The sequence below is a fragment of the Pseudoxanthobacter sp. M-2 genome, from assembly GCF_046156265.1.
In the GTDB taxonomy this organism is placed as follows: domain Bacteria; phylum Pseudomonadota; class Alphaproteobacteria; order Rhizobiales; family Segnochrobactraceae; genus CAMDHY01.
This window is the reverse complement of sequence record NZ_JAWDIR010000011.1, coordinates 171,952-398,369: the sequence shown is the minus strand read 5'-3', so window position 1 is coordinate 398,369 and position 226,418 is coordinate 171,952. Positions and strand designations below refer to the sequence as shown.

The 226,418-nt window shown below is 69.7% G+C and carries 210 protein-coding genes, 2 tRNA genes and 2 pseudogenes (1 of these 214 running past the window's edge); 134 read left to right on the top strand and 80 right to left on the bottom strand.

The features are described 5' to 3' along the window. Nucleotides 1-1,002: the 5' portion of an ABC transporter permease gene (locus tag RUR49_RS06930; RefSeq protein WP_409146342.1), read on the bottom strand. The gene continues 57 nt to the left of window position 1, outside the view; only the first 1,002 of its 1,059 coding nucleotides appear in the window; the start codon lies at nt 1,000-1,002; the stop codon falls past the left edge of the window. Nucleotides 1,003-1,122: 120 nt separating this feature from the next. Further along, nucleotides 1,123-2,340, bottom strand: a complete 1,218-nt coding sequence (locus tag RUR49_RS06925; protein WP_409145641.1) for a BMP family ABC transporter substrate-binding protein — start codon at nt 2,338-2,340, stop codon at nt 1,123-1,125. A gap of 1,876 nt (nt 2,341-4,216) precedes the next feature. On the opposite strand from RUR49_RS06925, the gene RUR49_RS06920 reads away from it, so the two are divergent. Next, a complete protein-coding gene (locus RUR49_RS06920) occupies nt 4,217-4,975 on the top strand; it encodes a glutamine amidotransferase (RefSeq protein WP_409145640.1) in 759 nt (252 codons plus the stop codon). A gap of 9 nt (nt 4,976-4,984) precedes the next feature. Here the strand turns inward: RUR49_RS06920 and RUR49_RS06915 are convergent, their stop codons facing one another. The 5 genes from RUR49_RS06915 to RUR49_RS06895 form a co-directional block, all read right to left on the bottom strand. Next, nucleotides 4,985-6,163, bottom strand: coding sequence for a pyridoxal phosphate-dependent aminotransferase (locus RUR49_RS06915; RefSeq protein WP_409145639.1), 1,179 nt, complete (start codon nt 6,161-6,163; stop codon nt 4,985-4,987). Nucleotides 6,164-6,308: 145 nt separating this feature from the next. Further along, on the bottom strand, nt 6,309-6,803 hold the full coding sequence (locus RUR49_RS06910) for a class I SAM-dependent methyltransferase (protein ID WP_409145638.1): 495 nt from the start codon (nt 6,801-6,803) through the stop codon (nt 6,309-6,311). A 98-nt stretch (nt 6,804-6,901) separates the two neighbouring features. Next, the gene (locus RUR49_RS06905; protein WP_409145637.1) at nt 6,902-7,390 is read right to left on the bottom strand and encodes a class I SAM-dependent methyltransferase; all 489 of its coding nucleotides are present in this window, start codon (nt 7,388-7,390) and stop codon (nt 6,902-6,904) included. Between the two features lie 136 nt (nt 7,391-7,526). Continuing rightward, on the bottom strand, nt 7,527-7,898 hold the full coding sequence (locus RUR49_RS06900; RefSeq protein ID WP_409145636.1) for a PH domain-containing protein: 372 nt from the start codon (nt 7,896-7,898) through the stop codon (nt 7,527-7,529). 129 nt (nt 7,899-8,027) lie between these two features. Further along, a complete protein-coding gene (locus RUR49_RS06895) occupies nt 8,028-8,318 on the bottom strand; it encodes an usg protein (protein ID WP_409145635.1) in 291 nt (96 codons plus the stop codon). Nucleotides 8,319-8,499: 181 nt separating this feature from the next. Between RUR49_RS06895 and RUR49_RS06890 the strand changes: the two genes are divergently transcribed. Beyond that, nucleotides 8,500-10,050 (top strand): cryptochrome/photolyase family protein, encoded by a 1,551-nt coding sequence (locus RUR49_RS06890; RefSeq protein WP_409145634.1) that lies wholly within the window; start codon nt 8,500-8,502, stop codon nt 10,048-10,050. A 277-nt stretch (nt 10,051-10,327) separates the two neighbouring features. On the opposite strand, the gene RUR49_RS06885 is transcribed toward RUR49_RS06890, so the two are convergent. Then, the gene (locus RUR49_RS06885) at nt 10,328-11,434 is read right to left on the bottom strand and encodes an NAD(P)/FAD-dependent oxidoreductase (protein ID WP_409145633.1); all 1,107 of its coding nucleotides are present in this window, start codon (nt 11,432-11,434) and stop codon (nt 10,328-10,330) included. 12 nt (nt 11,435-11,446) lie between these two features. Next, the gene (locus RUR49_RS06880) at nt 11,447-11,896 is read right to left on the bottom strand and encodes a DUF488 family protein (RefSeq protein WP_409145632.1); all 450 of its coding nucleotides are present in this window, start codon (nt 11,894-11,896) and stop codon (nt 11,447-11,449) included. 174 nt (nt 11,897-12,070) lie between these two features. Here RUR49_RS06880 and RUR49_RS06875 point away from each other — a divergent pair, with 174 nt between their 5' ends. Genes RUR49_RS06875 through RUR49_RS06860 form a run of 4 tightly spaced genes read left to right on the top strand, consistent with a single transcriptional unit; the run spans nt 12,071 to nt 15,495 of the window. Next, nucleotides 12,071-12,640, top strand: a complete 570-nt coding sequence (locus RUR49_RS06875) for an aminotriazole resistance protein (protein WP_409145631.1) — start codon at nt 12,071-12,073, stop codon at nt 12,638-12,640. 31 nt (nt 12,641-12,671) lie between these two features. Further along, complete coding sequence (locus RUR49_RS06870) at nt 12,672-14,183, top strand: ATP-binding cassette domain-containing protein (RefSeq protein WP_409145630.1); 1,512 nt, start codon at nt 12,672-12,674, stop codon at nt 14,181-14,183. Beyond that, nucleotides 14,180-14,854 (top strand): energy-coupling factor transporter transmembrane component T family protein, encoded by a 675-nt coding sequence (locus tag RUR49_RS06865; RefSeq protein ID WP_409145629.1) that lies wholly within the window; start codon nt 14,180-14,182, stop codon nt 14,852-14,854. Before RUR49_RS06870 ends, RUR49_RS06865 begins: the two co-directional genes overlap by 4 nt. Then, entirely contained in the window at nt 14,851-15,495 is a 645-nt protein-coding gene (locus tag RUR49_RS06860) for a phosphoribosyltransferase family protein (protein ID WP_409145628.1), read from the top strand. The genes RUR49_RS06865 and RUR49_RS06860 overlap by 4 nt, the downstream gene beginning before the upstream one ends. Before the next feature lie 87 nt (nt 15,496-15,582). On the opposite strand, the gene groL (RUR49_RS06855) is transcribed toward RUR49_RS06860, so the two are convergent. Beyond that, nucleotides 15,583-17,220: a chaperonin GroEL gene (gene groL / locus RUR49_RS06855; protein ID WP_409145627.1), complete on the bottom strand. Its 1,638-nt coding sequence runs from the start codon at nt 17,218-17,220 to the stop codon at nt 15,583-15,585. Nucleotides 17,221-17,280: 60 nt separating this feature from the next. Further along, a complete protein-coding gene (groES, locus tag RUR49_RS06850; RefSeq protein WP_409145626.1) occupies nt 17,281-17,595 on the bottom strand; it encodes a co-chaperone GroES in 315 nt (104 codons plus the stop codon). Nucleotides 17,596-18,039: 444 nt separating this feature from the next. Here groES (RUR49_RS06850) and RUR49_RS06845 point away from each other — a divergent pair, with 444 nt between their 5' ends. The 10 genes from RUR49_RS06845 to RUR49_RS06800 all read left to right on the top strand — a co-directional run bounded on the left by RUR49_RS06845 (nt 18,040) and on the right by RUR49_RS06800 (nt 24,590). Next, nucleotides 18,040-19,224: a tyrosine-type recombinase/integrase gene (locus RUR49_RS06845; RefSeq protein WP_409145625.1), complete on the top strand. Its 1,185-nt coding sequence runs from the start codon at nt 18,040-18,042 to the stop codon at nt 19,222-19,224. After that, entirely contained in the window at nt 19,221-19,805 is a 585-nt protein-coding gene (locus RUR49_RS06840) for a hypothetical protein (protein WP_409145624.1), read from the top strand. The genes RUR49_RS06845 and RUR49_RS06840 overlap by 4 nt, the downstream gene beginning before the upstream one ends. Before the next feature lie 109 nt (nt 19,806-19,914). Beyond that, entirely contained in the window at nt 19,915-20,109 is a 195-nt protein-coding gene (locus RUR49_RS06835; protein WP_409145623.1) for a helix-turn-helix transcriptional regulator, read from the top strand. A gap of 3 nt (nt 20,110-20,112) precedes the next feature. Then, nucleotides 20,113-20,313, top strand: a complete 201-nt coding sequence (locus RUR49_RS06830) for a hypothetical protein (RefSeq protein ID WP_409145622.1) — start codon at nt 20,113-20,115, stop codon at nt 20,311-20,313. Further along, nucleotides 20,310-21,236 carry a toprim domain-containing protein gene (locus tag RUR49_RS06825; RefSeq protein WP_409145621.1) on the top strand — a complete coding sequence of 309 codons (927 nt, stop codon included), beginning with the start codon at nt 20,310-20,312 and terminating at the stop codon, nt 21,234-21,236. Before RUR49_RS06830 ends, RUR49_RS06825 begins: the two co-directional genes overlap by 4 nt. Then, nucleotides 21,233-22,327: an AAA family ATPase gene (locus tag RUR49_RS06820; RefSeq protein ID WP_409145620.1), complete on the top strand. Its 1,095-nt coding sequence runs from the start codon at nt 21,233-21,235 to the stop codon at nt 22,325-22,327. The genes RUR49_RS06825 and RUR49_RS06820 overlap by 4 nt, the downstream gene beginning before the upstream one ends. A gap of 504 nt (nt 22,328-22,831) precedes the next feature. Continuing rightward, nucleotides 22,832-22,966, top strand: coding sequence for a hypothetical protein (locus RUR49_RS06815; RefSeq protein ID WP_409145619.1), 135 nt, complete (start codon nt 22,832-22,834; stop codon nt 22,964-22,966). Nucleotides 22,967-23,024: 58 nt separating this feature from the next. Then, nucleotides 23,025-24,077 carry a phage major capsid protein gene (locus RUR49_RS06810; RefSeq protein WP_409145618.1) on the top strand — a complete coding sequence of 351 codons (1,053 nt, stop codon included), beginning with the start codon at nt 23,025-23,027 and terminating at the stop codon, nt 24,075-24,077. Between the two features lie 4 nt (nt 24,078-24,081). Beyond that, nucleotides 24,082-24,414 (top strand): hypothetical protein, encoded by a 333-nt coding sequence (locus RUR49_RS06805; protein ID WP_409145617.1) that lies wholly within the window; start codon nt 24,082-24,084, stop codon nt 24,412-24,414. After that, complete coding sequence (locus RUR49_RS06800; RefSeq protein ID WP_409145616.1) at nt 24,414-24,590, top strand: hypothetical protein; 177 nt, start codon at nt 24,414-24,416, stop codon at nt 24,588-24,590. Before RUR49_RS06805 ends, RUR49_RS06800 begins: the two co-directional genes overlap by 1 nt. Before the next feature lie 54 nt (nt 24,591-24,644). On the opposite strand, the gene RUR49_RS06795 is transcribed toward RUR49_RS06800, so the two are convergent. Beyond that, on the bottom strand, nt 24,645-25,520 hold the full coding sequence (locus RUR49_RS06795) for a hypothetical protein (RefSeq protein ID WP_409145615.1): 876 nt from the start codon (nt 25,518-25,520) through the stop codon (nt 24,645-24,647). Nucleotides 25,521-25,677: 157 nt separating this feature from the next. Here RUR49_RS06795 and RUR49_RS06790 point away from each other — a divergent pair, with 157 nt between their 5' ends. From RUR49_RS06790 to RUR49_RS06775, 4 genes are all read left to right on the top strand, one after another. Continuing rightward, nucleotides 25,678-25,917, top strand: a complete 240-nt coding sequence (locus tag RUR49_RS06790) for a hypothetical protein (RefSeq protein WP_409145614.1) — start codon at nt 25,678-25,680, stop codon at nt 25,915-25,917. A gap of 385 nt (nt 25,918-26,302) precedes the next feature. After that, complete coding sequence (locus tag RUR49_RS06785) at nt 26,303-26,836, top strand: hypothetical protein (protein WP_409145613.1); 534 nt, start codon at nt 26,303-26,305, stop codon at nt 26,834-26,836. Beyond that, nucleotides 26,833-27,093, top strand: coding sequence for a hypothetical protein (locus tag RUR49_RS06780; protein WP_409145612.1), 261 nt, complete (start codon nt 26,833-26,835; stop codon nt 27,091-27,093). The genes RUR49_RS06785 and RUR49_RS06780 overlap by 4 nt, the downstream gene beginning before the upstream one ends. Next, nucleotides 27,090-27,347, top strand: coding sequence for a hypothetical protein (locus RUR49_RS06775; protein ID WP_409145611.1), 258 nt, complete (start codon nt 27,090-27,092; stop codon nt 27,345-27,347). Before RUR49_RS06780 ends, RUR49_RS06775 begins: the two co-directional genes overlap by 4 nt. Before the next feature lie 291 nt (nt 27,348-27,638). On the opposite strand, the gene RUR49_RS06770 is transcribed toward RUR49_RS06775, so the two are convergent. The 3 genes from RUR49_RS06770 to RUR49_RS06760 all read right to left on the bottom strand — a co-directional run bounded on the left by RUR49_RS06770 (nt 27,639) and on the right by RUR49_RS06760 (nt 30,418). Next, nucleotides 27,639-27,714 (bottom strand) — tRNA-Lys (locus RUR49_RS06770). Nucleotides 27,715-27,853: 139 nt separating this feature from the next. Next, nucleotides 27,854-29,446 carry a phytoene desaturase family protein gene (locus tag RUR49_RS06765; RefSeq protein ID WP_409145610.1) on the bottom strand — a complete coding sequence of 531 codons (1,593 nt, stop codon included), beginning with the start codon at nt 29,444-29,446 and terminating at the stop codon, nt 27,854-27,856. A gap of 162 nt (nt 29,447-29,608) precedes the next feature. Next, entirely contained in the window at nt 29,609-30,418 is an 810-nt protein-coding gene (locus tag RUR49_RS06760) for a transglutaminase-like domain-containing protein (protein WP_409145609.1), read from the bottom strand. A 429-nt stretch (nt 30,419-30,847) separates the two neighbouring features. Here RUR49_RS06760 and RUR49_RS06755 point away from each other — a divergent pair, with 429 nt between their 5' ends. Beyond that, nucleotides 30,848-31,066, top strand: coding sequence for a dodecin (locus RUR49_RS06755; RefSeq protein ID WP_409145608.1), 219 nt, complete (start codon nt 30,848-30,850; stop codon nt 31,064-31,066). Between the two features lie 43 nt (nt 31,067-31,109). Here the strand turns inward: RUR49_RS06755 and RUR49_RS06750 are convergent. The 4 genes from RUR49_RS06750 to RUR49_RS06735 all read right to left on the bottom strand — a co-directional run bounded on the left by RUR49_RS06750 (nt 31,110) and on the right by RUR49_RS06735 (nt 33,694). Then, nucleotides 31,110-31,186: transfer RNA gene (locus tag RUR49_RS06750), tRNA-Met, on the bottom strand. A 41-nt stretch (nt 31,187-31,227) separates the two neighbouring features. Beyond that, nucleotides 31,228-32,697 (bottom strand): ATP-binding protein, encoded by a 1,470-nt coding sequence (locus RUR49_RS06745; protein WP_409145607.1) that lies wholly within the window; start codon nt 32,695-32,697, stop codon nt 31,228-31,230. Beyond that, on the bottom strand, nt 32,694-33,359 hold the full coding sequence (locus RUR49_RS06740) for a response regulator transcription factor (RefSeq protein WP_409145606.1): 666 nt from the start codon (nt 33,357-33,359) through the stop codon (nt 32,694-32,696). Before RUR49_RS06740 ends, RUR49_RS06745 begins: the two co-directional genes overlap by 4 nt. Continuing rightward, the gene (locus RUR49_RS06735) at nt 33,359-33,694 is read right to left on the bottom strand and encodes a PepSY domain-containing protein (protein WP_409145605.1); all 336 of its coding nucleotides are present in this window, start codon (nt 33,692-33,694) and stop codon (nt 33,359-33,361) included. Before RUR49_RS06735 ends, RUR49_RS06740 begins: the two co-directional genes overlap by 1 nt. 142 nt (nt 33,695-33,836) lie before the next feature. Here RUR49_RS06735 and RUR49_RS06730 point away from each other — a divergent pair, with 142 nt between their 5' ends. From RUR49_RS06730 to RUR49_RS06715, 4 genes are all read left to right on the top strand, one after another. Then, a complete protein-coding gene (locus RUR49_RS06730) occupies nt 33,837-34,127 on the top strand; it encodes a PepSY domain-containing protein (RefSeq protein ID WP_409145604.1) in 291 nt (96 codons plus the stop codon). Beyond that, nucleotides 34,127-34,729, top strand: a complete 603-nt coding sequence (locus tag RUR49_RS06725; RefSeq protein WP_409145603.1) for a cytochrome b/b6 domain-containing protein — start codon at nt 34,127-34,129, stop codon at nt 34,727-34,729. The genes RUR49_RS06730 and RUR49_RS06725 overlap by 1 nt, the downstream gene beginning before the upstream one ends. A gap of 101 nt (nt 34,730-34,830) precedes the next feature. Next, on the top strand, nt 34,831-35,526 hold the full coding sequence (locus tag RUR49_RS06720) for a VIT family protein (RefSeq protein ID WP_409145602.1): 696 nt from the start codon (nt 34,831-34,833) through the stop codon (nt 35,524-35,526). Nucleotides 35,527-35,816: 290 nt separating this feature from the next. Next, entirely contained in the window at nt 35,817-36,512 is a 696-nt protein-coding gene (locus RUR49_RS06715; protein ID WP_409145601.1) for a calcium-binding protein, read from the top strand. A 267-nt stretch (nt 36,513-36,779) separates the two neighbouring features. Here the strand turns inward: RUR49_RS06715 and RUR49_RS06710 are convergent, their stop codons facing one another. The 7 genes from RUR49_RS06710 to RUR49_RS06680 form a co-directional block, all read right to left on the bottom strand. Next, entirely contained in the window at nt 36,780-37,091 is a 312-nt protein-coding gene (locus RUR49_RS06710) for a hypothetical protein (protein ID WP_409145600.1), read from the bottom strand. Between the two features lie 203 nt (nt 37,092-37,294). Continuing rightward, nucleotides 37,295-38,230: a 3-hydroxyacyl-CoA dehydrogenase NAD-binding domain-containing protein gene (locus tag RUR49_RS06705; protein ID WP_409145599.1), complete on the bottom strand. Its 936-nt coding sequence runs from the start codon at nt 38,228-38,230 to the stop codon at nt 37,295-37,297. Between the two features lie 114 nt (nt 38,231-38,344). Continuing rightward, a complete protein-coding gene (locus RUR49_RS06700; protein ID WP_409145598.1) occupies nt 38,345-38,788 on the bottom strand; it encodes a MarR family winged helix-turn-helix transcriptional regulator in 444 nt (147 codons plus the stop codon). Further along, nucleotides 38,785-39,939, bottom strand: coding sequence for an Acg family FMN-binding oxidoreductase (locus RUR49_RS06695; protein ID WP_409145597.1), 1,155 nt, complete (start codon nt 39,937-39,939; stop codon nt 38,785-38,787). Before RUR49_RS06695 ends, RUR49_RS06700 begins: the two co-directional genes overlap by 4 nt. Nucleotides 39,940-40,061: 122 nt before the next feature. Further along, on the bottom strand, nt 40,062-42,362 hold the full coding sequence (locus RUR49_RS06690; RefSeq protein ID WP_409145596.1) for an FdhF/YdeP family oxidoreductase: 2,301 nt from the start codon (nt 42,360-42,362) through the stop codon (nt 40,062-40,064). Between the two features lie 189 nt (nt 42,363-42,551). Further along, nucleotides 42,552-43,010: a hypothetical protein gene (locus RUR49_RS06685; protein WP_409145595.1), complete on the bottom strand. Its 459-nt coding sequence runs from the start codon at nt 43,008-43,010 to the stop codon at nt 42,552-42,554. Between the two features lie 194 nt (nt 43,011-43,204). Then, complete coding sequence (locus tag RUR49_RS06680; protein WP_409145594.1) at nt 43,205-44,053, bottom strand: DUF72 domain-containing protein; 849 nt, start codon at nt 44,051-44,053, stop codon at nt 43,205-43,207. 251 nt (nt 44,054-44,304) lie between these two features. Here RUR49_RS06680 and RUR49_RS06675 point away from each other — a divergent pair, with 251 nt between their 5' ends. After that, nucleotides 44,305-45,378, top strand: a complete 1,074-nt coding sequence (locus RUR49_RS06675) for an Ldh family oxidoreductase (RefSeq protein WP_409145593.1) — start codon at nt 44,305-44,307, stop codon at nt 45,376-45,378. 22 nt (nt 45,379-45,400) lie between these two features. Here RUR49_RS06675 and RUR49_RS06670 read toward each other — a convergent pair whose 3' ends face one another. Beyond that, entirely contained in the window at nt 45,401-47,047 is a 1,647-nt protein-coding gene (locus RUR49_RS06670) for a N,N-dimethylformamidase beta subunit family domain-containing protein (protein ID WP_409145592.1), read from the bottom strand. A 162-nt stretch (nt 47,048-47,209) separates the two neighbouring features. Here RUR49_RS06670 and RUR49_RS06665 point away from each other — a divergent pair, with 162 nt between their 5' ends. The 6 genes from RUR49_RS06665 to RUR49_RS06640 all read left to right on the top strand — a co-directional run bounded on the left by RUR49_RS06665 (nt 47,210) and on the right by RUR49_RS06640 (nt 55,102). Next, nucleotides 47,210-48,229, top strand: coding sequence for an LLM class flavin-dependent oxidoreductase (locus RUR49_RS06665; protein ID WP_409145591.1), 1,020 nt, complete (start codon nt 47,210-47,212; stop codon nt 48,227-48,229). 281 nt (nt 48,230-48,510) lie between these two features. Further along, on the top strand, nt 48,511-50,292 hold the full coding sequence (locus tag RUR49_RS06660) for a CocE/NonD family hydrolase (RefSeq protein WP_409145590.1): 1,782 nt from the start codon (nt 48,511-48,513) through the stop codon (nt 50,290-50,292). A gap of 183 nt (nt 50,293-50,475) precedes the next feature. Further along, complete coding sequence (locus RUR49_RS06655; RefSeq protein WP_409145589.1) at nt 50,476-51,684, top strand: LVIVD repeat-containing protein; 1,209 nt, start codon at nt 50,476-50,478, stop codon at nt 51,682-51,684. A 251-nt stretch (nt 51,685-51,935) separates the two neighbouring features. Then, nucleotides 51,936-53,435, top strand: a complete 1,500-nt coding sequence (locus RUR49_RS06650; RefSeq protein WP_409145588.1) for a tripartite tricarboxylate transporter permease — start codon at nt 51,936-51,938, stop codon at nt 53,433-53,435. Between the two features lie 21 nt (nt 53,436-53,456). Continuing rightward, complete coding sequence (locus RUR49_RS06645) at nt 53,457-54,002, top strand: tripartite tricarboxylate transporter TctB family protein (RefSeq protein ID WP_409145587.1); 546 nt, start codon at nt 53,457-53,459, stop codon at nt 54,000-54,002. 89 nt (nt 54,003-54,091) lie between these two features. Next, nucleotides 54,092-55,102, top strand: coding sequence for a Bug family tripartite tricarboxylate transporter substrate binding protein (locus RUR49_RS06640; RefSeq protein ID WP_409145586.1), 1,011 nt, complete (start codon nt 54,092-54,094; stop codon nt 55,100-55,102). A gap of 79 nt (nt 55,103-55,181) precedes the next feature. On the opposite strand, the gene RUR49_RS06635 is transcribed toward RUR49_RS06640, so the two are convergent. Then, nucleotides 55,182-56,132: a LysR family transcriptional regulator gene (locus RUR49_RS06635; protein WP_409145585.1), complete on the bottom strand. Its 951-nt coding sequence runs from the start codon at nt 56,130-56,132 to the stop codon at nt 55,182-55,184. 125 nt (nt 56,133-56,257) lie between these two features. Here RUR49_RS06635 and RUR49_RS06630 point away from each other — a divergent pair, with 125 nt between their 5' ends. The 10 genes from RUR49_RS06630 (at nt 56,258) to RUR49_RS06585 (ending at nt 68,460) form a co-directional block, all read left to right on the top strand. Next, nucleotides 56,258-56,776, top strand: a complete 519-nt coding sequence (locus tag RUR49_RS06630) for a flavin reductase family protein (protein WP_409145584.1) — start codon at nt 56,258-56,260, stop codon at nt 56,774-56,776. Between the two features lie 56 nt (nt 56,777-56,832). Beyond that, nucleotides 56,833-57,951 (top strand): LLM class flavin-dependent oxidoreductase, encoded by a 1,119-nt coding sequence (locus tag RUR49_RS06625; protein ID WP_409145583.1) that lies wholly within the window; start codon nt 56,833-56,835, stop codon nt 57,949-57,951. Then, nucleotides 57,948-58,793 (top strand): alpha/beta fold hydrolase, encoded by an 846-nt coding sequence (locus tag RUR49_RS06620; RefSeq protein WP_409145582.1) that lies wholly within the window; start codon nt 57,948-57,950, stop codon nt 58,791-58,793. The genes RUR49_RS06625 and RUR49_RS06620 overlap by 4 nt, the downstream gene beginning before the upstream one ends. Continuing rightward, nucleotides 58,790-59,338 (top strand): carboxymuconolactone decarboxylase family protein, encoded by a 549-nt coding sequence (locus tag RUR49_RS06615; protein ID WP_409145581.1) that lies wholly within the window; start codon nt 58,790-58,792, stop codon nt 59,336-59,338. Before RUR49_RS06620 ends, RUR49_RS06615 begins: the two co-directional genes overlap by 4 nt. Before the next feature lie 64 nt (nt 59,339-59,402). Next, nucleotides 59,403-60,278 carry an NAD(P)-dependent oxidoreductase gene (locus tag RUR49_RS06610; protein WP_409145580.1) on the top strand — a complete coding sequence of 292 codons (876 nt, stop codon included), beginning with the start codon at nt 59,403-59,405 and terminating at the stop codon, nt 60,276-60,278. Further along, nucleotides 60,275-61,189: an NAD(P)-dependent oxidoreductase gene (locus tag RUR49_RS06605; RefSeq protein WP_409146341.1), complete on the top strand. Its 915-nt coding sequence runs from the start codon at nt 60,275-60,277 to the stop codon at nt 61,187-61,189. The genes RUR49_RS06610 and RUR49_RS06605 overlap by 4 nt, the downstream gene beginning before the upstream one ends. Nucleotides 61,190-61,681: 492 nt before the next feature. Beyond that, nucleotides 61,682-63,610 carry a molecular chaperone HtpG gene (gene htpG / locus RUR49_RS06600; RefSeq protein WP_409145579.1) on the top strand — a complete coding sequence of 643 codons (1,929 nt, stop codon included), beginning with the start codon at nt 61,682-61,684 and terminating at the stop codon, nt 63,608-63,610. Nucleotides 63,611-63,710: 100 nt separating this feature from the next. Further along, nucleotides 63,711-64,910 (top strand): aminotransferase class I/II-fold pyridoxal phosphate-dependent enzyme, encoded by a 1,200-nt coding sequence (locus RUR49_RS06595; protein WP_409145578.1) that lies wholly within the window; start codon nt 63,711-63,713, stop codon nt 64,908-64,910. A 17-nt stretch (nt 64,911-64,927) separates the two neighbouring features. Then, on the top strand, nt 64,928-67,612 hold the full coding sequence (locus RUR49_RS06590) for a DNA translocase FtsK (RefSeq protein ID WP_409145577.1): 2,685 nt from the start codon (nt 64,928-64,930) through the stop codon (nt 67,610-67,612). Between the two features lie 179 nt (nt 67,613-67,791). Then, nucleotides 67,792-68,460 (top strand): LolA family protein, encoded by a 669-nt coding sequence (locus RUR49_RS06585; RefSeq protein WP_409145576.1) that lies wholly within the window; start codon nt 67,792-67,794, stop codon nt 68,458-68,460. A gap of 73 nt (nt 68,461-68,533) precedes the next feature. Here RUR49_RS06585 and RUR49_RS06580 read toward each other — a convergent pair whose 3' ends face one another. The 4 genes from RUR49_RS06580 to msrB all read right to left on the bottom strand — a co-directional run bounded on the left by RUR49_RS06580 (nt 68,534) and on the right by msrB (nt 72,343). Beyond that, complete coding sequence (locus RUR49_RS06580) at nt 68,534-68,896, bottom strand: hypothetical protein (RefSeq protein ID WP_409145575.1); 363 nt, start codon at nt 68,894-68,896, stop codon at nt 68,534-68,536. A gap of 44 nt (nt 68,897-68,940) precedes the next feature. Further along, complete coding sequence (locus tag RUR49_RS06575) at nt 68,941-69,702, bottom strand: DUF1194 domain-containing protein (RefSeq protein ID WP_409145574.1); 762 nt, start codon at nt 69,700-69,702, stop codon at nt 68,941-68,943. 72 nt (nt 69,703-69,774) lie between these two features. Then, a complete protein-coding gene (locus RUR49_RS06570) occupies nt 69,775-71,913 on the bottom strand; it encodes a S9 family peptidase (protein ID WP_409145573.1) in 2,139 nt (712 codons plus the stop codon). A gap of 10 nt (nt 71,914-71,923) precedes the next feature. Further along, nucleotides 71,924-72,343 (bottom strand): peptide-methionine (R)-S-oxide reductase MsrB, encoded by a 420-nt coding sequence (msrB, locus tag RUR49_RS06565; protein ID WP_409145572.1) that lies wholly within the window; start codon nt 72,341-72,343, stop codon nt 71,924-71,926. 211 nt (nt 72,344-72,554) lie between these two features. Between msrB and RUR49_RS06560 the strand changes: the two genes are divergently transcribed. From RUR49_RS06560 to RUR49_RS06510, 11 genes are all read left to right on the top strand, one after another. Beyond that, on the top strand, nt 72,555-74,933 hold the full coding sequence (locus RUR49_RS06560; RefSeq protein ID WP_409145571.1) for a putative monovalent cation/H+ antiporter subunit A: 2,379 nt from the start codon (nt 72,555-72,557) through the stop codon (nt 74,931-74,933). Then, nucleotides 74,930-75,364, top strand: coding sequence for a Na(+)/H(+) antiporter subunit B (locus RUR49_RS06555; RefSeq protein WP_409145570.1), 435 nt, complete (start codon nt 74,930-74,932; stop codon nt 75,362-75,364). The genes RUR49_RS06560 and RUR49_RS06555 overlap by 4 nt, the downstream gene beginning before the upstream one ends. After that, nucleotides 75,364-75,741, top strand: a complete 378-nt coding sequence (locus RUR49_RS06550) for a Na+/H+ antiporter subunit C (RefSeq protein ID WP_409145569.1) — start codon at nt 75,364-75,366, stop codon at nt 75,739-75,741. The genes RUR49_RS06555 and RUR49_RS06550 overlap by 1 nt, the downstream gene beginning before the upstream one ends. Then, nucleotides 75,741-77,294 (top strand): Na+/H+ antiporter subunit D, encoded by a 1,554-nt coding sequence (locus RUR49_RS06545; RefSeq protein WP_409145568.1) that lies wholly within the window; start codon nt 75,741-75,743, stop codon nt 77,292-77,294. The genes RUR49_RS06550 and RUR49_RS06545 overlap by 1 nt, the downstream gene beginning before the upstream one ends. Further along, complete coding sequence (locus RUR49_RS06540) at nt 77,291-77,764, top strand: Na+/H+ antiporter subunit E (protein ID WP_409145567.1); 474 nt, start codon at nt 77,291-77,293, stop codon at nt 77,762-77,764. The genes RUR49_RS06545 and RUR49_RS06540 overlap by 4 nt, the downstream gene beginning before the upstream one ends. Further along, entirely contained in the window at nt 77,761-78,117 is a 357-nt protein-coding gene (locus tag RUR49_RS06535; protein ID WP_409145566.1) for a cation:proton antiporter, read from the top strand. The genes RUR49_RS06540 and RUR49_RS06535 overlap by 4 nt, the downstream gene beginning before the upstream one ends. Continuing rightward, nucleotides 78,114-78,512 (top strand): monovalent cation/H(+) antiporter subunit G, encoded by a 399-nt coding sequence (mnhG, locus tag RUR49_RS06530; RefSeq protein ID WP_409145565.1) that lies wholly within the window; start codon nt 78,114-78,116, stop codon nt 78,510-78,512. The genes RUR49_RS06535 and mnhG overlap by 4 nt, the downstream gene beginning before the upstream one ends. A gap of 277 nt (nt 78,513-78,789) precedes the next feature. Then, a complete protein-coding gene (locus RUR49_RS06525) occupies nt 78,790-79,206 on the top strand; it encodes a MucR family transcriptional regulator (protein WP_409145564.1) in 417 nt (138 codons plus the stop codon). 255 nt (nt 79,207-79,461) lie between these two features. Next, nucleotides 79,462-79,791, top strand: a complete 330-nt coding sequence (locus RUR49_RS06520) for a hypothetical protein (RefSeq protein ID WP_409145563.1) — start codon at nt 79,462-79,464, stop codon at nt 79,789-79,791. Between the two features lie 149 nt (nt 79,792-79,940). Then, complete coding sequence (locus RUR49_RS06515) at nt 79,941-80,267, top strand: hypothetical protein (RefSeq protein ID WP_409145562.1); 327 nt, start codon at nt 79,941-79,943, stop codon at nt 80,265-80,267. A 111-nt stretch (nt 80,268-80,378) separates the two neighbouring features. Further along, a complete protein-coding gene (locus tag RUR49_RS06510) occupies nt 80,379-80,684 on the top strand; it encodes a hypothetical protein (protein ID WP_409145561.1) in 306 nt (101 codons plus the stop codon). A gap of 90 nt (nt 80,685-80,774) precedes the next feature. On the opposite strand, the gene RUR49_RS06505 is transcribed toward RUR49_RS06510, so the two are convergent. Both RUR49_RS06505 and RUR49_RS06500 read right to left on the bottom strand, forming a co-directional pair. After that, nucleotides 80,775-81,374, bottom strand: coding sequence for a superoxide dismutase (locus RUR49_RS06505; protein WP_409145560.1), 600 nt, complete (start codon nt 81,372-81,374; stop codon nt 80,775-80,777). A 164-nt stretch (nt 81,375-81,538) separates the two neighbouring features. Continuing rightward, nucleotides 81,539-82,441, bottom strand: a complete 903-nt coding sequence (locus RUR49_RS06500) for a branched-chain amino acid aminotransferase (RefSeq protein WP_409145559.1) — start codon at nt 82,439-82,441, stop codon at nt 81,539-81,541. A gap of 189 nt (nt 82,442-82,630) precedes the next feature. Between RUR49_RS06500 and RUR49_RS06495 the strand changes: the two genes are divergently transcribed. From RUR49_RS06495 to RUR49_RS06485, 3 genes are all read left to right on the top strand, one after another. Further along, nucleotides 82,631-83,293: a haloacid dehalogenase type II gene (locus RUR49_RS06495; RefSeq protein ID WP_409145558.1), complete on the top strand. Its 663-nt coding sequence runs from the start codon at nt 82,631-82,633 to the stop codon at nt 83,291-83,293. Between the two features lie 75 nt (nt 83,294-83,368). Further along, nucleotides 83,369-83,626, top strand: a complete 258-nt coding sequence (locus RUR49_RS06490; protein WP_409145557.1) for a type II toxin-antitoxin system Phd/YefM family antitoxin — start codon at nt 83,369-83,371, stop codon at nt 83,624-83,626. Nucleotides 83,627-83,629: 3 nt separating this feature from the next. Further along, nucleotides 83,630-84,046: a type II toxin-antitoxin system VapC family toxin gene (locus RUR49_RS06485; RefSeq protein WP_409145556.1), complete on the top strand. Its 417-nt coding sequence runs from the start codon at nt 83,630-83,632 to the stop codon at nt 84,044-84,046. A 16-nt stretch (nt 84,047-84,062) separates the two neighbouring features. Here the strand turns inward: RUR49_RS06485 and RUR49_RS06480 are convergent, their stop codons facing one another. The 3 genes from RUR49_RS06480 to RUR49_RS06470 all read right to left on the bottom strand — a co-directional run bounded on the left by RUR49_RS06480 (nt 84,063) and on the right by RUR49_RS06470 (nt 86,746). Next, complete coding sequence (locus RUR49_RS06480; RefSeq protein WP_409145555.1) at nt 84,063-84,644, bottom strand: TIGR00730 family Rossman fold protein; 582 nt, start codon at nt 84,642-84,644, stop codon at nt 84,063-84,065. Further along, nucleotides 84,644-86,026 carry a M20/M25/M40 family metallo-hydrolase gene (locus RUR49_RS06475; protein WP_409145554.1) on the bottom strand — a complete coding sequence of 461 codons (1,383 nt, stop codon included), beginning with the start codon at nt 86,024-86,026 and terminating at the stop codon, nt 84,644-84,646. Before RUR49_RS06475 ends, RUR49_RS06480 begins: the two co-directional genes overlap by 1 nt. Before the next feature lie 108 nt (nt 86,027-86,134). Next, nucleotides 86,135-86,746, bottom strand: coding sequence for a LysE family translocator (locus tag RUR49_RS06470; protein ID WP_409145553.1), 612 nt, complete (start codon nt 86,744-86,746; stop codon nt 86,135-86,137). A 186-nt stretch (nt 86,747-86,932) separates the two neighbouring features. Between RUR49_RS06470 and RUR49_RS06465 the strand changes: the two genes are divergently transcribed. Further along, on the top strand, nt 86,933-87,499 hold the full coding sequence (locus RUR49_RS06465) for an AAA family ATPase (protein WP_409145552.1): 567 nt from the start codon (nt 86,933-86,935) through the stop codon (nt 87,497-87,499). Nucleotides 87,500-87,706: 207 nt separating this feature from the next. Here the strand turns inward: RUR49_RS06465 and RUR49_RS06460 are convergent, their stop codons facing one another. Continuing rightward, nucleotides 87,707-89,320: a helicase HerA-like domain-containing protein gene (locus tag RUR49_RS06460; protein ID WP_409145551.1), complete on the bottom strand. Its 1,614-nt coding sequence runs from the start codon at nt 89,318-89,320 to the stop codon at nt 87,707-87,709. A gap of 223 nt (nt 89,321-89,543) precedes the next feature. Between RUR49_RS06460 and RUR49_RS06455 the strand changes: the two genes are divergently transcribed. Both RUR49_RS06455 and RUR49_RS06450 read left to right on the top strand, forming a co-directional pair. Then, nucleotides 89,544-89,936, top strand: coding sequence for a DUF2267 domain-containing protein (locus tag RUR49_RS06455; RefSeq protein ID WP_409145550.1), 393 nt, complete (start codon nt 89,544-89,546; stop codon nt 89,934-89,936). A 158-nt stretch (nt 89,937-90,094) separates the two neighbouring features. Further along, on the top strand, nt 90,095-90,505 hold the full coding sequence (locus RUR49_RS06450) for a DUF4332 domain-containing protein (protein ID WP_409145549.1): 411 nt from the start codon (nt 90,095-90,097) through the stop codon (nt 90,503-90,505). A gap of 71 nt (nt 90,506-90,576) precedes the next feature. Here RUR49_RS06450 and RUR49_RS06445 read toward each other — a convergent pair whose 3' ends face one another. Beyond that, entirely contained in the window at nt 90,577-92,076 is a 1,500-nt protein-coding gene (locus RUR49_RS06445) for a hypothetical protein (RefSeq protein ID WP_409145548.1), read from the bottom strand. A gap of 368 nt (nt 92,077-92,444) precedes the next feature. Between RUR49_RS06445 and RUR49_RS06440 the strand changes: the two genes are divergently transcribed. Both RUR49_RS06440 and scpA read left to right on the top strand, forming a co-directional pair. Beyond that, nucleotides 92,445-94,310, top strand: a complete 1,866-nt coding sequence (locus RUR49_RS06440; protein WP_409145547.1) for a methylmalonyl-CoA mutase family protein — start codon at nt 92,445-92,447, stop codon at nt 94,308-94,310. Nucleotides 94,311-94,418: 108 nt separating this feature from the next. Then, nucleotides 94,419-96,581, top strand: a complete 2,163-nt coding sequence (scpA, locus tag RUR49_RS06435) for a methylmalonyl-CoA mutase (protein ID WP_409145546.1) — start codon at nt 94,419-94,421, stop codon at nt 96,579-96,581. Between the two features lie 126 nt (nt 96,582-96,707). Here the strand turns inward: scpA and dnaE are convergent, their stop codons facing one another. Next, on the bottom strand, nt 96,708-100,163 hold the full coding sequence (gene dnaE / locus RUR49_RS06430; protein WP_409145545.1) for a DNA polymerase III subunit alpha: 3,456 nt from the start codon (nt 100,161-100,163) through the stop codon (nt 96,708-96,710). Nucleotides 100,164-100,691: 528 nt separating this feature from the next. Here dnaE and RUR49_RS06425 point away from each other — a divergent pair. From RUR49_RS06425 to RUR49_RS06370, 12 genes are all read left to right on the top strand, one after another. Continuing rightward, entirely contained in the window at nt 100,692-101,681 is a 990-nt protein-coding gene (locus tag RUR49_RS06425) for a YbhN family protein (protein WP_409145544.1), read from the top strand. A gap of 315 nt (nt 101,682-101,996) precedes the next feature. Then, nucleotides 101,997-102,674, top strand: coding sequence for a GntR family transcriptional regulator (locus RUR49_RS06420; protein ID WP_409145543.1), 678 nt, complete (start codon nt 101,997-101,999; stop codon nt 102,672-102,674). Nucleotides 102,675-102,678: 4 nt separating this feature from the next. Further along, complete coding sequence (locus RUR49_RS06415; RefSeq protein ID WP_409145542.1) at nt 102,679-103,680, top strand: proline racemase family protein; 1,002 nt, start codon at nt 102,679-102,681, stop codon at nt 103,678-103,680. Nucleotides 103,681-103,749: 69 nt separating this feature from the next. Continuing rightward, nucleotides 103,750-104,589: a transporter substrate-binding domain-containing protein gene (locus tag RUR49_RS06410; protein WP_409145541.1), complete on the top strand. Its 840-nt coding sequence runs from the start codon at nt 103,750-103,752 to the stop codon at nt 104,587-104,589. Nucleotides 104,590-104,718: 129 nt separating this feature from the next. After that, nucleotides 104,719-105,378 (top strand): amino acid ABC transporter permease, encoded by a 660-nt coding sequence (locus RUR49_RS06405; protein ID WP_409145540.1) that lies wholly within the window; start codon nt 104,719-104,721, stop codon nt 105,376-105,378. Beyond that, complete coding sequence (locus RUR49_RS06400) at nt 105,375-106,199, top strand: amino acid ABC transporter ATP-binding protein (RefSeq protein WP_409145539.1); 825 nt, start codon at nt 105,375-105,377, stop codon at nt 106,197-106,199. The genes RUR49_RS06405 and RUR49_RS06400 overlap by 4 nt, the downstream gene beginning before the upstream one ends. Before the next feature lie 32 nt (nt 106,200-106,231). Next, nucleotides 106,232-107,674 (top strand): aldehyde dehydrogenase family protein, encoded by a 1,443-nt coding sequence (locus tag RUR49_RS06395; protein WP_409145538.1) that lies wholly within the window; start codon nt 106,232-106,234, stop codon nt 107,672-107,674. Between the two features lie 4 nt (nt 107,675-107,678). After that, on the top strand, nt 107,679-109,172 hold the full coding sequence (locus RUR49_RS06390) for an aldehyde dehydrogenase family protein (protein WP_409145537.1): 1,494 nt from the start codon (nt 107,679-107,681) through the stop codon (nt 109,170-109,172). Then, on the top strand, nt 109,162-110,877 hold the full coding sequence (locus RUR49_RS06385; RefSeq protein WP_409145536.1) for a GMC family oxidoreductase: 1,716 nt from the start codon (nt 109,162-109,164) through the stop codon (nt 110,875-110,877). The genes RUR49_RS06390 and RUR49_RS06385 overlap by 11 nt, the downstream gene beginning before the upstream one ends. Before the next feature lie 23 nt (nt 110,878-110,900). After that, nucleotides 110,901-111,683, top strand: coding sequence for an HpcH/HpaI aldolase family protein (locus tag RUR49_RS06380; protein ID WP_409145535.1), 783 nt, complete (start codon nt 110,901-110,903; stop codon nt 111,681-111,683). 26 nt (nt 111,684-111,709) lie between these two features. Beyond that, the gene (locus RUR49_RS06375) at nt 111,710-112,972 is read left to right on the top strand and encodes an NAD(P)/FAD-dependent oxidoreductase (RefSeq protein ID WP_409145534.1); all 1,263 of its coding nucleotides are present in this window, start codon (nt 111,710-111,712) and stop codon (nt 112,970-112,972) included. Nucleotides 112,973-113,248: 276 nt separating this feature from the next. Then, nucleotides 113,249-114,088, top strand: coding sequence for a universal stress protein (locus RUR49_RS06370; RefSeq protein WP_409145533.1), 840 nt, complete (start codon nt 113,249-113,251; stop codon nt 114,086-114,088). Between the two features lie 104 nt (nt 114,089-114,192). Here RUR49_RS06370 and RUR49_RS06365 read toward each other — a convergent pair whose 3' ends face one another. Beyond that, complete coding sequence (locus RUR49_RS06365; protein WP_409145532.1) at nt 114,193-114,612, bottom strand: winged helix-turn-helix transcriptional regulator; 420 nt, start codon at nt 114,610-114,612, stop codon at nt 114,193-114,195. 393 nt (nt 114,613-115,005) lie between these two features. Here RUR49_RS06365 and RUR49_RS06360 point away from each other — a divergent pair, with 393 nt between their 5' ends. After that, entirely contained in the window at nt 115,006-115,845 is an 840-nt protein-coding gene (locus tag RUR49_RS06360) for an NAD(P)H-binding protein (protein ID WP_409145531.1), read from the top strand. An 11-nt stretch (nt 115,846-115,856) separates the two neighbouring features. Here the strand turns inward: RUR49_RS06360 and RUR49_RS06355 are convergent, their stop codons facing one another. The 11 genes from RUR49_RS06355 to RUR49_RS06305 form a co-directional block, all read right to left on the bottom strand. Next, complete coding sequence (locus tag RUR49_RS06355) at nt 115,857-117,755, bottom strand: SRPBCC family protein (RefSeq protein WP_409145530.1); 1,899 nt, start codon at nt 117,753-117,755, stop codon at nt 115,857-115,859. A 24-nt stretch (nt 117,756-117,779) separates the two neighbouring features. Further along, nucleotides 117,780-118,217, bottom strand: coding sequence for an SRPBCC family protein (locus tag RUR49_RS06350; protein WP_409145529.1), 438 nt, complete (start codon nt 118,215-118,217; stop codon nt 117,780-117,782). Between the two features lie 34 nt (nt 118,218-118,251). Continuing rightward, nucleotides 118,252-120,834 (bottom strand): flotillin domain-containing protein, encoded by a 2,583-nt coding sequence (locus RUR49_RS06345; RefSeq protein ID WP_409145528.1) that lies wholly within the window; start codon nt 120,832-120,834, stop codon nt 118,252-118,254. Between the two features lie 85 nt (nt 120,835-120,919). Then, a complete protein-coding gene (locus RUR49_RS06340) occupies nt 120,920-123,193 on the bottom strand; it encodes an ABC transporter permease (protein WP_409145527.1) in 2,274 nt (757 codons plus the stop codon). Next, a complete protein-coding gene (locus tag RUR49_RS06335) occupies nt 123,186-123,968 on the bottom strand; it encodes an ABC transporter ATP-binding protein (RefSeq protein WP_409145526.1) in 783 nt (260 codons plus the stop codon). The genes RUR49_RS06340 and RUR49_RS06335 overlap by 8 nt, the downstream gene beginning before the upstream one ends. A gap of 28 nt (nt 123,969-123,996) precedes the next feature. Beyond that, nucleotides 123,997-125,244: an ABC transporter substrate-binding protein gene (locus RUR49_RS06330; protein ID WP_409145525.1), complete on the bottom strand. Its 1,248-nt coding sequence runs from the start codon at nt 125,242-125,244 to the stop codon at nt 123,997-123,999. Between the two features lie 50 nt (nt 125,245-125,294). Further along, a complete protein-coding gene (locus RUR49_RS06325) occupies nt 125,295-126,326 on the bottom strand; it encodes a branched-chain amino acid ABC transporter permease (RefSeq protein ID WP_409145524.1) in 1,032 nt (343 codons plus the stop codon). After that, a complete protein-coding gene (locus tag RUR49_RS06320) occupies nt 126,323-127,363 on the bottom strand; it encodes a branched-chain amino acid ABC transporter permease (RefSeq protein WP_409145523.1) in 1,041 nt (346 codons plus the stop codon). The genes RUR49_RS06325 and RUR49_RS06320 overlap by 4 nt, the downstream gene beginning before the upstream one ends. After that, the gene (locus RUR49_RS06315; RefSeq protein WP_409145522.1) at nt 127,360-128,748 is read right to left on the bottom strand and encodes an amidohydrolase family protein; all 1,389 of its coding nucleotides are present in this window, start codon (nt 128,746-128,748) and stop codon (nt 127,360-127,362) included. Before RUR49_RS06315 ends, RUR49_RS06320 begins: the two co-directional genes overlap by 4 nt. Before the next feature lie 68 nt (nt 128,749-128,816). Then, entirely contained in the window at nt 128,817-129,599 is a 783-nt protein-coding gene (locus RUR49_RS06310) for an alpha/beta fold hydrolase (RefSeq protein ID WP_409145521.1), read from the bottom strand. After that, entirely contained in the window at nt 129,596-130,465 is an 870-nt protein-coding gene (locus RUR49_RS06305; RefSeq protein ID WP_409145520.1) for a fumarylacetoacetate hydrolase family protein, read from the bottom strand. Before RUR49_RS06305 ends, RUR49_RS06310 begins: the two co-directional genes overlap by 4 nt. Before the next feature lie 552 nt (nt 130,466-131,017). On the opposite strand from RUR49_RS06305, the gene RUR49_RS06300 reads away from it, so the two are divergent. Then, a complete protein-coding gene (locus RUR49_RS06300) occupies nt 131,018-131,686 on the top strand; it encodes a FadR/GntR family transcriptional regulator (RefSeq protein ID WP_409145519.1) in 669 nt (222 codons plus the stop codon). 115 nt (nt 131,687-131,801) lie between these two features. On the opposite strand, the gene RUR49_RS06295 is transcribed toward RUR49_RS06300, so the two are convergent. From RUR49_RS06295 to RUR49_RS06285, 3 genes are all read right to left on the bottom strand, one after another. After that, nucleotides 131,802-132,443, bottom strand: a complete 642-nt coding sequence (locus RUR49_RS06295) for a LysE family translocator (protein WP_409145518.1) — start codon at nt 132,441-132,443, stop codon at nt 131,802-131,804. Between the two features lie 78 nt (nt 132,444-132,521). Continuing rightward, entirely contained in the window at nt 132,522-132,761 is a 240-nt protein-coding gene (locus RUR49_RS06290; RefSeq protein WP_409145517.1) for a hypothetical protein, read from the bottom strand. Nucleotides 132,762-132,913: 152 nt separating this feature from the next. Beyond that, nucleotides 132,914-133,681 (bottom strand): SDR family NAD(P)-dependent oxidoreductase, encoded by a 768-nt coding sequence (locus RUR49_RS06285; RefSeq protein ID WP_409145516.1) that lies wholly within the window; start codon nt 133,679-133,681, stop codon nt 132,914-132,916. A gap of 221 nt (nt 133,682-133,902) precedes the next feature. Here RUR49_RS06285 and RUR49_RS06280 point away from each other — a divergent pair, with 221 nt between their 5' ends. Together RUR49_RS06280 and RUR49_RS06275 are read left to right on the top strand one after the other, a co-directional pair. Beyond that, complete coding sequence (locus tag RUR49_RS06280) at nt 133,903-134,352, top strand: cupin domain-containing protein (protein ID WP_409145515.1); 450 nt, start codon at nt 133,903-133,905, stop codon at nt 134,350-134,352. A 121-nt stretch (nt 134,353-134,473) separates the two neighbouring features. Next, the gene (locus tag RUR49_RS06275) at nt 134,474-135,424 is read left to right on the top strand and encodes a DMT family transporter (protein ID WP_409145514.1); all 951 of its coding nucleotides are present in this window, start codon (nt 134,474-134,476) and stop codon (nt 135,422-135,424) included. A 46-nt stretch (nt 135,425-135,470) separates the two neighbouring features. Here the strand turns inward: RUR49_RS06275 and RUR49_RS06270 are convergent, their stop codons facing one another. Then, nucleotides 135,471-136,826 carry an aspartate aminotransferase family protein gene (locus tag RUR49_RS06270; protein ID WP_409145513.1) on the bottom strand — a complete coding sequence of 452 codons (1,356 nt, stop codon included), beginning with the start codon at nt 136,824-136,826 and terminating at the stop codon, nt 135,471-135,473. 157 nt (nt 136,827-136,983) lie between these two features. Here RUR49_RS06270 and RUR49_RS06265 point away from each other — a divergent pair, with 157 nt between their 5' ends. The 3 genes from RUR49_RS06265 to RUR49_RS06255 all read left to right on the top strand — a co-directional run bounded on the left by RUR49_RS06265 (nt 136,984) and on the right by RUR49_RS06255 (nt 139,393). Then, nucleotides 136,984-137,835: an HNH endonuclease gene (locus RUR49_RS06265; RefSeq protein ID WP_409145512.1), complete on the top strand. Its 852-nt coding sequence runs from the start codon at nt 136,984-136,986 to the stop codon at nt 137,833-137,835. A gap of 77 nt (nt 137,836-137,912) precedes the next feature. Continuing rightward, on the top strand, nt 137,913-138,404 hold the full coding sequence (locus RUR49_RS06260) for a GNAT family N-acetyltransferase (RefSeq protein ID WP_409145511.1): 492 nt from the start codon (nt 137,913-137,915) through the stop codon (nt 138,402-138,404). A 14-nt stretch (nt 138,405-138,418) separates the two neighbouring features. Next, complete coding sequence (locus tag RUR49_RS06255) at nt 138,419-139,393, top strand: DMT family transporter (protein ID WP_409145510.1); 975 nt, start codon at nt 138,419-138,421, stop codon at nt 139,391-139,393. Between the two features lie 58 nt (nt 139,394-139,451). Here the strand turns inward: RUR49_RS06255 and wrbA are convergent, their stop codons facing one another. Beyond that, nucleotides 139,452-140,051: an NAD(P)H:quinone oxidoreductase gene (gene wrbA / locus RUR49_RS06250; RefSeq protein ID WP_409145509.1), complete on the bottom strand. Its 600-nt coding sequence runs from the start codon at nt 140,049-140,051 to the stop codon at nt 139,452-139,454. 341 nt (nt 140,052-140,392) lie between these two features. Here wrbA and groES (RUR49_RS06245) point away from each other — a divergent pair, with 341 nt between their 5' ends. From groES (RUR49_RS06245) to RUR49_RS06195, 11 genes are all read left to right on the top strand, one after another. After that, nucleotides 140,393-140,680, top strand: a complete 288-nt coding sequence (groES, locus tag RUR49_RS06245) for a co-chaperone GroES (RefSeq protein WP_409145508.1) — start codon at nt 140,393-140,395, stop codon at nt 140,678-140,680. Between the two features lie 62 nt (nt 140,681-140,742). Then, entirely contained in the window at nt 140,743-142,377 is a 1,635-nt protein-coding gene (groL, locus tag RUR49_RS06240) for a chaperonin GroEL (protein ID WP_409145507.1), read from the top strand. A gap of 205 nt (nt 142,378-142,582) precedes the next feature. Beyond that, the gene (locus RUR49_RS06235) at nt 142,583-142,834 is read left to right on the top strand and encodes a type II toxin-antitoxin system Phd/YefM family antitoxin (protein WP_409145506.1); all 252 of its coding nucleotides are present in this window, start codon (nt 142,583-142,585) and stop codon (nt 142,832-142,834) included. Beyond that, entirely contained in the window at nt 142,831-143,220 is a 390-nt protein-coding gene (locus RUR49_RS06230; RefSeq protein WP_409145505.1) for a type II toxin-antitoxin system VapC family toxin, read from the top strand. Before RUR49_RS06235 ends, RUR49_RS06230 begins: the two co-directional genes overlap by 4 nt. Nucleotides 143,221-143,580: 360 nt before the next feature. Continuing rightward, nucleotides 143,581-143,937 carry a hypothetical protein gene (locus RUR49_RS06225; RefSeq protein WP_409145504.1) on the top strand — a complete coding sequence of 119 codons (357 nt, stop codon included), beginning with the start codon at nt 143,581-143,583 and terminating at the stop codon, nt 143,935-143,937. 287 nt (nt 143,938-144,224) lie between these two features. Beyond that, the gene (locus RUR49_RS06220; RefSeq protein WP_409145503.1) at nt 144,225-144,482 is read left to right on the top strand and encodes a DUF4212 domain-containing protein; all 258 of its coding nucleotides are present in this window, start codon (nt 144,225-144,227) and stop codon (nt 144,480-144,482) included. 19 nt (nt 144,483-144,501) lie between these two features. After that, a complete protein-coding gene (locus RUR49_RS06215) occupies nt 144,502-146,457 on the top strand; it encodes a sodium:solute symporter family protein (protein ID WP_409145502.1) in 1,956 nt (651 codons plus the stop codon). Nucleotides 146,458-146,596: 139 nt separating this feature from the next. Further along, a complete protein-coding gene (locus RUR49_RS06210) occupies nt 146,597-146,896 on the top strand; it encodes a hypothetical protein (protein ID WP_409145501.1) in 300 nt (99 codons plus the stop codon). 17 nt (nt 146,897-146,913) lie between these two features. Then, complete coding sequence (locus RUR49_RS06205; protein ID WP_409145500.1) at nt 146,914-147,234, top strand: hypothetical protein; 321 nt, start codon at nt 146,914-146,916, stop codon at nt 147,232-147,234. A 103-nt stretch (nt 147,235-147,337) separates the two neighbouring features. After that, nucleotides 147,338-148,135, top strand: a complete 798-nt coding sequence (locus tag RUR49_RS06200; protein ID WP_409145499.1) for a M48 family metallopeptidase — start codon at nt 147,338-147,340, stop codon at nt 148,133-148,135. After that, a complete protein-coding gene (locus tag RUR49_RS06195) occupies nt 148,132-149,088 on the top strand; it encodes an AEC family transporter (protein ID WP_409145498.1) in 957 nt (318 codons plus the stop codon). Before RUR49_RS06200 ends, RUR49_RS06195 begins: the two co-directional genes overlap by 4 nt. On the opposite strand, the gene gluQRS is transcribed toward RUR49_RS06195, so the two are convergent. The 3 genes from gluQRS to RUR49_RS06180 all read right to left on the bottom strand — a co-directional run bounded on the left by gluQRS (nt 149,089) and on the right by RUR49_RS06180 (nt 155,835). Then, a complete protein-coding gene (gene gluQRS / locus RUR49_RS06190; RefSeq protein WP_409145497.1) occupies nt 149,089-149,970 on the bottom strand; it encodes a tRNA glutamyl-Q(34) synthetase GluQRS in 882 nt (293 codons plus the stop codon). Next, the gene (locus tag RUR49_RS06185; RefSeq protein ID WP_409145496.1) at nt 149,967-154,799 is read right to left on the bottom strand and encodes an NAD-glutamate dehydrogenase; all 4,833 of its coding nucleotides are present in this window, start codon (nt 154,797-154,799) and stop codon (nt 149,967-149,969) included. Before RUR49_RS06185 ends, gluQRS begins: the two co-directional genes overlap by 4 nt. 91 nt (nt 154,800-154,890) lie before the next feature. After that, on the bottom strand, nt 154,891-155,835 hold the full coding sequence (locus RUR49_RS06180) for a branched-chain amino acid ABC transporter permease (RefSeq protein WP_409145495.1): 945 nt from the start codon (nt 155,833-155,835) through the stop codon (nt 154,891-154,893). A 185-nt stretch (nt 155,836-156,020) separates the two neighbouring features. On the opposite strand from RUR49_RS06180, the gene RUR49_RS06175 reads away from it, so the two are divergent. From RUR49_RS06175 to phoB, 9 genes and pseudogenes are all read left to right on the top strand, one after another. Then, nucleotides 156,021-156,563 carry a hypothetical protein gene (locus RUR49_RS06175; RefSeq protein ID WP_409145494.1) on the top strand — a complete coding sequence of 181 codons (543 nt, stop codon included), beginning with the start codon at nt 156,021-156,023 and terminating at the stop codon, nt 156,561-156,563. Nucleotides 156,564-156,683: 120 nt separating this feature from the next. Next, nucleotides 156,684-158,078, top strand: a complete 1,395-nt coding sequence (locus RUR49_RS06170) for an ATP-binding protein (protein ID WP_409145493.1) — start codon at nt 156,684-156,686, stop codon at nt 158,076-158,078. Between the two features lie 118 nt (nt 158,079-158,196). Next, entirely contained in the window at nt 158,197-159,246 is a 1,050-nt protein-coding gene (locus tag RUR49_RS06165) for a PstS family phosphate ABC transporter substrate-binding protein (RefSeq protein ID WP_409145492.1), read from the top strand. A gap of 114 nt (nt 159,247-159,360) precedes the next feature. Beyond that, entirely contained in the window at nt 159,361-160,737 is a 1,377-nt protein-coding gene (pstC, locus tag RUR49_RS06160) for a phosphate ABC transporter permease subunit PstC (protein WP_409145491.1), read from the top strand. Further along, nucleotides 160,730-161,215, top strand: a pseudogene (locus RUR49_RS06155) (DUF3333 domain-containing protein); the annotation flags it as partial. The gene pstC and the pseudogene RUR49_RS06155, both read left to right, overlap by 8 nt. 537 nt (nt 161,216-161,752) lie before the next feature. Then, nucleotides 161,753-162,568, top strand: a pseudogene (pstA, locus tag RUR49_RS06150) (phosphate ABC transporter permease PstA); the annotation flags it as partial. A 44-nt stretch (nt 162,569-162,612) separates the two neighbouring features. Next, nucleotides 162,613-163,437, top strand: a complete 825-nt coding sequence (pstB, locus tag RUR49_RS06145) for a phosphate ABC transporter ATP-binding protein PstB (RefSeq protein WP_409145490.1) — start codon at nt 162,613-162,615, stop codon at nt 163,435-163,437. A 40-nt stretch (nt 163,438-163,477) separates the two neighbouring features. After that, nucleotides 163,478-164,194 (top strand): phosphate signaling complex protein PhoU, encoded by a 717-nt coding sequence (phoU, locus tag RUR49_RS06140; RefSeq protein ID WP_409145489.1) that lies wholly within the window; start codon nt 163,478-163,480, stop codon nt 164,192-164,194. A 38-nt stretch (nt 164,195-164,232) separates the two neighbouring features. Next, on the top strand, nt 164,233-164,937 hold the full coding sequence (phoB, locus tag RUR49_RS06135; protein WP_409146340.1) for a phosphate regulon transcriptional regulator PhoB: 705 nt from the start codon (nt 164,233-164,235) through the stop codon (nt 164,935-164,937). Between the two features lie 114 nt (nt 164,938-165,051). On the opposite strand, the gene RUR49_RS06130 is transcribed toward phoB, so the two are convergent. Beyond that, on the bottom strand, nt 165,052-165,474 hold the full coding sequence (locus tag RUR49_RS06130; RefSeq protein WP_409145488.1) for a DUF2852 domain-containing protein: 423 nt from the start codon (nt 165,472-165,474) through the stop codon (nt 165,052-165,054). Between the two features lie 130 nt (nt 165,475-165,604). Next, nucleotides 165,605-167,449, bottom strand: coding sequence for a polyhydroxyalkanoate depolymerase (gene phaZ, locus RUR49_RS06125; RefSeq protein WP_409146339.1), 1,845 nt, complete (start codon nt 167,447-167,449; stop codon nt 165,605-165,607). Between the two features lie 331 nt (nt 167,450-167,780). Here phaZ and RUR49_RS06120 point away from each other — a divergent pair, with 331 nt between their 5' ends. Both RUR49_RS06120 and RUR49_RS06115 read left to right on the top strand, forming a co-directional pair. Next, complete coding sequence (locus RUR49_RS06120) at nt 167,781-169,181, top strand: ActS/PrrB/RegB family redox-sensitive histidine kinase (protein WP_409145487.1); 1,401 nt, start codon at nt 167,781-167,783, stop codon at nt 169,179-169,181. A 36-nt stretch (nt 169,182-169,217) separates the two neighbouring features. Then, a complete protein-coding gene (locus tag RUR49_RS06115; protein WP_409145486.1) occupies nt 169,218-169,790 on the top strand; it encodes an ActR/PrrA/RegA family redox response regulator transcription factor in 573 nt (190 codons plus the stop codon). A gap of 396 nt (nt 169,791-170,186) precedes the next feature. On the opposite strand, the gene RUR49_RS06110 is transcribed toward RUR49_RS06115, so the two are convergent. Then, entirely contained in the window at nt 170,187-170,765 is a 579-nt protein-coding gene (locus tag RUR49_RS06110) for a T6SS immunity protein Tdi1 domain-containing protein (RefSeq protein WP_409145485.1), read from the bottom strand. A gap of 173 nt (nt 170,766-170,938) precedes the next feature. Next, on the bottom strand, nt 170,939-171,307 hold the full coding sequence (locus tag RUR49_RS06105) for a tudor domain-containing protein (protein ID WP_409145484.1): 369 nt from the start codon (nt 171,305-171,307) through the stop codon (nt 170,939-170,941). 178 nt (nt 171,308-171,485) lie between these two features. On the opposite strand from RUR49_RS06105, the gene RUR49_RS06100 reads away from it, so the two are divergent. Genes RUR49_RS06100 through RUR49_RS06090 form a run of 3 tightly spaced genes read left to right on the top strand, consistent with a single transcriptional unit; the run spans nt 171,486 to nt 173,087 of the window. Further along, nucleotides 171,486-172,067 (top strand): YqaA family protein, encoded by a 582-nt coding sequence (locus RUR49_RS06100; protein ID WP_409145483.1) that lies wholly within the window; start codon nt 171,486-171,488, stop codon nt 172,065-172,067. Nucleotides 172,068-172,095: 28 nt separating this feature from the next. Next, complete coding sequence (locus RUR49_RS06095; protein ID WP_409145482.1) at nt 172,096-172,653, top strand: disulfide bond formation protein B; 558 nt, start codon at nt 172,096-172,098, stop codon at nt 172,651-172,653. Continuing rightward, the gene (locus tag RUR49_RS06090; RefSeq protein ID WP_409145481.1) at nt 172,650-173,087 is read left to right on the top strand and encodes a metallopeptidase family protein; all 438 of its coding nucleotides are present in this window, start codon (nt 172,650-172,652) and stop codon (nt 173,085-173,087) included. Before RUR49_RS06095 ends, RUR49_RS06090 begins: the two co-directional genes overlap by 4 nt. Nucleotides 173,088-173,126: 39 nt before the next feature. Here RUR49_RS06090 and ppa read toward each other — a convergent pair whose 3' ends face one another. Both ppa and RUR49_RS06080 read right to left on the bottom strand, forming a co-directional pair. After that, nucleotides 173,127-173,669: an inorganic diphosphatase gene (ppa, locus tag RUR49_RS06085; RefSeq protein ID WP_409145480.1), complete on the bottom strand. Its 543-nt coding sequence runs from the start codon at nt 173,667-173,669 to the stop codon at nt 173,127-173,129. A gap of 167 nt (nt 173,670-173,836) precedes the next feature. After that, on the bottom strand, nt 173,837-174,355 hold the full coding sequence (locus RUR49_RS06080; RefSeq protein ID WP_409145479.1) for a GNAT family N-acetyltransferase: 519 nt from the start codon (nt 174,353-174,355) through the stop codon (nt 173,837-173,839). A 73-nt stretch (nt 174,356-174,428) separates the two neighbouring features. On the opposite strand from RUR49_RS06080, the gene RUR49_RS06075 reads away from it, so the two are divergent. Beyond that, on the top strand, nt 174,429-175,223 hold the full coding sequence (locus RUR49_RS06075) for an SDR family NAD(P)-dependent oxidoreductase (RefSeq protein ID WP_409145478.1): 795 nt from the start codon (nt 174,429-174,431) through the stop codon (nt 175,221-175,223). A 104-nt stretch (nt 175,224-175,327) separates the two neighbouring features. On the opposite strand, the gene typA is transcribed toward RUR49_RS06075, so the two are convergent. Beyond that, the gene (gene typA / locus RUR49_RS06070) at nt 175,328-177,151 is read right to left on the bottom strand and encodes a translational GTPase TypA (RefSeq protein ID WP_409145477.1); all 1,824 of its coding nucleotides are present in this window, start codon (nt 177,149-177,151) and stop codon (nt 175,328-175,330) included. A 266-nt stretch (nt 177,152-177,417) separates the two neighbouring features. Between typA and RUR49_RS06065 the strand changes: the two genes are divergently transcribed. The 9 genes from RUR49_RS06065 (at nt 177,418) to RUR49_RS06025 (ending at nt 186,894) form a co-directional block, all read left to right on the top strand. Beyond that, the gene (locus tag RUR49_RS06065) at nt 177,418-177,771 is read left to right on the top strand and encodes a ribbon-helix-helix domain-containing protein (RefSeq protein ID WP_409145476.1); all 354 of its coding nucleotides are present in this window, start codon (nt 177,418-177,420) and stop codon (nt 177,769-177,771) included. Between the two features lie 296 nt (nt 177,772-178,067). Continuing rightward, nucleotides 178,068-178,463, top strand: a complete 396-nt coding sequence (locus RUR49_RS06060; protein WP_409145475.1) for a VOC family protein — start codon at nt 178,068-178,070, stop codon at nt 178,461-178,463. A 66-nt stretch (nt 178,464-178,529) separates the two neighbouring features. Continuing rightward, nucleotides 178,530-179,060, top strand: a complete 531-nt coding sequence (locus RUR49_RS06055) for a Twin-arginine translocation pathway signal (protein ID WP_409145474.1) — start codon at nt 178,530-178,532, stop codon at nt 179,058-179,060. A 64-nt stretch (nt 179,061-179,124) separates the two neighbouring features. Beyond that, on the top strand, nt 179,125-180,696 hold the full coding sequence (locus RUR49_RS06050) for a GMC family oxidoreductase (protein WP_409145473.1): 1,572 nt from the start codon (nt 179,125-179,127) through the stop codon (nt 180,694-180,696). Between the two features lie 162 nt (nt 180,697-180,858). After that, nucleotides 180,859-182,073 (top strand): aromatic ring-hydroxylating oxygenase subunit alpha, encoded by a 1,215-nt coding sequence (locus RUR49_RS06045; RefSeq protein WP_409145472.1) that lies wholly within the window; start codon nt 180,859-180,861, stop codon nt 182,071-182,073. Between the two features lie 46 nt (nt 182,074-182,119). Continuing rightward, nucleotides 182,120-183,712 (top strand): phytoene desaturase family protein, encoded by a 1,593-nt coding sequence (locus RUR49_RS06040; RefSeq protein ID WP_409145471.1) that lies wholly within the window; start codon nt 182,120-182,122, stop codon nt 183,710-183,712. Nucleotides 183,713-183,850: 138 nt separating this feature from the next. Beyond that, nucleotides 183,851-185,440 (top strand): ATP-binding protein, encoded by a 1,590-nt coding sequence (locus RUR49_RS06035; protein ID WP_409145470.1) that lies wholly within the window; start codon nt 183,851-183,853, stop codon nt 185,438-185,440. Beyond that, nucleotides 185,437-186,132: a response regulator transcription factor gene (locus RUR49_RS06030; protein ID WP_409145469.1), complete on the top strand. Its 696-nt coding sequence runs from the start codon at nt 185,437-185,439 to the stop codon at nt 186,130-186,132. Before RUR49_RS06035 ends, RUR49_RS06030 begins: the two co-directional genes overlap by 4 nt. Before the next feature lie 180 nt (nt 186,133-186,312). Continuing rightward, nucleotides 186,313-186,894 (top strand): calcium-binding protein, encoded by a 582-nt coding sequence (locus tag RUR49_RS06025; protein WP_409145468.1) that lies wholly within the window; start codon nt 186,313-186,315, stop codon nt 186,892-186,894. A 105-nt stretch (nt 186,895-186,999) separates the two neighbouring features. On the opposite strand, the gene arfB is transcribed toward RUR49_RS06025, so the two are convergent. After that, the gene (gene arfB / locus RUR49_RS06020; protein ID WP_409145467.1) at nt 187,000-187,428 is read right to left on the bottom strand and encodes an alternative ribosome rescue aminoacyl-tRNA hydrolase ArfB; all 429 of its coding nucleotides are present in this window, start codon (nt 187,426-187,428) and stop codon (nt 187,000-187,002) included. A 438-nt stretch (nt 187,429-187,866) separates the two neighbouring features. On the opposite strand from arfB, the gene RUR49_RS06015 reads away from it, so the two are divergent. Both RUR49_RS06015 and RUR49_RS06010 read left to right on the top strand, forming a co-directional pair. Continuing rightward, nucleotides 187,867-188,820: a diguanylate cyclase gene (locus RUR49_RS06015; protein WP_409145466.1), complete on the top strand. Its 954-nt coding sequence runs from the start codon at nt 187,867-187,869 to the stop codon at nt 188,818-188,820. A gap of 107 nt (nt 188,821-188,927) precedes the next feature. Further along, nucleotides 188,928-189,119 carry a CsbD family protein gene (locus RUR49_RS06010; protein ID WP_409145465.1) on the top strand — a complete coding sequence of 64 codons (192 nt, stop codon included), beginning with the start codon at nt 188,928-188,930 and terminating at the stop codon, nt 189,117-189,119. 139 nt (nt 189,120-189,258) lie between these two features. Here RUR49_RS06010 and betI read toward each other — a convergent pair whose 3' ends face one another. The 6 genes from betI to RUR49_RS05980 all read right to left on the bottom strand — a co-directional run bounded on the left by betI (nt 189,259) and on the right by RUR49_RS05980 (nt 201,963). Next, the gene (gene betI, locus RUR49_RS06005; RefSeq protein WP_409145464.1) at nt 189,259-189,975 is read right to left on the bottom strand and encodes a transcriptional regulator BetI; all 717 of its coding nucleotides are present in this window, start codon (nt 189,973-189,975) and stop codon (nt 189,259-189,261) included. Then, nucleotides 189,972-194,426 carry a glycogen debranching protein GlgX gene (gene glgX / locus RUR49_RS06000; RefSeq protein WP_409145463.1) on the bottom strand — a complete coding sequence of 1,485 codons (4,455 nt, stop codon included), beginning with the start codon at nt 194,424-194,426 and terminating at the stop codon, nt 189,972-189,974. The genes betI and glgX overlap by 4 nt, the downstream gene beginning before the upstream one ends. 14 nt (nt 194,427-194,440) lie before the next feature. Beyond that, nucleotides 194,441-195,892, bottom strand: a complete 1,452-nt coding sequence (glgA, locus tag RUR49_RS05995; protein WP_409145462.1) for a glycogen synthase GlgA — start codon at nt 195,890-195,892, stop codon at nt 194,441-194,443. A 63-nt stretch (nt 195,893-195,955) separates the two neighbouring features. Next, nucleotides 195,956-197,221, bottom strand: a complete 1,266-nt coding sequence (glgC, locus tag RUR49_RS05990; RefSeq protein ID WP_409145461.1) for a glucose-1-phosphate adenylyltransferase — start codon at nt 197,219-197,221, stop codon at nt 195,956-195,958. A 51-nt stretch (nt 197,222-197,272) separates the two neighbouring features. After that, nucleotides 197,273-199,462, bottom strand: a complete 2,190-nt coding sequence (gene glgB / locus RUR49_RS05985; RefSeq protein ID WP_409145460.1) for a 1,4-alpha-glucan branching protein GlgB — start codon at nt 199,460-199,462, stop codon at nt 197,273-197,275. A gap of 56 nt (nt 199,463-199,518) precedes the next feature. Next, nucleotides 199,519-201,963: a glycogen/starch/alpha-glucan phosphorylase gene (locus tag RUR49_RS05980; protein WP_409146338.1), complete on the bottom strand. Its 2,445-nt coding sequence runs from the start codon at nt 201,961-201,963 to the stop codon at nt 199,519-199,521. Nucleotides 201,964-202,253: 290 nt separating this feature from the next. On the opposite strand from RUR49_RS05980, the gene RUR49_RS05975 reads away from it, so the two are divergent. The 16 genes from RUR49_RS05975 to dhaK all read left to right on the top strand — a co-directional run bounded on the left by RUR49_RS05975 (nt 202,254) and on the right by dhaK (nt 217,992). After that, nucleotides 202,254-203,282 carry a LacI family DNA-binding transcriptional regulator gene (locus RUR49_RS05975; protein ID WP_409145459.1) on the top strand — a complete coding sequence of 343 codons (1,029 nt, stop codon included), beginning with the start codon at nt 202,254-202,256 and terminating at the stop codon, nt 203,280-203,282. 136 nt (nt 203,283-203,418) lie between these two features. Continuing rightward, nucleotides 203,419-204,744, top strand: coding sequence for a xylose isomerase (gene xylA, locus RUR49_RS05970; RefSeq protein ID WP_409145458.1), 1,326 nt, complete (start codon nt 203,419-203,421; stop codon nt 204,742-204,744). Between the two features lie 276 nt (nt 204,745-205,020). After that, a complete protein-coding gene (locus RUR49_RS05965) occupies nt 205,021-206,076 on the top strand; it encodes a sugar phosphate isomerase/epimerase family protein (protein ID WP_409145457.1) in 1,056 nt (351 codons plus the stop codon). A gap of 22 nt (nt 206,077-206,098) precedes the next feature. Beyond that, nucleotides 206,099-207,271, top strand: coding sequence for a Gfo/Idh/MocA family protein (locus RUR49_RS05960; RefSeq protein ID WP_409145456.1), 1,173 nt, complete (start codon nt 206,099-206,101; stop codon nt 207,269-207,271). 214 nt (nt 207,272-207,485) lie between these two features. Beyond that, complete coding sequence (locus tag RUR49_RS05955; RefSeq protein ID WP_409145455.1) at nt 207,486-208,808, top strand: ABC transporter substrate-binding protein; 1,323 nt, start codon at nt 207,486-207,488, stop codon at nt 208,806-208,808. 164 nt (nt 208,809-208,972) lie between these two features. After that, nucleotides 208,973-209,935, top strand: coding sequence for a carbohydrate ABC transporter permease (locus tag RUR49_RS05950; RefSeq protein ID WP_409145454.1), 963 nt, complete (start codon nt 208,973-208,975; stop codon nt 209,933-209,935). Nucleotides 209,936-210,010: 75 nt separating this feature from the next. Further along, nucleotides 210,011-210,964, top strand: coding sequence for a carbohydrate ABC transporter permease (locus RUR49_RS05945; RefSeq protein ID WP_409145453.1), 954 nt, complete (start codon nt 210,011-210,013; stop codon nt 210,962-210,964). Then, nucleotides 210,961-211,191 (top strand): hypothetical protein, encoded by a 231-nt coding sequence (locus RUR49_RS05940; protein WP_409145452.1) that lies wholly within the window; start codon nt 210,961-210,963, stop codon nt 211,189-211,191. Before RUR49_RS05945 ends, RUR49_RS05940 begins: the two co-directional genes overlap by 4 nt. An 11-nt stretch (nt 211,192-211,202) precedes the next feature. Further along, entirely contained in the window at nt 211,203-212,303 is a 1,101-nt protein-coding gene (locus RUR49_RS05935; protein ID WP_409145451.1) for an ABC transporter ATP-binding protein, read from the top strand. Beyond that, complete coding sequence (locus RUR49_RS05930; RefSeq protein ID WP_409145450.1) at nt 212,296-213,309, top strand: ABC transporter ATP-binding protein; 1,014 nt, start codon at nt 212,296-212,298, stop codon at nt 213,307-213,309. The genes RUR49_RS05935 and RUR49_RS05930 overlap by 8 nt, the downstream gene beginning before the upstream one ends. Before the next feature lie 33 nt (nt 213,310-213,342). Then, entirely contained in the window at nt 213,343-213,984 is a 642-nt protein-coding gene (gene dhaL, locus RUR49_RS05925) for a dihydroxyacetone kinase subunit DhaL (protein ID WP_409145449.1), read from the top strand. Then, the gene (dhaM, locus tag RUR49_RS05920; protein WP_409145448.1) at nt 213,981-214,373 is read left to right on the top strand and encodes a dihydroxyacetone kinase phosphoryl donor subunit DhaM; all 393 of its coding nucleotides are present in this window, start codon (nt 213,981-213,983) and stop codon (nt 214,371-214,373) included. Before dhaL ends, dhaM begins: the two co-directional genes overlap by 4 nt. 39 nt (nt 214,374-214,412) lie before the next feature. After that, the gene (locus RUR49_RS05915) at nt 214,413-214,721 is read left to right on the top strand and encodes an HPr family phosphocarrier protein (protein WP_409145447.1); all 309 of its coding nucleotides are present in this window, start codon (nt 214,413-214,415) and stop codon (nt 214,719-214,721) included. Continuing rightward, the gene (gene ptsP / locus RUR49_RS05910; RefSeq protein WP_409145446.1) at nt 214,718-216,370 is read left to right on the top strand and encodes a phosphoenolpyruvate--protein phosphotransferase; all 1,653 of its coding nucleotides are present in this window, start codon (nt 214,718-214,720) and stop codon (nt 216,368-216,370) included. Before RUR49_RS05915 ends, ptsP begins: the two co-directional genes overlap by 4 nt. 7 nt (nt 216,371-216,377) lie before the next feature. Continuing rightward, complete coding sequence (locus tag RUR49_RS05905; protein ID WP_409145445.1) at nt 216,378-216,815, top strand: hypothetical protein; 438 nt, start codon at nt 216,378-216,380, stop codon at nt 216,813-216,815. Between the two features lie 85 nt (nt 216,816-216,900). Continuing rightward, on the top strand, nt 216,901-217,992 hold the full coding sequence (gene dhaK / locus RUR49_RS05900) for a dihydroxyacetone kinase subunit DhaK (protein WP_409145444.1): 1,092 nt from the start codon (nt 216,901-216,903) through the stop codon (nt 217,990-217,992). A gap of 1,342 nt (nt 217,993-219,334) precedes the next feature. Here the strand turns inward: dhaK and RUR49_RS05895 are convergent. Continuing rightward, nucleotides 219,335-219,673 (bottom strand): hypothetical protein, encoded by a 339-nt coding sequence (locus tag RUR49_RS05895; protein WP_409145443.1) that lies wholly within the window; start codon nt 219,671-219,673, stop codon nt 219,335-219,337. 739 nt (nt 219,674-220,412) lie between these two features. Here RUR49_RS05895 and RUR49_RS05890 point away from each other — a divergent pair. Next, nucleotides 220,413-222,113 (top strand): anti-phage dCTP deaminase, encoded by a 1,701-nt coding sequence (locus tag RUR49_RS05890; RefSeq protein WP_409145442.1) that lies wholly within the window; start codon nt 220,413-220,415, stop codon nt 222,111-222,113. A gap of 49 nt (nt 222,114-222,162) precedes the next feature. Here the strand turns inward: RUR49_RS05890 and RUR49_RS05885 are convergent, their stop codons facing one another. From RUR49_RS05885 to RUR49_RS05865, 5 genes are all read right to left on the bottom strand, one after another. Continuing rightward, on the bottom strand, nt 222,163-223,902 hold the full coding sequence (locus RUR49_RS05885) for a cell wall hydrolase (RefSeq protein WP_409145441.1): 1,740 nt from the start codon (nt 223,900-223,902) through the stop codon (nt 222,163-222,165). Between the two features lie 143 nt (nt 223,903-224,045). Continuing rightward, nucleotides 224,046-224,381 (bottom strand): hypothetical protein, encoded by a 336-nt coding sequence (locus RUR49_RS05880; RefSeq protein WP_409145440.1) that lies wholly within the window; start codon nt 224,379-224,381, stop codon nt 224,046-224,048. 34 nt (nt 224,382-224,415) lie between these two features. Beyond that, a complete protein-coding gene (locus RUR49_RS05875; RefSeq protein ID WP_409145439.1) occupies nt 224,416-224,817 on the bottom strand; it encodes a GFA family protein in 402 nt (133 codons plus the stop codon). Further along, the gene (locus RUR49_RS05870; protein ID WP_409145438.1) at nt 224,810-225,778 is read right to left on the bottom strand and encodes an ArgK/MeaB family GTPase; all 969 of its coding nucleotides are present in this window, start codon (nt 225,776-225,778) and stop codon (nt 224,810-224,812) included. Before RUR49_RS05870 ends, RUR49_RS05875 begins: the two co-directional genes overlap by 8 nt. After that, nucleotides 225,775-226,410, bottom strand: coding sequence for a Uma2 family endonuclease (locus RUR49_RS05865; RefSeq protein ID WP_409145437.1), 636 nt, complete (start codon nt 226,408-226,410; stop codon nt 225,775-225,777). The genes RUR49_RS05870 and RUR49_RS05865 overlap by 4 nt, the downstream gene beginning before the upstream one ends. Nucleotides 226,411-226,418 lie beyond the last annotated feature (8 nt).

Sequence of the window (226,418 nt, the reverse complement as noted above, 5' to 3'; positions counted from 1 at the left end):
CACCACGAAGATCAGGCCCTGCAGCACCACCATCGTCGCGTCCGGCAAACCCATCCGGCGCTGCACGAGGCCGCCCGCCGCGGCGATGCCGCCGAACAGGATCGCCACCGGCGGGATCGCGAGCGGGTTGTGGCGGGCGAGGAAGGACACCAGGATCCCCGAGAACCCGTAGCCGGCAATCAGCGAGGCGTTCGCCTTGCCGTGGATCGCCGCCACCTCGAAGAAGCCGGCGAGCCCGGCGCAGCCGCCGGCAATCGCGGTCGCCGCCACGACGAGCCTGCCGACCGGCAGCCCCTGCCCCTGCGCCGCCCGCACGTTGCCGCCGGTGACGCGGGCCGCGAAGCCGAACGTCGTCCGGCTCATCAGGAGGTAGAGCAGCACGCACAGCAGGATGCCGATCGGCAGCCCCCAGTGGACGTCGATGCCCGGCACGTTGCCGATCATGTTGGCCTCGCCGATCGAGGCGGTCGACGGCTTGTTCGGGCTCGCCGGATCGCGCAGCGGCCCCTCGACGACGAAGTTGAGGATCGAGATGGCGATGTAGAACATCAGGAGGCTGGCGATCGTCTCGTTGACACCGCGCCCGTAGCGCAACAGCCCGACGAGGCCGATCCACACCGCGCCGACGCCGACCGCCGCCACCAGCATCAGGAACAGGACGATCGCCGGCGGCGCCGTGCCGGCGAGCGGCAGCGCGATCACCGCCGCGGCGAGACCGCCCAGCACCAGCGCCCCCTCGCCGCCGATGATGACGAGGCCGAGCTGCGCCGGGATCGCCACGCAGAGCGCGGTGAAGATCAAGGGCGCCGAGCGCACCAGCGTGTTCTGCCAGGAGAACGAGGTGCCGTAGCCGCCGACCCACAGAAGCTGGAAGAACTGCGCCGGCGACTGTCCGAGCGCCAGCAGGAACAGCGAGAACAGCGCCGCCGAGACGATCAGCGCGAAGATCGGGATCGCGAGATACTCGGCCGAGCGGCCGATCCGGTCCCGCCACTCCGCCATCCCCGCCCCGGCGGAGACACCCGTCCCGTCTCTCACGGCATCGCTCACGGCACGCCCTCCCCGGAAACCACAGGCGGGATCGCGGCCGGGCGCGGACGCCCGGCCGTCTTGCGGGATGCGTCAGCTCGTCGAGCCGACGACGCCGTCGACGAGGAAGCTCGTCTGCTCGAGCCAGACGTCGTAGGCGTCATGCTCGGTGCCGGCCGGGATCACCTCCTTGCCGGTGTTGTCCTTCATCGGGCCCTGGTAGATCACCTTGCCGGCGCGCAGCTCCGCCTTCGCCTGCTCGCACGCGGCGCGGATGAGGTCGGTCGAGGCCGCCCCGTAGGCGGTGTTCTGCACGTAGTCCTTGTCGTAGCCGCCACGGACGAAGTTCGGCAGCGTGCCGCCGGTCGCCAGGATGTCGGCGAACTCCTTGTAGATCGTCACCCACTTGTACTCGGCGCCGGTGAGGAAGCCCTTCGGCGCGAGGTCGGCCTGGCTGGCATTGTGGCCGCAGGTCATGACGCCGCGACGCTCGGCCGTCTCGATGACGACCTTCGGGCTGTCGACGTGGCAGGTGATGACTTCCGCCCCGGCGTCGATCAGCGCGTTCGTCGCCTCGGCCTCGCGCACCGGCATCGACCACTCGCCGGTGAACACCACCTGCACCTTGGCGTCCGGGTTGACGCTCTTGGCGCCCAGCGTGAACGAGTTGATGTTGAGGAGCACCGTCGGGATGGGCTTCGCCGCCACGAAGCCGAGCTTGCCGGCCTTCGAGGCGAGGCCGGCGGCGATGCCGTCGACATAGTGCGCCTGGTCGAGATAGCAGAAATAGCTGCCGGCGTTCTTCGGCGCACTGTCGGTCCAGAGACCCGCGGCGTGGCGGAACTGCACGTCCGGGAACTTCTTCGCCATCTCCAGCATGTACGGGTCGTAGTAGCCGAAGGACGTCGCGAAGATCAGGTTCGCCCCGTCGAGCTCGATCATGCTCTCCATCGACTTCGACACGGCGATCGTCTCGGGGACGTTCTCCTCCTCGATCACCGTGATGCCCGGCACCTCCCTCAGCGCCGCGGCGGCCACCGCGTGCGCCTGGTTCCAGCCATAGTCGTCGCGCGGTCCGACATAGACGATGCCGACGGTGAGGCCGGACGCCCGTGCCGGCCGGATGCCGCCGAGCCCGGCACCGGCCACCAGCGCCCCGGCGGCGACGCCTTTCAGCAGCGTCCGGCGGTCGAGCGAGAAGCCGCCGGCCGCGCCGAGGCCGCCCGAGGCGGCGAGGCGGCGCGAGGCACCGAGGGTCGGCAGCAGCGTCCGCCGGCCCGCTGCGCCCGGCCGCGAAGTGTCGTCGTGCATGAGAAGCGCTCCCCTGAGGTTCCAGCCGGCCGCCCCCGCGCCCCCGCGTGCGGCCTCTGAACAGGAGAATTGCAACCGACGTGCCAAGCGGCCCGGACGGCGGTTTCCCGCCGCGCGGGAAGCGTCGGCCGCCTGCGCCAACCCGAATCACTACACTCGTAAGATTAAAATCTGTGCAATCTTGCTGCGCTTGTATGCATCTTGTATGCGGGGGGAGATGGCCGTTCGTGTTCTGACGGAGTGGCCAGGTCCGACCGCAAGCGACGTTCACGCCGCGATCGCCACCCTCTCCATCGCCCCCAATCGTCAGCCCCTCGACCACCCCCCCTCTCGGTCGTCACCCTCTCCGTCGTCACCCTCTCTGTCGTCACCCTCTCCGTCGTCACCCCATCCGTCGTCACCCCGGACCAGCGAGCCGCAGGCGAGCGCCGATCCGGGGCCCAGCGTCAGACCCCGCGCCGCAGGCGCGGCTTTGGCGTCGCGCGTCCCGCGCGACGTGTCTTCTCCTGGATCCCGGATCGGCGCTCGGCTGCGCCTCGCTGGTCCGGGATGACGGCCGAGGGGAGGCGTGCGTTTTCCCTCCCCCCTCGTGTGGGAGAGCCTGCCCCGGACTTGATCCGGGGTGGCGGGCGAAGCCCGCCGGAGGGGGCCGCCGCGCAACGCGCGGCGGTACGGCGCGGATCGCCGGACGTTGTCCCTCCCCTGCCAGGGGGAGGGACAGACCGCGAAGCGGTCAGGGTGGGGCCAGTGAATCGCGGGCTCGGCCCCTCGATCGTCGCAGTCCGGATTGACGGGCCCCACCCTGGCGACCTGCGGTCGCCTGTCCCTCCCCCTGGCAGGGGAGGGACGAAACCGCTGCCGCCGAACCTTCCCCACTGTCCACTGCCGACTGCCTACTGCCCACTGCCGAAAGCCACCACCGGCCCCCGGCAATAGGAATAAAACCCTTGACACGGACACCATCCCCATCCACACTTCCCCTGTCCACTCGGAGGGGCGCAGCCGGGGGCGTACCGGTGCCCGCGGGGTGGACGGCGGTGACCCGCGGCTGGAGAAGACGCGCAAACTCCTTCCCCGGGGGGATCGTGGGTAAAGCCTCCCGCCGCCACCACGAGCGGCGTCCCGGGCCTCCGCGAGGGCGGAGGCAGCGTCACCTTCAACGGTGACGCCAGGGAGTAGCGCCTGCGGCGACCAAGGCGAGGAAAGCGCGCCGGCCCGCAGACCGCCAGGGGGAGCACCGGGACCCAGGCAACACCGCACACACGGGGCGCCGGAAGGCGCGGGTGCCGCAAGGCACCCTGCGGCGGGCAACCGCCGCCACCACTACGGATTGCGCCGATCGGCGCCCCGTCCCCTCCATTGGAGGGGGAGACGACGAGCAAAACCCCGGCGGGAGACCGCGCGGGGGTGGGGGTGTTTCAGCCGAGGGTGGAAGAGCTTGGAGGACGGCGGCAGCAAATGCGACGCGGTTTTCCACGCATGCGCCCGACGCGCGCGCGCCCTCCCCCCTCGTGGGGGAGGTGGCGGGCGAAGCCCGACGGAGGGGGCCGCCGCGCAACGCGCGGCGGTACGGCGTTGGCGACTGTCGAACCGTCGCACCGTCGTCGGCTGTCGCCGCCGACGGCCCTCCCCGGTCCGCTTACGCGGCCCGACCCTCCCACAGGGGGAGGGTGGGTGCCCGCAGCAGGCGCCGCTGCCACCGTCAAGGCCCACCGCCGCTGCCCACCGCCACGCACCACCGTCCACTGCCCCCTTCCCCACCCCTCCCCGCTGGCGGCGCAGCCGTCGCCGCGCTACCCTCGCCGCCGCCCCAACTCCGGGCCCGGCCGCGCGGCCTCCTCCGCTGGCCGTTCCTCCAGTCCGCCACGGAATGCCGATGCCCCGTGAGACCACGCCGAAGCCGTTGCTCGTCCTGCAGGGCGAGATGATGCACCAGTCGCTGCCCTCGGTCGGCGCCGTCTATGGCGACACGGGCGAGGTGATCCTGCGCGGCCTCGCCATCGACGACCGGCCGGCCACCGTGGTGATGGTCTGCGAGGACGAGCCGCTGCCGCCGCTGGAGGAGGTTTCCGGCGTCGTCATGAGCGGCGCTGCCGTCATGGTCGCCGACCCGATTCCGTGGATCGGCCGCACCGCCGACTATCTGCGCGCGGCGGTCGAGGCGGGCGTTCCGACCCTCGGCCTCTGCTTCGGTCATCAGCTCCTGGCGAAGACCTTCGGCGGCCACGTCGCGCCGCTCGAGGCCGGCCCGGAATACGGCACCGTGACGATCGAGCGGACGGCGGAAAGCGCCGGCGACGCGATGCTCGGACAGGCGCCCGCCCGCTTCCTCGCCCAGTCGGCCCACCATCAGATCGTCGTGACGCCGCCGCCCGGCGCCGTCGTCCTCGCCCGCAATGCCAACGGCGTGCAGGCGCTGCGCTTCGGCGACGCGGCGTGGGGCGTGCAGTTCCATCCGGAGTTCGACGACGGCCTCAACCGCCTGATCATCGAGGCGATCGCCGACAAGCTCGCCGGCCTCGGCGTCGACACGCCGGCGACGCTCGCGGCGCTCACGCCCTCGCCGGACGCCGCCGCCGTGCTGCGCCGCTTCGGCGCCGTGCTGCGCGCCCGCGCCGCGGCAAAGGCGGCGTAAGTCCGACCCTCAGAGCTTGCGAAGCCAGTCGGCGAGCCGCTCGGCGGCAGTGCGGATCTCGCCCTCGTTGCGCGCACAGCAGAGCCGGAAGAAGCGCTCGCCGCCCGGGCCGAACGAGGTGCCGGGCGCGACGCCGACGCCGGCCTCGTCGACGAGGCGCTTGGCCAGCACCCGGGTATCGTCGATGCCGTCGATGGTCGGGAACAGGTAGAAGCCGCCGCCGGGCTTGGCATAGGAGACGCGGTTGCTCTCCGACAGCGCCGCCTCCAGGATCGCCTGCCCCCGCTTCGCCCGCTCGATCTGGTAGGCGAGGAAGCTGTCGCCGTGCTCGATCGCGGCGATGCCGCCGTGCTGCAGGAAGCTCGGCACGCCGGACGTCGTGTACTGCACGAGGTTCTCGATCACCTGGCCGAGTTCGGGCGGCGCCTCCAGCCAGCCGAGCCGCCAGCCGGTCATCGCCCAGTTCTTCGAGAACGTGTTGACGTAGAGGATGCGCTCGCCGTCCTCGGCGACGTCGTGGAAGGACGCCGCCCGCTCGCCCGCCGGCACGAAGCGGCCATAGACCTCGTCGGCGAGGATCCACAGCCCGTGCTTGCGGGCGATCGACAGGATCGCGGCGAGCGTCTCCTTGTCGGCCGTCCAGCCGGTCGGGTTGGCCGGCGAGTTGATGAGGATCGCCTTGGCGCGCGGGGCGGCCGCCATCGCCTCGAGCCTTTCGAGGTCGAGCGTCCAGCCCTGAGGGCGGTAGTCCATCGGCAAGAGCTTCACCGTGCCGCCGGCAAGTTCGATCGCCGCCGGCACGTTCGGCCAGGCCGGCCCCGGCACGATCACCTCGTCGCCGGCCTCGACGATCATCCGCACTGCGACGATGACCGCATGCATGCCGCCGACGGTGACGAAGAAGCGGTCGGGCTCGAACGGCCGGCCGAGCATCGTCGTGTGATACTGGGCGAGCGCCTTGCGCAGCGGCGGGATGCCCCGCTGCCAGGTGTAGAAGGTCTCGCCGGCGGCGAGCGCTCGGGTCGCAGCATCCGCGATGAAGGCCGGCGTCGGCAGGTCGCCCTCGCCCACCCACAGCTTCACCAGCCCCTCGACCTCGCGCCCGTAGTTGACGATCTCGACGATGCCGCTCTCCGGTGCTGCGCGCGAGGGGGCGGAGACAAGGTCGAGGACGCTGGGGCTGGTCATGGCGGTGGCTCTTGTGTCTTGCGGGCGCGGTTCTGCGGCTCGGGCGTCAAACCCGCGCCGGGCGCTCTTCGTTCGGCGAAGGCGCCGTTCTGGCGAGGCGCCGGACGCCCGTCAACTGCGGCACCGTCGCCGGCGTTCCGCCGCCTCAGCCGCGGGGCGCGCGGTAGAAGTGGTAGCGGTTGGCGCTCACCCCGTCCGGCACCGGCAGCTTCTCGTAGCCCGGCAGGTCCATCGTGAACGAGGTGATCACGACGCCGCCCGGCGCCATTCGCTTGGGCACCAGCGGCGCCAGCCACGCGCGCGTCGCGGCGTTGTGAATCTCGTCGCCCGAACCGATGTCGTTGTGCAGCAGCGCCGCCGGCGCGCCGACGCGCGGCCCGCAGAAGGCGAGCGTCTCGCGGATCTCGCCTAGGATGAAGTGGTGGGCGTCCGGCAGCATGTCGATCGGCGCCACCACGACATTGTCGAAGGCGTAGATGTCCCGCTCCGGCATCAGCGTGCGCATGTGGTCGAAGGTGCGTGCCATGCCGAGCCCGAGTTCGAGCACCGGCCCCGGCACATCGCGCACGAGTTCCACCGCCCGCTCGATCAGGAGCTTCTGCGCCGTCAGCCGCCGGATGAAGCTGTCGAGCCGGCTCATGGGCGGGCACCGAACGGTGTCAGGAAAATTATCCTCGGATGGCGTGGGCCGGAGTAGTCTATCGGCCGTGCCGGATCCTCGGAGCGAACCCTCCCCCCTCACCGCTTGCGGTAGAGCCGGTAGCGGCTCTTCTCGAGGCCGGGGGGGATCGGCAGTTCCTCGAAGTCCGGCAGGTCCATCGCCACACCGCTCGCCACGAAGCCGCCGGAGGCGGTGCGCTCGGTGATGAGCGGCGCGAGCCACTGGGCCTTGGCGAGGTCGGCGGTGGGGTCGCCCGTGCCGAGGTCGCAGTGGACGAAGGCGGCCGGCGCCTTCACGCGCGGTCCGCAGAAGGCGAGCGTCTCGCGGATCTCGCCGACGATCATGTGCTCGCCGTCGGGGATCGACGCCGGATGGGCCGAAACCGCCCGGTCGAACACGAAGATCTCGCGGCCGGGCAGGATCTCGCGCAGGTGGTCGAAGGTGCGGCCATTGCCGAGGCCGAGTTCCAGCACCGGGCCCGGCACGTCGGCGATCGCGGTGGCGATCTCCTCGAGCAGCAGCTTCTGGGCGTTCAGGCGGGCGAGGAAAGCGTCGAGACGGCTCATGGGCGGGCGCACCGGAGGCTCGGGGAACGGCGGGGCCGCGACCATAGGGCGCCGCCACCGGCCGGTCAAAGCCGGCCGGCAATCTCAAAAAGGGCTACGACCGGTCAAAGCCGGCTGGCGGACCGGTGCCCTGCCCTCACACCTCGCGGCGCAGGGCGTGCGCCAGCGCTTCCGGATCGGGCATGCCCTTGACGACGAGCTCGGGCGCGTCGCCGGAGGTGTAGACCGATACCGTGCCGACGTCGAAGATGCGGTCGACCAGCGTCTTGTCGATCTTCACCGTGCGGATCGACGACAGCTGCACCTCGGTGACCTGTTTCGACAGGATGCCGCTCGTCAGCGTCGCCCGCACCTCGTCGACCGTGAGCCGCGTCGAGCGGGCGATGATCCACCAGATGCCGAGCAGGACGAGCCCGACCCCGAACACCGGGATCAGGATCAGGCAGACGAGGAAGCGCAGCGGATAGTCGCGGAAGACGGCGGGGCTGGCGTCGTAGCGGGGCGGCATGGGTGGTCCTTCGCGGGCGGGGGCGGAGCGCCCCCGCGGAACGCGCAAGGTCGCCTGCTTCGATGGCCTTATCGCGACGCCGCGAAAAGACGGCCGGCCAAGGTGGCCGGACCGCCTTCTATCAGCCGCTCAGTTCAGCAGGAACATCCCGTCGACGCGCTTCCATTCGTTGGCGCCGATGAGGTGCTTGTGGGCGACCTCGATCGAGTGCAGCGGGCCCTCCAGTTCGCGCCGCCAGAAGTCGATGAAGCGCGTCAGCACCGGGAACTTCGGCGCCACGTCGTAATCCTGCCACACATAGGTCTGCAGCAGCGCCGGGTGGTCCGGCATCCGGTATAGGATGCGCGCCGTCGTCAGGCCGTAACCGGCCAGTTGCAACTCGAACGCGCTCGACCCGTCTTCGATCACTCGGTCCGTCATGGAACCCCTCACTGGTTGGCACCACGCCCGAAAGGCTACAGGCCCTTCCTTGCAACGAGCAAGCCAGATAAGAGTTTCCGTCAATGATTTCAGTCTGTTGGCAGCCTTCGTCGATGGCTGCTGACAAAGCGGCGGCTCGCTCGCCTGAACCGGCGCGCCGGGCGTGGCGTACCTCGCCATCATGACAACGCTCCGCCTCGTCCTCGCCGACCAGCTCGACCGCGACGTCGCGGCGCTCTCCGACCTCGATGCCGCAACCGATGTGGTGCTGCTGGCCGAGGTCGCCGAGGAGGCGACCTACGTTCCGCACCATCGCCAGAAGATCGCGCTCCTGTTCTCGGCGATGCGCCACTTCGCCGAATCGCTCGCCGCCGACGGCGTGACGGTCGACTATGTGCGGCTCGACGATCCGCAGAACTCCGGCTCGCTCGGCGGTGAGGTGCGGCGCGCCGTCGCCCGCCACGGCGCGAAACAGGTCGTCGTCACCGAGCCCGGCGAATGGCGTGTCCGCCGGGCGATGGACGGCTGGGCGGCCGCAGCCGGCGTGCCGGTCGAGATCCGCCTCGATGACCGCTTCCTGTGCTCCCGGGAGCGATTCGACCGCTGGATGAAGGGCCGCAAGGCGCCGCGCATGGAGCACTTCTATCGCGACATGCGCCGCCTGACGGGGCTGCTCATGGACGGCGACGCGCCGACCGGCGGGCGATGGAACTACGACGCCGAGAACCGCGGCCGCCTGCCGAAGGACGTCGTCGTGCCGGAGCGGCCGCGCTTCCCGCCCGACGCGACGACGCGCGCGGTGCTCGATCTCGTCGCCGCCCGCTTCCCCGACGGCTTCGGCGATCTCGGGCCCTTCGACTGGCCGGTGACCCGCGACGAGGCGCTCGCTGCGCTGGAGGGCTTCGTGGCCGACCAGTTGCCCGCGTTCGGCGACTACCAGGACGCCATGAAGCGCGGCGAGCCGCTGCTCTTCCACGCCCGCCTGTCGGCGGCCCTCAACATGGGTTTGCTCAGGCCGATGGAGGTCTGCCGCGCCGCCGAGGCGGCCTTTCGCGCCGGCGACGCGCCGCTGAATGCGGTGGAGGGCTTCATCCGCCAGATCCTCGGCTGGCGGGAGTACGTGCGCGGGCTCTACTGGCACTTCATGCCGGACTATGCCGGGACGAACGCGCTCGCCGCGACGCGCCCCCTGCCCGGCTTCTACTGGACCGGCGAGACCGACATGGCCTGCATCGCCGAGACGGTCGGCGAAATCCGCCGCGGTGCTTACGCCCATCACATCCAGCGCCTGATGGTGACCGGCAACTTCGCCCTGCTCGCCGGTCTCGCGCCGGTCGAGGTGGAGGCGTGGTACCTCGCCGTCTTCGCCGATGCCTATGAATGGGTGGAGCTGCCGAACACCCACGGCATGGCGCTCTATGCCGACGGCGGCATCATGGCGTCGAAGCCCTATGCCGCCTCGGGCGCCTATATCGACCGGATGTCGGATTATTGCGGCGGCTGCCGCTACGATCCGAAGGTGAAGACCGGACCGGACGCCTGCCCGTTCAATCCGCTCTACTGGAACTTCCTGATCGAGCACCGCGACCAGCTCGGGTCGAACCCGCGGATGGCGATGCCCTATCGCACCCTCGAGCGCATGGACGCCCGTCGCAAGGCCGAGATCCGCGCCGATTCCGGCCGCATCCTGGCCGCCCTCGACGCCGCGCAGCGCTGGCTGCCCAGGAATTAGGCGTACCGTCGGAGTGTCTTGCCCGGCTGTTTGGCACCGGTACCGTCAAGGAGATGGTCCGGCGGGCGGTGCCGCACACGCCGCCAGCGGAAACGCGTGTCTGGCACGCGGTCTGCAAGGTGGAGATACGAGTACCGGCATTCCCGCCGCGCGTACGAAGGCCGCCTCCCAAGCGACCGTTTCTCCGCCTCACCCGATATTGCCGGGACCGACGCGGATCAGGGGTGGTGCTCCCCGAAGTGAGCACCACCCCGACTTTCTTTTTCGGGGCACTCCGTCAGGCGACGCCGAGTTCGGACGCGACGTGGTCGGCGAGCGCCAGCGACGAGGTGAGCCCGGGCGATTCGATGCCGAACAGGTTGACGAGGCCGGGCACGCCGTGGTCGCGCGGGCCGCTGATCAGGAAATCCACCGGCGCCTCGCCGGGTCCGACAAGGCGCGGCCGGACGCCGGCATAGTCCGGCACCAGCCGGTCCTCGCGCACCGCCGGCCAGTAGCGCCGCACGGCCTCGGTGAAGGCGCCCGCGCGGCCGGGATCGACGGTGTAGTCGATCTCGTCGATCCACTCGACGTCCGGCCCGAACTTGCCGCGGCCGGAGAGGTCGAGGGTGAAGTGGACGCCGAGCCAGGCGCCGTCCGGCACCGGATAGACGAGGCGCGAGAACGGCGTCTTGCCGGAAAGCGAGAAATAGACGCCACGGCAGTAGCGCACGCGCGGCACGTGGGCCGCTGGAAAGTCCGCGAGCGCCGACGCCACCGTGTGCGCGGTCAATCCGGCGGCGTTCACCACCATCTTCGCCGACAGCGTCATCGGCTCGGCACCGCCGACCTCGAGCCGGATGCCGTCCTCGCCGACGGCGCCGCCGGTGAGCGGAGCGGAGAAGGCAAAGGCCGCACCCGCCGCCTCGGCATCGCCCTGCAGGCTCAGCATGTAGGAATGGCTGTCGATGATGCCGGTGCTCGGCGAGACGAGCGCGCTGTAGACGGAGAGCTCCGGCTCCAGCGCGCGGGCCTCGTCGCCGTCGATCATCTGGAGGTCGCTGACGCCGTTGGCGTGGCCGGTCGCCATCAGCTTCTGGAGATAGCCGGTCTCCTCGGGGCGGCCGGCGACGATCAGCTTGCCGACGCGGGCGTGCGGCAGGCCGCGCTCGCCGAGATAGGCGTAGAGCCGCTCCTTGCCCTCGACGCAGAGCCGGGCACGCAGGCTGCCAGTCGGATAGTAGATGCCGGCGTGGATGACCTCGGAGTTGCGCGAGCTCGTCCCCATGCCGATCGAGCGCTCGGCCTCCAGCACGATCACCTCGCGGCCGGCTTCGGCGAGCCGCCGCGCTACGGCGAGGCCGACGACGCCGGCCCCGATCACCACGCACTCGACGCTGTCCACCTCAGCCGATCCTCACAACGGGGTGCCGTAGAGATGCTCGGCGGCGACGCCGAGATCGGCGCAGACGAGGCCGGCGATGATGTTCCTGTGGCAGTGCTCGGGATGCTTCTCGAAGCACAGCAGGCAGACGCTGCGGCCGGCACGGACGATCGTCTCGAGCTCGGCGAGCTCGGCCTGCGCGCCGTCGGTCGCCATGTGGGCGTCGAAGATCGCCCGCATCTCGGCATGGCGGCCGGCGCGCGCGGCGGTGCGGCCGTCGGCCGGCGTGCCGAGGCCGCGCAGGTGCAGGTAGCCGATGCCGCGCTCGTCGAGCCCGGCGGCGAGCTGCCGCTTGGAAAAGCCCGGCCGGCGCGAGGCGGCGACGGCGCGCACGTCGACCAGGAGCTCGACGCCGGCGTCAGCCAGCGCATCGAGCACCGAGGCGGGCGTCGCCTGCTCGTAGCCGATGGTGAAGAGGGACATGGGACCGTTGTCTCGAAGCGGCGCGCTGAAGGCCGCATCATGCACGCCGGCGCCGCGGCGCCAAGCCCGGACGGCACCTCTTCGGAGGTCTCGCGCCGGCCAGCGGTTGGCACGGTCGTTGCTGCAGTGCACGCGCCGGGCGACGTCCGCCCTTCCCTGCGAGAGTCTGAGCGTATGAGCACCACCGAGACCACCGTCGAAGGCAACAGCCTGTTTCCGATCGTCCTCGCCGTCGTCGCCGGTGTCGCCACCGGCGTGCTGTGGGCCTACGCCAATCCGATCCAGCTGGTGCCGGGCGTCATCCAGTGGCGCATCTTCGCCTTCCTGCCGCCGCTCATCGGCATCCTGCTCGGCTCGAAGAGCGGCTTCATCTGCGGCTACATCGGCTCCGTCGTCTGGTCGCTGCTCGCCGGCACCTTCATTCCCGCCCACACGCTGATCGTCGACGGCATCATGGTCGGCCTTACCGGCTTCATCCCGGGCCTCATGTTCAACCCGGCGAAGAAGCCGATCGACACCACCGATCTCGTGAAGATCGCCGTCGTCTGCCTCGTCGTCGGGCTGGTGATGGTGGCGGCGGTGTCGGCGTCGCTTGCCTTCCTCGGCATCTTCCCCTTCACCTGGGCGCTGTTCTATCTCGGGCTCTCCGACATCGTGCCGATGCTGATCGGGACGCCGCTCCTCGTGCTGCCGGCGATCAAGGTCCTGAAGGGCGCCGGGCTCGGGACGATGGTGCGGTTCTGAGCCAGCCTGCCCACAGGAAAACGCAGTCGCCGTGCTGTCCGTCGAAGGCCTGAGCGTCGCCTACGAAGGCGGTGGACCCGTCGTCGCGCCGACCGACCTCGCCGTTCGCGAGGGTGGCCGGCTCGTCGTTTGCGGCGCTGCGGGCTCCGGCAAGTCGTCGCTCCTGTCGGCGATCGCCGGCGTGGTGCCGCGCCTGCTGCCGGCGCGCGTCACCGGCACCGTCCGCCTCGACCACACGCCGATCGCGACGATGCCACGGTCGGCGCTGTTCCGGGCGGTCGGCGTCGTCTTCCAGAACCTCGACGACCAGCTGTGGGACCTCGGCGTCGAGGACCTCGTCGCCTTCCCGCTGGAGAATCGCGGCGTTGCACGCGCCGAGGTTCGCGGTCGGGTGCGCGAGTTGCTCCGGGCGCTCGGCGTCGCCGACCTCACTGGCCGGCGGGTGCTGACGCTGTCGGGCGGCGAGCGGCGGATGGTAGCCCTCGCCGCGGCGCTCGCGCCGCGCCCCCGCCTGCTGGTCCTCGACGAGGCAACGACCGGCCTCGATCCCGCCGCCCGCGCCCGCCTCGTCGGCACGATCGACGCGCTCGGGCCCGAGATCCCGATGCTGGTCGCTGCCGAACAGGGCGCCGCCGCCTTCGGCCCGGTGGCGACTGAGGTGGCGCTGCAGCGCGAGGGTGCCCTCGTCGCCATGGCCGCAAGCGCCGCGGCGCTGAGCGATTCGACGTGGATCGAGGCGGGCTTGCCGCCGCCGCGGGTCGCGCCGCGCGCGCGGCCGGCGGCGACGCTCGGCCCGGTCCGCCTCGAGGTTGCCGGCCTGCGCACCGAGTTGAAGCGGCCGGACGGACGGCCGGTCGTCGAGGACGCCGGATTTTCGATCCGTGGCGGGGAGGTGGTCGGCCTCGTCGGCCGCAACGGCGCCGGCAAGACGACGCTGTTCCAGACGCTCCTCGGACTGTCGCGCCGCTCTGCCGGTCGCATCGCCGTCGACGGCGAGGATGCGACCGGCTGGACGCCGGCGCGGCGCGCCCGTGCCGTCGGCTACCTGCCGCAGAATGTCCGCCGCCTGATCTTCAACCTCACCCTCCTCGAGGAGGCCGCGTTCGCGGTGACCGGTGACCCGAAGTCGGCCCGCACGCCTGAGGCCCGCGAGACAGCCGCCGCGGCGCTCGCTGCCTACGGCCTGGCGACACGCGCCGAGGACAGCCCGTTCGCGCTGTCGACGCGGGCGCAGGGCGTGCTCGGGCTTGCCTGCCTCGCGGCGGCGCGGCCGGCGGTCGTCGTCCTCGACGAGCCGCTGATCGGCGGTGACCTCGCCGGACGCGCCATGCTCGACCGCTTCCTCGCCGAGTGCCGGACGGAGGGGCGCGGCGTGCTCATCGTCTCCCACGACCTCGACCTCGTCGACGCCCTCGCCGACCGCCTGCTGGTGCTCGCCGACGGCCGCATCGCCTACGACGGCCCGACGGCGGAAGGCTGGCGATCGGCCGCCTTCAAGGGCCTCGGCTGGCCGGCGCCTGAGCGCGCGGAGGCCGTGCTGTGAACGCGCTGAAGGAGCTCAACTTCTTCCTCAAGCTCGCGGTCGGCCTCGCCGTGATGGCGCTGTCGTGGGCGGTGCGCGGGCCGCTGCCGGCGCTCGCGGTGGCCGCCGTCGTGCTGGCGGTGATCGTCACCGCCCGCCTGCCCGGCGTGCGCGGCTACCTGAAGGGCATCGCCATCCTGTCGGCGCTGGTCGTCCTCACCTGGACGGTCAACCTCGCGCTGCAGGGGTCGACGCCGGCGGACGCGGCGCTGACAGCGGTGCGCATGGCGGCCCGCCTCGTCGCCACCACCGGTGCCTTCTATTTCATCATGGAGACGAGCTCGCCCGGCGCCATCCTGGCGGCGGCGAGTGCGGCGCGCCTGCCGGGCATGGTGACCCTGGTGCTGACGCTGGTGTTCGGCCTCATCCCGATGCTGCGTGACGAGTTCGAGCGCATCGCCGACGCCCAGCGCGCCCGCGGCATGGAGATCGACGGCGTGCCGCTGCCGGTGCGGCTGCGCTATGCGCTCGCCCGCGGCGTGCCGCTGCTCGTGCAGGCGATCCGCATGGCGCAGGCGATCTCGACGGGCCTCGCCGTCTCGGGCTTCGACCCGGCGGTGCGGCGGACGACGTGGAGACAAGTCGGGCTCCGGGTGGAGCCGCGGCTGCCGATGGAGGACGACAGACCATGAGCGCATCCGTGGCCGGGACCGATCCGCGCCTCGCAGGACGGCAGGCCGTGACGGTGGACGTGGCGGGACTGCCCGTCGAGCTGCCGATCGTGCCGATCAAGGACGACTTCGCCATCTCGCTGATGATGGTGATCGACATGGGCGTGCGCTTCGGCGAGCACGTCGGCCGGGCGCTCGCCGAACGGCTCAAGCCGCTGTCGCCGGAGATCGTCGTTGGCGCGGCGACGCTCGGCATCCCGGTGGCGATCGAGGTGAGCCGCGCCCTCGGGCTCGACCGCTACGTCGTGGTGCAGAAGTCGCCGAAGATCCACCTCGGCGACGCCCTCACCCGGACGATCACCTCGATCACCTCGAAGGGCGAGCAGCGCCTCCTGCTCGACCGCGCTGCCGTGCCGCTGCTCGCCGGCCGGCGGGTCGTCGTCGTCGACGACGTGGTGGCGACGGGCTCGAGCCTGAAGGGGACGATCGACCTCGTGCGCGATGCCGGCGGCGACGTCGTCGGCGTCGGCGTCATCCTCACCGAGGCGCACGACTGGGAGGAGAAGCTCGGCGCGGATGCCACGCTCGTCCGTGCGCTCGGCCACATCCCGCAGTTCCGCCCGGGCACCGACGGCTGGGAGCCGATCCCGGAGACGCTGTAAGCGGTCGCTTCTCGCTGCCAACAGCCGTCGCAAACGAAAAAGGGCGGCCTCGCGGCCGCCCTTCGTCGTTGGTAGAGGGTGGATGGATCAGAAGTCCATGCCGCCCATGCCGCCACCGCCCGGCATCGCCGGAGCGGCGTCCTTGCGGGGCTTCTCGGCGATCATCGCCTCGGTGGTGATCAGCAGGCCGGCGACCGAAGCGGCGTTCTGCAGGGAGATGCGGACGACCTTGGCCGGGTCGATGACGCCCATCTTGTAGAGGTCGCCATACTCGCCGGACTGGGCGTTCCAGCCCCAGGCGTTGTCGTCCTTCTCGAGCAGCTTGCCGACGATGACCGAACCGTCCGAACCGGCGTTCGAGGCGATCTGACGCGCCGGCGCCTGGATGGCGCGGCGGACGATCTCGACGCCCGTCTTCTGGTCGGCGTTCGCCGGGTTGACGCCGTCGAGCACCTTCAGCGCGCGCAGCAGCGCGACGCCGCCGCCCGGCAGGATGCCCTCTTCGACGGCCGCGCGCGTGGCGTGCAGCGCGTCGTCGACGCGGTCCTTCTTCTCCTTCACCTCGACCTCGGTGGCGCCACCGACGCGGATCACCGCGACGCCGCCGGCGAGCTTCGCCAGCCGCTCCTGCAGCTTCTCGCGGTCGTAGTCGGAGGTCGTCTCCTCGATCTGCGCCTTGATCTGCGCAACGCGGCCTTCGATGTCGGCCTTGGCGCCGGCACCGTCGACGATCGTGGTGTCTTCCTTGGTGATCGAGATCTTCTTCGAGCGGCCGAGCATGTCGAGGGTGACGTTCTCGAGCTTGATGCCGAGGTCCTCGGAGATGACGGTGCCGTTCGTCAGGATGGCGATGTCTTCGAGCATCGCCTTGCGGCGATCACCGAAGCCCGGCGCCTTGACGGCCGCGACCTTCAGGCCGCCGCGCAGCTTGTTGACGACGAGCGTGGCGAGAGCCTCGCCCTCGACGTCCTCGGCGATGATGACGAGCGGCTTGCCCGACTGCACCACGGCCTCGAGCACCGGCAGCAGCGCCTGCAGCGAGGAGAGCTTCTTCTCGTGGATGAGGATATAGGGATCCTCGAGCTCGACGCGCATCTTCTCGGCATTGGTGACGAAGTACGGCGAGATGTAGCCGCGGTCGAACTGCATGCCCTCGACGACTTCGAGCTCGGTGTCGAGCGACTTCGCCTCTTCGACGGTGATGACACCCTCGTTGCCGACCTTCTGCATCGCCTCGGCGAGGAAGCGGCCGACGTCGACGTCGCCATTGGCGGAGATCGTGCCGACCTGGGCGATCTCGTCGTTGGAGGTGACCTTGCGGGCCTGCTTCTTCAGCTCGGCGACGACGGCCTCGACGGCGAGATCGACGCCGCGCTTCAGGTCCATCGGGTTCATGCCGGCGGCAACCGACTTGACGCCTTCCTTGACGATCGCGGCGGCGAGAACGGTCGCCGTCGTGGTGCCGTCACCGGCGATGTCGTTGGTCTTCGAGGCCACTTCGCGCACCATCTGGGCGCCCATGTTCTCGAACTTGTCCTCGAGCTCGATCTCCTTGGCGACGGTGACGCCGTCCTTGGTGATCCGCGGCGCGCCGAACGACTTGTCGAGGACGACGTTACGGCCCTTCGGGCCGAGCGTCACACGAACGGCGTTGGCGAGAATGTCGACGCCGCGCAGCATCTTGTCGCGCGCGTCGGAGGAGAACTTCACATCTTTGGCGGACATCTTCGATTACTCCGGTAAACTTGGCTCAGGGGATCGATCGGTGGCTTCAGCGGAAGCGGCTCAGGCCGCCTTCTTCGCCTTCGCCACGGCATCGATCACGCCCATGACGTCGGTCTCCTTCATGATGAGGAGGTCCTCGCCGTCGATCTTCACTTCGGTGCCCGACCACTTGCCGAACAGGATGCGGTCACCGGCCTTCACGTCGAGGGCGACGAGCTCACCCTTGTCGTTGCGCGCGCCGGGGCCGACGGCGACGACCTCGCCCTCCTGCGGCTTCTCCTTGGCGGTGTCGGGGATGATGATCCCGCCCTTGGACTTTTCTTCGGCGTCGACGCGGCGGACCAGGATGCGGTCGTGAAGGGGCCGGAAAGCCATGTTTCGTCTCCTCGTTGAGAGGGCCAATGCAATTGTTCTGTGCGGCGCGCCGCGGTCGCGGACGACCAGCGGGCATCTCGCAGACCGGATGTGGCCCGGTAGCGGGAACCATTCAAGAGGGGGAACCAAAAATTTTGGCACTCGCCGAGGGGGAGTGCCAACACGTCCGAAGGCAACGACTGCCGTGCGCCGGACGCGGGTCCGCGCGGCCCGATGGGCCCGAATGACGGCGGCGTTTCAGGACGGTTTGGTGGGTGTACCAGGGCTCGAACCTGGGACCCGCTGATTAAGAGTCGGCAGATTTCCACTGATACCGACTCACCGTCACTGACATGCGCTTGTCTATCCCGCTGCGGCAGCTATCTTTTCTCACTCACCGTTAGCCGACGTGAGCGCCTGTCACACCGCATCGCTGTTAGCCGGACGTTAGCCCGGGAGAGATGAATGACCCGTCGAAAGTCGCTGTCCGACAACGGCGTAGCCGCCCTCAAGCCGAAGGCCACCCGCTATACCCTGCCCGACCCGGAAGTGCGAGGGCATTACGTCCGCGTGATGCCGTCCGGCCTCAAGACGTTCGTCGCGGTCGCCCGCGAGCCAGGTGGAAAACAGGTTTGGGCAACGCTCGGCTCTGCGGACCATATCGGCATCGCCGCGGCTCGGGAGGCGGCTCGAGAGGCTATCAGGCGCATCAAGGATGGGCTGCCGGCCGTCGCCGTCACCCCGCGCATAGAGACGTTCGGCGACGTCGCCGCGACCTACCTCAAGCGCCACGTTGAAGCGAAGGGCCTGAGATCGGAGCGGGAAATCCGGCGCTGTCTCGCCGTCTATGTGTTGCCGAGGTGGGCCGACCGGGAATTTGCAGCCGTCCGCCGTGGGGACGTTGCCGCGCTTCTGGACGCGGTCGAGGACAATCACGGGGCGCGGCAGGCGGACTACGTGCTGGCGATCGTGCGGGGCATCGCGAATTGGTACGCGGCGCGCAACGATGGGTACGTCTCGCCGATCGTTCGCGGCATGAGGCGCACGGCGCCGAGTAGCCGGAAACGCGACAGGATCCTTTCGGACGATGAAATCCGGGCGCTTTGGGCGACGGCAGGATCCAGCGGCACCTTTGGCGCCATCCTGCGGTTCGCCCTCGTCACGGCGCAGCGCCGCGAGAAAGTCATGTCGCTGCGATGGGAGGACATCGCGGATGGCGTTTGGACCGTGCCGAGCGAGGACCGCGAGAAGGGGACAGGCGGCGCCTTGCGTCTGCCGCCGCTGGCGTTGGGTGTCGTCGAGGCGCAACCGCGCATCGGGCAGAACCCCTATGTCTTTGCCGGCCGCGGTCCGGGGCACTTCAACGGCGTCTCGAAGGCTAAGGCCGCTTTCGACAAGGCGGCAGGGATCAACGATTGGTCCATCCATGACCTGCGGCGCTCGGCGCGTTCGCTGATGGCTCGCGCTGGTGTCCGGCCGGACATCGCCGAAAGGGTGCTCGGACACGTCCTGCAAGGCGTCGAGGGTGTTTACGATCGCCACCACTACCAATCGGAAAAGGCGGACGCGCTGGCGAGGCTTTCAACCCTGCTAGAATCCATTCTGGACCCGAAGGACAACGTCGTCCCGATGGCGAGGGCTTCGGTATGAAACAGACCGCTGACACTTCAGAAGCAGTGACCTATGCCACGGAAATCCTGCAGCGGATGCGAACCGAGAAGATTGACACCTTCTGCGGGGTGGAAGTCGCATGGCTAGGCGACAAGCAAAGCCGCCGCTTTGTGATCGAGATGATCAAGAAATTCTCGCGATGGCGTCCCGAAAACCTCATGGACGCTGTTGACCGCGCGCGCGGCGGATGGAGTGTCGCAGACGAGGCATTGCGAGAAATGATCCTTGAGGACATCAACAGCGGCCGTCCGCTCCCAACATATCTCGCCGCCTACAATATGGAGATCGTCGGCGGGCGGATACCAATGCGGCAAGGCAAGCAAAAGGCGGACTATTTTTTGCGAGACATTGCGGTCATGGTGGCAATTATTCTTGTCATTGAGCGGTTTAATCTACCGCCATATAGCCGCGATGGGCGAAATCCTTGCGCATGTGCCGTTGTCTCTGACGCACTATTCAATCTTGGCATGGGTAGAGGATACAAAGCGATTGCGGAAATATGGCGCCGCAATCGTCACAATGCCGGCGCGCCCTATGACGGGCAGGGCGTGCTAAAATAAGACGCCGCTTCATACGGCACCCCGGTCCGCTCACGCCGGCGTAACTGGGTCTCCACGTACTGCCGTGGCTCCCGATGGTCGGGCTTCACGGACAGCCGTGGAGTGCCCCATGACCAAGCTGCTCCGCTTCGCCGACCTGAAAGAGCGTCGCATCGTCAGCAACTGGCAGACGTTGCTGCGCTGGATCGACAGCGAGGATTTCCCGCCCGGCCGCAAGCTCGGGGCGAATACTCGCGTCTGGACTGAAGACGAGATCGAGGCCTGGTTCGCCGGCCGCCCGATCGCCTCGAAAGAGGCCGCTTAGTAGATGCCGCGCGAGTCGAGCGCGGCGCCGCTGGCGGGCGGCGCCGACGCTCGGGAAAGCGATCTGCTTGGCAGCCTGATCGACCCCGACAATACCGACGCAATCGTCTCGGCTCAAGCGCGCCGCATCGCGAACCGCTTCGGCCTGCCGTACCCCTACGCCCGCGTCGTCGCGCGTCACGCCTTCGGGGAGTGCGCGGCATGAGGACCGCCGCGGAAGTCGCCAAAGCGGTCCACGGAGACGTGAGCGGCCGCGACAAGGTGCTGGCTCCCGGGCCGGGGCACTCGCCACGGGACCGAAGCCTCAGCATACTTTTGTCGTCTACCGCGCCCGACGGCTTCATCGTCGACAGCTTCGCAGGCGATGACTGGCGGGTCTGCCGCGACCATGTTCGCCGCTGTCTCGGCATCGTCGGAAGCCGCGACGATGATCGTCGGGCTTTCGATCGCGGACGGCGGCGCCTCGCCCCCCGTGAGATCGTGTGGGAGTCGCCAGTCGACGAAAATCGTCGGTTGGAGCCGGATCCCCAGGCGCTTGGAGTGTGGCGGCCCGCTGCGCCCATCGCGGGGACGCTCGCCGAGCTCTACCTCACAGAACACCGCAAGCTTCGCGCACCGTTCCCACCGACGATGCGCTTCGCTCACGCCCCCTGTCGGCTGGTGGGCATGAACCTCCCCGCCCTCGTCGCCGCCGTGCAAGCGCCCGACCGGCGCGTTGTCGCGGCTCAAGCGACCTTCCTCAACCTCGCCACGGGGGCGAAGGCGAACGTGAGCGTGCCCCGCTGGACGTTCGGGAAGCTCGGCGCCGGCGCGGTCCGCCTAGCCGCGGCCGGGCCCGTGCTCGGCATCGCCGAGGGCACCGAAACGGCACTCGCCGCGATGCAACTGTCGGGGCTGCCGTGCTGGGCGGTGCTCGGCGCCGAACGCTTGGCGTCCGTCTGGCTCCCGCCTGAAGCAACCGAGGTTCACATCTTCGCAGACAACGACGAGGCGGGCCGTCGCGGCGCCGACAAGGCTGCAGAGCGGCACATCCGCGACGGCCGGCGCGTCATCATCCGCACCCCCGCCGAGGAATTTGGCGATTGGGCCGACCTCGTCGCGGACCTCGCGCGGGAGGATGCCGATTGAACGCGGTCCTTCAGATCCCCGGCGAACGTGTCGACGTGCGCGAGCCGCGCATTCGCCTCGTCCCACTCGCCCAAATTCGGCTTCGGACGGCCCGCCGCTACCTCGTCAAGGGCCTGTTCCCGCGGGAGGGCCTTACGCTGGTGTGGGGCCCTCCGAAGTCAGGCAAGAGCTTTTGGATGTCGTCGGTCGCGATGCACGTCGCGCTTGGGTGGGACTACCGCGGTCGACGCGTCCAACAGGGTGCGGTGGTCTATTGCGCCTTTGAGGGGCAGTCCGGTTTCGAGGCGCGTGTCGAAGCGTTCCGGCTCCGCTTCCTCACCGAGGAGCATGAGCCGGTGCCCTTCTACCTGCAGCCGGCGACGCTCGACCTCGTGAAAGACGCGGGCGAACTGATCGCGGCCATCCGGCTCAACCTCAGCGACACGCCGCCGGTGCTTGTCGTGCTCGACACGCTCAATCGCTCCCTTTCGGGATCGGAGTCCAGCGACGAGGACATGGCGGCTTATGTGCGGGCCGCCGACAGCATCCGAGAGGCGTTCGCGTGCTCTGTGGTGGTGGTTCATCACTGCGGCCACGACCATTCCCGCCCCCGTGGGCACACGTCCCTTACGGGCGCTGCCGACGCACAGCTTTCGGTGAAGCGGGCCGCCGGCGACGTCGTGATGGTCGAGGTGGAGTTGGCGAAGGACGGACCGCAAGGCGACGTCATCGCCAGCCGGCTCGAGTCGGTCGAGGTGGGCTTCGACGAGGATGGCGACGTCATCACGTCGTGCGTTGTCGTCCCCGTCGAGGGCGACGCCGTCCCCTCCTCGAAGCCGATGCGGCGCCTGTCGGATGGCGCGCATAACGCACTCAGGGCCTTCGAGGAGGCGATCGCCGAGTTGGGCGAGGGTGCGCCCAACTCCAACCACATCCCCCGCGACGCCACGGTGGTCACGCTCACGGCCTGGCGCCGATACGCCTACGCCCGCGGTATCAGCACGTCCGACGAGGAGCGAGCCAAGCAACAGGCTTTCAAGCGTGCCACCGAGGCGCTGATCGCGGCCGGTCGGGTGGCTGTCTGGGAGCAATACGCATGGCGGGTGGCATGAGGCGAACAAGGCAGGCGAACACCGAACACCCCTTTAAGGGGGTTGTTCGTGTTCGTTCGCCTGTTTGGCCTTCGCGAACAGGAGCGAACATGTTCGCCAATGTTCGCCTTGTTCGCCCCGTAGCTGATGCGACGCGGTCGCAAGATCAAGCCCCATCAAGATCCTTACAAGCTAATCCGCCATTTCGTGTGGCGGGGGGCCTAGCAAATTCCTCACATGGGTGGGGATAGGCACCGTGCTGGGGGTCACGGAGAGATTTTTTCCTCATTGCGCACTTGGGGGGTGCGCACTCACCCGCGCACCAGGCTGCGAACCTCGCCTAACTCCAGCAAATCCGCCGCTCTCGTGGTGCGCACCCTCCTCGTCGTCCGTGCGTTCTGGCGGCAGGGGTGCGCACCGCCGCGCTGCGAGGCTCGCGCCATGAGTAGGGCGGGCCGGGCGAGGGGCGCGGACCGGATGCGGCAGCTACGGCAGCGCCGCGCCGCCGGCCGGATCGTGCTCCCCGTGGAAGTCGACGAGGGGCGGCTCGTGGACGTGCTGATTGCCTCGCGTCGGCTTCACCCGTCAGCGGCGGACGACCGGGACAGCATCCGCCGGGCGCTCGAAGGTCTCATCGAGGCATTCCAGCTAGAGGCGTGACACGTCACGCCACGGCTTTCCCGATTGTGTCACGATCGGCGCAAATCAGGAGATCGCCATGCGCGTCGTTGCAGACCTCGACAACCAGTTTCCCAAGCAGAGTGCCTATGTGGAGCGTGCCGTGCTGGCGGAAGTGATGAGCGTCGCCGGGGCTTACCTTGGCGGCTCCGCTGCCTACCTCGAAGAACGGTTCCCCAACGACAAGGTGTCGAGGTCGCTGCTCACGCGAGCGACTGCATCCATGGCGACGAGCGCCAACAGCGCTGTCCTCGTGGAGGCAGCGCTTGGTGAATTCCTCAAGTCGCTGGCGCCGCAGAGCGCCGCAGCGGAGATCATGAAGCGGGGCGTCAAAGTCCCGCTGGGTCGGCAAGGCGTCGTGCACTACCCGGTCCGCGCCGACCCTCCCGCCGCGGCGCCGTGGGTCGCCGAGGGTGACCCGATCCCCGTGGTGACGCGGACCTTCGACGGCACCGTGATCGGTCCACACAAGAAGGTTGCCCTCATCTCGGCCGTGACCGGCGAGCTCGCGCGCCGCAACGGTGGAGCCGAGCTTGTCTCGCAGGTGTTGCGGGAGGACGTGAGCCTCGGGCTCGACGCCGCATACTTCTCCGCGACCCCCGCCAGCGACGCCGCGAACGCCGGCCTGCTCTACGGCCTCACTCCGCTGTCCGGCACGCCCGGTGCCGACGCTATCGCGATGGCGGCGGACCTGGAGGCGCTGGCCGCGGCTGTGTCGGCAAACGGCAGCGGACAGGTGGTGTTCATCGTTTCGCCGGCCAACGCCGCAAGGCTGCCGATACGGGTGCCTGAGATCGCCGGGCGCATCACGGTGCTGCCGAGCCAGGGGCTAGCGAACACTCGCATCATCGCCGTCGATCCGGTCAGCATCCTGCACTCCATGGATCCGGCGCCCGACATCGTCGTGAGCAAGGACGCGGTGCTGCACATGAACGACGATCCGGCGGAGGTTGTCGACGGCAGCGGGGAAGCCGCCGCTCCGGTGCGGTCATTCTTCCAAACCGACGGTGTCGCGATCCGCATCATTGTGGACCTCGCCTTCACTCCACGCCGCGCCGACGCGGTCGCTTTCATCGACAACGCAAGCTGGTGACGCCATGGACTTCCTCGCCGAACAGGACCGACGCCGCACGTTGGCGGCTATCCGCGACAAGGCCGATCGTGGCGACCGTCTGACGACGCGCGAGCGCGCGGAACTCGCCAGCGAGCACGCCCGTCGCGTGGGCGACGAGATCGCCGCGAAGCTGCGGGCCGGCAAGACCACCGACGCCTTCCGCGTCCTGATCGCCGAGATGGCCGCCACGGCGATCCTGCAGGCCGAGAAGCGGGTCGAGCTCGAGGAGCGCATCGCCGCCCTGGAGGCTGCAGCCGCACCGCTGAAAGCCGGGCGGCTGCGCATGGTGGCGCACGGTCCGCGGGCGGTGTCGTGATGGAACGCGACGCCAGCCGCCGCATCTCCGGCGCCGAGCTACTGGCATGGGCGGACCTCGTCGCCGCCTTCCACGACCGCAACGGGCGCGACGCGAGCGAGTGGGAGACGGATCTTCTGATCGCCACGGCACGCGAGATGGCGAGCACCGTTGCGCCGACGACAAGACTGCAGTGACCATGTCTGCAAAGCCGGCCTAAGCCCAGCAGGTCCAACCCAATAGAGCGCATTTCATAGACGACACAGCTTTAGATCACTAGTTACGTCAATCGCAAAATTCCAACTACTATCCGCCATCAGATCGGCATCACAGAACCTCTGAGGCTCTAGTGAAGACAAAAATAGTGACTTTGCTACGAGAATTTTGGGATAATTCTGGCGGTCGAGGTGGATTGAGAGGTCTACTGATATTGCACCCACATCGCTGTTAGGATGCGCTCGTATCAACGCAAGCTCTCCGACAGGAAGAGCTATCGCAGTGTTGTGCATTGACGAGATTACTATCAGCTGAAAGATCTCGCCGAGAGTGTCTCTATTTTCCCTCAGCTCATCTCGGCTTATCAGTGAATTACTTAAAAGCCCTGCAAATACTTCATCAATCAATTTCTCCGCTGTGAATGAAGCATCAGCCAGCACCAGGCCAGATGCAAAACCAATCAGATTGAAATCCTGCTGTGATAGTGGACGGCCTATTCGCCATGTTCCGTCATCATTCTCGACAAGAGCTGAAGCGAATCTCTCTAATTTTGCCTTTGCTTGGGAGGGACGCATGCCTGTCTCCCTCATAAGCGACTCTGGCGGAAGGCCTCGCGCAACCAAGCGATAAAACTTCGGGGCAATATTTGGTAACCTGCTGAAATTTAGTGGTTCCCCGCTGATGCTACGAGCAAGAACGAACTCCGCGAACAAGGCCCATTCTTGAGCAGCATTGTGAGTGAATCCCCTGTCGCGTACCGTCGGGTGCGAAATGAAATGTCCGATTTCCTGCAGAAGGGGGCGGCCATCGGCGTGTTGTCTGAGAAACAATAGCAGGTCGATAACGTAGTCGCGGCGAAACTGACCCGCCAGAAGCCGTTGAACACGGGCTCGGGATGCTTGATCGGGCATCTATCGGGCTCCATAGTCCGTTGTGCGTGAGGCCCAAATGCGGCGCCGCATCTACAACGATGGTTCGCGGCGGCCCGCAGGCTGCTTGAATCGCGCCGGCTTGCTTTGTGCGTCGCTGGGGGTTCGGTGCTCGCAGATTCGCGAGCATCCGTAGATTATGGACGCTGATATCAACGCCGGACCATATATTGCAGCGGCAATAATAATTCCAAAAAACGAGCTATTTCCTACAATGATTGCTCCTGCGAGCACTGTTGCGCATATGGATACACATATAGAAACTATATCGCGGGAAGCTATAGAAAAAATTATTGGTGCAAATGCCGCCAGAAGCGCGCCAACTGTTATTACTAGGCCGACAATGCCGCCAACAATACCAGTGTCGCTGAGTCCCTGAAGTTGTCCCATCGGTGCCTCCCCTCGCTTGAGGGTGGCACAACGGAACGCGCCTGTCAGTCTTCGCCTTCTGCTTTCCCTTTAGGGAGCACGCCTCCCTTTTGGAGGTAGCCGCGACCTCGAAGCCACTCGACCACGATCCGCCGGATCATCTCCGACCGGCTGGGAAGATCCGGCTGGGCGGCAGCGGCCGCGTCGAGGGCCGCTGTGACCTCCGGCGGCGACCGGAAGCCGACCATTGGATCGCGGCCCGTTGCCGGGCGGCCGCGCTTTTTCGGTTTAGCCGATATTGTCTCAGTCATCATTTTAGGCTAAGCCAATAAGCGCGGGCCGGCAAGATGCGCGAACACCCTGCGCGGCCCTAACCCCAGGCTAGGAAGCATCCCATGCCCACGGCTATCGAGACGACTACCACATCCCGCCGCACGTTCCTCGTCGGCATGGCGGCTGCAGCCGCCCCCCTCGCGGCATTGCCAGCGCTCGCGGCGCCGGGCGACGACGCCGAACTGCTTCGGTTGCACGCCGAGCTCCGGCCGCTGGCACTCGCCTATGGCAAGGCGGCCGACAACTGGCACCGCGCCGAGCACGCCTTCGTCGAATGGCTGGCCGAGCAGGGCTGTTCCGTGTCCAAGGTCGCGAACGTCAACAAGCTGTTCGAACTGCGACGGCTCTGTGGCGTGGAACAGCTCGGCGAGGCGAACAACCGCGCCGGCGAAGCCGTTGATGTTGTCACCACGGCGATGGGAGCGATCGCTGCGACGACTGCGGCGGGCCTCGCCGCGAAGCTCGACGCAATGTTGATCGAGATCGGCACCGAACCCCGCCTCGTGTTCGTGGACCCTGAAGACGAGTGGTGTCGCGAGCGCATCGGGGCTTTCCACGCCAACGTGGCCGCCCTCGTGGGCGAGGGCGGCGCATGAACGCCTCGTTCGGCATCCTGCCGGCGATTCGGCCGCGGACGCTCTGTCCCATCCCCACCCTCGCGTCCTACCGGCCGTCGATGCGGCCCCTGATCGAGAACACGATCGAGGGCTTGATCGCCTTCCTCGACGACGTCGACGGCGACAGCGACATTGAGCCGTCTATCGGCGGCGACGATCGCGAGGACGAGGACGATCACGGCACCGACGAACACGGCGGCCAAGAGTACGGCCCCGGCCATAGGAGGGCGGCATGAGAGGCCAGATCCCCGAGGTGGCGCTACACGACAGCTACAGGGCCGAAGACCTCATGGCCGAGGCGCGCGACCTCCTCGTGCTCATCAACATGGCCATGGGAGACGGTGACCCGCTCGACGCCGAGCAGGTCACCGCCGTCATGCTCGCGAACCTATGGGCCCTCGACCTCGTCCGTCGCGCCGAGGAGCGGCTTAACGCCGATCAACGGCAGCGGGCGGCGTGCGACCGCGTGGTGCCGCGCAATGCCGGTTAGCGTCCCCACGGTGCGCCCGCGGCGCCGCGACGGCTGGCGGCAGCTTCGCCGGGCGGCTGGCGAGACGATCCGCATGTGGCTCGCCCGCAAGCTGATTACGCTCGCAACGTGGGTGCTGCCTCGTCGGCAGTGAGATCGGAGAGACGCGAAGGGGAGGGCGGTCCGCGAGGGCCGCCCTTTCACCATCTGCCGCCGATCACGAAAATGTTAGCCCAGCGTTAGCCGGCGCTCGGGCTCGGTGGGGCGGCGCGAAGATGGCCCACGCTAACCCCTTGGAAAGATTTGGAGATTTGGTGGGTGTACCAGGGCTCGAACCTGGGACCCGCTGATTAAGAGTCAGCTGCTCTACCAACTGAGCTATACACCCGATCCGGTGGCAGCGGCGCGGCGGCCGTGCGCGGACGTGGCTCCTATAAGGACTGCCCGCCCGGAACGCAACACTCCTGCGCGACGCGACCGAAGATGGCGTGGCGGGCCACCCGAACGCGCTGTCGCAACGGCCCCTTTCACGCCGCCCGCATCCTGGACTTGTGCGCCGCCACGACGGCTTCCAGCGAGGTGCCGAGGTCCGAGAGCAGGATCTTCGCGGCGTTGCGGCCGGGGGCGCCGGTGATCGAGCCGCCGGGGTGAGTCGTGCCGCCGGTCTGGTAGAGGCCGGGAATCGGCATGCGGTGCTGCGCCCAGCCCGGCGCCGGCCGGAGCGGTCCGGCAAAGGCGAAGCCGCGGTCACCGCCGTGGAAGGTGCCGTCGATCATGTGGGCGTTCGCCGCCTCGATGTCCTCGGGGCTCTTGGCGAGCTGTGCAAGGATGGTGTCGGGCGTCATGTTCGGCGCCGCCTGCCTGAGCCGCTCGACGAGCATGGCCGCGTAGCCCTCCTTCGCTGCGGCCCAGCCGCCGGGCGCCACCGCGCTGCAGGCGGCGACGATCTTCACGGTGTGACGTCCCGCCGGGGCGCGCGAAGGGTCGGCGAGGGTCGGCGTGGCGATCATCATCCAGGGCGCCTCGGGCGTCGGCTCGCGGTCGCGGATCTGGCGCGACAGCTTGACGAGGTCCTCCGGCCAGGCCGCGATGCCGGCCGACACCGCCGAGCGCGGCTCGCCGACGCCCGAGAACAGCGGCGCCTCGGTGGTGCAGAGGTGGAGCGCGAAGGCGGAGATGCCGGGATCGAAGGTCTCGACGCCGTAGCGGAAGGCCTCGTCCCAGCACGTCTCCGGCGCCATCTCGACGAGGTGCTTGACGTGGATCGTCGAGACGACGGCCTCACGGCCGCGATATTCCTCGCCGTCCTCCGTGACGAAGCCGGCGCAGCGGCCATCCTCGACGATCAGGCGGACGACACGCGCATTGGTGACGACGGTGCCGCCGAGCGTCTCGATGCGCTTCACCAGCGCATCGGTGAGCTTGCCCGAGCCGCCGCGCGGCATCGTCCAGCTGCGGCGCTGGCGGCCGGCGATGACGGAATAGGCCATCGCGCCGGAGCTCGGCTGGTCGAGCGAGACCATCGTCTGGAACGCCTGCCACATCACGAAGGCGCGCACGTGCCGGCTCTCGAAGGTGTGGCGGACCACGTCCCAGGCGCTGAGCGCCTTGCGGCGCAGCCAGATCTTCCCCTGTGGCGTGGCCAGCAGGCGCTGGTCGAGGCTCTCGCCGCCGACGGGGTTGAAGGTCGCGGCCGAGAAGGCGCCCTTCACCTCGTCCCAGTCCTTGAGCAGCTTGCGGTAGGCGGCGGCGTCCTTCTGCGAAAAGCGGGCGAACTCGGCCTCCGTCCGGTCGACGTCGAGCCACATCGTGAAGCCCTCCCCGTCCGGGAAGCGGACGTGGCCGACGGGATCGGGATCGATGTAGTCGAGGCCGAACTCGGCGATCAGGCCGAGTTCGTCGTCGGCGATGACGGGGTTGCCCATCATCAGCGTGTGGCCTGTCGAGCAGGTATCGATGCGGTAGCCGGGCAACAGCAGCTCTTCGCTCACCGCCCCGCCGCCGGCGACCGGGCGCGCATCGACGACGACGACGCGGCGCCCCGCCATCGCGAGATAGGCGGCGGTGATCAGGCTGTTGTGGCCGGCTCCGGCGACGACGACATCGGCTTCGACGCTCATGGCGGCCCCCATCCCTGCTGGCGCCGTGCAATGCGGCGCGCAATCGTTTGCAGGGCGGGAGGATAGCGCGGGGGGCCGCGCTGTCCAGACCGGCGCCCAACGCGTCGACTTTGGCGACCGAAGGCGACGGAGCGGGTGCTCCGTACGGCGCCGCCCGGCGTCCTAGTCCGGCGCCTCCTCCGTCGTCACGGTGATGTTGACGAGGGTCGAGATACCGAAGGTCAGCGTCAGCGGGACGTCGGTGGCGTCGCGACCGCGGGCGATCAGGATGCGTCCCTTGCGCGGGGAATGGTTGCGCGGGTCGAACATGTGCCAGGCGCCGTCGAGGAAGACCTCGATCCAAGCGGCGAAGTCCTGCGTCGCATAGGGCGGCGGCAGGCCGATGTCGCTGACGTAGCCGGTGCAGTAGCGGGCCGGGATGTTCATGCAGCGGCAGAAGGTCAGCGCCAGGTGCGCGTAGTCCCGGCAGACGCCCTGGCGCTCCTCGAAGGCCTCGGCGGCCGTGCGGGTCGGGCGCGAGAACTGGTAGCCGAAGGTGATGTGGTTGTGCACGAAGTCGCAGATCGCCTGCACGCGGGCCCAGCCCGGCGGCGTGTTCTGGAACAGGTTCCAGGCGGTGTTGGAAAGCTTGTCGGTCTCGCAGTAGCGGCTGCCGAGCAGGAACTCCAGCGCATCCGACGGCAGCTGGTCGATCGGGGTCTCCCGCGCGCCCGGCGTCACCGGATCCCAGTTTCCGGCGTCGCGGACGACGGTGTTGGTGCGCAGCGTGAAGCGGCCGGCGGGCGCGGTGAGGCGGTTGCACCAGTTGCCGAAGCCGTCGCGATAGCCCTGCACCGGGACGGCCGGATCGGTCAGCAGGTAGTCGGGCCGCTCGAGGTCGGAGACGCGCGAGGGGTGCACGTTGAGGACCGCGATGAGCGGGGTGGGCTGGCTGAACTCGTAGGTCATCTCGCAGCCGACAAGAATGCGCATCGTGCCTCCGGGGCGCCGGGGAGGATCGGAGCCGCCGGTCGGCGCGACCGGCGGCGATGTCAGAACGCGCGAAGGGACGCTTCGTCCCCTCCGTATTCTCGCTGGCTCTTGTCGGACGGCCTTTTGACCGTGGCAGCACCGCTTCGTCCTCGGCGAAGCGGCCCTGGCGCGGCCCTGCGACCGCCCCCGGGAACCACGGGTAACGCCGACCAGCGTGGCCGCATTCGCCTCACCGTGCAAACGCTGAATCGGAAGGCCCCGCGGCCCGGCCGCCGCGATGCGATCTGACGACAGTGGGGCGGCTCGTCGGCACGCCGTCACGCGCCGCCGTGAGCGGTCGGCCGATGGCGTAGGATGAACGCGGCGGCGCCCGCGGCGTTGTCCGCTTCGGACCGTCACGTCGGACGGCGCCCTGAGAGGGAGAGCACCATGAGCGAGCACGTCTACAAGATCGTCGAACTCGTCGGTTCGTCGACGGACGGCATCGAGGCGGCGATCGAAAACGCCGTCGAGCGCGCGGCCAAGACGTTGCGCAACCTGCGCTGGTTCGAGGTGAGCGAGGTGCGCGGCCACATCGAGGACGGTCGCGTCCATCACTACCAGGTGAAGCTGAAGGTCGGCTTCACGCTCGACGAAGGCGCCGGCTGAGGGGGCGCCGGCGTCTTCTGATGCGGATGGCAGATGCGAGGGGTGGTAGCGGAGGAGGGACTCGAACCCCCGACACGCGGATTATGATTCCGCTGCTCTAACCAGCTGAGCTACTCCGCCCCGGTCGGCAGGCGGCATATACGGAGGCGCCGGCGACGGTGTCAAGGCGCCTCGCCGCGCTGCGTCACTGGCGAGGCGCGCGGCAGCGTGAGCGTTGCCGTCGTGCCCCGCGGGACGCTTTCGCCCTCAGCGTTCGCAGCCGCGATTCCGCCCGCGGTCGCAGCCGCGCTTCCCCCCGTGACAGTGTCCGGCGCGGCGTCGGCAAGCGACAGCCGTCCGCCCCACGCTTCGGCGATGTCGCCGACGATCGCGAGCCCGAGGCCGGCGCCGTCGCCGCCGGCGTCGAGGCGCCCGCCGCGGGCGAGCGCGGTCTCGATGCGGTCGGTCGCGATGCCGGGACCGTCGTCGGCGACCGCGAGGACGAGACACTCACCCGCCACCCGGCAGGTCACGGCGACGCGGCTCGTGGCGTGGCGCGCGGCGTTCTCGACGAGGTTGCCGACCGCCTCGGCCAGGTCGTCAGGATCGATGCGGGCGATGGAGCCCTCCGGGATGTCGGTGGTCCACGCCAGCGCCGCGCCGGACGGGGTGCGGACGACGACCGCGAGGACGGCGTCCACCACCGCCGCGACGTCGGCGCTCGCGTCGCCACCGCCGGCGGCGAGGCGGGCGCGGGCGAGCTCGCGGTCGACGTGGCGCCGCATCGCCGCCGCCACCTGCTCGATGTCGGCGGCGATCGCCCCCTCGCCGCGCTCCCTCAGACGGGCGACGTCGCCGGACAGCACCTGCAGCGGCGTCTTCAGGCCGTGGGCGAGGTCGGCGGCGCGGGCGCGGGCGCGCTCGACCTGCGCCTCGCGCGCGGCGATCAGGGCGTCGACCTCGGCGGCGAGCGGACGGATCTCGTCGGGGAAGGCATCGCCCATCCGCCGCTCCGTGCCGGCCTGGATGCCGGCGAGGCGCGCCCGCACGACAGCGAGCGGGCGGAGGCCCACCGTCACCTGCACAGCCGCCGACGCGATCAGCACCAGCGCGAGGAGGGCGAGATAGGGCAGGAGATCGACGGCGAAGGCGCGCGTCGCCGCGGTGATGTCGGCGGCGTCGATGGCAACGACGGCGCGCAGGGCCCCGCCGCCGAGCCGGGCCGGCAGCGTGACGCTGCGCTCGAGCGCCAGGAGCACGGTGCCGTCCGGGCCGGCGACGCGGTGCTCGTGCACCGCGCCGTCGGCGAGGATGTCCGGGGGCAGCGCCAGGGTCTCGTCCCACAGAGAGCGGGAGCGCAGCCGCTCGTCGCCGACACCGGCCTGCCAGTAGAGACCGGAGAGCGGCGCGTCGAAGCGCGGATCGGCCGGCGATCGCGTCAGCACGAGCGCCCCGGTCGGGCCGCGGTCGAGGCCCGCGGTGATCTGGTCGAGATAGACGGCGAGCTCGACGGCGACGCGGCGCTCCACATGGCGTTCGAACAGGAGCGTCAGCCCGAACGCCGAGAGCGCCAGCGCGACGAGGATCGACAGCGCGCCGGCGACGAGCAGCCGGAGGCGGAGCGAGCCCTGGCGCTGGCGTCCCGCCGTCATGGGGCGCCGTCTGAAATCAGGTAGCCGAAGCCGCGGCGCGTCTCGATCGCGGTCGCCCCGAGCTTGCGGCGGAGCCGCGTCACCACCGCCTCCAGCGCATTCGCCTCGCGGGCGTCGTCGTCGCCGTAGAGGTGCTCGAGCAGTTCCGGTGCCGGCACGACGCGGCCCTTGTGGTGCATCAGGTAGGCGACGAGGCGGTATTCGAGCGGCGACAGCGGCACCGGCACGCCGTCGGCCGTCACCCGCATCTGGCGGGCGTCGAGGCGCAGCCGGCCGGCCTCGATCACCGGCGCGCCGTGGCCGGCGGCGCGGCGCACGAGGGCGCGGGCGCGGGCGACGAGCTCCTCCATGCGGAACGGCTTCGGCAGGTAGTCGTCGGCGCCGGCGTCGATGCCCTCGACGCGCTCGGCCCAGGTGCCGCGGGCCGTCAGCACCAGCACCGGCATGGCGCGACCGGCCGCCCGCCAGCGCTTCAGCACCGTGAGCCCGTCCATGTGCGGCAGGCCGAGGTCGAGCACGACGAGGTCGTAGTCCTCGGTGTCGCCGCAGAACCAGGCGTCCTCGCCGTCGGTCGCCGTCTCGACGAGGAAGCCCGCGGCGGCGAGAGCGGCCGTGACATCGGCGGCGATGCGGGGCTCGTCCTCGACGAGGAGGATGCGCATCAGTCCGCCTCGCCGCTGGTGAGGTCGCCGGTGCGCGCGTCCAGTTCGACCTCGCGGAGCCGGCCGTCCGGCATCAGGAGCTTGAATTCGTAGATGTAGCGGCCGTCCTCGCGCTCGAACTCGACGCCGACGATGCGCCCACCGAGTTCGGCCGCGACGCGGTCGCGCAGGGTGGCCAGTGGCAGCACATCGCCGGCCTCGAGGGCGCGGCGGGCGGCGTCGTGGTCGTGGTCGCCGTCGTCGTCGGCCCGCGCCGCGCCGCCCGCCGCGAGAACGAGGGCGAGTGGCAGCGCGAGGACGAGGGCAAAGCGGCGGGTCACGGAGCGGCGGGTCATGGGCGGTCCTGTCTCGGTCTCCTCTTGCGCGCCAGAGGCTGACAACTCGCTGACGGCGGTGATCAGCGGGGCGTCAGGGCGGCTCGGGCAGTGTCTGCGGCATCGGACGGCCGGTGCCGTTCGAACAGACAGGAGATTCCCGATGCACAAGCGCCTGATCGCCACCGCCAGCGCCGCCGCTCTGTTGGCCGCCCTCGCCGTCTCCACCGGCACCGCCTTCGCTTCCGACGATACGCCGGCGGCGCCCCGCGACCAGTGGATGACCGTCGAGCAGGTCAAAGAGACCTTCACGAAGCAGGGCTACGACGTCCGCCAGGTCAAGGTCGAGGACAACGGCTACGAAGTCTACGCCCTCGACAAGGACGGCAAGCGCTTCGAGGCCGACGTCGACCCGGTGACCGGCGCCGTCGTGAAGATGGAGGCGGACGACTGATGGACGCCTTCTCATCCGAGAAGGCCGGAGCCGGCGGCGTCCTGCCGCCGGCGTCCTCCGGCCAGACCGGGTCACCGCGCACCGTCCGGGTGTGGGACCCGCTCGTCCGCATCTTCCACTGGTCACTCGTCGCGGCCTTCGTGACGGCGTGGGCGACCGGCGACGAACTCCAGACGGTCCACGAGATCGCCGGCTACACGATCGTCGGCCTCCTCGTCTTCCGCGTCTTCTGGGGCCTGTTCGGCAGCACCCACGCCCGCTTCACCGATTTCGTCCACCACCCGTCGGTCGTGGTCCGCCACATCCTCGACACCGCGCGACTGCGGGCGCGGCGCCATCTCGGCCACAACCCGGCCGGCGGGGCGATGATCCTGGCGCTCCTGGTCATGCTGTCGGTGATCTGCGGCACCGGCATCCTGATGACGACGGACGCCTTCTGGGGCGTCGAGTGGGTGGAGGAGGCGCACGAGATCAGCGTCAATGTCACACTGCTGCTCGTCGGGCTGCATATTGCTGGTGTCCTCGTCGCCAGCCTGGCGCACGGTGAGAATCTCGTCGCGGCGATGATCACTGGACGCAAGCGCGCCAAGACGAGCGAGTGAGCCCGACTGAACGGGCTCGGGGGCCTTGGGCAGGGCACGCCGGGGCGGGTGACGCGGTCGAACGCGCCCCGCCTCTCCGTGCCGGGGAAGGAGAGCGACGCATGGGCCGCAGCCATACCGAAGGACACATGATCCAGCGCATCGGCTGGCTGCGGGCGGCCGTGCTCGGCGCGAACGACGGCATCATCTCGACCGCCAGCCTGATCGTCGGTGTCGCCGCCGCCGCCACCGCGCCCTCCGACGTGCTGGTGGCGGGCATCGCCGGGCTGGTCGCCGGGTCGATGTCGATGGCCGCCGGCGAGTACGTCTCCGTCTCGTCGCAGTCCGACACCGAGAACGCCGACCTCGCGCGCGAGCGCCTCGAGCTCGCCACCTCCCCCGCCTTCGAGACCGACGAGCTCGCGCAGATCTATGTCGAGCGCGGACTGTCGCCGGGGCTCGCCCGGCAGGTCGCGGAGGAACTGATGAAGGGCGACGCGCTCGCCGCCCACGCCCGCGACGAGCTCGGCATCTCGGAGATCGTCAGCGCCCGGCCCGTGCAGGCGGCGCTGACGTCGGCCGGGACCTTCGCGGTCGGCGCCGCCTTCCCGATCGTCGTCGCGGTGGTCGCGCCGGCCGACCTTCTCGCACCCGCGGTCTCCGCCGCCTCGGTCGCCTTCCTCGCCCTCCTCGGCGCCGTCGGCGCGCGGGCGGGCGGCGCCGGCATGGTGAAGGCGGCGCTGCGGGTGGCCTTCTGGGGGGCGCTCGCAATGGCCGCCACCGCCGCCATCGGCGCCCTCGTCGGCACGGCGGTCTGAGGCGCCGGCGGGCGGCCGGCGGCTCCTCACCGTGAGACGCGCAGAGAGCCGGGGCGCGCCGGGTCCGGCGCACGGGGCCCGGTGACTACAATCCGGTGCACAGCGTCACGCGAAGGTGTCCGGCATCAGCGTGCGACTTCGTCGTCGAACCGGGAATGAACCAGCGCGCCCCCACCGCGCGCAGGTCACTCCCGATTTCGACGATGCCTTACTCAACATTGTGCTCCTCCACTCGCTCTGGTAGTGCGAGTAGACAAGTCCCACCCAGGCACCCACCGGGAGAGACATCCGTGAAAGCACGCTTCGAACTGAAAGATACCGGCGCGGATCTGTACGTTGAGTCGAACGGCCGATACGTCTCTCTAGCGGACTTGTTCGTCAAAGATCAAGATTTTGGACTATATTTCTATGACAACAGAAAATATCTGTTGCAGTATAGTCCTGATAAGAATGATAAAACTGTATACACGATCGACAAAAACGGTCATCTTGACATTGTAAATAAGCATATTGATAGTCTATATATCAATATCCGCGACAGTGATTCAAATTTTGGAATCACCACAACCAAAAATAATGACGTCATCAAGCTTGGAGATGGAGATGACGTCGTATTGAACTTGGGCGGAAGAGATAAAATATATGGCTACGGTGGCGACGATCTAATACGAGGGTGCCGTGATGGGGAGCGTATATTCGGTGGTAATGGTGATGACCAGATACAGGGGCGGGGCGGCCGCGATATTCTGACCGGCGGAAGAGGTGAGGATAACTTTGAGTTCACTGTTGGCCGGGAAACGGAAAGCGTCATTCGAGACTTCAAGCAAGGCAAAGATCACATCAAATTCCGCGGAGATGATTTGAATTTCGACGATCTTACCATCACGCGAACCAAAGCAGGTTCAGTGGTATCTTACGAGGACATGGAAATTCGGCTCAACGGCGTTAAGGCTCGCGACATCGACGACTCGGATTTCCTTTTCTGAGCTTAGCGCGGGCGCTGAATGAGCGCCCTGCCCATGGGCCGCCGGCGCTCCGGACGACTACCGCCTCTGATCCGAACCGCCGATGAAGTGCCCGGACCGACCGCCTGCGGTGCGGCGCCCGGGCAGGCGGCGCCGAAGTGGTGAAGTGGCGCTCCGGGTGGCGTTCCGGGGGCGTCGGCAAGGGCGGCCACCGCCGCCATCGGCGCCCTCGTCGGCACGGCGGTGTGACGGAGGCCGTAGATCGAGGTCAGCGGAGGCGCCGCGCGATCACCGGCGGCGCGCGACGACCGGTGCGAGCCGGTGGACGAGGGGCGCGAGAGCCATGCGGCGGCCGCCGCCGCGGGCGGGCGGATCGGCGTCCTCGCCAAGCAGCATGACGGCGACGCCCATCTGCACGCTGCCGAAGGTGAGGCCGAGAGCGAAGGTCAGCGCCGCCACGGCGATGCCACCGGTGGAGGACGCCCACACCAGGGTGCCGAGCCGGGCGACGTCGAAGGCGAGGAGCGCCCCGACGAACACGAACGCCACAGCGAAGCCGATCAGGGCGTGACGGATCAGAAAGCGGACGAGGATCGGCATGTCTTCGTGCTCCCGAAATCCCGCCGGCGTCACGGCCGCATCGCACGGCGCCCGACGTCGTCACAACACGCCATGGACGAACTGCACACCGGCAGACAAGCATCCCCGGCGTGGCGAATCCAGCGTGTCGATCGCCGCAGGTGCGACACGTTTCCTTGAAGGCGGCTTCAGAGGGCGCGCATCAGGCGCCCGGCGGGCCGGCGCTATCCGCTTTGCGCCTCCCCTCCCCGGGCGCGCAGGGCGCGAATGAGGGCTTCGTCGCGTTCGGCTTCCAGCGTGGCGATGTCGCGGCCGGCGGCCTTGCGGGCGACGCCCTCGATCAGGGCGGCGCGCACCGCCGGCGTCAGGCGCGGGTTGCCGAGGCTCGCCCAGCGCCGCTCCTGGCTGGGCCCGAGGTGTTCGAGATAGGCCTCGATGCCGCCGGGGCCGCCACCGAGGTGGTAGGCCATGTGGGCGCCGATCACCGACCAGCGCAGCCCCGGCCCGTGCACGAGGGCCTCGTCGATCGCCTCGACGTCGGCGATGCCCTCGGCGACCATGTTGACGGCCTCGCGCCACAGCGCCGAGGCGAGGCGGTTGGCGATGTGGCCGGTGGCGTCCTTCTTCAGCCGCACGGGCCGGCGCCCGGCCGCCCGGTAGATCGCCTCGGCACGGTCGAGGACGGCATCGTCGATGCCGTAGAGCTCGACCAGGGGCACCAGGTGCGGCGGGTTGAACGGATGAGCGGTGATGAAGCGCTCCGGCCGCCGCAGTCCCGGCGCGAGCTCCGACCAGGTGAGCGAAGAGGTCGAGGAGGCGATGATCGCCGCCGCCGGTGCGGCCGCTTCGACCTCGGCGTAGAGCGCATGCTTGAGCGGGATCTTCTCCGGGGCGTTCTCCTGGATCAGATCGGCGTCCGCCACGGCCTCGGCGAGAGATGGCGTGAACGACAGCCGTCCGCGTGGCCCGGCTTCCGGCGACAGCCGCGAGAGCGCCGCGAGGGGAGCGGCCATGCGGCTCTCCGCCGCGTCGAGCGCGCCCGCCACGGGGTCCCAGACGGTAACGGTCGCGCCGTGGTGAACGAACAGCGCCGCCCATCCGGCGCCGACGAGGCCCGCTCCGAGGACGGCGATGTGGGTGTCGGCGAGTTCGGCGTGCATGAGGCCCCCGGCTGGCGAGGCCCGCGGTCGCGGGCGCCGGCCATCCACGCATCGCAGCGCGCGAGGATCAAGCCGCCCGTGTGCCGGCGCGGGACCGGATCCGCTGGCGGCCGCTCAATCGCGTGCCTTGTCCAGCCTTTGGCGCAGGTCGCGCAGGAACGGCAGGGCCGCCGCGAACGGCCCGTCGCCGAGGGGGCCGTGGATATCGGCGAACAGGTCGGCGACCGCGGCGATGCAGCGCTCGCGGGCGGCCCGTCCCGCCGGCGTCAGGAAGACGCGCTTCGCCCGGCCGTCGTCGGGGTCGGGCGCGAGCCGGACAAGGCCGCGGGCTTCGAGGCGCTGCAGCGTGTTCGTCACCGCCCCCTTGGTGATCTGGAAGGCACGGGCGATGTCGACGGGGCTGCGGCCGTCGCCGACGCGCACGAGATGGTTGAGAAGGGTGAAGTGCGGCACCAGCAACCCGTCCGGCAGCACCTTGGCGAGGCGCGCCTGCGCCAGCTGATCGATGATGGCGATCTCGTTGAAGACGGCGAAGACGACGGGGTCGGCGGTGGTCACGCAGGGCGCATCCTCGTCTCGACCGGCCAGCGTGGGCTCGGCGGCACCGTCGGACCATAGCCGATGCGGGCAAGCATCTGCACGCGGGTCGCGTCGGCGGGAACGCCGAGCAGGGTCGTGAGCGCCTGCGCCTCCCCCTGCATCTCCGGATATTCCTGCAGGGCCTGGCTGACCGGGTGCGCTGACAGGCCAGTGGCGGCGGCGGCGAGATTGACGCGCACCCAGGCGCGACCGGCGGCGAGCTGGTCGGCTCGAGTGTTGCCCGGCGTCACCAGCCAAGCATAGGCCATGCCGGTGTGCATGATCTCGCGGTACATCGCTGTCGTCTGGGCGAACGCCGTCGACGTCGGATCGGCGGCGGCTTCGCGGGTGAGCAGCCCGGCGGTGGCGAGCAGCTCCGGCACCGCGCCGCCGATGTCGATGCCGTCCGGCGAGGCTTCGATCTCGGCCTTGCCGATGCGCAGCAACCGGATGCTCTCGAGGTGCGTGCGCGGCGTCGCCGCCTCGATCTCGAAGGCGCGGAAGGTGAGCGCGCGCAGGGCGTCGACGAGGTCGGGCGCGGCGGAAGCGCGGGTGAGATCGGGCGCGGCCGCGACGAGGGCGGCGAGCGCCTCGGCCGGGACGGGCCGGGTCATATCGAACGGCTCCTTGTTCGAGCGGCGGTCGCGCAGGTGGCCGAACAGCGGGTCGGGCGGCGGCGCACCGATGCGCGCGAACCTCACAACCGCGACCGGGCGCCCGTCGAGGCGCGGCTGCGGCTCGCCCTCTGGGAACAGCATGATCTCCGCGGCGTAGCCGTCGGCCGCGGCGGCCATCGCGAGAAGCTCCAGGAAGCAGCCGAAGCCGATGGTGATCTGGCGGTCGAAGGGGTCGGTCTCCGGCAGCCGCCGATCGAGATCGCAGTAGACCGCGATCGTGTCGTCGCCGACGAGTTCGAACAGCCACGGCTGGCGGTTGTGGGGATTGGGCGCGAGGATCGCCAGCGCCAACGCCCGCAGCCGGGCGTCGTCGGGAAGGTCGGCGACGGCGGCCGGGTCCCAGGGTGCCCGCGCGGCGTGCGGCTCGCGGGTCAGAAGGAAGGCGGCAGCACCGCCGCCGACCGCGACGAGCGCGCCGGCAGCGACGGCGAACAGGCGACGACGAGACATCATGACCGCGACCTCATCTAGTTCAACGTTGAACGTTATAGTTCGACGTTGAACTAGATGTCAACCGGCCCCTAACGCCGGGGTGAACTCCGGCTCGGGCCTCTCCGCACCGGCGCAGCGCGTCGCTACACAGGTCCTGCGCCGTCGGCCGTGGCGCGCACGGGCACCGATTTCGCCGCCGGCGTCTTGCTCTGCTCGTCGTGGTGCCAGAGCGGGATGAGGACGTTGAGCTCCGGGTAGTAGCCGGCGCAGGTGCCGGCTGGCAGCGGATAGTCGATCACCTGCAGGCCGTCGAGGGTGCGGACGATGCCGTCGCCGGCGACGGTGGTGAGGCGCGCGTCGCCGCCCTCGGCGATGCCGAGGCGGACGCGGTCGTCGCGGTTCATCATCAGGATCATCCGCGAGCCATGGATGCCGCGCAGGCGGTCGTCGTAGCCGTAGACGGTGGTGTTGAACTGGTCGTTGGAGCGCAGCGTCACGAGGCGGAGGACGTCGGCGTCGTCATCGTCGTCGAAGCTCGCCGACAGCGCGGCCGGCAGCTTGAAGTTCGCCCGGCCGGTGTCCGTCTCCCAGACGCGGTCGCGCGCCGGCACGGGCCGCGGGAAGCCGCCCGGCGTGTCCATGCGTCGGTTGAAGTCGCGGAAGTCCTCGGGGAACGTCACCTCGATCGCGTCGCGCACCAGGCCGTAGTCGCCCACCCACGCGTCCCACGGCACCAGCGGGTTCGGCGGCAGCGACGCTTCCGCCAGACCGGCGACGATCGCCGGCTCCGACAGGAGGTCGCCATCCGGCCGCTCCCACTGGCCGCGGGAAGCGTGGATGCAGGTGGTGGAATCCTCCATCGTGACGATCTGCGGGACGCCGGCCTGCTGGTCGATCTCGGAGCGGACGATCGTCGGCAACAGCCAGGTGTCGCCGGCCGCCGGGACGAGCTGTGTGCGGTTGAGGCGGGTCGCGATCTGGACCGAGAGGTCGAGGCCGCGCCAGCGCTCCTCCATCAGCTCCTTCTCGGGGATGGCACGCAGGAAGTTGCCGCCGAGGCCGATGAAGGCGCGGATCTCGCCGGCGACGATGGCGTGGCAGGCGTCGACGGTGTTGAGACCGTCCTCGCGGGGTGGCTCGAAGCCGTACTGCTCGGCGAGACGGTCGAGAGGCACGAGGTCGGTCTTCTCGGCGATGCCGACGGTGCGCTGACCCTGCACGTTGGAATGGCCGCGCACCGGACAGATGCCGGCGCCCTTCTTGCCGATCTGGCCGCGCATCAGCAGCAGGTTGACCAGCATCTGCACGTTGTCGACGCCAAGCTTGTGCTGGGTGAGGCCCATTCCGTAGATGGCGATGGTGGCGCGGGCGCGGGCGTAGGTGGCGGCGGCGCCCTCTATCGCGGCGCGCGGCAGGCCGGACGCGTCGAGGATATCCGACCAAGCGGTCCCCTCCACGTAGTCGCGGAAGGCGTCGAAGCCGTGGGTGTGCTCGGCGATGAAGGCAGCGTCGAGCACCGGCTCGCCGTCCTTCGCAAACGCCTCCGCGTCGAGCGCGATGAGGGCCTTGGCGATGCCGACCATCGCGGCGATGTCGCCGCCCGCGCGAACCTGATGGTACTCCGAGGCGATCCGGGTCGGGCTGTTCGTCAGCATCTTCACGGGCTGCTGGGGGTTGAGGAATTCCTCCCAGCCGCGCTCGCGCAGCGGATTGAAGACGATGATAGCGGCGCCGCGCTCGCTCGCCTCCTGCAGGCTGTGCAGGAGGCGCGGCGCGTTGGTGCCGACGTTCTGGCCGAAGGAGAGGATGCAGTCGGTGTGGTCGAAGTCGTCGAGCAGCACCGTGCCGACGGGCGTGCCGATGCTCTGCGGCAGCGCCACGGACGTCGTCTCGTGGCACATGTTGGAGCTGTCCGGCAGGTTGTTGTTGCCGTAGAGGCGCGCCAGCAGCTGGTACATGTAGGAGGTCTCGAGCGAGGCGCGGCCCGAGGCGTAGAAGACAACGCTTTTCGGTTCGTAGGTCTTCAGCCTGGCCCCGATCGCCTCGAACGCCTCTTGCCAGCTCGTCTGCCGGTAGACGTCGGCGGCGGCATCGTAGCGCAGCGGGTGGGTGAGCCGGCCGGCGCTCTCGAGCTCGTAGTCGGACCAGCCGCGCAGCGTGGTGAGCGTGTGGGCGGCGAAGAAGTCCGGCGTCGCGCGCTTCGCCGTCACGTCCCAGAACGTCGCCTTGGCGCCGTTCTCACAAAATTCGGCGGCATGCGGCTCGGCCGGCTTCGCCCAGGCGCAACTGGTGCACATGTAGCCGCCGGGCTTGTTGTGGTGGCGGACGAGGGCCGGGACGGCGCCGACGGCGCGCTGGCGGGTGGAATGCCTGATCAGCGACTTGACCGACCCCCAGCCACCTGTCGGTTGTTCATAGGGTCGATAGGTCGCTCGCTCTGCCATGTCCGCCTCTCGCGCATTGATCACCGTGAGACGTAACAGTGGCGGGCGGGATGCGTTCCGCGGGCGGCGTTCTGCCGCCGGCGGTTGCGAAGAGCGTTGGTGACCACTCCCGGCGCCTCGGCAGACGCCCGGCCCCACCGGGGGCCGGGCGTTGCGAGCCCGAAGGCGCGCTCTGCTGTCAGGCGGCGGTCAATTCTCGACAACGAGCAGAAGGTCGTCGAGAAGCGCGGCGCCTTCGCCGCCGACGTACTTGGCGCTGACGCGCACCTTGTGATTGCCCTTCGGCAGGTTGATCACACCCGCCGTCACGGCGCTGACCGATCGGGCACCGGGACCAGGGAAGCCCTCGTGGCCGGTGCACATCGCGTTGTCATCGTTGGTCGGCGGGATCGGCGCGAAGCCGCCGCTGCCGGCCGGGTCGACGAGAATGTCGATGTCCACATAGGCCTCAGGGGCACCTGCGATCCTGCACTCGGCGTAGAACGCCACGACCACCGGGCCGGCCTTCGACGTCTTGAACCTGATGGTCGACTTGTCGTCATTGCCATCCAGAACGACAAGAGATGGCTCTCCTGCCGTGAAACCCTGAGGCTCGACGTTCGTCGCCGTGGCGAGAATGTCCGCCTGGGCGGCGGTGGTCGCGAGCACGACGGACATCGCGACAGCGGAAGCACTCAGCATCTTCATGATAGATCACCTCGTCTGCCGCATCCCGAGATAGGGTGTGTAGGCAGCGAGGTTGAAATTGCCACTCTCCAGTATTCAACACTGTGTTGCGCGTCACACTTTGCTTTTTCAAGGCAATCATTAGGCTTTTGTAATGTCGGCGCGACAGACTTCGATCATCGCAACGTCGAACCGAAACGCTCGAGCAGCGCCCTTGCAGCGGATGGAGCCTTCGGCTTGTGACCATTGATCATGAAGATAAAGACATCGCGAGATTCCGCTTTCAGTTTTTGTTCAGGTTGCTTGTGATTTGCTGGGGCGGCAACCGCCGTGCGCAGGTCCTTGGGCACGCCGCCGCCCGCCCATGTGCGGGCGCGCTCGGCCCAGGCATCGAGGTCGGCGGCGGCATAGCCGTGTTCCTCCGCCTCGCTCGCCCGCTGCAGGCGCGCGTAGACGAACGGGGCCGTGAGATCGGCGATCTGCGGGTGCTCTTCGGAATCGGCGACCACGATCGCAACGCCATGCTGGCGCGCGAGGGCGACGAAATCGGGCGTGACGAAGCTCGGGTGGCGGACCTCGACGGCGTGGCGCAGCGCACGACCGTCCAGCTCGGCCGGCAGCAGTTTCAGGAACGCCGCGAAGTCCTCCGGCACGAACGCCTTCGTCGGCAGGAACTGCCAGTTGATCGGACCAAGCTTCTCCTTCAGCTCCAGCACGCCGCCGGTGAGGAAGCGCTCGACGGAGGCCGCCGACAGCGACAGGTCCTTGCGGTTGGTGGCGAAGCGCGGGCCCTTCACGGCGAAGACGAAGTCATCCGGCGCCTCCTCCCGCCAGCGGGCGAAGCTCTCGGGCTTCTGGGCACCGTAGTAGGTGCCGTTGATCTCGATCGCCGTGACCTGGCGGCTCGCAAACTCGAGTTCGCGGGCTTGCTTCAGGCCCTTCGGATAGAAGTTGTCGCGCCAGGGCTCGAAGGTCCAGCCGCCGATGCCGACGCGGATCTCGCCCGCCGCCGCTCGTTTCGCCATGTCCGCATCTCCTTGCCCGGCCGGCCGGCAGCATCCGCTCCGGCCGTGCCGTCGCGCAACCGCTCGCGTGCGACGAGCGACCGCCGTCCACCGCAGAATGCAGCACCAGGAAATGCGTTCGGGCGGGCGTGACGGAAATCTCCGGCGCCCGCCGGTTCATACGCTCGTACTCGGGCTTGATCTCCAGCCGCCGGATCGACACTCTCGCGCTCCCTCCACGGCTAACCGCCGCCTTGCCGAAGGACCTCACGATGACCACCACCGGCTCCTTCGTGCGTGTCGCCGCCGAGGATCTCGTCCGCTTCACCGCCGCCGTCCTTACCGAGGCGGGCCTGCCCGCTGACGATGCCCGTACCGTGGCGGGGCTGATGGTCGAGGCGGACCTGCTCGGCGTCGACACCCACGGCGTGTTCCGCCTGACGCAGTATCTCGACTGGCTCTCAGCCGGCGCCATCAACAAGGCACCGGACATCCGCGTCGAGCGTCGGAAGGGCGCGGTGGCGCTCGTCGACGGCGACAACGCCATGGGCCACCTCGTGATGAAGCGCTGCGCCGAGGAGGCGATCGCGATCGCGCGCGAGTTCGGCATCGGCTGGGTCGGCTGCCACCACGGCAACCACGCGGGTGCCGCCGGCATCTACGCGATGATGCCGGTGCGGGAGGGCATGATCGGGCTCTACGGGGCCGTCGGACCGGTCCGCCACATGGCGCCGTGGGGCGGCATCACGCCGTTCATCGGCACCAACCCGCTGGCGATCGGCGTGCCCGCCGGTGCGCGGCCGCCGATGCTGCTCGACATGGCGACGAGCACCGCTGCCTTCGGCAAGATCAAGGTGGCGGCGGACCGCGGCGAGGCGATCCCGGAAGGCTGGGCGATCGGGCCGGACGGCCTGCCGCTAACCGATCCGACCAAGATGGCCGGCGCCTCGCTGCTGCCGATCGGCGGCGCCAAGGGCTACGGGCTGGCGCTCGCCATCGGTCTGATCGCCGGCACGCTGAACGGGGCGGCCTTCAACGGGCCGAAGTCGAGCAGCCCGAACGATCCCTCGGCGGCGTCGAACACCGGCCAGTTCATCTGCGCCATCGACCTTGAAGCCTTCGGCGACCCCGACGTGATCCGCGGCGAGGTGGACGAGGTCATCGACCAGATGAAGAGCTCGCCGCCGCGCCCCGGCTTCGAGGCGGTGCGCATTCCCGGCGAGCGGAGCCTGGCGCTCAGGGAGGCGAACCTCGCCGACGGTGTCCCGGTGGCAGCGCCGCTGTTCGCCAAGCTCGCAAAGCTCGCGGCGGACAAGGCGGTGGCGCCGCTGACGGCGCTCGGTTGACGGCGGGTGCCGGACGCGCGGCTCAGCGCGTCAGGTAGCGCCTGAGCACGTTCTCGGTGACGCGCTCCACCATCGGGTCGCGGCGGAGCAGTCCGGCCACCCATTCGCAGCTGCCGGCGTGGAAGACCTCGCCGCGGCCGCGCGGGAACGTGACGATCATGCCGGCGCCGCGCTTGACCTTGTCGAGTGCCGCCGCGTCGTCGCTACCGATCAGCACCTCGGCGCAGAAGCGGCCGTCCTCGTCGGAGAGGAAGCGGCCCTCGGCCGGCAGGTCGGCGCTCTCCTCGACCAGCGACGACAGGCCGAGGGCGAGGATGGTGAGACCGTCCGGCGTGCCCTCGATGCCGGTCGGCTCCGGCAGGCCGCCGCGGATGACGTAGTCGAGGCCGTCGACCTCGTAGCCGAAGACGTGGCCCTCGGCGCCGAGGACGTCGCCGTAGAACAGGCCAGTGCCGGCGAAGGCCCAGTGGTCCGGCCGGTAGACCGGAAAGCCGCGGACGCCGCGCGGGGCGCAGCCGCCCCAGCCGGCATAGAGGCCGCGGGTGGCATTGAGCCCGAAGGTGGCGGCGCCAGGCCGGCCGACCTCCGCCGCTTCCCACGATGTCGTGGTGCGGGACGGGTCGGTGCTGTGGAACACCGGGTCCTCGGCGCGGGCGCGGTACTTGTAGCAGACCTGCCGGCGGCCCTCGTCCTCCAGCCGCGTCTGCCACATGAAGTTGCCGGCGAAGCGGGCGATGCGGCCGCCTGCCTCGACATAGGCGTCGACGGCGTCGCGCATCTCCCACGTCCAGTATTCGTCGTGGCCGACCATGACGACGCAGTCGTAGCCGGCCAAAAGCTCCGGCTCGAAATGCAGCTCGTGCTGGGTGGCGAGGTCGATCGCGAGGCCCGCCCGCTCCGCCCAGCGGAAGAAGTGGCCGTCGTAGGAAGCCCAGCCGGCGGACGCGTACTTCTTGCTGTGGCCGGTGGCGTAGGCCCATTCCATGTGCGGGTAGCGTGGCACGGTGGCCGGCGGCATCGTGACCATCAGCGGCACCCGCGGTGCCTCGGGCGGCAGCACGACGAAGCCGCGCGCCCATGGCCGCTCCAGGCTGACGACGGGGGAGAACTGGTCGCGGTTCGCACCCGTGATGCCCTGGTAGTGGTTGGAGCCGCCCCAGGTGTTGTAAGCGGTCCACGAGCCGGTGGCGGCGACCTGCAGGATGCGCCCCGGCCGGCGGCCCGGCGGCGGGCGGACGACGATCAGGTGGTGGGAGCGGATCGGAGCGCCGTCCCGCCCCTCGGCGGTGAGCGTCAGGCGGTAGGCGCCGGAGGGCCAGTCTGCGGGGATCGCGAAGGCGTGGCTCGCCTGCCAGCCGCAGCCGGTGACGGAGCACTGGTCCGGCGTCTCCTGCCAGCGGGCGCCCTCCCCCGCGAGCGACAACATCGGCGTCTCGACGGCGCCGTCGCGGACGACCTCAAGGCGCCAGCGCGGCGCGGTCGAAGAGATGAACAGCGTGACGGTTTCGCCGGGGCGGTAGGACAGGCGGTCGCTGTAGCACCAGATCTCGCCGCGGGCGCCGTCCATGCCGGGCCACTCGTACCAGTGGCCGAAGACTGCCTCCCGGCGCTCTTCGGCGGAAAGGCCGAAGTCGGGAAACGGCGAGGGAGCAGTCGGATCGGCGGTCATGGCGGGGCGTCCGTCTCGGGCGGCGTTGCGGCGATTCATACGCGGTTTCGCAGCCGGGCGGCGACGGCGCCGTGCACGCGGCCTTGCCCCCGGCGCCGCGATCCCCCACATCCGCCGAGCGGGTTCGTGGGTGGCGGGGCCGCGATCCGACGAGGAAAGCCGATGATCCCGTTCTCCGTACTCGACCTTTCGCCGATCCCGCAGGGCTCGACGGCATCCGATTCCTTCCGCAACACCCTCGACCTCGCCCGCCACGCGGAAGCCTGGGGCTACAATCGCTACTGGCTCGCCGAGCACCACAACATGCCCGGCATCGCCAGCGCGGCGACCGCCGTAGTCATCGGCCACGTCGCCGGTGGCACGAAGACGATCCGCGTCGGCTCGGGCGGCATCATGCTGCCGAACCACGCGCCGCTCGTCATCGCCGAGCAGTTCGGCACGCTCGAATCCCTCTATCCCGGCCGCATCGACCTCGGCCTCGGCCGCGCGCCGGGCACGGACCAGCGCACCGCCCATGCGCTCAGGCGCAACCTCGCCTCCAGTGGCGACACGTTCCCGCAGGACGTGCTCGAACTGCAGGCCCTCCTCGGCCCCGTGCAGCCCGGCCAGGTGGTGCGCGCGGTGCCGGGCGCCGGCACCAACGTGCCGCTGTGGCTGCTCGGCTCGAGCCTCTACAGCGCGCAGCTCGCCGCCATGCTCGGCCTGCCGTTCGCCTTCGCCTCGCATTTCGCTCCCGAGATGCTGATGCAGGCCGTCGAGATCTACCGCACGCGCTTCCAGCCCTCCGACCAGCTCGACCGGCCGCACGCGATGGTCGGCCTCAACGTCGTCGCGGCGGAGACCGACGCCGAGGCGCGGCGGATCTTCACTTCGGTGCAGCAGCAGTTCGTCAACCTCAGGCGCGGCACGCCCGGCCAGCTGCCGCCGCCGATCGACGACATCGACGACTACGCCTCGCCGATGGAGCGCGCCGGCATCGACCAGGCGCTCGCGGCCGCCGTCGTCGGCTCGCCGGAGACGGTGCGGCGCGGACTGTCCGCCTTCATCGAGAGGACCGGCGCAGACGAGCTCATCATCGCCGGCCACATCTACGATCACGCGGCACGCCTGCGCTCCTACGAGATCGCCGCGGACGTGCACCGGCAGCTCGCGGCGGTGCCGGCTAAGGCGTCGGCGGCCTGACGTTTCGTCGCTGAAGCCAGGCTGGCCGGGGCTGTCCGACCAGCCTGTTTCGGCCCTCCGACGCCGAATCCTGACGCGCAGGCGCAAGGTGACGCCGGCTTTGACCGGCATCAGGATCGCTACTGCACTTCATCGCCGCGAATAATTTCCGTCGCGTCCCTCCCCCCACTAGGGTCCTGTCAGTCAAGCGTCGCCCCCGGGCTGGGGTGACACGGGAGAGGCGCGCCTGCTCCGTTCTGACGGGGGCGACGCCGGGCCGCGACAACAAGGGAAGAAGCGACATGACGGCTCAGACCGCGCCGCGCCGGCAACTGGATTCGAGCATCAGGAGCCGCAGCGAAGTGCGCGACGCCATGCGCATCGACTGGGACGTGCCGATCACGGCCAAGGACGGCCTGGTCATGCGCGCCGACGTGTTCCGCCCCGAGGCCGAAGGGCGCTATCCGGTGATCCTCACCTACGGCCCCTACGCCAAGGGCCTGTCCTTCCAGGAAGGCTATCCGAGCGCCTGGGAGCGGATGGTGCGCCTGCATCCCGACGTCGCGGCCGGGTCCTCCAACAAGTACCAGGCGTGGGAAGTCGTCGATCCGGAGAAGTGGGTGCCGGAGGGCTATGTCTGCGTGCGTGTCGACGGGCGCGGCTGCGGCACGACGCCGGGCGTCGTCGACCCCTATTCGCCGGACGAACAGAGCGACTTCGTCACCGCCATCGAATGGGCTGGCGAGCAGCCGTGGAGCAACGGCAGGGTCGGCCTCAACGGCATCTCCTACTTCGCCACCAACCAGTGGCACGTCGCCAAGCACAAGCCGAAATATCTGGCGGCGATGTGCACCTGGGAAGGAGCGGCCGACTTCTACCGCGACATGACGCACCACGGCGGCATCCTGTCGACGTTCTGGAAGAACTGGTACGACATGCAGGTGAAGACGGTGCAGTTCGGCGCCGGCGAGCGTGGCAAGCGCAGCCCGGTGCACGGACAGCTCGTCTGCGGGCCGGAACTCCTGACCGACGACGAGTTGACGGCCAACCGCGTCGACTTCGGCGGCGAGATCGCCTCCCATCCGCTCGACGGCGACTACTACCGCAAGCGCAGCGTCGACTGGGCGAAGACCGACGTGCCGTTCCTCTCCGCCGGCAACTGGGGCGGCCAGGGGCTGCACCTGCGCGGCAATGTCGAGGGCTTCGTGCGCGCCGCCACCGAGCAGAAGTGGCTCGAGATCCACGGCATCGAGCACTGGACGCACTTCTACACCGACTATGGCCGCCGACTGCAGCTGCGCTTCTTCGACCACTTCCTGAAGGGCGAGGACAACGGCTGGGACCGCGAGCCGCGGGTGCGCCTGCAGGTCCGCCACGTCGACGGCACGTTCGTCGAGCGCGGCGAGAGCGAGTGGCCGATCGCCCGCACGAACTGGACGACGCTGCATTTGACGCCGGACGGCGCGCTCACGAAGGACGGCAGCGGGGCCGACGGGTCAGTGACGTTCGACGCGCTCGGCGAAGGCGTCACCTTCCTCTCGGCGCCGCTGACGGAGGAGACCGAGATCACCGGCCCCTCGTCGGTGAAGCTCACCATCTCCTCGTCGACCAGCGACGCCGACCTCTTCGTCGTGCTGCGCGTGTTCTCGCCGGACCTCGACGAAGTGGTGTTCCAGGGCGCGATCGACCCGCACACGCCGGTCGGCCAGGGCTGGCTGCGCGCCTCGCACCGCAAGCTCGACCCGGCGCTGTCGGAGCCCTACCGCCCCTACCATTCCCATGACGAGGCGCAGCCGCTGACGCCCGGCGCGCCCGTCGAGTGCGCGGTCGAGATCTGGCCGACCTGCCTCGTGATCCCGGCGGGCTACCGCATCGGCCTGACGGTGCGCGGCAAGGACTACGAGTACAACGGCAAGAGCGGCGGCCGGCTGTCGAACTTCAAGAACGAGTTGCTCGGCTGCGGACCGTTCCTGCACGACGATCCCGAGGATCGGCCGGCCGAGATCTTCGGTGGCAAGACGACGATCCACTTCGGCGCCGACCGACAGCCGTCGCTGCTGTTGCCGGTGATTCCGAGGGCGTAGCGCCCGTCCGAGGGCGGGCGGCGGACCGCCGCCTGCATCAGCTTCCGTACTGCGAGGGATCGGCTCTTATAATTTGATGCGCTGCCCCTGCATTGTACGCTCGTATGAACTGGTCGATGCGTGTGCTGCGCCCGGTCAATTCTCCGGGTCGCCGCGTCCGTCCACCGAGACTGGCGACATTCCATGAAGATCAAGAATTTCCGCCTCCTGTCGCACGACCTGCTCGCCGGCTTCGGCGGCATGGGCGAGGGCCTGTCGATCTCGATCGCCGGCGACGGCCGCCGCATCCTGTGGTGCGCCCACGAGAGCGCTCCGAAGAACTTCACCGGCGTCGACGTCACCGATCCGCGCAACCCGAAGGTGGTGGTGCAGACCGAGCTTCCGCACGGCTCGATGCGGTCGAACTCGCTCGAGTGCTCCGGCAATATCCTCGCCGTCGCCTACCAGTGCACGAAGGTGGGCATGCAGCCCGCCGGCTTCGAGCTCTTCGACGTCTCGGTGCCCGAGACGCCGAAGTCGATCGGCTTCTTCGACGCCTCCGGGCCGCATTCGCGCGGCGTACACCAGCTGTGGTTCTGCGACGGCGAATACGTCCACATGGCGGCGGGTTCCGGCGACTTCGTGCCGACCCATCCGCTGGACGACCAGTTCTACCGGATCATCGATGTGCGCAACCCGTCGAAGCCGGAGGAGGTCGGCCGCTGGTGGCTGCCCGGGACCCACGAGGGCGACGACGCCCCTCCCCCGGTTCGCCACGATCCGCAGTGGGATGGCGGCTTCCGCGCCCACAACACCAACGTCTATGCCCGCCGGCCGGACCGTTGCTATCTCGGCTACCTCGATGCCGGCATGTTCGTGCTCGACATCTCCGACAAGGCGAACCCGAAGCCGCTCTGCCAGTGGGACAACTCGCCCCCCTACAAGGGTTTCACCCACACCGTCCTGCCGCTGTTCGACCGCAACCTCCTCGTCGTCACGGATGAATCGATCCACGACGAGGCGATCGACTGGCCGAAGCTGATCTGGATCGTCGACTACCGCGACGAGGGCCGCCCGGTGCCGATCGCCACCTGCCCGACGCCGACGCGCGAGCAGTACGGGCCGATGCGGGGTCGCTACGGCGCCCACAACCTCCATGAGAACGTGCCGGTGCCGACCGCCTGGAACTCCGAGGATTTCATCGTCGGCTCGTTCTTCGGCGGCGGCCTGCGCGCCTACGACATCCGCAATCCCTACGCGCCGGTGGAGGTCGCGCACTTCGCGCCGCCGGCCGAGCCGAACGCGCCGACCGGCGCCTGCCAGCTCAACGACGTCTTCATCGACGAGCGCGGCATCGTCTACACCGTCGACCGCCACGTCGGCGGCCTCTACGTGCTGGAGATGGACTTCTAGTCCTCAGAGGACTTCCAAAGCGGCGCCGAAGATGCGCCGCCACGACCAAGAATACAAATGGAGGATACGCCGATGCCACCCATTGTAATGGTGCCCAGGCGACCCTGATCTCGGCGCGGCCAACGGGCCGCGGACCGACAGCGACCGTTGATGCGGACGCCGGAGACTTCCGGCGACGACCTCGCGCGGTTTCGAGGGCGCGTTCGCGCGCGCCCAGCGATGCGGATTGACCGGCTCCAGGGTGATTGCCGATGCTGCAGGCCATCTATGACGGACTGATGTCCGTCCTGACATTCCAGTCGCTGATGTTCATGACGATCGGCACGCTCTACGGGCTGCTGATCGGCTTCCTGCCGGGGCTCGGCGGCATCGTCGCGATGGCGCTGCTGCTGCCGTTCGCCTTCGGCTACGAACCGGCGGCAATCCTGTCGCTGCTCCTCGGCGCCCACATCGGCACGATCTGGGGCGGCACTGTCACGGCGATCCTTTTCAAGGTACCGGGCTCCGGAAAGAACCTCGCCTCGGTGTTCGACGGCTATCCGATGGCGCAGAAGGGCGAGGCGACACGGGCCCTTTCGGCCTCCTGCGTGGCCGCACTCATGGGCGGTATCGTCGGGGCAATCTTCCTCGCGATCTCCATTCCGTTCGTGCGCCCGATCATCTTCGCGCTCGGGCCGAGCGAATACCTGATGATGGCGCTGTGGGGCCTCACCATCATCGCATCCTTCAGCGACGGCTCGGTGGTCAAAGGTCTGATCGCCGCCTGCTTCGGCATTCTCTTCGCCTTCGTCGGCATGGACCCGGTGACAGCGACGCCGCGCTACACCTTCGGCATGGACACGCTGCTCGACGGCTTCCACTTCCCGGTGGCGATGATCGGCATGTTCGCGATCCCGGAGATGCTGAAGCTGTTCGTTCAGCAGACGCCGATCTCCTCCAGCGGCGCGGTCGAGAAGCGGGGTCAGGTCTGGCAGGGGGTGAAGGACGTCTTCATCCACTGGGGACTGCTGGTCCGGGCGAGCGCCCTCGGCGTGTGGATCGGCGTGCTGCCGGGCATCGGCGCCAACGTCGGCGGTATCGCCGCGTATGCGCAGGCTGTGCAGACCTCCCGGCATCCCGAGGAGTTCGGCAAGGGGTCGATCGAGGGTGTGATCGCGCCGGACGCCACGCTCGGCGCCAACGAGGGCGGCGGCCTGCTGCCGACACTCGCTTTCGGCATCCCCGGCGGCGAGGCGATGGCGATCCTGCTTGTCGCCTTCGTCTCAATCGGGATCGTGCCGGGCCCGCAGATGCTGACCACGCAGCTCGACCTGGTGTTCGGCCTCGTCTGGATCATCATCCTGGCGAACCTGCTGATCACCATCATCGGCCTGATCATCGCCCCCTATCTGTCGAAGCTGACGCGGCTCGACCCGAACCTCGTCATCCCGTCAGTCCTGATCATCTGCTTCGTCGCCGCCTATGCCACCGACAGCCGCATGGACGACGTGGCGATCGCCGGCTTCTTCGGCATCCTCGGCTACTTCATGGAAAAGTACAAGTATTCAAGGGCTACCTTCGTCATTGGCATGGTGCTGGCGACGATGATCGAGCGCAATCTTCACCTTTCTCTCACCCTCTATGGCGAGTGGTTCATCTTCACGCGACCGATCACGACGATCATGTTTGCCCTCATCGTCTTCACGACGTGCTGGCCGTTCTACAAGAAGTGGCGAAACAGCCGTGCCGCCGTCACTCCCGCGACGCGCTGACCTGGCGAAGGAGTTCCGACAATGACCCGCCGTCTCCAGGAAAACATCCTCGTCGCCATCCTCATCGCGGTCCTCGTCGCGGTGATCTGGGAGAGCTTCAACTTCGGGCCCCGCGCCCGGCTGGTACCGATTCCGATCGCGACGATCGGCATCCTTCTGCTGTTGTTCCAACTCTACTGGCAGAACAGCCGTCCGGCCGACGACCTGAACATCGACGTTTTCGAGTTTCTCACCGGCCGCAAGGAGGATACCGTTGAGGACCTCCTTGCCACCGGCAAGACGAAATCGCGGACTGATCCGGCGACGCTGCGCCGCCGCGAGTGGACCGGGCTCGCGATGGTCGTCGCGCTGATCATCTCATGCATGCTGGTTGGCCCGATTCCGACATCGATCGTCTTTGGGCTGATCTATTTCCGTGCGCTTGCCAGCTACAGCTGGCGCAACACGGTGCTGATCACCATTGCACTGACCGGCAGCATCTGGATTCTCTTCGGAGAACTCCTTGGGGTGCAACTAGATCGGACGATTTTTGGCTACGGGCTGATGTACATGCTTGTCCTTCAGTAGCAACGCTAAGAAAGACACGAGCAATTTCTACGATGTTTGACGCCGAATAGAATCGACCACCTACAAGAGTGGAACAGGAGGAAGCGACCATGAAGATGCTCTACGGCGCGCTGGCGTTCGGTGCGGCGCTTTCGATGACGGCCATGGTGCCGACCGCGATGGCGCAGGACTTCTACGAAGGCAAGACAGTGACGGTGATCCTGCCGCACACCCCGGCCGGCGGCCACGGCCACTACTCGCGGATGATCCAGCCGTTCCTGCAGAAACACCTGAAGGCGAAGGAGGTCCGCCTCGAGTTCCACCCAGGCGCCGGCAGCCTGCTCGGGACCAATCTGATCTGGAAGGCCCGGCCGGATGGCTCGACGATCGGCTTCGTCGTCGCCGCCGCTCCGGCGATGGCGCAGCTCGCCGAGAGCCCCGGCGTCCAGTACAACTTCCCGGACTTCGTCTTCCTCGGCAACGCCATTCAGGAGCCGAAGGCGATCTGGGTCGGCAAGGACTCGAAGTTCCAGGACGCCAAGGCGCTGGTGAACTCGACGGAGGAGTTCCGCTCCGCCTCGCAGGGCACCGACGACGACTTCTATGCCATGAACGTCATCGCCAAGACGCTGAACTTCCCGATCAAGTTCATCACCGGCTACGAGGGCGAGGCCGACATCTTCCTCGCGACGATCAAGGGCGACAGCGACGGCTACATGTCATCCTACACCAACCAGCGCGCGGCGATGGAGAACGGCGAGATCAACATGCTGCTCGCCATGGCGCCGGAGCCGATCCCGCAGGTGCCGAATGCACCGAGCGTGCTGAGCCTCGTGCCCGAGGGCACCGACACCACGGCGCTGCGCACGATCATGAACGTGCAGCTGTCCGGTCGCGCCTTCATCGGCCCTCCGGGCATGGAACCGGAAGCGGTCGAGGCGATGCGCGCCGGTATCAAGGCGGCTCTCGAGGATCCAGAGCTCCAGCAGCTTGCCAAAGATCAGCAGCGCCCGATCATCTGGGTGTCGGGCGAGAGCGACCAGGAGAAGGCCAAGCAGATTGGCGAAGGAGCGAGCGCGCTGACACCGATCCTGAAGGAGGCGGTCGAACAGATCCGCTGACGTCCATTCGTCTGCAAGTCGTCGCGGCGGCCCGGACCTGCGGGCCGCCGCTTCGATTCGTGCGCCTCGTTTCAGAGCTTCAGCGCGCCGTCTCGGCGACGACATCGAGCCAGACGCGGTTCACCCGCGCCGATTCCTCCGAGAGCACCTCGAGGAAGGCTTCGGCGGCCGGCGACATCGGCCGGCGCAGCGGCTCGATCAGCACGAGGTCGAGCCACAGCGGCGGATCGGCGAGCGGCGCGATCGATAGCCTCTGGCCGTCGATGTCGGGCGCGGTCAGGACCCCCGGCAGGATCGCCACCCAGTCGGTGCGCTCGATGAAGTCGAGGGTCGCGAGCATCGCGTCGAGTTCGAGCACCTGCACGATCTCGGCGCCGCAGGCGGCAAAGTAGGCGTCGAGCGAGCGGCGGCGGGCATTGGCGAGGCCCGGCACCACCACCTTGAGCGGCCCGAAGTCGGCGAGGCGTGCCGGCTCCATGTGCCGCATGCGGCCGGAGCCGGCCTTGAGCGCAATCGTCTCCGGCGTGCGCAGCAGCAGCCGGCCGCGCAGGCCGACGGTGCTCTCCAGCGCCGGCACGACGGCGAAATCGAGCTCGCCCGCCATCACCCGGTCGGCAAGCACGCGGCTGTAGGCCTCGAAGGTGTGGACGGAAACGTTCGGGTGCGCCTCCATGAAGCGCACCAGCGCGGGCGCCAGGATGCAGCGCGTCATCGACGGCATCAGCCCGACCCTCACCGTGCCTTCGAGCCCGCGGCCGTGCTGGCGCAGTTCCCGGTCGGCGGCGATGTAGCGGCGCAGCACATCGATCGACGAGCGGTAGAAGCGGTCACCGGCCGGGGTCGGCACGACGGCATTCGCCCCGCGCTCGAACAGGCGCACGCCGTAGCGGCTCTCGAGCTTGCGGACGTGCTGGGAGACGCCGGACTGCGTGGCGTTCTCGCGCTCGGCCGCGCGGGTGAACGAGCGCTCCTCGTAGACGGCGACGAACAGACGGATGTCCTGGAGGCTGGCATCGGCGCGCAGGGTCACGGTGGCAGCCCCTCATTAGGAAATCGTCTTGGAAGCATAAATACTCATCATTTCCGTGATGGGCTAGCCAGCCTCTAAGGTCGGCCTAGTTAACCGTGGACGGAACGAGGGAGGCGGAGAGCGCGATGACGGAACGCCATGTCGACCTCGGCTCGGAGGGCGGGATGCGCGAATTCCGGACCGCGCTCGGCCGCTTCATCACCGGCGTCACGGTGATCACCACGATCGACGACGCCGGCCGGCCCGCGGGCTTCACCGCGAACTCCTTCTCCGCCCTGTCGCTCGCGCCGCCGCTGGTGCTGTGGAGCATGCAGCGCCACCTGCCCTCGCTGAAGGCGTTCCGCGTCGGCGCGAAGTACGCCGTCAACATCCTCGCAGCAGATCAGAGCGATCTCGCCATGCGCTTCGCGCGCCCGGCGGCCGACAAGTTCGATGGCGTGGCCTACACGATCGGCCGTGGCGGCTGCCCGCTGTTCGAAGGCTGCCTCGCCCGCTTCGAGGGCCACGTCACCCAGGCCGTCGACGGCGGCGACCACGTGATCCTCGTCGGTCTGGTGGAATGGGCCGCACACCGTGACGGCCCGCCGCTGCTGTTCTCGCACGGGCGTCTGTGCATCGCCGACGTGCTCGCCGCGGCCGCCTGACCCCTCCCCGTTCAACACGCCCGACGCACGCCGTCGAAAACCCCGAGGAACCGTCCGTGCCCGTTCCCCTCAAAGTCGGCTTCTTCACGATGCCGATCCACCCGCTGCACCGGCCGCTGCACGAGACGCTGCGGGAGGATCGCGAGCTGACGCTGGTCGCCGACCGGCTCGGCTTCGTCGAGGGCTACTTCGGGGAGCACGTCACCGACGCCGCCGAGACGATCACCTCCAGCCTGATCTTCATCGCCTGGCTGCTCGAGGAGACGAAGAACATCAAGCTCGGCACCGGCACGGTGAACATCCCGAACCGGCACCCGGCGACGGTCGCCGCCGAGGTCGCGATGGTCGACCAGATGGCGAAGGGCCGCTTCATCTTCGGCATCAGCCCGGGCGGCCTGCTCTCGGACGCCGAGCTCTACGGCAACCTCGACAACGACCGCACCGCGATGTTCCTCGAAGGCATCAACATGGTGCTGGACATCTGGGCGGGTGAGGCGCCGTACAACCTGAAGGGCAAGTACTGGACCGTATCGACAGAGCGCACGACCATTTCCGAGCTCGGCCAAGGCACCATCCACAAGCCCTACCAGACGCCGCACCCGCCGATCGTCGTCACCGCGGTGGCGCCGTTCTCCAAGGGCGTCACCGAGGCGGCGGCGCGCGGCTGGGACCCGATCTCGGCGAACTTCCTGCTGCCGCAGTGGGTGAAGACGCACTGGCCGAAATACGTCGACGGCTGCGCGGCCGGCAATCGCCCGGCCGATCCGGCCAACTGGCGCGTCGCGAAAAGCATCTTCGTCGCCGACGACCTCGCGACCGCCAAGCGCTATGCCACCGACCCGTCCGGCCCCTATTTCTCCTACTACAAGTCGCTCGCCCACAAGCTCGTCAAGAACGGCCGCGCCAATCTGTTCAAGGCCGACCAGTCGGCGCCGGATTCCTCGGTGACGGCGGAGAGCGTCGTCGACCAGCTCGTCATCTGGGGCACGCCCGACAAGGTGGCCGACGAGCTGATGGCGTTCCGCGAAAACGTCGGCGAGTTCGGCACGCTGCTCTATGCCGGCCACGACTGGGCCGACCGCGGCCTCGCGATCCGCTCGATGGAGCTACTCGCCGAGAAGGTGGTGCCGCAGGTCAACCACGGCGCGACGACACCGCGGGCCGCCGTCGCGTGAGCGGGCTCGCGGTCGCCCGCCGGCCCGTCGAGATCGGCGGCCGGCGCATCGGCGTGATCGACGAGGGGCGGCGCGACTCCCCTGTCGTCACCTTCCTGCACGCCCTCGGCGCCAACGCCGACCTCTGGCGCGGGGATGCCGCGGCACTCGCCGACCGCTACCGCGTGGTGTCGATCGACACGCGCGGCCACGGGGCGAGCGATGTTATCGAACCCGCCGGCAGCTTCGACGACCTTGTTGCCGACGTCGTCGCCGTCTGGGACGCGCTCGGCATCGAGACATCCGCCGTCGTCGGGCTGTCGCTCGGCGGCATGACGGCGTTCGGCCTCGCCCTCGCCCACCCGGAACGTCTCACCGGCATCGTCGCCGCTGACTGCCGGGCCGATGCCCCGCCGCCGTTCCGACAGATGTGGGCGACGCGGCGGGCGATGCTCGAGGACGGCGGCATGGCGGCGGTGGCCGAGGGCACGATGGCGAGCTGGCTGACGGCAGCGTCCCGTGCCGACCGGCCGGACCTCGTCGAGGCGGCGCGGTCGATGATCGTCTCGACGCCGCCGGCGGGCTACCGGGCGATCACCGAACTCATCGAGGGCCTCGACTACAAGCGCCGGCTCGCGGAGATCACCGTGCCCTGCCGGATGATTGTCGGCGCCGAGGACGGCGTGCATCCGCCGGAGATGGCGGCGATGGCAGCGCTCGTGCCAGACTGCCGGCTCGTCACCCTCGAGGGTGCCGCCCACCTCGCCAATCTCGAACAGCCCGCCGCCTTCCGCACCGCCGTCGAGGACTTCCTCGCCGAGATCGCTGCGACAGGCCGCCAGACCCGGCCCTCCTCCCCATGACCGAACGCTACCGGATCCACGACCCCGCCGCCCTCGATGCCGAGCGGCGGGCGATCTACGACGCCATCGCCTCAGGCCCGCGGGGGTCGGTGCCGGCGATCTTCCACCTGCTGCTGGAGGCGCCCGCTGTCGCCGGCAAGGCGCAGGCGCTCGGCGCGGAACTGCGCTACCGCACGAGCCTCGGCCCGAAGCTCTCCGAACTCGCCATCTTGGTGACGGCCCACCACTGGGGCGCCACCTACGAGTGGGCGATCCACGCGCCGGAGGCGGCGAAGGCGGGGCTGCCCGCCGACGTCATCGATGCGATCGCCGCCGGAAGGTCGCCGGAAACCGAGGACGGTGACGTGCGCCTCGTCCATGACGTCGCCCACGCCCTGCTGCAGGACCACGACGTGCCGGACGCGCTGTTTGCCGCCGCCCTCGACCGCTTCGGACGGCAGACTCTCGTCGAGCTATCGGCGGTCGTCGGCTACTACTCGATGCTCGCCGTGGCGATCCGCTGCTTCCGGCTTCCCGGCCACGAGCCGGCACCCGCGAAGGCCTGAACCAAGGAGACTCGGACAGACGGACGGCGGCGCCTGCAGAGGCCCGCCGGGGAGAGGAATGGGCATGGACGTCGGCATCGTCGGTCTCGGCATCATGGGCGGCTCGATCGCCCGCAATCTTCTTGAGCGCGGCCACGCGGTCGCCGGTGTCGACCTCGACCCGGCGCGCCGCGAGGCGTTCGCCGGTGCCGGCGGACGCCTCGTCGAGAGCCCGGCCGCCCTCGTCGGTGACTGCGCGGTGGTGCTGACGAGCCTGCCGTCCGAGGCGGCACTCGCGGCGGTGTCGGCGGAGCTCGCCGAGGCGATCGCCAAGAGCGGCACGCGGACGGTCGTGTGCGAACTCTCGACCATGCCGATCCCCGCCAAGGAGGCGGCGCGAAAGCGCCTCGAGACCGCCGGCGCCGTCGTCCTCGACTGCCCGCTCTCCGGCACCGGCGCCCAGGCGGTGACGCGTGACCTCGTCGTCTACGCGTCCGGTGATCGCGCCGGCTTCGAGATCGCCGAGCCGGCTCTGCGCGACTTCTCGCGGCGGGTGGTGCACGTCGGCGCCTTCGGCAACGGCACGCGCATGAAGCTCGTCGCCAACCTCCTCGTCGCCATCCACAACGTCGCCACCGCCGAGGCGATGGCGCTCGCCGAGAGCTGCGGCCTGTCGCTCACCGACGTCATCGACGTCGTCTCCGATGGTGCCGGCGGCTCACGCATCTTCTCGCTGCGCGCGCCGCTGATGGCCGAGACGCGCTACACGCCGGCGACGATGAAGCTGGACGTCTGGATGAAGGACATGAAGGTGATCGGCGAGCTTCTCGCGGAAGGCGGCGTCGAGGCGCCGCTGTTTTCCGCAAGCCTTCCCGTCTACGAGGCCGCGATCGACCAGGTCGGGCCGGAGAACGACACCGCCGCCGTCTTCGAGGTGCTGCGACCGGCGCGCCGCGGCTGAACGAACATCATTTCGGGAGGATCACCATGACCACTGTCGGCATCGCCGGGCTCGGCCGCATGGGCGGCGCGATGGGCCTGCATCTGCTCGAGCAGGGCTACACCGTTGTTGTCTGGAACCGCTCCGCCGCGAAGGCGGAGCCGCTGAAAGCCGCCGGTGCGACGGTGGCGGCCTCGCCGAAGGCGCTCGCGGAAGCCGCCGACGTCGTCATCACCTCGCTCACCGACGACAAGGCAGCGATGGAGTGCTTCCACCGCGCCGACGGCCTGCTCGCCGGTGCCTCCGCGAAGACGCTGTTCGTCGAGACGACGACGACGAGCCCCGATACCGCCCGCGCGCTGGCCGCGGCCGTGGCGAAGACCGGCGCCGTCATGCTCGACTGCCCGGTGCAGGGCTCCGCCGACGCCGCCCGCAAGGGCCAGTTGCTCGCGATGGTCGGCGGCGACGCGGCGGCGCTCGACAAGGCACGGCCGGTGATCGAGGCGTTCACCCGCAAGCTCTTCCACCTCGGCCCGGTCGGCTCCTCGGCGGCGCTGAAGCTCGCGGTCAACACCGGCATCGCCACCTATGCCGCCTTCCTCGGCGAGGCGACGCGCCTCTGCGCCCTGGAGGGCGTCGATCCGAATGCCGTCTACGACGTCATCGCCGAGGGGCCGATGGCGACGCCGATCCTGAAGGGCAAGATGGCGATCCTGAAGGGCGAGGGCGACCCAAACGCCGTCCCCGCCTCCGACATCGACCTCTTCCTCAAGGATGCCAGCGCGGCGCTGATCCTCGCCGCCCAGCACCGTGCCGCGCTGCCCGTCGCCGCCGCCACCCAGGCGCTGCTGTCCGATGCGGCGAAGGCCGGCTGGGGTCCGTGCGACTACGGCGATCTTCCTGCCTACGCGCGCAGCGGAAAGCCGCGCTGACCAGCCGGTTGCATGCAATTCCCGCGCATTGCCCGCAGATCGGGCAATGGCGGCGAAGCCTGAATCCAGGCCGAAGGCGCAATCGATGGGCATCACGAAGTTGCCCTATTGCGGCCCTGTCAGCGTCACTTTGGGCCTTATGATCCAGGGTGTCGCTGATGACGGAGCGCTGATCGGGCCTTTGGTTTCAGTCAGCCCCCCAGCCCCCCGAGGTCTGGTCCTGCGCACGGACGCAAGTCCCATCCGAGGCGACATTCGGGCCGACCCTCCGGGGTCGGCCCGTTTCTTTTTGGGGGTCGGCCCGTTTTCTTTTCGAGCGGCGCGCGCGTGGCGTTGTCCGCCTTTGCAGAATTCTCCCGCCCTTTGCACATTCCTCGGCCTGACCCGGATGTCACCGCCTTGATCACGGTGGCCGGTGCGCCGATATAGCGGCCAGCCGGTGCGGCGCCTCGCCCGCCGGCACACCCTGAAATCGACGCCCGGAAGCTCGCCATGACCGTCGAAGCCGAACCGGCCGCCGCGGCCGCCTCGCCCGAAACCCGTCCCTTCTCCGCCGACGTCGCCCAGCTTCTGCGGCTGATGGTGCACTCGGTCTATTCCAACCGCGACGTCTTCCTGCGGGAGCTTGTCTCCAACGCCGCCGACGCCTGCGAGAAGCTGCGCTACGCCGCGCTGACCGACGCCGGCCTCCTCGGCGACGACGCCGCCTTCGAGATCATCGTGGCGGTGGATTCTGACGCGGGCACGCTGACCGTGTCGGACAACGGCATCGGCATGAGCCGCGACGAACTCGTCGACAACCTCGGCACCATCGCCCGCTCCGGCACCCGCGCCTTCGTCGAGGCGATCGCCGACCAGGCGGCGGGCAAGTCGGAGAGCAGCGCGCTGATCGGCCAGTTCGGCGTCGGCTTCTACTCGGCCTTCATGGTGGCGAAGACGGTGACGGTGACGAGCCGGCGCGCCGGCTCGGACGAAGCCTGGACGTGGTCGTCGGACGGCTCCGGCTCCTTCACCATCGCCCCCGCTGGCGACGACGCCCCGGCGCGCGGCACCCGCGTGGTCCTGGAACTCGCCGACGATGCCCGCGAGTTTGCCGACGAGGACGAGGTGGAGCGCATCGTCCGCGCCCACTGTGCCCATATCCCCGTGCCGATCGCCGTGCTGAAGGCCGGCGCCGACGCGCGCCGCACGCTGGTCGACGGCTCGGCGCTGTGGACGAAGCCGAAGGCCTCCGTCACCGAGGCCGAGTACCGCGACTTCTACACCTACGTGTCGGGTGATCCGGCCGAGCCGGCGCTGACCGTGCACTTCCGCGCCGAGGGCCGCACCGAGTACTCGGTGCTCGCCTTCGTGCCGTCGCAGAAGCCGTTCGACCTGTTCGACCCCGACCGGCGCGGGCGCATCAAGCTCTATGTCCGGCGCGTCTTCATCACCGACGAGGCGCCGCTTCTGCCGGCTTGGCTGCGGTTCGTCCGTGGCGTCGTCGATTCGGAGGACCTGCCGCTCAACCTGTCGCGCGAGATGCTGCAGTCGAACCCGGTGCTGGAGGCGATCCGGCGCGGGCTCACCGGCCGCATCCTGACCGACCTCGAAAAGCTCGCCGAGAAGGAGCCGGAGCGCTTCACCGGCATCTGGGAGGCCTTCGGCGCCGTCATCAAGGAAGGCCTCTACGAGGAGCCGGACCGGCGCGACGGGCTGTTCAAGATCGCCCGCTTCCGCACCAGCTCGACGCCGGACGGCTGGCGCAGCCTCGCCGAGGTGCTGGCCGGTGCGCGCGAGAACCAGACGGCGATCTACTACCTGCTCGGCGACAGCGCCGAGGGGGTGAAAGCAAGCCCGCATCTGGAAGGCTACCGGGCGCGCGGCATCGAGGTGCTGCTGCTCACCGATCCCGTCGACGCCTTCTGGGTGCAGACGGCGCTCGGCTACGAGGGCAAGCCGTTCCGCTCGGTGACGCAGGGCGCCGCCGATCTCGAGCTCATCCCGCTCACCGGCGAGGCGGCGGCCGACGACGATCCCGCCCGGCCGGCCGACGTGGCGGTGCTGGTGGCGCTTCTCAAGGAGCGCCTCGGCGAGCGCGTCAGCGACGTCCGCACCTCGGCGCGGCTTGCCGAGAGCCCGGTCTGCCTCGTCGCGCCGGAGTTCGGTCCGGACCGCCAGCTCGAGAAGCTGCTGGCCCGCGGCCGCTCGCAGGCCTGCACGGTGAAGCCTGTGCTGGAGCTCAACCCGCGCAACGGCCTCGTCAAGGCGCTGGCGAAGCGGGCCGCGGCCGGCGGCGCCGGCGAAGCGGTGACCGACGCGGCGCACCTCCTCTACGCCCAGGCGCGCATCCTCGAGGGCGAACTGCCGGAGGATCCGGCCGACTTCGCCCGCCGCCTCGACCGCCTGATCGCGGCAGGCGTCGGCAGCGCGGAAAGCTGAGGACCGGCCCCGGAGAGGCGGCACGGGTTAAGCGCGGCTTAACCATAGCCGCGCTAGCCTCGCTGCGGATTTCCCTCTGCTGCGAGGCCGTCGCGTTCGCATGTCCGCCGCCCTGTCGCCGGCCCGGTTCCAGTCTCCCTTCCAACGGCTCGCCCGGCTGATCTCCGGGATCACGCCGGGGGCGAGTTCGATCGACCTCGCCGTCGGCGAACCGCGTCATCCGATCCCGTCCTTCGTGGGCCCGGTGCTGTCGGCCAACCTCGACGGCTTCGGCCGCTATCCGGCGATCCGCGGCACAGACGGCTTCCGCCGCGCCGTCGCCGACTGGCTCGACAATCGCTATGCGCTGGCCGCCCTGATCGACCCGGAGACGGGCGTGCTGCCGCTGAACGGCAGCCGCGAGGGCCTGTTCTTCGCCGCGATCGAGGCCCGCGACAGCGCTAGCGGCAAGCCCGGGCGGCCGGCGATCCTGATGCCGAACCCGCTCTACCAGGCCTACGCGGCCGGAGCGGAGGCGGCGGGCGCCGAGGCGGTGGCACTGTCGCCAGCGACCTCCGGCGGCGTGCTGCCCGATCTCGCGGCCCTCGACCCGGCGCTGCTCGAGCGCACCATAGCGATCTACCTCGCCTCGCCGTCGAACCCGCAGGGCACCGTGATGTCCCTCGACGACTGGCGGGGGCTGATCGAGCTCGCCCGCCGCCACCGCTTCATGGTGTTCGCCGACGAGTGCTATTCGGAGCTCTACCGGTCCGCCACGGCGCCGCCGCCCGGCGTGCTGGAGGCAGCCCGCGACGGGCTCGGGCTCGACGGCATCGTCGCCTTCAACTCGCTGTCGAAGCGCTCCAACCTGCCGGGCCTGCGCTGTGGCTTCGCCGCCGGCGACCCGGATTTCCTCGCCCGCTGGACGCGGCTCAGGAACACCGCGGCGCCGCAGGTGCCGACGCCGCTGCAGGCGGTCGCCGTCGCCGCCTACGGCGACGAGCGCCACGTCGCCGAGAACCGCCGCCTCTACGACGCCAAGTACGGCCTCGCCCGCGAGCGGCTCGCCGCCCGCTTCGGCGACGTCGTGCCGCCGGCCGGGTTCTTCCTCTGGCTCGACGTCTCAGCCTGGGGCGGCGGCGAGGCGGCGGCGCTGCGCCTCTGGCGCGAGGCGGGGCTCCGGACCGTGCCCGGCGGCTACCTCGCCGTTCCGGGACCGGACGGCCGCAATCCCGGCGAGGCGTACCTGCGCCTCGCCCTCGTCGACGACCTCGCCACCACCGGGACGGCCCTCGACCGTCTCGCCCGCCTGCTCGGCTGAACAGAAAGATCGGCGCCATGCGCACCCTCGCGACCGCCCCGACTTCCGCTCCGCCTTCCTCGGAAGCGGGCTTCCTGCGCCGCAATCTCCGGCGGGTGCTCGGCCTGACGCTGCTGGCAGCGCTGACGGTGACCGTCATCGCGCTCGCCACCTGGACGGTGGAGGACCCGAGCCTCGGCCACGCCTCGTTCGGCGAGGTCCACAACCTGATGGGCTATGCGGGCGCCTCGCTCGCCGATTTTCTCGTCCAGATGTTCGGCGTCGCCGTCGTCGCGCTCCTGGCGCCGCCGGCGCTGTGGGCGATCCGCCTGTCGGCTGCGCAGCCGGCGCGGATCACCCGCCGCCGGCTGATCGCCTGGCTCGTCGCCGCCGCCCTCCTCTGCGGCGCCGCCACCGCGCTCGTCCCGCCGGCGACCTGGCCGCTGCCGACCGGCCTTGGCGGCGTCGCCGGCGACCGCGTCGCGCTGTTCCCGCATGCCGTCGCCGGTTCGCTGTTCGGCGCAGGCTCGATCGTCGCCGAGGTGATCCTCGGCACCCTCGGCCTGGCGCTGCTGGTCTTCGCCGGCGGCTGGCCGGCCCCGGCGGAGCCCCTGCCCGAGGCGGTGCCCGACCCGCTGGCGGTGCGCCGGACGCTCCGCCGCAGCGCCGACCCGCGCGTGCCGGTCGCCGAGGAGGATGACGACGAGGACGACAAGCCCGGGCTGCTCGCGATCCTGCACGGCGCGGCGGCCCACTGGCGCCTCACCATCACCGCCTGGCTGTCGCGGCTGTTCGCCCGCAAGCGGCGCGACGACGAGGACGACGGCTTCGACGACATGGGCATCGAGGTGGCCGCCACCGCCGCGCGCCGCCGCGAGCCGGCGATGGAGCGCGCCCGCACCGAGCCGCGCTTCGGCGGCGATCGCCCGCCGCTGCGCATCGAGCCGGCCTACGGCGCAACCGACGAGCTGCCGGAGGACGAGGAGGACGAGGCGCCCTTCGACGACGCCCTGATCGACGAGATGGACCCGGGCGACTTCGAGCCGGCGCCGCAGCCGGCGATCGTCCGGCGGACCGCGCCTGCCGCCGCCGTGCAGGCGCCGACGCCGACCGCCGGCAGCCGCGTCACCCCCCCGGCGGCGCCACCGAAGCCCGGCCGACGCATCGCCCAGGAGGCGCAGCCCTCCCTCCTCAAGGACGGGCCGTTCGAGCTGCCGCCGGTGCGCCTGCTCGCCGAGCCGAAGCCGGCGGCGAAGAACCCGCAGATCGACACCGCCGCTCTCGAGAACAACGCCCGCATGCTCGAGGGCGTGCTGGAGGACTTCGGCGTGCGCGGCCAGATCGTCAATGTCCGCCCGGGCCCGGTCGTCACCCTCTACGAGCTCGAGCCGGCGCCCGGCATCAAGTCGTCGCGCGTCATCGGTCTCGCCGACGACATCGCCCGCTCGATGAGCGCGGTGTCGGCACGCGTCGCCGTCATCCCCGGCAAGAACGCCATCGGCATCGAGCTGCCGAACCTGAAGCGCGAGACGGTGTTCCTGCGCGAGCTCGTCGCCTCGGCCGAGTTCGAGAAGACCAAGCAGAAGCTCGCCCTCTGCCTCGGCAAGACCATCGGCGGCGAGCCGGTGATCGCCGACCTCGCCCGCATGCCGCATCTGCTCGTCGCCGGCACCACCGGTTCGGGCAAGTCGGTGGCGATCAACACCTTCCTCGTCTCGCTGCTCTACCGCATGACGCCGGACCAGTGCCGGCTGATCATGGTCGACCCGAAGATGCTCGAGCTCTCCGTCTATGACGGCATCCCGCACCTCCTCGCCCCCGTCGTCACCGACCCGAAGAAGGCGGTGGTGGCGCTGAAGTGGACCGTGCGCGAGATGGAGGAGCGCTACCGCAAGATGTCGAAGCTCGGCGTGCGCAACATCGACGGCTTCAACGCCCGCGTCGCCGAGGCGGCGGAGAAGGGCGAAGTGCTGTCGCGCATCGTCCAGACCGGCTTCGACCGCACTTCCGGCGAGCCGATCTTCGAGGAGGAGGAGATCGCCTCCGAGCCGATGCCGTTCATCGTCGTCATCATCGACGAGATGGCCGACCTGATGATGGTCGCCGGCAAGGACATCGAGGGCGCCGTGCAGCGCCTCGCCCAGATGGCGCGCGCCGCCGGCATCCACATCATCACCGCCACCCAGCGCCCGTCGGTGGACGTCATCACCGGCACCATCAAGGCGAACTTCCCGACCCGCATCTCCTTCCAGGTGACGTCGAAGATCGACAGCCGCACCATCCTCGGCGAGATGGGGGCCGAGCAGCTGCTCGGCCAGGGCGACATGCTCTACATGGCTGGCGGCGGCCGCATCCAGCGCGTCCACGGGCCGTTCGTCAGCGACCAGGAGGTCGAGGCGATCGTCGCCCACCTGAAGACGCAAGGCGCCCCGGACTATCTCGACCAGATCACCGTCGGCGACGACGAGGAGGATGGCGAGGCGGGTGGCGGGTCCACGGGCCTCGACGGCCTGGAAGAATCCGCCGACCTCTACGACCGCGCCGTCGCCGTGGTACTGCGCGACCGCAAGGCCTCGACCTCCTACGTCCAGCGCCGCCTGCAGATCGGCTACAACCGCGCCGCCTCGATCGTCGAGCGGATGGAGCGCGAGGGCATCGTCGGCCCGGCCAACCACGCCGGCAAGCGCGAGATCCTTGTCGGTGGCGACAGCGAGGCGGCCTGACCGACCAGCGTGCGCCGGCCGGGTGCTTGCCCGGACGTCCACGATCCGCCTGACCGCGGCCGCGCCGCGGCCCAGCCCGCGCCTTCACCCGGCCACAGGCGCACGCTATCGCCGAGGCCAGTGATCGATGCGCTCGAAGCGTGCCGCGGTGCCGGCGCGCCGACCGAAGGAGAAGCAAGATGCCCCATCCGTTCCGCCGCGCCGCTGTTCGTCGCGCTGCCCTGGGGGCGGTCGCCGCGGTGGCCCTCGCCGCCGGTGGCATGACGGTGCTCGCCCCGATGCCGGTCGCAGCCCAGGCGGCCACCGAGACGAGCGGCGAGGCGCTGGCGCGCATCAACGACTACTTCAACGGCATCCGCACGATGTCGGGCGAGTTCATCCAGTTCGGACCGACGGGCGGGCGGGCGGAAGGCTCGTTCGTCATCGCCCGGCCGGGCAAGGTGCGGTTCGACTATTCGCCGCCGGCACGCATCGACATCGTCGCCGACGGCAAGTCGGTGGTGGTGCGCGACCGCCGGCGTGCGACCCAGGACGTCTGGCCGCTGTCGAAGACGCCGCTGCGCTTCCTGCTCGCCGACAAGATCGACCTCCTGAAGGACGCCAACGTCACCGACGTCCGCACCGAGGGCGACACCACCGTCATCGTCATCCAGGAATCGACGGTCTTCGGCGACGGCAAGCTGACGCTGTTCTTCGACAGCACCACCAGCGAGCTGAAGCAATGGATCGTCACCGATGCCCAGGGGCTCGACACGACCGTGGCGATCTACAACGTCCAGACCGGCGTGAAGGCGGACCCCAAGCTGTTCGTCGTCGACTACCAGCGCGTCATCGGCGCCGAGCGCTGAGGCGCGGTGGGCCGGGCTTCCCGGCCCCGAACCGGAGGCCCGCCCCGCCCGGGGCGGGCGAAGGCAAAGCCGCTCAGGGCCTGTAGCCCTTGTCGCAGCGGCTGACCCACTGCCAGTCCTGCCAAGTCGAGTTCATCCAGTAGAGCCAATTACGGCAGTCCGTCTCGGTGCGGAAGCAGGCCCACTGCGACGTCGTGTTGAACATGTCGAACAGCGTCTCGCGGCGGCCGGCGAACTGACCCCACCAGAGGTTGGCAGCGCCGAACTCGGCGGCGGCCGCCTTGCACTCGAGCGGCGTCGGGCGCGGCTTGATCGGCGGCGGCGCGTTGGCGGCAAGCGCCCCGACCATGCCGACCGGCATCGCGGATGCAAGCGCCAGAGCGAGCGTCGCTGATAGGGCGAGTGCGCCGCGACCCCGGATACGACTGCGAGACATCAACGCCACTCCCTGCGCGTCGCCGGCGCGTGCCGACCGGCTCGCTACCTAACCGTCGGAATGCCATCCGGTTGCGCGTCCGCCGCCCGGGTCGGGGCGTCCGGAAGCCGGCCGGCGATTTCCAGCACCATCTTACGCCGGACCGCGTCGGCGAAGGAGACGTTCTCGTCGGCCACCATGACGAAGGACGCCGGGCCACCGATGACGTCCTGCTCGTAGACGAGCGACAGCGGACGCCCGCCGACGATGCGCGGCTGCCCGCCGGGACGCTGAATCACCAGCCCGTTGATGACGATACCCTTCGCCACCGCGTCGTCGCGGGCGGCGTGGATGGAGCGGCCGCCGATGTTCGGGCCATCGCCGGAGACGTCGATGACGCGGCGGATGCCCTCGTAGGCGTTGGTCTCGAGCTTGTGGACGGAATAGTCGATCGCCGCCGAGATCGAATTGTAGCCCCACGCCGCCCGCGGCCGCGTCACCAGGGCCTCGGCGAAGGCGGAGGCGGAGGCCTCGTCGCGGATCACCATCCAGTCGACGATGGTGTGCTGCGAGGCAGGTCCCCCCCACTCGATATAGGCGACGGCGATCGAGCCGTGGATGCCGTCGCGGATGGCGTTCAGCACCTCGGTGCTCATCACCGCCTCGGCATAGCCACGGCGCTGGAAGGCGAGCTCGTCATTGTCGATCGAGCCCGAGCCGTCGGCGGCGAGGACCAGTTCGACGTCGACGGGCTCGGCCGCGGCGGGCGCAGCGATCAACAGGGCGGCGAGAGCGGCGATTACGGCGGCGAGACGGGGCTGGCGCATCAGGGTCCTCCTCGGCGGGTGTCGTCGAAGCCGGCCGGCGATGCGCCCGCCGTGGGTTTGGCAGGTTTGCGCTCAGGCCACTCCGGTTACGCCGAGGGCGAAGGACTGGATGAGCGCGATCTCCTCGAGGCGCCCGAAGCGCCCGGCGGCGCCGCCGTGGCCGGCCTCCATGTTGGTGCGCAAGAGCAGCACCGCGTCGTCGGTGCGCTCGGCGCGGATGCGCGCCACCCACTTCGCCGGTTCCCAGTAGGTGACGCGTGGGTCGGTGAGACCGGCGAGCACGAGGAGCGGCGGATAGGGCTGTGCACCGACGCTCTCGTAGGGGGCGTAGCGCTTGATGCGCCGGTAGGCCTCGGCGTCCTCGATCGGATTGCCCCACTCCGGCCACTCCGGCGGCGTCAGCGGCAGCGTCGGGTCGAGCATGGTGTTCAGCACATCGACGAACGGCACCTCGGCGACGACGCCGGCGAACAGGTCCGGCCGCATCGTCGCGACCGCCCCCATCAGCATCCCGCCGGCCGAGCCGCCCTGGGCGACGATGCGGCCGGGCGCGGTGTAGCCGGCCTCGATCAGATGCTCCGCGACCGCGACGAAGTCGGTGAAGGTGTTCTCCTTGCCCTCCCGCCGCCCCTCCCGGTACCAGCGCCAGCCCTTGTCCTTGCCACCGCGGACGTGGGCGATGGCGTAGACGAAGCCACGGTCGACGAGCGACAGCGCGTTCGTCAGGAAGGCCGCCGGCACCGAGATGCCGTAGGAGCCGTAGCCGTAGAGGAGCATCGGCGCCGAGCCGTCGAGGGGGGTGTCGCGACGGTGCAGCAGCGACACCGGCACTTCCTCGCCATCGGGCGCAACGGCGTGCAGGCGGCGCGTCACATAGAGCGAGGAGTCGTGGCCCGAGGGCACCTCCTGTTCCTTGCGCAGCACCCGCTCGCGGCTCTCCATGTCGTAGTCGTAGACGCGCGCCGGCGTCGTCATCGACGAGTAGGTGAAGCGCAGCGTCGTCGTCTCGGCCTCGTAGCCGTCGACGACGCCGAGCGAATAGGCCTCCTCGTCGAAGCGGATCTCGTGCTCGGCGCCGTCGGCGAGGCGGCGGACGACGATGTGCGGCAGGCCGTCGCGGCGCTCGAGGCGGACGAGGTGGCCGGCGAGCGCGGTGATCGACAGGATCAGACGGCCCGCCTCGTGCGGCACGAGGTCGACCCACCCTGCCCTGTCCGGGGCCTCAACCGGGGCGGTGACGACCTTGAAGTCCTCCGCGTCGCCGGCGTTCGTCAGGATGAACAGACGGTCGTCCGCGACACCGCCGCCGTGGTCGACGGAGTACTGCTCGGCGGTCTTGCGCGGCGCCACCAACCGCGGCGCCGTCTCCGGCTCGTCGGCGGGGATGAGGTGCGCCTCGGACGTCTCGTGGTCGTGCACGTCGACGAGAACGAAGCGCCCGGACTGGGTGCGCGACACCGAGACGAAGAAGCCGGGGTCCGCCTCCGCGTAGACGAGTGCGTCGTCGGAAGCCGGCGTGCCGATGCGGTGCCGGTAGACCCGCGCCGGTCGGTGCTCCTCGTCGAGGCGGACGTAGAAGACGAACCGGGAATCCGCCGACCAGACGGCCCGGCCGGACGTGTCGGGGACGACGTCGTCGAGGTCGGCGCCGGTGGTGACGTCGCGGATGCGCAGCGTGAAGGCCTCGCCGCCGGTCTCGTCGACCGCGTAGGCGACGAAGGCGTGGTTCGGCGCGTGCGCGGCGGCGGCGAGCCGGAAATAGGCCTTCCCCTCCGCCAGGGCGTCGCCGTCGAGCAGGACCTCCTCGGGGCCGCCGTCGCGCGCGGTCCGCACCAGCAGCGGGTGTTCTCCCCCTTCCCGGTGCTTCATGGCGTAGGCGAACGGCCCGTCCGGCGCCGGGACCGAGCTGTCGTCCTCCTTGATGCGGCCGCGCAGCTCGGCGACGAGGCGCGCCCGCAGCTCGGCGCGATCGGCGAGGATCACGTCGGCATAGGCGTTCTCGGCCTCGAGATAGGTCCGGATGTCCCCGGAGAGCGCCGCCGGATCGCGCATGACGGCGCGCCAGTCCTCGGCGCGCAGCCAGGCGTAGGGGTCGATGCGGGTGTCGCCGTGGACGGTCGCCTCCACCGGCCGCGGCTCCGCCGACGGTGGACGCGGGTCGGCGGGAGCGGTGGCGAAGGGCGGACGGGCGGGGGTGTGGCGGACGAGCATGGAGGCGGTATCAGCCTTTCTCGGGGTCGAAGTCGAGCGCCGTGCCATTCATGCAGTAGCGCAGCCCCGTCGGCCCCGGGCCGTCGGGGAAGACGTGGCCGAGATGGGCGTCGCAGGTGGCGCAGCGGATCTCGACGCGGCGCATGCCGTGCGAGACGTCCTCGATCTCGCGCACCGCATCCTTCGAGACCGGCGAGAAGAAGCTCGGCCAGCCGGAGCCGGAATCATATTTCGTTTCGGACGAGAACAGCGGCGTGCCGCAGGCGATGCAGGCGTAGGTGCCGTCGCGCTTCTCGTCGAGATGCGGGCCGGTGAAGGCGCGCTCGGTGCCGTGCTGCCGCGTGACGTAGAACTGCTCCGGTGTCAGCTGCGAGCGCCACTCGTCGTCGGATTTCACGACCTTGGGCGCGGACGTTGCGGGCGCGGTCATCTCGTGTTCTCCACTGCTGACGGGAACAAAGCCTTCGCCGCCAGAGATAGGCTTCCGATCGACTTGCGGCAACCGGCACACTCCTGGCGATAACCCGGGGGCGCGACCGGTTGCACGCTTGCGAGGACCGGACGGCGCCGCTATGACCCGAGCGTGTCGTCGGCGGGGAACTGCCCGACCATACCGCCCACAGCGACGGAGCCGACCGGACATGCAGGACGCCGCGAACGCCTCAACGCTCGCGGTCGCTCTCCTGCCGTTCGTCGCAGCCCTCCTCGCGCCGCTGCTGACGGCGGTGCTGCGCCACAATGCCGGCTGGCTGCTCGCGCTGGTGCCGGCGGCGATGTTCGTCCACTTCCTCGGCTATCTCGGCCCGGTCTCCGAGGGCCAGCGCTTCGTCTTCGGCGTCGACTGGGTGCCATCCCTCGGCGTCCGCTACCAGATGCTGATCGACGGGCTGTCGCTGATCTTCGCACTTTTGATCACCGGCATCGGCACATTCATCATCGTCTACGCCGGCGGCTACCTGAAGGGGCATCCGCAGCAGGGGCGCTTCTTCTCGTTCATGCTGATGTTCATGGGCGCGATGCTCGGCCTCGTGCTCGCCGACGACCTTCTGTCGCTGTTCGTGTTCTGGGAACTGACGTCGATCACGTCGTTCCTGCTGATCGGCTTCGACCACGCGCGCGCCGCGGCCCGCCGCGCCGCCCTGCAGGCGCTGGTGGTCACCGGCGGCGGCGGACTGGCGCTCCTCGCCGGCCTGCTGCTCGCCGGCTGGGTCGGCGGCGTCACCTCGATGTCGGGGCTGCTGGCGCTCGGCGGCGGGCTGAAGGAGAGCCCGTTCTACGTGGCGATCTTCGTGCTGGTGCTCGCCGGCGCGTTCACCAAGTCGGCGCAGGTGCCGTTCCACTTCTGGCTGCCGAACGCCATGGAGGCGCCGACGCCGGTGTCGGCCTATCTCCATTCGGCGACGATGGTGAAGGCCGGCGTCTACCTCTTGATGCGCATGCAGCCGGCGCTGGGCGACACGGCACTGTGGACGACCGTGCTGCCGCTCTTCGGCGGCCTGACGCTGCTCACGGGTGCGCTGCTCGCCGTCCGGCAGACCGACCTCAAGCTGATGCTGGCGCAGACGACAGTCGCCTCGCTCGGCCTGCTCGTCATGCTGATCGGCACCAGCGACGCGCGCGTCATCGAAGGTGCGGCGCTCTATCTCGTCGCCCATTCGCTGTTCAAGGGCGCGCTGTTCATGGTCGCCGGCGGCATCGACCACGAGGCCGGCACGCGCGACGTGACGAAGCTCGGCGGCCTGCGCAAGGCGATGCCGATCACCTTCGTCGCGGCGATGCTGGCGGCGCTGTCGATGGGCGGGCTGCCGCCGTTCATCGGCTTCCTCGCCAAGGAAGTGCTCTATGATGGGCTCGCCAATCTCGACGGCGCGACGATGCTCGTCGCCGCCGCGGTGATCGGCAACGTGCTGATGTTCGCCATCGCCTTCGCCGTCGCCCTGAAGCCGTTCGCCGGACCGGAGGTGCATACGCCGAAGCACGCCCACGAGGCGCCACCGTCGCTGTGGCTCGGGCCGATGGTGCTGGCGCTCGCCGCACCCGCGCTGGCCATCTGGACGTCCTGGACCGGCACCAACGTCGCCGGCCCGATCGTGTCGAGCATCCTCGGCCGGCCGTTCGAGACCGACCTGCACCTGATCCCGACCTACATCGGCGCGGCGGTGATCCTGTCGCTGGTGACGATCGCGCTCGGCATCGTCGCCTATCTCGGGCTCGCCCGCCTGCGTGCGGCCGTCGCCGGGGTGACCACGGCCGTCGGCTGGGGCCCGGACCGCTGCTTCGACCAGGCCGTCTCCGGTCTCGTCCGCCTCGCCACCGTGGTGCGCCGTCTCGTGCAGCCGGGCGGCCTCGAGGTCTACATCACCACGACGATGCTGTTCGTCGTGGCGGCCCTGCTGGCGCCGCCGCTGCTGCTCGGCGTCACCGTCCGCGCTCCCGTCTGGCCGGACGTGGCGATCTACGAGTGGGCGATCCTCGGCATCGCCGTGCTCGGCCTGATCGTCGTGATGACGGCCGCGAGCCGGCTCGTCGCGATCATCGCGCTCGGCATCCAGGGCTTTGCGGTGGCGGTGCTGTTCATGCTGTTCGGTGCGCCCGACCTGTCGTTCACGCAGTTCATGGTCGAGACGCTGTCGGTGGTCATCCTGGCGCTCGTGATGGTGCGGCTCGATCTCACGCCGAGCGACCACCGACCGCCGCTTACCGCAGCGCGCGACCTTGTCATCGCCGGCGCCGCCGGGGTCGGATTCACAGTGCTGCTGCTTGCCGTCGTCGGGCAGCCCTTCAACAGCGCGCTGTCGGACTTCTTTGCTGAAAACAGCCGGGCGATCGCTCACGGGCGCAACATCGTCAACGTCATCATCGTCGACTTCCGCGGCCTAGACACCCTCGGCGAGATCGCCGTGGTCATGGTGACGGGCCTCGCCGTGCTGGCAGTGATCGGCCTGCGATCCCGACGCCGGCCCGTCGCAGCAACACCCACGCCGGCACCGGTCGCGGCGACGACGGAGGTCGGCTCGTGAACACGGTCATCTTCCGCACCATTGCCCCGTTCCTCACCGCCCTGATGATGGTGTTCTCGGTGTTCGTGCTGCTGCGCGGCCACAACGAGCCGGGGGGCGGCTTCATCGGCGGGCTGATCGGCGCCTCGGCCCTGGCCATCTACGGCATCGCCTGCGGCGTCGCGCCGGTGCGGCGGGCGATGGTGCTGCACCCGGTGGCGATTTCGGCGCTGGGCCTGCTGTTGTCGGGACTTTCCGGCCTCCCGGCGCTGGCTGTCGGCCTGCCGTACCTGACGGCCCTGTGGACCTACCCGACCGTCTTCGGCACGGAGCTGCCGCTGTCGACCGTGCTCGTCTTCGACATCGGCGTCTACCTCGTGGTGCTCGGCGCCATCACCTCGATCCTGCTCAGTCTCGAGGAGCGCGACATCGACCAGGGGGAGGACCACTGATGGAGGACGTCTTCGCCGTCCTGATCGGGCTGTTCTTCACCGCCGCGATCTACCTGATGCTGTCGCGGCAGATCATCCGCATCATGCTCGGCATCGCCATCCTCGGAAACGCCGTGAACCTGCTGATCTTCACGGCGGGACGGCTCGTGCGGGAAGTGCCGCCGGTGGTTCCGGTGGATGCGATGGTGCCGCTCGTCGAGACGGCGAATCCGCTGCCGCAGGCGTTGATCCTCACAGCCATCGTCATCTCGTTCTCGTTCTTCACCTTCCTGCTGGTGCTCGCCTATCGCGCCTACCAGGAACTCGGCACCGATGCGGTGGACGAGATGCGCCTGGCCGAACCGGCGCACGAGCCGCCACCGCCGGGAGGCTACTGATGGCCGTCGACGCCACCGCCGTCGATCTCACCCGCGCCATGGTCACGGCGCCGACGCGCCTTGCCGACCTGCTCATCGTCGCGCCGGTGGCTCTGCCGCTAATCGGCGGCGCGCTGTCGCTGTTCCTGCGCAACCTGCCCAGGCTCCAGCCGGTGATCGCGATCGTCGTCCTCGCGCTGCTCGTCGCCTGCGAGGCGGCCTTGCTGTCCCGCGTCCTCGCCGAAGGCCCGCTGACCATGATGATGGGGCGGTGGCTGCCGCCCTTCGGCATCGCCTTCACCGTCGACGCCCTCGGGGCCGTGCTGGCGCTGACGGCCGGCGTCGCCGGGCTGGCAGTCGCCGTCTATTCGGCGACGGACGTGACGGTGGGCGACCGGCGCTTCGGCTTCTATCCATTGCTGCTGCTGCTCGTCACCGGCGTGTCCGGCGCCTTCTGCACCGGCGACCTGTTCAACCTCTATGTCTGGTTCGAGGTCCTGCTGATCGCGTCGTTCGGGCTGATCGTGCTCGGCGGCGAGCCGCGCCAACTCGACGGCGCGGTGAAGTACGGCGTCCTCAACCTGATCGCCACGACGCTGTTCCTGATCACCACCGGCGCGCTCTACGGCCTCGTCGGCACACTCAACATGGCCGACATCACGGCGAGGGTGGCGGCCCTGCCGGAGGGCGGCGCGATCACGACGATCGCGATGCTCTTCCTGCTCGCCTTCGCCATGAAGGCGGCCGCCTTCCCGCTCGGCTTCTGGCTGCCGGCGTCCTACCACACACCGAAGATCATCGTCGGCGCCATCTTCGCCGGCCTCCTGACCAAGGTCGGCGTCTATGCGCTGATCCGGGTTCTCGCCATGCTGATGCCGGGCGAACGCCTGATGCTCGCCGACGTCATCACGTGGGTGGCGGCACTGACGCTGCTCGTGCCGGCGCTCGCGGCGCTGGCCGAGAGCGAGATCCGCCGCACCCTCGGATGGGTGGTCATCGCCGGCATCGGCAACATGCTGGCCGGGCTCGCGCTCGGCAGCGAGGCGGGCTACGCCGGCGCCATCGCCTACGCGGTCCACTCGATGCTGGCGATGACCGCGATCTACCTGACGCTCGGCCTCACCGAGCGCATCGCCGGCACCTCGTCGCTGCACCAGGCCGGCGGCATCTGGCGGGCGAGCCCGCTCGTCGCGGCGCTCTTCCTCATCATGGTGCTCTCCGCCTCCGGGCTGCCGCCGTTCTCCGGCTTCTGGCCGAAGGCGATGCTGGTGCGCGCGGCACTCTCGGCCGACGCCGGCTGGATCGCCGCCGCCATCCTCGTCTCGGGCTTCCTGGTGACGCTGGCGCTCGGCCGCGTCTTCCTGTTCGCCGTCTGGCGGGACGCGCCGGAGGGCCGCCCGGCCGCGGGCACGGCCGGCATTGTCGGTCCGCTGGTCGGCGTCGGGCTTGCTGCCGCGATCGCCGTCCTCGGCGTCCTGCCGCAGCCGCTCGTCGCCGTCGCCTCGGAAGGAGCACGGGGGCTGATCGATCCCGCCGGCTATCTCTCCTCCGTCTTCCCGGAGGCGCGACCATGACGCTGTTCCTCGCCAACATCCTGCTCGCCATCGCCTGGGGGGCCATGACGGGCTCCTTCGACGTCCTCAATCTCACCTTCGGCTTCGTGCTCGGCGCCTTCTGCCTGGCGCTGATCCGCGAGCAGCTCGGGACCGACGGTTACTTCGGCCGCGGCTACCGCGTGATCGGCCTGATCTGGCTGTTCCTCAAGGAGCTCGTGAAGTCGGCGGTGAAGGTGGCGGTCACGGTGCTGACGCCGCGCCTCGACCTGAAGCCCGGGATCATCGCCTTCCCGCTGTCGCTGGAGCGGGACATCGAGATCACGCTGCTCGCCAACCTGATCACGCTGACCCCCGGTACGCTGTCGATCGACGTCTCCGAGGACCGCAAGACGCTCTACGTCCACTGCATCGACGTTCCGGATGTGGATGCGGCGATCGCCGACATCCGCGACGGCTTCGAGCGGCGCATCCGGGAGGTGTTCCGATGAGCTGGAGCCAGAGCTTCCTGTCGATGGCGACCGACGCCTCGCTGCTCGTCCTGTCGGCCGCCCTCGTGCTGATCGTCGTTCGCATCGTGCGTGGACCGACCCTGCCCGACCGCATCCTCGCCCTCGACATGCTGATCGCGGCCGTGATCGGCTTCATCGCCACCATGGGCGTCAAGGCGGGCTTCACGCTCTACGTCGACATCGCCATCGCCCTCGGGCTCGTCGGGTTCCTGTCGACGGTGGCGCTCGCCCGCTTCGTGCTGTCGCGGGGCCGGGCCGGAGAGGAGGGCGGCGAAGGCGCGGACGGCCGACCCGACGCGAGCGACCGCCGGATCGAGGGAGGCGCGCCGTGATCGACATTCTCAACGTCGTCGTCGGGCTGCTGCTGATCGGCGGTGCGCTGTTCACGCTGGTGGCGGCGATCGGCATCCTGCGTCTCCCGGACGTATACATGCGCATGCACGCGGCGAGCAAAGCCGGCACGCTCGGCTCCGGCATGGCGCTCATCGCGGTGGCGGTGCATTCGCTGGAGCTCGACGTGGTGACGCGAGCGATCGCCGGCGTGGTGTTCTTCATGCTGACGGCGCCGATCTCGGCCCACCTGCTTGCCCGCGCTTCCTATCAGGTCGGCTACCGACCGTGCGCCGCCACCCACGTCGATGCGCTCGCGTCGGCCCCGCCCGCCGACACCAGCAGCCCGCCACCGGCGGCCGGCGGAGAATCACCCGCCGGAAGCCCAGCGCATTGACGGCAGGGCTGCAAAGGTCTGCGGGGGAAGTGCCCCCGCGCCCAGCGGCGAATTGCATCAGCATGACAGTTGGTGATGACCCACAGCCGCAGGGTCGAGAAGACTTGTATTCTCTCGGAATACATTTATACGTTTGCCGCGACTGCCGACCCTCGGTGGCCACTTTTCGGGCCCATCGCAGCCGGACGATGCTTCTTCTCGACGCGGACGACGCACCCACGACTGCGACGCGATTCCATCCGATCCAATCAGAAACAACGAACTCAGCGAACCTGCGATGAACGAACTGAATGACAACGCCGATCTGATCGATCTCGCCGCCGACATCGTCTCGGCTTATGTGAGCAACAACACGGTGCCGGCCGCCGATCTGCCCGCCCTCATCTCGGACGTCTATGCCGCGCTGCAGAAGACGAACACCGGTGAGGTCGAGGCCGCGCCGGAGCCGCTGAAGCCGGCCGTTCCGGTGAAGAAGTCGGTGACGCCCGACTACATCGTCTGCCTCGAGGACGGGAAGAAGTTCAAGTCGCTGAAGCGGCACCTTCGCACCCACTACGACCTGACGCCGGAAGAGTATCGCGAGAAGTGGGGCCTGGCGGCCGACTATCCGATGGTCGCCCCGAACTACGCGGCCGCTCGCTCCGAGCTCGCCAAGAAGATGGGCCTCGGCCAGCAGCGCCGCCGCGGCAAGTGACGCGCTGAGAGACCCGGCAATCGACGGAGACCATGCGCCGTCGACGCCTGAACCGACGCGTCGGCCACGAGCCGATGCGGGTCGAACAAGGGGCGGTTCCACGGAGCCGCCCCTTTCCTGTTCCAGCGATGCCGTGCCGTTTGGCGCGCGGCAGCAGTCGGGCAGGCTCCGCCTTTTCCGCTCGGGCATTTGCGCCTAGTTTGAGCGGCGACGGGACGACGAGTGGCGAGCGTGATTCGCGAAAGGGCCGGGTCGATGGTGAAGGACGTGTCGAGAGTTCGCCGGCTCCCGGTGATCGCCGGGGTCGCTGCCGTGGGCGCGTTGCTGACCGCATCCTGTGCCCCCGTGCTCGACGCGAGCCCGTTCACGCTGGCGCGCATCCAGGCCGAGACGCCCGCTTGCGACGCCGTCAACACCGGCCCCTGGGTTGGCCGCGTTTCGGGCCAGATGCTGCTGATGCCGGGCACGAAGGTCGTCTCGCTGGTCGGCTGCTTCCCGACCCAGGAACAGTGCAACGCCTGGCGTCGCTTCGCCCTCATCGCCGTGAGTGGCCGCATCATCTACAACGAGTGCCGCACCGCCTGACGCAGGCGTGAGGCCGGCGGTGGTTGTGCCACGCCTGCGCAGCCCTATCTCGGCAGCATCGGCTCTGGCGCTGTGCCGGGCCATCGCTGTTGTGGTGCGCTGCGACCGGCCCTTTGAGCCGGGCGCTGGCGCCACCTGGGAGTTCTCCGATGCTCGCCGCCACGCCCCGTCTCCCCCGCCTAGCCGCCGCCCTCTCCGCCGCCGCGGTGGCGATGGTATTCTCCGCAGTACCGGCCGCGGCCGACTACAACCGGGTGATCGCCTTCCGCGCTGCGACGCCGAAGTGCGAGGCCAACCCGAACCTGCCTTGGATCGGCCGGGCCTCCGGCCAGACGACGTCGCTGATGAGCGACCTGATGGTGCCGGTGTCGTTCGTCGGCTGCTTCGCGACCGAGGCCGAGTGCCGGAAGTGGCTGGGCCACGGCATCGGCCTGATCGACGGACGCATCGTCGAGAACTCCTGCCGGCCGCGCTGAAGCGAGGATCACATCGGGGTTCGCGCGGGGTGCCGCGTGGGCCACGGGCGGGCTAGAGTGGCTTCAGGCACCGAAACCGGTACCTGACCCGCTCATAAGGGAGCCCGAGCCATGACCCTTTCGCGTCGGATCGCCGCCGCCGTTCTCGCCGCCGCCCTCGCCCTTCCCGCCGCTGCCTTCGCCCAGGAAGACGTCAACAGCTTCCGCGAGGCGTCGCCGTCGTGCGACGCCAACCCGACCCTGCCGTGGATCGGTCGCGTCTCCGGGGAGAGCGACGAGGACCCGACCGACAACACCGAGCCGGTGTCGTTCGTCGGCTGCTTCGCAACCGAGGCGGAGTGCAACGCCTGGCGTGAGCGCGGCAGCGGCCTCATCGACGACCGCATCGTCCAGAACAGCTGCGAGCAGCGTCAGTAGGCAGCCGCTTCGACAGCCTCACCCGAGAATCAGAAAGGGCGCCGCGAGGCGCCCTTTCGGTATTCGATGCCACTCTTCGAGGAGCGCCGCTCAGGCGGCCTTCTCGTACATCTCCAGCACATAGTCCCAGTCGATCAGGCTGTCGACGAAGGCCTCGAGGTACTTCGGCCGGGCGTTGCGGTAGTCGATGTAATAGGAGTGCTCCCAGACGTCGACGCCGAGGATCGGCGAGCCGCCGTGGACGAGCGGGTTCTCGCCGTTCGGCGTCTTGGTGATGGTGAGCTTGCCGTCCTTCACCGCGAGCCAGGCCCAGCCGGAGCCGAACTGCGTCGTGCCGGCGGCGATGAAGTCGGCGCGGAACTTGTCGTAGCCGCCGAGGTCGGAATCGACCGCCGCCTGCAGCTTGCCCGGCAGCTTGTTGCCGCCGCCGCCCTTCTTCATCCACTTCCAGAAGTGGATGTGGTTGTAGTGCTGGCCGGCGTTGTTGAAGAGGCCGGCGTTCTTGCCATAGGAGCCCTTGACGATCTCTTCGAGGCTCTTGCCTTCCCACTCCGTTCCCTTCAGCAGATTGTTGCCGTTGGTGACGTAAGCCTGATGGTGCTTGTCGTGGTGGTACTCGAGCGTCTCCGCCGACATGTAGGGCTGCAGGGAGTCGTAGGCATAGGGCAGCGGCGGCAGTTCGAAGGCCATGGGGGTCTCCTTTTCGGTCGGATCGGTCCGGGCGCCGGCTCCGGCGCCCGCAGTGTCGGCTCGCGCGGCAACATAGGGGGAGAGCGTCGCGGCGGCAACGGACAGCAGCGCGAGTGCGTCGCGCCGGCTGGGTGCTCGGCGATCGCGCCGGTCTCCCTCGATCGTCATTGGTGGGCGAACTCCCAGTAGAGGCCGCGCGCGAGCTGGGCCACCGGCCCGGGCTGGAAATCCCGCGCATCGATGCGGGTAACGGGCGCGACCTTCGAGTAGTTCCCGCTCGTGAACACCTCGTCGGCGCCGAGGAAGTCGTCATAGGAAAGCGCCCGCTCCTCCACGCGCTTGCCGGCGCCGCGCAGGAGCTCGATGACGCGCGTGCGGGTGATGCCTGCGAGGAACGTCCCGTTCGGCGCCGGCGTCGCCACCACGCCGTCCTTGACCAGGAAGATGTTGGACGCCGCGGTCTCTGCGACGTTGCCGAGCATGTCGAGGACGATGGCGTTGTCGAAGCCCTTCGCCTTCGCCTCGCGCAACGCCCGGGCGTTGTTCGGATAGAGGCAGCCGGCCTTGGCGTTGGTCGGCATGCACTCGATCGTCGGCCGGCGAAAACGCGACAAAGTGAGCGCGCTGCCGGTCGGCTGCGGCATCGCGGCGACGTACATCGTCAGGCAGAAGCGGGTCGATTCGTGGTCGGGCATGACGACGCTGAGGCCATCGCTTTCCGCCCAGTACATCGGCCGGATGTAGAGGGCGGTGCCGGCCGGGAAGCGGTCGAGGCCCTCCGCGGCGAGTTCGGCGATCTCCTCCGCCCGCATCGTCGGTGCGAGCCCGAGGGCCTCCGCCGAGCGGTTGACGCGCTCGCAGTGGCGGTCGAGGTCGGGCATCACGCCCTCGAAGGCGCGGGCCCCGTCGAACACTGTGCTGCCGAGCCAGGCGCCGTGGCTGCGCACGCCCATGATGGCGACGTTGCCGGCATGCCAGCCGCCGTCGATCCACGACCAGGTCTCCGTCTCCGGCCGCTGCGATCCGAAGCCTTCGGGCAGGCGCAGCGTCGTCGATCCTTCCGCCATCTCGGGCACTCCAATCGATCACCGTCGGCACGAACACGCCGCAACGGCCGCGGAGCCTCCGCGGCGCGAGCGGATCACTCGCGCCGATCGGGTCGCACGTCAACCGCGGCTGGCAGCGTGCGCCCTTTGGGCGTATGGAGCCGGGTCGGCATGCGGGACGCTCGGGATCGCGGCGGCGGGAGGTGAGCGATGAGTTGCTCGGTCTATGTCTTCGACGCCTACGGCACCCTCTTCGACGTCCACGCCGCGGTGCGCCGCCACGCCGCCGCCGTCGGCCCGGATGCGGCGCGCGTGTCCGAAATCTGGCGCCAGAAGCAGCTCGAGTACTCCTGGGTGCGTAGCCTGATGGGCCGCTACCTCGACTTCTGGACGCTCACCGAGCAGGCGCTCGACTTCGCGTTGGCGGCCGTACCGTCGGCCGACCGCGGCATGCGCGAGACGCTTCTCGACGCCTACCGCCGGCTCGACGTCTACCCTGAGGTGCCGAAAGTGCTCGCCGCCCTGAAGGCGACCGGCGTGCGTCTCGCCATCCTGTCGAACGGCTCGCCGAAGATGCTCGCCGGCGCCGCCGCCTCGGCGAAGATCGACGACATCCTCGACGAGATCATCTCGGTCGACGAGGTCAGAACCTTCAAGACGGCGCCGGCCGTCTACGACCTCGTCGCCACCCGGTTCCGCGTCTTTCCCGAGGCGGTGTCGTTCCAGTCGTCGAACCGCTGGGACGTCGCCGGCGCCACCGTGGCGGGCTTCCGGACGGTGTGGCTCAACCGCACCGGCCAGCCCGACGAATACGCCGACCTGCCGCCGGCGGCGGTGCTGCCGAACCTGGAGGGGCTGCTGGGGCTCGGGTGATAGAGGCGAAGCGCGGTTGCCAAGCGCGGTCCACCTGACTAGATATCTGACTAGTCATTTTCCGAGGGACTGGATGTGAAGACCTGGCCTGTTCAGGACGCCAAGGCGCGCTTCAGTGAACTTCTCGAGACCTGCCTTCAGGAGGGACCACAGATGGTCACCAAACGTGGCGCCGAGACCGCTGTCCTCGTTCCTGTGGCAGAGTGGCAGCAGTTGAAGCGTGCCGCGAAACCGACGCTGAAGGAACTGCTGCTCGCAGACACCCCGCGGGTCGACCTCGACGTTCCGGCTCGCGGTAACGCGCACCGCCGCGAGCCTCCGACCTTCACCTGAAGCATGTATCTGCTCGACACGAATGTCGTGTCTGAACTCCGAAGAGCCCGCCCCCATGGGGCGGTGCTGTCCTGGATCGCAGGCGTCGACGACCGTCACCTGTTTTTGTCGACCGTGACGATCGGTGAGATACAGGCGGGAATCGAACGGGCGAGAGAACAAGACGACGCCAAGGCGTCCGAGATAGAGGCATGGCTGGAGCGGCTCGCCGAGACCTACAACCTTCTGAACATGGACGCCCGCACCTTCCGCTGCTACGCGCGCCTCATGCACCGCAAGCCGGCCCATCTGATCGAAGACGCCATGATTGCCGCGACGGCGATCGAGAACGACCTGATCGTTGTCACCCGCAATGTCGGGGACTTCGCAGCCTTCGGCGTCAGGACGCTCGATCCATTTACGTGGCAAGCGGGGTCATAGGCTCCACCCCGCCCCCTCACCGCTCCCCGGCCTTGATCCACTTCGTCACCACCGGCGCCTCGTAGGACTCCATGCGGTCGAGCAGCCGCGCCGGGTCGTCGTCGATCATCAGCATCTCGCGATGCGGGGCACGCACGAAGCCCTCCTGCACCTGGTGGTCGAGGAAAGCGGCGAGGCCCGTCCAGTAGCCGGCGGTGTCGATCAAGGCGCAGGGCTTGGCGTGGTAGCCGAGTTGCGCCCACGTCCACATCTCGAAGATCTCTTCCAGCGTGCCGATGCCGCCGGGCAGAGCAACGAAGCCATCGGAGAGGTCGGCCATCATCCGCTTGCGCTCGTGCATCGAGCCGACGATGTGGCTCTCCGTCAGGCCGGAGTGGGCGATCTCCTTGTCGACCAGCGACTGCGGGATGATGCCGACGACGCGGCCGCCGGCGGCGAGCGCCGCGTCCGCCACCTGTCCCATCAGCCCGACGCGGGCGCCGCCATAGATGAGCCCCATGCCGCGGCGGGCGATCTCTGTGCCCAGCGCGCGGGCGAGCACGCCATAGTCCTCGCGGACGCCGGCGTTCGAGCCGCAATAGACGCAGACCGCGCGCATCAGGCGGCGAGCTCGCCGAGGATGCGGGCCCACGAGCGGATGCCCTTGTGGAAGCTCTTCAGGTCGTACTTCTCGTTCGGCGCGTGGATGCGGTCGTCCTCCAATGCGAAGCCAACGAGCAGCGTGTCCATGCCGAGCCGGCGCTTGAAGTCGCCGACGATCGGGATCGAGCCGCCCATGCCCATCATCACGGCCGGCTTGCCCCACTCGGCCTCGAGCGCCCGCCGGCCGCTCGATAGCGCCGGGCTGTCGATCGGGATGGTCAGCGCCGGGCTGCCGCCGTGGGGGTGGAAGGTGACCGAGCAGTCCTCGGGGACCCGGGCGCGGACGAAGGCGCGGAAGGCCTCGCGGATCGCCGCGGGATCCTGCGTGCCGACTAGACGGAACGACACTTTGGCGGAGGCCACCGCCGGCAGCACCGTCTTGAAGCCGGCGCCGGTATAGCCGCCGAAAATGCCGTTCACCTCGCAGGTGGGCCTGGACCAGATCGCTTCCAGCACGCTCCGGCCCCGCTCGGTCGCCGGGATCTTCAGCCCGACGCCACCGAGGAACTTCTCGGCCGAGAACGGCAGCGACGCCCACTGCTCGGCCACTTCCGGCGGCGGCTCGTCGGCACCGGCATAGAAGCCCGGCACGGTGACGCGATTGTCGGCGTCGTGCAGCGCCGCGAGGATGTCGGCGAGGACGTGGATCGGGTTGCGCGCCGCGCCGCCGAAATAGCCCGAGTGCAGGTCCTTGTCGGCGGCGCGGATCTCGATCTCCTCGCCGACGAGGCCACGCAGCGAGATGGCGATCGCCGGGGTGTCCGAATCGAACATGTTGGTGTCGCAGACGAGCGCGACGTCCTTCTTCAGCTCGTCCGCGTTGGCGTCGAGGAAGGCACCGAGCGATGGGCTGCCGGACTCTTCCTCGCCCTCGAACAGCACGCTGACCGGCACCGGCAGGCCGCCGGTCGCCTCGACCCACGCCCGGCAGGCCTCGACGAAGGTGAGGAGCTGGCCCTTGTCGTCGGAGGAGCCGCGGGCGACGATCTCGCGCGACCCGTCCGGCCGCGTCTGCAGCGTCGGCTCGAAGGGGTCGGTCTTCCACAGGCTCAGCGGGTCGACCGGCTGCACGTCGTAGTGGCCGTAGAAGAGCACGCGCGGTCCCTTGGCGCCGGGATCGGTGCGGTGGCCGACCACCATCGGCCGGCCCGCCGTCGGGCGCACCGTAGCCTCGAAGCCGAGCGCCGCAAGCTCCATCCGGCACCACTCCGCCGCCCGGGCGCACTCGGCCGCGTAAGTCGCATCGGTCGAGATCGACGGGATGCGGATCAGCGCCGAGAGCCGGTCGAGGCTCGCCTCCAGATTGGCGTCGGCACGGGCGAGAACGGCGTCGAGCATGGCGAGAGGCTCCGGAAACGTGCCGCCCGTATCAGGCCGGGGCGGCAGCGGCGGGCCGGACAATAGGCCCGCCCGCGGCAGCCGTCACGCCCGCAGCCGGCGCGGCCGTCACGCCGGCACGAGGTCCGCCACCACCGGCCAGAGGCTCGCCACCAGCAGGAGCGCCATCACGATGTTGAACACGCGCACCGTGCGCGGGCTCGACAGGAAGCGCCGGAGGCCGACGCCGAAGAGCGCCCACACGGCGATGCTCGGCGTGCCGACGACACCGAACACCGCCGCGACGATCAGCACGCCGGTCAAAAGGTGCGCCGGGTCGGAGTAGGTGGCGATCGCCGTCAGCGCCATCGCCCAGCCATTCGGGTTGACCCACTGGAAGGCGGCTGCCTGCAGGAAGGTGAATGGCTTGCCCGGGGCCGCACCGGACCCGACCTCGCCGGCATTGGCGATCCGCCAGGCGAGCCACAGCATGTAGAGGATGCCGGCAACCTTCATCGCCGGATGCAGCCAGGGCAGCAGCACGAAGAGCTGCACGAAGCCGAGACCGACGAGGACGATCATGAGGACGAAGCCGATGGCGATGCCGAGCATGTGCGGCACCGTGCGGGCGAGGCCGAAATTCACGCCGGAGGCGAGCAGCATCAGGTTGTTCGGCCCGGGCGTGATCGAGGCGACGAAGGCGAACAGGGTGAGGGCGAGGAGGGCTTCGGCGGAAAGCATGGGGCTGTCTCTGGCCGCGGAGGCGCGGCGACGGACGGAGGGACGTCGCGTGCGGCGCTTGTCGCACGTTCGCACGGCGACCGGCGAGGGGTCGCCGCGGGGCACGGGACAACGCCGGCGCATCGGTCCGGCCGGACACCGGCGCGAATCGACGCTCCCGTCCGCACCCTGCCCAGTGGCGCGGCCATGAACCACCCGTTTATCGACCGCTTTGTCGTCATCACCGGCGGGCCTGGCTCGGGCAAGACGACGCTGATCGACGCGCTGGAGGCGGCAGGCTTCGACCGCACGGTCGAGGCGGGCCGCGCGATCATCCGGGATGAGGTCGCCGCCGGCGGCGACGCCCTGCCCTGGGGCGACCGGGAAGCGTTCGCCGAGCGTATGCTCGACCGGGACGTGCGCACCTACACGACAGTTTGCAGGGTGGCGGAAGAATGCGACGGCCCCATCTTCTTCGACCGCGGCGTGCCGGACGTCATCGGCTATCGCCGCCTCGTCGGACTGCCGGTGCCGGCAGCCCTCGACGCGGCCGCCCGGCGGCACCGCTACCACCCCCGCGTCTTCCTCGCCCCACCGTGGCCGGAGATCTTCCACGGCGACACGGAGCGCCGGCAGGATTTCGCCGAGGCGGTGCGCACCTGCGAGGCGATGCGGACGGTCTATGGCGACTACGGCTACGAGGTCGTGGAGCTGCCGAAGGCGAGGGTCGCGGAGCGGGTGGCGTTCGTGCTGGCGGAAAATCAGCGTGGGTGAGTGAGGCGGTGCCGTACTTCCCTTCTCCCGGCCGCAGGCGGGGAGAAGGTGGCGCGAAGCGCCGGATGAGGGCGCGCCGTGAAGCGGCGCGGATGCTTGCGCAAGCAGCACCCGCGCTTTCGCGCGGGCCCTCATCCGCCCTTCGGGCACCTTCTCCCAGCTCCGCTGGGAGAAGGAAGAGCCCACGATCCGCCGCCTCCGCCCCCCCTACCGCCGCAACATCCCGCCGAGGACGCCGCGGACGATCGCGCGGGCCGCGGTCGAGCCGAGCTGGCCGGCCACCTGCTTGCCGATGCGCCCGGCCACCTGCCCCGATACCGAGCGGGCGACATCGCGCGCCACCGCCTGCGTCGGCGACAGGCGCTGGCCACGCGTGTTCGTCGTGCCGAACAGCGAGCCGAGCATCGAGCCGAAGCCGCCAAGAATCCCTCCCTCGGCCGGCGCTTCCATCGGCGGGCCGCCGGGCGTGGCGGGCTGCCCGGTCGCGACCGCGCCGCCAGCGGCTCCGCCTGCCGCACCGCCGGCCGGCACGGTCGCCTGCTCCGCCCGCGCGGCGAGAATCTCGAAAGCGGATTCGCGGTCGACCAGCGTCTCGTACTTGCCCCGGAGCGGGCTCGCGGCGATCACCGCCGCGCGCTCCTCCGGCGTCAGCGGCCCGACGCGGGCCGACGGCGGGCGGATCAGCGTCCGCTGCACCACCGTGGGGATGCCCTTGCCCTCCAGCGTCGAGACCAGCGCCTCGCCGACGGCGAGCTCGGTAATCACCTGCGCGGTGTCGAGCTCCGGGTTCGGGCGGAACGTGTCGGCCGCCGCCTTTACCGCCTTCTGGTCGCGCGGCGTGAAGGCGCGGAGTGCGTGCTGCACGCGGTTGCCGAGCTGGCCGAGCACCGCGTCCGGCACGTCGAGCGGGTTCTGGGTGACGAAATAGACGCCGACCCCCTTCGAGCGGATCAGCCGCACCACCTGCTCGACCTTGTCGATCAAGGCCTTCGGCGCCTCGTCGAACAGCAGGTGCGCCTCGTCGAAGAAGAACACCAGCTTCGGCTTCTCCGGGTCGCCGACCTCCGGCAGCTGCTCGAACAGCTCCGACAGCAGCCAGAGCAGGAAGGTCGCGTAGAGCCGCGGGCTCGACATCAGCTTGTCAGCGGCGAGCACGTTGATGAAGCCGCGGCCATCATAGGAGGTGCGCATCAGGTCGGCGATCTCGAGCGCCGGCTCGCCGAAGAAGGCGTCGCCGCCCTGGTTCTCGAGCACCAGGAGCTGGCGCAGGATCGCCCCGATCGAGGCCTTCGAGACGTTGCCGTAGGTCTTGGCGAGCACGTCGGCGCGGTCGGCGACGAGGCCGAGCAGGGCGCGCAGGTCCTTGAGGTCGAGGAGTAAGAGCCCCTCGTCGTCGGCGAGCTTGAAGACGATGTTGAGGACGCCCTCCTGCACCGGATTGAGGTTCATCAGCCGCGACAGCAAAAGCGGCCCCATCTCCGACACGGTGGCGCGGATCGGCGCGCCCTGCAGGCCGAACAGGTCCCAGAAGACGACCGGGAAGGTCTCGCCGCGATAGTCTGTGAAGCCGATCTCCTCGGCCCGCTTCACCATCCACTCTTTCGGCTCGCCCTTGCCGGCGATGCCGGAGAGGTCGCCCTTCACGTCGGCGCAGAACACCGGCACGCCGGCGGCGGCGAAGCCCTCGGCCAGCACCTGCAGCGTCACCGTCTTGCCGGTGCCGGTGGCGCCGGTGGCGAGGCCGTGGCGGTTGGCGAGCTTCAGCTCGAGATATTCCGGCTTGACGCTCGTGCCGATGAAAATCTTGCCGTCGACCAGCATGCCGTGCCTCGTGTCCCGCCACTCGCCCGGTTATAGGCGGGTGCCCGACGGCCGCAAATGGGCTCGCGCGCCCGCCGACTGCACGCCGCCGTGAGCGTCTCGCCACACACGGCTTGCGGCGGGCGCGTGCAGGCCTACAAGGAAGCCGCGGCGCGCGAGGGCGGCGCGATCACACGAACGTGCGCGGTGGCCCCCTCGGCCCGGTCGCGCCGGGGACGAGCCGATGGAAGAACTCATCCAGCGCATCGCCACCGAGGTCGGCATCGACCCGGCGCTCGCCCGCAAGGCGGTCGAGATCATCATCAACTTCCTGCACCGCGACGGTCCGCAGCCGATGGTCGGCGAGTTGATCGGCAAGTTCCCGGGCGCCGAGGCGTTGTTGCGCGACCACGGCGAGGGTGGCGCCAAGGGCTTCCTCGGCGGCAAGCTCGCCGGCCTGTTTGGCGGCGGCATGGGGGCGATGGCGGCGCTGAACGAGCTCACCGACGCCGGCCTCGAGCTAGACCAGGTGCAGCAGGTCACCCGCCTCGTCGTCGACTTCGCCAAGGAGCACGCGGGCGAAGAGACCGTCGACCAGGTCATCGGCCAGATCCCCGGCCTGTCGCAGTTCGTCTGAGGCGAGCAGAGCGCGGGGGCTGCGGACAACTTGTCGTGCCAGCGGCCGCGGCGACCTCGTCCGGCAGCGGCACCGCCCCTATAATTTCCGTCGCAACGGAGCGCGCTGTCCCGACGTCGCGGGGGCGCCGGCTGCGCCTCCGTGCGGGGGAAGCAGCCATGTCGTCCTATCCGATCGCCAAGATCGAAGGCATAGGTCCGGCCTATGCCGAGAAACTCGCCGCCGTCGGCATCACCACCACCCGCGGCCTGCTCGACCGGGCGCGCGATGCGAAGGGGCGCAGGGCGCTCGCGGCCGAGACCGGCCTCGAGGAGGCGCGCATCCTGAAATGGGCCAACATGGCCGACCTGATGCGCGTCAAGGGGATCGGCGAGGAATACTCCGAGCTCCTTGAAGCTGCCGGGATCGACACCGTCAAGGAACTGAGGACCCGCAAGGCCGAGAACCTCGCGGCGAAGATCGCCGAGGCCAACGCGGCGAAGAAGCTCGTCCGCGCCGTCCCCGGCCCGAAGCTCGTCGCCCGCTGGATCGACGGCGCGAAGACACTGGCGCCGATGCTGACCTACTGAGGCTGCGGCGGTGACGCCGGCCAAAGGCGGCCGGAGCCTGTTCGGGAAGCAGTCGACGGCGGCGGGAGCCTTTACCCCTCGCCCGCTCGGGCGACAACGCTCCCGGACGGTGCCGTCTCGAAGCCGAGCGAGAGAAGAGGAACGATCGCCTCGCCGAGGCGAGCCGACAGCGTGACGGCCATCGGCTCGACCCCGACGAGGAGGGTGACGCCGACCGTGCAATGCTGCCGCCGTTTCGAGACTCGACCGCTGGAAGATGTGATCACGGCGTCGCCGGAGGCCCCGTCGCGGCCTTCCGCGACCCGGTGATCGACGACGATCTCCGCGTCGGTGACGCCTGGTCGGAAAACGATCTGCAGCCCGATCGCGAGCGGTGACGGCTCCATCGAGCCGAAGATGAAAGGCGGCAGCCGGGTTACCGTCAGACGCTCGGCGAACTCGCCGTCGAGGCGGGTCGCGCGCGAATGAAGCAGGACCGGAGCCGCCTCGTAATCGAAGCCGATGTTGCGGACGAAAGGCGTCGTCTCGGCCTGAGCGAAGCTGTGCTGGAAGATCTTTCTGAGATTGCGGTTTCGCGGCGTCCGGCACGTCCGTGGCTCAGAGGGGATGCCGGCTGTCAGGATGCAGGCGAGGACGGTCTCCAGGCGATGATCGCGCTCGACGATTTCTCTCAGCTGTCCGCTCGACGCGACGACCGCATCAAAATCCCGCATCAACTCTCCGGCGATCTCACGACCGCTTTTCTTCCGCCGATCGCTGCGGCCCGAGAAACAGATGGTCCGCTCGTCTTCCACGTTCAGCGGCGTGATGTAGCCCGGCCCTCCGAAGTGATCGTAGCAGTAGTATGGCCTCTGCCTTGCCATCGCCTTCTGCGCCGTATGACCGATTGATACGATGCAGTCGTAGTCGTCCACGAGCGCAGGCGTGACGAGGCGCGGCTCGTCGTCGGAGCCGATGACGTCGACCCGGATGCCGTTGCCCTCCAGCGCGTGGGCGGCCTCACGCAGTTCCTCCGGGACGTGGTTGCTGATGACGGCGATCCGGCGGAGGGCGCCAGGGGGTGGCGGGACGTCCTCGAACCAGCAGGAAGGCACGGCGTTGCCGTAGACCAGCATGGGGGCGGCAGCGCCCGGAAGGCTCGGCGCCTGCAACTCGCGATTTCGCGCGGAGTGAAAGAGCAGGACGTCCGCCTCGTCCTCGAGACCGAAGATGGCCTCGCCCGCCGTCAGGCCGGAAAACGAGCCCAGCACCAGGTATCGGTACCGGACACCACACTCCAGGAGACCGAAGCATGCAGGCGACCAGGACTGCGTCAGCACGACGTCGAAATGCCGTGACAGCAGCGGACCCGGGTCGCGGCGAAGATCGATGACTTCGGCCACGCAATCGAAGCCGCTCGAGAAGGCTCCGGTCGTTCCGAGGGCCGCGACGGTGACGGTGACACCGAGCGGCGCCAGCGCGCCCGCGATGTCCACGGCGATGAGCGAGGGACCGGCGTAGCGAGAGAAGCGGCTGAGCAGGACGAGGACAGAGCGGATCCCGTTCGACGTGACGGCCTCCGCGAGAGACACTGGTGCCGTCGTCACCGCAATCGCCCCATTTCGTTGACCCATTCTCTCCGGCAGAGAGCCGGACGTCGCCGGCCGAAAGGGTTGATCGCTGGCGGATGATCCTTCGTCGCGACACATCCGTTCGGATCCGGTTTGGCGAAAGGGGCGGTCGGCCAATGGCCACTGTCTACCCGAATACGACAACTGTGGACGGAGGTGACCGACGCATCAATCGACACGGTCGTCGCGTGGTGGTGGCGTAGAGGCCGTCTCCGTCTTTCCACGGGGTTGTCGCAATCTCTTCCCGTCGCTATCAGCGATTGGGTGACCTCCGCCCGGCCGTCGGCCCGGGTGGCACCTGCATCGTGGCGGGCTTGGGGACGGCGGATATGGGCGAGACGATCGCGCTGGCCGGCGGCTTTCCGCCGGCGACTGAGGCGGACTGGGAGAGGCTGGCGCTGGCGGCCCTGAAGGGTAAGCCGCTCGACAGCCTCGTTTCGCGGACCGACGACGGCCTTGAGATCCGGCCGCTCGAGCCCGCCCGCCCGCCCGCCGGGCTCGGGCTCGCGCCGGCGCCATGGGCAGTCGTGCAGCGTCTCGACCATCCCGATCCGGCCGAAGCGAACCGGCTCGCCCTCGACGACCTCGCCGGCGGCGCCACCGGGCTCGCGATCGTCGTCGCCGGAGCACCGTCGTCGCACGGCTTCGGGCTGCCGGACGCGCGCGCGGCGACGCTGGCTGCTGCCCTTGACGGCATCTTCCTGGACGGCGTCGCCGTACGGCTGGAGGCCGGCGCCGCCGCGCCCGCCGCCGCCCGCGCCCTCCTCGACCTCGCCGACCAGCGCGGCCTCGACCTCGCCGCGCTCGACCTTTCGCTCGGTCTCGACCCGCTGGGGACGGCGGCAGTCGCCGGCACCGGCGTTGCGGCAGACTGGGGCGCGGAGCTGTCGGCTTTCGCCCACGAGGCGGCGGCGCGGGGAGCGGGTGGCACCATCGCGCTGGCTGACGGCCGGCCCTGGCACGCCGCCGGGGCCACCGAGGCGCAGGAGCTCGCCGCCGCCCTCGCTGCCGCCCTCGCCTATCTGCGCGCGCTCGGCGAGACGATGCCGCTCGAGGCCGCGGCGGCGCGCATCGGCTTCTCGCTCGCCGCCGACGTCGACCAGTTCGCGACGATGGCGAAGCTGCGCGCCATCCGGCTCCTGTGGCGCCGCGTCTGCGAGGACTGCGGCGTGGCCGATGCGGGCGCCCGCGTTCACGCCGAAACGGCGTGGCGCTCGATGACGCGCCGCGATCCCTACACCAACCTGTTGCGCGCCACCGTCGCCGGCTTCGCCGCGGCCGTCGGCGGGGCGGACGCCGTCACGGTGCTGCCGTTCACGCTGCCGCTCGGCCTGCCGGACGGCTTCGCCCGCCGCCTCGCCCGCAACACGCAAGCCGTGCTGATGGAGGAGGCGCACCTCGCCCGCGTCGCCGACCCGGCCGCCGGGTCCGGCAGTGTCGAGGCGCTCACGGACGCGCTCTGCGGCGAAGCGTGGGACCGTTTCCGCGACATCGAGAAGGTCGGCGGCCTCGCAGCCGCACTCGCAACCGGCGCACCGCAGGCCGCCGTTGCCAAGGCGGCCGCCGCCCGGGCCGCGGCGGTCGCGACACGCAAGCGGCCGATCATCGGCACGTCCGAGTTCGCCCTGCCGGGCGAGCGCCCCGTCACGGTGCTGGCGCCCGCGCCCGCCGCCCCCCCGGTGGGCCCCGCCGACACGGCCACCCCTGCCCTCGAGCCGCACCGTCTCGCCGCCCCGTTCGAGCGTCTGCGCGACGCGGCCGACGCCTTCGCGGCGTCGCACGGCGGGCCGCCGCGCGTGCTGATCGTCGGCCTCGGTGCATGGGCCGATCGGGCGCCCCGGACCGCCTGGACGAAGGGCTTGCTCGCGGCCGGCGGCATCGACGCCGCCGCGGTCGACCTCGATGACGGGGCGGACACCGCCGCAGCAGCGTTGGCCGCGAGCCGGGCCGAGGGTCTCACCGTGGCCTGCCTCAGCGGCAGCGACGGTGCCTACGAGCGCGACGGACCGGCCGTCGCGGCAGCGCTGTCGGCCGCGGGTGTCGCGGTGTTCGTCGCCGGCCGGCCCGGCTCGCTCGCGGAGACATGGGCGGCGGCGGGTACGGCCGGCTTCCTGTTCGCGGGGGCCGACGCCGCCGCCGCTCTGGCCGCCGTGCAGGACCGGCTCGGCGTGGGGGCCGATAGCTTGGCGACCTGAGCGCCGGAGCAGAGGGCGCAGCAACCCTCGCCGGCCGGCGAACTGGCCGGCTTGCCGCCCGAGGACGCGCGCGGGATACTTGCGCGAGGGAATACGAGGAAAGCCGTGATGGCGCGGGTGCCTGACTTCTCCGAGCGGCCTTGGACGCCGCCCTCCTCCGCCGCACCAGCGACCGGGCCGGCGTGGGAGACGCCCGAGGGCATCGCCGTCGCCCCCGCTTATGGTGCCCGCGACCGCGCCAACCTCGACTTCATCGACCGCGTGCCGGGCCTGCCGCCGTTCGTGCGCGGGCCCTATCCGACGATGTACGTGCAGCAGCCGTGGACGATCCGCCAGTATGCCGGTTTCTCCACAGCCGAGGATTCGAACGCCTTCTACCGCCGCAACCTCGCGGCGGGGCAGAAGGGCCTGTCGATCGCCTTCGATCTCGCCACCCACCGCGGCTACGATTCCGATCACCCGCGCGTCGCCGGCGACGTCGGCATGGCCGGCGTGGCGATCGATTCCATCTACGACATGCGCACGCTGTTCTCCGGCATCCCGCTCGACAGGATGAGCGTGTCGATGACGATGAATGGCGCCGTGCTGCCGGTGCTCGCCCTCTATATCGTCGCCGCCGAGGAACAGGGCGTCGCGCCGCAAGCGCTGTCGGGCACCATCCAGAACGACATCCTCAAGGAGTTCATGGTCCGCAATACCTACATCTATCCGCCAGGACCTTCGATGCGGATCGTTTCCGACATCTTCGCCTACACCTCGGCCAACATGCCGAAGTACAACTCGATCTCGATTTCCGGCTACCACATGCAGGAGGCGGGCGCGACGGCCGATCTCGAGCTCGCATACACGCTCGCCGATGGCCTCGAATACGTCGCGGCTGGCATCAAAGCCGGGCAGCCGGTCGACCGCTTCGCGCCGCGGCTGTCGTTCTTCTGGGCGATCGGCATGAATTTCTTCATGGAGGGGGCGAAGCTGCGCGCCGCGCGCCTCCTGTGGGCGAAGCTGATGGCTGAGCGCTTCCAGCCGCAGGACCCGCGCTCGCTGTCGCTGCGCGCCCACTCGCAGACGTCCGGCTGGTCGCTCACGGCACAGGACGTCTTCAACAACGTTACGCGCACCTGCATCGAGGCGATGGCCGCCACCCAGGGCCACACCCAGTCGCTGCACACCAACTCGCTCGACGAGGCGCTGGCGCTGCCGACCGACTTCTCCGCCCGCATCGCCCGCAACACCCAGCTTCTTCTGCAGCAGGAGAGCGGCACGACGCGGATGATCGACCCGTGGGGCGGCAGTGCCTATGTCGAGCGGCTGACCCACGACCTCGCTGCCCGCGCGCTGACCCACATCGCGGAAGTCGACGCGCTCGGCGGCATGGCGAAGGCGATCGAGGCCGGACTGCCGAAGCTCAGGATCGAGGAAGCGGCGGCCCGCACCCAGGCGCGCATCGATTCCGGCACCCAGGCCGTCATCGGCGTCAACCGCCACAGGCCGACGAGCGAGCAGCCGATCGACGTCCGCTCGGTCGACAACGCCGCCGTGCGGGCGAGCCAGATCGACAAGCTGAGGCGCCTCAAGGCGGAGCGCGATCCGGCGGCGGTCGAGGCGGCGCTGGCCGCACTCGCTGGCGCAGCGGCCAGCGGAGAGGGCAATATGCTCGCGCTGTCGGTCGCGGCGGCCCGCGCCAAGGCGACGGTCGGCGAGATCACGGCGGCGATGGAGACCGCCTTCGGCCGCCACCGCGCCGAGATCAAGGCGATCTCGGGCGTCTACAAGCGGGAGGTCGGCCTTATGTCGGACGCGGTCGGGCGGGTGCAGCGGGCGGTGGAGGCGTTCGAGCGCGATGACGGCCGCCGGCCGCGAATCCTCGTCGCGAAGCTCGGCCAGGACGGCCACGACCGCGGCCAGAAGGTGATCGCCTCGGCCTTCGCCGACCTCGGCTTCGACGTCGACATCGGGCCGCTCTTCGCCACGCCGGAAGAGTGCGCCCGCCAGGCGGTGGAGAACGACGTCCACGTCGTCGGCGTCTCCTCGCTCGCCGCCGGCCACCTGACGCTGGTGCCGGCGCTGAAGGCTGCCCTCACCGCCGAGGGGCGGCCCGACATCATGATCGTCGTCGGCGGCGTGGTGCCGCCGCAGGATGTGCCGGCCCTCATTGCCGCCGGCGCCACCGCCGTCTACCCGCCCGGCACCGTCATCGCCGAGGCGGCGGTGTCGCTCGTCGCCGCCCTGTCCCGCCAACTTGGCTACGCGCCGAGAGAGGCGGCAGAGTAACGCACCCAGCCCTGCGACAACGGCGCGCCAGCGGACTGCGAGCCACGTGGCGATCCTACGAACCGGTCGTTTCGCGCCCCCTTCCCACACCGTCGCCTCCCGCGCCAGCGCTGCACCGAAAACGCCTCACGCGAACTCCACCTGCACGATCCCCGGCACCGTCCGGAGCGCACCGGCGACCGGTGGCGACAGGCGGTAGCGGCCGGGCAGCGCGATCTCCACCTCGCGGCCGCCGTCGTCGAGCATCAGCACCATCGACACCTCGCCGTCGCCGCCCGGCTGCAGCTGCCGGGCGATCGGCTCGAGCGGGGCGGCGTCGCGGACGAAGACGCGCAGCGAGCGCTTCACGCGCAGTGCCGCGGCGTCGAGGCTCTCGACCGACTGGATGCGGACGCTCAGGCCCTCCTCGCGCTCCTCCGCCGCGACGACGAGCACCACCGAACTGCCGGTCTCGAGAAGATCGCGGTATTCGGCGAGCGTGTCGGCGAAGGCGATCGCCTCGTACTGGCCGGTCGGGTCGGACATCCTGACGATGCCCATGCGGCTGCCGGAGCGGGTCCGCCGCTCCTGGCGCGCCGTCACCGTCCCGACCAGGCGGCCGGCGGCGGCGCCGCGCTTCACCCCCTCGGCGAACTCTGACCACATCTGCACGCGCAGACTGGCAAGAACCGGACGGTATTCGTCGAGCGGATGGGCCGAGAGATAGAAGCCGACCGCGGCGTGCTCGCGCTGCAGGCGCTCGGCCGGCGGCCACGGCGGGCGGTCGGCGAGACGGATCGGCACGGCACCGCCGCCGAAGAGCTCGTCCTGGCCGCCGCTCGCGGCGTCGACGACGCGGTTGCCCTCGGCGACGATGGTGTCGAGGCCGGCCTCGAGCTTCGCGCGGTTCGCCTCCAGGGCGTCGAACGCGCCGGCGTTGACGAGGCTCTCGAGCGCCCGCTTCGGGGCCTGGCGCGGGTTGATGCGGCGCGCGAAGTCGCCGAGGTCGGCGAAGCGACGGTCGCCGCGCGCGGTGACGATGTGCTCGGCCACCGGCCGGCCGATGCCCTTCACCGCACCGAGCGCATAGAGGATGCGGCCGCCCGCGACGTCGAAGCTCGCGCCGGATCGCTGCACGCAGGGCGGCGCCACCTCGATGCCGATGCGCTGCGCCTCGCGGCGGAAGTCGTTCAGCTTGTCGGTGTTGCCGATGTCGAGGGCCATCGAGGCGGCGAGGAACTCGACCGGATGGTTCGCCTTCAGCCAGGCCGTCTGGTAGGCGACCAGCGCATAGGCGGCGGCGTGGGACTTGTTGAAGCCGTAGTCGGCGAACTTCGCCACGAGGTCGAAGATCGTCTCCGCCTGCGGCCGCCGCACGCCCTGCGCGGCGGCTCCGTCGACGAAGCGGGCGCGCTGCACCGCCATCTCCTCGCGGATCTTCTTGCCCATCGCGCGGCGCAGCAGGTCGGCTTCGCCGAGCGAGTAGCCCGACAGCACCTGGGCGATCTGCATCACCTGTTCCTGGTAGATGATGACGCCGTGTGTCTCGCGCAGGATCGGCTCGAGCAGCGGGTGCAGCCAGTCGGGCTCCTCCTGGCCGTGCTTGCGCCTGTTGTAGGTCGGGATGTTGTCCATCGGGCCCGGGCGGTAGAGCGCCACCAGCGCGATGATGTCCTCGAAGCGGTCGGGGCGCATGCCAGCGAGCGCCTTGCGCATGCCCTGGCTTTCCAGCTGGAACACGCCGACCGTCTCGCCGCGCGCGAGCAGAGCGAAGGTGGCGGGATCGTCGATCGGCAGCGCCCCGATGTCGACGGCGACGCCACGCCGGGCGAGCAGCTTCACCGCGACGTCGATCACCGTCAGGGTCTTCAGGCCGAGGAAGTCGAACTTCACGAGCCCGGCCTGCTCGACCCACTTCATGTTGTACTGCGTCACCGGCATGTCGGAGCGCGGGTCGCGGTAGAGCGGCACGAGGTTCTCGAGCGCCCGGTCGCCGATGACGATGCCGGCGGCGTGGGTCGAGGCGTGGCGGAACAGGCCCTCGAGCTTCAGGGAGATCGACAGCAGGCGATCGACGATCGGCTCGGAGGCGCGCGCCTCCTGCAGCTTCGGCTCGCCGTCGATCGCCTGGGCGAGCGTCACCGGGTTCGCCGGGTTCTGCGGCACGAGCTTGCAGAGCCGGTCGACCTGGCCATACGGCATCTGCAGCACGCGGCCGACGTCGCGCAGCGCGGCGCGCGCCTGCAGCGTCCCGAAGGTGATGATCTGGGCGACGCGGTCGCGCCCATACTTCTCCTGCACGTAGCGGATCACCTCGTCACGGCGGTCCTGGCAGAAGTCGACGTCGAAGTCCGGCATCGAGACGCGCTCGGGATTGAGGAAGCGCTCGAACAGCAGGCCGAAGCGGATCGGATCGAGGTCGGTGATCAGCAGCGAATAGGCAACGAGGGAGCCGGCGCCGGATCCGCGGCCGGGGCCGACGGGGATGCCCTGCGTCTTGGCCCAGCGGATGAAGTCGGAAACGATCAGGAAGTAACCGGGATAGCGCATGCGCTCGATAACGCCGAGCTCGAAGTCCAGCCGGTCGCGGTAGGCCGCCTCGTCGAAGCCGGGCGCGAGGCCGTGGCGGCGGATGCGGTCGGCGAGGCCGTCCTCGGCGGTCTGGCGCAGGAGCCGCGCCTCCGCCGCCTCGGCGTCGTCGGCCGTCGCCGCGTCGGCGGCGGCGAAGCGCGGCAGGATCGGCTTGCGCTTCGGCGCCCGCGCCGCGCAGCGCCGGGCGATCTCCACCGTGTTGTCGACCGCCTCCGGCAAGTCCTCGAAAAGGGCCCGCATCGCCGCCCGGCTCTTGAAATGGTGCTGCGGGGTCAGCCGGCGGCGATCGTCCTCGATGAGGGTGCGCCCGTCGGCGATGGCAAGCAGCGCATCGTGCGCCTCGTGGTCCTCGGGCCTGGCGAAGAAGACGCCGTTGGTGGCGACGAGTGGCAGGCCGAGCCGGTAGGCGAGGTCGATGAGCCCGTCCTCGGTCGCCGCCTCCTCGGCGAGGCCGTGCCGCTGCAGCTCGACATAGAGCCGGTCCGGCAGGGCGGCGGCGAGACGCTCCAGGCGGGCCTGGGCGGCGGCCTCGCCACCCGCCGCGAACGCCGCACCGATCGGGCCGCGCGCTCCGCCGGTGAGCACGATCAGCCCGTCGGCATCGTCGAGCAGGGTCCCGATGGCGAGGTGCGGACGCTCGCCCGCCTCGCCGCCGAGATAGGCGCGGCTGACGAGGCGCGCGAGGGCGTCGTAACCGGGCGGGGTCGCCGCCAGCAGCACGAGCGGCGCGAGCGGCCCGGCGCCGTCGCGGCCACCGGGCGTGCGGCGGCCACCGGCGTCGTCGAGGAAGTCGACGAGCAGTTCGCAACCGATGATCGGCTGGATGCCCGATTCGATCGCCTTCTCGGAGAACTCCAGTGCCCCGAAGAGATTGCCGGTGTCGGTGACGGCGAGCGCCGGCTGCTTGTCGGCCTTCGCGAGTCCGACCAGGCCCTTGATGTGGATGGCGCCCTCGAGCAGCGAATAGGACGAGTGGACGCGCAGGTGCACGAAACCGGGATCTGCCGCCATGTCCGCACTCTCCAGCCCGCTAGCGGGAAGCCGTCCCGCCGTCGCCGGTCCGGGCGGCGCGGGAGCCGCGACTGTTGCAGCCGGGAGACGGCGCTGTCGACCGCCTCCCGACCGCCATCAACAGCTCAGGCGAGCCGGCCGAAGGCATCGAGCCAGACGACCAGGGTGGCGACAAAGAGCGTCAGGGCGATCAGGGCAGCGAGGTCATGTGCGGGACGGGTCATGCTGGCCTCCTCGTTTCTGTACCTTGTTTGTTCTTTTTAATATCCCTCTTTGTTCGAGTCAACGGCTTCCATGGAATCGTGAGCGAGGGCTCCCCGGCGGATGCGTGCGGCACGATCGGGCTGTTCGCGGCGCGCTGCCAGCAAACCGGGCTCGCACCGCCGTCTCCGGTGGGCTACATCCGTTGCAGGGTTCGGCGCGGTCGCGCGGGCGACGGTTCGGCGTGCCGCCCTCGGCGCCAGCGGCCGTGCCGGCTGGGGGGAGATCAACGTCGACGGCGTCGGGTCGGCGCGACCGGGAGAGGGAATGCGGACGGTCCTCAAGAAATATGGATGGCCGGTGATCGGCCTCGCCGCGGTCGTGCTGTCCGGCTGGTTGCTCTATTCCGAACTGCGCAGCCTCTCCTTCGACGATCTCGTCGACAGCCTCGCCGCGATCGGCTGGCACCAATGGCTGCTGGCGGCCGCCTCGACCCTCGTCGCCTACGCGGCGCTCGCGTGGTACGACCGCATCGGGCTGCAGTTCCTCGGCAAGACGGTGCCGTGGCTCTATATCGCCGTCACCTCGTTCACCACCTATGCGCTCTCCCACAACATCGGCGCCTCGGTGCTGTCGGGCGCCGTCATCCGCTACCGCGCCTACTCGCGCCAGGGACTGACCGCCGGCGAGGTGGCGGTGCTGGTGACCTTCTGCTCGTTCACCTTCGCGCTCGGCACGGTGATGCTCGCCGGGCTCGTCCTCGTCCTCGAGCCGCACGTCGCCGACCACATCACCGAACTGCCGCACGAGCTCGTCCGTATCCTCGGCTTCGTCATCCTCGGCGCCGTCGCGCTCTACGTGCTGTTCACGCGGCTGCCGCTCAGGCCCTTCCGCATCGGCAGCCTGCTCGTGCCGCGGCCGTCGGGCGGCATCGTCGCCCGCCAGCTCGTCGCCGCCCCGATCGAACTGATCGGCGCTGCCGCGATCATCTATTTCACGCTGCCGGAGCACAGCAATCCGGGGTTCCTGATCGTGCTCGGCGCTTTTCTCGCCTCGTTCTCGGCGGCGCTGCTGTCGCATGCGCCGGGCGGGCTCGGCGTGCTGGAGCTCGTCTTCCTCACGGTGCTGCCGGACGCCAATCCCGCCGATGTGCTGGCGGCACTGATCGTCTTCCGGCTGTTCTACCTGCTCCTCCCGCTGGCGCTGTCGCTGATCGTCGTGGTGGTGTTCGAGCACTCGCAGTTCGGCCGCGAGAACGCACCCCCGGCGAAAGGTGGCCCCGCGCCGCCATCCGCTGCTCCCCCCGGCCACGGCTGAACCCGGCGCCGCCGCGCCTGCTCCCGTCGGCTTGATCGGCCAGGGCCGACGCCGTTCAGACGGGTTGCATCCGAAAGTTCCGGCGAACCCGACCGGCAGCGACCCTGTGCGCTCCCACTCGCGATCCGGCCGCCTGCGGCCCCGCCGGCGATCCGCGCGACGTCCCTCATCAGGGGTCGCCGCCTGCAGGCGCGGCCGCGCGCCGCTGCCTCCCCTCCGAACTCCGCCTCCGCCATCCGAAACGGCAGTGGAAAACGTGCCCGCCGATCACCGGATCGTTGACCCTGAACATTGTATACAGCATGGAGTAGACCCATGGACGTCGCCCGCACCCGTCTCTCGCTCGTCATCCCGGAAGAGCTCGCCCGGCTCCTGCAGGAGGAGATCATCTCCGGCCGGCTGGCACCGACGACGCGGCTGACCGAGGAGGAAGTGGCGCAGGCCTACGGCGTCAGCCGCTCGCCCGTTCGCGAGGCGCTGCGCCTGCTCGAGCGCGACGGGCTCGTCCTGAAGGCGCCGCGGCGGGGCATCTGGGTCGCGCCGCTGACGCTGAAGGACTTCGACGAGGTCTATGCCTGCCGCATCCCGCTCGAGGCGCTGGCCGCGGCCGAGGCGGCCGCCTCGACGGACGTGGCGCTGAAGGACGAGTTGCCGGCGATCCTGGCGGCGATGCGCGCGGCCCACGGCGACGGCGACGTGCAGCGCTTCTTCGATGCCGACGTGCGCGGCTCGACGGTCATCTATCGGCTGTGCGGCAACGTCACCCTGCGCCGCCTGCTCGCCGGCCTCGAGAAGCAGGCGCTGCGCTACCGCTACTTCATCTACGCCCGCGCGCCCGGCGCGGTGCGCCTCTCGGTCGAGGGCACCGCGACCATCTACGCCGCGATCCTGGCCGGCGACGCGCTGCGAGCCAAGGCGGAGACGGAAGCCCTGATCGGCGCCATCTGGCGCGACATCCGGCCGGCCATGGCCGCCGAAATCCCCGCGGAGTGAGGCAATGCTGGGTCTCGACGCCTCCTTCTCCGTCGTCGATTCCCACACCGCCGGCCATCCGACGCGCGTCGTCCTGTCCGGCATTCCGCCGCTGCCCGGCGACACCGTCCGCGCCCGCCGCGACCACTTCCGCGATCATCACGACGACCTCAGGCCGCTGTTGCTGCACGAGCCGCGCGGCCATGCGGCGATGGTCGGACTGGTACCGGTGCCCTCGGCGGTCGCCGACTACGGCGCCTTCTTCATCTCCTCCTACGTCTATCTCGACATGTGCGGCCACGGCACGATCGGCTACGCCCGCACGCTCGCCGCGACCGGCGCCCTGACGCGCGAGACCGCGCCGGAGGGCTTCACGCTCGAGACGCCAGCGGGCGTCGTCGACGTCCGTCTCGACTGGGCATCGGATGGAGCGCTCGCCGGCGTCCGCTTGCGCAACGTGCCCTCCTACCTCGCCGCCGAGGACGTCACCGTTACGCTCGATGGCGTCGGCGCGGTGCGGGCCGACCTCGCCTATGGCGGCATGTGGTACCTCTTGGTCGACGCCGGCCCGCTCGGCCTCAGCCTCGACACCGACCACGTCGTCGCGGCGCTGTCGCTCGGCAGCCGCCTGAAGACGGCCTTCAACGAGGTCCTGCACGACCGCGGCCTGATCGAGCCCGCCGACAAGGCGAGCGTGCTCTTCTACGCCGACGCACCCGGCGAGCCGGCCGCGGCCAGGCATCTCCTCGTGCTCGAGGCGAACAAGTTCGACCGCTCGCCCTGCGGCACGGGCACGGCAGCGCGGACGGCGCAGCTCGTCCGGCACGGCCGCCTCCCTGTCGGCGGGACCTACCGGGCCGAGAACATCCTGGGCGTCGCCTTCGCGGCGACGGTCGTGGCCGAGACCGAGGCCGCGGGCCGGCCGGCCGTGATCGTCGAGATCGCCGGCAACGCCCACATCACCGCCTTTTCGACGATCGTCCGCGAGCGCGGCGATCCGTTGCCGACGGGATTCCTGTGCCGCTGAGCCCGGGGGCGAGGCGGCGGGGAGAGGACGGCGGACGAGACAAGTCCGCCTAACGAGAGGGAAAACAGCATGCGATCCGTTACCATGACTTCGATCCTGGCCTTTCTGGCCCTGGTCGTCGCCGCCGTCGCGCAGCCTGCCCGCGCCGACGACAACAACCCGTCTGCCGTGCTCGACAAGATCAAAGCGTCGGGCGTCCTGAAGATCCCCGTCATGGTCGGCGAGGAGCCCGGCTACATCAAGAACCCGACGACGGGCGAGTGGACCGGCTTCTATGTCGACTACCTGACCGACGTCGCAACCCTGCTCGGCGTCAAGGTCGAGCCGGTCGAGACCACCTGGGGCAACCTCGCCGCCGACTTCCAGTCGAACAAGATCGACGTCGCCATCGGCGTCAACCCGAACCCGAAGCGCGGCCTCGTCGTCGACTATCTGTGGGAGCCGCTGTTCACCGACGCCTGGGCGGTGCTGACGCCTCCCGGCAAGCCGGTCGCGACGTGGGCGGAACTCAACGACCCGTCGAAGACCGTCGTCGCCCAGAAGGGCTCGACCATGCAGGTGGTCGCCGAGGCGCTGCTGCCGAAGGCGAACATCGTGCCCGTGGAGGATCGTAACCTCGCCCTCCTCGAGCTGCAGGCCGGCCGCGCGGATGCCGTCGTGTTCGCCATCTTCGACGCCATCCAGATCGACCTGAAGGGCGTCGGCGACGTGTCGCTGCCCGAGCCGGTGCTGCGCAATCCGGCGACGCTCGCCGTCGCCCGCCAGCCGGGCAATGCCGGCTACATCAACTTCCTGACCAACTGGGTGCAGCAGCAGCGCTCGCTCGGCCTCGCCCAGGCACGCCTCGCAAAGGCCTGGGAAGACCGCGGCATCGACCTCTCGATCCTCCCGGCGGGCTTCAGCTTCTAGCCACCCGCCACGGCCGGAGACCCCAGCGGCGCACTCCCCCCTGCCGCCGGTCTCCGGCCGACTTCCCCGCGCGGATGTTCCCGAACGCCCGCCCTCCGAGAGCCCGCCCGAACAGACGGAAGCTTTCGCATGTCCTTCGATTTCTCGGTGATCACGCAGAACGCCCCGCTGCTCTGGCAGGGCTTCCTGATCACCGTCTACTACACGATCATCACCATCGTCGCCGGCATGATCATCGGCCTCACCATCGGCCTGATGCAGCTGACGCCCTACCGCATTCTTGTCTGGCTCGGTCGGGTCTATGTGGAATTCTTCCGCAACATCCCGCTGCTGGTCATCCTGCTCTGGACCTACTACGCCCTGCCGATCTTCATGGGGCTGAACATCACCAAGGGCTGGGCCGGCTTCGTCGCGCTCTCCTGCTATGTCGGCGCCTTCTATGCCGAGATCCTGCGCGCCGGCGTGCAGTCGATCGAGCCGGGGCAGACCGACGCCGCCACCGCCATCGGCATGTCCTACAGCCAGCGCATGCGCCGCATCATCCTTCCGCAGGCGTTCCGCCGCATGGTGCCGCCGCTCGCAGGCCAGTCGATCATCCAGATGAAGAACACCACGCTCCTGTCGATCATCACGGTGCCGGATCTGCTCTACCAGGCGAGCTACATCTCGAGCTTCACCTACCGGCCGATGGAGATCTACACGGCGATCGGCATCATCTACGTCGTCGTGCTGACGCCGCTGACGCTGCTCGCCCGCAGGCTCGAAAAGCGCGGAGGGCTGTCGCTGTGAAGCGCGAAGGATCCGAGACCGTCCTCGAGCTCGACGGCATCTACAAGCGCTTCGGCGACCGTCCGGTGCTGCGCGGCATCGACCTCACCGTGAAGGCGGGCGAAGTCGTGGTCCTGATCGGCGCTTCCGGCTCCGGCAAGACGTCGCTCCTGCGCTGCATCAATCTCCTCAACATTCCCGACCAGGGCCGCATCACCATCGCCGGAGAGCCGATCTTCGACGTCGAGGAGAACGGCCGCGACCGGCTGAAGCTGCCGCAGCGGCAGGTCAACCGCATCCGCGCCAAGACCGGCATGGTGTTCCAGCAGTTCAACCTGTTCCCGCACATGACGGCGCTCGGCAACGTCATCGAGGGGCCGGTGATCGTGCAGGGGATCGAGCGGGCCGCGGCGGAGAAGCGCGGCTGCGAACTCCTCGACCAGATGGGCCTCGCCGACCACCGCCACAAGCATCCCGCCCAGCTCTCCGGCGGCCAGCAGCAGCGCGTCGCCATCGCCCGGGCGCTCGCCATGAACCCGGCCGTGATGCTGTTCGACGAGCCGACCTCGGCGCTCGATCCCGAACTCGTCGGTGAGGTGCTGAAGGCGATGCTGGCGCTCGCCCGCTCCGGCATGACGATGGTCGTCGTCACCCACGAGCTCGGCTTCGCCTTCGAGATCGCCGACCGCGTCGTCTTCCTCGACGAGGGCATCGTCGTCGCCGACGGGGCGCCGAAGGACGTGCTCCTGAAGCCCGAGCATCCCCGCCTCAAGGCCTTCGTCGGCCGCTTCCACGAGACCGCCGACATGCTCCGCCCCTTCCTCGAGGCGGCGCAGCGCTGATCCCACCCGCTCGCACACCAGGACTTCTCCCCATGACCACCCCCCGCAACCTCGTCGGCGGCGCCTGGCGCGCCCCGCGCGGCAGCGCCACCTATCGCGCCATCAACCCGTCCGATGTCGCCGACGTCATCGTCGAGTACCCGCTGTCGTCGGTCGACGATGTCGAGGACGCCGTCGCCGCCGCCCGCGCCGCGCAGCCGGGCTGGGCCGCCACCTCGCCGGTCGCCCGCGGCGAGATCCTCGTGAAGGCCGGCGCGCTGCTGCGCGCCCGGGTCGAGGACCTCGCCCAGGCGATGGCACGCGAGGTCGGCAAGCCGATCGGCGAAGCGCGCGGCGAGGCGCTCTATTCGGCCAAGGTACTGGAGTTCTACGCCGCCGAGGGGCCGCGGCTCGCCGGCGATGCCCTGCCCTCCGGCCGACCGGGCGTCGTCGCCTGGACGGTGCGCAAGCCCGTCGGGGTGGTCGGCCAGATCACGCCGTGGAACTTCCCCGCCTCGATTTCCGCCTGGAAGTTCGGTCCGGCGCTCGTCACCGGCAACGCCGTCGTCTGGAAGCCCTGCCTCCACTCGCCGCTGACCTCGCAGATGCTGGCCGAGATTCTCGTCGAGGCGGGCGTGCCGGCCGGCGTCTTCAACCTCGTGCACGGCGACGGCTTCGACGTCGGCCAGGCGATCGTCGGCCATCCGGGCGTTGCCGCCGTCTCGTTCACCGGCTCGCGCGCCGTCGGCGAGCGCGTCCACCGCGCCGTCTCGAACCGCCTCGGCAAAGTGCAGTGCGAGCTCGGCGGCAAGAACCCACTGGTGGTGCTCGCCGACGCCGACCTCGAGCTCGCGGCCACCACGGCGATCGAAGGCGCCTTCCGCAACGCCGGACAGAAGTGCACGGCGACGAGCCGCGTCATCGTCGAGGCGCCCATCGCCAAGGCCTTCACCGAGGCCTTCGTCGCCAAGGCGAAAGCACTGAAGGTCGGTGACGCCCGCGATCCCGACACCTTCGTCGGCCCGGTCGTCGATGCCCGCCAGTACGACAAGGTGCGCGACTACGTCCGCAAGGGCATCGCGGAGGGTGCGCGGCTCCTCACCGGCGGCCCGGACGGCGTCAATCCCGCCGGCTACTTCGTCGCCCCGACGATCTTCGACGGCGTTTCGCCCGAGATGACGATCGCCCGGGAAGAGATCTTCGGCCCGGTCGTCGCCCTCTTCGAGGTGGCCGACTTCGACGCCGCCGTCGCCCTCGCCAACGACACCGAATACGGCCTCTCCGCCTCGATCTGCACCCGCGACCTCGGCCGCGCCCACGCTTTCGTCGCCCGCGCCGAGACGGGCGTCGCCTCCGTCAACCTGCCGACCGCCGGGGTCGAGCTGCACGCCCCGTTCGGCGGCTCCAAGGCGTCGGGCACCGGCGTCAAGGAGCAGGGCCGCCCGGTGCTCGAGTTCTACACCGAGTGGCGCTCCGTCTACATGAAGGTGGCCTGACGCGATGACTGCTGCCGCAAGCCTCGACTTCGATCCGAACACCCTCGACGTCCCCGCCGGCCACTTCGTCGGCGGCCGCCTCGTCGAGCGGCCCGGCGAGGCGATCCTCGTCCTGCGCCCGTCCGACCACCAGCCGATCGGCACGCTCTCGGACGGCGGTGAGGCCGTCGTCGACGAGGCCGTCGCCGCCGCCAAGGCCGGCCTCGCCGCCAGCCGCTGGGCGACCGTCTCGCCGCGCGAGCGGGCCCGCGTGCTGCACCGCTTCGCCGACGTCGTCGAGGCGAACGCCCCCGCCCTCGCCCGCCTGGAAGCCGCGAACTCCACCCGTCCGATCGCCGAGACGAGCGTCCGCGACGCGGTGCGCACGGCCGGCGTCATCCGCTACTACGCCGAGTTCTGCGACAAGCTCGAGGGCGACATCACCGCCACCGAGGGCAGCGTGCTGTCGCTGGTCAAGGGCGAGCCCTACGGCATCGTCGGCGCCGTCGTGCCGTGGAACTTCCCGATGATCACCGCGGCGTGGAAGTTCGCCCCGGCGCTCGCCGCCGGCAACGCCGTGGTGATGAAGACGTCGGAGCTGACGCCGTTCTCGCTGATCGCCCTCGCCGTCCTCTCCCCAGAGGCCGGCCTGCCGGCGGGCCTCCTCAACGTCGTCAACGGCCTCGGGCACACCACCGGCAGCGCCATCGTCCGCCACCCGGACATCCGCAAGATTTCCTTCACCGGCTCCACCGCCACCGGCGCCAAGCTCATGGCGGAAGCCGCCCTCAACGGCCTCAAGCCGGTGACGCTGGAGCTCGGGGGCAAGAGCCCGCAGCTCGTCTTCGCCGACGCCGCCGATCTCGACGCGGTCGCCGGTCACGTCGCCCGCGGCTTCCTCGGCAATGCCGGCCAGGTCTGCACCGCCGGCTCGCGCCTCGTCGTGCAGCGCTCGGTCGCCGAGCCGCTGATCGAGAAGATCGAGGCCTCCTGCGCCGCTGTCCGCGCCGGCCCGACCTGGGAAGGCGCCACCACCTTCTCGCCGATCGTCAGCGCCCGCCAGGCCGAGCGCATCGATCAGTTGGTCCGCGCCACCATCGCCGAGGGCGCCACCGCCCGCATCGGCGGCCGACCGCTGGAGGCTCGCAACGCCGGCGCCTGGTATGCGCCGACCATCCTCGAGGGCGTCACCGAGGCGATGACCGGCTTCCGCGAGGAGTTCTTCGGCCCGGTGCTGTCGGTCCACCGCTTCGACGACGTCGACGAGGGCATCGCCATGGCCGGCCACCCGGTCTACGGCCTCGCTGCCAGCGTCTACACCGCCGACATCGGCAAGGCGCTCCGCGCCAGCGACCGCATCGCCGCCGGCATGGTGTGGGTCAACCACCACGGCCGCGCCCCCGAGTTCACCTTCCCCGCCGGCGGCTTCAACGGCTCCGGCTTCGGCAAGGACATGGGCCGCGCCGGCATCGAGGGCTTCCAGCGCCAGAAAGCCGTGTGGATCGACTATGCCGCCTGACGCCCTCCCCCCGCGCTTCGACTTCGTCATCGTCGGCGGCGGCTCCGCCGGCTGCGTGCTGGCGAATCGCCTCTCGGCGAGCGGCCGCCACACCGTCGGCCTGTTCGAGGCCGGCCCCGACACCCCGCCGGACGACGTGCCCGACGTCATCGCCGACAGCTATCCCGGCCTCTCCTATTTCGATCCGCGCTTCCACTGGCAGGACCTGCGCGTCTACACCCGCTCGCCCCGCCTCAACTCGTCCACGGCCAAGCCCTCGAAGCTCGAGCAGGCGAAGGTGATGGGTGGCGGCTCCAGCATCAACGGCCAGTTCGCCATCCGCGGCATGCCGGCGGACTACGACGCCTGGGCGGCGATGGGCCTGCCCGGCTGGGACTTCGAGGGGCTGCTGCCCTACTTCAGGCGCCTCGAGCGCGACCTCGATTTCGATGGCCCCGAGCACGGCCGCGACGGCCCGCTGCCGATCCGCCGTCTGTTCCCGAAGGAGTGGGCGCCGTTCACGAAGGCCGCGCTCTCCGCCCTCGAGGCGCAGGGCTACCCCTACCGGCCGGACATCAACGACGGCTCGCTGCCAGACGGCTGCTTCCCGCTGCCGCTCACCAACGAGAACGACCGCCGCGTCTCGACTGCGCTCGGCTACCTCTCCCGCGAGGTGCGGGCTCGCAAGAACCTGACGATCGTCCCGCACGCCCACGTCCGCCAGCTTTTGACGGAAGGCCGCCGCGTCACCGGCATCGAGGTCGACGTTGCCGGCTCTGTCCACACGGTCGCGGCCGGAGAAGTCATCGTCTCCTCCGGCGCGCTGCATTCGCCGGCGATCCTGATGCGCGCCGGCATCGGCCCGGCCGGCCACCTGAAGCACCTCGGCATCGGGGTGGTCGCCGACGTCCCCGGCGTCGGCGAGAACCTCACCGATCACCCGCACATCTCGATCGGCACGCACTTGCGCCCCGCTGCGCGCCTCCCCGCCGGCCAGCGCCGCCACATCTTCATGGGGCTGCGCTACTCCTCCGGCGTCGAGGGCTGCACGCCCGGCGACATGCTGCTGATGCCGGCGAACCGCACCGGCTGGCACCCGCTCGGCAAGCGCATGGGCTCGCTCGGCGTCTGCGTGAACAAGTCCTATTCGCAGGGCACGCTCCGCCTCGCGAGCCCGGATTTCCGTACCGAGCCCGTCGTCGACCTCAACCTCGCCGCCGACGGGCGCGACCTGAAGCGTCTCGTCGAGGCGTTCAAGCTCATCTACCGCACGATCGAGTCGCCTGAGGTGAAGGCCGCCACGACGATGTGGTTCCTCGCCGGCTACACCGACGAGGTGCGGGCGATGTCGGTCCGCAAGCCGTCGAACTGGCTGAAGACCGCCGCTGCGGCCTTCCTGTTCGACGCGAGCCCGCTCACCCGCGACTGGCTGTACCGGAGCCGCTTCGGCCCGGCCGAGCGCCTGCACGCGATGGCGCGTGACGACGAGGCGATCGCAGACTGGGTGAAGTCCACCGTCTGGTCCGGCTGGCACGTCTCCGGCACCTGCCGCATGGGCGGCGACGACGACCGCATGGCCGTGCTCGACGGCCGCCTGCGCGTCCGCGGCGTCGAGGGCCTGCGGGTGGTCGACGCCTCCGTGATGCCGTCGATCTGCTCGGCCAACACCAACATCACCACCATCGCGATCGCCGAGAAGGCGTCCGACCTCATCCTCAACCCCTGACGGCCACGCCAAAGAGGACTTCCATGCGCGAGAACAAGATCCAGACCATCTGGGCGGCCGGCGGCACCGTGATGAACGGCTGGCTCGCCATCCCCTCCTCGATCTCCGCCGAGGCGATGGCCGTGCAGGGCTTCGATGGCCTGTGCATCGACATGCAGCACGGCGCCATCGACTACCAGGTGATGGTCACCATGCTGCAGGCGATCTCCACCACGAACGCGACGCCGCTCGTGCGCGTGCCGTGGAACGAGCCCGGCATGATCGGCAAGGTGCTCGACGCCGGCGCCTACGGCATCATCTGCCCGATGGTGAACACCCGCGCCCAGGCCGAGGCCTTCGTCGCCGCCTGCCGCTACGCCCCCGTCGGCCACCGCAGCGTCGGCCCGCTGCGCGCCTCGCTCTATGGCGGGCCGGACTATTTCGCCAAGGCGAACGAGACCATCCTGACGATGGCGATGATCGAGACGCAGCAGGCCGTCGACAACCTCGAGGAGATCCTCTCCACGCCCGGCCTCGACTCCGTCTACATCGGCCCCTCCGACCTCTCGGTCTCCATGGGCCACGCGCCGGGCTTCGATCCGCGCTTCCCGAAGGTCTATGAGACGATCGTCAAGATCGCCGAGGCCGCCAACCGGCACGGCGTGGTGCCCGGCATCCACGTCGGCTCCGTCGCCTACGGCCAGGAGATGATCGACGCCGGCTACCGGCTGATCTCCTACCTCTCCGACTTCCGGATGCTGCAGTGGGTGGCCGGCAACGGCCTCAAGGCGCTGCGCGCCGGCACGCCGGCCGCCAACACGCCCTGAGCCTCGGCGAGACAGGAGTGTAACCGATGACCGGCACCGAGGCCTCGCGTCGGCGCGCGATCGTCGTCGGCGCCGGAATCGTCGGCGTCTGCTCGGCGTCGTACCTGCAGCGCGCGGGCTACGACGTCGAACTGATCGACCCGGCCGAGCCCGGCAGCGAGGACCAGTGCAGCTACGGCAACGCCGGCGGCATCTGCCCGGGCTCGTGCGTGCCGATCGGCATGCCGGGCATGCTGAAGAAGGTGCCGGAGTGGCTGCTCGACCCCGAGGGGCCGCTGTTCGTCCGCCTCGGCTACCTGCCGCAGGCGATGCCGTGGATTCTCCGCCTCCTCTCGGCCGGCCGGCGCTCGCGGGTGCCGGCGATCGCCGACGCCATGCGGGCGCTGCACCAGGGCACCTACGACGCCTACGCGCCGCTCCTCAAGGAGGCCGGCTGCGAGGTCCTGCTCGCCCGCCGCGGCCAGCTCTTCGTCCACGAGAGCGCCAACGCCGTCTCGCCCTCCGACTTCGGCCTGACGCTCCGGCGCGAGCGCGGCGTGGCGATCGAGTTCCTGAACGAGGACGAGATCCGCCAGCTCGAGCCGGCGCTCGCCCATCGCTTCAAGAGTGCGGTGTTCCTGCCCGAGCAGGGCCAGTGCAAGAACCCCGGCCGGTTGGTGGCGAGCCTCGCGGCGGCCTTCGTCCGCAACGGCGGCACTCTCACCCGCGCCCGCGTCACCGGTTTCGAGACCGGTCCGAACGGCATCGCCGCCGTCAGCACCGATGCCGGCCGCCGCGCGGCCGACACCGTCGTTCTCTCCGCCGGCGCCTGGTCGAAGGCCCTCGCGAAGTCCCTCGGCTACCGGGTGCCGATGGAGGCCGAGCGCGGCTACCACGTGCAGGTGACCGGCGCCGATGTCGGCCTCCGGACCCAGACGATCTGGTCGGAGCGCAAGTTCGTCGCCTCGCCGATGGAGGGCGGCCTGCGCTTCGCCGGCACCATCGAGCTTTCCGGCCTCGGCCGGCCGCCGAACTACCGCCGCGCCGACATCCTGCTTTCCATGGGCCGCGAGATGGTGCGGAACCTCGAGGTCGGCGAGGTCACCCGCTGGATGGGCAACCGGCCAGGCATGCCGGATTCGCTGCCCGTCCTCGGCCGCGCGGCCCGCCACCGCAACCTCATCTTCGCCTTCGGCCACGGCCACACCGGCCTCATCGCCGGCGCCGTCACCGGCCGCCTCGTCGCCGAGATCGCCCGCGGCGAGACCCCCTCGATCGACCTTTCGCCCTACCGGCTGGAGCGGTTCTGAGCGCTCTCGGGCGTGACCCCCGGCCGTGTCAGTCGCCAGGGTCTGCGGGACGGGGCCGCTCCGCTGAGCCACCATCCCGATGCTCCTCGACAACGCAGGCCGACGGCCATGCGCTTCCGTCCCGGTCTTGATGCACATCAAGGGTGGTCGCATCCGCGCGTCTAGGATGCCGGATGGGTGGGGACCCGGGATCGAGGCAGGAGATTTCCGATCCGGAGGAGGCTGTCGTCAGAGGTCGCGCCCGGTCGCGGCCTGCTGAATGCCGAGGAGTGACAGATGTCCGGAGCCCGTCTCGCCTATCTGCCGCTGATCACCTATCCCGATACTGTCTCAGACGAAGCCGTCGCGGCTGCCGTGCGCCTCGCGCTCTCGCTCGACCACGAGCTTCACGTCACCACGTTTTCGGCGAAGATCCCGCGCGTGTCGACGCCACTCGGCGCGCTTCTCCTCGACGTGCCCGGGATGATCCGCGTGACGGAGGAGAACAGCCGGAACCAGTGCCAGCATCTGCAGGACTTGGTCCGGAGCCACGCGGGCCGCTCGACCAAGGTCGGCTGCCATAGCCGCGAGTCCGTACCGGGTCTGACGGGAGATGCCGCCGCGACGGAGGCGCGTTACTTCGATCTGTCGCTGTTGCCGTGGGCGGAGGACAAGCCGGTCGTCCAGGACCTTGCGCAGGCGGTCGTGTTCGGCGCCGGTCGCCCGACGGTCCTCGTGCCACCCTCCGGCGACTGGGCGCCGATAACCCACATCGCCGTCGCATGGGACGGCAGTCGCGTGGCGGCCCGGGCGCTTGCCGATGCGATGATGCTGATCGGGCCGGGCACGCGCCTCACGGCGCTGACGGTCGTGGACGAGAAGCAGCTCGAGCGGGTCGACATCGCCGAGACGCTGGCCGAATCCCTCCGGCGGCGAGGGCTGACCGCCACCGCGCTCTCCGTCCCCCTCGGCGGCCGCCCGATCGCCGAGGTTCTGCAGACGTCTGCCCTCGAAGCGGGAGCGGACCTGCTCGTCATGGGAGGCTTCGGCCACTCGCGTATCCGGGACTTCGTCCTCGGCGGCGCGACGAAGGGCGTTCTGGCCGGACTGCGGATGCCGGTTCTGATCTCACACTAGCGCTCGCGGACCGGCCTTGGCGCGTCCGTCGGACGCCCGGGTCGTCGCGTCGGCAGGCCGTCCACCCGCCCGGCCGGGCGTGGTGAGCGAGGTTGCGCCGCTGTTCAGGCGGCGCGATCCATGCCGGCCCCGGCGGCACCGGAAGCAGCCGGCGCGGCTGAGCCAGTGCTGCCCGCGTCATAGGCCTGCTGGGCCGCCAGCACCGCCTCGATGTTGTGCTCGGCCCAGTGCGCCAGCGCCGCGATGGTGTCGGTGAGCGTGCGGCCTAGGGGCGTCAGGGCATACTCGACCGTCACCGGCACGGTGGCGAAGACGGCGCGCGAGATCAGCCCGTCGCGCTCGAGCTTCTTCAGCGTCTGCGACAGCACCTTCTGCGAGATGCCCTTGATGGTGCGCCGCAGCTGGTTGAACCGCACCGGCCCGCCGCGCAGCCGGTCGAGGATCAGCACCGCCCACTTGTCGGCGATGCGGTCGAGCACCAGCCGGGTCGGGCAGCGGTCCTCGTAGACGTCGGGCTGAAACATCGCGGGTACTCCAAGACATTGGCGCCATTATCTCGCAAAGGCAGCGGTCGTTTCGGACATCCTCGCGGCAGGACGACGGTGGGTCGTCCCTCCCCTGACAGGGGGAGGGACAGAGCGCCGAAGGCGCTCAGGGTGGGGCCTGTGAATCCGGATTGAGACGGCCGGCGTCGCGCTCCTGATTGACGGGCCCCCACCTGCCGGCTTCGCCGGCTGTCCTCCCCCCTGACAGGGGGAGGACGCGTCGCGCTCGCGTGGACGTTTCCATCCCTCCGCCCCGCCCCGGTTTCCCCTCGGAAACCATCGCACCGCAAGGTGCTCTCTTTCGCGCGTTTCCTCACCGCAGTATGTACCCACTCGGCAGCAGGTATCTGCTGGATACTAAGGAGACGAACGATGTCTGGCAAGATTCTCGTGCTCGGCGCCACCGGCAATGTCGGCCGGCCGCTGGTGGATGCGCTGGTGGCGAAGGGCGAGGCGGTGAAGGCGGCGTCGCGGGGCGGCGCGCCGGTCGGCGGCGCCGAGGGCGTGCGCTTCGACTATGCCGATCCGTCGACGATCCCGGCCGCCCTCGAGGGCGTCGACCGCGTCTTCGTCATGCTGGCCGCCGGCTACACCGACCCCGTCGCCATGCTGTCGCCGATCGTTGAGGCGGCCGCCGCGAAGGGCGCCAAGGTGGTACTGATGACGGCGCTCGGCGTCGATGCCGACGACAACATTCCCTACCGTCAGGTCGAGTTGAAGCTGATCACGTCCGGCGCACCTTACGTGATCGTCCGCCCGAACTGGTTCGCCGACAACTTCCACACCTTCTGGAAGGCGGGTGTCTCGGCCGGCCACTTCGGCCTGCCGGCCGGCGACGGCGCCACGAGCTTCATCGACCTGCGCGACCTCGTCGCCAGCATCGCCGCGGTGCTGACCACCGACCGCTTCGACGGCCAGGCCTTCGCCGTGACCGGCCCGGAGGCGCTGACCTACGCTGAGGCCGCCGCGATCCTGTCGGAGGTGATCGGCCGGCCCGTCGCCTACGAGGCGATCGACGACGCCGTCTTCATCGCCATGCTGACGAGCTTCGGCGTGCCGGAAGCCTACGCGACGTTCCTCGCAACGATCTTCTACCCCGTCCGTCAGGGCTGGGCCGCCGGCGTGTCCGATGCGGTCGAGACGCTGACCGGCCGCAAGCCGATCGCGCTTTCGACCTACGCCCGCGACCACGCGGACGCCTGGAAGGCCTGACGGACTGGGCCTCAGACGGTCAGCACCGTCGAGCCGACCGTCTCCCGCCCCTCGAGGCGCCGGTGCGCCTCGGCGGCGGCGGCGAGCGGCAGCCGCGCGCCGATCATCGGCTGCACGGTGCCGGCGGCGAGCACGGCGAAGAGCCGTGCCGCCATCGCCCGGAGTTCCTGCGGGTCCGAGGTGTAGTGGCCGTAGTTCGGCCGCGAGATCGTCGCCGACTTGCTGGCGAAGGCGCCGATGTCGTGGGCGCCGACCGGCCCCGACGCCTGCCCGAAGCTGACGAGGTGTCCGCGCACGGCGAGTGCGGCCACCGAGGCCGCGAAACTGTCGCGGCCGATGGCGTCGTAGATGACGTCGGCGCCGCGCCCGCCGGTCGCCCGGAGCACGGCTTCCGAAAACGGCTCGCGGCCGTGCACGACCACGAGGTCGCAGCCGGCGCGGCGGGCGAGTGCGGCCTTCTCGTCGGTCGAGACCGTGCCGATCACGGCCGCCCCGAGCGCGCTCGCCCATTGGCAGAGCAGCAGCCCGACGCCGCCGGCGGCGGCATGCACCACCACCACCTCGCCGGGGCGCACGGCGTGGACCCGGTGGAGCAGGAACTCCGCCGTCAGCCCCTTCAGGAGCACGGCGGCGGCCGTCTCGTCGTCGATGGCGGACGGCAGCTTCAGCACCAGCGCCGCGTCCATCGTCCGCGCCGCCGCATAGGCGCCGACCGGCGGACAGGCGTAGGCGACGCGGTCGCCGGGGGCGAGGTGCGTCACCCCCGGCCCGACGTCGACGACGACGCCCGCCGCCTCCATGCCCGGCACGGCGGGCGGCGTCAGCAGGTCGAAGAAGCCGGTGCGGCAGTAGACGTCGATGTAGTTGACGCCGATCGCCGTCTGGCGGAGCCGCACCTCGCCCGGCCCCGGCGGCGGCACGCTCACCGTCGCCGGCACCAGCACCTCCGGCCCGCCGTGGCGGGAGACGACGATCGCCTCGGCCTCGATGGCGCCGGCGACGGGGCGGCCGGAAGACGGCAGCGCCCGCGCCTGCCCCTGTCCCTGCCCCTCTCCGCGACCCTGCATCGGCAGCGATTCGGCCGACCGGGCGACCGCGAGCGCCCGCGGCCCGTCGTCCGCGCTCCGGCCGCCGCTGACCGCAGTCGCCTCGATCTCCGCCCGGCGCACGACGGTGAAGACGTCCATGCCATCCTCCTCGCGCCCCGGGCGCGCTCCCCACTGGGGCGACGGTTCACCATCGTCCCAGGGTCGCGCCGCACCGGCATCCCGCAGGCCCGTCGCTGCGCTGTTCGGAGCCGCCACGGCCGTCTGCGTCACCGGCGCCACCGGCGGTGCTGCCTCCGTCCGCACCGTCTCGAAGGCCGCGTGCTGCGGTCCCGCTGCCGTCAGAGGACGAAGCGCTATCGGTGCCACGACGGCGGCGGCCGGTCGTGTCATCGCCGTCGCCGGTCGCACCGCACCGCCCGCGCCCGCGAACCGCCGCTGCAGCGCTGTGAGCCCGGCCTCGTAGATCTCCTCGGCGACGAGCCGCATCAGCCGCCCCGCCTCGGCCGCCGGCGGATCGAAGCGGGACTCCCACTCCACGAACGTCCGGTCGCCGTCGGTCACCGGCGTCGCGGTCAGCGTCGCAACGTAGCCGTCGAGCCTGAGCGGCGCGTCGAGGATGCAGTAGGTGAGCCGGCGGGCGCGGTCGTCGAGGCCGATCAGCCGTTCCCGCAGGAACGCCCCGTCCTTCAGCCGGAAGGCGCGGACGCCGCCGACCTGGTCGACCGGCCGGCTCCCCTCCATGCGGCTCGTGGCGACGGACGGATGCCAGCGGTCGTGGGCGTTGAAGTCGCGCAGCAGCGCCCAGACGGTGGCGACGGGCGCATCGATGACGGCACTGCGCCGGACGCGGACGACTGTCACGATGCCCTCGCCGCCACGAAGCCCTCAGCCCCCGAAGCGCTGCTTCAGCGCCTGCAGGGCGGCGTGGAAGACGTTCTCGCCGATGAAGGTGACGAGTTCCTGGTCGTTGCCGGCCGGCACGCGGAACTCCGCCGTCCATTCGATGTAGGTGCGGTCGCCGTCGGTGACGGGCTTCAGCGAGAGCGTCGCCACATAGTCCTCGACCCCCATCGGGCTTTCGAGGATCGAGTAGGTCATCGAGAAGTCGTAGTCCGACAAGGCGAGCAGCCGCTCGCGCAGCCGGGCGCCGTCCTTGAGCGAGAAGTTGCGGACGCAGCCGATCTGGTCGGCCGGCGCCCCCATCTCGATGCGGCTCTCCGCCGCGAACGGCGTCCACGCCGGCAGGCCGTTGAAGTCCCGCACCACCGGCCACACCTGGCCGACCGGCGCGCCGATCACCGTCGACACGAACACCTTCGCCATCGTCTCTCTCCCCGCCCGGCCGGTGCGATCCGGCTCAGTTCTGGTCGCGATCGCGGTCGCGATCGTCGTCGTCCTTGCGCGCGGCCTTGCCGTTGCCCTTGCGCGCCCGTGTCAGGCTGTCGATGTCCTTGGCGTCGCGCAACACGTCGGTCATCCGCCCGACCGAGCCGCCCTCGATGCCGACCTCCTTCATCAGGCTGTCGATCATCGGCGCCTGCACGCGGTAGCGCAGCGCCGAGTCGATCACCTCGTCGGTGACGTTCTTGCCAGACCCGCCGCCGCCACCGCCGCCGGTGAGCCCGTCGACGTGCAGGATCTTGATCGCCTCGATCTTCTCCATCGGCTTGACGCTCTCGCGCACGATCCCCTCGATGCGCTCGAGCAAAGCCTGCTTGAGGCGGCCGGCGCGGGCCTCTTCGGTGAGCAGGTTCTCCGCCTCGTTGAGCTGGCGGGCGCCGTCGGCGTCGACCTTGTACTGGGCGGCGGTGGCACCGGTGCGGATGAGGGCGGCGTCGGCCTCGGCCTTGGCGGCGATGGTCTGGGCTTCGGCGAACGCCTTGGCGGAGTCCTTCTCGGCCTCGGCCTTGGAGACGAGCCGCAGCCGCTCGCGCTCGGCGTCGCGGGCCGTACCGATCAGGTCGATCGCCTTGCGGCGCTCGGCGATCTCCCGCTCGCGCACGGTGAACGACTGCTCCTCGGCGAGCACCGCCTTGGCGCGGGCGGCTTCCGCCGCGGCCACGGCGGCCGAGCGGGCCTGCGACTTCTCCGCGAGCTCGATCGCCTTGTCGATCTCGGCGCCCTCGACCGCCTTGTCGCGTTCGATGGCGAGCTTCCTGAGGTCGCGGTCGCGCACCAGCCGTGCCTCCTCCAGGCCGCGGTCGGTGGCGATGCGGGCGCGCTCGACCTCCTCGCCGGCGACGATCTCCGCCTCCTCGAACGCCTGCCGGCGGGAGATCTCCAGTCCCTGCAGCGCCTTCTCGCGGTCGATGCGCGCCTCGTCGAGCTTGCGCTCCTGGGCGATGCGCGCGCGGTCGAGATCGATGCGGGCGACCACCTCGGCGCGCCGCGCCTCGGTGTCGGCCTCCACCACCTCCAGCGACTTGCGGGCGAGCGCGATCTCGCGCTCCCGCTCGGCGAGCTCGAGCGACTTGCGGCGGTCGACCTCCAAGCCCTCCTGCTCGCGCCGCTGGGCGATGCGGTCGGTCTCCAGCACCAGGGCGGCGGCGATCTGCTCGCGCTCGACGTCGCGCTCGGCGACGATGCGCGAGCGCTCCACCGCGTCGCGGGCGACGATCTCGGCCTGCTCGGACGACTGCCGCTTCTCGATCTCCAACGCCTCGAGGATGCGCTCGCGCTCAAGCCGCGCCTGGTCGAGGGCGCGGTCGCGGTCGAGGCGGGCTGTCTCGAGCTGCAGCTCGACGGCGATCTCGGCCTGGCGGCGGTCGCCCTCGGCCTGCGTCACCACCATCTGCTTGGCCGACAGCGCGATCTCGCGCTCGCGCTCGGCGAGCTCGACCGCCTTGCGCCGCCCGACCTCGAGCTCCTCCTGCTCGCGCTGGCGGTTGATGCGCTCGCGCTCGACGGCGAGGCCGGTGGCGATCTCCTCGCGCTCGGTCAGCTCGCGGCTCTTCAGCTCCGCTTCCTGAAGGGCCCGGCGGCGGGCGATCTCGCGGGTCTGGATCTCCTGCTCGCTGGCGATGCGCGATTCGGCGAGCGAGCGCTCCTGGGCGATGCGCGACTTCTCGACGAGCTCGTTCGAGGAGATCTGCGCCTGCTGCGCCTCCTGCTCGCGGGTGGCCCGCTCGCGCGTCAGGTCCGCGCGCTGGATAGCGCGGCGCACCTCGACTTCGCGCTCCTGCTCGAGGCGGGCGTACTCGCCCTCGCGGTCGATCTCCAGCACGCGCCGCTCGGAATCGAGGTTCTGCGTGCGGATCTCCACCATCGTCTGCTGCTCGATGAGGTTGCGCATCTTGCGGCGCACCTCGATCATCTCGGTCAGCTGCGTCAGGCCCTCGGCGTCGAAGGCGTTGGAGGGATCGAAGAACTCGAGCGCCGTCTGGTCGAGGTCGACCAGGGCGACGCTTTCGAGCTCCAGCCCGTTGTTGGCGAGCGCGTCGGCGGCACTCTGCTTCACCCGCTCGGAGAAGGCGCCGCGCTGCTCGTGCATCTCCTCGAGCGTCATCTCGGCGGCCACCGTCCTCAGCGCCGCAGCGAACTTGCCCTCGAACAGGTCGCGGATGCCTTCCGGCTGCATGGCGCGGCGGCCGAGCGTCTGGGCGGCGAGGCCGACGGCCTGGCGGTTCGGCTGCACGCGCACGAAGAACTCGGCGATCAGGTCGACGCGCATGCGGTTCTTGGTGATCAGCGCCGTCTGCTGGCCGCGCCGCACCTCGATGCGCATGACGTTCATGTTGACCGGCGTCACTTCGTGGACGACCGGGATCACCAGCGCGCCGCCGTTGATCACCACCTTCTCGCCGCCGAAGCCGGTGCGCACGAACGCCGTCTCCTTGGTGGAGCGGCGATAGAGCCAGCGCAGAAGATAGACGGCGATCACCACGACGATCGCCAGCACGATCAGCCAGAGGATCACGGCTCCGAACACATCCGCCGTCATGGTCCTGCTCTCCCCAATCGTCCGGTCCGAAGCGGCGGCCGGGCGTCTCGTTCATTCAAGGGCGTTCGGCACGCCGCGGCGCGCCTCAGGCCCTCATCTTCAAGGGCGTCGCGATCTCCTCGAAGGCGCGCGCCAGCGCCTCGGAAACGGACGGGTCGTTGATGTTGCCGGGCACGCGCACGACCCGGCGGTTGCCGGTCTGTGTGACGGTCTTCTCGATCGTCTCGAACAGGGCGGCGTCGGCGTCGGGATCGTGGAAGGGCTTGCCCGCCTGGTCGAGCAGCGACACGCCGCCCTCCGGCAGCAGAAAACGGACAGGGCCCTGCATGGCGTTCAGCCGCTCGCCGATGAAGCGGCCGAAGGCGACGTTCTCGTCGCGGGTCGTCCGCATCAGCGTCACCTGCGGATTGTGGATGACGAAGTTGCGGCGACGGAAGGCCTCCGGGACCGTGTCGCGCGGGCCGAAGTTCACCATGTCGAGGGCGCCGACAGAGGCGACATAGGGCAGCGGCCGGCGGATGAAGGCGCCGAAGCGGTCTTCGGTCGCCGGGAAGACGCCGCCGACGATCATGTCCGCCACCTCGGTGGTGGTGGTGTCGATGGCGCCGGCGAGAAGCCCGGAGTCGGCGAGGTTCTCCATCGCCCGGCCGCCGGTGCCGGTGGCGTGGAAGACGAGGCAGTCGTAGTCGGCGGACATGCGCGCCGTCAGCTGCTGCACGCAGGGCGTCGTCACGCCAAACATGGTGATGCCGAGGGCAGGCTTGGCGGTGCGCGCCGCCTTGGCGCGATCGGCTGCGGTCGGCTGGCGGGCGATCATGCCGGCGAGCGCGAAGGCGCCGTTCGCCAGCACCCGCTCGGTGATCGAGTTGAGGCCCTGGATATCGGCGACCGAGTGCAGCATCAGGATGTCGGACGGCCCGACATAGCGGCCGACGTCGCCCGAGGCGACGGTCGAGATCATCACCTTGGGCACGCCGACCGGCAGTCGACGCATGCCCGGCGTGGCGAGCGAGGTGCCACCCGAGCCGCCGGCCGAGATGATGCCGCCGATGTCGCGCTGGCGGACGATCCAGTGCTCGAAGGCGACCGCCATCTCCGCCACCGCGCGGCCGCGGTCGCCGTTGAAGACGGCGCTCGCCCCGCGGGGATGGGCGCCGGCGACCTGCTGCGGCGGCACGTCGGCGGAAGACGGCTTGCCGGAGGTGGAGAGGTCGACCGTGCGGGTGCGGATGCCGACGGCCCGCAACTGGTCTCGCAGATAGACCAGTTCACGACCCTTGGTGTCGAAGGTGCCGGCGACGAGCGCCGTGCGGCCGTAGCGCTCGCCGACGGGCACGTCGAAGAGCTTGGCCGTCTCCGGCTCGGCCGAGGCGACGAGGCGCGGCGCGGTCCGCACGCTGCGGCCGAGCTCGGCGTCGGTGAGGTCCCAGCGGTTCGGCACCGAGGATGCCGTGCGCCAGTCGGAGCCGCCGGACGTCCCCTCGTCCGCGCCGGGGCGGACGATGCGGTAGACTTCGGCGAGGCGCTCCTCCGCCGCCTCGACGGCGGCCGGTGCGAGGCTCTCCTCGGGATCGTCGGCGTGGCGGCCGACGCCGAGCAGGCGCTGCTGCAGGTCGCGGTCGTGGGCGAGCTCGGCCGCCGGCATCAGCCGGGCGATGCGGCCGTTGACCATGACGCCGACCTCGGCGGCGACCCGCGTCGCGACGCCGATGTTCTGCTCGATGACGAGGATCGAGATCTCCCCCTCCTCGCCGAGCTCGACGAGCATGCGCTCGACCTGGTCGACGATGATCGGGGCGAGGCCCTCCGTCGGCTCGTCCATGACGAGGAGGCGCGGGTTGCCGAGCAGCGCCCGGCCGATCGCCAGCATCTGCTGCTCGCCGCCGGAGAGCTGCGAGCCGCCGTTGGACTTGCGCTCGGCGAGCCGCGGGAAGGTCTGGTAGACGCGGTCGACCGTCCAGGCAGCGTCGCGGCCGCCGCGGGCGGCGAGCTTCAGGTGCTCGTCGACGGTGAGGCTCGGCCAGACGCGGCGGCCCTGCGGCACGTAGCCGACGCCGACGCGGCTGATCTCGTGCGGCTCGAGGCCGGAGATCTCGCGGCCAGCCACCGCGATCGAGCCGGAGCGGGCCCGCTTCAGCCCGGTGATGGTGTTGCAGAGCGTCGACTTGCCCATGCCGTTGCGGCCGACGATCGCCAGCACGCCGGACGGCAAGGTGAGGTCGATGCCCTGGATGGCGTGGCTCTCGCCATAATAGACGTGCAGGTCGCGGATGCGCAGGATGGCGCCCTTGCCGCCCTTCTCGCGCCCGCCGCCGTCGCGCCCGCCGTTTTCGTGCCGGGACCAGCCGTTCTCAGCCATGCCCGCCCCCGAGATAGATCGCCTGCACTTCCGGGTCGCGCTCGATCTCGTCGGGCGTGCCTTCCTTGAAGATGCGGCCGTTGTGCATCATCGTCACCCGCTCGGAGACGCGCAGCGCCACGTCGAGGTCGTGCTCGATGATGATGTAGCCGATGTGCGCCGGCAGCGACTTCAGGATCGCCACGAGGTCGCGCCGCTCGGTCGGCGACAGTCCGGCCGCCGGCTCGTCGAACAGGATGAAGCGCGGCGCGCCGGCGAGCGCCATGGCGATCTCGAGCTGGCGCTGCTGGCCGTGGCTGAGTTCCCCCACCGGCCGGTCGCGCTCGCGCTCGAGCTTCACCGCCTGCATGATCCGCTCGGCCTGCTGCATCGTCGCGTCGTCGCGGCGCGGCCGGATCAGCGAATAGCGCCGCCGCGAGACGCCGCGGCAGGCGAGGAAGATGTTGTCGAGGACCGACAGCCCGTTGAAGAGCTGCGAGATCTGGTAGGTGCGCCTGAGGCCACGGCGGATACGCTCGTGGGCAGGGAACGCCGTGACGTCCTCGCCGAAGAAGCGGATCTGCCCCTCGGTCGGCGGAAAGTCGCCGGTGATGGTGTTGAACAGCGTCGTCTTGCCGGCTCCGTTGGAGCCGAGCACGGCGCGACGCTCGCCGGCACGCACCTTGACGGTGATGTCGGCGAGCGCCACGAGCGCGCCGAAACGACGGCCGACGCCGGTGAGCTCGAGGGCGTTCGCCCCCGTGTCGCTCAACGATGTGGCCATCGCGTCGGTCATCGCTTCATGCCTTCACTAAGTGCCGCGATCACTCGCAGCTGGGGTTCTCGCGGGAGACCGCGCCGAGCGCCATGAACTCGTCCACCGGAATGCCCAGCGTCTGGTTCACCTGCGGCACCACCTTGACGAGCTTGTTGTAGAGGTTGCCGTCGGGCCCCTCGCTCACTTCCGTCAGGTAGATGTCGGCGATGGCGTTGCGGTTCTCGTCGAGCGATACCTTGCCCGTCGGCGTGTCGAAGGAGAGCTTCGCCAGCGCCGCGCGGAGCTTTGCGCCGTCGTCGGAGGTGTCGCCGCCGACCTCGTCGAGCGCCTTCAGGGTCGCGACGGTCGCGACATAGTAGGCGTGGGCGAACAGCGACGGCGACGGGAAGGCGCCCGGCTGCTTCTTGTAGTCCTCGACGAACTTCTTCCACTCGGGCGTGTCGTTGGTGTCGGCGATCGGGCCCGCCGACGGCGTGCCGATGACGACTTCACGGATCTTGCCCTGGGACGACAGCACCGTCTGGTCGACGGTGATCGAGCCGCCGATCAGCGGCGCCTGGCCGCCGGCCTGCTGGTACTGCGTCAGGAAGTTGACGCCGTCGGCGCCGCCGAGCGCCACGTAGATGGCGTCGACGTCATCGGGGATGGCGGCGATTACCGAGGAATAGTCCTTGTTGCCGATCGGCACCCACGACTTCGACGGCACCTTGCCGCCCGCCTTGCAGAACTCGGCCATGAAGCCGAACACCTGCGTGTAGGGGAAGGAGTAGTCCTCGGCGACGGTCGCCACCGTCTTGTAGCCCTTCTCGTTGAAGGCGTAGGTGCCGAGGCCGGCCATCCACTGGGCGCCGTCGGTGGAGAAGCGGAAGAAATTGTCCGCCGGATCGCGCAGCGTGGTGTCCTGTGCCGCCGACGAGCCGTTGATGAACGTCACGTTCGGCTTCGTCTTGGCGTAGTCCTTGACGGCGATGCCCTCGTCGCCCGACAGCGGGCCGATGACGATGTCGACGCCGTCCTGCTCGACGAGCTTGCGCACCGCGCGCACCGCGCTGTCCGGCGAGGCGTCCGAGGAGCCGCGGACGAACTCGACCTTCTTGCCGGCGGCCATGCCGCCGGCTTCCTCGAGCGCCGTCATGGCGCCGCGCAAGCTATCCTCACCGAGCACGGTGAACGGCCCCTCGAAGGTGGCGAGCAGGCCGACGCGGATGGTGTCGTCCTGGGCGATGGCGAGCGACGGGGCGGTGAGCCCGCTCGCGACGGCGAGGGCGAGCAGCAGTCGACGGTTGATGGTCATTCTTGTTTCCTCCCTTTTGTATCCGACGTTTCCCGACGACCGCCCCTCGTTCAGGGCAACCGTCCGATCGACTCCTGGCCGAGGCGGGGCTTGAAGCGGCCCCAGAGGCCGAGCAGGCCATCCGGCGAGGCGAAGACGATGACGAGAAAGAACAGACCGATCAGCGTGTTGAAGCGCTCTGCCCCGATCAGGTCGATGGCGAAGGTCTGCATCAAGACGACGACGAGGGCGCCGAGGAACGGCCCGATCGGGTGCCGCATGCCGCCGATGACGGCGATGATCAGGATGTTGATGGCGGCCGCGACATTGATCGTGCCGGGCGAGATGCGGCCGTTGAACCAGACGAGCAGCACGCCGGCGAGCCCGGCAATCAGGCCGGCATAGAAGTAGGCGACGATCTTGTGGGCGGTGACGTCGAAGCCGATCGCCCGCATCCGCCGCGGGTTGTCGCGGATCGCCTGCAGGGCGAGCCCGAACGTCGAGCGGGCGGCGTAGAGCACGGCGGCGTAGCAGAGCGCGGCGACCGCGAGCGTGACGTAGTAGAACGGCACCGGGTCGCGCCAGAACACGCCCCAGAACTCCGGCGCGCGGATGCCGGCGAAACCCGGAAAGCCGTTGAACAGCGCGTAGTTCTGCTGGGTGAAGTAGAACGTGGCGGTGGCGATCGCGAGCGTGATCATGATCGTGTAGATGCCATCGGTGCGCGACGAGATCGCCCCGATCAGCGCCGAGGCGACGCCGGCGATCAGGACGGCAAATGGCACGACGATCCACCACGGCCAGCCGAAGCCGTGCACGCCGGAGCTGTTCAGCCCGAAGATCGCCACCGCATAGCCGGCCATGCCGGCGACGGAGAGCTGCGCGAGGCTGACCATGCCGCCGTAGCCGGCGAGCAGCATCAGGGACAGCGCCACCATGCCGAGGATCAGCGAGTAGGCGCCGATCTGCGTCAGGAAGAAGTCCGACGCCACCGCCGGATAGAGCACCAGCCCCGCCGCCAGCACGAGATGGGCGAGCCCGCCGCCGGCGAACGCCGGGGTGGCGGCGCGGGTCGGATCGGAGGTCGGCAGCGCGAGGCTCATCGCGCCTTCCCCATGATGCCCTGGGGCCGGATCGCCAGCGTCACCACCATGATGACGAAGGTGAGCACGATGCCGTAGGTCGGGAAGTAGACGAGGCCGACCTGCTCGGCGAGGCCGATGAGGAGGGCCCCGATCGCCGCCCCGGTGATCGAGCCCATGCCGCCGACGATGACGACGACGAGCGAGGCGAGCAGGTAGCGGACATCTTCGCCGGGTGCCACCGACAGCGCCGACCCGCCGACGACACCGGCAAAGCCCGCAAGCCCCGCCCCGATCGCGAACACCACCGCGAACACCGCGTGCACGTTGACGCCCGAAGCGGCCAGCATCGCCCGGTCATCGACGCCGGCGCGGATCATCATGCCGACGCGGGTGCGGTTCAGAAGCAGCCACAGCCCGATGCCGATGACGATCGCCGCCGCCAGCACGACGAGCCGGTAGAACGGATAGGTGAGGAACACCGCGTCGCCGCTGGAGCGGTAGGCGGTGACGACCGGCAGCTTCACCGCCCCGTCGAGCCAGGCGGGGGTGGCGATCTGGTAGGTGGCGCCGGTCCACATCCACAGCATCAGGTCGGCGGCGACGATCGAGATGCCGATGGTGACCAGCGTCTGGCGGAGGTCGTCGCCCTCCAGCCGCCGGAACACGAACACCTGCATCAAGAGCCCGAGCACCGCGAGCACGGCGAAGCCGGCCGCGACGCCGACGAGCCAGTAGCCGGTGATGCGCGTCACCTCGTAGCCGAGATAGGCGCCGAGCAGATAGAGCGAGCCGTGCGCGAGGTTCACGTTGCGCATCAGCCCGAAGACGAGGGTGAAGCCGCTCGCCACCAGGAAGTAGAGGCCGGCCAGCGTGATGCCGTTGAAGATCGACGAGAAGAACGCCTTCTTGGAGATCAGGATGGCGTTGAGCCACGCCGGCCAGACGGCAAACAGCAGCCAGGCGAACAGCGCCGCCGCGAAGAACGCGACGATGCCCCACGCCTGGCCGCGCGTGATCACGCGCGGTGCCGCTCCCGTCTCGCCGGCGATGCTCATGCGATCAGCCGCCGCCGCTCGCTCTGCACCTGCGGCCGCTTGTGGAACTTGCCATCCTTCATGATGGCGAGCAGCCGGTCCTTCTCCTGCAGGATGCGGACGTTGGCGATCGGGTCGCCGTCGACGAGCAGGAGATCGGCGAGGTAGCCCTCTTTGATCTGGCCGAGCTCGTTGCCCATGTTCATGATCTCGCCGCCGTAGCGGGTCGCGGCGATGATCGCCTCCATCGGCGAGAAGCCGAGCAGGTCGACGAAGTATTCGATGTCCTTGGCGTTGGTGCCCTGCGGCGTCCAGGCGAAGCCGTAGTCGCCGCCGATCAGCACCTTGATGCCGCGCTTGTGCATCTTGCGCATCGTCTCGACCGCCATCTCGAGCTCGCGCTCGTAGAGGACGGTGACCGGCGAGCCCGGCTTGATGCCGTAGTCGCCGGCATTGCGCGCCGTGTTGATGAGCCAGGCAAGGCCCGGCGCCACGAAGTGCTTGTGCTTGACGGCCTCGAGCATGTCGAGCGCCTCCTCGTCGGCGAACGAGGCGTGGTAGATGTTCTGGATGCCGTGCCGCACGCACTGCTTGACCGAGCCCGACGAGCGGGCGTGCGCCGACAAGACCTTGTTGCGGCAGCGCGCCTCGGAGGCGGCCATCGCCACCTCCTCCTCCGACATCGGCGTCTCCTCAGCGCCCATGCCGGTGATCTCCTCACCGGAGAGGTTCAACTTGATCGAGTCGACGCCGTACTTGATCAGCGTGCGCACCACCCGCCGGATCTCCTCCGGTCCCGACACGACGATGCCGAGGTTCAGCCCCTCGTGCGGGATGTGCGACGGCGCCGCGTCGCCGAGGCCGCCGACGGTGGTGATCTCGGGGCCGGCCGCCAGGTAGCGAGGACCGGGGAAGCGGCCCTGATTGATGAACTTCTTCGCCACCACGTCGAGCCGCGGCTTCGCCGCCGCCGCCCCGCGACCGGCGGTGAAGCCGGCGTCGAGCACCAGCTTCGCCATCTCCATGGTGACGAGCATGTGCTCCTCGACCTCCATCATCTGGATGGGGTCGATGCCCGGCGCGTTGTTCCAGGAGAGATGCAGGTGGGCGTCGATCATGCCCGGCATCAGCGTCGCGCCGGCACCGTCGATGACAGTGGCGCCGCCGCCCGACAGGCCGGAGCCGCTCATGCCCGAGCCGGACATTCCCGAACCGCTCATGCCACCGCCGAAGCGGGCGCCGCCGCTGCGGCTCACCTGCTTGATGCGGTTGCCCTGCACCAGCACCTCGCCAGTGTAGGGATATTCGCCCGTCGCATCGAGGATGCGAACGTTGGTGAACAGAACGCTGTCGGGCTCACGCCCGTTCGCGCCCCAGCGGGCGCCGTACATGCCGTTGTCGGCCATCGTCGGTCCTCCCTGTCGGTGCCGGCCACCGCTTGTTCTCGTCCACCCATTTCGGGTGGCGCGGCCGGTCACCCGCGGTCGTTCGTCCTCATGAAGTCGCCGAGGCGCCGCGCGCACTCGGCGGGTTTCTCGATCGTCATCCAGTGGCCGCAGCCGTCGAGCACGACGGCCCTGGCGCCGCGGATGCGCTCGGCCAGCGTCTGGCCGACGCTCACCGGTGCGACGGGGTCGTCCGAGCCGGCGACGATCAGCGTCGGCGCGGAGATCAGGCGGGCGTCCGCCGCCACAGCCTTGGCGAGCGCCTCGCAGGTCCGAGCATAGCCCTCGCCGTCCTGGCGCATCAGGCTTTCTCGCACGAAGGCCACCGCCGCCGGATTGCCGGATCGCGTCGCCGACGACAGCGTGTTGGCGACGATCGTCTCGGCGATCCCCTCCATGCCCTCGGCGCGCGCCGTGCGCGCCCGCGCCGCGAGCCCGTCGCGGGCCGCCTGGGCAGGCTCGATCAGCGCGCCGAACAGCGTCAGCGACGTCACCAGCGAAGGGTGCGCAGCCGCGAGATGCTGGCAGACGATGGTGCCGAGCGAGTGGCCGACGAAATGGGCTTGGCTGACGCCGAGCGCCTTCGCCATGCCGACCAGCGCCTCGACATAGCTCTCGATCGAGGGGGCGGCGTGCGGCACCGGCGAGCGGCCGGAGCCCGGCAGGTCCGGCCGGACGACGCGGTGGCCCGACAGGGCCCCCATCAGCGGCTGGAAGGTGTTCGACGTTCCGCCGAGGCCATGCACGAGGATCACCGCCGGCCCCTCGCCGGCCGTTTCCGCCACGAGCTGGCCGAGGCGGATCGTCGTCACGGGTGCACCTCGTGCACGGCGTTCTGCAGCGCACCGATGCCATCGATCTCGACGCGCACGACGTCGCCGTCCTTCAGGTACTTCGGCGGCTGGAAGCCGATGCCGACGCCGGCCGGCGTGCCGGTGGCGATGACGTCGCCGGGCTGCAGCGTCACGCCGGCCGAGATCGTCGCGATGATCGTCGGCACGTCGAAGATCAGGAGGCCGGTGTTGGAGTTCTGCCGGAGCTCGCCGTTGACGAAGCAGCGGATGCCCGTCGTCGCGAGGTCGAGGTCGTCGCGCGTCACGGCGAACGGCCCCATCGGGCAGAAGGTGTCCTGCGACTTGCCGATCAGCCACTGACTGTAGCGGCCCTGCAGGTCGCGCGCCGTCACGTCGTTGACGATGGTGTAGCCCCAGACGTGGTCGAGGGCGTTCTCCTTCGTGATGCCGCGGCCCGCTGTGCCGATGATGACGGCGAGCTCGGCCTCGTAGTCGATCGCCGCCGACACCGCGGGGTCGATGTGGATCGGCATGGCATCGGCGATCACCGTCTCCGGCACCTTGGAGAAGATGATCGGCTCCTTCGGCACCGCGCCGTTGGCGGCGGAGGAATCGAAGCCCGACTTGGCGAACTCGTGGGCGTGGTCGAAATAGTTCTTGCCGACGCAGAAGATGTTGCGGCGCGGCCGCGGGATCGGCGCCTCGAGCGTGACGCGGTCCAGCGGGATCGGCGAGCGCTGGCCCGGCAGGGACCGCCCGATCAGCGCGGTGATCCCCTGCTCGGCCTCGTCCTGCGTCAGATCGAAGGGGGCGATGGTCAGGCCGGCATCGTCGACGACGCCGACATGCCTCTCGCCAGCGAACCGGAAGGTCGCTACCTTCATCGTCTTCCTCCCGACACGACCGTCTCACGCGGCCCCTTAGTTGAGCCACGCTAGAACCAATCTGGTTCATCTGCAAGGGGGCGTGCGGGGATTATCGATGGGAGTGCCCACCCGCCTGCCGCATGGTGCGGGCGGCCGCCGCGGCGGCGACAATCGGCGGCGCCTTCCGTGCGGACCACCCACCGTCTCCGCGGACTCACCTCTCCTCTGCCGCGATCACCCCCCTCTGCGTAGACATTCCCGGGCTTGTCCCGGGAACCCATGCAACGGTTGCCACAGGCACTCAACGCGGGACCGTAGCGCCGCATTTGCTGCGCCGGATGGGTTCCCGGCACAAGGCCGGGAATGACTACGGAGGGGGTGGCGGCAGCCTCCAGGCATGCTCGACACTCCACCACTCAATCCGCAATCCCCACCCGCTAGTCCCCGCCGCCCACGACCACTGCCCACCCCACCGCCTACTGCCCACTGCCCACTGCCAATCCCCCTAGACGCCCCGCCCAGCCGATGCTAATTGGCTCACTAACGGTTCAGAACAACAACGGACCTTCCATGCCCCGTGCCGTCGCCGAGGACCTTGCCCGCTCGCTGCGCCAGCGTATCGACGCTGGCGAATGGTCCGGCCGCCGCATGCCGCCGGAGCGCGAGCTCGCGGCCGACTACGGCGTCGCCCGCAACACCGTGCGGCGTGCCGTCGAGATGCTCGCCGACACCGGCGCCATCACCCGCCACGTCGGCCGCGGCACCTTCGTCAACGGCGGCGTCGCCCCGTCCGTCGCCGCCATCGTCGAGCGCATCGAGGGCACCAGCCCCGCCGACATGATGGAGATCCGCCTCCTGATCGAGCCGCAGGCGGCTGCCGTCGCTGCCCTCAATGCCTCACTCGCCGAGCTCGCAGCCGTCGAGGAGGCGCACCGCGCGGCCGAGGCTGCTACCGACATGCCAGGGTTCGAGGCCTGCGACGCCGAGCTTCACCACCGCATCTTCGCCTGCTGCCGCAACGAGCTCCTCAAGGAGTTGCACAACCTCCTCAACGTGCTGCGTCACCAGACGCCCTGGCAGGAGATGAAGCGCCGCTCCTTCAGCGAGGCCCGCCGCCTCGCCTACTGCGCCGAGCACGGCGCCCTCGTCGAAGCCCTCAAGCGTCGCGACCCCGACGCCGCCCGCGCCGCCATGCACGCCCACCTGAAGAGCGTCGAAGCGAACATGCTCGGGCGGTGAGGGCGATGGCGGAGGCTGGCGAGGGTGGACCATGGGAGCCTGTCCACACCGTCGACAACTTCTGGGACCGACCTCGTAGCGGCGTCGCGGATTTTGGGGGTGCGCCCCACCTGTCTCACGACCCGCCCCGCCACGTCACCGCCGCGACGCCCGCCCCGATCAGCAGCGTGCCGCCGACCCGGTTCACCGCCCGCTGCACCGACGGGCGGCGGATCTGGGTGCGGGCGGCGGAGGCGGCCAGCGCGTAGGCGAGTGCGTTCAGGGCCGCGAGCGTCACGAAGGTCGCCTCCAGCACGATCATCTGCGGGGCGAGCGGGGCGGATAGGTCGAGGAACTGCGGCAGGAAGGCGACGAAGAAGACGAGGCTCTTCGGGTTCAGCGCCGTCACCACATAGGCGTGGCCGAACATCCGCCACGGCCGCAGCTCGGACGCCGCACCGGTCTCGCCCTCCGCCCCGGCGGCAGGGAGCGTCGGCGGCGCGCGCCAGAGCTTGATGCCGAGCCAGACGAGATAGGCGGCGCCGAGCCACTTCAGCGCGGTGAACAGCATCGCCGAGGTGGCGAGCAGCGCGCCCAAGCCCAGCATCGAGCAGGTCATTGCGGTGAAATCGCCGAGCGCCACGCCCGCGACCGTCGACAACGCTGCCCGCCGTCCGTGGCCGAGGGCGTAGGAGACGACGATCAGGATGGTCGGGCCGGGAATGGCGAGCAGGATCGCCGAGGCGGCGACAAAGGCGAGCCAGAGCTCGAGCGACATCGGAAGGGCTCCGCATGAGGTGTGCAGCGGAGCAAGCTCCGGTTCTCCCGCGAAGGCAAGAGGCCGGCGCCGGTGCGCTCAGTCGTTGCCGAAATACTCGCTGCGGGCGACGAGGGCGTCGTCGCGGTGCTGGTTGGCGAGCACGGTGCGGCAGTTGACGTAGTCGGCGCTGCCCGCCTGGAAGCCCTGGCCGACGCAGATCGCGTCGTCGCGGCCGCCGACCTCGCCGGTGGTGGTGCAGGCGGCGAGCGTCGCCGCCACCGTTGCGGCGAGGAGGCCGCTGGCGAGGCGACGAGGGGGATCGGAACGCGTCGGCACGGCACCTCCGGAATGGGCTTGGCGGCTCAGGGTCAGATACTACACGGCCGAGTCTCAACGAGGCCTTGATCGCCCCGGATCGCGGCGAGCGGGGCCGTTCGGCGACGCGGCACCGCCGCAGACGGCCGCGCCTTCGCCGGCGCGGCCGGCGTTCACGCCCAGCCGGCGTCGACGATGAACTCCTGCGCCGTGATGGCGCGGGCGGCGTCGGAGGCGAGGAACATCGCCATCTCGGCGACGTCGGCGGGGCCGATCTCGAGGTCGAGGCACTGGCCCTTGCGGCGCTCGGCATCGGCCTCCGGCGTCAGCCAGAGCTCCTTCTGCCGCTCCGTCAGGATCCAGCCCGGCAGCAGCGAGTTGACGCGGATGCGGTCGGGGCCGAAGTCGCGAGCGAGGCCGCGGGTCAGCCCGTGCACGGCGGCCTTCGCCATCGTGTAGGCGGGCATGCCGCCCTGGCCGAGCCGCCAGGAGATCGAGCCGAAATTGACGATCGAGCCGCCGCCGCGCCGCTTCATCTGCGGGATCGCCGCCTGGGCGGCGAAGAACATCGGCCGCTGGTTGATCGCCATGCGCCCGTCCCAGTACTCGGGCGTGACATCCAGAACGGCGTGGCGCTCGTCGTTGGCGGCGTTGTTCATCAGCACCGCGACGTCGCCGAGCTCCGTCCCCGCCCGCTCCACCGCCGCCTTGAGGGCCGCCACGTCGCGGATGTCGCAGGGGATGAACAGCGGCACGCCGCCGGCGCTGTCGGAAAGCCGCGCCACCAGCGCCCGGCTCGGCGCCTCGGCGATGTCGACGAAGGCGACGCGGGCGCCCTGGGCGGCGAAGCCCTCGGTGAGGGCGGCACCGATGCCGCTGCCGCCGCCGGTGATGAACACGGTCTTGTCGGCAAGGTCCGGATAGATCGCCGTCCGCTGCATGAGCGCTCCCAGGGTGAGGTCGTCGGCCTCCCCCAATCGCGGAGGAGGACCGTTGGTTGCGGCGCATCTTTGATCCGTTCGCGCGCGGGCGACAAGGCGGCCCGCGCGAACCGCACCGGGCACCGGCCCGTCTTGCACACGCGGGGGCGCGCCGCGACACTGGCGCCGGGGCTGACGCGATGCTCGCCGAATGCTGGCATCCGCCACAGGGACCGTTGGCCATGCTCGAACAGACCGAAACCACCGTGCCGATCGTCAGCCTGCCGTCGACCGACGGCGTCAACGTGCTCGACGGCCGCTCGCGCGTGCTGGTGCGCCCCGACGCGGTGAACGACGCCTACGCGATGCTCGAGCAGACGATCCCGCCGGGCAAGGGACCGCCCCTGCACACCCACCGCCACGAGACCGAGATCTTCTACGTCATCGAGGGCGAGTTCGAGTTCCGCGTCGCCGGCGACCGCTTCGTCGCCGGCCCCGGCACCAACGTCGTCGGCCCGCGCGACATTCCGCACACCTTCCGCAATGTCGGCACGACGCCGGGAAAACTCCTGCTCACCATCATACCGGGCCGCTTCGGCAACTACTTCATCGAGGTCGACAGCGTCGCGGACCACGATCGCGCGACGATCGAACGGCTGACGGCCAAGTACGACGTGGCGCTGCTGGAGTAGGCGGCCGACGAAGGGGTTCGGGCCTCCCTTTTCCGCGGCCGGAAGACGGCCGCAAAATGCGGAGTGCGCCGGCGGGGGCGAGCCTGTAGGGTCCCGGCCGTCCCGTTCGCCGGCCGGTTCCGTGTCCCCTCCCCGCCCTCCATCGCCAGCCCTGCGCCCGCTCAGCCTCTCCGACTGGGGGCTGCTCGTGCTTCTGTCGCTGCTGTGGGGCGGCTCGTTCTTCTTCGTGGCGATCGCAGTCGTCGAACTGCCGCCGCTCGTCATCGTCGCGGCGCGCGTGCTGATCGCCGCGCTGGCGCTGCATCTCGTCCTGCGGCTCGGCGGCGAGCGGCTGCCGACGACGGCGGCCGCGATCGGCGCCTTCGCGCTGATGGGGGTGGTCAACAACGCCATACCGTTCACGCTGCTGGTCTGGGGCCAGAGCCACATCGCGAGCGGGCTGGCGGCGATCCTCAACGCCACGACGCCGCTGTTCACCGTGCTGGTCGCCCATGTCGCCACCACCGACGAGCGGCTGACGCTCGGCCGCATCGCCGGCGTGCTGGTGGGATTTTCGGGCGTGGTGGCGATGATCGGCCCCGGCGCGCTCGCCGGCGTCGAGGCCGATGTGCTCGCCGAGCTCGCCTGCCTGGGTGCTGCGCTCTGCTACGGGCTCGCCACCGTGTTCGGACGGCGCTTCCGCCGGCTCGGGCTGTCGCCGGTGCAGACGGCGACCGGCCAGCTCACCGCCTCGACGCTGATCATGGTGCCGATGGCACTCGTCTTCGCGGCGCCGTGGACGCTGCCGGTGCCGAGCCTGCCGGCGATCGGCTCGGTGGTGGCACTGGCGCTCGCCTCCACCGCGTTCGCCTACATCGTGTTTTTCCGCATCCTCGCCCGCTCGGGGGCCACGTCGATCTCGCTCGTCACCTTCATGGTGCCGGTGAGCGCCATGCTGCTCGGCACGCTGGTGCTCGGCGAGCGGCTGGCGCCGGAGCACTTCCTCGGCATCGCCCTGATCGGCCTGGGGCTGGCGCTGATCGACGGCCGGCCGCTGAAACGCATCGCGGCGGCCATGGGCCGCCGCGCTTGAGTTTCGACGGCCGGCGCAGGCGCCGGCCGTGTTCAGGACCGTCGCCTCAGGCGACGAGCTCGATCGTCTTCTTCAGCTTGCCCATCAGCTCGTCGATCTCGCTCTCGGTGATCACGAGCGGCGGCGAGATGGCGATGGTGTCGCCGGTGATGCGCATCATCAGGTTGACGTCGTGGAACGCCTTCTCGAGCGCCGTGTAGGCGCGCAGGCCCGGCGCACCGGGGATCGGCGCGAGGTCGACGGCGCCGACGAGGCCGATGGTGCGGATGTCCTCGACCAGCGGCAGGCCCTTGATGGTGTCGAACAGCGCGTCGGCGAACGGCGCCTCGAGCGCGGCCGAGCGCTCGAACAGCTTCTCGTCGCGGTAGACGTCGAGGGCGGCGAGGCCGGCGGCGCAGGCGAGCGGGTGCGCCGAGTAGGTGTAGCCGTGGAAGAGCTCGATGACGTGCTCCGGGCCCTGCATGAAGGCGTCGTAGATCGGCTTCGAGCAGAGCACGCCGCCCATCGGCACGGTGCCGGAGGTGACGCCCTTGGCAAAGGTGATGAGGTCGGGCGTGACGCCGAAGCGCTCGGCGGCAAACGCCGTACCGAGGCGACCGAAGCCGGTGATGACCTCGTCGAAGATGAGCAGGATGCCGTACTTCGCGGTGATCTCGCGCAGGCGCTTGAGATAGCCCTTCGGCGGCGGCAGCACGCCCGTCGAGCCGGCCATCGGCTCGACGATGACGGCGGCGATGGTGTCGGCGCCGTGCAGCGCGACGATGCGCTCGAGCTCGTCGGCGAAGTGGGCGCCGTATTCCGGCTCGCCGCGCGAATAGGCCTGCTTGGAGCGGTCATAGGTGTGCGGCAGGTGGTCGACGCCGGCGAGCATCGCCCCGTACATGCGCCGGTTGGCGACCATGCCGCCGACCGAGATGCCGCCGAAGCCGACGCCGTGATAGCCGCGCTCGCGACCGATCAGGCGCGTGCGCTGGCCCTCGCCGCGGACGCGGTGATAGGCGAGCGCGATCTTCAGCGCCGTGTCGACGGCCTCCGAGCCGGAGTTGCCGAAGAAGACGTGGTCGAGATTGCCCGGCGCCATCGCGGCGATGCGGCTCGCGAGCTGGAACGCCTTCGGGTGGCCGAACTGGAACACCGGCGCGAAGTCGAGCGCCTGCGCCTGCGAGCGGATCGCCTCGACAATCTGCGGCCGGGCGTGGCCGGCGTTGCAGCACCAGAGACCGGCCGAGGCGTCCATCACCGGCGAGCCGTCGGGCTTGAAGTAGTAGACGCCCTCGGCGCGATTGACGATGCGCGGCCGCTTCTTGAAGGAGCGGTTCGCCGTGAACGGCATGAAGAAGGCTTCGAGATTGTTCGGTGTCGGCTCGAAGCCGGCGTCCACGTCCGTTGCGCGGTCCATCATGTTCTCCTGAGCGGTCGCTCGGCCTGGGTCACGGGTCATCCCTTTTATCAGGATCAGCGCCGCAAAGAAACGCAGGCGCGGGGTGGCGGGCGGTCGCTGGGGGAAGGCGCCGGAAGTGTGACACGCCTTGGTAGCCGTCGGAGAGATCGGCTACTTTATGAAGCTGAGGCTGGTCTCTGTTGTGAGATCGGCAGAAGGCAGCGTGGCCATGAAGACCCCAACCTCTGTCTGGAACTCCATCGACCACCTCGACAGCGAGGAGGCCGTCGCCGCGTATGTCGCAGCAGCGGTGGAGGACGGTGATTCAGCCGTCCTCGCTGCGGCCATTACCGATGTAGCGCGGCTGGCGAAACTGCCAGCCCATCTGACTACCAGCGCCACAATTCCAAACTGTGATCGGCAAGAAGAGATCGCCATTCCGCCGTCGGACACCAAGGCCGCCACGATCGCCGAGGTCTGCGCGGCGCTCGCGTCTGATCGGCTCGATCACGCGGCGTCGATCGTTCGGAGAGACTATCCGTTCACGCCACTCGCCAACGCGGCACGTCGCTGCTCTGACAGGCAGGCAATGCGACTGTTCGTGCGGGACGGCTTCATCGATCGCTACACCGGGCGGCGCCTCGTCTTCCCTGGTGCCCTGAGGTTGCTGTCGCATCTACTGCCGACTGAGTTTCCCTTCCACCCGAATTGGAAGTCGGACGTCTGTCACTTTGCGTTCTATGAGCTCTTCCCGACCATCGATCACATCGTGCCCGTATCGCGCGGTGGAGCCGACGACGCCTCCAACTGGGTGACGACCTCGATGCTCCGCAACGCTGCCAAGGCGAACTTCACCTTGGAAGAACTTGGATGGAACATCTTCCCGCCTGGAGCGCTGGCGCGGTGGGACGGCATGACGAGCTGGTTCCTGGCGTGGATGGATAGGAATTCAGCGACCGACATCCCGGACTACCTCCGACGTTGGGCGGTCGCGGCCAGGTTCGAAATTGCGCGGACGCCGTCGCCCTGATCGCCCACCACCCACCCTTCCACCCCCGGCGCGGATCAGCTAAGCCTCGGCCTCCCCGTCCGCCTCCCGGCTGCCCGATGTCCCCCGCCCCATCCGACCTCATTCGCCACGCCCGCGATGGCGACGGCCCCGGCATCGCCCGGCTGATCGCCGGCGTCTTCGCCGAGTATCCCGGCTGCTTCTACGTCGACGCCGAGTTCCCCGAGCTCGCCCACCCGGCAACCCACTACGGGGCCCGCGCCGGTGCCATCTGGGTCGTCGAGGAGGACGGCGCGATCATCGGCTCGTTCGCCGTGGCGGCGACGACCGATCCGGCCGTGTTCGAGATCGCCAAGGTCTATCTCGCCGCCCCCGTTCGCGGCCGCGGCCTGGCCAAGGCCCTGCTCGGCCTCGCCCTCAACCATGCCCGGACGCAGAACGCCCGAAGCGTGCGGCTGTGGACCGACACCCGCTTCGTTGACGCCCACCGGTTCTACGCGGTGAACGGTTTTGCCCGCGTACCCGGCGTGCGTTTCCTCGGCGACCAATCCTCCTCGTGGGAGTTTCCCTACGCCCGCGCGCTCGGCTGAGGGAAAGTGCCCCTGTGAAACCGCTTCGCCACGACGTCTCCTTCGTGCCGCTCGCCGTCGCCGCCACCGGCATCGGCGTGTTCATCGGCATGGACGCGGTAATGAAGGGCCTCGTCGCCTTCTATCCGGTGCTGATGGCGGTGTTCCTGCGCTATGTCGCCGGCACGCCGATCGTCTGGGCGGTGTTCCTGCGCCGGCCGCAGCGCCTCGGCGCCCGCTCGATCGTGGCGAACGGCCTGCGTGGCGGCCTCATCGTCGTCGTCGCCTCCTCCTTCTTCTTCGCGGTAACGATCCTGCCGCTCGCCGACGTCATCGCGGTGAGCTTCCTCGCGCCGTTCTTCATCGCCATTCTCGGCCGCACCATGCTGAAGGAGCCGCTGCCGCCGCGCGTGCTGGTCGGCCTCGGCATCGGCTTCATCGGCGTGCTCGTCATCCTGCACGGCCAGTTCGTGCTCGCGCAGCGCGAGAACGCGCCGCTCGGCTTCGCCGCGGCGCTCTTGAGCGCCGTCACCTATGCGCTGTCGAACGTGCTGGTGCGCCGCCAGTCGATGCACGATTCGGTCGAGGCGATGGTGATGCTGCAGACGACGGCGGCGGCGATCGTGCTGATCCCGTTCGGCATCGCCTTCTGGCAGCCGGTCGAGCTCTCCCACATCTTCCTGTTCGCGCTCTGCGGCCTGCTCGGCACCGGCGGGCAGCTGATGATGGCGTGGGCGCTGTCGCACGCCCCCGCCTCGCGCCTCGCGGTGCTGGAATACACCTCGTTCCTGTGGGCGGCGCTGTTCGGCTGGCTCGCCTTCGACGAGATCCCGACGGTGTCGACCATCGCCGGCGCCGCCATCATCATCGGCGCCTGCCTCGTCGCGCTGAAGCCGCCCGGCACGTCGGCCCGCGGCCGCGCCTCGGCGCGCGGCACCATCGCCGCGGGCCGCGACCCCGGCGCCGAGGCGAAGGCCTCCCCCGAAACGAGCGACGGCGCGGACCGCTGAGCAGCCCGCGCCGTCGTCTGATCTCCAGGACCGGCGGTCAGCCCGCCGGCCGCTCGCCTCAGGCGGAGAGCTTCGCCGCAATCTTGGCGACGTGCTCGCCCTGGAAGCGGGCACCCGCGAGTTCGACCTCGCTCGGCTGGCGCGAGCCGTCGCCGCCGGCGATCGTCGAGGCGCCGTAGGGCGTGCCGCCCTTCACTTCGTCGACGCCCATCTGGCCCTGGAAGGCGTAGGGCAGGCCGACGACCACCATGCCGTGGTGCAGGAGCACGGTGTGGAACGACAAGTTGGTGGCCTCCTGGCCGCCGTGCTGGGTCGCCGACGACGACATCGTCGAGCCGACCTTGCCGACGAGGGCGCCCTTCGCCCAAAGGCCGCCGGTCTGGTCGAGGAAGTTCTTCATCTGCGCGGCCATCATGCCGTAGCGGGTCGGCGTGCCGAAGATGATCGCGTCGTAGTCGGCGAGCTCGTTCGGGTCGGCGATCGGCGCCGCCTGGTCGAGCTTGTAGTGGAACTGCTTGGCGACCTCGACCGGCGTCAGCTCCGGCACCCGCTTGACGGTGACGTCGGCGCCCGCGGCGCGCGCGCCTTCGGCGGCGGCGTTCGCCATCTGCTCCATGTGGCCCCAGCTGGAATAATAGAGAACGAGCACCTTCGTCATCGCAGTCGGTCCTTCCGGTCACGCCGCATGGGAGGAAGCGGCGGTCTCGCCACGACTTAAGGTGCCGGCGTCGCCCGCGCAGGTGGGTGAACGGACTGTCCACCGCAGACGCAACAGTGCCGGCGGCCGGTTCGACATCGTTTGACGATGCGATGACGGTGTCAGCCCGACCGTTGACAGCCGCACCCGCCGTCCCTAAATCCACGGCGCCGCTGGCACTCTCCGGAAGTGAGTGCTAGCAGCACGGGGGTTTCGGCCATCCACCGGCTCGGCGCGGCAAGCGCGGACGAGCGGCCGGGCCGGATCCGGATTGCAAATCGAACGCAGAGAAAGATCCAGCGATGAAGTTCCGTCCGCTGCACGATCGCGTCGTCGTCCGTCGCCTCGAGTCCGAGGAGAAGACCAAGGGCGGCATCATCATTCCCGACACCGCCAAGGAGAAGCCGCAGGAGGGCGAAGTCGTCGCCGTCGGCCCCGGCGCGCGCAACGACAAGGGCGAGCTCGTGAAGCTCGACGTCAAGGCCGGCGACAAGATCCTGTTCGGCAAGTGGTCGGGCACCGAGGTCAAGATCGACGGCCAGGACCTCCTCATCATGAAGGAGAGCGACATCATGGGCATCGTCGGCTGAGCCGACGTCCCCGGTCGCCTTTCCCCAATCTGCTGACATCCCAGACATAAAGGACCGCATCCATGGCAGCCAAGGACGTGAGGTTCTCCTCCGACGCGCGCGACAAGATGCTGCGCGGCGTCGACATTCTCGCCAACGCCGTCAAGGTGACCCTCGGCCCGAAGGGTCGCAACGTCATCATCGACAAGTCGTTCGGCGCCCCGCGGATCACCAAGGACGGCGTCACCGTCGCCAAGGAGATCGAGCTCGAGGACAAGTTCGAGAACATGGGCGCCCAGATGGTGCGCGAAGTGGCCTCGAAGACCAACGACATCGCCGGTGACGGCACCACGACGGCGACCGTTCTCGCCCAGGCGATCGTCAAGGAAGGTGCCAAGGCGGTCGCCGCCGGCATGAACCCGATGGACCTGAAGCGCGGCGTCGACATGGCCGTGCTCGAGGCCATCAAGGACCTCGAGAAGCGCTCGAAGAAGATCAAGACCTCGCAGGAAGTGGCGCAGGTCGGCACCATCTCCGCCAACGGCGCGCGCGACATCGGCGACATGATCGCCAACGCCATGCAGAAGGTCGGCAACGAGGGTGTCATCACCGTCGAAGAGGCGAAGTCGCTCGACACCGAGCTCGAAGTCGTCGAGGGCATGCAGTTCGACCGCGGCTACCTGTCGCCCTACTTCATCACCAATGCCGAGAAGATGATCGCGGAGCTCGAGGACCCCTACATCCTCATCCACGAGAAGAAGCTGTCGTCGCTGCAGGCGATGCTGCCGGTGCTCGAGGCTGTCGTGCAGTCGGGCAAGCCGCTCGTCATCATCGCCGAGGACGTCGAGGGCGAGGCTCTCGCCACGCTCGTCGTCAACAAGCTGCGCGGCGGCCTGAAGGTCGCGGCCGTCAAGGCGCCGGGCTTCGGTGATCGCCGCAAGGCGATGCTCGAAGACATCGCCATCCTGACGAACGGCACCGTCATCTCCGAGGACCTCGGCATCAAGCTCGAGAACGTCACCCTCGACATGCTCGGCCGCTCGAAGAAGATCTCCATCACCAAGGAGAACACGACGATCGTCGACGGCGCCGGCAAGAAGAAGGACATCGAGGGCCGCGTCGCGCAGATCAAGGCGCAGATCGAGGAGACGACCTCCGACTACGATCGCGAGAAGCTGCAGGAGCGGCTGGCGAAGCTCGCCGGCGGCGTCGCGGTGATCCGCGTCGGTGGCGCCACCGAGATCGAGGTGAAGGAGAAGAAGGACCGCGTCGACGACGCCCTCAACGCCACCCGCGCGGCGGTCGAGGAAGGCATCGTTCCGGGCGGCGGCGTCGCCCTGCTGCGCGCCAAGAAGGCAGTCGCCAAGCTGAAGTCCGACAATCCGGACGTCGAGGCGGGAATCAAGATCGTGCTGCGGGCCCTCGAGGCTCCGATCCGCCAGATCGCCGAGAACGCCGGCGTGGAAGGCTCGATCGTCGTCGGCAAGGTGCTGGAGTCGGCCGAGACCATGGGCTTCGACGCCCAGAACGAGGCCTACGTCGACATGATCAAGTCGGGCATCATCGACCCGACCAAGGTCGTGCGCACGGCTCTCCAGGACGCGGCGTCGGTCGCCTCGCTGCTCATCACCACCGAGGCGATGGTGGCCGAGCTGCCGAAGAAGGACGCGGCGCCGGCGATGCCGGGTGGTGGCGGCATGGGTGGAATGGACTTCTGAGGAAGTCCATTCGCCCGAGTTGAACCAGGGCCGAAGCCGGGCAAGCCCGGCTTCGGTGGCGGCATGGACTTCTGAGGAAGTCCATCCGCTTCAGTGCGAATGAAGACCGGGAGGGGCGGCCGCGAGGCCGCCCCTTCTGCGTTTCGTCGATTGCGTGCGGGCAGCCGTACCCCTATCTTGGTCAGGATTAGCCAAGGAGGTCAGGATGACCACCGTCAACATGCTCGCCGCCAAGACGCAGCTGTCGCGCCTCGTCGAGGCGATCGAGAGCGGTGCCGAGCGCGAGATCATAATCGCCCGCAACGGCAGGCCTGCGGCGAAGCTTGTGCCGCTCACGCCGCCTCCGGTCGACGTCAGCAAGCGTATCGGCATCGCCGAGGGCAAGTTCGTCGTTCCCGACGATATCGACGCCTACAACGACGAGATTGCCGAGCTTTTCCACGGCGAGAAGCCGTGAACCTTCTGATCGACACTCATCTCTTGCTTTGGTCCCTCGCCAACTCCCAGCGCTTGCCCAAGGTGGCTCGAGAGCTGATTTTAGACCCGGGAAACACGGTCGCGGTCAGCGTGGCGAGCATCTGGGAGATCGCGATCAAGCGGGCCCGTTATGGTGAAAGCCTGATGCCCGTGACGGCGGCCGAGGCGCGCGACCTCGCCCTCGGCTCGGGCTTCCTGCTTCTGCCCGTCACCGCCGACCACGCTGCCGCGGTCGAGCACCTGCCGCCTCTGCACGGCGACCCGTTCGACCGCATCATCGTCGCCCAGGCGATGACCGAGCCGATGCGCCTCGTCACCAGCGACCGGACCGTCGCCCGCTACAGCGACGCCATCATCCTCGCTTGACGGGCCGCCACCGCCGCTCGAGGCAGAGCCAAATCCCGTCCGCGTGATCGCCACACTCTTTAGCGTTGCCCGTCCCAGATTCGCTGTAGGATCGGGGCGAACGCCAAGGCATGCGGGGGGATGCGCGGCGCGACGCGCCGCTTGAGATCGGAACCGACGCCGCCGCCGCCCCCTGGGCGGGGCGCGAGGGGACGGGACCAGCCAGTCAGACGGAAGACGGTAGCGAGGCAGCCCCTAACGGGGCGCCGACCTTTTGCGCGGGTTCCCCCGTCTCACCGCCATCACAGAAGTTCGACCGGACGCAGATCCCGCTTGCGCCGGGCCGACACGCCAACGCGGGAACATCCGGAGTAAACCACCATGCGCCTCATCGCCTCGCTCGCCTTCACCGCCACCCTCGCGTTCTCGACGGCGGCCCTCGCCGGCGCCGAAGGCACCTACAACGTCATCGGCACCAATCCGGGCGGCCAGGGCGGCTATTCCGGCACGGTGACGGTGGAGCAGGTCGGCGAGAACGTCTTCTCCCTAAAGTGGTCGATCGGCAACAACCAGGCCATCGGCACGGCCGTCGGCGACGACGACTTCCTGTCGGTCGGCTACAAGTCCGGCGACAACTTCGGCGTCGCGCTGTTCATCCGGGACGGCGAGCAGTGGGACGGCGTCTGGACCTATGGCGGCGGCACCCAGATCGGCCAGGAGACCTGGGCGGCACAGTAGGCCGGAGCCCCCTGCGTCGGGCGCCGCCGCGGCGCGGCGCCCGACGAACCGGCGCCCGCCCCCCGCGCTTCTACTTGTTGCAGTGCAACAGTCCTCGGTCCGTCCGTCCAAAGTCTAGGACGACCCCTCGTCCGAGCGATGCTAGCTTTCACAGCAGCGTGACGACGTGTGCGCGCGAATCAACAATGAGGATCCCCGCTCTGGGGATCCCGGTCCCGGAGGAAGCGGCCGTCACCTGCTCTTGGCAGGTTGCATTGGCGCGCCCGAGCGCAAGGGGGTGACTGCAGATGTCAAGCAGCAACGATGTAGCCTGGTGGTCGAAGACCAAGGGCTTGATGATCACCAGCCTGGTGATCTGGTTCATCTTCGGTTTCGTCATCCACGCTTTCGTCAAGCCGCTGAACGAAATCGTCATCGCCGGCTTCCCGCTCGGCTTCTACATGGCAGCGCAGGGCTCGCTGATCGTTTTCGTCGTGCTGATCTTCTGGTTCTCGGCACGTCAGGATTCGATCGATCGTGAGTTCGGCGTCGCCGAAGACGACTGAGCGAGGGGAGAACATCCGCATGGCTACGCAATCCGGCAGCGGCGACTTCGTCGACAACCTCGGCAAAGTCTACGGCCTTTACACCGGCGGCTTTGCCGCCTTCGTCATTCTGCTCGCGGTCCTCGAACAGTTCGGGCTGCCGAATCAGATCATCGGATACCTGTTCGTCTTCTTCACGCTGGCGGTCTATGCCGGCATCGGCGTGCTTTCGCGCACCATGCAGGTGTCGGAATACTACGTCGCCGGGCGCCGCGTTCCCGCCCTCTACAACGGCATGGCGACGGCGGCCGACTGGATGTCCGGCGCTTCGTTCGTCGGCATGGCCGGCACGCTCTATTTGCTCGGCTATGACGGCCTCGCCTTCGTGCTCGGCTGGACCGGCGGTTACGTGCTGGTGGCGACCCTCGTCGCACCCTATCTGCGCAAGTTCGGCGCCTACACCGTCCCCGACTTCCTGTCGGCGCGGTTCGGCGGCAACTTTGCCCGCTTCCTCGGCATCATCGTGCTGTTCTGCTGCTCCTTCACCTACGTGGTGGCGCAGATCTACGCGACCGGCATCATCGCCTCGCGCTTCCTCGGCATCTCCTTCGAGATCGCCGTGTTCGTCGGCCTGCTCGGCATCCTGCTCTGCTCGATGCTCGGCGGCATGCGTGCCGTGACGTGGACGCAGGTGGCGCAGTACATCGTGCTGATCATCGCCTACCTGATCCCGGTGGTGTGGCTGTCGGCGCAGCGCTACGGCCTGCCGATCCCGCAGTTCACCTACGGCCAGGCCCTGCAGGAGATCAACGGGCTCGAGCAGCAGATGCTGCAGAACGGCCTTGCGACCGTCGCTGGCCTGAAGGCTCACGTCGAGCCGTTCACCAACTACACGCCGCTGAACTTCTTCGGCCTGATCTTCTGCCTGATGGTCGGCACCGCCTCGCTGCCGCACATCCTGATGCGCTACTTCACGACGCCCAGCGTCCGCGCCGCCCGCAAGTCGGTCGCCTGGTCGCTGCTGTTCATCTTCCTGCTCTACTTCACGGCGCCGGCCTACGCGGCGTTCGCGAAGCTGGAGGTCTACCAGAACGTCATCGGGGCGGGCCTCGAGACGCTGCCGCAGTGGATCTACACCTACGGCAAGATCGGCCTGGTGAAGGTCTGCGGCGTCGACGCCTCGACGGTCGAAGCGATCACCGCGGCCTGCGGTGCGCTCGAGGGCCACGGCGGCGTGCTGCGGCTTTCCGATCTCGCCATCAACGCCGACACGATCGTCATCGCCACACCGGAAATCGCCGGCCTGCCCTATGTCATCGCCGGCCTCGTCGCCGCCGGTGGCCTCGCGGCGGCGCTGTCGACCGCCGACGGTCTGCTGCTCGCCATCGCCAACGCGCTGTCGCACGACATCTACTACAAGATGATCGACCAGAACGCGCCGACGCACCGGCGGCTGCTGATCGCCCGCATCCTGCTGGTGATCGTCGCCATCGCTGCCGCCTGGGTCGCCTCGACCCGTCCGGCGGACATTCTGGCGATGGTGTCGTGGGCGTTCTCGCTCGCTGCCGCTGGCAACTTCCCGGCGCTGGTGCTGGGTGTCTGGTGGAAGCGGACGACGTCGGCCGGTGCCGTCGCCGGCATCATCGCAGGCTTCGGCATCACGCTGCTCTACCTGCTGGTGACCCGCTACTACCCGGTGTTCGGTGTCGAGGTGCTCGGCATGACGTCGCTCACCAACGCGCTCACCGGCGCCCCGGTGGTCGACGTCGCGGCGGCCCTCGCCAACCCGGAGACCGCCTTCGCGGCCCTGCACTCGAAGATCGGCTGGTTCGGCGTCAACAACATCTCCTCGGCGCTGTTCGGCCTGCCGGTCGGCTTCCTGGTGATGATCGTCGTCAGCCTGCTGACGCCGGCGCCGTCGAAGGAGATGCAGGCCTTCATCGACGACGTCCGCCGCCCGCGCGGCCCGACGGTGATGCAGGAGAAGACGGCCTGACGGCTGCCTTCCGACAGATAACCGACGACCGGCGGGGCCCTCACGGGCCCCGCCACTTTTCCACCGCCGGCATTGCCGCCGCCGCGTCCGCGTGCTTCAAGCGGACCGACCTGCCCCCGCCGACGAGGACACGACCCACGTGACGGACGCCGGCTTCTGGGACCTGTGGTACTTCCACGTCCCCAACTATCTCCTGGCCGCCCTGATGTACTCGATGCTCGGGCGCCTGCTCCTGTCGTTCTTCTTCCCGCCGGAGTCGCGCAACTACATCTTCCGCGCCTTCGTGCGCCTGACCGACCCGGTGCTGGCCGTGGTGCGGCCGATCACGCCACACGCCGTGCCGTTCCTGCTCGTGCTGGTGTTCGCCACCCTCTGGCTGCTGGTGCTGCGCTTCGCGCTTCTCGCGATGCTGCTCGGCACGATGGCGTCGCCGACGTGACGGCCGGAGGGAGCACCATGAACCTGCAGCCCTACGCCATCCCGATCGCCGCCTTCGGCGCGCTGAACGGCCTGTTCTCGCCGCTCTTGCCGCAGGTGGTGGCGGCGATGATCGTGCTTGCCCCCGGCTTCTTCTCGCCGAGCCCGCCGATCCTGTTCTTCATGTCCTCGCTGGTGCTGTCGACGCTGACGATCATGGTCGCCGGCATACCCGCCGCCCTCTATGAGCGGGTCACGGGCGCCAGGACCAGCACGCCGGTCTCGATGTGGATCTGGCTCGCCGTCACCGGCCTGCTGACACTGCCGGCTATCAACACCTTCCTCGCCGTCGGGTTCTGACCGGCGGCGGGAACGGCTCGCGGCGACGGGCGCGGGCGGGCACAATCGGCGCAAGCTGCTGATTCGTCCCGCACTCCGCCCGAAGCCGAGAACCCCGCCCCGGATGACCGCCTTCTTCACCCTGCCCCGCGGCCGGCCCGTGCCGGCGCCGCCCGAGACCGAGACGCTGTGGCTCGACATCGGCGAGCGCGTCGCGGCGGTGCGGCTGAAGCGCGATCGCCGGGCCCGCCGGCTGACGCTGCGCATCCCGGTGGCGAGCGAGCCGCCGGTGCTGACCGTGCCCGCCCGCACCCGCCGCGAGGCGGTGGACGCCTTCCTTTCCGCCCACCGCGGCTGGCTCGCCGACCGCCTCGCCGACCGCCCGCAACCGGTGCCCTTCCGCGAAGGCGCCGTCGTGCCCGTGCGCGGGGTCGACCATCTGATCGTCCGCGACGGCGCACAACGCGGCCGCACGCGCATTGCGCTCCACGACGGCACGCCGGCGCTCGTCGTCGGTGGCGCGACCGAGCACACCGGTCGCCGCGTCCGCGACTTCCTGCGCGCCGAGGCGACCGAGGACCTCAAGGCCGCCGTCCGCCGCCACGCCGATGCGCTCGGCACGCGGCCCACCTCGATCCGCGTCCGCGACACCGTCAGCCGCTGGGGCTCGTGCTCCGCCGACGGCGCGCTGTCGTTCTCCTGGCGCCTCGTCATGGCGCCGCCGGCCGTGCTCGACTATCTCGCCGCCCACGAGGTCGCGCACCTCGTCGAGATGAACCATTCGCCCGCTTACTGGCGCGTCGTCGACCGCCTGTTCCCGGCGCACCGGGCAGCGCGGGCGTGGCTGAAGCGCGAGGGCGCCCGCCTGCACGCCATCGGGGCGGACCCGGACGAGCCCGTGCCGGCACTGCCGGAGCGATGAGCCCCGCCGACATCCTGTTCCTGGTGCTGCCGTCCTTCGGCATTATCCTCGCCGGCTGGGCGGCCGGCCGCTTCAACATTCTCGCCGAGCCGGTCGGCGACGCGCTCGGCAGCTACGTCTTCACCATCGCGCTGCCGCTCTTGCTGGTGCGCACCCTCGCCAAGGTCGAGTTTCCGGACGTCTCGCCGTGGCCGCTGTGGCTTACCTATTTCGCCGGCGTCATCACCGCCTGGCTCGCCGGCGAGTTCATCGTCCGCAAGCTGTTCGGCCGCGACGCGCGCTCGGGCGTCATCGGCGGCCTGTCGGCCTCGTTCTCCAACCTCGTGCTGCTCGGCATCCCGATCACCTTCACCGTCTATGGCGACGAGGGGGCGGTGCCGCTCCTCCTCATCATCGCCGTGCACCTGCCGGTGATGGCGATCGTCACGGCGGCCCGCTTCGAGGGCATCGAGGCAGCCGAGCGCGGCGGCGCCACCGACTGGCGGCGCCTGATCCTCTCCACCCTCAAGCACATGCTGAAGAACCCGTTGATCATCGGCATCTACGGCGGGCTGGCCATCAAGTTCACCGGCCTGCCGCTGACGGGGATCCCAGGCACCGTCATCGACCAGATCGCCAACACCGGCGTGCCGTGCGCGCTGTTCACCCTCGGCCTCGGGCTGAAGCGCTACGGCATCCGGGAGAACTTCACCGCCGGGCTGATGCTGACGGCGGTGAAGGTGGCGGTGCTGCCGACGGTGGTGTTCTTCCTCGCCACCCGCGTCTCCGGCATGCCGCCCTTGTGGATCGCGGTCGCCACCGTCTGCGCGGCGTCGCCGACGGGCGTGAACCCCTATCTCTTCGCAACCCGCCACGGCGCCGGCCACGGCATCGCCTCGAACACCATGACGATCGGCTCGCTCGTCGCGGTAGTGACGACGACATTCTGGATGTGGGTCGTCGGTACCGGCTGATCAGGCCGGCAGGCCGACCATCCGGCGGATATTCGCCGGCGTGGCGCCGCCGGCGCGCAACTCCGCGAGGCTGGTGTCGCGGTTCGACTTCGCGAGCTTGTGCCCGTCGGGCCCGAGCACAAGCCGATGGTGATGGTAGACCGGCTCCGGCAGACCGAGCAGCGTCTGCAGCAGCCGGTGCACGGCGGTCGCCGCGAACAGGTCCGCGCCCCGCACCACATGGGTGACGCCCTGCAGCGCGTCGTCGACGACGACCGACAGGTGATAGCTCGTCGGCGTCTCCTTGCGCGCGAGCACGACGTCGCCGAACGTCTCCGGCCGGGCGAGAACGGTGCCCGTCTCGCCCGCCGGCCCCTCCCCGGTCTCCATCCACGTCAGCGGCATGCCAGCAGCGTCGATGGCCGTCGCCATGTCGAGCCGCGTCGCCGCCGGCTCGCCCGCCGCCGCCCGTCGGGCAATCTCGTCTGCCGGCAGTAGCGCCGTGTCGCCCGGGAACAGCGGCACGCCGTCCGGATCGAGAGGCCACGGCGCACCCGCAGCCGCAGCCGCCGCGGCGGCCGTGGCGATCTCGCGGCGGGTGGCGAACGAACGCACCACAAGGCCGCGCGCGTCGAGGTCGGCGAGGGCCGCACGGTAGGCGTCGAAGTGCTCCGACTGCCGCCGCACCGGCTCCTCGAAGGCGATGCCGAGCCAGGCGAGATCCTCGCGGATCGCCGCCTCGTATTCCGGCCGGCAGCGCTCGGTGTCGATGTCCTCGAACCGCAGCAGGAAGCGCCCGCCGGCCGCCTGCGCCCGCTCGAAGTTGACGATGGCCGACAGCGCGTGGCCGAGGTGCAGCCGACCGTTCGGGCTCGGCGCGAAGCGGAAGACCGGGCGGCTCACGCGGCCGCGCGGTCCCCGCTCGCCGCAAGCTCGGAGAGCAGGCTCGCCGCTACCGCGAGCTTGGCGACGCTGAGGCCGCCGGCGCTGATCTCGGCCACCGCCCGCTCGATGCGCGCCGCCTGCGGGTTGGCGGCGAACCACGCCTCCACCGACGCCGCGCCGCAGCCGAGCCGACAGGCGGCGCCAGCGAGCTCGCGCACGGCGAGCGTCACCCGGTCGACCGCTTGGTCGATGGCGAGACGCTCGAAGTGGTCGCTGACCGGCAGCGCCCGCGCGCCGTAGGCGATCTCGTCGACGCGCAGCCGCTCGGCCAGAGCATAGAGCGACGACGCCGCATCGGTGATGGCGACGCCGCTGCGCTCGGCGACCAGCACCGCGTCCGGGGCGAGCGCCAGTGCCGCGAGGCTCGCGAGGCGTTGGGCGAGGTCGGCCGGCACGCCGCGCTGTACGAGTTCCATCGCCCGCTGCGAGCGACGCTGCTGGAAAGCGGCCGGCAGCACCGTCTCGAGCGCGGAGGCGACCGTGTCGATGCCGGTGCGGAAGCGGCCGATCGTCTCCTCGAGCCCGCGGTCGAGCGCGACGTTGCGCAGGAACCAGGCCGTGCGCGACGACAGCACGTCCTGCACCAGGGAATAAAGGTCGAGCTGCAGCGCACCGGGAATGCGGTTGTCGAGCCCGTCGAGGTCGCCGTTCAGCTCGCCCATGCGGTAGCTGTCGAAGGTCGTCGCGAAGGCGGCGGCGATGGTGCCGACCTCGGCGCCGGTGTCGTCGGCGAGCCGCAGCACGAAGGCCGGGCCGCCGCGGTTGACCAGCGCGTTCGCCATCATCGTGGCGATGATCTCGCGGCGCAGCCGGTGGCCGGCGATGGCGTCGGCGAAACGCTCGCGCATCGCGGTCGGGAAATAGTCGAACAGCTCGGCGCCGAGATAGGGATCGTCCGGCACGCCGGAGGCCACGAGATCGTCGAACAGCGTGATCTTCGCGTAGGCGAGCAGCACCGCGAGCTCCGGCCGGGTCAGGCCGGCGCGGGCGCGGCCGAGCTCGGCGAAGGCGGCATCGTCCGGCAGCAGCTCGACCGCGCGGTCGAGCAGGCCGCGCGCCTCGAGCGAGCGCACCAGGCGGTGGGAGAAGCCGAGATCGTCGGCGGAGCGCTTCTCGGCGAGCGAGAGCGCCAGCGTCTGGTTGTAGTTGTTGCGCAGCACCAGGGCCGCGACGTCGTCGGTCATCTCGGCCAGCAGCGCGAGCCGCCCGGGCTCGTCGAGGCGGCCGTCGCGCACCGGCTGTGACAGCGCGATCTTGATGTTCACCTCGACGTCGGAGGTGTTGACGCCGGCGGAGTTGTCGATGGCGTCGGTGTTGAGCCGCACGCCACCGCGCGCCGCCTCGATGCGGGCGCGCTGCGTCATGCCGAGGTTAGCGCCCTCGCCGATCACCCTCACCTTCAGGTCGGCCGCGGCGATGCGGACCGCGTCGTTGGCGCGGTCGCCGACGTCGGCATCGCTCTCCGTCTGCGCCCGCACATAGGTGCCGATGCCGCCGAACCACAGGAGGTCCACCGGTGCCCGCAGGATCGCCGAGATCACCTCCGCCGGCGTCGCGTGCGGCTTGTCGAGGCGGAGAAGCTGGCGCACCTGCGGCGACAGCGGGATCGACTTCGCCTGGCGCGAGAATACCCCGCCACCCTCGGAGATCAGCGCCTTGTCGTAGTCCTGCCAGCTCGAGCGGGCGAGCGCGAACAGCCGCGCCCGCTCTTCGAGGCCCTTTGCGGCATCCGGCTCGGGGTCGAGGAAGATGTCGCGGTGGTCGAAGGCGGCGACAAGCTTGATCGCCGGCGACAGCAGCATGCCGTTGCCGAAGACATCTCCCGACATGTCGCCGACGCCCGCCACCGTGAACGGCGTCGTCTGGATGTCGACGTCGATCTCGCGGAAGTGGCGCTTCACCGCCTCCCAGGCGCCGCGGGCGGTGATGCCCATCTTCTTGTGGTCGTAGCCGGCAGACCCGCCCGAGGCGAAGGCGTCGCCGAGCCAGAAGCCGCGCTCGAGCGCGATGGCGTTCGCCGTGTCGGAGAAGGTGGCGGTGCCCTTGTCGGCAGCGACCACGAGATAGGGGTCGTCACCGTCATGGCGGACGACGCGCCCCGGCGGCACGACCGCGTCACCCTCGAGGTTGTCGGTGATCGACAAGAGCGTCGAGATGAAGATCTTGTAGGCCCCGGTGCCCTCGGCAAGCCAGGCCTCGCGGCCGGCCGAGGGGGGCGGCAGCAGCTTCGGCACGAAGCCGCCCTTGGCGCCGACCGGCACGATGACGGCGTTCTTCACCTGCTGCGCCTTGACGAGGCCGAGCACCTCGGTGCGGAAGTCCTGCGGCCGATCGGACCACCTGAGTCCGCCCCGCGCGACCTTGCCGAAGCGCAGGTGGATGCCCTCGACGCGCGGGCTGTAGACCCAGATCTCGCGATAGGGCCGCGGCGCCGGCAGTTCTTCCACGGCGCTGGAATCGAGCTTGAAGGCGAGCGTCTCCGGCGGCCGGCCGTCCTCGCCATCGGCGAAGAAGTTGGTGCGAACGCACGCCGTCACGACGTTGAGGAAGCGGCGCAGGATGCGGTCGTCGTCGAGGCTCGCCACGGCCTCCAGCGCCGTCTCGATGCGCCCGCGAACCGCCGCCTCGGCCTCCGCCCTCCCCTCGTCCGGCCGGTCGACGCCGAAGCGGACGTGGAAGAACTCGACGATCGCCGCGGCGACCGCGGGATAGCGACCGAGCGCGCCCCAGAGATAGTCCTGCGAATAGGGGATGCGCGCCTGCCTGAGGTAGCGCGACAGCGCCCTGAGCATGGCGATGTCGCGCCAGCCGAGGCCGGCCGACAGGATCAGTCCGTTGTAGCCGTCGCTCTCGGCGTGGCCGAACCACACCGCCATGAACATCGCCTCGAGCGGTGCATCGAGGCGCTCGAGGTCGACGGCGCCGCCATCGGCGCGCTCGAGCGTCATGTCGTGCAGGTAGACGCGGCCGCGCTCGTCGCCGGGGCGGATGCGGAAGGTGCGCTCGTTGACGACGCGGAAGCCCATCGCCTCGACCACCGGCACGCGGTCCGACAGCGGGATCGGCGCCTCGCGGTTGAAGAGCTTCAGCGACACCCGGCTCGCCGGGTCGCCCTCTCGGCGGTTGAAGTTGATGGCAGTGCGCCGCTCACCGGTGAGCCGCTCCAGCACCATGACGTCGTCGACGGCATCGTCGGCCGCATAGGTATCCCGGTAGCCGATGCTGAACGCCTCGCCGTAGCGATCGAGCAGGTGGCGGGCGTGCTGGCGGTCGGGCATCGCCGCAAAGGCACGGCGCAGGTCGTCCGACCATGTGCGGACGATCTCGCCGATCTCGGCCTCGATCTCCTCGCGGTCGGGGTCCGGGCGCGGTCCGGCGCGCAGGCCGACGATGACGTGCAGGCGGGCGAGTTGACCCTCGGGAAAGGCGATCGCCGAGGAGGAGACGCGACCGCCGTAGCGATCGGCGAGAAGCTCGCCGATGCGGTGGTCGACGGTGGTGGAGTAGCGCTCGCGCGGCACATAGACGAGCACGGAGACGAAGCGGTCGAACTCGTCGCGGCGCGCCAGCACGCGGATACGTGGCCGCTCGCCGAGCTCCAGGATGGCGAAGGCGTGGGCGGCGAGCGTCTCCACCTCGAGCTGGAACATCTCGTCGCGCGGATAGGACTCCAGCACGTTGGTCAGCGCCTTGCCGGAATGGCTCGCCGGGGCGAAGCCGCCGCCCGCCAGCACCATCTCCGCCTTGCGGCGCACCAGCGGGATCGACATCACCGAGCGCGTGTAGGCGTCGTGGGTGAACAGCCCGACGATGCGCACCTCACCGGCCAGGCTGCCGTCGGGCGCGAAGCGCTTGATGCCGACATAGTCCATGTGGGTACGGCGATGGACGCGCGAGCGCAGATTCGCCTTGGTGATGATGATCGGGTCGGGCCGAAGCAGGAACTCGCGGATCTCCTGCGTCGTGGTGATGAGCTCGCCGCCGCGCCGGAGCACGCGCACGTCCGGGTCGCGCAGAATGCCGAGCCCGGGCTCGTCGGTGCGCTCCAGGATGCCGTCGGCGGTGTCGCCGCGGTATTCGTATTCGCGCACGCCGAGGAAGGTGAAGTTGTCGTCCGCCAGCCACTCGACGAAGGCCTCGGCTTCCGCGAGCGTCTCCGGGCTGATGGTGAGGCGGGCCGCCCGCCACTCGGCGGCGACGGCGCGGGCACGCGCCCGCATCGCCTGCCAGTCGGCGACGGCGTGGCGGTCGTCCCACAGGGTCGCGTCGAGGCGGCGGGCGATCTGCACGCGGTCGTCGGCGGCGGGGATGCGGTCGACGTGGATGGTGATGAGGCTCTCGCGCTCGCCCGAGCGGGCGTCGGCGAGGCCCTGGAAGCTCTCGAGCCTGCCGTCGGCCGAGCGCTTCAGGGCGAGGATCGGGTGCGAGACGAGCCGCACCACCAGTCCGGCGTCGCCGAGTTCGCCCATCACCGAATCGAGCAGAAACGGCATGTCGTCGTTGAGGATCTCGACGACCGTCACCGCCCGTCCATTCGGCTCGAAGGGCGGGTCGACGAAGCGCAGCCGGTGCTTGCCGGGCTCACGCCCGGCGAACGCCGCCCAGGCGTCGTCGACGAGCCAGATCAGGTCGTCGGGCAGGTAGGCGACGAGGTCCTCGGCCGCGGTGTGGCCGAACATCGCCTCGGCGAAGCGGGCACGCTCGGGGCCGTCCGGACGGCGGGCCTCCAGCCGCTGCCGCACCACCGCCAGCCGGTCGGCCTTCTCGCTCTCGTAGCGCTCGAGCATCCACACTCTCCCGTCGCGTCACGCCGTCGTGCGCGAAATTTGGGCGGAGCATGCCCCCTCGGATGCGGCGGATCAATGAAAGCCGGGAAAATCAGGCGTCATGGTCGCGCCGTCCGGGCAGCGCGACGATGCCCTGCGGGCGCATCGCGAACAGCGCCGTGAGGGCCAGAAGCACGGCGACGTCGCGCCAGTTCGCCCCGAACGCCGTCGTCCAGCCGACCTCGATCGCCGCCAGCACCAGCCCGCCGACGAGCGCGCCACCGACCGAGCCGATGCCGCCGACGATGGCCGCGAGCAGCGCCTTCAGCGCCACCATGAAGCTCGTGTGGAAATTGACGTTGCCGTAGGCGACCAGCATCAGAACGCCCGCCGCCCCGGCGGCGGCAGCGGCGATGGTGAACGTCACCGCCCGCACGCCGGCGACGTCGATGCCGAGCATCGCCGCCGCCTTCGGGTCCTCGGCGCAGGCCCGCCACAGCCGGCCGAACGGATGGCGGGCGATGAAGACGACCAGCGCCAGCGCCACGGCGAGCGCGATCGGCACGACGATCGTCTGGCTCGAGGTGACACGGACCGGGAAGCCCGGCGCCTCCGCCACCGTCACCGAGGCGAGCATCATCGGCGGCAGCCAGCGCTCGTAGGAGCCGTTGGCGATGCGGATCGCCTCCTCGATGACGATCGTGACCGCAATCGTCGTCACCAGCATCGAGAGGTTGGCGGCCTGCGCCACCGGGCGGATGACCAGCCGCTCCATCGCCGTTCCGAGCAGCGCCGCCGCAGCGATGGCGTAGCCGCCGGCGATCAGGATCGCCGCGACCGTCGGCAGCGGCCACAGGAAGCCGACCAGCACGACGACGTTGAAGCACGCCGCCGCGCCGAAGGTCGCGATCGCTCCGAAGGCGAAGTTGATGCGCCGCGTGATGCCGTAGACGAGGGCGTAGGAGGCCGCCAGCAGGCCATAGAAGGCGCCGATCTGCAGGGCGTTGAGCAGCTGCTGCAGGAAATAGGCGACCTCGAAGGACACCTGCACCGGCATGGCCGTCTCCGTTCGCGGGGCGGCTTGCCCGTCGGGGCGCCGCTGGTCTCGGGGACGGCCGCGAGGACGCGGCCGGCGGTTTAGCCGAACTCCCGGTGCTTTGCCGGGGTGGATCGTCGATGGTAACTTATCCGGACGGTTCAATGAACGGCGGTCGTCGATCCGCCGGCGAGGAGGTGACGGCGATGACGACCCTCACGGCGACCGCTCCGCTCGGCGCGGCAATGACCGCTCCTGCCCGCCGGCCCGGCCGGTCGCGCGCGCTCTTCCTCGGCCTCGCCGCCGCTCTCGTCGTCGCCGGCGGCGTGCTGCTTCTGGCGCCCCTGGCCCAGCGCGGCGGCGACGGCCCGATGCTGACGCTGGAAGGCGGCGGCTTCGTCTTCAACTACCGCATCGCCGAGGCGACCTACGGCCTCGTCGCCCGCGTCGAGCGCACCATTCCCGCCGGCACCCGCATCATCACCGCCTTCGACGACCCCGCCGGCGGCCCGCCGATCGTCGAGGAACAGGTCGCCCGCGTCGGCCTGACGAAGCTCGTGCTGAAGTCGCCGCCGGTGGACGGCGTCGTCGCTGGCAAGCCCTACGCCGTGACGGTGCGCATGCTGAGCCCGGAGGGCGAGGAGATCGGCCGCCTCGAGACGAGCTTCACCTCCAACATCGACCAGTCGGTGATGCCGAAGGCGCCGCTGACGACCGGCCCCGGATACCAGCCGCCCCGGCCGAACTGAGGGGCGCCGCCGCGCCGTCGCGCGGCCGTCATGCGAACGGAAGCGGGGCGCGCTAGTCTGCCGGCTGATCCGAGGTGATTTGCCCATGACGGGTGGCCTCGCGACCCGGCGGCCGAGGCGATGTCGACGAGCGAACCGATCCCCGATCCAGACGACGATCCGCCGCCCGCGGCCCCCGCGCCGAGCACGACGGCCGTCGTGCTGGTGCCGCTCGCCGTCGGCACGCTGTCGATCATCGCGCTGGGCGCCGCCTTCGCCGTGCCGTGGCCGGCCGCGGCGATCGCCGTGTGCGCCACCGGCGTCGCCACCGCCGTCGCCCTCAACCGGGCACGACCGCGCACGGTGACGTCGCGGCCGCGCGACGCCCACGCCCGCTTCCCCGACGCCGGCGTCAAGGCGGCCCTCGACGCGCTGCCCGAGCCCGCCTTCGTCGTCGACCGCCGCGGCCGGCTGCGCTTCGCCAACCGCGCCGCCGCGCCCGCTTTCGGCACGCTCCACCTGGGCGACCCGCTGTCGTTCCGGCTGCGCGCCCCCTCCTTCCTGGAGGCGCTCGACCGCGTCTCCACCGGGGCGGCGCAGGAGCGCATCGCCTGGGCCGAGAAGGTGCCGACGGAGCGCTGGCTGGAAGCCTTCATCGCACCGCTCGCGGCACCTCCGGGCGAAGCCCGGACGCCGCGCGGCGGCGATCTCGTGCTGGTGCTGGTGCGCGATCTCACCGAGGGCCACATGGTCGAGCGCATGCGCGCCGACTTCGTCGCCAACGCCAGCCACGAGCTGCGCACGCCGCTCGCCTCCCTGACCGGCTTCATCGACACCCTGCGCGGCCCGGCGCGGGAGGACCCGGAGGCGCGCGAGCGCTTCCTCGCCATCATGGGCGAGCAGGCGGCGCGCATGCGGCGGCTGATCGACGATCTCCTGTCTCTGTCGCGGATCGAGATGCGCGCCCACGTGCCGCTCACCGACGACGTCGACGTCGGCGCGCTGTTGCGCCACGTCGTCGAGACCCTCGCTCCCGTCGCCGCCGACGGCGGCGTCGCCATCGAGAGCGACATCCCGGAGAAGCCGCTCCCTGTGCGCGGCGACCGCGACGAACTCGTGCAGGTGTTCGCCAACCTCGTGGAAAACGCCGTGAACTACGGCGCCTCCGGCGGCCGCGTCGTCGTCACCGCGCGCTGTGACCGCACCGCCGAGCGGCCGGCCGTCGTCGTCGCCGTGCGCGACTACGGCCCGGGCGTCGCCGCCGAGCACATCCCGCGCCTCACCGAGCGATTCTACCGGGTGGATGTCGGCGCGAGCCGCGCCCGCAAGGGCACCGGCCTCGGCCTCGCCATCGTCAAGCACATCCTGAACCGCCACCGGGCGCGGCTTTCGATCGAGAGCCCGGCCGGCGGCGGCGCCCTCTTCAGCGTTCGACTCGATGCTTTGCCGCCTTCACAGAGCGAATCCGGCTCAGCAGACGCACTCAATGATTTCAATGGCTTGGATAGTCATAAAAGGATCATCGGCGAGTCATAGAAGGGGGCATGGAGGCGGCACTCGTCGCCACCGCACGCAAGGCCCGTCCCCGATGGACGGGTCACCCGGCCGCCGCGCCTCCGCGGGCCGCCAAGTTCAAACCACAGGGAGAGTCCCGGTGAAGACCAAGACGCTCGCCAGCGTTCTCACGCTCGCCATGACCGGCGCGCTCGTCGCCGGCGCCGCCGAGGCGCGCGACCAGATCCGCATCGTCGGCTCCTCGACGGTCTATCCGTTCACCACCGCCGTCGCCGAGCAGTTCGGCAAGATGGGCCAGTTCAAGACTCCGGTCGTCGAGTCGACCGGCACGGGCGGCGGCTTCAAGCTGTTCTGCGCCGGCGTCGGCGTCGATCAGCCGGACGCCTCCAACGCGTCCCGCGCGATCAAGAAGAGCGAGTTCGACGACTGCCAGAAGAACGGCGTCACCGAGATCATCGAGCTCAAGGTCGGCTTCGACGGCCTGACGATCGCCAACGCCAAGTCGGGCCCGGACTTCAAGCTGACCAAGGGTCAGGTCTTCCTGGCGCTCGCCAAGGACGTCCCCGGCCCGGACGGCACGCTGATCCCGAACCCCTACAAGAACTGGAACGACATCGACGCTTCGCTGCCGGCGGAGAAGATCGAGGTCCTCGGCCCGCCGCCGACGTCCGGCACGCGTGACTCCTTCCTCGAGCTCGTCATGGAGCCGGGCGCCGAGGAGTTCGAGGCCTTGAAGGCGATGAAGAAGGCCGATGCCAAGGCGTTCGGCAACGTCTGGAAGTCGATCCGCGAAGACGGCGCCTATGTCGACGCCGGCGAGAACGACAACCTGATCGTCCAGAAGCTCGACGCCAACCCGAAGGCCGTCGGCATCTTCGGCTACTCGTTCCTCGAAGAGAACGCCGCGAAGATCAAGGGCGCCGAAGTGAACGGCGTCGTGCCGGACTTCGACACCATCGCGTCGGGCGAGTACACGGTCGCCCGCCCGCTGTTCGTCTACTTCAAGAAGCAGCACGTCGGCGTCATCCCCGGCCTGCAGGAGTTCATCGTCGAGTACGCCTCCGACAAGGCGATGGGCGAGGACGGCTACCTGACCTCCAAGGGCCTTGTCGCCCTGCCGGAAGCCGAGGCCGCCAAGGCCGAGGCCGCCGCGAAGGACCTCGAGACCATCCAGGCTCCGAGCTCCTGATCGCTCCCCAAAGCTGACGTCGGCGGCCGGTTTCGACCGGCCGCCGTCTTCCCTCCGGCCGCCGGCCGCAGGGAGAGCCGAGCGGGGCTCTCGGTTCCAACCTCGAGGCGGGGCATGACCTCTTATTATTTCATCGCCATCGCGGCGCTCGCCGTGATCGCGTTCCTGATGGGCCGCCAGCGCGCCGCGGCGATGCCCGGGGGTACGCGGCAACTCCATTCCCTCCCCGTCTATCACGGCCTCTTCGCCGCCTCGGCGGCGGTGATCCCGATGTTCCTCATCGCGATCGTGCTCGGGCCGCTGATCCCGCGTCTGGTCGAGGCGCACGCCCTCGGCCTGCTGCCGCTGGATCTGCAGCCGGCCGACGAGCTCGCCAAGGCGACGCGGCTGCGCGAGATCATGATGGTCGCCGACGGCAGCGCGCCGGCCGGCAGCGTCGCCGATCCGGTCGTCGTGGCTGGCGAGAGCTACGCGGCATGGCGGTCGATCGCCGGCTGGCTTGCGCTCGCCCTCGGCATTGTCGCGGGCTTCGCGGGCATGGCCCTCAGCCTGCGCACCGTGTCGCCACACTTCCGGGCGCGCAACCGCTTCGAAGTCATCGTCAAGGTCGTGCTGATCGCCTGCTCGGCGGTCGCCATCCTGACGACCATCGGCATCGTCTTCTCGGTGTTCTTCGAGACGATGCGCTTCTTTGCACGCTACCCCTGGTACGACTTCCTGTTCGGCCTGCAGTGGAGCCCGCAGACGGCGATCCGCACCGACCAGGTCGGCCAGTCCGGAGCCTTCGGTGCCGTCCCGCTGTTCGTCGGCACGACGCTGATCATGCTGATTGCCATGTGCGTCGCCGGCCCGATCGGCCTGTTCTCGGCGATCTACATGGCCGAGTACGCCTCGCCGCGGGTCCGCTCGGTGGTGAAGCCGGTGCTCGAGATCCTCGCCGGCGTGCCGACGGTGGTGTTCGGCTTCTTCGCCGCCCTGACGGTGGCGCCGTTCATCCGCCAGGTCGGCCAGACACTCGGGCTCGACGTCGCCTCCGAGAGTGCGCTCGCCGCCGGCCTGGTGATGGGGATCATGATCATCCCCTTCGTCTCCTCGCTGTCCGACGACGTCATCAACGCTGTGCCGCAGTCGCTTCGCGACGGCTCCTACGGCATGGGCGCCACCAAGTCGGAGACGATCAAGAAGGTGGTGCTGCCGGCCGCCCTGTCGGGCCTCGTCTCGGCCTTCATGCTGGCGATCAGCCGCGCCGTCGGCGAGACGATGATCGTCGTCATGGCCGCCGGCCTCACCGGCAACCTCACCTTCAACCCGCTCGCCGCCGTCACCACGGTGACGGTGCAGATCAAGACCTTGCTGGTCGGCGACCAGGAGTTCGACAGCGCCAAGACGCTGTCGGCCTTCGCGCTCGGCTTCGTGCTGTTCTTCTTCACGCTGATGCTCAACGTCATCGCCCTGAAGATCGTCCAGAGATATCGAGAGCAATATGACTGACGCAGCGGTCGTCCGGGGCCGGGTCCTCGATCTCACCAGCGATGCCGCGCGCGCCCACGTGCGCCGGCGCTACCGGGCGGAGGCGCGCTTCCGCGCCTATGGCATCGCCGCCATCGGCTTTGCGGCCCTGGCCCTCGTCGTGCTCATCGCCGACATCGTCGTGAAGTCGATCCCCGCCTTCACCATCGCCGAACTGACGATGCAGGTGGAGGCGAGCGCCGAGGCGATCGACCCCACCGGCTCGTCAGACCCGGCGGTCCTCGCCCGCGGCGACTTCACCAAGCCCGTCCGCGACGCGCTGCTGGCGATCTTCCCGGGTGTCGCGGAGAACCGCCGCCAGCGCCAGGCGCTGTTCGGCCTCCTGTCGAGCGATGCCTCGATGGGCCTGCGCGACGCCGTGCTCGCCGATCCCGCGGTGATCGGCACCCGCGTCACGGTGCCGGTGCTCGTCTCCGACGACGCCGACCTCTACTACAAGGGGCTGGTGACGCACGTTGAAGAGCTGCCGGCGCGCGGCATCGGCTCCCCCTCCGCCACCACCGGAGCGGTGACGCTTCTCTCCTCCGCCAACGACTTCTCCGACGAGCTCGTTCGTGTGAAGGCGTCGCTGGCGGACCAGGCGGCGGTGCTGCGGCGGGAGCGAGAGCGCCTGCGCGTCATCGACCAGACCAACGCCGCCGATCTCGTCGCCGCCCGCGAGCAGCTCACCGCAGCGCGCGCCAGCGGTGCCGGTGTGGCCGCCCTCGAGGGCGCCGTCACCAAGTTCGAATCCGACGAGGCCAGCCTGCGCAACTCGATCGACGGCCTGTCGGCCCGCATTGCCGACCTGGAAGGCCGCTTCGACACCGCCGGCAGCGCCGAGACGCTGGACGCGACGGCGCCGAGCGTGCTCGTCGAGATCAACGGCGGTGTCATCAAGGCGACCGAGATCGGCAACGACCGCATCACCGGCGAGGTGCTGATCCCGCTCACCTCCACCGACGGCGCCCAGCCCGGCACGTGGCGGACGCTGGTGCTCGACACCCCGGAAGCGAACCGCAAGCTTTCCGACCAGGAGATCGCCTGGCTGCAGCGCCTCGAGGAGAACGGCCTCGTCTCCGAGCGCTTCAACTTCCTGTTCTTCTCCACCGGCGACAGCCGCGAGGCGGAGCTCGCCGGCATCCTCGGCGCCCTGGTCGGCTCCGCCTACACGATGCTGGTGACGCTGATCATCTGCCTGCCGATCGGCGTCGCCTCGGCGATCTATCTCGAGGAGTTCGCCCCGAAGAACCGCTGGACCGAACTCATCGAGGTCAACATCAACAACCTCGCCGCCGTGCCGTCGATCGTCTTCGGTCTGCTCGGCCTCGCCGTCTTCCTCAACTTCTTCGGCCTGCCACGCTCCTCGCCCCTGGTCGGCGGCCTCGTGCTCGCCCTCCTGGTGCTGCCGACGATCATCATCGCCAGCCGCGCGGCGTTGAAGGCGGTGCCGCCGTCGATCCGCGAGGCGGCGCTCGGCGTCGGCGCCTCGCACCAGCAGGCGGTCTTCCACCACGTGCTGCCGCTCGCCATGCCCGGCGTGCTCACCGGCACGATCATCGGCATGGCGCATGCTCTCGGTGAGACCGCGCCGCTGCTGCTCATCGGCATGATCGCCTTCATCGTCGACGTGCCGGAGGGGGTCACCCAAGCCGCCACCGTGCTGCCGGTGCAGATCTTCCTGTGGTCCGACCTGCCGGAGATCGGCTTCCAGGCGAAGACCTCCGCCGCCATCATCGTCCTCCTGCTGTTCCTCTTCCTGATGAACGGCATCGCCATCATCCTGCGCAAGCGCTTCGAGCGCCGCTGGTAACCCTTCAGGGCGCGCGCGCCCGCAGTCTCAGGAGCTCTCCTCCCATGGAAGCCATGGTTGCCGACGCCCGGACGAGCAGCACCATCCGGTCTGTGCCGTCCGAAGGCTTCAAGCCCGCCAAGGTCGTCACCCAGGACGTCAACGTCTACTACGGCCAGAAGCAGGCCCTGAAGCATGTGACGATCGACATTCCGGAGCGCTCGGTGACGGCGTTCATCGGCCCGTCCGGCTGCGGCAAGTCGACGTTCCTGCGCTGCTTCAACCGCATGAACGACACCATCGCCTCGGCCCGGGTGACCGGCAAGATCGCCATCGACGGCCTCGATATCTACGATCCGAGCCTCGACGTCGTGCAGTTGCGCGCCCGCGTCGGCATGGTGTTCCAGAAGCCGAACCCGTTCCCGAAGTCGATCTACGAGAACGTCGCCTACGGCCCGCGCATCCACGGCATCGCCGCCTCGAAGTCCGAGCTCGACGACATCGTCGCCTCGAGCCTGCGCAAGGCGGGCCTGTTCGAGGAGGTGAAGGACCGGCTGAACGAGTCCGGCACCGGCCTGTCGGGCGGCCAGCAGCAGCGCCTCTGCATCGCCCGCGCCATCGCGGTGGGCCCCGAGGTGATCCTGATGGACGAGCCCTGCTCGGCCCTCGACCCGATCGCCACCGCCCGCATCGAGGAACTGATCGACGAACTGCGTGAGAACTTCACCATCGTCATCGTCACCCACTCGATGCAGCAGGCGGCACGCGTCTCGCAGAAGACGGCCTTCTTCCACCTCGGCGATCTCGTCGAGGAGGGGCCGACCGACATGATCTTCACCAATCCGAAGGAACGGCGCACCCAGGACTACATCACGGGCCGCTTCGGCTGAGCCGGCGGCGCACGGGTCCGGGCGCGGGGAGTAAACAGATATGTCCGAGCACATCGTTGCAGCCTATGACGACGAGCTCACCGGCATCGCCGGCACCATCGCCGAGATGGGCGGGCTCGCCGAGCGCATGCTCGTCGATGCCGTGACCGCGCTGGTGCGGGTCGATACCCACCTCGCCCAGTCGGTGATCGCCACCGACCTGCGCCTCGACGCCCTGCAGCGGCGGGTCGAGGAGGAGACCATCAGCCTGATCGCGCGCCGCCAGCCGATGGCCCGCGACCTGCGCGACGTCGTCACCGCGCTGCGCGTCTCCATCGACATGGAGCGCATCGGCGACCTCGCCAAGAACATCGCCAAGCGCGTCGCCGCCATCGACGGCCACTTCCACCCGAAGCGGCTCGCCCTCGGCGTCGAGCACATCTCCGAGATCGCGCTCGAGCAGGTGAAGGCCGTCATCGACGCCTACACCGGCAAGGACGCCGCCTCCGCGCTCGCCATCCGCGACCGCGACAACGAGATCGACCAGATGTACACCTCGCTGTTCCGCGAGCTCCTCACCTACATGATGGAGGATCCGCGCAACATCACCTTCTGCACGCACCTGCTCTTCTGCGCGAAGAACATCGAGCGCATCGGTGACCACGCCACCAACATCGCCGAGAACGTCTACTACCAGGTGACCGGGCAGCAGCTCGCCGACGATCGTCCGAAGCTCGACGAATCGAGCCTGACGCCCGCCGACTTCGGTACGCGATGACCGCCCACCCCCGATTGGACCGACGCAGCATGGCGGCGATGCCGAAGGTGATGATCGTCGAGGATGAGGAGCCGCTGACGCTGCTGCTCCGCTACAACCTCGAATCCGAGGGCTTCGCGGTCGAGACCTGCGACCGCGGCGACGAGGCCGAGGTGCGCCTGATGGAGGTGCAGCCCGACCTCCTGCTGCTCGACTGGATGCTGCCCGGCCTGTCCGGCATCGAGCTCTGCCGGCGCCTGCGCGCCCGCGAGGAGACGGCGCGGCTGCCGATCATCATGCTGACGGCGCGCGGCGAGGAGGCCGAGCGCATCCGCGGCCTCGCCACCGGTGCCGACGACTACGTGGTGAAGCCGTTCTCCGTCGCCGAACTGATGGCCCGCGTCCGCGCCATGCTGCGGCGGGCGAAGCCCGAGGTGGTCAGCACGGTGCTGAAGGGCGGCGACATCGAGGTCGACCGCGAGACCCACCGCGTCCGCCGCGCTGGCCGCGAGATCCACCTCGGCCCGACCGAGTTCCGCCTGCTCGAGTTCCTGATGCAGTCGCCCGGCCGCGTGTTCTCGCGCGAGCAGCTCCTCGACGGCGTCTGGGGCCACGACGTCTATGTCGACGAGCGCACCGTCGACGTCCACATCGGCCGGCTGCGCAAGGCGGTCAACCGCGGCAAGTCGAAGGACCCGATCCGCACCGTCCGCGGCTCCGGCTACGCCTTCGACGACCAGTTCGCCGCCGCCGCCGTCCGCTGAGGGCCGTCCGCCCGCCTCCCCCGCCTTAAGCCGCGGCGAAATGCAAACGGGGCGCCCCATGGGGCGCCCCGCGTCGTTTTCGTCCGGTGTCGTTCGACCTGGGTGTGCGCCTGATCAGGCCGCGCCGCCCTCGCGCTCACGCCGATCGCGATCGGACATGAAGCGGTCGAACTCTTCCTTGTCCTTCGCCCGGCGCAGCTCCGCGAGGTAGCTGTCGAACTCCGCGCGCATCTCGTCGAGCTTGCGGCGCTCGGCCTCGATCCGCTCGATCTCGCGCTTGCGATACTCGTCGAAGGCGACGTTACCGGTGGCCGAGAAGCTGGTTGCGGCGGTGCGCATCGAGCGGGAGCCCGCGCAGCCCCAACCATTCGCCCGGAAGCTCTCGCCGGCATCGCTCGCCATCCTGTGCAGGCGATCGCCCCACAAGATGTAGGCCAGCATGGCGAATCCGAGCGGCCAGAACACGATGAACCCGAGCACCATCAAGCCGATGGTGAGCGGCGTCCAACCCGGCCGGAGTGCAAGAGTGTTGGTCATGGTCTCTGTGGTCCTCCTCACGAATACAGGCAAGGATTTGGGAAGGCCACGGCTCCTCTACAAGAGGAGCGACCATCGAAATCGGACGCGCGGGGTAGCCGCGTGTCCGCCTCGCAGGGACGGCGCGGCCTCAGGCGCCGCCGGCGAGCGCCTTCGCCTGGCCGATCCAGTCGTCGCGCCGGATGCGGCCGGGGAACGACAGCTTGGCATCGAGTTCCTCGGCCGCCTTGGCGCTCAGCGCCGACAGCTGCGAGAAGTGGAAGATGCCGAGCCCGTGCAGCGTCTCGGCGAGCTTGGCGCCGATGCCGCGAATGCGGGTGAGGTCGTCCGGGTTTCCGGCCGGCTTCTTCAGCACGATCTCCGACAGCGTCGCCGCCTTCACCGCACGAGGCTTCGCTGCCGCGGCCTTGGCAGGCTTGGCGGCGGCCGCTTTGGCAGCGGCAGGCTTGGCGGCGGCCCTGGCAGCGGGCTCGGCGGCTGGCTTGGCGGGCGCGGCCTTGGCCGTCTCCGCCTTCGGTGAGGCCTTCACCGGCGATGGCTTGCGCTCCGCGCCCCGGGTCGTCGCGACCTTTGCACCGTTGGCCGTCGCACCGTTGGGCATTGCACCGTTGGGCTTCGCACCGTTGGCCGCCGCACCATGGGCCTTCGCGCCGTTCGCCTCGGCGACGGACGCTCTCGCCGGCGCGGTCCCGGTCGACGGAGCCTTGCTCGACGGCGGCTTCGGCGCCTCGGCACTCGCCGGCGCTGCCTGGACAACCTTGGCCGGCGACGCCCGCCGCGGCCGCCGATCATGCGTCCAGACGAAGTCGGAGATCCGCGGTGCGATCTCGGAACGGAAGCGCGAGCCGTTGAAGACGCCGTAGTGGCCGACGCCCATCTGCAGATAGTGGTAGCGCTTGTCGTCGGGCAGGTTCACCGCCAGCCGGTGCGCAGCCTCGGTCTGGCCGACGCCGGAGATGTCGTCGCGCTCGCCCTCGATGGTCAAGAGCGCCGTCCGGCGGATCGCCGACGGATCGACGCGCCGGCCCCGATGCATGAACTCGCCCTTCGGCAGCGCCTGGCGGACGAACACCTTGTCGACCGTGTCGAGGTAGAACTCGGCGGTGAGGTCCATCACCGCGAGATACTCGTCGTAGAAATCACGGTGCTTGCCGGCCGAATCGCCGTCGCCCTGCACCAGATGGTCGTAGAACTCGCGGTGCGCGAGGAGGTGGCGATCGAGGTTCATCCCCATGAACCCGCCGAGTTGCAGGAAGCCCGGGTAGACCCGGCGCAGGAAGCCCGGCAGCGGCCACGGCACCATCATCACGGCGTGCCGCTCGAACCACTCGAGCCCGCGCTCCTGCGCCATCGTGTTGACGGCGGTGGGGTTGGCGCGCGTGTCGATCGGCCCGCCCATCAGCACCATCGAGGACGGCGCGAGCGGATCGTTCGCCTCCTCCATCAGCGCCACCGCGGCGAACACCGGCACCGCCGGCTGGCACACCGCCATCACGTGCACGTCCGGCCCGAGGTGGTGGATCATCGCGATGACGTAGTCGATGTAGTCGTCGAGGTCGAAGCGACCGGCCGCGAGCGGCACCTGGCGGGCGTCCACCCAGTCGGTGATGTAGACCTCGTGGCGCGGCAGCATCGCCTCCACCGTGCCGCGCAGAAGCGTGGCGTAGTGGCCCGACATCGGCGCGACGATCAGGAGCTTCGGGTGGCGCCGCGACGGATCGGGCAGCACCCGCTCGAAGTGGACGAGATTGCAGAACGGCCGCGACCAGACGATCTCCTCGTGCACGGGCACGCGGACGCCGCCAACCTGGGTGCTGTCGAGGCCGAACTCCGGCTTGGCGTAGCGTCGCGTCGCCCGCTCGAACACCTCGCACGCCGCGGTCACGCTGCGCCCGAAGACGGTGTGGCTGAGCGGATTGAGCGGGTTCTTGAACGACAGCCGCGTGGCGTCCGCCGCGGCGCGCATCGGCGTCATCGCGGCGTGGTTCATCTCATAGAGCTGATAGTACACGCAGGGTTACCCCGCCTTGCCCGTCGCCGACGGTGGTCTCCGTCGCGCATATTGCAACGCAAAACCATAGGCCCCGGTTTCGCTTGCATCAAGCTGGCTTCGGCGCGGGGCTCGAAAACTGGCCGAAAGTCTGACGCCAGACCTGCGGCGCGCGCCACGTCGCGACCTGCTAACGCAAAGCCGACAAAGGAGAATCTTCGCAGCGCAGCAAGCGCGGGCCGTTGCACGGTCCGCCGGCGCCGCATTCGCCCGCCGCCTGTGGATACTGTATCTGTCGGCGGCCGGAGACCCGCCCATGTCGCTTCCCCTCGATCGTTCGCCGCCGTTCGGACGCCGCAGCGTCCGTCTCGACACGCTGATCCGCCTGCGCTGGCTCGCCGTCGCCGGCCAGACGGCGGCCGTCGTCTCCGTCGCCTTCGGCCTCGACTTTCCGGTGCAGATGGGCTGGTGCCTCGCGCTGATCGCGGTCTCGGCCTGGCTCAACCTGATCTTGCGCCTGCGCTACCCGCCGAGCCGGCGCTTCACCGCCCAGGTCACCGCGGTCCTGCTCGGCTACGACATCCTGCAGCTCGCCGCCCTGCTCTATCTGACGGGTGGCCTGCAGAACCCCTTCGCCTTCCTGCTGATCGCCCCGGTGATGATCTCGGCCACCGCCCTGCCGCCGCGCAAGACGCTGGCGCTCGGCGCGCTCGTGGTCATCGTCGCCACCCTGCTCGTCTTCTTCCACCAGCCGCTCCCCTGGTGGCCCGACGAGACACTGAGGATGCCCCTCCTCTACGTCGCCGGCGTCTGGGTGGCGCTGACCTCGAGCCTCGTGTTCATGAGCGTCTACGCCTTCCGCGTCTCCGAGGAGGCACGCCAGCTCGCCGATGCGCTCACCGCCACCGAGCTCGTGCTCGCCCGCGAGCAGCACCTGAACGCCCTCGACGGCATGGCGGCGGCCGCCGCCCACGAGCTCGGCACGCCGCTCGCCACCATCGCGCTCGTCGCCCGCGAGCTCGAGCGCGAGCTCGAGCCGGACGATCCGCGCGCCGAGGACGTCCACCTGCTGTCGACCCAGTCCGAGCGCTGCCGCGACATCCTCCGCAAGCTCACCTCGCTCGGCAACGATCCGGAAAGCCCGCTCGACCGCATGGCGGTAACGCAGCTCCTCGAGGAGATCGCCTCGCCGCACCGCGACTTCGGCGTCGCCATCGGCATCGAGCGCGCCGCCGGCATGCGCGGCGAACCGACCGTCACCCGCAATCCCGCCATCCTCTATGGCCTCGGAAACCTCGTCGAGAACGCCGTCGACTACGCCGAAACGGCCGTCGACATCACCGCCGAATGGACCGACGACACCATCGTCGTGACGGTGCGCGACGACGGGCCTGGCTTTGCGGTGGAGATCATCGAGCGCCTCGGCGACCCCTACGTCACCACCCGCGCCTCGCGGCCCGCCGGCGCCCGCGAGGAGACCGACGCCAGCGAGGCCGGCGGCCTCGGCCTCGGCTTCTTCATCGCCAAGACGCTGCTCGAGCGCACCGGCGCCAGCCTGTCGCTGACCAACCGCCCGTCGCCCGCGCATGGGGCCGTCGTGCGCGTCGCCTGGCCCCGCGACGCCATCGAAGTCGAGCGCACTGCGCGGCCGGACGGCGAGACCGCAAGAAGACTCGGCGTCGCAGGCGCTTCCCCCGGCGGGATCGACACCCTATAACGTCGGCAAATATTCGACGGGACGAAGGATCGAGTGATGGAGACGGCCGCCCCTGCCCCGAAGGCGGTCGGCGAGACGGCGACCGGCGCAGGCCGGCTGCTCATCGTCGACGACGACAAGGCGTTCGTGCAGCGACTGGCACGGGCGATGGAGAAGCGGGGCTTCGAGACGGACATCGCCGAATCGGTGGCCGAAGCGATCGCCAAGGTCGACGCCTCGCCCCCGGACTATGCCGTGGTCGACATGCGGCTCGGCGACGGCAACGGCCTCGACGTCGTCGAGCGCCTGCGCGAGCGGCGGCCGGAGGTGAAGATCATCGTGCTGACCGGCTACGGCAACATCGCCACCGCCGTCACCGCGGTGAAGCTCGGCGCCATCGACTACATCGCCAAGCCCGCCGACGCCGACGAGATCGTCGCGGCGCTGAACCGCGACCCGCACGACAAGGCGCTGCCGCCGGAAAACCCGATGTCGGCCGACCGGGTCCGCTGGGAGCACATCCAGCGCGTCTACGAGCTCTGCGACCGCAACGTCTCGGAGACCGCCCGGCGCCTGAACATGCACCGCCGCACCCTGCAGCGCATCCTGGCCAAACGCGCCCCGCGGTGAGGAGCGCGAGGGCGCGCCGAGGTAAGGGAACGGCGAGGCCGTTCTCTGCGGGTTTCTGCTGCCGGCTGCTGGTCTCTACTGCCGGCAGTCCGTCGGTAGAACTGCGCGACGCGCCTGAGGCTGCTGTCGCAAACCCTCCCGTCGCACACCCCTCCGCAGTCATTCCCGGCGTTGTGCCGGGAACCCATCCCTCTCCCGGCCTCGGCGCCGGTGATTTGGCCGGCGTTGCATGGGTTCCCGGCACAAGGCCGGGAATGACCCGAGATAGGGGGCCCCGCACGGCCCCCTCACCGCGACCGGCAGCGTCCCGTAACCGTCCGCTCGCGCGAGCCGTCGTCGTAGGCGATCGTTAGGTTGCCGGCGTTGCAGCCCATCGGCCGGCGCAAGCACTTCCCGCTAGTCGACTCCCCGGATTCCCGCGACCTCATCACCGGGGCTCATCTCGCTCACTTGCCTGTGGATTTGGCTGGCGACAGCCATCTGCGCCACGAGCGGCAGCTTCACCATGTTGGCTACGGAGATTTCTCCGCCCAGGACTGGCGGGATCTGAAAAGAGTAACATTCCCCCGGCTGCAAAGTTAACCCCGCCCTTCGCGCGCCGACCATTAGGCCCGTCAAGAACCACTCGTCCCGGAAATCCTTTTCGAGCATCAATATATCGAATGCGCCCATGTCAGGCGCGATCATCGACACTTCCGCATCCAGGGAAGGCGATAACAGCTTGATGCCCCCGGCCTTGTCTTCAAATACGATGTCGCCCAACGCCGAAGCAGCAATGATTGTGGTTTGATCCGGAAGCAGCCAAGCCCAAGCTTCGACGGCACGGGCAACATCGCTTGCGCTGGCGTCGAGGAAGATGATGTCCCCCTCCGGGTAGCCTGAACGGTCAAGCAGCCGGACGGCAGGAGCTATCCGATCCTCTGCGTCACAGGGCTGCCTGGGCGGGAGGAGCCTTTCTAGCCAGCGCTTGAGCATCTCGCCTTCCGGTGTCCCGCGTCTCGCCCTGCTGCCCCGCGCTACGCGCCCCAGTCGACGAGGCGTGCCCGCGACGGCATCTTCGCGGACTCAGCTATCGCGTTCCCGACAAGGACCACCCATGATGAGACGGATGGGGAGGGCAGCGTAGCCGTGGCCACCACCCCCGCCCCTCACCGCGACCGGCAGCGCCCCGTCACCGTGCGCTCGCGCGAGCCGTCGTCGTAGGCGACCGTCAGGTTGCCACCGTTGAGCTTGACGATGTTGCCGCGATACCAGGTGCCGCCGCCCTTCCAGTCGCACTCGACGCGGGTGCCGATCGACCAGTCGTAGCGCTTCACGAGCTTGCGCGGCAGCGTCTCGCGCGTGCCGTCGTCGTACTTGATGGTGACCTGACCGCCGCCGGCCTGCTGGACGACGCCGGGGAACCAGAACTTGCCACCCTGCCACCGCCCGAGCACCCAGTCGCCGCGGTCGAGGGCAAGCGCCGGCGTCGCCAGCACCAGTCCGAGCAGCAATCCCATCACGATGCGCTTGATCATAAAATCCCCCTGAATCAGCCGGCGCGCACCGTGATGCTTCGGCGGGCGCGGGTCAAATCACGGCCGCGCGCTCCGGCGGGCGCCGACCAGTGCCCGCACCCGGCCGCGCCGCGTGGACAAGGCTGGTCCCGCTCGTCTAGACAGGCGCGCCTGGGGCCGGGGGCTCGCGGAGAATCGGATGCTGCGCCGCCTCTACGACTGGACGATGAGCTTCGCCGGCCACCGTCATGCCAAGGCCGCCCTCGGCGTCATCTCGTTCTCCGAGAGCTCGTTCTTCCCGATCCCGCCCGACGTGCTGCTGATCCCGATGGTGCTCGCCGACCGGGCACGCGCCTGGGCGCTCGCCGCCTGGTGCACGATCACCTCCGTCCTCGGCGGCATGCTCGGCTACCTGATCGGCTATCTGCTCTATGATTCCGTCGGCACCTGGCTGATCGAGCTCTACGGCTATGGCGGCGAGGTCGAGGCGTTCCGCCACGCCTATGCCGAGTGGGGCGCCTGGATCATCCTCATCAAGGGCCTGACGCCGATCCCCTACAAGGTGGTCACGATCACGTCCGGATTTGCCGGCTACGACTTCCTGGCGTTCGTGGCGCTGTCGATCATCACGCGTGGGGCGCGCTTCTTCCTCGAGGCGGCGCTGCTGCGCCGCTACGGCGAGCCGATCCGCGCCTTCATCGAGCGGCGCCTGAAGCTCGTCACCACGATCGTCGCCCTGGTGCTGATCGGCGGCCTCGTGGCGGCGCGCTACCTGTTCTGAGGCCCCTTCGGGCCCGCGGAGGACACCGATGTCGACCACCCTCGCCGGCGAGAGCGCCCCCCGCGCCCGCTCCGGCCGCGCCGTGCCGGTGCTGGCCGGGGCGCTCGCCCTCGCCCTCGGCGTCGTCACCATTGCCACCGCCTGGGGCTTCCAGCTCATCGGCGGCTATGCCCCGTGTGCGCTCTGCCTCGAGCAGCGCGTGCCCTATTATGTCGGCCTGCCGCTGATCGCCGCCGGCCTGATCGCCCACCGCCTCGGTGCGCGCCTATCGGTGCTTCGCATCGCGCTGGTGCTCGCCGCTGGCGTCTTCGCCTACGGGCTGGCGCTCGGCGTCTACCAGGCCGGCGCCGAGTGGGCGTTCTGGCCCGGCCCGACGGACTGCGGCGGCGGCGTCGCCACCACCACGAGCGCCGGCAACCTGCTCGCCCAGATCCAGTCGACGAAGCTCGTCAGCTGCACCGAGGCCTCGTGGCGGATGTTCGGGCTGTCCTTCGCCGGCTGGAACGCCGTCGCCTCGGCAGCCCTCGTCCTCCTCACCCTCGCCGGCGCCTTCGTCGGCCTGCAGCGCCGGAGTGCCGCACAATGAGCATCCGCGTGCCGCGCGTGCCGGGCACCGCCTTCGCCTGGAGCGAACGCCTGGCGCCGGGTCTCGACGACCTCGCGGCGCTGGCCGCCGAGGCCTTCGCCGCGCTGCCGGAGGACTTCCGGCGGCTCGCCGGCGACATCACCTTCCGCGTCGACGAGTTTCCCGACGCCGAGGCGCTGGAGGCGGTCGGTCTCGAGAGCGAGTTCGACCTCCTCGGCCTGTTCGTCGGCGTCGGCATGGCCCACGACGCCGCCGTGCTGCCGACGGGGCGGATGCCCAACCACATCTGGCTCTACCGCCGCCCCATCCTCGACTACTGGGCGGAGCACGAGGAGACGCTGGGCGCCATCGTCACCCACGTCCTCGTCCACGAGATCGGCCACCATTTCGGCCTGTCGGACGACGACATGGAGGCGATCGAGGCGGGCGACTGAACCACCCGCCTCGTTGGCAACCGGCCTGCTTGCCGGCCCCTACTTCCCGGCCTTGGCCGCGTTCGCCCGCTCGATCGCCTCGACGATCATCTGCTCGGCGATGTCGACGCCAGCCCACTTGACGATCTTCACCCACTTGCCGGGCTCGAGATCCTTGTAGTGCTCGAAGAAGTGCTCGATCTGCTTGATCGTGATCTCCGGCATATCCTCGTAGGAGCGCACCTTCTCGTAGCGGAGCGTCAGGTGGTTCGACGGCACGGCGATGACCTTCTCGTCGCCGCCCTTCTCGTCTTCCATGATCAACACGCCGATCGGGCGGCAGTTGATGATGGCGCCGGGGATGATCGCCCGCGTGCTCGCCACCACCACGTCGATCGGGTCGCCGTCGTCCGACAACGTGTGCGGGACGAAGCCGTAATTCCCTGGATAGCGCATCGGCGTGTAGAGGAAGCGGTCGACGACCAGCGCGCCGGCCTCCTTGTCCATCTCGTACTTGATCGGCTCGCCGCCGACGGGCACCTCGACGATGACGTTGATGTCCTTGGGCGGCTTGTTGCCGGTGGCAACGGCGTCGATACGCATCAAAGATCCTCGCCTGAAGTCGGTGTCGGGGTCTGTCGGCGGCACGGCGCCCGGGCGCGTGCGCCGCACAATGGCCGTGCGCGTCTAGCGCACGTTCCGCTACGGGGCAATTCGCCGTCCGGTTCGCCGCCGAGATGTCGCACGCGGGCGGCCGCCGCCGCGCGCCCTCAGCCCCGCGCCGGCGCCCACCCGAAGGCGAGCTTCGGCAGGATGCTCTCGCCGATGCGGTCCATCGAGCGGCCGACGGCGCGGCCGCCGAGCGAGGTGTAGAAGCGCACCGCCGGCTCGTTGTCGGCGAGCGCCCAGACGACGACGCTGCGCCGTCCCTGCGCCGCGAGCTCCTGCTTCGCCGAGGCGAAAAGCGCGCGGCCGAAGCCAAGCCCCTGGTACTCCGGCCGGAGATATATCTCGTAGATCTCGCCGCGGAAGGGCAGCGCCCGCGCCCGGCTCTGGCCGTAGGTGACGTAGCCCGCCACCTCGCGGCCGTGCTCGAGCAGCATCACCGGCACGCGGCGACGGATCGCCCGCTCCCACCAGTTCGGCCCGCGCCGGGCGATCATCCGCTCGAGCTCGGTGCCGGGCAGGATGCCGCGATAGGCGGTGCGCCAGGCGGAATCGTGCACGTCGGCGACCGCGCCCGCATCGTCGGGCGACGCACGTCTGATCGCGAGGGCGCCGGTCTTCATGGGGGAAGATTACGGTGCGTCGCGGCAGCGGGTAAAGAGGCATGGCGATGGGGACCGAAAGCGGGAGATGTCCATGCCGAGCCGCGATGTCGGAACCGCCCTCGTTACCGGTGCCTCGAGCGGCATCGGCCGCGAGATCGCCCGCATTCACGCCGCCCGCGGTGGCGATCTCGTGCTCGTCGCCCGCCGCGCCGACCGGCTTGCGGCTCTCGCGGCCGAACTCGAAGCCGCGCACGGCATCCGCGTGCTGACCGTCCCGCTCGACCTCACCGCCCCCGGGGCCGTCGATACGCTCGCCGAAACCATCGAATCACATGGGCTCGCTGTCGACGTGCTCGTCAACAACGCCGGCTTCGGCGGCGGCGGCGCCTTCGATGCCCGCCCGGCGGGCCTCGACGCGGCGATGGTGCGGCTCAACGCCGAGGTGCCGGTGGCGCTCTGCCGGCGCTTCCTGCCGGCGATGCGGGCGCGCGGCCGTGGCCGCGTCCTCAACGTCGCCTCGATCGTCGCCTTCGCGCCTGGCCCCGGCATGGCCGTCTACGCCGCCTCGAAGGCCTTCCTGCTGTCGTTCTCGGAGGCGCTGTCGGAGGAGCTCGCCGGCTCAGGCGTCACCGTCACCGCCTTCTGCCCGGGCCTCACCGCCACCGAATTCCACAGCGCCGCCGGCTACGTCGCCGACGGCCGCACCATCCCCGGTGGCCACGATGCCCGCATGGTCGCCGAGGCCGGCTACGCCGCGATGCTCGCCGGCCGCCGCATCGCCTTCGCCGAGACGACGACTGCCGTCGCCTCGGTGGTGCCGCGGCTGCTGCCACGCCGCCTCGTCACGGCCCTGGTGGGCTCGATGGTGCGGCGGCGGAAGACCTGACGGGGAAGCTCTGTCCGCGACGCCGCGCGCACCCCTGAAAGCAGAACGGCGGCCACTGGGGCCGCCGTCCAAAGTCTCCGGGTCTTTCCGACAGAAGCCGCAGCTTAGGCCGCGTCGGTTTCCTTGCGGCGGTCGGCGCGCTTGCGCTCGTTCGGGTCGAGCAGCGCCTTGCGCAGGCGGATCGAGTCGGGCGTCACCTCGACGAGCTCGTCGTCCTGGATGTAGGCGAGCGCCTTTTCCAGCGTCATGCGGATCGGCGGCGTCAGCCGCACCGCCTCGTCCTTACCGGCCGAGCGGACGTTGGAGAGCTGCTTGCCCTTCATGACGTTCACTTCGAGGTCGTTCGTCCGCGTGTGCTCGCCGACGATCATGCCCTCGTAGACCTTCCAGCCCGGCTCGATCATCATCGGCCCGCGATCCTCGAGGTTCCACAGGGCGAAGGCGACGGCGACACCGCCACCATTGGAGATCAGCACGCCGTTGGTGCGTCCGGGGATGTCGCCCTTGTGCGGCGCATAGCCGTGGAACAGCCGGTTCATGATGGCCGTGCCGCGGGTGTCCGACAGGAGCTCCGACTGGTAGCCGATCAGCCCGCGCGTCGGCGCGTGGAAGACGAGCCGCATGCGCCCGCCACCCGACGGCCGCATCTCAATCATGTCGGCGCGCCGCTCGGAGAGCTTCGACACCACCGCGCCGGCGTGCTCCTCGTCGACGTCGATGATGACTTCCTCGATCGGCTCGAGCAGCGAGCCGTCCTCGGCCTTCTCGAAGACGACGCGCGGACGGCCGACGGTGAGCTCGAAGCCCTCGCGCCGCATCGTCTCGATCAGGATGGCGAGCTGAAGTTCGCCGCGACCGGCCACCTCGCAGGAATCGCGGTCGGCCCCTTCCGTCACCTTCAGCGCGACGTTGCCCTCCGCCTCGCGGAACAGCCGGTCCTTGATCACGCGGCTCTGCACCTTGTCACCTTCGGTGCCGGCGAGCGGGCCGTCATTGATGCGGAAGGTCATCGACAGCGTCGGCGGATCGATCGGCTGCGCCGCCACCGGGGTCGTTACCGAGGGCTCGCACAGCGTGTCGGCCACCGTCGCCGTCGTCATGCCGGCGATCGCCACGATGTCGCCGGCCTGGGCCTCGTCCACCGGCACGCGCTCGAGGCCGCGGAAGCCGAGCACCTGGGTGATGCGGCCGGTCTCGATCTGCTTGCCGTCGCGCGACAGCGCCTTGATCGCCATGTTCGGCTTCGCCGTGCCCGAGAGCACGCGGCCCGTCAGGATGCGGCCGAGGAAGGGGTTCGATTCGATCGTCGTGGCCAGCAGGCGGAACGGCCCGACGTCCACCGTCGGCGCCGGCACGTGCTTCAGCACGAGGTCGAGCAGCGGGCCGATGTCGACCTGCGGCCCTTCCGGCGATTCCGCCATCCAGCCGTTCTTGGCCGAACCGTAGAGGATCGGGAAGTCGAGCTGCTCGGCGCTCGCGTCCAGGGCCGAGAACAGGTCGAAGATCTCGTTCAGCACCTCGTCCGGACGGCTGTCCGGCTTGTCCACCTTGTTGATGGCGACGATCGGCCGGAGGCCCACCTTGAGGGCCTTCGACAGCACGAACTTCGTCTGCGGCATCGGCCCTTCGGCCGCGTCGACGAGGATGATGGCGCCGTCGACCATGTTGAGGATGCGCTCGACCTCGCCGCCGAAGTCGGCGTGGCCCGGCGTGTCGACGATGTTGATGCGCGCGCCCTTCCAGGCGACCGAGGTCACCTTGGCGAGGATGGTGATGCCGCGCTCACGCTCGAGATCGTTCGAGTCCATCGCGCGCTCCGCGACGCGCTGGTTGTCGCGGAAGGTGCCCGACTGCTGCAGCAGCTTGTCGACCAGCGTGGTCTTGCCGTGGTCGACGTGGGCGATGATGGCGATGTTGCGAATGTCCATGAAAACACCAAAAGGCGGGCCCGGGGATGCGTCGGGTCCGCTGCCTGTTTTGCGGCGCAATATAACCATCGGCGACCGTCGGGCAATGGCCGTGTGGAGCCATTGCCGCAACCAACCGTCGCAGGACGTGCAGCGAGGCGCACAGGGTGCCGCCACGAGACGGATCCGGCCGCCCGTCGTCGTGCTGCGCTGCGGCTTTACAAATGCCGCTGCCGGGCGTGGAATTGGAATAATCCGAAAACGGAAAGCCGAGGGAGGGGAACCCCGTGTGCCGCATCTTCGCCGGTCAGGATCCGGCCTCCTATGAAGGCCAGACGCGCTCGATCCGCCTCAATGGCCACTCCACCTCGATCCGCCTCGAGGCCGCCTTCTGGGCGATGCTCGAGGAGATCGCCGCGAGCCAGGGCATGAGCGTCGCCCGCTTCGCCTCTACCCTGCACGACGAGGTGCTGGAACTGCACGGCGAGGTCTCGAACTTCGCCTCGCTGCTCCGCTGCACCTGCCTCGTCTACGCGACCGAGCTGCGGACGCGGCCCGCCTGTTCGGGTGAGGCTGCGCCGGCCCACACGGCCGCGAGCGGCTCACCCCGCTCCATGCCGGCGCTCGTCGCCGCCGAATAGCCGACGACGCCCGACGGCGCCGCCGTTCCGCCCGAGCAAAGATCGGCCGGCATCGTCTCCGGCCCTGTAGTAGCGACCTACCACCCGCCCCCCGCCGCGCTCGGCTACCGTTTTCGGACGATGCCGGAGCGGGGACCAGGATGCGGCTGCGGGTGAGGACTTCGGGCACCGACCGGTCGGCCACGGCCTGCCGGCGCGTCGCGGCGCGCCGGTCGCCGGCCGCCGTCCTCCGATCGCATCCGCCCGGCGCCGCCGGGCTCGTTCCGTCGTTCCAGTAGCAGAGGAGTCCGCCGCCGATGGCCAAGGCGATCCATTCGATGATCCGGGTGTTCGAAGAGGCCCGCTCGGTCGAGTTCTACGACAAGGCATTCGGGCTGAAGGTCGCGGACCGCTTCGACTTCGGCGGCTTCGTGCTGATCTACCTGCGCAGCCCCGATGCCGACTTCGAAGTCGAGCTCACCGTCAACAAGGACCGTTCCGAGCCGTACCAGCTCGGTGACGGCTACGGCCACATCGCCTTTGTCGTCGACGACCTCGACGCCGAGCACGCCCGCTTCGAGCGCCTCGGCCTGTCGCCGAAGCCGGTGAAGGAGATGGGCTTCGAAGGCAAACCCCTCGCCAAGTTCTTCTTCGTCGACGATCCCGACGGCTACAAGATCGAAGTCCTGCAGCGGCGCGGCCGCTACACCTGAGCCAGCGCAGTACAAAAGATAATAAAACAAAAGAAAATATCCGAGGAAACCGAGGAGGAACACGAGATGGAGACGCAGACACGGCCGCGGCTGTCGCGGCGTGATCTCTTGAAGTCGTTCGGCGCGGCGGCGGTGGTGGTGAGCTCCGGCGTGCTCGTCCATCCCGGCGAGGGCTGGGCGGTGGAGGCGACGGCCCTGAAGCCGGAGACGATGCGCACGCTCGTCAAGATGGCGCGCGACGTCTACCCGCACGACCAGGTGCCGGACCGCTTCTACGCCGTGGCGATGAAGTCGTTCGACACCCAGGCGGCGAGCGACGCCGCCTTCAAGGCAATGGTGGAGGACGGCGTCGTCGCCCTCGACACGCTGGCGAACGCCAAGCAGGGCGTCGCCTATGTCGACGTCGGCTGGGAGGCCGACCGCGTCGCGCTGCTGCGCGAGATCGAGGACGGGACCTTCTTCCAGAAGGTGCGCGGCAACCTCGTCACCGGCCTCTACAACAACGAGGAGGTGTGGCCGATCTTCGGCTACGAGGGCGAATCCGCCGGCAAGGGCGGCTACATCGACCGCGGCTTCGACGACATCGCCTGGCTCTGACGCCGGCGCGTCCGTCCCCTCCCCGTCTCACGCAACGAACCAGAAATTCCCCGGAGGAAGCCCCATGGCAGCCCCATTCTCGCAGGACGACGACAGCGTCGTCGTCATCGTCGGCTCCGGTGCCGGCGGCGGCACGCTCGGCACCGACCTCGCCCGCCAGGGCATCAAGACCGTCATCCTCGAGGCCGGCAAGCGCGTCGAGATGGACGATTTCGTCAACAACGAGTGGCAGAGCTTCGTCGACATCTCCTGGCTCGACCCGCGCACCACCTCGGGCAGCTGGCGGGTGGCGAAGGACTTTCCCGGCCTGCCGGCGTGGATCGTCAAGGCGGTCGGCGGCTCCACCATCCACTGGGCGGGCGCGTCGCTGCGCCTGCAGCCGCACGAGTTCCAGGCGCTCACCACCTACGGCCACGTGCCGGGCGCCAACCTGCTCGACTGGCCGATCACCCGCGAGGAACTCGACCCCTACTACGCCCGCGCCGAGGACCGCATGGGCGTGACGCGCACCAACGGCATCGCGGGCCTGCCTGGCAACAACAACTACAAGGTCTTCGCCAAGGGCGCCGAGACGGTCGGCTACAAGGACTTCTCCACCGGCCGCATGGCGATCAACTCCGCCGAGCGTGACGGCCGCGGCGCCTGCCAGCAGATCGGCTTCTGCTTCCAGGGCTGCAAGTCGGGGGCGAAGTGGTCGACGCTGATCGCCGAGATCCCGAAGGGGGAGGCGACCGGCAATCTCGAGGTGCGGCCCGAGAGCCAGGTGCTGAAGATCGAGCACGACGCCTCCGGCAAGGTCACCGCCGTCGTCTATGCCGATGCGAACGGTGTCGAGCAGCGCCAGAAGGCCCGCGTCGTCTGCGTCGCCGGAAACTCCATCGAGAGCCCGCGGCTCTTGCTGAACTCCGCTTCGTCGATGTTCCCCGACGGACTCGCCAACTCCTCCGGCCAGGTCGGGCGCAACTACATGCGCCACCTCACCGGCTCGGTCTACGGCGTCTTCGAGAAGCCGGTGCACATGTACCGCGGCACGACGATGGCCGGCATCATCTCCGACGAGGTGCGCAACGACCCGAGCCGCGGCTTCGTCGGCGGCTACGAGATGGAGACCCTGGCGCTCGGCCTGCCCTTCATGGCCGCCTTCCTCGATCCCGGCGCCTGGGGACGCGACTTCACCTCGGCGCTCGACGGCTACTCGCGCATGGCCGGCATGTGGATCGTCGGCGAGGACATGCCGCAGGAGACGAACGCCATCACCCTGCACCCGACGGAGAAGGACAAGTTCGGCCTGCCGGTGCCGAACGTGAACTTCGACGACCACCCGAACGACATCGCCATGCGCGACCACGCCTACAAGGCCGGCCGCGCGGTCTACGAGGCCGTCGGGGCGACGCGCACCTTCCCGACGCCGCCCTACCCCTCGACGCACAATCTCGGCACCAACCGGATGAGCGAGAAGCCGCGCGACGGCGTCGTCAACAAGTGGGGCCAGTCCCACGACATCCCCAACCTCTTCGTCTCCGACGGCAGCCAGTTCACCACCGGCGGCGCCGAGAACCCGACGCTGACGATCGTGGCGCTCGCCACCCGCCAGGCCGAGTACATCGCCGACCAGATGGGCAAGAACGCCATCTGAGGCCCGGCACCATCTGAGGCCCCGGGGCGTGGCGGCACACCGCCGCCACGCCCCTCCCCTTTCCCGTTGCCTCGATTGACCCCCTCCCCCGGCGTTTGCTATACATTTGTATAGTTACAGCTCGGCTGCACCGGCGGGTTCGCCGCGGCGGGAGGAATCGTCATGACGGAAGCGGCGTTCGCGCGGACCCTGTCGCGTCACGGGGCGGGATCCAACACCGGGATTGCTGCCTCCGACGACACCAGCCTGCCGGCCTGGCTCTATACCGACGACGAGTTCTTCGAGGTCGAGAAGGAGGCTGTGTTCCGCCCCTCCTGGCAGGTGGTCTGCCATCTGAACGACATCCCGAAGGTCGGCGACTTCCACACCTTCGACTTCCTCGGCGAGATGATCGTCGTGGTGCGCGGCGAGGACGACCGCATCCGCGGCTTCCACAATGTCTGCCGCCACCGCGCCGCCCGCATCGTCGACGGCCCCTCCGGCAACTGCGGCGGCCGCCTCAACTGCCCCTATCACGCCTGGAGCTACGGCCTCGACGGCAAGCTCCTCGGCATTCCCCAGCGGGCGAGCTTCGAGGGCATGGACCCGGCGAAGCACGGGCTCGCGCCGGTCGAGCTCGAAGTCTTCTTCGGCTTCATCTTCGTCCGGCTGGAGGGCGGCGGCCCGAGCGTCGCCGAGATGATGAAGCCCTATGCCCACGAGCTCGAGCCCTACCGGATGGAGGAACTCGTGCCGTTCGGCCGCGTGACGCTGCGCCCGCGCACCGTCAACTGGAAGAACGTCGCGGACAACTATTCCGACGGCCTGCACATCACCGTCGCCCATCCCGGCCTGACGCGGCTGTTCGGCAAGGGCTACGGCATCGAGGCGGAGGACTGGGTCGACAAGATGTGGGGGCAGCTGCGCGACCAGCCGTCGAGCAACCGCTCCGAGCGCGCCTACCAGCGTTTCATGCCCGACGTCGCCCACCTGCCGGCGGAGCGCAAGCGGCTGTGGACCTACTTCAAGCTCTGGCCGAACGTCGCCTTTGACATCTACCCGGACCAGATCGACTTCATGCAGTTCATCCCGATCTCGCCGACCGAGACGATGATCCGCGAGATCGCCTATGCGCTCCCCGACGAGCGCCGCGAGATGAAGGCGGTGCGCTATCTCAACTGGCGCATCAACCGGCAGGTCAATGCCGAGGACACCGACCTCATCAACCGCGTCCAGGCCGGCATGGGCTCGTCGAGCTACACCGTCGGCCCGCTCGGCTCCGGCGAGGTCTGCCTCAAGAACTTCACCCGCAAGATGCGGGCGCTGATCCCCGAGACGCGCCTCGACCGCAAGCCGGCGCGGGGCTGGAGCATGCATCGGGCAGCCGTGCTCGGCTGATCCTCTCGACGTTTTCGGCGACACTCTCGGGACAGGTGGGCGGTCCATGACCGACGCGGTGATCATCGGCGGCGGCCACAACGGGCTCGTCTGCGCCTACTACCTCGCCTCCGCCGGCCTGAAGGTGACGGTGCTGGAGCGCCGCGGCGTCGTCGGCGGCGCGGCGGTGACCGAGGAGTTCCACCCCGGCTTCCGCAACTCGGTCGCCGCCTACACGGTGTCGCTCCTCAACCCCAAGGTCATCCGCGACCTCGACCTTTCCCGCCACGGCCTCAAGGTCGTCGAGCGGCGGATGTCGAACTTCCTGCCGCTCGAAGACGGCGGCCACTTCTGCGTCGGCCCCGGCCGCACGAAGGCGGAGGTCGCCCGCTTCTCGGCGAAGGACGCCGCCCGCCTCGACGCGTATGGCGAGCGGCTCGACATCGTCGCCGACCTCCTGCGCGACCTCGTGCTGGAAACGCCGCCGAACGTGGTGGAAGGCGGCTGGCTGTCGGCGCTGCCGGAGCTGATCAAGGCGGGCAAGATCGGCAACCGCATGCGCGGGCTCGACCTCACGATGCGCCGCGAGCTCCTGGAGATCTTCACCAAGTCCGCCGGCGACTATCTCGACGGCTGGTTCGAGAGCGCCCCCATCAAGGCGGCCCTCGGCTTCGACGGCGTCGTCGGCGCCTATGCGAGCCCCTACACCCCCGGCACCGCCTACGTGCTCCTCCACCACTGCTTCGGCGAGGTGAACGGCAAGAAGGGCGTCTGGGGCCACGCCATCGGCGGCATGGGGGCGATCACCCAGGCGATGGCGCGGGCCTGCGCCGAGAAGGGCGTCGACATCCGCGTCGATGCCGGCGTCCGCGAGGTGATCGTCGAGAAGGGCCGCGCCGTCGGCGCCGTGCTGTCGGACGGCACGAGCATCCGCGCGCCGATCGTCGTCTCCAACCTCAACCCGACGCTGACCTTCGGCAAGCTGGTCGATCCCGCCGTGCTGCCGGAGGATTTCCGCCGCCGCATCAGCGGCTGGCGCAACGGCTCCGGCACCTTCCGCATGAACGTCGCGCTGTCGGAGCTGCCGAGCTTCGCCTGCCTGCCGGGGCGGACGGTGGCCGACCACCACACCGCCGGCATCATCATGGCGCCGAGCCTCGCCTACATGGACCGCGCCTACCTCGACGCCCGCACCCACGGCTGGTCGAAGGCGCCGATCGTCGAGATGCTGATCCCCTCGACGCTCGACGACGGCCTCGCTCCGCCGGGCCAGCACGTCGCCAGCCTGTTCTGCCAGCACGTCGCGCCGCAGCTCCCCAACGGAGCCTCGTGGGACGACCACCGCGACGAGGTCGCCGACCTGATGATCGCCACCGTCGACCAGGCGGCGCCGGGCTTCGCGGCCTCGGTGCTCGGCCGGCAGATCATGAGCCCGCTCGAGCTCGAGCGCACCTTCGGGCTCGTCGGCGGTGACATCTTCCACGGCCAGCTCGGCCTCGACCAGATCTTCTCCGCCCGCCCCGTGCTCGGCAATGCCGACTACCGGGCGCCGCTGCCCGGCCTCTACATGTGCGGCTCCGGTACCCATCCGGGCGGCGGCGTCACCGGCGCACCCGGTCACAACGCCGCCCGCGAGATCCTGCGCGACCGCAAGCGCTGAGGTCCGTCGCCGCCGCATCCGATCGCCGATCGGCGCTCGCCTTCGTGGCGATTGCACGCTAGAGGCGTTCGGGAGCGTCGCCGCGGCGGCGCCGTCCGCCGAGCGACGGGGTGCCCTCCTGCCCGCGACCTTGCCCCCATGACCGTGCGCGCGCGCATCTTCGCCTTCGAGGCGATCGTCGTCGTCGGCGCGGTGCTGATGGTGGCGGTGATGGTGTTCACGCTGCGCATCACCGACGACTTCGTCGAGCGCATCGACGGCGTGCATCGCCGCTTCGAGGCGATCGCCATGCTGGACGGCCACGCCAACAACTACGCCGAGCAGATCGCCGAGGTGCTGCTGCTCGGCTCCGAGCAGATGGCCGACTTCGAGCAGGCGCGCCGGCAGATGGACGAGGCGTTCGCGCTGCTCGCCGAGGTGACGCGGGCGGAGGTCTCGACCTTCAACAGCGTCGAGGAGGTGCGTCGCGAGCTCTCCGACGTCGAGGAACTGGCGACGCTGCGCGAGCTCTACCGCGCGATCGACCGGGCGGCCGAGCAGGTGTTCGGGCTGAAGGCGGAAGGCCGCATGGACGCCGCCGTCGAGGTCTTCCGCCGCGACGTCGAGTACCGCCTCGCCAACGACTTCGAGAACCAGATCGAGGCGGCGCTGCAGGACGAGCGCGACGAGGTGGCGGGCGAGCTCGCCGACGTCCGCCGCATGCAGAACCGGCTGTTCATCGGCGCGGGCGTCTTCTCGGCGATCGCGCTGATCGCCGGCGGCGCGCTCGGCTGGGTGCTGAGCCGCTCGATCGTCGGCCCGGTCGGGCGGCTCGCCGCCGGTGCCGCGGCTGTCGCCCGCGGCGAGCTCGACCACCGCGTCGCCGTCACCGGCAACAACGAGTTCACGGCGCTGGCCAGGAGCTTCAACGAGATGGCCCGCGCGCTGGAGGCTCAGCGCGCCGGCCTCGTCGCCGCGCGCGACCGGCTGGAGGCGGAGGTCGAGCAGCGCACCGGCGAGCTCCGCCGCGCCAACGAGAAGCTCACCGACATCGACCGTCGCCGCGCCCGCTTCCTCGCCGACGTCAGCCACGAACTGCGCACGCCGCTCACCATCCTGCGCGGCGAGGCGGAAGTGGCGCTGCGCGGCAGCGCCGACGCGCATGCCTATCAGGAGACGCTGAGGCGCATCCAGATGCTCGCCGTCGACATGGGGCGCCTCCTCGGCGACCTTCTCGCCTTCGCCGGCTCCGAGGACGGGGACCTGCCGCTGGCGCGCCAGCCGGTCGATGTCGGCGGCCTCCTCGTGCTCGCCGGCGAGGAAGGGCGCACGCTCGCCGACCCGCGCGCCATCGCCATCGACGTCGAGCCACCAGGGGTTCCTATTGTCGTCGAAGCCGACCCGCAGCGCCTCAAGCAGGTTCTCCTCATCGGCATCGACAACGCGGTGAAGTACGCCCCCGAGGGCTCCACCGTGACGCTGGCGGCGCGGGCGGCCGACGTGGGCGTCGAGATCACCGTCACCGACGAGGGCGAGGGCGTGCCGGAGGCGGAGCGGCCTTTCGTCTTCGAGCGCTTCTACCGCGGCGAGGACGGCGAAGGTCGCGCCGTCGCCGGCCTCGGCATCGGCCTGTCGATCGCCAAGACGCTGGTCGAGCGCCATGGTGGCCGTCTGACGCTCGAGGACGGGGCGCCACGCGGCGCGGTGCTGAGGATCGTGCTGCCGGCAGCCGGCGGGAGGGTGGCGTGAGGATCCTGCTCGTCGAGGACGACCGCCGCATCGTCGAGTTCCTGAAGCGCGGGCTCGTCGCCGAGGGCTTCCAGGTGGCGGTGGCCGAGGACGGGCGGGCGGCGCTGTCGCGCATCCGCACCGAGAGCTTCGAGCTCGTCATCCTCGACCGCATGCTGCCCTATGTGGACGGCCTCGAGGTCTGCCGGCTGGTGCGCGCCGAGCGCCGGCCGGTGCTGATCCTGATGCTCACCGCCAAGCACGAGTTGCAGGACAAGGTCGAGGGCCTGCTCGGCGGCGCCGACGACTACCTGACGAAGCCCTTCGCTTTCGACGAACTGCTCGCCCGCATCGCCGCGCTGCGCCGGCGGCTGCCCGGCGAGGCGGCGGGCGACGGGGTGCTGCGCGTCGGCCCGCTCGAGCTCGACCCGGCGACGCACCGCGCCACCCGCGACGGCCGCGAGCTCGCCCTCACCGTGCGCGAGTTCGGCCTGCTGCAGTACCTGATGCAGCACGCCGACAAGGTGGTGAGCCGGCAGCGACTGCTGAACAGCGTCTGGGAATACAGCTTCGAGCCCGGCACCAAGGTGGTCGACGTCTACATCCGCTACCTGCGCAAGAAGATCGACACCGAGGGCGGCTCGCTGATCCGCACCGTGCGCGGCGTCGGCTACCAGCTCACCGCCACGCCGGCGCCCCTCGACGAGGCCTGAGGCCCGGGCACGCGAGACCGGGGCGGAAACCATCCCAGCGCCCGCGAGACGGGGCGCGCGCGTCTCTCCAACATCTAATCCCTCTCTTACCGACCTCTAACCGTGCCTTCCCATATGCCCTCCTGACGGCCAGAGCGGCCGGCTGCTCCCCCGGGCGGCGAACGAGCGAGGGTTTATGCGATGGCGCTATCCGACAGCTTCCTGGTCGACGACGAGCTCGACCTTCTGGCCCCGGTGATCCCGACGGCCTCCGTCTACCAGCCGATGTCCTCCGACATCGAGGCGATGGCGGCGATCCGCGGCACCAACGGCAACGACGAGATCGACGGCACCTTCGGCCACGACAAGATCAAGGGCCTCGGCGGCAACGACGAGATCGACGGCGAGCGCGGCAACGACAAGCTGTTCGGCAACGACGGCAATGACGAGCTCGACGGCGACGTCGGCAAGGACAAGCTCAATGGCGGCAAGGGCAACGACGAGCTCGACGGCGGCGCCGGCAACGACAAGCTGATCGGCGGCAGCGGCTCCGACCTGTTCATCTTCGACGACCGCGACGGCAACGACGTCATTCAGGACTTCTCCGGCCAGGACCGCATCGAGATCGACGTCAACGGCGTGCGCGATTTCAACGACCTGACCATCCGCAACAACAAGGACGGCGACGCCGTCGTCAGCTGGGGCGACCCGGACTCCTCGATCACCCTGATCGACGTGGCGAAGAGCAAGCTCGGCACCAGCGACTTCTTCTTCGACGACTGACCGGCATCGACGGGACCGGGCGGCGCGGGAGCCGCCCGGCAGGAAGAACGGGCGGCGCGGGGGCCGCCCGGCACCTCGACCCCTCACGACCGGCCGTCCCGGCGATCATTCCTCGCCCGGACGGCCGCGGTGTTTCTTGATGGTGCCGCGGGCGGATTTCGTCTCGAGGCGCCGCTTCTTGGAGGCGAGCGTCGGCCGCGTCTTGCGCCTGGGTGGCGGCGGCGGCTCTGAGGCCTTCTCGATCAGTGCCGCGAGCCGTGCCCGCGCATCGGCGCGGTTGCGCTCCTGGGTGCGGTGGCTGCGGGCGTTGATGATGAGGACGCCGTCCTGCGTCAGCAGATGACCGCCGAGGACGAGCAGCCGGTCGCGCACCCGCTCCGGCAGCGACGGCGAGCGCGCCACGTCGAAGCGCAGCTCCACCGCCGTCGAGACCTTATTGACGTTCTGTCCGCCCGGCCCCGCCGCCAGCACGAAGCGCTCGGTGAGTTCGCCTTCATCGAGGTCGATCTTCGGTGTGATCTGAATGCGCGCCACGGAACTGCCCTCCGCAGCCGGAGCCGGCCCACGGTCGCGGCCTGAGTAGCGAGGCACGGCGGCCGGCGCAACGGCGCGGGGCCCCGGACACTGGAACACCTGAGGGCGGGGCCAGGCGTCCTGCGACGGCGCTCGGCGCCCGTCTCCGGTTGCAGCGCAGGACGCCAATAAAAATCGAATAAAATGGAACATTGCTAGAATAATTGCGTTACAACGCGCGAGACGTTTTATCGTTCCAAAAATATAAATTATGCCGATTTTAGATTATTTCCCTGCTTTATCGGGATTCTTGCCGCAAGATCGACTTGACTAAATTTTGGTCATATCCCATCTGCGCTCGGCATTGCATGGGTCACGCCGGGGTATCGCGTCCTTGTGCGGGCATTATCGATTTTCCGCAACCGGACTTGCTGTCAGCGTCAACTGGGGGACTGCTGAATGAGGGATGCCATGCTGGACGGCGGCTTCGCAGTCGCCGTCATCGATGCACTCACCTCCCACATCTGCGTCGTGGACCGGGACGGCGTCATCGTCGCGGTGAACCAGACGTGGAAGGATTTCACCGCGGCCAATTCCAACGGCAAGACGATCGACCACATCGGCGTCAGCTATCTCGACGTCTGCCGATCCTCGACGGGGCTCGCCGCGCTCGAGGCGCCGGAATTTCTGAAGGGGCTGCGGGCCGTGCTGCGGGGCGACGACGAGCTCTTCCAGATCGAGTACCCCTGTCACTCCCCGACGGAACTGCGCTGGTTCCTGGCGCGCGTCAGCCCCCTGCGCCGCCGGGACTCCCCGGTGACCGAAGGGGCGGTCGTCTCCCACATGAACATCACCGACCGAAAGCTCGTCGAACTGGACGTCGCCCGTCTGGCGGCGACGGATGCCCTGACGGGCATTCCGAACCGCCGCTTCTTCGACGAGTTCTCGGCGATCGAGTTCTCGCGCGTGCAGCGGTTCGGTGAGCCGCTGTCCGTGCTGATGATCGACCTCGATCATTTCAAGGTCATCAACGACGAGAACGGCCACCCTGCCGGAGACGAGGTGCTCCGCAAGGTCGCGATGGTCGGCTTCCATGTGCTGCGCGCCTGCGATGCGCTGGCGCGCATCGGGGGAGAGGAATTCGTCTGCCTGCTGCCCGGCACGGACGCCGCGGGGGCTCGGGTCGCGGCCGAGAAGCTGCGGCTGGAGATCGAGCAGCTGTCGATCAAGGTCGGCCAGGACACGCTGAGCGTCACGGCGAGCATCGGCGTCGGCGCCGTCTGCCCCGGCGATACCTCCATCTCCGACGCCATGCGGCGCGCCGACGAAGCCCTCTACCTCGCCAAGTCCGCCGGCCGGAACTGCGTCCGTGTTCAGCCCGACTGCACGACGGAGCACCCGTCCCCGGCTTGAGGCGGCGAGCGAGGTCGATCGCAACAGCGACGCTGGAACCATCCCGCCGGCTCCGCCGTTCTTATACCGAGCGCAACGGGGCGCGTTTTTCGAGAGGAGTTTTGATCATGGGTAGCACTGGCGACAAGGTCAAAGGGATGACCAACGAGGCCGTCGGCAACGTCAAGCAGGCCGCTGGCCGCGCCATGGACAATCCGAAGATGGAAGTCGAAGGCGCGCTGCAGGAGCGCAAGGGCGAAGCTCAGCAGCTGAAGGGCGATGCCAAGGACGCGATCAAGAAGACTGTCGACCGCGCCTGATGAACATCCGGATCGAATGATCCGCGAAGGGGCCATCGGAGAAATCCGGTGGCCCTTTTTCGTATGGGGCGCCCGTGCCGTTGCACTCGGCCGGGGCGGCGACCGTGCAAGCGGGCGCCTCTCCCGATCCTGTCCGCCCTCAGGCGCGCACGCGTGGCTCCACCGCCCCGGCGAGCAGCGCATCGACGAACGCCTCGACGATGCGGATCGCCTCTTCGGCCGAGAACGTCGTCGGGTCGAGGCAGAGCTCCAGCCACAAGCCGTCGAGGAGCGCCGTCAGCGCCAGCGCCGCCCGCTCCGCCTCGATCGACCGGCCCTCTGACACCGCCGCGGCGGCGAGCATGGCGGCGAGGCGGGACCGGTAGGCCGAATAGATTTCGCCGTGCAGCGCGCGGATCTCCGGATCGCGCCGGACCCGGCCCCAGAACGCCAGCCACGTCGCCAGCAGGTCGCCGTCGAGCAGCGGCGGCGCGAAGCTCGCCTTGACGAAGGCCGAGAGCCGCCCGCGCGGGTCCGCCGGCGCCTGCGCGAGCGCCGTCTCGATCGCTTCCGACACCGTCTCGCCGACATGGCGATAGGTCGCCGCGATCAGGCCGTCGATGCCGCCGAAATGGTGGCGGATCAGCCCGGGCGTGACCCCCGCCCGCGCCGCGACGGCGCGCACGGTGGCCGCTCCGACGCCGTCCTCGGCGAGGCAGGCGGCGGCGGCCCGCATCATCTCGGCGCGGCGCACCTCCGGCAGTTCGCGGGTGAAGCGCGCGCGGGGCCCGGCGGATGGCTGGCCGGGCGCGCGAGACTCGTCCGGCGCGGCTTCAGCCGACGTTTGCGTCGGTGCCCGCCGGGACGGCGTCGTCACGATGGCCCCGCGTCGCCCTTCACACCGTCGCGCCGGGAGACGACGGCGGCGATGCGGGCCGGGATGGTGCTTTCGGCCATGTCCTCGACGCTCATCGACAGCCGCCGGCGCCAGTTCGGCCGCTCGCGATCGGTGCCGGGCTTGTTCAGCGGCTCGGTCTCGCCGGTGAGGTCGTCGACCTGCAGGGTGACGAGCCGCGACGGCGTCTCGGCGAGGAAGGCGTGCACACCGTCGACCACCGCCGCGGTGTCGGTCGTCTCGGCCGTGACGCCCTCGACGCCGGCGTCTTCCAGTGCGGTGGCGAGCCGGAGCCGCTCGAGTGCCCGGAAGGCCTGCGCCGCCGGCAGGTCGGCGGGCGTGATGCGGCCGATGGCGACGTCGATCGCGAGGTCGGAGCCGGTCCACAGCGCCGGGATCGGCGGCAGGTCGTGGCTGGAAGCGGAGGCGACCGCGTCGACCGGATATGACGACGGCGGCCGGAAGCCGGTCGCGTCCTGCTCGAACGGCACCACCCGGTAGGACAGCACGCCGCTCGCCGCGAGCTTCTCTCGGAAGCCCTCCGGCACGGTGCCGAGGTCCTCGCCGACGACGGCGCATTGCGCCCGCACGCTTTCCAGCGCCAGCACGCCGAGGAGGTCATCGACCGGATAGGCGACGTAGGTGCCCTCCATCGCCTTCATGCCCTCCGGCACGAGGAACAGCCGCGTCAGCGCCATCGCGTGGTCGATGCGCAGGAGGCCGGCGTGGCGCATGTTGGCGGCGAGCAGCGCCTGGAAGCCGGCATAGCCGGTCTCGGCCATGCGCAGCGGGTCCGGCGCCGGCAGGTCCCAAACCTGGCCGTCCTCGGTGAAGGGGTCCGGCGGCGCGCCCACCGAGACGCCGGTGACGAGGTCGTCGGCCGCCGCCCATGCCTCCGCTCCCGCCGGCGAGGAGCCGACGGCGAGGTCGCGGTAGAGGCCGCAGGAGAGGCCGGCGGCGCGCATCTCGGCGGTCGCGGCGGCGAGCTGGCGGTCGGCGAGCCACTGCAGGTGCAGCGCGAAGCCGACGCGGTCGGCATTGGCGGCGGCGAACGCCGCGACCGCCGGGCTCGCGTGGTGGCGCAGCGCCTCCGGCCACGCCGGCCAGCCCGCGTCCGGTCGGCTCTCGGCGATCGCCTCGAAGACGGCGAAGCGGCGCAGCGCCTCGCCACCGGACGCGACGAAAGCGGCGCGTTCGCGCACCAGCGGGTCCTCCACCGGCCGTCGGCGGAATGTCTGGTAGGCCGCCTCCAGCGCCACACGCTTGGCCGCTCGCACGGCCGGATAGTCGACGAGCGGGGCGGCCGGCACGGCCGGCAGCGCCGAGGCGTCCGGCACCTTCGCGAGGTCGAGATAGAGCCAGTCGAGGAAGTGGCGGTCGTTGCCGTGATAGGGGCTCGCCTGGTCCGGCTGCACGGCCGAGAGCGCGTGCAGCGGGTTGATGCCGACCGTCACCGCCCCGGCGCCGGCGGCGAGCCGGCCGAGCATCGACAGCGCGGTGAAGTCGCCGATGCCGGCGTCACCGTTGCGGCGGACGGCGTAGAGGTGGGTGGCGAGGCCGACGGCCTTGTGGTCGCCGGCGAGCGCCGGCGGCAGGTAGCAGCGGCGCGGGGCGATAATCACCCGGCACGACACCGCACCGTCCTCGGTGACGAGACGGTGGACGCCGACCGGCAGCGGCGGCAGCGGCACGCGCACACGCTCGACACCGCGGCCGTCGGCGGCGAGCGCGGTGATGCGCGGCGCGTCGAGGCCGATCAGCAGCGGCTGCGTGACGCCGTCGGCGCGCTCCAGCACCAGCGCGCGCGGCGCCGGGGCGGCGATGGTGAGGGTGGCGGGCTCACCGTCGCGGGCGACGACGACCGGCGGCAGCCGGCGGCGGTCGCGGCGCTCGGCGAGCCGCGCCAGGCTCGCTCGTGCGTCGGCAGTGGAGGTCGCGGGCAGGCGCATGGCGGCGAGGATCGCCTGCTTCGCCTCGACGCCGACGACGTGGCGGTTGCCGGAAACGTCCCACCAGAACGGCGCAAGGCCGGCCGCCGCCGCGAGCCGGTCGAGCACGCCGGTCTCGATGCGGGCGGGCACGATGGTGGGCGCCGGCGGGGCGGGCGGAGGGGCAGGAGCGGGCGGGGTGGCGGCTTCACCACCCTCCCCGGCGCCCCGCTCGGGAGTGGGATCCGGCGCAGTCGGCTCGGGCGAGGCGCCCTCCCCTGCCACAGCGGAGGCTGACGGCAGATCGTGATCTGTGATCAATGATCCCGATTCCGGCGCCGCGACTGGAGCCTCCGACGGGGCCTCTTCCGCGGTCACCGGAGCGACCACGGTCAACGGCTCCAAGGCCCTGGTTTCACTCTGTTTCACGCTCTCAAGCAGCACCACGGCACTGCGCGCGGCGACCGGCACCGTCGCGAGCCCGTCGTAGCGGCGCGCCATGGACGCCTCATCCGGCGCGGCGGAATCGGCCGCCACACACCAGATGGAGCCCTCGTCGACGTCCGGCACCACCACATCGAGGGGCTCCGGGCCTGCGTGCAGCACCACGACGGCACGGTCGGCGGCGCGGCCGTCTGTGGCGGGCGCATAATAGGCGGCGATCAGCGTGCGGTTGTCACCACTCTCCCAGTCCGACGGCGCCATCGGTGCGCCGGCGGGGGTGCGCCACTCGACATCGACGATGCCGCTGTCGTCGACCGGCGCGCCGGTGAGGAAGCGGTCGGCGGAGAGCGCCGGGTTGTCGGCGCGCAGCCGCACCAGCCGCCCGACGAAGGCGGCGAGGCCGTGGTCGGCGGTTCCCCAGTCGATCCACGACAGCGGCCCGTCCTGGCAATAGGCGTTGTTGTTGCCGCCTTGTGTTCGGCCGAGCTCGTCGCCCATCGCGATCATCGGCGCGCCGCGGGAGACGAGCAGCGTCGTCAGCAGCGCCCGCACGTCGCCCTTGCGGGCCGCACCGATCGCCGGGTCGTCGCTCGGGCCCTCGACGCCGTGGTTCCAGGAATGGTTCTCGCCGTGGCCGTCGCGGTTGTCCTCGCCGTTCGCCGCGTTGTGCTTCTGCTCGTAGGAGACGAGGTCGGCGAGCGAGAAGCCGTCGTGGGCGGCGAGGAAGTCGACGCTCGAGGACGGCCGGCGATGCCGCCCGGCGAAGACGTCGGCGGATCCGGCGAGGCGAGTGGCGAGCTCGCCGACGGTCCATTGGTCGCCGCGCCAGAAGCGGCGGACGGTGTCGCGGTACTTGTCGTTCCACTCGCCCCAGCGCGCCGGCAGACTGCCGAGCTGGTAGCCGCCGGGGCCGATGTCCCAGGGCTCGGCGACGATGCGCAGGGTGCGCAGCAGCGGGTCCTGCTCGATCGCCTGGTAGAGCGGCGCCGCCGGATCGAAGCCGTCCGCGCGGCGGCCGAGGGTGGCGCCGAGGTCGAAGCGGAAGCCGTCGACGCCGGCCTCCACCGCCCAGTGGCGCAGCGTGTCCATGGCGAGGCGCAACACCGCCGGCCGGTCGAGGGCGAGCGTGTTGCCGCAGCCGGTATCGTCGATCAGGCCGCCGGGACGGTCGCCGCCGTGGCGGAAGTAGAGCGCCGAATCGAGCCCGCGCAGCGACACCGTCGGCCCGAACGCGTCGCCCTCGCCGGTGTGGTTGAGGACGACGTCGAGGATGACCGAAATCCCGGCCGCGTGCAGGGCGTCGACCGTGGCGCGCACCTCGACCATGCCGCCGGGGGCGAGGCGCGGATCGGGGGCCAGCAGCGCGACGGGGTTGTAGCCCCAGTAGTTCGTCAGTCCGAGCCGGACGAGGTGGCGCTCGTCGATCCACGCCGACAGCGGCATCAGCTCGACGGTGCCGACACCGAGCCTGACGAGATGATCGATCGCCGCCGGATGCGCGAGGCCCGCCATGGTGCCGCGGATCGGCTCGGGGATGTCCGGATGGGTCTTCGTGAAGCCGCGGACGTGGAGTTCGTAAACGACGTCACTGGCGCTGCGCCGGCCCTGCCGCGACGGCAGCTCATCCGAACCGCCCGCCTGCACGATCGCCTTCGGCATGACGGCCGCGCTGTCGGCGTCGTCGCGCTCGACGCGGCCGTCGACGGTGCGGTCGAACATCGCCGGGTCGAGGCGGAAGGGGCGATCGAGGGCGGTGGCGTAGGGGTCGACGAGGAGCTTCGCCGGGTTGAAGCGGTGGCCGTTCGCAAAATCGAACGGGCCGTCGGCACGCAGGCCGTAGCGGGTGCCGGGCGGCACATCCGGCACGAAGCCATGGAAGACGTCACCGGTACGCTCGGGCAGCGCGATGCGGTCGGTCTCGATCTCGCCGTCGGCGTCGAACAGGCAGAGCTCGATGCGGGTCGCATTCTGCGAAACGACGGCGACGTTGACGCCGCCGTCCTCTGCCGTCACTCCGAGCGGCTCCGGGCGGCCTTCGCCCAAGCGTCCACGCTGCACCATCGGGATTGCCAGCCTCAGCCTCTGGAGCGCCGCTCGAGGACGTCGTGGAAGAGCCCGGCATAGCGTTTCGCCGGGCCGCTCCAGCCGACCTCCGTCGCCATCGCAGCCCGCTGCACGCCGCGCCAGGCGTCGCGGTCGCGCCAGAGGGCGGCGAGGCGCAACAGCGCCATCTCCAGCGCCGGCCGGCTCGTCGGCGAGAACAGGATGCCGGTGCCGGCGCCGGCGGCGAGCGCCATCTCGTTGGCGTCGACGATGGTGTCGGAGAGGCCACCGACGCGGGCGGCGAGCGGCAGGGCGCCGTAGCGGAGCGCACAGAGCTGCGTCAGCCCGCACGGCTCGAAGCGCGAGGGCACCAGGATGGCGTCGGCACCGCCCTGGATCAGGTGGGCGAGGGATTCGTCGTAGCCGAGCCGGCAGCCGACGCGGCCGGGATGCAGGCTGGCGGCATGGCCGAAGGCGGCCTCGAGCGCCGGCTCCCCGGAGCCGAGCACGGCCAGTTGCATGCCCTGGGAAAGAACGAAGGGCAGCGCCTCGGCGAGCATGTCCATGCCCTTCTGCCAAGTGAGGCGACTGACGACGCCGAGGACCGGCGTGTCGCTCTGCACCTCCAGCCCGAAGCGCGCCTGCAGCTCCGCGCGGTTGCGCTCGCGCTTGCCGAGGTGGCGGCGGCTGTAGGCGGCAACGAGGTGGTCGTCGGACGTCGGGTCCCAGACCTTCGTGTCGATGCCGTTGAGGATGCCGGTGACGGTCGCCGCGCGGTCGCGCAGCAGGCCGTCGAGGCCCATGCCGTACCCGGCCGTCATGATCTCGAGCGCATAGCCGGGCGAGACGGTGGTGATGTGGTCGGCATAGGCGAGGCCCGCCTTCAGGAAGCCGATGTCGCCATAGTACTCCAGCCCGCCGATGTGGAAGGCGCTCGCCGGCAGGCCGAGCTCGCCCAGCAGATAGGCCGGGTACTGTCCCTGGAAGGCGAGGTTGTGGATGGTCATCACGGTCGGGATGCGGACGCCGGTGAAGGCGAACAGCGCCGGCACGAGGCCCGCCTGCCAGTCGTGGCAGTGGAAGAGGTCCGGCGGCTCGTCGCCGGCACCATGCGCGAGCTGGACGGCGGCATGCGCCAGCGCAGCGAAGCGGACCGGGTTGTCGGGCCAGTCGGCGCCGGTCGGGTCGGCGTAGGGACCGCCGGGCCGATCGTAGAGGGCGGGGTTGTCGAGGACGGCGAGCTCGAGATCGCCGGCGCGCGCGAGCAGGATCCGCGCCGGCCCGCCGACGAGGCCCTCCAAGGGCACCACCTTGCGGGTGCGCTCGAGCGCGGCGATGACGGCGGGGTAGCCCGGCACGAGGGTGCGCACCGACACGCCCTCCCCCGCGAGCGCCGCCGGCAGCGCGCCCACGACGTCGGCGAGCCCACCGGTCTTTACCAGCGGGAAGATCTCCGAGGACACCGCGATGACGGACAGGCTCATGGCGAGGGGCTCACGGCGAGGGCTCGGAGGGGGTTGGTGCGGTCGGCTGTCGACGCCAGTCTATCAGACCCCGAGCCGATCGATCATCGGCTGCGTGATCAGCACGACGCCACGCTCGGTGCGGCGGAAGCGCCGGCCGTCCTCCTCCGGATCCTCGCCGACGACGAGACCGTCCGGGATCTTGACGTTGGCATCGACGACGCAGCCGCGCAGGCGCGCGCCCCGCCCGACATCGACGTTCGGCAGGATCACCGAGTAGTCGACGTCGGCATAGGAATGCAGATGCACACCGGTCGAGAGCAGCGTTTTGTGGATGCGCGCCCCGGAGATGATGCAGCCGCCGGCCACCAGCGAGGACACGCCCATGCCGCGGCGGCCGTCCTCGTCGTGGACGAACTTCGCCGGCGGGGTGATCTCCGAATAGGTCCAGATCGGCCAGTCGCGGTCGTAGATGTCGAGCGACGGCACCACCTCTGTAAGATCGAGGTTGGCGTCGTAGTAGGCGTCGATGGTGCCGACGTCGCGCCAGTAGGAACCGGGCTCGGAGGGCGAGCGCACGCACGACTTCGAGAAGCGGTGGGCGACGGCGGTGGCGTTCTCGACGAGGAAGGGAATGATGTCCTTGCCGAAGTCGTGCGCCGAGTTCGGGTCCTCGGCATCGCGGCGCAGCTGGTCGAACAGCAGCTTCCGCGAGAAGACGTAGATGCCCATGCTGGCGAGCGACAGCCCCGGCTGGCCGGGAATCTCCGGCGGGTTCGCGGGCTTCTCGAGGAACGAGATGATGCGGTCGTTCTCGTCGACGTGCATGACGCCGAAGGCCGTCGCCTCGGCCTGCGGGACCTCGACGCAGGCGACCGTCACGTCGGCGCCCTCGGCGACGTGCTGGTCCAGCATCTTCTCGTAGTCCATCTTGTAGACGTGGTCGCCGGCCAGGATGATGAGATATTCCGGCTCGTAGCCCTCGATGATGTCGAGGTTCTGGTAGACCGCATCCGCCGTGCCCGCATACCAGCGGTCCTCAGACACGCGCTGGCTCGCCGGCAGGATGTCGAACCCCTCGTTGCGCTCCTGGCGCAGGAAGTTCCAGCCGCGGTTCAAATGGCGGATCAGGCTGTGCGCCTTGTACTGCGTCGCCACCGCCATGCGCCGGACGCCGGAGTTCAGCGCGTTCGACAGCGCGAAGTCGATGATGCGCGTCTTGCCGCCGAAATAGACCGCGGGCTTCGCACGGTTGTCGGTCAGTTCGAGCAGGCGGCTGCCGCGCCCCCCTGCCAGAACGTAGGCCATCGCCGAACGGGCGAGCGGCGCATGCTGTCGCTTTTCCGACATCCATCCTCCCTAGCGCCGGTTCTCTGACCGGCGCTCGTCATTCAAATCCGCTCAGTCCTCCGCGGGCGCGAGCCACAGCGTCGACAGCGGCGGCAACGTCAGATCGGCGCTCGCCGGCCAACCGTGCGCCGCTTCCTCGCGTGCCTCGATCACACCGAGATTTCCCCAACCCCCACCGCCGTAGTGGGTTGCATCGGTGTTGAGGATTTCCCTCCAGCGCCCCGCCCACGGCAGTCCGACACGGTAACCGGATCGGGGCACCGGCGTGAAGTTGCAGACGACGAGAACGGGCCGGGAATCGCCACCGCCGAAGCGCAGCCAGGCGAACACCGACTGCTCGTTGTCGCTCACCACCACCCAGCGGAAGCCATCCGGCTCGGAATCGAGGCGGTGCAGCGCCGGCTCGGCGACGAGGCGGGTGTTGAGATCCCGCACCAGGCTCTGGATGCCGCGGTGGCGCTCGTCGTGCAGCAGCCACCAGTCGAGCTCGGCCGAGAAATTCCACTCGCGGATCTGGGCGAACTCCTGTCCCATGAACAGGAGCTTCTTGCCAGGGAAGCCCCACATGGCGCCGTAGTAGGCACGCAGCGTCGCCCGCTTCTGCCAGTCGTCGCCCGACATCTTGCCGTAGAGCGAGCCCTTCCCGTGCACGACCTCGTCGTGGGAGAGCGGCAGCACGAAGTTCTCGGCGAAGGCGTAGACCAGCGCGAAGGTCATCTCGCTGTGATGCCAGCGGCGGTGGATCGCCTCGTGCTTCATGTAGTCGAGGGTGTCGTGCATCCACCCCATGTTCCACTTGAAGCCGAAGCCGAGGCCGCCGAGGTAGGCGGGGCGCGAGACGCCGGGCCAGGAGGTCGATTCCTCCGCCACCGTGAAGGTGCCGGGAAAGCGGCCGTAGACGACCTCGTTGAGGCGACGCAGGAAGTCGATCGCCTCGAGGTTCTCGCGGCCGCCGAACTTGTTCGGCAGCCACTGCCCGGCCTCGCGCGAGTAGTCGAGGTAGAGCATGGAGGCGACGGCATCCACCCGCAGCGCGTCGACGTGGTAGCGGTCGAGCCAGAACAGGGCGTTGGCGTAGAGGGTGTTCGCCACCTCGACACGGCCGAAGTTGTAGATCGCCGTGTTCCAGTCGGGGTGGAAGCCGAGGCGCGGGTCGGCATGCTCGTAAAGCGCCGTGCCGTCGAAGTGCGACAGGCCGTGCACGTCGGTCGGGAAGTGCGCCGGCACCCAGTCGAGGATGACGCCGATGCCGGCATTGTGCAGCCGGTCGACGAGGCGCGCGAAGCCCGCCGGCTCGCCGAAGCGGCTCGTCGGCGCGAATAGGCCGATCGGCTGGTAGCCCCACGAATCGTCGAGCGGATGCTCGTTGACCGGCAGGAACTCGACGTGGGTGAAGCCCATGTCGGCGACATAGGGGACGAGGCTGTCGGCGATCTCGTCATAGGTCTGGAAGCGCCAGCCGTCGGCGCGGCGCCACGAGCCGAGGTGCACCTCGTAGATCGACATCGGCGTCTTGCGCGGCTCCTGGGCGGCGCGCCGCTCCATCCACGCCTCGTCGGTCCAGACGAAGTCGTCGGTGCGCCGCACCACCGAGGCGGTGCCCGGGCGGAACTCCGCGCCGAAGCCGACGGGATCGGCCTTCAGCGGCAAGAGCGCGCCGTTGTCGCCGACGATCTCGTACTTGTAGACGGTGCCCTCGCCGAGGCCGGGCACGAAAATCTCCCAGACACCGGTGTCGACGCGGCGGCGCATGACGTGGCGGCGGCCGTCCCAGGCGTTGAAGTCGCCGACCACCGAGACGCGGCGGGCGTTCGGGGCCCAGACGGCGAAGTGCACGCCGTCGACGCCCTCGTGCTCGATCTCGTGGGCGCCGAGCTTGTCGTAGAGGCGCTCGTGGGTGCCCTCGACGATCAGCCAGTCGTCCATCGCGCCCAGCACGGGGGCGAAGCCGTAGGGGTCCTCCACCGTCCAGTCGCCGCCGGCGTTGCCGGCGGCCAGAACGTAGCGGCCGAGATCGTACTGGCGGGTGAGGACGCCCTCGAAGACGCCGCCGTCGTGGCGGCGCTCGAGAGTGCCGAGGGGCTCGCCGTCCGGGGTCATCACCGCCAGGCGCTCGGCGCCGGGAACGAAGGCGCGCACCAGCGTGCGGCCGCGCTCCAGGCGATGGCGCCCCAGCACGGCGAACGGATCGCCGTGTTCGCCCGATGCGATCAAGGCGATCTCGTCGTCGGGCAAACGCATGGGACTCCCTTCCTGGCCGTCGCTCAGCGCGACGGCATCACACTACAGTTTTCGCACTAGCGCGACGGCATCGCGTTCCAGATTTCCGTCGCGTACTCGCGGATCGTCCGGTCGGACGAGAACCAGCCGACGCTCGCGGTGTTGGTGATCGCCCGCCGCCACCACCCGCTCGGATCCCGCCAGTCGCGCGACACGCGGACCTGTGTCTTGCGATAGGCCTCGAAGTCGGCGGTGACGAGGAAGTAGTCGTGGTGGCGCAGCATGTCGACGAGCCCGTGGTAGCGGGTCGGCTCGTCCGGCGAGAAGACGCCCGAGCCGATCGCCTCGATGACTTCCTCGAGATAGGGCATTGAGGCGATCGTCTCCGTCGCATCGATGCCCTGGGACCGTCGTTCCGCCACTTCCTCCGCTGTCAGTCCGAAGATGTAGATGTTGTCGGCTCCGACGCGCTCGAGGATTTCGACGTTGGCACCGTCGAGGGTGCCGATGGTGAGTGCCCCGTTCAACGCGAACTTCATGTTGCCGGTTCCCGACGCCTCCATTCCGGCGGTGGAAATCTGCTCCGACAGGTCGGCGGCGGGGATGACGATCTCGGCGAGCGAGACGTTGTAGTTCGGCAGGAAGACGACCTTCAGCAGGCCGCGCACCGTCGGGTCGGAGTTGACGACGCGGGCGACGTCGTTGGCGAGCTTGATGATCATCTTCGCCATGTGATAGCTCGCGGCCGCCTTGCCGCTGAAGATCTTCACCCGTGGCCGCCAGTCATGCTGCGGCTGCGCCCGGATCGCCTGGTAGAACGACACCGTCTCCAGGATGTTGAGCAGCTGCCGCTTGTACTCGTGGATGCGCTTGATGTGGACGTCGAACATGGCGTCGGGGTCGAGCGTCACGCCGAGGCGCTTCTTGACGCGCTCCGCCAGGATGACCTTCTTGGCGCGGCGCGCGGCGGCATATTTTTCCTGGAACGAGGCGTCGTCGGCGAACTTGTTCAGCTCGGACAGCGCCTCGTAGTCGTCGAGGAAGCGCTCGCCGATCGCCTCGGCGATCAGCTCCGTCAGCGGGGCGTTCGCCTGGTAGAGCCAGCGGCGGAAGGTGATGCCGTTGGTCTTGTTGGTGATGCGGTCCGGGAAGAGCTTGTGCAGGTCGCCGAAGACGGTCTGGCGCATCAGCTCGGTGTGCAGCGCCGAGACGCCGTTGACCTTGTGGGAGCCGATGAAGGCGAGGTTGCCCATGCGGACGCGGCGGACGTTGCCCTCCTCGATCAGCGACACCGACGACAGGAAGTGGTTGTCGTCGTGGCCCTCGGTGCGGGCCTCGTCGAGATGGCCGGCGTTGATCAGGTAGATGATCTGCATGTGGCGCGGCAGCAGCCGCTCCATCAGCGGCACCGGCCAGGTCTCGAGCGCCTCCGGCAAAAGGGTGTGGTTGGTGTAGGAGAGCGTCGCGCGGGTGATCGCCCACGCCCGCTCCCACTCCACGGCGTGCTCGTCGACGAGGAGCCGCATCAACTCGGCGACGGCGATCGAGGGGTGGGTGTCGTTCAGCTGCACTGCGACATAGTCGGGCAGCTGGTCGAGCGTCAGGTCCTGCTGGGTGTGGCGACGGATGATGTCCTGCAGCGAGGCGGAGGTGAAGAAGAACTCCTGGCGCAGGCGGAGCTCCAGGCCCTCGGGCGTCTGGTCGCTCGGATAGAGCACCTTGGAGATCGTCTCCGCCCGGACCGTGCCCGACAGGGCGCCGACATAGTTGCCGCGGTTGAACTCGTCGAGGCGGATCGTCTCCTTCGACTTCGCCGACCAGAGCCTGAGCGTGTTGCAGTGCTTGCCGCGCCAGCCGATGACCGGCGTGTCGAAGCCGACGGCCTCGATCACCTCGCCCGGGTTCCACTTGCGGGCGTGCAGGTCCTCGTCGCCCGGCTCGGCGGTGACGGTGCCGCCGAAGCCGATGTCATAGGTGACCTCGGGCCGCTTGAACTCCCACGGGCAGCCGTTGACGAGCCAGTCCTCGGGCAGCTCGACCTGCCAGCCGTCGTGGATGAGCTGGCGGAACAGGCCGTTCTCGTAGCGGATGCCGAAACCGAAGGCTGGCACGCCCAGCGTCGCCATGCTCTCCATGAAGCAGGCGGCGAGCCGGCCGAGGCCGCCGTTGCCGAGCGCCGCATCGGGCTCGAGGCGGCGCAGCTTCTCGAAGTCGATGCCGAGGCTCGCGAGCGCGTCCGTCACCGGCTCGACCTGGCCGAGATTGCTGATCGAATCGAGCAGCAGCCGGCCGATGAGGAACTCGAGCGAGAGGTAGTAGACCCGCTTCTGCTGCTGCCGATAGGTCTTGCGCGTGGAATCCATCCACCGCTCGATGATGCGATCGCGCACGGCGAGCGCGGTGGCGACGAACCAGTCGTGCTCTTCCGCGTGCTCCGGGTCCTTGCCGACCTCGTAGAAGAGCTTCGCGACGATGCGCGAGCGCCACGCCTCCTGGTCGACGATGGAGGACGACTGCGTCATCGCCGAGCGCACCCGCTCGCCCGCACCGTTCTTGATGTTCTCCGCCGATTCCTGCTGCACCCCGATACCCTCCAGGCTTTCAACGAAGACGCGCGCCCAGCATTTCGTGCTTCAGCGGTGGCCGCAAGGGCCGGCTCTGCCGCAGCAGCCGGCCCCCTGTGCACCCGCATCACACAATTGCTGCACCGCATCGTCGATTGGTGATTGGCCACCGTCAAAATTTGATGTTCGCTCCTCAGCCGATCGCGACGGCAGGGCGCCGAGGCGAGCGGCGGAAGGAATTTGCCAGCGTGGCACGGGTGACGATCCAGGACGTGGCACGCGAGGCGGCGGTGAGCGCCGCCACCGTCGATCGCGTGCTGAACCGCCGCGAGGGGGTCCGTCCCTCGACCGTCGCCCGTGTCGAGAACGCCATCCGGCGGCTCAACTACCAGCCGGACCGGCTGGCCGCCAGACTGGCGCGCTCGCGCGATTACCGTTTCGTCTTCGTGCTGCCGTCGGGCACCAACACCTTCATGCAGAACCTCGCCGCCGAGGTGCAGGACGCGACCGGGCGGATGGTCTCCGAACGGGTGATCGTCGAGCTCGTCTCCGTCGACGTCTTCGACGCCGAGAAGCTCGCCGAGGCGCTGGAGGAGGTCGGCACGACGCGACCCGACGGCGTCGGCGTCGTCGCCCTCGACCACCCGATGGTGCGCGAGGCGATGAACGCGCTCGCCGACGCCGGCATCCCGGTGGTGACGCTCGTCTCCGACGTGCCGAACGCGCGGCGCATCCACCACGTCGGCATCGACAATTCCGCCGCCGGCCGGACGGCGGCGACGCTGCTCGGCCGCTTCGTCGGCGCCCGCCGCGGCAAGGTCGGGCTGATCGCCGGCTCGCTGTTCCTGCGCGACCACGCCGAGCGCCAGTACGGCTTCGAGCAGGTGATGCACCGCGAGTTCGCGCAGCTGCAGGTGCTGCCGGTGCGCGAGGGGCGGGACGACTACCTGCGCAACGAGGAGGTGGCGGCACAGCTCCTCGAGGAGACGACGGACCTCGTCGGCATCTACAATGCCGGCGCCGGCAACCGAGGCGTCATCGCGGCACTCGAGGCCGCCGGCCGCGGCCGAGACATCGTCTACGTGGCGCACGAGCTCACCCAGTTCACCCGCCGCGGACTGGTGCGCGGCACCGTCGATGCGATCATCAACCAGGACCCCGGCCACGAGGTGCGCAGCGCCATCCGCGTGCTCACCGCGCACGCCGACGGCACCCCGATCGTGACGTCGCAGGAACGCATCCGCATCGACATCTTCATCCGCGACAACGTTCCCTGATCGCCGCCATGCGCCCAAGCCGCCCCCCCATTTGCCGTTCGCCCGTCTCTGAGGTACGCCCCTCAGACATCGCTCGCGGGCCTGCCCGCGATGCGTCCGGCCCGTCCCATCCCTATCGTCGAAAGGCCTCCATTCGATGACGACGCTCGGCACACCCGGCGGCTTCTTCACGCTCGCCGACCCCGTCCGCCCCGCCGGCAAGGCCGGCAATGGCCTCGGCTACCGCTGGTACGATCCCGACCGGATGGTGCTCGGCAAGCGCATGGAGGACCAGCTGCGCTTCGCCGTCTGCTGGTGGCACTCCTTCTGCTGGCCCGGCACCGACCCGTTCGGCGGCGAGACGTTCGACCGGCCGTGGTTCAAGGGCGACCCCATGCAGGGCGCGCGCCAGAAGGTCGAGGCGGGCTTCGAGCTGTTCCGTTTGCTCGGCGTGCCGTTCTTCACCTTCCATGACCGCGACATCGCCCCGGAAGGCGCGACGCTGGCCGAATCCGACCGCAATGTCCGCACCATCGCGGACCTGCTCGCCGCCAAGATCGAGGCCGGTGGCCCGAAGCTGCTGTGGGGCACGGCGAACCTGTTCTCCAACCGCCGCTTCATGGGCGGCGCCGGCTCCAACCCGGACCCCGACGTGTTCGCCTACGCCGCCGCGCAGGTGAAGACGGCGATGGACGTGACGAAGGAGCTCGGTGGCGAGAACTACGTGCTGTGGGGCGGCCGCGAGGGCTACGAGACGCTGCTCAACACGGACCTCAAGCGCGAGCTCGACCAGGTCGGCCGCTTCCTCAACCTCGTCGTCGAGTACAAGCACAAGATCGGCTTCACCGGCACCATCCTCATCGAGCCGAAGCCGAAGGAGCCGACCAAGCACCAGTACGACTTCGACGTCGGCACCGTGTACGGCCTGCTCTGCCGCGCCGGCCTCGACAAGGAGGTCAAGGTCAACATCGAGCAGAACCACGCGATCCTCGCCGGCCATTCCTTCGAGCACGAGATCGCCATGGCCTCGGCGCTCGGCATCTTCGGCTCGATCGACATCAACCGCGGCGACAACCTCCTCGGCTGGGACACCGACCAGTTCGCCATGGACGTGACCGAGCTGACGATGATGTGCGTCGAGATCCTCAAGGCCGGCGGCTTCACCACCGGCGGGCTCAACTTCGACGCCAAGATCCGCCGCCAGTCGATCGACCCGGACGACCTCATCCACGCCCACGTCGGCTCAATCGACGCCTGCGCGCGGGCGCTGCTGGCGGCTGAGAAGATCATCACCGACGGCACGCTTTCCGGCCACGTCGCCGACCGCTATGCGGGCTGGGACGGCGCCGAGGGCAAGGCGATGCTCGCCGGCGAGCGGTCGCTCGAGGACATCGCCGCCCGCGTCCACAAGGCCGGCCTCGACCCGCAGCCGAAGTCGGGCCGGCAGGAATATCTGGAGGGGTTGCTGAACTCGTATCTCTGAGGGGAGGCGTCCGGCGGCGGCGGTTGTCCCTCCCCTGCCAGGGGGAGGGACAGGCCGCGCAGCGGCCAGGGTGGGGCCTGTGAATCCAAACTCAGGTTCGCGTTTGGATTGACGGGCCCCCACCTGCCGCGCCTGCGGCGCGGCTGTCCTCCCCCCTGGCAGGGGGAGGACGCGTCGCAGTCCGCTGCGTCCCTTCAGGGCAACAGCAACAACCGTCTCATCAACAACAACAACGTCACCCACACTCACCACCAACAACGTCCCGGGAGGACACGCATGAAGACGATCAAAGGGCCGGCGATCTTCCTCGCGCAGTTCGCGGGCGATGCGGCACCGTTCAATTCGCTCAGTTCCATCGCCGCCTGGGCGGCCGAGCTCGGCTACGAGGGCATCCAGATCCCGAGCTGGGACGCGCGCCTGTTCGACCTGAAGAAGGCGGCCGAGTCGAAGACCTATTGCGACGAGGTGAAGGGCATCGCGGCCGAGCACGACATCGTCATCACCGAGCTCTCCACCCACCTGCAGGGCCAGCTCGTCGCCGTCCATCCGGCTTATGACGAGGCCTTCGACGGCTTCGCGGCACCGGAAGTGCGCGGCAATCCGAAGGCGCGGCAGGCGTGGGCGGTCGAGCAGTTGATGCACGCCGCCAAGGCCTCGCAGAACCTCGGCCTGACGGCGCACGCGACCTTCTCCGGCGCGCTCGCCTGGCCGTTCGTCTATCCGTGGCCGCAGCGCCCGGCCGGCCTCGTCGAGACCGCCTTCGACGAGCTAGCCCGCCGCTGGACGCCGATCCTGAATGCCTTCGACGCCGCCGGCGTCGACGTCGCTTATGAGATCCACCCCGGCGAGGACCTCTTCGATGGCACGACCTTCGAGATGTTCCTCGAGCGCGTCAACAACCACCCGCGCTGCAACATCCTCTACGATCCCTCGCACTTCGCGCTGCAGGCGCTCGACTATCTCGCCTTCATCGACATCTATCACGAGCGCATCAAGATGTTCCACGTCAAGGACGCGGAGCTGAACCCGACCGGCCGCCAGGGCGTCTATTCGGGCTTCGCCTCGTGGGCCGACCGCGCCGGCCGCTTCCGCTCGCTCGGCGACGGCCAGGTCGATTTCGGCGGCATCTTCTCCAAGCTCACCAAGTACGGCTTCGACGGTTGGGCGGTGCTCGAGTGGGAGTGCTGCCTGAAGCACCCGGAAGACGGGGCGCGGGAGGGCGCGATGTTCATCGACAGCCACATCATCCGCGTCACCGAGAAGGCCTTCGACGACTTCGCCGGTGCCGGCACCGACGACGCCGCCAACAAGCGCATGCTCGGCATCGCCTGAGCCGCACCGGGGAGGAACGAAGATGTCGATCACCGGACGCGACGAAGCGAAGGGCCCGGACCGCATCCGCTACGCCATGGTCGGCGGCGGCCAGGGTGCCTTCATCGGGGCGGTGCACCGCCTCGCCGCCCGCATGGACGACGAGTTCACCCTCGTCGCCGGCGCGATGTCATCCGAGCCGCAGCGGGCGAAGGATTCCGCCCTTGCACTCGGCATCCCGACTGAGCGCGCCTATGGCAGCTGGGAGGAGCTCATCGCCGGCGAGGGCAAGCGCGCCGACCGCGCCGAGGCGATCGCCATCGTGACGCCGAACCACATGCACTTCGCCCCGGCGAAGGCGGCGCTCGAGGCCGGCTTCCACGTCATCTGCGACAAGCCGCTGACGACGACACTGGAAGACGCCAAGGCGCTGGCCGAGGTGGTGAAGCGCACCGGCAAGGTGTTCGCCGTCACCCACAACTACACCGGCTACCCGATGATCCGGCACGCCCGCGCGATGATCGAGGCGGGCGAGCTCGGCAAAATCCGCGTCGTGCAGGTGGAATATGTGCAGGGCTGGCTCTCGACGAAGCTCGAGGACTCCGGACAGAAGCAGGCGGCGTGGCGCGTCGACCCGGCGCGCTCGGGCGCCGGCGGCTGCATCGGCGACATCGGCACGCACGCCTACAACCTCGCCTGCTTCGTCACCGGCCTGACGCTGGACAGCCTGAGCGCCGACCTGTCGACCTTCGTCGACGGTCGCCGGCTCGACGACAACGCCAACCTGCTGCTGCGCTTCAAGGACGGCGCCAAGGGGATGCTGTGGGCGAGCCAGGTCGCGCCCGGCAACGAGAACGCGCTCAAGCTGCGCGTCTATGGCGAGAAGGGCGGACTGAACTGGGAGCAGGAGCAGCCGAACGATCTGTGGTGGTCGCCGCTCGGCCAGCCGACGGTGAAGCTCACCCGCGGCACCGGCGCGGTGAACGCCGCTGGCGCCCGCGTGACGCGCATCCCGTCCGGCCATCCGGAAGGCTACCTCGAGGGCTTCGCGACCATCTACACCGAGGCGGCGCGGGCGATCCGCGCCGCCCGCACGGGTGAACCGCTCGATCCGGCAGTGACCTTCCCGTCCGTCGACGACGGCGTCGCCGGCGTCGCCTTCATCGAGGCGGCGGTGCGCTCCAGCGCCGCCGGTGGCAGCTGGGAAAAGGTGTGAGCGACCCCGAAAAGCGCTGTTGCGCAGTTTAGTGTTTGATGCTTAGTATTCCGAAGCACTAAACAAGGGACGCCCCGACACGAGGGCGCCCGAGGGAACGCAGTTTTCGGTCGAACGAGCCCAGATCGACGGCGCCGCGACACGCGGCGACGGTGGCGACGCGCCGGACATGCCGGCCGGCGCACACGCGGGCGCTTGGGGAGGAGACAAGGCAATGAGGAAAGTATTGTTGTCGACGGCCGCCGCGGTCGTCGTCGGGGCGCCGCTCGTCGGCGCCACCGGCGCGCAGGCCGAAACCCTGACGCTCTGCTGGGCGGCCTGGGACCCGGCGAACGCATTGGTCGAGCTCTCGAAGGACTTCACCGCCCAGAGCGGCATCGACATGAAGTTCGAGTTCATCCCGTGGCCGAACTACACCGACCGCATGCAGAACGAGCTCAACTCCAAGGGCAAGCTCTGCGACCTCGTCATCGGTGACAGCCAGTGGATCGGCGGCGCCGCCGAGAACGGACACTACGTCAAGCTGAACGACTTCTTCGCCAAAGAAGGCATCAGCATGGACAGCTTCCTGCCGGCGACGGTCTACGCCTACTCGACCTGGCCGAAGGGCTCCGACAACTACTGGGCGCTGCCGGCGATGGGCGACGCGCTGGGCTGGACCTACCGCAAGGACTGGTTCGCACGGCCCGAGCTGCAGGCCGAGTTCAAGGAGAAATACGGCCGCGACCTCGCCCCGCCGAAGACCTGGGACGAGCTGAAGCAGGTCGCCGAATTCTTCCAGAAGCGCGAGATCGACGGCAAGACCGTCTACGGCGCGGCGATCTTCACCGAGCGCGGCTCGGAAGGCATCACCATGGGCGTCACCAACGCCCTCTATCCCTACGACTTCAAGTACGAGAACCCCGAGAAGCCCTACGACATGGAGGGCTACGTCAACAGCCCCGACGCCGTGAAGGGTCTCGAGGCCTACAAGGCGATGTACGATTGCTGCACGCCGCCGGGCTACACCAACGCCTACATGCAGGAGAACCTCGACGCGTTCACGTCCGGCCAGGTGGCCATGATGATGAACTGGTTCGCCTTCTTCCCCGGCCTCTACAAGAACGAGAACGTCGGCGGCGACAAGATCGGCTTCTTCGTCAACCCCGAGGAGATCGTCAAGGGCTCGACGCTCGGCGGCCAGGGCATCTCCGTGGTGGCCTATTCCGACAAGCAGGACGCCGCACTGCAGTACATCAAGTGGTTCGCGCAGAACGACGTGCAGGCGAAGTGGTGGTCGCTCGGCGGCTATTCCTGCGCGAAGTCGGTGCTGGAAGCGCCGGGCTTCGCCGACACCGCGCCGTTCGCGGCCGACTTCCTGGTCGCCATGGGCCAGGTGAAGGACTTCTGGCAGGAGCCCGCCTATGCGCAGCTGCTGCTCGCCATGCAGGAGCGCGTGCACGACTACGTCGTCGCCAACAAGGGCACGGCGAAGGAAGCCCTCGATCTTCTGGTCGGCGACTGGACCGAGATCTTTGAGGACGAAGGCAAGCTCTGACACGGGTCCAGCCCTGAGCCGCCTCCGGCCCGGTTCGCCGGGCCGGGGGTCGGCTCTCGGAGTGACACCACGCCGAACCGGGAGCGCGCGCCTCGCGCCCGCGCTCCCCTCGCCGCCCCGCGCCGGGACGGCGCCCGAAAACCGCCAGTCGCGAAACGGGCCCGATGACCGACATCCCAGACCACAGGACCGTCGCTGAACGGGTCGCCGCCGCGACGCCGGACGGCCTTGCCCGCAAGGTGAGCGGCTTCTCCGACCGCACCATCGCCTGGCTGTTCATCGGCCCGACCATCGTCCTTCTGCTGGCGATCAACATCTTCCCGCTGATCTGGGCGGTCTATCTGTCGTTCACCAACTATGCGGCGAACAAGTTGAACGCGACCGTCGCCTGGGTCGGCGTGCGCAACTATTCGCGCGTGCTGTCGGACCCCGACATCTGGGAGCGCATGCAGGCGACCGCGCACTTCGTCGTCTGGACGATCGTGCTGGAAGTGCTGCTCGGCTTCGGCCTCGCCCTTCTCATCAACCGGCAGTTCCGCGGCCACTCGTTCTGGACGACCGTCATCCTGCTGCCGATGATGCTGTCGCCGGCCGTCGTCGGCACCTTCTGGAAGCTTTTGTTCCAGACGCAGATCGGGCCGTTCAACTACGTCGTCTCGTTCTTCACCGGCATCCCGCCCTCCTCCTTCGACATGGTCGGCTCGGTGGCGCTGGCGCCGTGGGCGATCGTCATCGTCGATGCGTGGATGTGGACGCCCTACGTGATGCTGATCTGCCTCGCGGGCCTGCGCTCGGTGCCGGACTACATCTACGAGGCGGCCGAGGTCGACCGCGCCTCGTCGTGGCGGACCTTCTGGTCGATCACGCTGCCGATGGTGCTGCCGTTCCTGATGCTGGCGGTGCTGTTCCGCGCCATCGAGAACTTCAAGATGTTCGACATGGTGGCGCTGCTCACCTCCGGCGGACCGGGCTCGACCACCGAGCTCGCCTCCATCACGCTCAAGCGCGAGGCGTTCGAGAAGTGGCGCACCGGCTACTCCTCCGCCTTCGCCATCATCCTGTTCGTGACGATCTTCGGCGCCGCCAACATCTACGTGAAGGCGCTGAACGCGGTGAAGAACCGGTGATGGGCATGGCGATCAATCTTCCCGCACGCAACGCAAACCCTCCCCCCATCGCGCCGCGCGGAAGGAGGCGAGCGAATGTCCGGTCTGACCCAAGCCCATTCCGTCGTGGCGCCGTCGACGGTGTCGCGGCGCATTTCCGGGGCGATCGTGATCCTCTATGCGGTCATCACGATGCTGCCGCTCCTGTGGATCTTCGCCACCGGCTTCAAGTCGCAGTCGGACGCCATCGCCTATCCGCCGAAGGTGTTCGCCGACCCGTCGCTGCAGGGCTACGTCAACCTGTTCACCACCCGCTCGCGCCAGACGCCCGAATACATGGCGAGCCTGCCGGCGCCGGAGACCTGGTACGACGAGCTCGTCCGCAAGCAGAACATGGTGATCGTCGGGCCGTCGAAGTTCGGCGCCCGCTTCATGAACTCGCTGATCATCGGCTTCGGCTCGACGTTCCTCGCCGTCTTCCTCGGCACGCTGGCCGCCTACGCGTTCTCGCGGTTCAAGATCCCGCTCGCCGACGACCTGATGTTCTTCATCCTGTCGACGCGGATGATGCCGCCGATCGCCGTCGCCATCCCGATCTACCTGATGTACCGCGAGCTCGGCCTGTCCGACACGCGGCTCGGGATGATCATCCTCTACACCGCCGTCAACGTCTCGCTCGCCGTGTGGCTCCTGAAGGGCTTCATCGACGAGATCCCGCGCGAATACGAGGAGGCGGCGATGATCGACGGCTACACGCGGCTGCAGGCCTTCCGCAAGGTAGTGCTGCCGCAGGCGGCGACCGGCATCGCCGCGACCGCGATCTTCTGCCTGATCTTCGCCTGGAACGAGTATGCCTTTGCGGTGCTGCTCACCTCCGGCGAGGCGCAGACGGCGCCGCCGTTCATCCCGATCATCATCGGCGAGGGCGGAATGGACTGGCCAGCCGTGGCCGCCGGCACGACGCTCTTCCTCATCCCGATCGTCGTGTTCACCGTGCTGCTCCGCAAGCACCTCCTGCGCGGCATCACCTTCGGAGCGGTGCGCAAATGAGCGGCGAGACCGACGCCCCCGCCCGGCGCGGCCGCACCGCCGCCGCCCCCTCGCGCTGGCCGCGCTTCGCCCGGCGCGGGATCATGGAGAACATCGCGATCGCCGTCATCGGCATCGGCGTCGTCATGCTGATGCAGCCGCTGTCGCTGTGGCTCTACGGCTGGTCGTTCGCCACCATCCTGACGGGCACGGTGATGTTCATGATCGTCTCGAAGTTCCCGGCGTGAGGGTGGCGTAGATGGCCGAGATCCGCGTCGAGCACCTGCACAAGAGCTTCGGGACTTTCACCGCCGTGAAGGACTCGAGCTTCACCGTCCACGACGGCGAGTTCTTCGTCATGCTCGGCCCGTCGGGCTGCGGCAAGACGACGACGCTCCGGATGATTGCCGGGCTGGAGCTGCCGACCTCCGGCCAAATCCTGCTCGGCGGCGAGGACGTCACCTTCAAGCGCGCCGCCGACCGCGACATCGCCTTCGTCTTCCAGCTGTTCGCCCTCTACCCGCACATGAGCGTGCGCAAGAACATCGGCTTCCCGCTGAAATGCGTCGGCACGCCGGCGGCCGAGATCAAGCGGCGGGTTGAGGAGACGGCGCGCATCCTCAGGATCACGCCGCTGCTGGACAAGTCGGTGTCGGGGCTGTCCGGCGGCGACCGCCAGCGCGTCGCCCTCGGCCGCGCCATCGTGCGCGAGCCGATGTGCTTCCTGATGGACGAGCCGCTCGGCGCGCTCGACAGCGAGTTCCGCACGCTGATGTGCCACGAGCTCCGCAGCCTGCACGACCGGCTGAAGGCGACCACCGTCTACGTCACCCACGACCAGCTCGAGGCGATGGCGATGGCCGACAAGATCGCCGTGATGAACCATGGCGTCATCGAGCAGTTCGCCACCCCGCAGGAGATCTACGACCACCCGGCGACGATGTTCGTCGCCGACTTCATCGGCTCGCCCTCGATGAACTTCCTCGGCTTCCGCGGCGCGCTGGCCCCCGGCCAGCAGGCGGTGACGGTGGACGGCGTCGAGGTTCCCGTGCCCGCCGCCCGTGAGGCGCGGCCCGAGGCCGACCTCGTCCTCGGGGTCCGGCCGGAGCACATCCGCTTCGTCAGTGACGGCGGCGTGCGCGGCGAGGTGTTCGGCGCCGAATATCTCGGCACCACCCAGATCGTCACTGTGCGCACCGCCGGCGGCACCGTGAAGGCGCGCGTGCCGGCGACCGTGCCGGTGGCGGCCGGCGAGCAGCTCGGCCTCGCCTTCAACAGCGCGCGGCTGTCGGTGTTCGACAAGCAGGACGGCCGCGCCGTGCGCACGGCGCTCTATGAGGGAGCCGCTGCGCATGGCTGAGGTACGCATCGATCTCGTCTCGAAGGCCTTCGGCACCATCCAGGCGGTCGAGGACCTGTCGCTGACGGTGGCGGACGGCGAGTTCGTCGTGCTGCTCGGCCCGACCGGCGCCGGCAAGACGACGACGCTGCGCCTCGTCGCCGGCCTCGAGAAGCCTGACCACGGCCGCATCTCCATCGGCGGCCGCGACGTCACCGGCCTGCCGCCGGCCGAGCGCGACGTCGCCTTCGTCTTCCAGCAGTATTCGCTCTACCCGCACCTGTCGGTCTACGAGAACCTCGCCTTCCCGCTGCGCTCGCCGACACGGCGGGTGCCCGAGGACCAGATCAAGGCGACGGTGACGCGGATCGCGACAATGCTGCGCATCGCCCACAAGCTCGAGAACCGCGCGACGCGGCTTTCCGGCGGCGAGATGCAGCGCGTCGCCATCGGCCGCGCTCTGGTGCGGCGCCCGTCGATCTACCTGATGGACGAGCCGCTCTCCTCGCTGGACGCGAAGCTGCGTGGCGAACTGCGCCTCGAGCTGAAGCGCATCCAGGTGGAGCTCGGCGTCACCATCCTCTACGTCACCCACGACCAGATCGAGGCGATGACGATGGCCTCGCGCGTCGGCGTCATGGAGGAAGGCCGGCTCGTGCAGGTCGGCACGCCGCGCGAGATCTACGAGAACCCGGCGACCGTCTATGTCGCCACCCGCCTCGGCCAGCCGGCGATCAACCTGGTGCCGCCGTCCGTGCTGCCGCAGGTGGCGACGCCGCCGGGCACGGCGACCATCGGCGCCCGAACCGAGCACCTCGACATCCGCCGCGTTAGCGGCGGCGGGATCGGGACCGTCGCGCGCATCGAGCACCTCGGCGACCAGAACCACCTGCACGTCGACGTCGCCGGCCACCACCTCGTGACGCTGACGGACTCCGACGTCGCCCTCGATGTCGGCGACCCCGTCGACCTCGACGTCCACGGCGCGCTGTTCTTCGGCCCCGACGGCCGGCGTATCGCGGCGTGAGAGGCAAAGCATGACGACCGCCGGGAGACCCGCATGACCACAACCCTCGATGCCGCCGGCCGCCGGGCCCTGATCGAGACGGTAGCCGCCGCCGTCATCGCCCGCGCCGACGAGCTCACCGCCCTCGACCAGGCGATCGGCGACGGCGACCACGGCCTCAACATGAAGCGCGGCTTCGAGGCCGTGCTCGCCGATCTCGACGCCATCGCCGCAAAGCCCCTGCCGGAGGGCCTGAAGCAGATCGGCACGACGATGGTGATGAAGGTCGGCGGCGCCTCCGGCCCGCTCTACGGCACGCTGTTCCTGCAGCTCGGCAAGAGCCTCGCGGAACTCGCCCCCGACGCCGTGCCGAGCCGCGCCGCGCTCGCCGCGGCGCTGGAGGCCGCGATCGTCGCCGTGAAGGCGCGCGGCAAGTCGGAGGTCGGCCAGAAGACGCTGCTCGACGTGCTGGCACCGGTGCAGGCGGCGCTCGCAGACGGCGCCGACGCAGCGGCGATCACCGCCTGCGCCCACGAGGCGGCCGCCGCCACGGTGCCGCTGAAGGCCATCCGCGGCCGCGCCTCCTTCCTCGGCGACCGGTCGATCGGCCACATGGACCCCGGTGCGCGGTCGAGCGAAATCCTGATTTCAGCCCTGGCGGGCATCGCCGGCGGCGGCAGCGGAGCGGCGGCATGAACGACAAGGTGGGCATCGTCATCGTCTCGCACTCGCCCGACGTCGCCAAGGGCGCCGCCGACATGGTGCGCCAGATGGTCGGCAACGAGGTGCCGCTCGCCTTCACCGGCGGCGACCCCGGCGGCGGCCTCGGCACCAGCGTCGAGACGATCCTGGCCGCGATCGATCGCGCCTGGTCGGAGAAGGGCGTCGCCATCCTCGTCGACCTCGGCGGCGCTGAGACCAACAGCGAGATGGCGATCGAGATGCTGCCGGAGGACCGGCAGGGCCGCGTCGTCGTCTGCAACGCCCCGATCGTCGAGGGCGCCGTGATGGCGGCGACCGAAGCGTGGGGCGGCGCCACGCTGGACGAGGTGCGCCGCACCGCCGAGGAGCTTTCGCCGGCGTGAGCGCACCGCTCCACGGCACGACAAACGGGTGACGGGACCATGACTGACGGGGCGCCTGTGAACGGATCGGTGCTGCTGACCCACGAGGTCGGCCTGCACGCGCGGCCGTCGGTGAAGCTGACCAAGCTCGCCAAGGGCTTTTCCTCCAAGATCGAGCTCGCCGCCGCCGAGGGCGGGCCGTGGATCGACGCGAAGTCGATCGTCAAGGTGATGGCGGCGAAGGCGCCGAAGCACACGGTGCTGCACTTCCGCGCCGAGGGCCCGGACGCCGAGGCGGCGGTGGCGGCGCTGATCGACCTTGTCCAGAGCGACTTCCCCGAGCAGCCCTCGGAGAGCGCGGCGCGGTGAGCGCCGCCGCCCCCGCCGCGCCGGCGCCCGCGCGCCCGGTGATCCTGAGCGGCCGGCCGGCATCGCCGGGCTTCGCCGCGGGACCGCTCGTCGTCCAGGCCGAGCGCACCGGCGGCCGTCGCCGCGCCGGCACGCCGGCCGAGGAGCGGGCGGCGCTGCAGGCGGCGCTTGCGACCGCCGCGGCCGACCTCGCCACGTTGGCGGCCGAGGCCTCGGGCGATGCCGCCGACATCCTCGAATTCCAGATCGCGCTGATCGAGGACGACGCCCTGTCCGGCCCGGCGCTCGATGCGATCGCCGGCGGCACGCCGGCCGAGCGCGCCTGGACCGACGCGATCGGCGTGCTCATCGCCGACTACGAGGCGACCGAGGACGACTATTTCCGCGCCCGCGCCGCCGACCTGCGCGACCTCGCCGAGCGCGTCGCCACCGCGCTGTCCGGCGAGGCGCAGGCCGGACTGACCCTGCCCGAGGGCGCGGTGCTGTTCGCCGCCGACCTCGCGCCGTCACGCTTCCTGTCCGCCGACTGGAGCGGTCGCGGCATCGCGCTGTCCGCCGGCAGCGCCACCAGCCACGTCGCCATGCTGGCGCGCGCCCGCGGCGTGCCGATGGTGACCGGCCTCGGATCGCTCGGCGCCGCAGCCGCGCTCGCCGGCGCTCCTGCCCTGCTCGACGGCGAGGCCGGCACGCTGGTGCTGTCGCCCGACGCCGCCGCCACCGCCGCCTTCGCCGCCCGCCGCCGTGCGTCTGAAGCGGCCGCCGCCCACGCCGCCGCTGCCGCCACGGGCGCCGCGGTGAGCGCCGACGGCGTCGCCATCGCCGTCCACATCAACGTCGCCGATCCGGCCGAGCTCGACCGCCTCGATCCGGCGATCTGCGACGGCATCGGGCTGGTGCGCACCGAGCTGCTCTTCCACGCCCGCGACGGGTTGCCGGACGAGGCGGAGCAGACGGCCGTCTACCGCCGCATCCTCGCCTGGGCAGACGGTCGGCCGGTGACGATCCGGACCCTCGACGCCGGCGGCGACAAGCCGATCCCCGGCTATACGCTGGACGGCGAGATGAACCCCTTCCTCGGCCTTCGCGGCGTTCGCCTGTCGCTCGCCCGGCCGGAGGTGTTCGCGGTGCAGCTGCGGGCATTGCTCGCCGCTGCCACCGACGGCGACCTCAAGGTGATGATCCCGATGGTGTCGGTGCCGGCCGAGATGGTGCGCGTGCGCGCCGCCGTGGCGGAGGCGGCGCAAGCGCTGTCGGCGCGCGGCGCACCGTTCCGCGTGCCGCCGATCGGCATGATGGTCGAGGTTCCCGCCGCGGCGCTGGCCCTCGACGCCTTCGACACCGACTTCGTCTCGATCGGCTCGAACGACCTCACCCAGTACACCCTCGCTGCCGGCCGCGACGAGCCGTCGGTCGCCGAGCTCGCCGACACCGCCGAGCCGGCGGTGCTGCGCCTGATCGCCATGACGGTGGCCGCGGCCGACGCGCGCGGCGTGCCCGTGTCGCTCTGCGGCGACGCCGGTGGCGACCCGCGGCTGGTGCCGCTGCTGCTGTCCGCCGGCCTGCGCTCGCTGTCGATGGCGCCGTCGGCGGTCGGCCGGGTCAAGCAGACGATCGCCGGTCTCTCTGTCGCTGCCGCGGCGCGGGGATGAGACGGCGATGAGCGCCGCGCCCGCCCTGCGCCCGCCCCGCCAGACGCCGGCGGCGATTGCGGCCTACAAGACGATCCTGCGCGACGCCCTCGACCGCCGGCCGTCGGGCATGCGCAAGCGCCTCGCAGAGGCGCTCGGCAAGAACCGCTCCTTCGTCAGCCAGATCGCCAACCCCGCCTATCCGACGCCGATCCCGCCCGGCCACATCGATGCCATCCTCGACATCTGCCACTTCTCACCGACCGAGCGCGCCTCGTTCCTGGCGGCATATGCCAGCGCCCACCCGCGCCGCGCCGCGTCGGCGAGCGACGGGCCCGCGGCGCGGACGCGACCGCTCGCCCTGCGCGTGCCGGACCTCGGCCACGAGGCGAAGAACCGCGAGTTCGACCGGCTGGTGCAGGACCTCGTCACCCGCCTCGCCCGCCTCGCCGAGCCGCCCGCCTGAGGCGCCGGCGAACGGGCCACCGACAGAGACCCGAAGCGCGATCCGACAGCCAAGCGCGACACGACAAGACGGAGGGAGCCCCACGATGAAGAAACTCATCAACAGCCCGGCCGACGTTCTGACGGAGAGCCTCGCGGGCTTTGCCGCCGCCCACGCCGACATCGTCACGCTGGGCGAGAACGGCGCCTTCGTGCGCCGCGCCACGCCGACGCCCGGCAAGGTCGCGATCATCTCCGGCGGCGGCTCCGGCCACGAGCCTCTGCATGCGGGCTTCGTCGGCCTCGGCATGCTCGACGCCGCCTGCCCCGGCCAGGTGTTCACCTCGCCGACGCCGGACCAGATGATCGCCGCAGCCCAGGCCGTCGACCAGGGCGCCGGCGTGCTCTTCGTGGTGAAGAACTACGAGGGCGACAAGATGAACTTCGAGATGGCCTCGGAAATGGCCGCCGACATCGTCGCCGGCGGAACCGCCACCGTCATCACCGACGACGACGTGGCGGTGGAGAAGTCGACCTGGTCGATCGGCCGGCGCGGCGTCGCCGGCACGATGGTGGTGGAAAAGATCGTCGGCGCCGCGGCGGAGGAGGGCATGGCGCTCGCCGACCTCGCCGCCCTCGGCACCCGCGTCAACGCCGCCACCCGCTCGATGGGCGTGGCGCTGTCGAGCTGCATCGTGCCGGCGGCGGGCACGCCGACCTTCACGCTCGCCGACGACGAGATGGAGATGGGCGTCGGCATCCACGGCGAGCCCGGCCGGCGACGCGTCAAGACGATGACGGCCGACGAGATCACTGAGGAGATGATCGCGGCGATCACCGGCGACTTCGCGGAAAGCGCCGGCGCCGGCGGCGGCGCGGGGGAGGCGCAAGTGGCGGCGACGGCGGCGGCCGAGGCCGCGCCCGCCACCAGCGGTCCGGCGACGGACGGCGGCGACGAGGTGCTGCTGCTCGTCAACGGCTTCGGCGGCACGCCGCTGATGGAGCTCTACCTGATGTACCACGCCGCCCGGCCGCGGCTGGAGGCGCGCGGCTTCCGCGTCGTCCGCTCGCTCGTCGGCAACTACGTCACCTCGCTCGAGATGGCCGGCTGCTCGCTGACGGTGACGCGGCTCGATGCCGAGACGACGCGGCTGTGGGACGCCCCGGTGAAGACGGCGGGGCTGCGCTGGGGGGTGTGAGGGGGGAGACCGTCGGCAGTGGGCCGCGGGCCGTGGGCAGTAGGCAGTAGGCAGTGGTAGGTCGGCGGTAGGACAGCCATCCTCCCCTTGAGGGGGAGGGTCGGCGACCGCAGGTCGCCGGGGCGGGGTGGCGCCGCCGGGAGGCGGCGGGAACGACAGCAACGGTGGCCGAGGCGAGGGTAGTGCGCGGGCTCCCGCCCGCCGTCACCCCGCCCCGCCGCGCTCCGCGCGTCGACCCGCCCCCTCGAGGGGCGGGTGGCGGCATCGTTGAATGCGCGGGAACGACGTGCTGTCCGGCGATGGGTCACCTGCTGCAGCGATGCTGCAGCAAAGCCCTCCCTCCCCTCAGGCACTGCGCTCCGGCAACTCGCCATGGCTACCCGCCCAGACACGTCTCCCGGAGTGCCTTCTCGGCGGCTCCGTCGCATGGGTTCCCGGGACCTGCCGGGAATGACCTCGGAGGGGACGAAACACCGCCACCCCCGCGCGGTCTCCCGCCGGGGTTTTGGCCGTGGTTTCCCCCTCCAGTGGAGGGGACGGGGCGCCGAAAGGCGCAATCCGTAGTGGTGGCGGCGGTTGCCCGCCGCAGGGTGCCTTGCGGCACCCGCGCCTGTCGGCGCCCCGTATCTGCGGTGTTGCCTGGGTCCCGGTGCTCCCCCTGGCGGTCTGCGGGCCGGCGCGCTTTCCTCGCCTAGGTCGCCGCAGGCGCTACTCCCTGGCGCTGGCCCCGAGGGACCAGCACTGCCGCCGCCCTCGCGGAGGCCCGGGACGCCGCTCGTGGTGGCGGCGGGAGGCTTTACCCACGATCCCCCCGGGGAAGGAGTTTGCGCGTCTTCTCCAGCCGCGGGTCACCGCCGTCCACCCCGCGGGCACCGGTACGCCCCCGGCTGCGCCCCTCCGAGTGGACGACAGCAGTGTGGATGGGGATGGTATCCGTGTCAAGGGTTTTATTCCTATCGTGGGTTGGTCGGGCGTGGTGGGCAGTGGGCAGTGGGCGGTGGACGGCGGCAGTGGGCGGACAGCGGTTGCAGCAGGTGGCGGGACGCCTGCGCCCCGCGTTTCAACGCGAACCCTCCCCCCTCGCGGGGGAGGTGGCCGGCGAAGCCGGTCGGAGGGGGGGACACGGGCACCGCGGCCGACGATCCGACAACGACCACGCAACCGCCCGGGCGTCGACGCTCCGCCCGCCTTCGACGGCACACCCCGCGGCTCCCCCCCTCCCTACCCTCCCCCGCGAGGGGGGAGGAGGCGCAAAGCCCGCCGTGGCGCCAAGCCCGGATCGGCGCTCGCCTTTGGCTCGCTTGTGCGGGGTGACGCACCGGGAGGGACGCGCCCCGGCGTCTCAGCGCTCGCAGGTGCCGAAATAGACGGGGTCCTGCACGCGGTCGTCGGTGACGGCCATGATCTTCAGCAGGCCGGTGGAGCGCACCAGCACGAGGACGGCGACGTCCGGCGCGAAGTCGGCGGCGACCGCGAACACCGTGTCGCCGTCGTCCGCCAGCACCTCATAGGCCGACCCGCCGCGCCGCCGCACCACCCCGTCGGCGAGGTCGAACACAGACGCCTGCGCCTCGCCGCCGACGAGCGAGGGCAGCTCGCAGCGGAACACCTCCGCCGCCCCGGCCCCATTGGGGACGAGGAGCAGGGCTGCGAGGGAAGCGGCGACGAGGCGTATCGGCATGGGCGAGGCCGCCTGTGGGGCGCTTGCGCGTCCGGGTGGTGCGAGCATGCCACGGATCGGGACGGGTTTCACGGCGGGGTCGGGGACCGTAGCGCCGGGCGTGGGGTCGGCAGCGGTCACCGGGGGCCTTGGTCGTTGATGCCGAACGGCACCACTGTCGAAGCAGGCACCCACCCTCCCCCTGTGGGAGGGTCGGACCGCGCGAGCGGTCCGGGGAGGGCCGCCGGCGGCGCAGCCGTCGGCGGGCGACGGTTCCGCAAATTCAGGCGCCGTACCGCCGCGCTCGTGCGCGGCGGCCCCCTCCGGCCGGCTGCGCCGGCCACCTCCCCCACGAGGGGGGAGGAGGCGCGCGACGCCACCGTCGTCATCCCGGACCAGCGAGGCGAACCCAAACGCCCGTTCGGGAGCCAGGGGAGAGTTCACGCCGCAAGGCGCCGTCGAGTGACAGCGTAAAGCGCAACGAACGGTTATCTCAGGTAGAGCCGACTAGCTAACCGCGCGTCTGGTCGTTCGAAGTTGCATCTCTATTTTTCGCAGGAAATGTCGTGCCTGAGCGACCGCTTGAGTCTTGGTCACCGGCCATGACACCGGTAGCACCAGTTAGCCGGCCCGGAGCCCAGGTCCTCACGGCTGCAGAAGCTGCTGCGATGTCCTGAGCAAACCAACTCGTACCCCTTATCCATTCGCTCTTGATCGCTGCCACTGGATTCTCCCCTCCGCGTTTGGCCACACCCAAAGCGTGCAGCGGGCTAGTTTTGCCCTCTTGATTCGTTACCACCTTACAATCCAAGCTACCGTGCGAGCCAATCACCTAACGTTTCACGAACGCAAGGTTGCCGCTCAGGGGGAAGATATGGTGTCGCACCTTGTTGCAGTCCGACGTCCGGAACTCGTCATTGGCCTAACTGGCCCAATCGGCGTAAACATCGAGCAGGCCAATAAGTATATACAAAATGAAATGCGGCTTTATGGCTATGATCCGGTAACCATCAAGCTAACCGATGAAATGCAGATAATTCAGACTAGCATAGACATATCAGATGACGACTACATACAACGCTACAATGATTTAATAGACTACGCGAATGAAGTAAGAATAAAGACAAAAACGCCAGAGATGCTTGCAATTCTTGCTATTTCAGCAATAAGAAGAGAACGACTTGCCCGATACAGGCTGCAGAATGCCCTTGATGATGCGACGGGTGTTACTCAAGTACCACCACTTGAGGGTGTAGTATATATTATAAGACAACTTAAACGCCCGGAAGAAGTTGATTTACTTCGAAATGTCTATGGGGATCAGTTTATCCTCGTCGCGATTCATACAACCCACGACGGTCAGGTTGAGTACCTTAAGAGCAAAACTATTCAGAAGGGACCGGGATCCTACAACGAAGACGTCCTTGACCAAAGTATAACTAGACTTATCAATCGCGATTTAAAAGAAACAAATCCCCCTGAACGCCCGCAAAGTAAACCTGATGAATCTTCAAAAAGATATGTCGAAACAAAATTCGGACAGAATATACTTGATACATTTCCGAAAGGTGAGGTCTTTGTCTCATCAAATTCCGATGAAGCAATAAAGAGATTTTTTAAGGTTTTCTTTGGATTTAAAGGAACTTCTCCCGCAGAAGACGAATATGGAATGTATCTTGCCAAAGCTGCTTCCCTACGATCCCTCGATCTGTCTCGCCAGGTCGGAGCTGCTATTATTGGAAGCGATGGCTCCATTGTCTCACTAGGCTGTAATGAGGTCCCGAAGGCTAAAGGAGGGATTTATGGCGATGGCGATACCAACGACAAACGCGATTTTCAAATGGGCTACGATCCGAATGAACGCGAAAAACGAAGAGTTCTTCATGACTTAATTTCAAGACTAAAGCACGAAAACCTATTAAATGACGCTCGATTGGGCAATAAAGATCTAGACCAAATATTAGCAGATGCTCTAGATTCAGATGACATATTGACAATTCGCGACTCTCGACTGATGGACATTATTGAATTTGGTCGCGTCATTCATGCAGAGATGCACGCGCTGACAGAAGCCGCGAGGGTCGGTAGAGCGGTGGCCGGAGCAACGCTATACTGCACAACTTTTCCCTGTCACCTTTGCGCAAAACATATTGTAGCATCCGGAATAGCGCGCGTGGTTTACATAGAACCATATGCAAAAAGTTACGCAAGAGCCTTACACAGTGACTCTATTTCTATAGAAGAAAGCGCTGAGAACAAAGTGCTATTTTCGCCTTTTCTCGGTATTTCTCCGTATCGCTACCGAACTCTTTTTGAGGAAGGGCGCAGAAAGGACAAAAATGGGAGCATAAAAAGCTGGTCGCATGATGAGCGCATCCCACGACTCGAGGTCTATGTCCAGAAGCATGACTTTAACGAAGATCGTGTTCTGGATGCATTCAAATCTCTTTTAGATCCTTGATGAGAAATTGTTAAGCAATGAGACCGAGTTAAACTGGATTTATCACCTCTCAACTCCACCCACCCCCATACGTCTTGTAGAAGATGTGCAGCCCGATCTGCTTCTGCTTCTGCATGGACTTCGCCCAGCGGGGCTTCACGTAGGTGGCGTGGTAGTGGGTGGAGGCTTCGATCTCGGGGATCTTCAGGCGGCCGGCGGTGGTCTCGCGGGCGATTTCCTGGGCCTGGCGCCAGTGGCGGTCGTCGACGACGCGGTCCGGGACGAGGTCGCAGGCGAACGAGAACTGGCAGGCGTTGCGCATCTTGCGGTTCTGGTAGACGACGCCGCAGATGGTGTTCGGGTAGGCCGGATTGCGGACGCGGTTGAGAACGACCTGCGAGACGCCGACCTGGCCGTTGTAGCTCTCGCCGCGCGCCTCGAAATAGATCGCCTCGGCGAGGCAGCGCTGCTCGCTGTTGAGGAGCACGCTCGCCGGCAGCGGCTTGCCCACCCAGGCGTGCGGGTCGACGGCGAGCTCCTCCGGCGTCACCTCCTCCTCGCCGAGGCCGGTAGCGACGGCCGGATCGGCGAACAGGGCGCGGAACGGCGCCTCGATGTCGAAGTCGCCCTCCTGCGCATAGGCCGAGACCATCGAGGCGCTGGTGGCGGCGGCGGCCTGCGCGAACTGCAGGCGGGCGCGGACGGTGGCGGGGTCGTTGTCGCCCGGCGTGCCGTCGTGGCGGGCGATGAGGGCGCGCTCGCGCAGCGAGGAGACCGGCGGCAGCTTGACGAAGGCGACGCGCAGCGCCGCCTGGGCCATGTCGTCGTCGACGACGCTCGCGGTCGCCATCAGCGTGCCGGCGGCGAGCGGCATCTCGCCGGTGGAGGCGGCGACCGTGATCTGGCGGCCGCCCTTGGCGGAGCGGTCGAAGCGCAGCGCCGGCAGGTCCTCGCGCGGCGCCGGCTGGAAGCCGGCGAGCGTCACGGTGCCGGCGCCGCTGGTGAGGGCGACGGTGGCGGCCTCGCCGCGCTCGGGAGCGCCGGCGAAGGTGAAGCTGGGGGCGGCCTCGCTGCCGCCGGCGGTGCCGACGAGGCGCGCCATCCAGCGCGGCGACGCGGCGGCATCGGCCGAGAGGATCGCGGCGATGTCCTGCTGGGCCACCGGCTCGGCGAGGAGGACGGCGCACGCGGCCAGCGCTGCCGCGCGCACGGCGGTGGCGCGGGCGAGGCGGCCGGCGCCGGCGGCGATCGCAGCGGCGCTGCGGCGGCGCCGGCGGCGCGGGGCGAGCCGCATCCAGTGCTGGGCAGAGCCGGTGAGCTCGGGGCGGGCGGGGGCTGCGGCGAGACGGTCGCGGGCGGCGGGGTCGGCGGCGGTCGCGTCAGCGGCGGCGGCGGGCGTGGCCGACTGGGCGGGGGCGGGCGGGCGGGACGCGGGGGGCTCGGCGGCCGTGGCGACGAGGGCGACCGGTTCGGTCGGCTGGCGGTCGGCCTGGCGCGGCTGGGGAGGCCGGGGCCGGGGCGTGGTGGAGGCGGCGGGGGCCGCGGCATTCGGGTGAGCGACCGCGGGGCCGAGCGCGGCGGAGGCGGCGAGGCGCGCGGCGGCGTGTTCGGCGGCGGTGAGGGCGAAATCGGTCCCGCCGGAGTCGGCGACGCGGAGCTTCGGCGCGGCGGCGCTGGCGGGCCGCGGCGGCAAGAGGCGGGCGGGGCGATCGGAGGCGGCGTCGCTGTCGGCGGCGGCGAGCGCGGCGCGCCGTGTCGCCTGGCCGGCGGCGGCCGGCGGCTTCGTCAGGGGCTCTGAGACCGGCTTCATGCTTACGCCACTCCCGACGCGACCCGGGCCGGGGGGACCTGTCACCCGGCGAACACTCCGCGGAGAATGTGCTGAACAGCGTTGAAGGAGGGTTAACCGGCGAAGGGGATGCGGCGGCGTGACCGGGCGGAGGGTCGCTGCGGCTACTGCACGCTCTCGCCGCCCAGGGTGTCCCAGTCGGCGCGATAGCCGCCTTTTCGCAGGAAATCCAGGGCCTTGGACATCATGACGTCTTCGATCGCCTCGCTATTGCCCCCGGGTCCCCAAACGAAGAAATAATAATCCGTGCAGGCAGCGTCCGTCATGTCGACGTAGCAGACATGGGCGCTGAAGCCGAAGAAATCTGCGCGGAAGTATTCGAGGCTCGGCATGTGCAGGCTCTCGCGGCGTTCGTACTTGCCGCGGGTGCCCCAGCGGAAGACGAGGTCGGCGAATTCCTCGCCGGACAGGCCGGTGTCACGGGCGATCACCACTCTCATTCAAGGGATATCCGGATCTTCAACATTGATGGCGTCAAGGCGAGTCCCCGTTCTCGACCGTCGGCAGGCCCTCGCCGGCGTCGAACCAGGGGATGCGGTCGGCGTGGAAGCCGTGGGCGGCCGGCGGATGGCGCTCGGGGTGGTCGAAGACGCCGACGTTGAGGTCGATGGTGGGCGAAGCATCGCCGCGATAGGCGATCTGGGCGCCGCAGACGGGGCAGAAGACGCGCTCGCCGGCGGGGCTCGAGCGGTAGAGGGCGGGCTCGCCGGTGATCTCCACGGCGGCGCGCGGGAAGGTGACCCAGGCGAGCGCCGGGGCGCCGGTGGTGCGCCGGCAGATGGTGCAGTGGCACCAGCCGGTGGAGAGCGGCGCGCCGCGGGCGGTGAAGCGGACGCGGCCGCAGTGGCAGCCGCCGGTGTGGGTCTCGTCAGTCACGCGTCCCTTCCCCGGCCGGGCCGCGGGCGAGGCGGGCGGCAAGCTCGAGACTGACGGCGCGGATCGCCGCGAACGGGCCGCCGGCGGCGAGCGCGGCGCCGAGGTCAGTTTCGGCCAGGCCGCGGGTGCCGAAGCGGGTGCGGACGGCGTCGGCGAGCCACTGGCGTGGCTGGCCGGCGCGGCGGCCGGCGCCGGGGTTTTCGGCGGCGTGGCCGCGGTGGGCGGCGATGGCAGCGGCGAGGTCGTCGAGGCCCTCGCCGGTGGCCGCGGAGACGAGGACAACGGCGGGCGGCGGGCCGCTGGTGTGGCCGAGCGACAGTGCCCCCTCGACGTCGGCGCGGGCGCGGCGGACGGGGGCGCCCATGTCGGCCTTGGTGACGACGACGATGTCGGGAAGCTCCATGACGCCGGCCTTCATGAACTGCAGGCTGTCGCCGGAACCCGGCTGGATGCACAGCACGACGGTGTCGGCGACGGCGGCGACATCGCCCTCCGACTGGCCGACGCCGACGGTCTCCACCACGACGCGGTCGCGCACGGCGCGCATCAGCACGATCGCCGCCACCGCGTGGTCGGAGAGGCCGCCGAGGCGGTCGCGGGCGGCCATCGAGCGGATGAAGACGCCGTCGTCGGCGGGGTCGGTGCGGATGCGGGTGCGGTCACCCAGCAGCGCACCGCCGGTGAGCCGCGAGGACGGGTCGACGGCGATGACGCCGACGCTCTCGCCGGCCGCGCGGAAGGATTTCAGCAGCGCCGCCGTCAGCGTCGACTTGCCGACGCCGGGCGGGCCGGTGAGGCCGATGACGTGGCCGCCGGGAGCCGCCGCGGCGGCGTCGAGGAGGGCGGCGAGTGCGGCGCCGTCGCCGTCGGTCTCGATGGCGGCGAGCGCGCGGGCGAGTGCCGGCTTGCCGCCGGCGCGGACGGCAGCGAGGCGCTCGGCGGGCGACGGGCCGGCGTTCACGCGGCGGCGGCTCCGGTCGCGGCGGGAGTGCCGGGCTCCGGCAGCGTGACGCCGTCATAGACGTCGGCCACCGTCATGGCGAAGTCGAGCGCCGGCAGGGCGACGACGTCGGCGGGATGGGTCAGCGCGGTGTAGGACCAGTCGGCGGTGCCGTCATCGTTCGCCGGCCCGCGTGTCCAGACCTCCACCCGCCTCTCGTCCTGGTAGGCGAGAACGATGTGCGCGATGGACGGGATCGACTGGTAGAACGTGAACTTGGTGGCCCGGTCGTAGGCCATCGTCGAGGGGGAGAGCACCTCGACGACGACGAGCGGGTCGTCGATCACACGCTCGGAGTTCTTACTTTCAGGGCCGCAACGCACCAGCACGTCGGGCGCAACGGTGGTGTCGTCGACCTCCGAATGGCGAAGCAGCATGTCAGGGAGCGCCCAGCAGCCGCGTCTGCGCGCCGCCGCCCGCAGCGCGGAAGCGAAATTCACCCAGATCGCGGCGTGCCGGCCCGTCCCGCCGGCCATCATTCGCACGATCATGCCGTCGACCAGTTCCCACCGCTCCGTCTCCGGGCAGCGGTCGAGGAGCGCCAGGAAGGCGTCGATGGTGATGGGCTCGATCTTCAGCGCGGGGGCGTTCATCGCCGCTC

Bases quoted from the DNA above. Each gene is read 5' to 3' on its own strand.
- RUR49_RS06090 (WP_409145481.1), top strand. From the start codon at position 172,650: ATGAGCATCCGCGTGCCGCGCGTGCCGGGCACCGCCTTCGCCTGGAGC.
- RUR49_RS06675 (WP_409145593.1), top strand. From the start codon at position 44,305: ATGACCACCACCGGCTCCTTCGTGCGTGTCGCCGCCGAGGATCTCGTC.
- dhaL (WP_409145449.1), top strand. From the start codon at position 213,343: ATGACCACAACCCTCGATGCCGCCGGCCGCCGGGCCCTGATCGAGACG.
- RUR49_RS06545 (WP_409145568.1), top strand. From the start codon at position 75,741: ATGGCCGTCGACGCCACCGCCGTCGATCTCACCCGCGCCATGGTCACG.
- RUR49_RS06405 (WP_409145540.1), top strand. From the start codon at position 104,719: ATGTCCTTCGATTTCTCGGTGATCACGCAGAACGCCCCGCTGCTCTGG.
- RUR49_RS06915 (WP_409145639.1), bottom strand. From the start codon at position 6,163: ATGACCAGCCCCAGCGTCCTCGACCTTGTCTCCGCCCCCTCGCGCGCA.
- RUR49_RS06725 (WP_409145603.1), top strand. From the start codon at position 34,127: ATGGACGCCTTCTCATCCGAGAAGGCCGGAGCCGGCGGCGTCCTGCCG.
- RUR49_RS06470 (WP_409145553.1), bottom strand. From the start codon at position 86,746: ATGCTTTCCGCCGAAGCCCTCCTCGCCCTCACCCTGTTCGCCTTCGTC.
- RUR49_RS06370 (WP_409145533.1), top strand. From the start codon at position 113,249: ATGTCCGGAGCCCGTCTCGCCTATCTGCCGCTGATCACCTATCCCGAT.
- RUR49_RS06420 (WP_409145543.1), top strand. From the start codon at position 101,997: ATGGACGTCGCCCGCACCCGTCTCTCGCTCGTCATCCCGGAAGAGCTC.
- phoB (WP_409146340.1), top strand. From the start codon at position 164,233: ATGCCGAAGGTGATGATCGTCGAGGATGAGGAGCCGCTGACGCTGCTG.
- RUR49_RS05880 (WP_409145440.1), bottom strand. From the start codon at position 224,381: ATGAGAGTGGTGATCGCCCGTGACACCGGCCTGTCCGGCGAGGAATTC.
- RUR49_RS06450 (WP_409145549.1), top strand. From the start codon at position 90,095: ATGTCGTCCTATCCGATCGCCAAGATCGAAGGCATAGGTCCGGCCTAT.
- RUR49_RS06180 (WP_409145495.1), bottom strand. From the start codon at position 155,835: ATGCCGGTGCAGGTGTCCTTCGAGGTCGCCTATTTCCTGCAGCAGCTG.
- RUR49_RS06270 (WP_409145513.1), bottom strand. From the start codon at position 136,826: ATGATGGACCGCGCAACGGACGTGGACGCCGGCTTCGAGCCGACACCG.
- RUR49_RS05950 (WP_409145454.1), top strand. From the start codon at position 208,973: ATGACCGACATCCCAGACCACAGGACCGTCGCTGAACGGGTCGCCGCC.
- RUR49_RS06175 (WP_409145494.1), top strand. From the start codon at position 156,021: ATGACGACCCTCACGGCGACCGCTCCGCTCGGCGCGGCAATGACCGCT.
- RUR49_RS06305 (WP_409145520.1), bottom strand. From the start codon at position 130,465: ATGAAGGTAGCGACCTTCCGGTTCGCTGGCGAGAGGCATGTCGGCGTC.
- groES (WP_409145626.1), bottom strand. From the start codon at position 17,595: ATGGCTTTCCGGCCCCTTCACGACCGCATCCTGGTCCGCCGCGTCGAC.
- RUR49_RS06720 (WP_409145602.1), top strand. From the start codon at position 34,831: ATGGGCCGCAGCCATACCGAAGGACACATGATCCAGCGCATCGGCTGG.
- RUR49_RS06485 (WP_409145556.1), top strand. From the start codon at position 83,630: ATGTATCTGCTCGACACGAATGTCGTGTCTGAACTCCGAAGAGCCCGC.
- glgX (WP_409145463.1), bottom strand. From the start codon at position 194,426: ATGGTGCAGCGTGGACGCTTGGGCGAAGGCCGCCCGGAGCCGCTCGGA.
- RUR49_RS06570 (WP_409145573.1), bottom strand. From the start codon at position 71,913: ATGCTCGTCCGCCACACCCCCGCCCGTCCGCCCTTCGCCACCGCTCCC.
- RUR49_RS06225 (WP_409145504.1), top strand. From the start codon at position 143,581: ATGCGCCTCATCGCCTCGCTCGCCTTCACCGCCACCCTCGCGTTCTCG.
- RUR49_RS05930 (WP_409145450.1), top strand. From the start codon at position 212,296: ATGGCTGAGGTACGCATCGATCTCGTCTCGAAGGCCTTCGGCACCATC.
- RUR49_RS06040 (WP_409145471.1), top strand. From the start codon at position 182,120: ATGACCGACGCGGTGATCATCGGCGGCGGCCACAACGGGCTCGTCTGC.
- RUR49_RS06100 (WP_409145483.1), top strand. From the start codon at position 171,486: ATGCTGCGCCGCCTCTACGACTGGACGATGAGCTTCGCCGGCCACCGT.
- RUR49_RS06010 (WP_409145465.1), top strand. From the start codon at position 188,928: ATGGGTAGCACTGGCGACAAGGTCAAAGGGATGACCAACGAGGCCGTC.
- RUR49_RS06730 (WP_409145604.1), top strand. From the start codon at position 33,837: ATGCACAAGCGCCTGATCGCCACCGCCAGCGCCGCCGCTCTGTTGGCC.
- dhaM (WP_409145448.1), top strand. From the start codon at position 213,981: ATGAACGACAAGGTGGGCATCGTCATCGTCTCGCACTCGCCCGACGTC.
- RUR49_RS05955 (WP_409145455.1), top strand. From the start codon at position 207,486: ATGAGGAAAGTATTGTTGTCGACGGCCGCCGCGGTCGTCGTCGGGGCG.
- RUR49_RS05895 (WP_409145443.1), bottom strand. From the start codon at position 219,673: ATGCCGATACGCCTCGTCGCCGCTTCCCTCGCAGCCCTGCTCCTCGTC.
- RUR49_RS06045 (WP_409145472.1), top strand. From the start codon at position 180,859: ATGACGGAAGCGGCGTTCGCGCGGACCCTGTCGCGTCACGGGGCGGGA.
- RUR49_RS06835 (WP_409145623.1), top strand. From the start codon at position 19,915: ATGACCAAGCTGCTCCGCTTCGCCGACCTGAAAGAGCGTCGCATCGTC.
- RUR49_RS06060 (WP_409145475.1), top strand. From the start codon at position 178,068: ATGGCCAAGGCGATCCATTCGATGATCCGGGTGTTCGAAGAGGCCCGC.
- RUR49_RS06695 (WP_409145597.1), bottom strand. From the start codon at position 39,939: ATGATGTCTCGTCGTCGCCTGTTCGCCGTCGCTGCCGGCGCGCTCGTC.
- RUR49_RS06780 (WP_409145612.1), top strand. From the start codon at position 26,833: ATGAACGCCTCGTTCGGCATCCTGCCGGCGATTCGGCCGCGGACGCTC.
- RUR49_RS06580 (WP_409145575.1), bottom strand. From the start codon at position 68,896: ATGTCTCGCAGTCGTATCCGGGGTCGCGGCGCACTCGCCCTATCAGCG.
- groL (WP_409145507.1), top strand. From the start codon at position 140,743: ATGGCAGCCAAGGACGTGAGGTTCTCCTCCGACGCGCGCGACAAGATG.
- RUR49_RS06115 (WP_409145486.1), top strand. From the start codon at position 169,218: ATGGAGACGGCCGCCCCTGCCCCGAAGGCGGTCGGCGAGACGGCGACC.
- RUR49_RS06075 (WP_409145478.1), top strand. From the start codon at position 174,429: ATGCCGAGCCGCGATGTCGGAACCGCCCTCGTTACCGGTGCCTCGAGC.
- RUR49_RS06610 (WP_409145580.1), top strand. From the start codon at position 59,403: ATGGACGTCGGCATCGTCGGTCTCGGCATCATGGGCGGCTCGATCGCC.
- RUR49_RS06525 (WP_409145564.1), top strand. From the start codon at position 78,790: ATGAACGAACTGAATGACAACGCCGATCTGATCGATCTCGCCGCCGAC.
- RUR49_RS06775 (WP_409145611.1), top strand. From the start codon at position 27,090: ATGAGAGGCCAGATCCCCGAGGTGGCGCTACACGACAGCTACAGGGCC.
- RUR49_RS06130 (WP_409145488.1), bottom strand. From the start codon at position 165,474: ATGACCAACACTCTTGCACTCCGGCCGGGTTGGACGCCGCTCACCATC.
- RUR49_RS06340 (WP_409145527.1), bottom strand. From the start codon at position 123,193: ATGGCTGAGAACGGCTGGTCCCGGCACGAAAACGGCGGGCGCGACGGC.
- RUR49_RS06195 (WP_409145498.1), top strand. From the start codon at position 148,132: ATGAGCCCCGCCGACATCCTGTTCCTGGTGCTGCCGTCCTTCGGCATT.
- RUR49_RS06805 (WP_409145617.1), top strand. From the start codon at position 24,082: ATGGACTTCCTCGCCGAACAGGACCGACGCCGCACGTTGGCGGCTATC.
- RUR49_RS06080 (WP_409145479.1), bottom strand. From the start codon at position 174,355: ATGAAGACCGGCGCCCTCGCGATCAGACGTGCGTCGCCCGACGATGCG.
- RUR49_RS06895 (WP_409145635.1), bottom strand. From the start codon at position 8,318: ATGACGGACCGAGTGATCGAAGACGGGTCGAGCGCGTTCGAGTTGCAA.
- RUR49_RS06170 (WP_409145493.1), top strand. From the start codon at position 156,684: ATGTCGACGAGCGAACCGATCCCCGATCCAGACGACGATCCGCCGCCC.
- xylA (WP_409145458.1), top strand. From the start codon at position 203,419: ATGACGACGCTCGGCACACCCGGCGGCTTCTTCACGCTCGCCGACCCC.
- RUR49_RS06615 (WP_409145581.1), top strand. From the start codon at position 58,790: ATGACCGAACGCTACCGGATCCACGACCCCGCCGCCCTCGATGCCGAG.
- phaZ (WP_409146339.1), bottom strand. From the start codon at position 167,449: ATGACGCCGATGCGCGCCGCGGCGGACGCCACGCGGCTGTCGTTCAAG.
- RUR49_RS06515 (WP_409145562.1), top strand. From the start codon at position 79,941: ATGCTCGCCGCCACGCCCCGTCTCCCCCGCCTAGCCGCCGCCCTCTCC.
- RUR49_RS05905 (WP_409145445.1), top strand. From the start codon at position 216,378: ATGAGCGCCGCGCCCGCCCTGCGCCCGCCCCGCCAGACGCCGGCGGCG.
- RUR49_RS06325 (WP_409145524.1), bottom strand. From the start codon at position 126,326: ATGAGCCTCGCGCTGCCGACCTCCGATCCGACCCGCGCCGCCACCCCG.
- RUR49_RS06380 (WP_409145535.1), top strand. From the start codon at position 110,901: ATGCGCGAGAACAAGATCCAGACCATCTGGGCGGCCGGCGGCACCGTG.
- RUR49_RS06890 (WP_409145634.1), top strand. From the start codon at position 8,500: ATGACAACGCTCCGCCTCGTCCTCGCCGACCAGCTCGACCGCGACGTC.
- RUR49_RS06710 (WP_409145600.1), bottom strand. From the start codon at position 37,091: ATGCCGATCCTCGTCCGCTTTCTGATCCGTCACGCCCTGATCGGCTTC.
- RUR49_RS06755 (WP_409145608.1), top strand. From the start codon at position 30,848: ATGAGCGAGCACGTCTACAAGATCGTCGAACTCGTCGGTTCGTCGACG.
- RUR49_RS06595 (WP_409145578.1), top strand. From the start codon at position 63,711: ATGTCCGCCGCCCTGTCGCCGGCCCGGTTCCAGTCTCCCTTCCAACGG.
- pstB (WP_409145490.1), top strand. From the start codon at position 162,613: ATGGAAGCCATGGTTGCCGACGCCCGGACGAGCAGCACCATCCGGTCT.
- RUR49_RS06585 (WP_409145576.1), top strand. From the start codon at position 67,792: ATGCCCCATCCGTTCCGCCGCGCCGCTGTTCGTCGCGCTGCCCTGGGG.
- RUR49_RS05960 (WP_409145456.1), top strand. From the start codon at position 206,099: ATGTCGATCACCGGACGCGACGAAGCGAAGGGCCCGGACCGCATCCGC.
- RUR49_RS06765 (WP_409145610.1), bottom strand. From the start codon at position 29,446: ATGAGCGTCGAAGCCGATGTCGTCGTCGCCGGAGCCGGCCACAACAGC.
- RUR49_RS05940 (WP_409145452.1), top strand. From the start codon at position 210,961: ATGAGCGGCGAGACCGACGCCCCCGCCCGGCGCGGCCGCACCGCCGCC.
- RUR49_RS06540 (WP_409145567.1), top strand. From the start codon at position 77,291: ATGACGCTGTTCCTCGCCAACATCCTGCTCGCCATCGCCTGGGGGGCC.
- RUR49_RS06705 (WP_409145599.1), bottom strand. From the start codon at position 38,230: ATGCACGCCGAACTCGCCGACACCCACATCGCCGTCCTCGGAGCGGGC.
- RUR49_RS06330 (WP_409145525.1), bottom strand. From the start codon at position 125,244: ATGACCATCAACCGTCGACTGCTGCTCGCCCTCGCCGTCGCGAGCGGG.
- RUR49_RS06845 (WP_409145625.1), top strand. From the start codon at position 18,040: ATGACCCGTCGAAAGTCGCTGTCCGACAACGGCGTAGCCGCCCTCAAG.
- RUR49_RS06260 (WP_409145511.1), top strand. From the start codon at position 137,913: ATGTCCCCCGCCCCATCCGACCTCATTCGCCACGCCCGCGATGGCGAC.
- RUR49_RS06205 (WP_409145500.1), top strand. From the start codon at position 146,914: ATGAACCTGCAGCCCTACGCCATCCCGATCGCCGCCTTCGGCGCGCTG.
- RUR49_RS05865 (WP_409145437.1), bottom strand. From the start codon at position 226,410: ATGAACGCCCCCGCGCTGAAGATCGAGCCCATCACCATCGACGCCTTC.
- RUR49_RS06665 (WP_409145591.1), top strand. From the start codon at position 47,210: ATGATCCCGTTCTCCGTACTCGACCTTTCGCCGATCCCGCAGGGCTCG.
- RUR49_RS06460 (WP_409145551.1), bottom strand. From the start codon at position 89,320: ATGCTGGTCGACGGCAAGATTTTCATCGGCACGAGCGTCAAGCCGGAA.
- groL (WP_409145627.1), bottom strand. From the start codon at position 17,220: ATGTCCGCCAAAGATGTGAAGTTCTCCTCCGACGCGCGCGACAAGATG.
- RUR49_RS06810 (WP_409145618.1), top strand. From the start codon at position 23,025: ATGCGCGTCGTTGCAGACCTCGACAACCAGTTTCCCAAGCAGAGTGCC.
- RUR49_RS06535 (WP_409145566.1), top strand. From the start codon at position 77,761: ATGAGCTGGAGCCAGAGCTTCCTGTCGATGGCGACCGACGCCTCGCTG.
- RUR49_RS06055 (WP_409145474.1), top strand. From the start codon at position 178,530: ATGGAGACGCAGACACGGCCGCGGCTGTCGCGGCGTGATCTCTTGAAG.
- RUR49_RS06265 (WP_409145512.1), top strand. From the start codon at position 136,984: ATGAAGCTGAGGCTGGTCTCTGTTGTGAGATCGGCAGAAGGCAGCGTG.
- RUR49_RS06905 (WP_409145637.1), bottom strand. From the start codon at position 7,390: ATGAGCCGTCTCGACGCTTTCCTCGCCCGCCTGAACGCCCAGAAGCTG.
- wrbA (WP_409145509.1), bottom strand. From the start codon at position 140,051: ATGACGAAGGTGCTCGTTCTCTATTATTCCAGCTGGGGCCACATGGAG.
- RUR49_RS06900 (WP_409145636.1), bottom strand. From the start codon at position 7,898: ATGCCGCCCCGCTACGACGCCAGCCCCGCCGTCTTCCGCGACTATCCG.
- typA (WP_409145477.1), bottom strand. From the start codon at position 177,151: ATGGACATTCGCAACATCGCCATCATCGCCCACGTCGACCACGGCAAG.
- dnaE (WP_409145545.1), bottom strand. From the start codon at position 100,163: ATGGCGGCAGATCCCGGTTTCGTGCACCTGCGCGTCCACTCGTCCTAT.
- RUR49_RS06350 (WP_409145529.1), bottom strand. From the start codon at position 118,217: ATGGCGAAGGTGTTCGTGTCGACGGTGATCGGCGCGCCGGTCGGCCAG.
- RUR49_RS06880 (WP_409145632.1), bottom strand. From the start codon at position 11,896: ATGTCCCTCTTCACCATCGGCTACGAGCAGGCGACGCCCGCCTCGGTG.
- RUR49_RS06590 (WP_409145577.1), top strand. From the start codon at position 64,928: ATGCGCACCCTCGCGACCGCCCCGACTTCCGCTCCGCCTTCCTCGGAA.
- glgB (WP_409145460.1), bottom strand. From the start codon at position 199,462: ATGCGTTTGCCCGACGACGAGATCGCCTTGATCGCATCGGGCGAACAC.
- RUR49_RS06630 (WP_409145584.1), top strand. From the start codon at position 56,258: ATGACGGAACGCCATGTCGACCTCGGCTCGGAGGGCGGGATGCGCGAA.
- RUR49_RS06925 (WP_409145641.1), bottom strand. From the start codon at position 2,340: ATGCACGACGACACTTCGCGGCCGGGCGCAGCGGGCCGGCGGACGCTG.
- RUR49_RS06520 (WP_409145563.1), top strand. From the start codon at position 79,462: ATGGTGAAGGACGTGTCGAGAGTTCGCCGGCTCCCGGTGATCGCCGGG.
- pstC (WP_409145491.1), top strand. From the start codon at position 159,361: ATGACCTCTTATTATTTCATCGCCATCGCGGCGCTCGCCGTGATCGCG.
- RUR49_RS06910 (WP_409145638.1), bottom strand. From the start codon at position 6,803: ATGAGCCGGCTCGACAGCTTCATCCGGCGGCTGACGGCGCAGAAGCTC.
- RUR49_RS06465 (WP_409145552.1), top strand. From the start codon at position 86,933: ATGAACCACCCGTTTATCGACCGCTTTGTCGTCATCACCGGCGGGCCT.
- RUR49_RS06875 (WP_409145631.1), top strand. From the start codon at position 12,071: ATGAGCACCACCGAGACCACCGTCGAAGGCAACAGCCTGTTTCCGATC.
- RUR49_RS06095 (WP_409145482.1), top strand. From the start codon at position 172,096: ATGTCGACCACCCTCGCCGGCGAGAGCGCCCCCCGCGCCCGCTCCGGC.
- RUR49_RS06510 (WP_409145561.1), top strand. From the start codon at position 80,379: ATGACCCTTTCGCGTCGGATCGCCGCCGCCGTTCTCGCCGCCGCCCTC.
- RUR49_RS06365 (WP_409145532.1), bottom strand. From the start codon at position 114,612: ATGTTTCAGCCCGACGTCTACGAGGACCGCTGCCCGACCCGGCTGGTG.
- RUR49_RS05980 (WP_409146338.1), bottom strand. From the start codon at position 201,963: ATGACGCAGTCGTCCTCCATCGTCGACCAGGAGGCGTGGCGCTCGCGC.
- RUR49_RS06025 (WP_409145468.1), top strand. From the start codon at position 186,313: ATGGCGCTATCCGACAGCTTCCTGGTCGACGACGAGCTCGACCTTCTG.
- RUR49_RS06785 (WP_409145613.1), top strand. From the start codon at position 26,303: ATGCCCACGGCTATCGAGACGACTACCACATCCCGCCGCACGTTCCTC.
- RUR49_RS06920 (WP_409145640.1), top strand. From the start codon at position 4,217: ATGCCCCGTGAGACCACGCCGAAGCCGTTGCTCGTCCTGCAGGGCGAG.
- dhaK (WP_409145444.1), top strand. From the start codon at position 216,901: ATGAAGAAACTCATCAACAGCCCGGCCGACGTTCTGACGGAGAGCCTC.
- phoU (WP_409145489.1), top strand. From the start codon at position 163,478: ATGTCCGAGCACATCGTTGCAGCCTATGACGACGAGCTCACCGGCATC.
- RUR49_RS06830 (WP_409145622.1), top strand. From the start codon at position 20,113: ATGCCGCGCGAGTCGAGCGCGGCGCCGCTGGCGGGCGGCGCCGACGCT.
- RUR49_RS06795 (WP_409145615.1), bottom strand. From the start codon at position 25,520: ATGCCCGATCAAGCATCCCGAGCCCGTGTTCAACGGCTTCTGGCGGGT.
- RUR49_RS06690 (WP_409145596.1), bottom strand. From the start codon at position 42,362: ATGGCAGAGCGAGCGACCTATCGACCCTATGAACAACCGACAGGTGGC.
- msrB (WP_409145572.1), bottom strand. From the start codon at position 72,343: ATGACCGCGCCCGCAACGTCCGCGCCCAAGGTCGTGAAATCCGACGAC.
- RUR49_RS05935 (WP_409145451.1), top strand. From the start codon at position 211,203: ATGGCCGAGATCCGCGTCGAGCACCTGCACAAGAGCTTCGGGACTTTC.
- RUR49_RS06670 (WP_409145592.1), bottom strand. From the start codon at position 47,047: ATGACCGCCGATCCGACTGCTCCCTCGCCGTTTCCCGACTTCGGCCTT.
- RUR49_RS06035 (WP_409145470.1), top strand. From the start codon at position 183,851: ATGACCGTGCGCGCGCGCATCTTCGCCTTCGAGGCGATCGTCGTCGTC.
- RUR49_RS06425 (WP_409145544.1), top strand. From the start codon at position 100,692: ATGCGGACGGTCCTCAAGAAATATGGATGGCCGGTGATCGGCCTCGCC.
- glgA (WP_409145462.1), bottom strand. From the start codon at position 195,892: ATGAGCCTGTCCGTCATCGCGGTGTCCTCGGAGATCTTCCCGCTGGTA.
- RUR49_RS06415 (WP_409145542.1), top strand. From the start codon at position 102,679: ATGCTGGGTCTCGACGCCTCCTTCTCCGTCGTCGATTCCCACACCGCC.
- RUR49_RS06235 (WP_409145506.1), top strand. From the start codon at position 142,583: ATGACCACCGTCAACATGCTCGCCGCCAAGACGCAGCTGTCGCGCCTC.
- RUR49_RS06285 (WP_409145516.1), bottom strand. From the start codon at position 133,681: ATGCAGCGGACGGCGATCTATCCGGACCTTGCCGACAAGACCGTGTTC.
- RUR49_RS06360 (WP_409145531.1), top strand. From the start codon at position 115,006: ATGTCTGGCAAGATTCTCGTGCTCGGCGCCACCGGCAATGTCGGCCGG.
- RUR49_RS06410 (WP_409145541.1), top strand. From the start codon at position 103,750: ATGCGATCCGTTACCATGACTTCGATCCTGGCCTTTCTGGCCCTGGTC.
- RUR49_RS06560 (WP_409145571.1), top strand. From the start codon at position 72,555: ATGCAGGACGCCGCGAACGCCTCAACGCTCGCGGTCGCTCTCCTGCCG.
- RUR49_RS06345 (WP_409145528.1), bottom strand. From the start codon at position 120,834: ATGACGGCGGATGTGTTCGGAGCCGTGATCCTCTGGCTGATCGTGCTG.
- ppa (WP_409145480.1), bottom strand. From the start codon at position 173,669: ATGCGTATCGACGCCGTTGCCACCGGCAACAAGCCGCCCAAGGACATC.
- RUR49_RS06110 (WP_409145485.1), bottom strand. From the start codon at position 170,765: ATGCTCAAGCGCTGGCTAGAAAGGCTCCTCCCGCCCAGGCAGCCCTGT.
- RUR49_RS06680 (WP_409145594.1), bottom strand. From the start codon at position 44,053: ATGGCGAAACGAGCGGCGGCGGGCGAGATCCGCGTCGGCATCGGCGGC.
- RUR49_RS06335 (WP_409145526.1), bottom strand. From the start codon at position 123,968: ATGACCGACGCGATGGCCACATCGTTGAGCGACACGGGGGCGAACGCC.
- RUR49_RS06375 (WP_409145534.1), top strand. From the start codon at position 111,710: ATGACCGGCACCGAGGCCTCGCGTCGGCGCGCGATCGTCGTCGGCGCC.
- RUR49_RS06660 (WP_409145590.1), top strand. From the start codon at position 48,511: ATGACGGCTCAGACCGCGCCGCGCCGGCAACTGGATTCGAGCATCAGG.
- RUR49_RS06550 (WP_409145569.1), top strand. From the start codon at position 75,364: ATGGAGGACGTCTTCGCCGTCCTGATCGGGCTGTTCTTCACCGCCGCG.
- htpG (WP_409145579.1), top strand. From the start codon at position 61,682: ATGACCGTCGAAGCCGAACCGGCCGCCGCGGCCGCCTCGCCCGAAACC.
- RUR49_RS06320 (WP_409145523.1), bottom strand. From the start codon at position 127,363: ATGAGCATCGCCGGCGAGACGGGAGCGGCACCGCGCGTGATCACGCGC.
- RUR49_RS06735 (WP_409145605.1), bottom strand. From the start codon at position 33,694: ATGACCCGCCGCTCCGTGACCCGCCGCTTTGCCCTCGTCCTCGCGCTG.
- RUR49_RS06220 (WP_409145503.1), top strand. From the start codon at position 144,225: ATGTCAAGCAGCAACGATGTAGCCTGGTGGTCGAAGACCAAGGGCTTG.
- RUR49_RS06840 (WP_409145624.1), top strand. From the start codon at position 19,221: ATGAAACAGACCGCTGACACTTCAGAAGCAGTGACCTATGCCACGGAA.
- RUR49_RS06015 (WP_409145466.1), top strand. From the start codon at position 187,867: ATGAGGGATGCCATGCTGGACGGCGGCTTCGCAGTCGCCGTCATCGAT.
- RUR49_RS06440 (WP_409145547.1), top strand. From the start codon at position 92,445: ATGGGCGAGACGATCGCGCTGGCCGGCGGCTTTCCGCCGGCGACTGAG.
- RUR49_RS06215 (WP_409145502.1), top strand. From the start codon at position 144,502: ATGGCTACGCAATCCGGCAGCGGCGACTTCGTCGACAACCTCGGCAAA.
- scpA (WP_409145546.1), top strand. From the start codon at position 94,419: ATGGCGCGGGTGCCTGACTTCTCCGAGCGGCCTTGGACGCCGCCCTCC.
- RUR49_RS06800 (WP_409145616.1), top strand. From the start codon at position 24,414: ATGGAACGCGACGCCAGCCGCCGCATCTCCGGCGCCGAGCTACTGGCA.
- RUR49_RS06475 (WP_409145554.1), bottom strand. From the start codon at position 86,026: ATGCTCGACGCCGTTCTCGCCCGTGCCGACGCCAATCTGGAGGCGAGC.
- RUR49_RS06655 (WP_409145589.1), top strand. From the start codon at position 50,476: ATGAAGATCAAGAATTTCCGCCTCCTGTCGCACGACCTGCTCGCCGGC.
- RUR49_RS06295 (WP_409145518.1), bottom strand. From the start codon at position 132,443: ATGTCGCTCGAGCTCTGGCTCGCCTTTGTCGCCGCCTCGGCGATCCTG.
- RUR49_RS06385 (WP_409145536.1), top strand. From the start codon at position 109,162: ATGCCGCCTGACGCCCTCCCCCCGCGCTTCGACTTCGTCATCGTCGGC.
- RUR49_RS06825 (WP_409145621.1), top strand. From the start codon at position 20,310: ATGAGGACCGCCGCGGAAGTCGCCAAAGCGGTCCACGGAGACGTGAGC.
- RUR49_RS06500 (WP_409145559.1), bottom strand. From the start codon at position 82,441: ATGGCGGAAGGATCGACGACGCTGCGCCTGCCCGAAGGCTTCGGATCG.
- groES (WP_409145508.1), top strand. From the start codon at position 140,393: ATGAAGTTCCGTCCGCTGCACGATCGCGTCGTCGTCCGTCGCCTCGAG.
- RUR49_RS06455 (WP_409145550.1), top strand. From the start codon at position 89,544: ATGGAAGAACTCATCCAGCGCATCGCCACCGAGGTCGGCATCGACCCG.
- RUR49_RS06280 (WP_409145515.1), top strand. From the start codon at position 133,903: ATGCTCGAACAGACCGAAACCACCGTGCCGATCGTCAGCCTGCCGTCG.
- RUR49_RS06395 (WP_409145538.1), top strand. From the start codon at position 106,232: ATGACCACCCCCCGCAACCTCGTCGGCGGCGCCTGGCGCGCCCCGCGC.
- RUR49_RS06050 (WP_409145473.1), top strand. From the start codon at position 179,125: ATGGCAGCCCCATTCTCGCAGGACGACGACAGCGTCGTCGTCATCGTC.
- RUR49_RS06645 (WP_409145587.1), top strand. From the start codon at position 53,457: ATGACCCGCCGTCTCCAGGAAAACATCCTCGTCGCCATCCTCATCGCG.
- RUR49_RS06640 (WP_409145586.1), top strand. From the start codon at position 54,092: ATGAAGATGCTCTACGGCGCGCTGGCGTTCGGTGCGGCGCTTTCGATG.
- RUR49_RS06480 (WP_409145555.1), bottom strand. From the start codon at position 84,644: ATGCGCGCGGTCTGCGTCTATTGCGGCTCGAACGCCGGCGTCCGCGAG.
- RUR49_RS06315 (WP_409145522.1), bottom strand. From the start codon at position 128,748: ATGGCCGACAACGGCATGTACGGCGCCCGCTGGGGCGCGAACGGGCGT.
- RUR49_RS05945 (WP_409145453.1), top strand. From the start codon at position 210,011: ATGTCCGGTCTGACCCAAGCCCATTCCGTCGTGGCGCCGTCGACGGTG.
- RUR49_RS06390 (WP_409145537.1), top strand. From the start codon at position 107,679: ATGACTGCTGCCGCAAGCCTCGACTTCGATCCGAACACCCTCGACGTC.
- RUR49_RS06790 (WP_409145614.1), top strand. From the start codon at position 25,678: ATGGACGCTGATATCAACGCCGGACCATATATTGCAGCGGCAATAATA.
- RUR49_RS06860 (WP_409145628.1), top strand. From the start codon at position 14,851: ATGAGCGCATCCGTGGCCGGGACCGATCCGCGCCTCGCAGGACGGCAG.
- RUR49_RS06745 (WP_409145607.1), bottom strand. From the start codon at position 32,697: ATGACGGCGGGACGCCAGCGCCAGGGCTCGCTCCGCCTCCGGCTGCTC.
- glgC (WP_409145461.1), bottom strand. From the start codon at position 197,221: ATGTCGGAAAAGCGACAGCATGCGCCGCTCGCCCGTTCGGCGATGGCC.
- RUR49_RS06120 (WP_409145487.1), top strand. From the start codon at position 167,781: ATGTCGCTTCCCCTCGATCGTTCGCCGCCGTTCGGACGCCGCAGCGTC.
- RUR49_RS06300 (WP_409145519.1), top strand. From the start codon at position 131,018: ATGCCCCGTGCCGTCGCCGAGGACCTTGCCCGCTCGCTGCGCCAGCGT.
- RUR49_RS06650 (WP_409145588.1), top strand. From the start codon at position 51,936: ATGCTGCAGGCCATCTATGACGGACTGATGTCCGTCCTGACATTCCAG.
- RUR49_RS06575 (WP_409145574.1), bottom strand. From the start codon at position 69,702: ATGCGCCAGCCCCGTCTCGCCGCCGTAATCGCCGCTCTCGCCGCCCTG.
- RUR49_RS06200 (WP_409145499.1), top strand. From the start codon at position 147,338: ATGACCGCCTTCTTCACCCTGCCCCGCGGCCGGCCCGTGCCGGCGCCG.
- RUR49_RS06505 (WP_409145560.1), bottom strand. From the start codon at position 81,374: ATGGCCTTCGAACTGCCGCCGCTGCCCTATGCCTACGACTCCCTGCAG.
- RUR49_RS06740 (WP_409145606.1), bottom strand. From the start codon at position 33,359: ATGCGCATCCTCCTCGTCGAGGACGAGCCCCGCATCGCCGCCGATGTC.
- RUR49_RS06185 (WP_409145496.1), bottom strand. From the start codon at position 154,799: ATGCTCGAGCGCTACGAGAGCGAGAAGGCCGACCGGCTGGCGGTGGTG.
- RUR49_RS05965 (WP_409145457.1), top strand. From the start codon at position 205,021: ATGAAGACGATCAAAGGGCCGGCGATCTTCCTCGCGCAGTTCGCGGGC.
- RUR49_RS06105 (WP_409145484.1), bottom strand. From the start codon at position 171,307: ATGATCAAGCGCATCGTGATGGGATTGCTGCTCGGACTGGTGCTGGCG.
- RUR49_RS06495 (WP_409145558.1), top strand. From the start codon at position 82,631: ATGAGTTGCTCGGTCTATGTCTTCGACGCCTACGGCACCCTCTTCGAC.
- RUR49_RS06760 (WP_409145609.1), bottom strand. From the start codon at position 30,418: ATGCGCATTCTTGTCGGCTGCGAGATGACCTACGAGTTCAGCCAGCCC.
- RUR49_RS05915 (WP_409145447.1), top strand. From the start codon at position 214,413: ATGACTGACGGGGCGCCTGTGAACGGATCGGTGCTGCTGACCCACGAG.
- RUR49_RS05885 (WP_409145441.1), bottom strand. From the start codon at position 223,902: ATGAAGCCGGTCTCAGAGCCCCTGACGAAGCCGCCGGCCGCCGCCGGC.